The sequence below is a fragment of the Micromonospora sp. NPDC000089 genome, assembly GCF_042899365.1.
Classification (GTDB): Bacteria; Actinomycetota; Actinomycetes; order Mycobacteriales; family Micromonosporaceae; genus Micromonospora.
The window spans coordinates 95,168-320,724 of the sequence record NZ_JBIAZT010000004.1 but is presented as its reverse complement, the minus strand read 5'-3'; the positions used below and the strand labels follow the sequence as shown (position 1 = coordinate 320,724).

The 225,557-nt window shown below is 73.5% G+C and carries 218 protein-coding genes (1 of these 218 cut by a window edge); 121 read left to right on the top strand and 97 right to left on the bottom strand.

What is annotated here, in order from left to right:
- The 6 genes from glgB to ACFY3U_RS11040 all read right to left on the bottom strand — a co-directional run.
- Positions 1-471 carry the 5' end (the start) of a 1,4-alpha-glucan branching protein GlgB gene (gene glgB, locus ACFY3U_RS11065; protein WP_387198548.1) on the bottom strand. It extends 1,632 nt beyond the left edge of the window, so 471 of the gene's 2,103 nt are visible here — the first part of the coding sequence; it begins with the start codon at positions 469-471; its stop codon lies off the left edge, out of view.
- Complete coding sequence (locus ACFY3U_RS11060; RefSeq protein WP_387198545.1) at positions 459-2,591, bottom strand: alpha-1,4-glucan--maltose-1-phosphate maltosyltransferase; 2,133 nt, start codon at positions 2,589-2,591, stop codon at positions 459-461. Before ACFY3U_RS11060 ends, glgB begins: the two co-directional genes overlap by 13 nt.
- A 33-nt stretch (positions 2,592-2,624) precedes the next feature.
- Positions 2,625-3,446 (bottom strand): MerR family transcriptional regulator, encoded by an 822-nt coding sequence (locus ACFY3U_RS11055; RefSeq protein WP_387198542.1) that lies wholly within the window; start codon positions 3,444-3,446, stop codon positions 2,625-2,627.
- Between the two features lie 63 nt (positions 3,447-3,509).
- The gene (locus tag ACFY3U_RS11050) at positions 3,510-4,271 is read right to left on the bottom strand and encodes an ABC transporter permease (protein WP_387198539.1); all 762 of its coding nucleotides are present in this window, start codon (positions 4,269-4,271) and stop codon (positions 3,510-3,512) included.
- The gene (locus ACFY3U_RS11045) at positions 4,268-5,065 is read right to left on the bottom strand and encodes an ABC transporter ATP-binding protein (RefSeq protein ID WP_387198536.1); all 798 of its coding nucleotides are present in this window, start codon (positions 5,063-5,065) and stop codon (positions 4,268-4,270) included. Before ACFY3U_RS11045 ends, ACFY3U_RS11050 begins: the two co-directional genes overlap by 4 nt.
- A gap of 128 nt (positions 5,066-5,193) precedes the next feature.
- Positions 5,194-6,444 (bottom strand): DUF222 domain-containing protein, encoded by a 1,251-nt coding sequence (locus ACFY3U_RS11040; RefSeq protein ID WP_387198533.1) that lies wholly within the window; start codon positions 6,442-6,444, stop codon positions 5,194-5,196.
- A gap of 94 nt (positions 6,445-6,538) precedes the next feature.
- Between ACFY3U_RS11040 and ACFY3U_RS11035 the strand changes: the two genes are divergently transcribed.
- Positions 6,539-6,808 (top strand): hypothetical protein, encoded by a 270-nt coding sequence (locus ACFY3U_RS11035; protein WP_387198530.1) that lies wholly within the window; start codon positions 6,539-6,541, stop codon positions 6,806-6,808.
- Between the two features lie 60 nt (positions 6,809-6,868).
- On the opposite strand, the gene glgA is transcribed toward ACFY3U_RS11035, so the two are convergent.
- Positions 6,869-8,077 (bottom strand): glycogen synthase, encoded by a 1,209-nt coding sequence (glgA, locus tag ACFY3U_RS11030; RefSeq protein ID WP_387198527.1) that lies wholly within the window; start codon positions 8,075-8,077, stop codon positions 6,869-6,871.
- Positions 8,078-8,190: 113 nt separating this feature from the next.
- On the opposite strand from glgA, the gene glgC reads away from it, so the two are divergent.
- From glgC to ACFY3U_RS10995, 7 genes are all read left to right on the top strand, one after another.
- Positions 8,191-9,423 (top strand): glucose-1-phosphate adenylyltransferase, encoded by a 1,233-nt coding sequence (glgC, locus tag ACFY3U_RS11025; RefSeq protein ID WP_387198524.1) that lies wholly within the window; start codon positions 8,191-8,193, stop codon positions 9,421-9,423.
- A 38-nt stretch (positions 9,424-9,461) separates the two neighbouring features.
- On the top strand, positions 9,462-11,105 hold the full coding sequence (gene pgm / locus ACFY3U_RS11020; RefSeq protein ID WP_387198521.1) for a phosphoglucomutase (alpha-D-glucose-1,6-bisphosphate-dependent): 1,644 nt from the start codon (positions 9,462-9,464) through the stop codon (positions 11,103-11,105).
- Between the two features lie 268 nt (positions 11,106-11,373).
- The gene (locus ACFY3U_RS11015) at positions 11,374-12,096 is read left to right on the top strand and encodes a class I SAM-dependent methyltransferase (protein WP_387198518.1); all 723 of its coding nucleotides are present in this window, start codon (positions 11,374-11,376) and stop codon (positions 12,094-12,096) included.
- 195 nt (positions 12,097-12,291) lie between these two features.
- Entirely contained in the window at positions 12,292-13,521 is a 1,230-nt protein-coding gene (locus ACFY3U_RS11010; RefSeq protein ID WP_387198515.1) for a glycosyltransferase, read from the top strand.
- 66 nt (positions 13,522-13,587) lie between these two features.
- A complete protein-coding gene (locus ACFY3U_RS11005; protein WP_387198512.1) occupies positions 13,588-14,859 on the top strand; it encodes a hypothetical protein in 1,272 nt (423 codons plus the stop codon).
- Positions 14,856-16,142, top strand: a complete 1,287-nt coding sequence (locus ACFY3U_RS11000) for a hypothetical protein (protein ID WP_387198509.1) — start codon at positions 14,856-14,858, stop codon at positions 16,140-16,142. Before ACFY3U_RS11005 ends, ACFY3U_RS11000 begins: the two co-directional genes overlap by 4 nt.
- Positions 16,124-17,305, top strand: a complete 1,182-nt coding sequence (locus ACFY3U_RS10995; protein WP_387198506.1) for a polysaccharide pyruvyl transferase family protein — start codon at positions 16,124-16,126, stop codon at positions 17,303-17,305. Before ACFY3U_RS11000 ends, ACFY3U_RS10995 begins: the two co-directional genes overlap by 19 nt.
- 65 nt (positions 17,306-17,370) lie before the next feature.
- Here the strand turns inward: ACFY3U_RS10995 and ACFY3U_RS10990 are convergent, their stop codons facing one another.
- Genes ACFY3U_RS10990 through gmd form a run of 3 tightly spaced genes read right to left on the bottom strand, consistent with a single transcriptional unit; the run spans position 17,371 to position 20,722 of the window.
- Positions 17,371-18,498: a DegT/DnrJ/EryC1/StrS family aminotransferase gene (locus ACFY3U_RS10990; RefSeq protein ID WP_387198503.1), complete on the bottom strand. Its 1,128-nt coding sequence runs from the start codon at positions 18,496-18,498 to the stop codon at positions 17,371-17,373.
- A gap of 5 nt (positions 18,499-18,503) precedes the next feature.
- A complete protein-coding gene (locus ACFY3U_RS10985) occupies positions 18,504-19,706 on the bottom strand; it encodes a glycosyltransferase (protein WP_387198500.1) in 1,203 nt (400 codons plus the stop codon).
- Positions 19,703-20,722 (bottom strand): GDP-mannose 4,6-dehydratase, encoded by a 1,020-nt coding sequence (gmd, locus tag ACFY3U_RS10980; protein ID WP_387198497.1) that lies wholly within the window; start codon positions 20,720-20,722, stop codon positions 19,703-19,705. The genes ACFY3U_RS10985 and gmd overlap by 4 nt, the downstream gene beginning before the upstream one ends.
- A 142-nt stretch (positions 20,723-20,864) precedes the next feature.
- Here gmd and ACFY3U_RS10975 point away from each other — a divergent pair, with 142 nt between their 5' ends.
- Complete coding sequence (locus ACFY3U_RS10975; protein ID WP_387198494.1) at positions 20,865-22,097, top strand: glycosyltransferase family 4 protein; 1,233 nt, start codon at positions 20,865-20,867, stop codon at positions 22,095-22,097.
- A 56-nt stretch (positions 22,098-22,153) separates the two neighbouring features.
- Here ACFY3U_RS10975 and ACFY3U_RS10970 read toward each other — a convergent pair whose 3' ends face one another.
- From ACFY3U_RS10970 to ACFY3U_RS10960, 3 genes are all read right to left on the bottom strand, one after another.
- Positions 22,154-23,068 (bottom strand): dTDP-4-dehydrorhamnose reductase family protein, encoded by a 915-nt coding sequence (locus ACFY3U_RS10970; RefSeq protein ID WP_387198491.1) that lies wholly within the window; start codon positions 23,066-23,068, stop codon positions 22,154-22,156.
- Complete coding sequence (locus ACFY3U_RS10965) at positions 23,065-24,333, bottom strand: glycosyltransferase family 4 protein (protein ID WP_387198488.1); 1,269 nt, start codon at positions 24,331-24,333, stop codon at positions 23,065-23,067. The genes ACFY3U_RS10970 and ACFY3U_RS10965 overlap by 4 nt, the downstream gene beginning before the upstream one ends.
- Positions 24,334-24,395: 62 nt before the next feature.
- A complete protein-coding gene (locus ACFY3U_RS10960; RefSeq protein WP_387198485.1) occupies positions 24,396-25,418 on the bottom strand; it encodes a polysaccharide biosynthesis protein in 1,023 nt (340 codons plus the stop codon).
- A 208-nt stretch (positions 25,419-25,626) separates the two neighbouring features.
- Here ACFY3U_RS10960 and wecB point away from each other — a divergent pair, with 208 nt between their 5' ends.
- Positions 25,627-26,823: a non-hydrolyzing UDP-N-acetylglucosamine 2-epimerase gene (gene wecB, locus ACFY3U_RS10955; RefSeq protein ID WP_387198482.1), complete on the top strand. Its 1,197-nt coding sequence runs from the start codon at positions 25,627-25,629 to the stop codon at positions 26,821-26,823.
- Positions 26,824-26,847: 24 nt separating this feature from the next.
- On the opposite strand, the gene ACFY3U_RS10950 is transcribed toward wecB, so the two are convergent.
- A complete protein-coding gene (locus ACFY3U_RS10950; RefSeq protein WP_387198478.1) occupies positions 26,848-27,510 on the bottom strand; it encodes a NeuD/PglB/VioB family sugar acetyltransferase in 663 nt (220 codons plus the stop codon).
- 46 nt (positions 27,511-27,556) lie between these two features.
- A complete protein-coding gene (locus ACFY3U_RS10945; RefSeq protein WP_387198475.1) occupies positions 27,557-28,705 on the bottom strand; it encodes a DegT/DnrJ/EryC1/StrS family aminotransferase in 1,149 nt (382 codons plus the stop codon).
- A gap of 213 nt (positions 28,706-28,918) precedes the next feature.
- On the opposite strand from ACFY3U_RS10945, the gene ACFY3U_RS10940 reads away from it, so the two are divergent.
- Complete coding sequence (locus tag ACFY3U_RS10940; protein ID WP_387198473.1) at positions 28,919-29,908, top strand: DUF389 domain-containing protein; 990 nt, start codon at positions 28,919-28,921, stop codon at positions 29,906-29,908.
- 1 nt (position 29,909) lies between these two features.
- On the opposite strand, the gene ACFY3U_RS10935 is transcribed toward ACFY3U_RS10940, so the two are convergent.
- Both ACFY3U_RS10935 and ACFY3U_RS10930 read right to left on the bottom strand, forming a co-directional pair.
- A complete protein-coding gene (locus ACFY3U_RS10935) occupies positions 29,910-30,344 on the bottom strand; it encodes a hypothetical protein (protein ID WP_387198470.1) in 435 nt (144 codons plus the stop codon).
- Between the two features lie 141 nt (positions 30,345-30,485).
- On the bottom strand, positions 30,486-32,885 hold the full coding sequence (locus ACFY3U_RS10930) for a Tex family protein (protein ID WP_387198466.1): 2,400 nt from the start codon (positions 32,883-32,885) through the stop codon (positions 30,486-30,488).
- A 128-nt stretch (positions 32,886-33,013) separates the two neighbouring features.
- Between ACFY3U_RS10930 and ACFY3U_RS10925 the strand changes: the two genes are divergently transcribed.
- Both ACFY3U_RS10925 and ACFY3U_RS10920 read left to right on the top strand, forming a co-directional pair.
- Positions 33,014-34,525 carry a deoxyguanosinetriphosphate triphosphohydrolase family protein gene (locus tag ACFY3U_RS10925; RefSeq protein WP_387198464.1) on the top strand — a complete coding sequence of 504 codons (1,512 nt, stop codon included), beginning with the start codon at positions 33,014-33,016 and terminating at the stop codon, positions 34,523-34,525.
- Between the two features lie 98 nt (positions 34,526-34,623).
- Positions 34,624-35,268 (top strand): acetyltransferase, encoded by a 645-nt coding sequence (locus ACFY3U_RS10920; protein WP_387198854.1) that lies wholly within the window; start codon positions 34,624-34,626, stop codon positions 35,266-35,268.
- 13 nt (positions 35,269-35,281) lie between these two features.
- Here ACFY3U_RS10920 and ACFY3U_RS10915 read toward each other — a convergent pair whose 3' ends face one another.
- The 9 genes from ACFY3U_RS10915 to ACFY3U_RS10875 form a co-directional block, all read right to left on the bottom strand.
- Positions 35,282-36,142, bottom strand: a complete 861-nt coding sequence (locus tag ACFY3U_RS10915; RefSeq protein WP_387198461.1) for a 3-hydroxybutyryl-CoA dehydrogenase — start codon at positions 36,140-36,142, stop codon at positions 35,282-35,284.
- Positions 36,139-37,197, bottom strand: coding sequence for a 3-oxoacyl-ACP synthase III family protein (locus ACFY3U_RS10910; RefSeq protein ID WP_387198458.1), 1,059 nt, complete (start codon positions 37,195-37,197; stop codon positions 36,139-36,141). The genes ACFY3U_RS10915 and ACFY3U_RS10910 overlap by 4 nt, the downstream gene beginning before the upstream one ends.
- Before the next feature lie 94 nt (positions 37,198-37,291).
- Entirely contained in the window at positions 37,292-37,945 is a 654-nt protein-coding gene (locus ACFY3U_RS10905; RefSeq protein WP_387198455.1) for a sugar transferase, read from the bottom strand.
- Between the two features lie 196 nt (positions 37,946-38,141).
- The gene (locus tag ACFY3U_RS10900; RefSeq protein WP_387198452.1) at positions 38,142-39,281 is read right to left on the bottom strand and encodes an MBL fold metallo-hydrolase; all 1,140 of its coding nucleotides are present in this window, start codon (positions 39,279-39,281) and stop codon (positions 38,142-38,144) included.
- A gap of 162 nt (positions 39,282-39,443) precedes the next feature.
- Complete coding sequence (locus tag ACFY3U_RS10895; RefSeq protein ID WP_387198449.1) at positions 39,444-40,388, bottom strand: SDR family NAD(P)-dependent oxidoreductase; 945 nt, start codon at positions 40,386-40,388, stop codon at positions 39,444-39,446.
- Positions 40,385-41,569: a zinc-dependent alcohol dehydrogenase gene (locus ACFY3U_RS10890; RefSeq protein WP_387198446.1), complete on the bottom strand. Its 1,185-nt coding sequence runs from the start codon at positions 41,567-41,569 to the stop codon at positions 40,385-40,387. Before ACFY3U_RS10890 ends, ACFY3U_RS10895 begins: the two co-directional genes overlap by 4 nt.
- Before the next feature lie 166 nt (positions 41,570-41,735).
- A complete protein-coding gene (locus ACFY3U_RS10885; protein ID WP_387198443.1) occupies positions 41,736-42,497 on the bottom strand; it encodes a succinate dehydrogenase/fumarate reductase iron-sulfur subunit in 762 nt (253 codons plus the stop codon).
- Positions 42,494-44,431: a fumarate reductase/succinate dehydrogenase flavoprotein subunit gene (locus tag ACFY3U_RS10880; RefSeq protein ID WP_387198440.1), complete on the bottom strand. Its 1,938-nt coding sequence runs from the start codon at positions 44,429-44,431 to the stop codon at positions 42,494-42,496. Before ACFY3U_RS10880 ends, ACFY3U_RS10885 begins: the two co-directional genes overlap by 4 nt.
- 2 nt (positions 44,432-44,433) lie before the next feature.
- A complete protein-coding gene (locus ACFY3U_RS10875) occupies positions 44,434-45,165 on the bottom strand; it encodes a succinate dehydrogenase cytochrome b subunit (RefSeq protein ID WP_387198437.1) in 732 nt (243 codons plus the stop codon).
- A gap of 35 nt (positions 45,166-45,200) precedes the next feature.
- Here ACFY3U_RS10875 and ACFY3U_RS10870 point away from each other — a divergent pair, with 35 nt between their 5' ends.
- Positions 45,201-46,127, top strand: coding sequence for a LysR family transcriptional regulator (locus ACFY3U_RS10870; RefSeq protein ID WP_387198434.1), 927 nt, complete (start codon positions 45,201-45,203; stop codon positions 46,125-46,127).
- Positions 46,128-46,148: 21 nt separating this feature from the next.
- On the opposite strand, the gene ACFY3U_RS10865 is transcribed toward ACFY3U_RS10870, so the two are convergent.
- From ACFY3U_RS10865 to hrpA, 3 genes are all read right to left on the bottom strand, one after another.
- Positions 46,149-46,799, bottom strand: a complete 651-nt coding sequence (locus ACFY3U_RS10865) for a DUF998 domain-containing protein (protein WP_387198431.1) — start codon at positions 46,797-46,799, stop codon at positions 46,149-46,151.
- 110 nt (positions 46,800-46,909) lie between these two features.
- On the bottom strand, positions 46,910-47,137 hold the full coding sequence (locus ACFY3U_RS10860) for a hypothetical protein (protein ID WP_387198428.1): 228 nt from the start codon (positions 47,135-47,137) through the stop codon (positions 46,910-46,912).
- Between the two features lie 244 nt (positions 47,138-47,381).
- The gene (gene hrpA / locus ACFY3U_RS10855) at positions 47,382-51,392 is read right to left on the bottom strand and encodes an ATP-dependent RNA helicase HrpA (RefSeq protein WP_387198425.1); all 4,011 of its coding nucleotides are present in this window, start codon (positions 51,390-51,392) and stop codon (positions 47,382-47,384) included.
- Between the two features lie 153 nt (positions 51,393-51,545).
- On the opposite strand from hrpA, the gene ACFY3U_RS10850 reads away from it, so the two are divergent.
- Positions 51,546-52,013, top strand: a complete 468-nt coding sequence (locus ACFY3U_RS10850) for a cytidine deaminase family protein (protein WP_387198422.1) — start codon at positions 51,546-51,548, stop codon at positions 52,011-52,013.
- Between the two features lie 219 nt (positions 52,014-52,232).
- On the opposite strand, the gene ACFY3U_RS10845 is transcribed toward ACFY3U_RS10850, so the two are convergent.
- Positions 52,233-53,168 carry a MerR family transcriptional regulator gene (locus ACFY3U_RS10845; protein WP_387198419.1) on the bottom strand — a complete coding sequence of 312 codons (936 nt, stop codon included), beginning with the start codon at positions 53,166-53,168 and terminating at the stop codon, positions 52,233-52,235.
- A gap of 120 nt (positions 53,169-53,288) precedes the next feature.
- On the opposite strand from ACFY3U_RS10845, the gene ACFY3U_RS10840 reads away from it, so the two are divergent.
- The 4 genes from ACFY3U_RS10840 (at position 53,289) to ACFY3U_RS10825 (ending at position 57,398) form a co-directional block, all read left to right on the top strand.
- The gene (locus tag ACFY3U_RS10840) at positions 53,289-54,335 is read left to right on the top strand and encodes a FecCD family ABC transporter permease (protein WP_387198416.1); all 1,047 of its coding nucleotides are present in this window, start codon (positions 53,289-53,291) and stop codon (positions 54,333-54,335) included.
- A 179-nt stretch (positions 54,336-54,514) separates the two neighbouring features.
- The gene (locus tag ACFY3U_RS10835; protein ID WP_387198413.1) at positions 54,515-55,507 is read left to right on the top strand and encodes a FecCD family ABC transporter permease; all 993 of its coding nucleotides are present in this window, start codon (positions 54,515-54,517) and stop codon (positions 55,505-55,507) included.
- On the top strand, positions 55,504-56,454 hold the full coding sequence (locus ACFY3U_RS10830) for an ABC transporter ATP-binding protein (protein WP_387198412.1): 951 nt from the start codon (positions 55,504-55,506) through the stop codon (positions 56,452-56,454). Before ACFY3U_RS10835 ends, ACFY3U_RS10830 begins: the two co-directional genes overlap by 4 nt.
- Complete coding sequence (locus ACFY3U_RS10825) at positions 56,454-57,398, top strand: ABC transporter substrate-binding protein (RefSeq protein ID WP_387198409.1); 945 nt, start codon at positions 56,454-56,456, stop codon at positions 57,396-57,398. The genes ACFY3U_RS10830 and ACFY3U_RS10825 overlap by 1 nt, the downstream gene beginning before the upstream one ends.
- A gap of 245 nt (positions 57,399-57,643) precedes the next feature.
- On the opposite strand, the gene ACFY3U_RS10820 is transcribed toward ACFY3U_RS10825, so the two are convergent.
- The gene (locus ACFY3U_RS10820; protein WP_387198406.1) at positions 57,644-58,213 is read right to left on the bottom strand and encodes an endonuclease domain-containing protein; all 570 of its coding nucleotides are present in this window, start codon (positions 58,211-58,213) and stop codon (positions 57,644-57,646) included.
- A gap of 676 nt (positions 58,214-58,889) precedes the next feature.
- Entirely contained in the window at positions 58,890-59,534 is a 645-nt protein-coding gene (locus tag ACFY3U_RS10815) for a hypothetical protein (RefSeq protein ID WP_387198403.1), read from the bottom strand.
- A gap of 93 nt (positions 59,535-59,627) precedes the next feature.
- Between ACFY3U_RS10815 and ACFY3U_RS10810 the strand changes: the two genes are divergently transcribed.
- Positions 59,628-60,329, top strand: coding sequence for a class I SAM-dependent methyltransferase (locus tag ACFY3U_RS10810; protein WP_387198400.1), 702 nt, complete (start codon positions 59,628-59,630; stop codon positions 60,327-60,329).
- 13 nt (positions 60,330-60,342) lie between these two features.
- Here the strand turns inward: ACFY3U_RS10810 and ACFY3U_RS10805 are convergent, their stop codons facing one another.
- Positions 60,343-62,856, bottom strand: coding sequence for a DEAD/DEAH box helicase (locus ACFY3U_RS10805; RefSeq protein ID WP_387198397.1), 2,514 nt, complete (start codon positions 62,854-62,856; stop codon positions 60,343-60,345).
- A 55-nt stretch (positions 62,857-62,911) separates the two neighbouring features.
- Positions 62,912-63,622: a tRNA (guanosine(46)-N7)-methyltransferase TrmB gene (gene trmB, locus ACFY3U_RS10800; protein ID WP_387198395.1), complete on the bottom strand. Its 711-nt coding sequence runs from the start codon at positions 63,620-63,622 to the stop codon at positions 62,912-62,914.
- A gap of 133 nt (positions 63,623-63,755) precedes the next feature.
- Here trmB and ACFY3U_RS10795 point away from each other — a divergent pair, with 133 nt between their 5' ends.
- A complete protein-coding gene (locus tag ACFY3U_RS10795; protein WP_387198392.1) occupies positions 63,756-64,343 on the top strand; it encodes a hypothetical protein in 588 nt (195 codons plus the stop codon).
- Between the two features lie 2 nt (positions 64,344-64,345).
- Complete coding sequence (locus ACFY3U_RS10790; RefSeq protein ID WP_387198390.1) at positions 64,346-65,011, top strand: class F sortase; 666 nt, start codon at positions 64,346-64,348, stop codon at positions 65,009-65,011.
- Positions 65,012-65,025: 14 nt separating this feature from the next.
- Here the strand turns inward: ACFY3U_RS10790 and ACFY3U_RS10785 are convergent, their stop codons facing one another.
- The 3 genes from ACFY3U_RS10785 to ACFY3U_RS10775 all read right to left on the bottom strand — a co-directional run bounded on the left by ACFY3U_RS10785 (position 65,026) and on the right by ACFY3U_RS10775 (position 67,183).
- Entirely contained in the window at positions 65,026-65,343 is a 318-nt protein-coding gene (locus tag ACFY3U_RS10785) for an antibiotic biosynthesis monooxygenase family protein (protein WP_387198387.1), read from the bottom strand.
- A 31-nt stretch (positions 65,344-65,374) separates the two neighbouring features.
- A complete protein-coding gene (locus ACFY3U_RS10780) occupies positions 65,375-66,172 on the bottom strand; it encodes an exodeoxyribonuclease III (protein WP_387198384.1) in 798 nt (265 codons plus the stop codon).
- Positions 66,173-66,262: 90 nt separating this feature from the next.
- A complete protein-coding gene (locus ACFY3U_RS10775) occupies positions 66,263-67,183 on the bottom strand; it encodes a proteasome assembly chaperone family protein (protein ID WP_387198381.1) in 921 nt (306 codons plus the stop codon).
- A 418-nt stretch (positions 67,184-67,601) separates the two neighbouring features.
- Between ACFY3U_RS10775 and ACFY3U_RS10770 the strand changes: the two genes are divergently transcribed.
- The 3 genes from ACFY3U_RS10770 (at position 67,602) to ACFY3U_RS10760 (ending at position 69,545) form a co-directional block, all read left to right on the top strand.
- Positions 67,602-68,489, top strand: coding sequence for a peptidase M23 (locus ACFY3U_RS10770; RefSeq protein WP_387198378.1), 888 nt, complete (start codon positions 67,602-67,604; stop codon positions 68,487-68,489).
- Between the two features lie 94 nt (positions 68,490-68,583).
- Positions 68,584-68,733 carry a hypothetical protein gene (locus ACFY3U_RS10765; protein WP_387198376.1) on the top strand — a complete coding sequence of 50 codons (150 nt, stop codon included), beginning with the start codon at positions 68,584-68,586 and terminating at the stop codon, positions 68,731-68,733.
- 32 nt (positions 68,734-68,765) lie between these two features.
- Positions 68,766-69,545, top strand: a complete 780-nt coding sequence (locus ACFY3U_RS10760; protein WP_387198373.1) for a hypothetical protein — start codon at positions 68,766-68,768, stop codon at positions 69,543-69,545.
- 74 nt (positions 69,546-69,619) lie between these two features.
- On the opposite strand, the gene ACFY3U_RS10755 is transcribed toward ACFY3U_RS10760, so the two are convergent.
- Together ACFY3U_RS10755 and ACFY3U_RS10750 are read right to left on the bottom strand one after the other, a co-directional pair.
- Positions 69,620-70,471, bottom strand: coding sequence for a GDSL-type esterase/lipase family protein (locus ACFY3U_RS10755; protein ID WP_387198370.1), 852 nt, complete (start codon positions 70,469-70,471; stop codon positions 69,620-69,622).
- Between the two features lie 118 nt (positions 70,472-70,589).
- Positions 70,590-71,201 (bottom strand): antibiotic biosynthesis monooxygenase, encoded by a 612-nt coding sequence (locus ACFY3U_RS10750; RefSeq protein WP_387198368.1) that lies wholly within the window; start codon positions 71,199-71,201, stop codon positions 70,590-70,592.
- Positions 71,202-71,349: 148 nt separating this feature from the next.
- Between ACFY3U_RS10750 and ACFY3U_RS10745 the strand changes: the two genes are divergently transcribed.
- From ACFY3U_RS10745 to ACFY3U_RS10725, 5 genes are read left to right on the top strand one after another with little or no spacing between them, the layout of a single operon-like run.
- Positions 71,350-71,613, top strand: coding sequence for a DUF6343 family protein (locus ACFY3U_RS10745; RefSeq protein WP_387198365.1), 264 nt, complete (start codon positions 71,350-71,352; stop codon positions 71,611-71,613).
- A 13-nt stretch (positions 71,614-71,626) separates the two neighbouring features.
- Positions 71,627-73,039: an NADP-dependent succinic semialdehyde dehydrogenase gene (locus tag ACFY3U_RS10740; protein WP_387198362.1), complete on the top strand. Its 1,413-nt coding sequence runs from the start codon at positions 71,627-71,629 to the stop codon at positions 73,037-73,039.
- Between the two features lie 60 nt (positions 73,040-73,099).
- Positions 73,100-74,065 (top strand): TIGR03885 family FMN-dependent LLM class oxidoreductase, encoded by a 966-nt coding sequence (locus tag ACFY3U_RS10735; protein ID WP_387198359.1) that lies wholly within the window; start codon positions 73,100-73,102, stop codon positions 74,063-74,065.
- 36 nt (positions 74,066-74,101) lie between these two features.
- Positions 74,102-75,682 (top strand): Na+/H+ antiporter, encoded by a 1,581-nt coding sequence (locus ACFY3U_RS10730; RefSeq protein WP_387198356.1) that lies wholly within the window; start codon positions 74,102-74,104, stop codon positions 75,680-75,682.
- Positions 75,679-75,936, top strand: coding sequence for a UBP-type zinc finger domain-containing protein (locus ACFY3U_RS10725; protein ID WP_387198353.1), 258 nt, complete (start codon positions 75,679-75,681; stop codon positions 75,934-75,936). The genes ACFY3U_RS10730 and ACFY3U_RS10725 overlap by 4 nt, the downstream gene beginning before the upstream one ends.
- 101 nt (positions 75,937-76,037) lie before the next feature.
- Here ACFY3U_RS10725 and ACFY3U_RS10720 read toward each other — a convergent pair whose 3' ends face one another.
- Both ACFY3U_RS10720 and ACFY3U_RS10715 read right to left on the bottom strand, forming a co-directional pair.
- Positions 76,038-77,288 carry an MFS transporter gene (locus ACFY3U_RS10720; RefSeq protein WP_387198351.1) on the bottom strand — a complete coding sequence of 417 codons (1,251 nt, stop codon included), beginning with the start codon at positions 77,286-77,288 and terminating at the stop codon, positions 76,038-76,040.
- Positions 77,289-77,357: 69 nt separating this feature from the next.
- On the bottom strand, positions 77,358-78,461 hold the full coding sequence (locus tag ACFY3U_RS10715; RefSeq protein WP_387198349.1) for a LacI family DNA-binding transcriptional regulator: 1,104 nt from the start codon (positions 78,459-78,461) through the stop codon (positions 77,358-77,360).
- A 100-nt stretch (positions 78,462-78,561) separates the two neighbouring features.
- On the opposite strand from ACFY3U_RS10715, the gene ACFY3U_RS10710 reads away from it, so the two are divergent.
- Positions 78,562-79,125, top strand: a complete 564-nt coding sequence (locus ACFY3U_RS10710; RefSeq protein WP_387198346.1) for a CGNR zinc finger domain-containing protein — start codon at positions 78,562-78,564, stop codon at positions 79,123-79,125.
- Position 79,126: 1 nt separating this feature from the next.
- On the opposite strand, the gene ACFY3U_RS10705 is transcribed toward ACFY3U_RS10710, so the two are convergent.
- Both ACFY3U_RS10705 and ACFY3U_RS10700 read right to left on the bottom strand, forming a co-directional pair.
- Positions 79,127-79,654, bottom strand: a complete 528-nt coding sequence (locus tag ACFY3U_RS10705; protein WP_387198343.1) for a GNAT family N-acetyltransferase — start codon at positions 79,652-79,654, stop codon at positions 79,127-79,129.
- A gap of 101 nt (positions 79,655-79,755) precedes the next feature.
- Positions 79,756-80,670, bottom strand: a complete 915-nt coding sequence (locus tag ACFY3U_RS10700) for a hypothetical protein (RefSeq protein ID WP_387198340.1) — start codon at positions 80,668-80,670, stop codon at positions 79,756-79,758.
- Between the two features lie 154 nt (positions 80,671-80,824).
- On the opposite strand from ACFY3U_RS10700, the gene ACFY3U_RS10695 reads away from it, so the two are divergent.
- From ACFY3U_RS10695 to ACFY3U_RS10680, 4 genes are all read left to right on the top strand, one after another.
- Positions 80,825-81,049, top strand: a complete 225-nt coding sequence (locus ACFY3U_RS10695; protein ID WP_387198337.1) for a hypothetical protein — start codon at positions 80,825-80,827, stop codon at positions 81,047-81,049.
- A gap of 274 nt (positions 81,050-81,323) precedes the next feature.
- Entirely contained in the window at positions 81,324-81,527 is a 204-nt protein-coding gene (locus ACFY3U_RS10690; RefSeq protein ID WP_387198334.1) for a hypothetical protein, read from the top strand.
- A 160-nt stretch (positions 81,528-81,687) separates the two neighbouring features.
- Positions 81,688-84,912 (top strand): RHS repeat-associated core domain-containing protein, encoded by a 3,225-nt coding sequence (locus tag ACFY3U_RS10685; RefSeq protein WP_387198332.1) that lies wholly within the window; start codon positions 81,688-81,690, stop codon positions 84,910-84,912.
- A 52-nt stretch (positions 84,913-84,964) separates the two neighbouring features.
- Positions 84,965-85,165, top strand: coding sequence for a hypothetical protein (locus ACFY3U_RS10680; protein ID WP_387198329.1), 201 nt, complete (start codon positions 84,965-84,967; stop codon positions 85,163-85,165).
- A gap of 825 nt (positions 85,166-85,990) precedes the next feature.
- On the opposite strand, the gene ACFY3U_RS10675 is transcribed toward ACFY3U_RS10680, so the two are convergent.
- Both ACFY3U_RS10675 and ACFY3U_RS10670 read right to left on the bottom strand, forming a co-directional pair.
- Positions 85,991-86,191, bottom strand: coding sequence for a DUF397 domain-containing protein (locus ACFY3U_RS10675; RefSeq protein WP_387198326.1), 201 nt, complete (start codon positions 86,189-86,191; stop codon positions 85,991-85,993).
- Positions 86,179-86,928 carry a Scr1 family TA system antitoxin-like transcriptional regulator gene (locus tag ACFY3U_RS10670; RefSeq protein ID WP_387198323.1) on the bottom strand — a complete coding sequence of 250 codons (750 nt, stop codon included), beginning with the start codon at positions 86,926-86,928 and terminating at the stop codon, positions 86,179-86,181. The genes ACFY3U_RS10675 and ACFY3U_RS10670 overlap by 13 nt, the downstream gene beginning before the upstream one ends.
- A gap of 236 nt (positions 86,929-87,164) precedes the next feature.
- On the opposite strand from ACFY3U_RS10670, the gene ACFY3U_RS10665 reads away from it, so the two are divergent.
- Positions 87,165-87,422, top strand: coding sequence for a hypothetical protein (locus ACFY3U_RS10665; protein WP_387198320.1), 258 nt, complete (start codon positions 87,165-87,167; stop codon positions 87,420-87,422).
- Positions 87,423-87,448: 26 nt separating this feature from the next.
- Positions 87,449-87,721 carry a flavin reductase gene (locus ACFY3U_RS10660; RefSeq protein WP_387198317.1) on the top strand — a complete coding sequence of 91 codons (273 nt, stop codon included), beginning with the start codon at positions 87,449-87,451 and terminating at the stop codon, positions 87,719-87,721.
- A gap of 334 nt (positions 87,722-88,055) precedes the next feature.
- On the opposite strand, the gene ACFY3U_RS10655 is transcribed toward ACFY3U_RS10660, so the two are convergent.
- The gene (locus ACFY3U_RS10655) at positions 88,056-90,665 is read right to left on the bottom strand and encodes a glycoside hydrolase family 9 protein (RefSeq protein WP_387198851.1); all 2,610 of its coding nucleotides are present in this window, start codon (positions 90,663-90,665) and stop codon (positions 88,056-88,058) included.
- A 249-nt stretch (positions 90,666-90,914) separates the two neighbouring features.
- Between ACFY3U_RS10655 and ACFY3U_RS10650 the strand changes: the two genes are divergently transcribed.
- Complete coding sequence (locus ACFY3U_RS10650; RefSeq protein ID WP_387198314.1) at positions 90,915-91,640, top strand: PP2C family protein-serine/threonine phosphatase; 726 nt, start codon at positions 90,915-90,917, stop codon at positions 91,638-91,640.
- 7 nt (positions 91,641-91,647) lie between these two features.
- Here ACFY3U_RS10650 and hrpB read toward each other — a convergent pair whose 3' ends face one another.
- From hrpB to ACFY3U_RS10635, 3 genes are read right to left on the bottom strand one after another with little or no spacing between them, the layout of a single operon-like run.
- Complete coding sequence (hrpB, locus tag ACFY3U_RS10645) at positions 91,648-94,182, bottom strand: ATP-dependent helicase HrpB (RefSeq protein WP_387198311.1); 2,535 nt, start codon at positions 94,180-94,182, stop codon at positions 91,648-91,650.
- 3 nt (positions 94,183-94,185) lie between these two features.
- A complete protein-coding gene (locus tag ACFY3U_RS10640; RefSeq protein ID WP_387198308.1) occupies positions 94,186-94,386 on the bottom strand; it encodes a DUF397 domain-containing protein in 201 nt (66 codons plus the stop codon).
- Positions 94,387-94,426: 40 nt separating this feature from the next.
- Complete coding sequence (locus ACFY3U_RS10635; RefSeq protein ID WP_387198305.1) at positions 94,427-95,269, bottom strand: helix-turn-helix domain-containing protein; 843 nt, start codon at positions 95,267-95,269, stop codon at positions 94,427-94,429.
- 144 nt (positions 95,270-95,413) lie between these two features.
- Here ACFY3U_RS10635 and ACFY3U_RS10630 point away from each other — a divergent pair, with 144 nt between their 5' ends.
- From ACFY3U_RS10630 to ACFY3U_RS10620, 3 genes are read left to right on the top strand one after another with little or no spacing between them, the layout of a single operon-like run.
- A complete protein-coding gene (locus tag ACFY3U_RS10630) occupies positions 95,414-96,040 on the top strand; it encodes a GPP34 family phosphoprotein (RefSeq protein WP_387198302.1) in 627 nt (208 codons plus the stop codon).
- Positions 96,041-96,087: 47 nt separating this feature from the next.
- A complete protein-coding gene (locus ACFY3U_RS10625) occupies positions 96,088-97,596 on the top strand; it encodes an APC family permease (protein ID WP_387198299.1) in 1,509 nt (502 codons plus the stop codon).
- Positions 97,593-98,186: a GNAT family N-acetyltransferase gene (locus ACFY3U_RS10620; RefSeq protein WP_387198297.1), complete on the top strand. Its 594-nt coding sequence runs from the start codon at positions 97,593-97,595 to the stop codon at positions 98,184-98,186. The genes ACFY3U_RS10625 and ACFY3U_RS10620 overlap by 4 nt, the downstream gene beginning before the upstream one ends.
- 101 nt (positions 98,187-98,287) lie before the next feature.
- On the opposite strand, the gene ACFY3U_RS10615 is transcribed toward ACFY3U_RS10620, so the two are convergent.
- A complete protein-coding gene (locus ACFY3U_RS10615) occupies positions 98,288-99,109 on the bottom strand; it encodes a SigB/SigF/SigG family RNA polymerase sigma factor (protein WP_387198294.1) in 822 nt (273 codons plus the stop codon).
- Between the two features lie 422 nt (positions 99,110-99,531).
- Between ACFY3U_RS10615 and ACFY3U_RS10610 the strand changes: the two genes are divergently transcribed.
- Positions 99,532-100,290, top strand: a complete 759-nt coding sequence (locus tag ACFY3U_RS10610; protein WP_387198291.1) for a hypothetical protein — start codon at positions 99,532-99,534, stop codon at positions 100,288-100,290.
- Here the strand turns inward: ACFY3U_RS10610 and ACFY3U_RS10605 are convergent.
- Entirely contained in the window at positions 100,239-101,828 is a 1,590-nt protein-coding gene (locus ACFY3U_RS10605) for a phospholipase D family protein (RefSeq protein ID WP_387198288.1), read from the bottom strand. The two genes, ACFY3U_RS10610 and ACFY3U_RS10605, sit on opposite strands and share 52 nt — an antisense overlap.
- A 136-nt stretch (positions 101,829-101,964) precedes the next feature.
- Here ACFY3U_RS10605 and ACFY3U_RS10600 point away from each other — a divergent pair, with 136 nt between their 5' ends.
- Positions 101,965-102,093, top strand: coding sequence for a hypothetical protein (locus tag ACFY3U_RS10600; RefSeq protein ID WP_387198285.1), 129 nt, complete (start codon positions 101,965-101,967; stop codon positions 102,091-102,093).
- A gap of 45 nt (positions 102,094-102,138) precedes the next feature.
- Here the strand turns inward: ACFY3U_RS10600 and ACFY3U_RS10595 are convergent, their stop codons facing one another.
- Entirely contained in the window at positions 102,139-103,125 is a 987-nt protein-coding gene (locus ACFY3U_RS10595; protein ID WP_387198282.1) for a pirin family protein, read from the bottom strand.
- 11 nt (positions 103,126-103,136) lie between these two features.
- Positions 103,137-103,619 carry a MarR family winged helix-turn-helix transcriptional regulator gene (locus tag ACFY3U_RS10590; protein WP_387198279.1) on the bottom strand — a complete coding sequence of 161 codons (483 nt, stop codon included), beginning with the start codon at positions 103,617-103,619 and terminating at the stop codon, positions 103,137-103,139.
- Positions 103,620-103,773: 154 nt separating this feature from the next.
- On the opposite strand from ACFY3U_RS10590, the gene ACFY3U_RS10585 reads away from it, so the two are divergent.
- Entirely contained in the window at positions 103,774-104,316 is a 543-nt protein-coding gene (locus ACFY3U_RS10585; protein ID WP_387198277.1) for a GNAT family N-acetyltransferase, read from the top strand.
- A gap of 9 nt (positions 104,317-104,325) precedes the next feature.
- Positions 104,326-104,913 (top strand): DUF1684 domain-containing protein, encoded by a 588-nt coding sequence (locus ACFY3U_RS10580; protein WP_387198274.1) that lies wholly within the window; start codon positions 104,326-104,328, stop codon positions 104,911-104,913.
- Positions 104,914-104,966: 53 nt separating this feature from the next.
- Here the strand turns inward: ACFY3U_RS10580 and ACFY3U_RS10575 are convergent, their stop codons facing one another.
- Positions 104,967-105,554, bottom strand: coding sequence for a general stress protein (locus ACFY3U_RS10575; RefSeq protein ID WP_387198271.1), 588 nt, complete (start codon positions 105,552-105,554; stop codon positions 104,967-104,969).
- A gap of 101 nt (positions 105,555-105,655) precedes the next feature.
- On the opposite strand from ACFY3U_RS10575, the gene ACFY3U_RS10570 reads away from it, so the two are divergent.
- The 3 genes from ACFY3U_RS10570 (at position 105,656) to ACFY3U_RS10560 (ending at position 108,852) form a co-directional block, all read left to right on the top strand.
- Positions 105,656-107,500 (top strand): glycoside hydrolase family 15 protein, encoded by a 1,845-nt coding sequence (locus tag ACFY3U_RS10570; protein WP_387198269.1) that lies wholly within the window; start codon positions 105,656-105,658, stop codon positions 107,498-107,500.
- Positions 107,500-108,279 (top strand): glucose 1-dehydrogenase, encoded by a 780-nt coding sequence (locus tag ACFY3U_RS10565; RefSeq protein ID WP_387198266.1) that lies wholly within the window; start codon positions 107,500-107,502, stop codon positions 108,277-108,279. The genes ACFY3U_RS10570 and ACFY3U_RS10565 overlap by 1 nt, the downstream gene beginning before the upstream one ends.
- Positions 108,280-108,351: 72 nt before the next feature.
- A complete protein-coding gene (locus ACFY3U_RS10560) occupies positions 108,352-108,852 on the top strand; it encodes a metallophosphoesterase family protein (RefSeq protein WP_387198263.1) in 501 nt (166 codons plus the stop codon).
- Between the two features lie 2 nt (positions 108,853-108,854).
- Here the strand turns inward: ACFY3U_RS10560 and ACFY3U_RS10555 are convergent, their stop codons facing one another.
- A complete protein-coding gene (locus tag ACFY3U_RS10555; protein WP_387198260.1) occupies positions 108,855-109,073 on the bottom strand; it encodes a DUF3072 domain-containing protein in 219 nt (72 codons plus the stop codon).
- A 101-nt stretch (positions 109,074-109,174) separates the two neighbouring features.
- Between ACFY3U_RS10555 and ACFY3U_RS10550 the strand changes: the two genes are divergently transcribed.
- The gene (locus tag ACFY3U_RS10550) at positions 109,175-110,119 is read left to right on the top strand and encodes an NAD(P)/FAD-dependent oxidoreductase (RefSeq protein WP_387198848.1); all 945 of its coding nucleotides are present in this window, start codon (positions 109,175-109,177) and stop codon (positions 110,117-110,119) included.
- A 105-nt stretch (positions 110,120-110,224) separates the two neighbouring features.
- Here the strand turns inward: ACFY3U_RS10550 and ACFY3U_RS10545 are convergent, their stop codons facing one another.
- From ACFY3U_RS10545 to ACFY3U_RS10535, 3 genes are all read right to left on the bottom strand, one after another.
- Entirely contained in the window at positions 110,225-111,520 is a 1,296-nt protein-coding gene (locus tag ACFY3U_RS10545) for a cation:proton antiporter (protein ID WP_387198257.1), read from the bottom strand.
- Positions 111,521-111,590: 70 nt separating this feature from the next.
- Entirely contained in the window at positions 111,591-112,304 is a 714-nt protein-coding gene (locus ACFY3U_RS10540; RefSeq protein WP_387198254.1) for an HAD family hydrolase, read from the bottom strand.
- 52 nt (positions 112,305-112,356) lie between these two features.
- The gene (locus tag ACFY3U_RS10535) at positions 112,357-114,483 is read right to left on the bottom strand and encodes a SpoIIE family protein phosphatase (protein ID WP_387198251.1); all 2,127 of its coding nucleotides are present in this window, start codon (positions 114,481-114,483) and stop codon (positions 112,357-112,359) included.
- A gap of 199 nt (positions 114,484-114,682) precedes the next feature.
- Here ACFY3U_RS10535 and ACFY3U_RS10530 point away from each other — a divergent pair, with 199 nt between their 5' ends.
- On the top strand, positions 114,683-115,552 hold the full coding sequence (locus ACFY3U_RS10530) for a hypothetical protein (protein WP_387198248.1): 870 nt from the start codon (positions 114,683-114,685) through the stop codon (positions 115,550-115,552).
- 91 nt (positions 115,553-115,643) lie between these two features.
- On the opposite strand, the gene ACFY3U_RS10525 is transcribed toward ACFY3U_RS10530, so the two are convergent.
- The gene (locus ACFY3U_RS10525; RefSeq protein WP_387198246.1) at positions 115,644-116,012 is read right to left on the bottom strand and encodes a DUF6401 family natural product biosynthesis protein; all 369 of its coding nucleotides are present in this window, start codon (positions 116,010-116,012) and stop codon (positions 115,644-115,646) included.
- 335 nt (positions 116,013-116,347) lie between these two features.
- The gene (locus ACFY3U_RS10520) at positions 116,348-116,554 is read right to left on the bottom strand and encodes a hypothetical protein (protein WP_387198243.1); all 207 of its coding nucleotides are present in this window, start codon (positions 116,552-116,554) and stop codon (positions 116,348-116,350) included.
- A 162-nt stretch (positions 116,555-116,716) separates the two neighbouring features.
- Between ACFY3U_RS10520 and ACFY3U_RS10515 the strand changes: the two genes are divergently transcribed.
- Positions 116,717-117,973: an MFS transporter gene (locus ACFY3U_RS10515; protein ID WP_387198240.1), complete on the top strand. Its 1,257-nt coding sequence runs from the start codon at positions 116,717-116,719 to the stop codon at positions 117,971-117,973.
- A 69-nt stretch (positions 117,974-118,042) separates the two neighbouring features.
- On the opposite strand, the gene ACFY3U_RS10510 is transcribed toward ACFY3U_RS10515, so the two are convergent.
- From ACFY3U_RS10510 to ACFY3U_RS10495, 4 genes are all read right to left on the bottom strand, one after another.
- On the bottom strand, positions 118,043-118,306 hold the full coding sequence (locus tag ACFY3U_RS10510; protein WP_387198237.1) for a hypothetical protein: 264 nt from the start codon (positions 118,304-118,306) through the stop codon (positions 118,043-118,045).
- Positions 118,307-118,414: 108 nt separating this feature from the next.
- A complete protein-coding gene (locus ACFY3U_RS10505) occupies positions 118,415-118,876 on the bottom strand; it encodes an SRPBCC family protein (RefSeq protein ID WP_387198234.1) in 462 nt (153 codons plus the stop codon).
- A gap of 52 nt (positions 118,877-118,928) precedes the next feature.
- A complete protein-coding gene (locus tag ACFY3U_RS10500; RefSeq protein ID WP_387198231.1) occupies positions 118,929-119,345 on the bottom strand; it encodes a DUF2795 domain-containing protein in 417 nt (138 codons plus the stop codon).
- A 53-nt stretch (positions 119,346-119,398) separates the two neighbouring features.
- Positions 119,399-120,382: a YihY/virulence factor BrkB family protein gene (locus ACFY3U_RS10495; protein ID WP_387198228.1), complete on the bottom strand. Its 984-nt coding sequence runs from the start codon at positions 120,380-120,382 to the stop codon at positions 119,399-119,401.
- Between the two features lie 148 nt (positions 120,383-120,530).
- Here ACFY3U_RS10495 and ACFY3U_RS10490 point away from each other — a divergent pair, with 148 nt between their 5' ends.
- The gene (locus ACFY3U_RS10490; RefSeq protein WP_387198225.1) at positions 120,531-120,935 is read left to right on the top strand and encodes a ChaB family protein; all 405 of its coding nucleotides are present in this window, start codon (positions 120,531-120,533) and stop codon (positions 120,933-120,935) included.
- 75 nt (positions 120,936-121,010) lie between these two features.
- On the opposite strand, the gene ACFY3U_RS10485 is transcribed toward ACFY3U_RS10490, so the two are convergent.
- A complete protein-coding gene (locus ACFY3U_RS10485; protein ID WP_387198222.1) occupies positions 121,011-122,444 on the bottom strand; it encodes an aldehyde dehydrogenase family protein in 1,434 nt (477 codons plus the stop codon).
- Between the two features lie 75 nt (positions 122,445-122,519).
- Between ACFY3U_RS10485 and ACFY3U_RS10480 the strand changes: the two genes are divergently transcribed.
- Positions 122,520-124,121: a phytoene desaturase family protein gene (locus ACFY3U_RS10480; protein WP_387198845.1), complete on the top strand. Its 1,602-nt coding sequence runs from the start codon at positions 122,520-122,522 to the stop codon at positions 124,119-124,121.
- A gap of 12 nt (positions 124,122-124,133) precedes the next feature.
- On the opposite strand, the gene ACFY3U_RS10475 is transcribed toward ACFY3U_RS10480, so the two are convergent.
- Together ACFY3U_RS10475 and ACFY3U_RS10470 are read right to left on the bottom strand one after the other, a co-directional pair.
- Entirely contained in the window at positions 124,134-124,901 is a 768-nt protein-coding gene (locus tag ACFY3U_RS10475) for a polyprenol monophosphomannose synthase (protein WP_387198219.1), read from the bottom strand.
- Positions 124,902-124,992: 91 nt separating this feature from the next.
- Complete coding sequence (locus ACFY3U_RS10470; protein ID WP_387198216.1) at positions 124,993-125,433, bottom strand: SRPBCC family protein; 441 nt, start codon at positions 125,431-125,433, stop codon at positions 124,993-124,995.
- Between the two features lie 276 nt (positions 125,434-125,709).
- Between ACFY3U_RS10470 and ACFY3U_RS10465 the strand changes: the two genes are divergently transcribed.
- The 8 genes from ACFY3U_RS10465 to ACFY3U_RS10430 are packed head-to-tail and all read left to right on the top strand — an operon-like array spanning position 125,710 to position 134,383.
- The gene (locus ACFY3U_RS10465) at positions 125,710-127,356 is read left to right on the top strand and encodes an HAD-IIIA family hydrolase (RefSeq protein ID WP_387198843.1); all 1,647 of its coding nucleotides are present in this window, start codon (positions 125,710-125,712) and stop codon (positions 127,354-127,356) included.
- Entirely contained in the window at positions 127,353-128,327 is a 975-nt protein-coding gene (locus ACFY3U_RS10460) for a glycosyltransferase (protein WP_387198213.1), read from the top strand. Before ACFY3U_RS10465 ends, ACFY3U_RS10460 begins: the two co-directional genes overlap by 4 nt.
- Positions 128,312-129,529 carry a glycosyltransferase gene (locus ACFY3U_RS10455; RefSeq protein ID WP_387198210.1) on the top strand — a complete coding sequence of 406 codons (1,218 nt, stop codon included), beginning with the start codon at positions 128,312-128,314 and terminating at the stop codon, positions 129,527-129,529. The genes ACFY3U_RS10460 and ACFY3U_RS10455 overlap by 16 nt, the downstream gene beginning before the upstream one ends.
- Positions 129,529-130,317, top strand: coding sequence for an SIS domain-containing protein (locus tag ACFY3U_RS10450; RefSeq protein WP_387198207.1), 789 nt, complete (start codon positions 129,529-129,531; stop codon positions 130,315-130,317). Before ACFY3U_RS10455 ends, ACFY3U_RS10450 begins: the two co-directional genes overlap by 1 nt.
- Positions 130,314-131,786 (top strand): PfkB family carbohydrate kinase, encoded by a 1,473-nt coding sequence (locus ACFY3U_RS10445; RefSeq protein ID WP_387198204.1) that lies wholly within the window; start codon positions 130,314-130,316, stop codon positions 131,784-131,786. The genes ACFY3U_RS10450 and ACFY3U_RS10445 overlap by 4 nt, the downstream gene beginning before the upstream one ends.
- Positions 131,783-132,478, top strand: a complete 696-nt coding sequence (locus ACFY3U_RS10440; RefSeq protein WP_387198201.1) for an SDR family oxidoreductase — start codon at positions 131,783-131,785, stop codon at positions 132,476-132,478. Before ACFY3U_RS10445 ends, ACFY3U_RS10440 begins: the two co-directional genes overlap by 4 nt.
- Positions 132,475-133,416, top strand: a complete 942-nt coding sequence (locus tag ACFY3U_RS10435) for a glycosyltransferase family 9 protein (RefSeq protein WP_387198198.1) — start codon at positions 132,475-132,477, stop codon at positions 133,414-133,416. Before ACFY3U_RS10440 ends, ACFY3U_RS10435 begins: the two co-directional genes overlap by 4 nt.
- Entirely contained in the window at positions 133,400-134,383 is a 984-nt protein-coding gene (locus ACFY3U_RS10430) for a DNA topoisomerase IB (RefSeq protein ID WP_387198195.1), read from the top strand. Before ACFY3U_RS10435 ends, ACFY3U_RS10430 begins: the two co-directional genes overlap by 17 nt.
- Before the next feature lie 154 nt (positions 134,384-134,537).
- Here the strand turns inward: ACFY3U_RS10430 and ACFY3U_RS10425 are convergent, their stop codons facing one another.
- The 5 genes from ACFY3U_RS10425 to ACFY3U_RS10405 all read right to left on the bottom strand — a co-directional run bounded on the left by ACFY3U_RS10425 (position 134,538) and on the right by ACFY3U_RS10405 (position 139,053).
- Complete coding sequence (locus ACFY3U_RS10425; RefSeq protein WP_387198192.1) at positions 134,538-135,515, bottom strand: helix-turn-helix domain-containing protein; 978 nt, start codon at positions 135,513-135,515, stop codon at positions 134,538-134,540.
- A gap of 124 nt (positions 135,516-135,639) precedes the next feature.
- Complete coding sequence (locus ACFY3U_RS10420) at positions 135,640-136,143, bottom strand: hypothetical protein (protein ID WP_387198189.1); 504 nt, start codon at positions 136,141-136,143, stop codon at positions 135,640-135,642.
- Between the two features lie 48 nt (positions 136,144-136,191).
- Positions 136,192-137,823, bottom strand: a complete 1,632-nt coding sequence (locus ACFY3U_RS10415; protein ID WP_387198186.1) for a RecQ family ATP-dependent DNA helicase — start codon at positions 137,821-137,823, stop codon at positions 136,192-136,194.
- 69 nt (positions 137,824-137,892) lie between these two features.
- Positions 137,893-138,843 carry a TIGR03557 family F420-dependent LLM class oxidoreductase gene (locus tag ACFY3U_RS10410; RefSeq protein WP_387198183.1) on the bottom strand — a complete coding sequence of 317 codons (951 nt, stop codon included), beginning with the start codon at positions 138,841-138,843 and terminating at the stop codon, positions 137,893-137,895.
- 84 nt (positions 138,844-138,927) lie between these two features.
- Positions 138,928-139,053 (bottom strand): hypothetical protein, encoded by a 126-nt coding sequence (locus ACFY3U_RS10405; protein ID WP_387198180.1) that lies wholly within the window; start codon positions 139,051-139,053, stop codon positions 138,928-138,930.
- Between the two features lie 144 nt (positions 139,054-139,197).
- Between ACFY3U_RS10405 and ACFY3U_RS10400 the strand changes: the two genes are divergently transcribed.
- Positions 139,198-140,736, top strand: a complete 1,539-nt coding sequence (locus ACFY3U_RS10400) for a glycoside hydrolase family 3 protein (RefSeq protein WP_387198177.1) — start codon at positions 139,198-139,200, stop codon at positions 140,734-140,736.
- A 60-nt stretch (positions 140,737-140,796) separates the two neighbouring features.
- On the opposite strand, the gene ACFY3U_RS10395 is transcribed toward ACFY3U_RS10400, so the two are convergent.
- Complete coding sequence (locus tag ACFY3U_RS10395; protein WP_387198174.1) at positions 140,797-141,084, bottom strand: GNAT family N-acetyltransferase; 288 nt, start codon at positions 141,082-141,084, stop codon at positions 140,797-140,799.
- Positions 141,081-142,307: a cysteine desulfurase-like protein gene (locus ACFY3U_RS10390; protein ID WP_387198171.1), complete on the bottom strand. Its 1,227-nt coding sequence runs from the start codon at positions 142,305-142,307 to the stop codon at positions 141,081-141,083. The genes ACFY3U_RS10395 and ACFY3U_RS10390 overlap by 4 nt, the downstream gene beginning before the upstream one ends.
- 76 nt (positions 142,308-142,383) lie before the next feature.
- Between ACFY3U_RS10390 and ACFY3U_RS10385 the strand changes: the two genes are divergently transcribed.
- The 7 genes from ACFY3U_RS10385 to ACFY3U_RS10355 all read left to right on the top strand — a co-directional run bounded on the left by ACFY3U_RS10385 (position 142,384) and on the right by ACFY3U_RS10355 (position 146,683).
- Positions 142,384-142,743, top strand: a complete 360-nt coding sequence (locus ACFY3U_RS10385; protein ID WP_387198168.1) for a hypothetical protein — start codon at positions 142,384-142,386, stop codon at positions 142,741-142,743.
- Positions 142,744-142,803: 60 nt separating this feature from the next.
- Positions 142,804-143,625, top strand: a complete 822-nt coding sequence (locus tag ACFY3U_RS10380) for a DUF1206 domain-containing protein (RefSeq protein ID WP_387198165.1) — start codon at positions 142,804-142,806, stop codon at positions 143,623-143,625.
- Between the two features lie 79 nt (positions 143,626-143,704).
- Entirely contained in the window at positions 143,705-144,955 is a 1,251-nt protein-coding gene (locus ACFY3U_RS10375) for a mechanosensitive ion channel family protein (RefSeq protein ID WP_387198162.1), read from the top strand.
- A gap of 192 nt (positions 144,956-145,147) precedes the next feature.
- Positions 145,148-145,582 carry a phage holin family protein gene (locus tag ACFY3U_RS10370; protein ID WP_387198159.1) on the top strand — a complete coding sequence of 145 codons (435 nt, stop codon included), beginning with the start codon at positions 145,148-145,150 and terminating at the stop codon, positions 145,580-145,582.
- Positions 145,579-145,914: a DUF3618 domain-containing protein gene (locus tag ACFY3U_RS10365; protein ID WP_387198156.1), complete on the top strand. Its 336-nt coding sequence runs from the start codon at positions 145,579-145,581 to the stop codon at positions 145,912-145,914. Before ACFY3U_RS10370 ends, ACFY3U_RS10365 begins: the two co-directional genes overlap by 4 nt.
- Positions 145,911-146,183 carry a DUF4235 domain-containing protein gene (locus tag ACFY3U_RS10360; protein WP_387198153.1) on the top strand — a complete coding sequence of 91 codons (273 nt, stop codon included), beginning with the start codon at positions 145,911-145,913 and terminating at the stop codon, positions 146,181-146,183. Before ACFY3U_RS10365 ends, ACFY3U_RS10360 begins: the two co-directional genes overlap by 4 nt.
- 296 nt (positions 146,184-146,479) lie before the next feature.
- Positions 146,480-146,683 (top strand): cold-shock protein, encoded by a 204-nt coding sequence (locus ACFY3U_RS10355; RefSeq protein WP_007075740.1) that lies wholly within the window; start codon positions 146,480-146,482, stop codon positions 146,681-146,683.
- A 156-nt stretch (positions 146,684-146,839) separates the two neighbouring features.
- Here the strand turns inward: ACFY3U_RS10355 and ACFY3U_RS10350 are convergent, their stop codons facing one another.
- Together ACFY3U_RS10350 and ACFY3U_RS10345 are read right to left on the bottom strand one after the other, a co-directional pair.
- A complete protein-coding gene (locus tag ACFY3U_RS10350) occupies positions 146,840-147,034 on the bottom strand; it encodes a hypothetical protein (protein ID WP_387198150.1) in 195 nt (64 codons plus the stop codon).
- Between the two features lie 82 nt (positions 147,035-147,116).
- Positions 147,117-148,100, bottom strand: coding sequence for an aldo/keto reductase (locus tag ACFY3U_RS10345; RefSeq protein ID WP_387198147.1), 984 nt, complete (start codon positions 148,098-148,100; stop codon positions 147,117-147,119).
- Positions 148,101-148,184: 84 nt separating this feature from the next.
- Between ACFY3U_RS10345 and ACFY3U_RS10340 the strand changes: the two genes are divergently transcribed.
- Positions 148,185-148,967, top strand: coding sequence for a trans-aconitate 2-methyltransferase (locus ACFY3U_RS10340; protein ID WP_387198144.1), 783 nt, complete (start codon positions 148,185-148,187; stop codon positions 148,965-148,967).
- A 9-nt stretch (positions 148,968-148,976) separates the two neighbouring features.
- Complete coding sequence (locus ACFY3U_RS10335; protein ID WP_387198141.1) at positions 148,977-150,002, top strand: adenosine deaminase; 1,026 nt, start codon at positions 148,977-148,979, stop codon at positions 150,000-150,002.
- Here ACFY3U_RS10335 and ACFY3U_RS10330 read toward each other — a convergent pair.
- The 3 genes from ACFY3U_RS10330 to ACFY3U_RS10320 all read right to left on the bottom strand — a co-directional run bounded on the left by ACFY3U_RS10330 (position 149,959) and on the right by ACFY3U_RS10320 (position 152,601).
- Complete coding sequence (locus ACFY3U_RS10330) at positions 149,959-150,213, bottom strand: hypothetical protein (protein WP_387198138.1); 255 nt, start codon at positions 150,211-150,213, stop codon at positions 149,959-149,961. The two genes, ACFY3U_RS10335 and ACFY3U_RS10330, sit on opposite strands and share 44 nt — an antisense overlap.
- Before the next feature lie 274 nt (positions 150,214-150,487).
- The gene (locus tag ACFY3U_RS10325) at positions 150,488-151,882 is read right to left on the bottom strand and encodes an ATP-binding protein (RefSeq protein WP_387198135.1); all 1,395 of its coding nucleotides are present in this window, start codon (positions 151,880-151,882) and stop codon (positions 150,488-150,490) included.
- Between the two features lie 29 nt (positions 151,883-151,911).
- Positions 151,912-152,601: a response regulator transcription factor gene (locus ACFY3U_RS10320; protein WP_387198132.1), complete on the bottom strand. Its 690-nt coding sequence runs from the start codon at positions 152,599-152,601 to the stop codon at positions 151,912-151,914.
- A 73-nt stretch (positions 152,602-152,674) separates the two neighbouring features.
- On the opposite strand from ACFY3U_RS10320, the gene ACFY3U_RS10315 reads away from it, so the two are divergent.
- The gene (locus ACFY3U_RS10315; protein WP_387198129.1) at positions 152,675-153,595 is read left to right on the top strand and encodes an ADP-ribosylglycohydrolase family protein; all 921 of its coding nucleotides are present in this window, start codon (positions 152,675-152,677) and stop codon (positions 153,593-153,595) included.
- Between the two features lie 2 nt (positions 153,596-153,597).
- Here ACFY3U_RS10315 and ACFY3U_RS10310 read toward each other — a convergent pair whose 3' ends face one another.
- Positions 153,598-154,536, bottom strand: a complete 939-nt coding sequence (locus ACFY3U_RS10310; protein WP_387198127.1) for a DUF1775 domain-containing protein — start codon at positions 154,534-154,536, stop codon at positions 153,598-153,600.
- A gap of 221 nt (positions 154,537-154,757) precedes the next feature.
- Between ACFY3U_RS10310 and thrS the strand changes: the two genes are divergently transcribed.
- Positions 154,758-156,761: a threonine--tRNA ligase gene (gene thrS, locus ACFY3U_RS10305; RefSeq protein WP_387198124.1), complete on the top strand. Its 2,004-nt coding sequence runs from the start codon at positions 154,758-154,760 to the stop codon at positions 156,759-156,761.
- A gap of 29 nt (positions 156,762-156,790) precedes the next feature.
- Positions 156,791-157,348, top strand: coding sequence for an HIT family protein (locus ACFY3U_RS10300; RefSeq protein WP_387198121.1), 558 nt, complete (start codon positions 156,791-156,793; stop codon positions 157,346-157,348).
- 12 nt (positions 157,349-157,360) lie between these two features.
- Here ACFY3U_RS10300 and ACFY3U_RS10295 read toward each other — a convergent pair whose 3' ends face one another.
- On the bottom strand, positions 157,361-157,891 hold the full coding sequence (locus ACFY3U_RS10295; RefSeq protein WP_387198118.1) for a hypothetical protein: 531 nt from the start codon (positions 157,889-157,891) through the stop codon (positions 157,361-157,363).
- 81 nt (positions 157,892-157,972) lie between these two features.
- Between ACFY3U_RS10295 and ACFY3U_RS10290 the strand changes: the two genes are divergently transcribed.
- Positions 157,973-158,632 carry a hypothetical protein gene (locus ACFY3U_RS10290; RefSeq protein ID WP_387198115.1) on the top strand — a complete coding sequence of 220 codons (660 nt, stop codon included), beginning with the start codon at positions 157,973-157,975 and terminating at the stop codon, positions 158,630-158,632.
- Between the two features lie 8 nt (positions 158,633-158,640).
- On the opposite strand, the gene ACFY3U_RS10285 is transcribed toward ACFY3U_RS10290, so the two are convergent.
- Positions 158,641-159,138, bottom strand: a complete 498-nt coding sequence (locus ACFY3U_RS10285) for a hypothetical protein (RefSeq protein ID WP_387198112.1) — start codon at positions 159,136-159,138, stop codon at positions 158,641-158,643.
- A 67-nt stretch (positions 159,139-159,205) separates the two neighbouring features.
- Here ACFY3U_RS10285 and ACFY3U_RS10280 point away from each other — a divergent pair, with 67 nt between their 5' ends.
- The gene (locus ACFY3U_RS10280; protein ID WP_387198109.1) at positions 159,206-160,264 is read left to right on the top strand and encodes an aldo/keto reductase; all 1,059 of its coding nucleotides are present in this window, start codon (positions 159,206-159,208) and stop codon (positions 160,262-160,264) included.
- A 98-nt stretch (positions 160,265-160,362) separates the two neighbouring features.
- Here ACFY3U_RS10280 and ACFY3U_RS10275 read toward each other — a convergent pair whose 3' ends face one another.
- Positions 160,363-162,525, bottom strand: coding sequence for an elongation factor G-like protein EF-G2 (locus ACFY3U_RS10275; protein ID WP_387198107.1), 2,163 nt, complete (start codon positions 162,523-162,525; stop codon positions 160,363-160,365).
- Positions 162,526-162,778: 253 nt separating this feature from the next.
- Here ACFY3U_RS10275 and pgsA point away from each other — a divergent pair, with 253 nt between their 5' ends.
- The 8 genes from pgsA (at position 162,779) to ACFY3U_RS10235 (ending at position 169,446) form a co-directional block, all read left to right on the top strand.
- Complete coding sequence (gene pgsA, locus ACFY3U_RS10270; RefSeq protein ID WP_387198104.1) at positions 162,779-163,399, top strand: phosphatidylinositol phosphate synthase; 621 nt, start codon at positions 162,779-162,781, stop codon at positions 163,397-163,399.
- A complete protein-coding gene (locus ACFY3U_RS10265) occupies positions 163,396-164,313 on the top strand; it encodes a phosphatidylinositol mannoside acyltransferase (protein WP_387198101.1) in 918 nt (305 codons plus the stop codon). Before pgsA ends, ACFY3U_RS10265 begins: the two co-directional genes overlap by 4 nt.
- A 135-nt stretch (positions 164,314-164,448) precedes the next feature.
- Positions 164,449-165,618 (top strand): glycosyltransferase family 4 protein, encoded by a 1,170-nt coding sequence (locus tag ACFY3U_RS10260; RefSeq protein ID WP_387198098.1) that lies wholly within the window; start codon positions 164,449-164,451, stop codon positions 165,616-165,618.
- Between the two features lie 8 nt (positions 165,619-165,626).
- Positions 165,627-166,130, top strand: coding sequence for a hypothetical protein (locus ACFY3U_RS10255; RefSeq protein ID WP_387198840.1), 504 nt, complete (start codon positions 165,627-165,629; stop codon positions 166,128-166,130).
- A 132-nt stretch (positions 166,131-166,262) separates the two neighbouring features.
- Entirely contained in the window at positions 166,263-167,186 is a 924-nt protein-coding gene (gene pdxS / locus ACFY3U_RS10250) for a pyridoxal 5'-phosphate synthase lyase subunit PdxS (RefSeq protein ID WP_387198095.1), read from the top strand.
- A 57-nt stretch (positions 167,187-167,243) separates the two neighbouring features.
- Positions 167,244-167,849 (top strand): pyridoxal 5'-phosphate synthase glutaminase subunit PdxT, encoded by a 606-nt coding sequence (gene pdxT / locus ACFY3U_RS10245; RefSeq protein ID WP_387198092.1) that lies wholly within the window; start codon positions 167,244-167,246, stop codon positions 167,847-167,849.
- Between the two features lie 224 nt (positions 167,850-168,073).
- On the top strand, positions 168,074-168,826 hold the full coding sequence (locus tag ACFY3U_RS10240; protein WP_387198089.1) for a YebC/PmpR family DNA-binding transcriptional regulator: 753 nt from the start codon (positions 168,074-168,076) through the stop codon (positions 168,824-168,826).
- A 5-nt stretch (positions 168,827-168,831) separates the two neighbouring features.
- Positions 168,832-169,446 (top strand): DUF402 domain-containing protein, encoded by a 615-nt coding sequence (locus tag ACFY3U_RS10235; RefSeq protein ID WP_387198086.1) that lies wholly within the window; start codon positions 168,832-168,834, stop codon positions 169,444-169,446.
- A 100-nt stretch (positions 169,447-169,546) separates the two neighbouring features.
- Here ACFY3U_RS10235 and ACFY3U_RS10230 read toward each other — a convergent pair whose 3' ends face one another.
- Positions 169,547-169,783: a GntR family transcriptional regulator gene (locus tag ACFY3U_RS10230; RefSeq protein ID WP_387198082.1), complete on the bottom strand. Its 237-nt coding sequence runs from the start codon at positions 169,781-169,783 to the stop codon at positions 169,547-169,549.
- A 186-nt stretch (positions 169,784-169,969) separates the two neighbouring features.
- Between ACFY3U_RS10230 and ACFY3U_RS10225 the strand changes: the two genes are divergently transcribed.
- Complete coding sequence (locus tag ACFY3U_RS10225) at positions 169,970-170,173, top strand: hypothetical protein (protein WP_387198079.1); 204 nt, start codon at positions 169,970-169,972, stop codon at positions 170,171-170,173.
- Positions 170,174-170,222: 49 nt separating this feature from the next.
- Positions 170,223-170,792: a GNAT family N-acetyltransferase gene (locus tag ACFY3U_RS10220; RefSeq protein WP_387198076.1), complete on the top strand. Its 570-nt coding sequence runs from the start codon at positions 170,223-170,225 to the stop codon at positions 170,790-170,792.
- Positions 170,793-170,837: 45 nt separating this feature from the next.
- Here ACFY3U_RS10220 and ACFY3U_RS10215 read toward each other — a convergent pair whose 3' ends face one another.
- On the bottom strand, positions 170,838-171,788 hold the full coding sequence (locus ACFY3U_RS10215; RefSeq protein ID WP_387198073.1) for a permease prefix domain 1-containing protein: 951 nt from the start codon (positions 171,786-171,788) through the stop codon (positions 170,838-170,840).
- Positions 171,785-172,126 (bottom strand): PadR family transcriptional regulator, encoded by a 342-nt coding sequence (locus tag ACFY3U_RS10210; RefSeq protein ID WP_387198070.1) that lies wholly within the window; start codon positions 172,124-172,126, stop codon positions 171,785-171,787. The genes ACFY3U_RS10215 and ACFY3U_RS10210 overlap by 4 nt, the downstream gene beginning before the upstream one ends.
- A gap of 184 nt (positions 172,127-172,310) precedes the next feature.
- On the opposite strand from ACFY3U_RS10210, the gene dnaE reads away from it, so the two are divergent.
- Both dnaE and ACFY3U_RS10200 read left to right on the top strand, forming a co-directional pair.
- Positions 172,311-175,844, top strand: coding sequence for a DNA polymerase III subunit alpha (gene dnaE, locus ACFY3U_RS10205; protein WP_387198068.1), 3,534 nt, complete (start codon positions 172,311-172,313; stop codon positions 175,842-175,844).
- Between the two features lie 85 nt (positions 175,845-175,929).
- Positions 175,930-177,129, top strand: a complete 1,200-nt coding sequence (locus ACFY3U_RS10200) for a YncE family protein (RefSeq protein ID WP_387198065.1) — start codon at positions 175,930-175,932, stop codon at positions 177,127-177,129.
- Positions 177,130-177,147: 18 nt separating this feature from the next.
- On the opposite strand, the gene ACFY3U_RS10195 is transcribed toward ACFY3U_RS10200, so the two are convergent.
- Positions 177,148-178,008: an SPFH domain-containing protein gene (locus tag ACFY3U_RS10195; protein ID WP_387198062.1), complete on the bottom strand. Its 861-nt coding sequence runs from the start codon at positions 178,006-178,008 to the stop codon at positions 177,148-177,150.
- A gap of 138 nt (positions 178,009-178,146) precedes the next feature.
- On the opposite strand from ACFY3U_RS10195, the gene ACFY3U_RS10190 reads away from it, so the two are divergent.
- Positions 178,147-179,184 carry an aminotransferase class V-fold PLP-dependent enzyme gene (locus ACFY3U_RS10190; RefSeq protein ID WP_387198059.1) on the top strand — a complete coding sequence of 346 codons (1,038 nt, stop codon included), beginning with the start codon at positions 178,147-178,149 and terminating at the stop codon, positions 179,182-179,184.
- 75 nt (positions 179,185-179,259) lie between these two features.
- Here ACFY3U_RS10190 and ACFY3U_RS10185 read toward each other — a convergent pair whose 3' ends face one another.
- Positions 179,260-180,432 (bottom strand): acyl-CoA dehydrogenase family protein, encoded by a 1,173-nt coding sequence (locus ACFY3U_RS10185; protein WP_387198056.1) that lies wholly within the window; start codon positions 180,430-180,432, stop codon positions 179,260-179,262.
- Between the two features lie 83 nt (positions 180,433-180,515).
- Here ACFY3U_RS10185 and ACFY3U_RS10180 point away from each other — a divergent pair, with 83 nt between their 5' ends.
- Positions 180,516-181,178 carry a TetR/AcrR family transcriptional regulator C-terminal domain-containing protein gene (locus ACFY3U_RS10180; protein ID WP_387198053.1) on the top strand — a complete coding sequence of 221 codons (663 nt, stop codon included), beginning with the start codon at positions 180,516-180,518 and terminating at the stop codon, positions 181,176-181,178.
- Between the two features lie 94 nt (positions 181,179-181,272).
- The gene (locus ACFY3U_RS10175; protein ID WP_387198050.1) at positions 181,273-182,346 is read left to right on the top strand and encodes an alcohol dehydrogenase catalytic domain-containing protein; all 1,074 of its coding nucleotides are present in this window, start codon (positions 181,273-181,275) and stop codon (positions 182,344-182,346) included.
- 26 nt (positions 182,347-182,372) lie between these two features.
- Here ACFY3U_RS10175 and ACFY3U_RS10170 read toward each other — a convergent pair whose 3' ends face one another.
- Positions 182,373-183,275, bottom strand: coding sequence for a TetR/AcrR family transcriptional regulator C-terminal domain-containing protein (locus ACFY3U_RS10170; RefSeq protein WP_387198048.1), 903 nt, complete (start codon positions 183,273-183,275; stop codon positions 182,373-182,375).
- Between the two features lie 177 nt (positions 183,276-183,452).
- Between ACFY3U_RS10170 and ACFY3U_RS10165 the strand changes: the two genes are divergently transcribed.
- From ACFY3U_RS10165 to ACFY3U_RS10120, 10 genes are all read left to right on the top strand, one after another.
- Positions 183,453-184,652 carry an FAD-dependent monooxygenase gene (locus ACFY3U_RS10165; RefSeq protein WP_387198046.1) on the top strand — a complete coding sequence of 400 codons (1,200 nt, stop codon included), beginning with the start codon at positions 183,453-183,455 and terminating at the stop codon, positions 184,650-184,652.
- Between the two features lie 250 nt (positions 184,653-184,902).
- Positions 184,903-185,664, top strand: coding sequence for an ABC transporter ATP-binding protein (locus ACFY3U_RS10160; protein ID WP_387198043.1), 762 nt, complete (start codon positions 184,903-184,905; stop codon positions 185,662-185,664).
- A complete protein-coding gene (locus ACFY3U_RS10155) occupies positions 185,651-186,343 on the top strand; it encodes an ABC transporter ATP-binding protein (protein WP_387198039.1) in 693 nt (230 codons plus the stop codon). Before ACFY3U_RS10160 ends, ACFY3U_RS10155 begins: the two co-directional genes overlap by 14 nt.
- 46 nt (positions 186,344-186,389) lie before the next feature.
- Positions 186,390-187,643 (top strand): ABC transporter substrate-binding protein, encoded by a 1,254-nt coding sequence (locus ACFY3U_RS10150; RefSeq protein WP_387198036.1) that lies wholly within the window; start codon positions 186,390-186,392, stop codon positions 187,641-187,643.
- 2 nt (positions 187,644-187,645) lie between these two features.
- Positions 187,646-188,527 carry a branched-chain amino acid ABC transporter permease gene (locus ACFY3U_RS10145; protein WP_387198033.1) on the top strand — a complete coding sequence of 294 codons (882 nt, stop codon included), beginning with the start codon at positions 187,646-187,648 and terminating at the stop codon, positions 188,525-188,527.
- A gap of 167 nt (positions 188,528-188,694) precedes the next feature.
- Complete coding sequence (locus tag ACFY3U_RS10140; protein ID WP_387198838.1) at positions 188,695-189,699, top strand: branched-chain amino acid ABC transporter permease; 1,005 nt, start codon at positions 188,695-188,697, stop codon at positions 189,697-189,699.
- Positions 189,700-189,778: 79 nt separating this feature from the next.
- Positions 189,779-190,393 carry a transcriptional regulator gene (locus ACFY3U_RS10135; RefSeq protein WP_387198030.1) on the top strand — a complete coding sequence of 205 codons (615 nt, stop codon included), beginning with the start codon at positions 189,779-189,781 and terminating at the stop codon, positions 190,391-190,393.
- A 96-nt stretch (positions 190,394-190,489) separates the two neighbouring features.
- A complete protein-coding gene (locus tag ACFY3U_RS10130; RefSeq protein ID WP_387198027.1) occupies positions 190,490-191,593 on the top strand; it encodes an IS30 family transposase in 1,104 nt (367 codons plus the stop codon).
- Between the two features lie 633 nt (positions 191,594-192,226).
- Positions 192,227-193,801 (top strand): MFS transporter, encoded by a 1,575-nt coding sequence (locus ACFY3U_RS10125; RefSeq protein WP_387198024.1) that lies wholly within the window; start codon positions 192,227-192,229, stop codon positions 193,799-193,801.
- Positions 193,802-193,812: 11 nt separating this feature from the next.
- Positions 193,813-194,421 carry a TetR/AcrR family transcriptional regulator gene (locus tag ACFY3U_RS10120; RefSeq protein WP_387198021.1) on the top strand — a complete coding sequence of 203 codons (609 nt, stop codon included), beginning with the start codon at positions 193,813-193,815 and terminating at the stop codon, positions 194,419-194,421.
- 4 nt (positions 194,422-194,425) lie between these two features.
- On the opposite strand, the gene ACFY3U_RS10115 is transcribed toward ACFY3U_RS10120, so the two are convergent.
- Positions 194,426-196,345, bottom strand: a complete 1,920-nt coding sequence (locus ACFY3U_RS10115) for a helix-turn-helix domain-containing protein (protein ID WP_387198019.1) — start codon at positions 196,343-196,345, stop codon at positions 194,426-194,428.
- Positions 196,346-196,359: 14 nt separating this feature from the next.
- The gene (locus ACFY3U_RS10110) at positions 196,360-197,142 is read right to left on the bottom strand and encodes a 3-hydroxybutyrate dehydrogenase (protein ID WP_387198016.1); all 783 of its coding nucleotides are present in this window, start codon (positions 197,140-197,142) and stop codon (positions 196,360-196,362) included.
- Between the two features lie 170 nt (positions 197,143-197,312).
- On the opposite strand from ACFY3U_RS10110, the gene ruvC reads away from it, so the two are divergent.
- The 8 genes from ruvC (at position 197,313) to ACFY3U_RS10070 (ending at position 206,732) form a co-directional block, all read left to right on the top strand.
- Positions 197,313-197,840 carry a crossover junction endodeoxyribonuclease RuvC gene (gene ruvC, locus ACFY3U_RS10105; RefSeq protein ID WP_387198013.1) on the top strand — a complete coding sequence of 176 codons (528 nt, stop codon included), beginning with the start codon at positions 197,313-197,315 and terminating at the stop codon, positions 197,838-197,840.
- Entirely contained in the window at positions 197,837-198,439 is a 603-nt protein-coding gene (gene ruvA / locus ACFY3U_RS10100) for a Holliday junction branch migration protein RuvA (protein ID WP_387198010.1), read from the top strand. Before ruvC ends, ruvA begins: the two co-directional genes overlap by 4 nt.
- 28 nt (positions 198,440-198,467) lie before the next feature.
- Complete coding sequence (gene ruvB / locus ACFY3U_RS10095) at positions 198,468-199,532, top strand: Holliday junction branch migration DNA helicase RuvB (RefSeq protein WP_387198007.1); 1,065 nt, start codon at positions 198,468-198,470, stop codon at positions 199,530-199,532.
- A gap of 139 nt (positions 199,533-199,671) precedes the next feature.
- Positions 199,672-200,013, top strand: coding sequence for a preprotein translocase subunit YajC (yajC, locus tag ACFY3U_RS10090; RefSeq protein WP_387198004.1), 342 nt, complete (start codon positions 199,672-199,674; stop codon positions 200,011-200,013).
- Positions 200,014-200,240: 227 nt separating this feature from the next.
- Entirely contained in the window at positions 200,241-202,172 is a 1,932-nt protein-coding gene (gene secD, locus ACFY3U_RS10085; RefSeq protein WP_387198001.1) for a protein translocase subunit SecD, read from the top strand.
- A 1-nt stretch (position 202,173) separates the two neighbouring features.
- Positions 202,174-203,370, top strand: coding sequence for a protein translocase subunit SecF (secF, locus tag ACFY3U_RS10080; protein WP_387197997.1), 1,197 nt, complete (start codon positions 202,174-202,176; stop codon positions 203,368-203,370).
- 99 nt (positions 203,371-203,469) lie between these two features.
- The gene (locus ACFY3U_RS10075; RefSeq protein ID WP_387197994.1) at positions 203,470-204,036 is read left to right on the top strand and encodes an adenine phosphoribosyltransferase; all 567 of its coding nucleotides are present in this window, start codon (positions 203,470-203,472) and stop codon (positions 204,034-204,036) included.
- Positions 204,037-204,284: 248 nt separating this feature from the next.
- Positions 204,285-206,732 (top strand): RelA/SpoT family protein, encoded by a 2,448-nt coding sequence (locus tag ACFY3U_RS10070; RefSeq protein WP_387198835.1) that lies wholly within the window; start codon positions 204,285-204,287, stop codon positions 206,730-206,732.
- 62 nt (positions 206,733-206,794) lie between these two features.
- On the opposite strand, the gene ACFY3U_RS10065 is transcribed toward ACFY3U_RS10070, so the two are convergent.
- Together ACFY3U_RS10065 and ACFY3U_RS10060 are read right to left on the bottom strand one after the other, a co-directional pair.
- Positions 206,795-207,634 carry a peptidylprolyl isomerase gene (locus ACFY3U_RS10065; RefSeq protein ID WP_387197992.1) on the bottom strand — a complete coding sequence of 280 codons (840 nt, stop codon included), beginning with the start codon at positions 207,632-207,634 and terminating at the stop codon, positions 206,795-206,797.
- A gap of 63 nt (positions 207,635-207,697) precedes the next feature.
- Positions 207,698-208,570: a peptidylprolyl isomerase gene (locus ACFY3U_RS10060; RefSeq protein WP_387197989.1), complete on the bottom strand. Its 873-nt coding sequence runs from the start codon at positions 208,568-208,570 to the stop codon at positions 207,698-207,700.
- A gap of 263 nt (positions 208,571-208,833) precedes the next feature.
- Between ACFY3U_RS10060 and ACFY3U_RS10055 the strand changes: the two genes are divergently transcribed.
- The 3 genes from ACFY3U_RS10055 (at position 208,834) to ACFY3U_RS10045 (ending at position 211,930) form a co-directional block, all read left to right on the top strand.
- Positions 208,834-209,553, top strand: a complete 720-nt coding sequence (locus tag ACFY3U_RS10055; protein WP_387197987.1) for an MBL fold metallo-hydrolase — start codon at positions 208,834-208,836, stop codon at positions 209,551-209,553.
- A 42-nt stretch (positions 209,554-209,595) separates the two neighbouring features.
- On the top strand, positions 209,596-210,924 hold the full coding sequence (hisS, locus tag ACFY3U_RS10050; RefSeq protein WP_387197985.1) for a histidine--tRNA ligase: 1,329 nt from the start codon (positions 209,596-209,598) through the stop codon (positions 210,922-210,924).
- 70 nt (positions 210,925-210,994) lie between these two features.
- On the top strand, positions 210,995-211,930 hold the full coding sequence (locus tag ACFY3U_RS10045; RefSeq protein ID WP_387197982.1) for an acyl-ACP desaturase: 936 nt from the start codon (positions 210,995-210,997) through the stop codon (positions 211,928-211,930).
- A 120-nt stretch (positions 211,931-212,050) separates the two neighbouring features.
- Here the strand turns inward: ACFY3U_RS10045 and ACFY3U_RS10040 are convergent, their stop codons facing one another.
- Positions 212,051-212,584, bottom strand: coding sequence for a PaaI family thioesterase (locus ACFY3U_RS10040; protein WP_387197979.1), 534 nt, complete (start codon positions 212,582-212,584; stop codon positions 212,051-212,053).
- A 56-nt stretch (positions 212,585-212,640) separates the two neighbouring features.
- On the opposite strand from ACFY3U_RS10040, the gene ACFY3U_RS10035 reads away from it, so the two are divergent.
- The gene (locus tag ACFY3U_RS10035) at positions 212,641-213,117 is read left to right on the top strand and encodes a winged helix-turn-helix transcriptional regulator (RefSeq protein WP_387197976.1); all 477 of its coding nucleotides are present in this window, start codon (positions 212,641-212,643) and stop codon (positions 213,115-213,117) included.
- Positions 213,118-213,141: 24 nt separating this feature from the next.
- On the opposite strand, the gene ACFY3U_RS10030 is transcribed toward ACFY3U_RS10035, so the two are convergent.
- Complete coding sequence (locus ACFY3U_RS10030) at positions 213,142-213,510, bottom strand: UBP-type zinc finger domain-containing protein (RefSeq protein ID WP_387197973.1); 369 nt, start codon at positions 213,508-213,510, stop codon at positions 213,142-213,144.
- A 304-nt stretch (positions 213,511-213,814) separates the two neighbouring features.
- Here ACFY3U_RS10030 and ACFY3U_RS10025 point away from each other — a divergent pair, with 304 nt between their 5' ends.
- On the top strand, positions 213,815-214,864 hold the full coding sequence (locus ACFY3U_RS10025) for a S1 family peptidase (RefSeq protein ID WP_387197970.1): 1,050 nt from the start codon (positions 213,815-213,817) through the stop codon (positions 214,862-214,864).
- A 111-nt stretch (positions 214,865-214,975) separates the two neighbouring features.
- On the opposite strand, the gene ACFY3U_RS10020 is transcribed toward ACFY3U_RS10025, so the two are convergent.
- Entirely contained in the window at positions 214,976-215,656 is a 681-nt protein-coding gene (locus ACFY3U_RS10020) for a DUF998 domain-containing protein (RefSeq protein WP_387197968.1), read from the bottom strand.
- Between the two features lie 141 nt (positions 215,657-215,797).
- Here ACFY3U_RS10020 and aspS point away from each other — a divergent pair, with 141 nt between their 5' ends.
- From aspS to ACFY3U_RS10000, 4 genes are all read left to right on the top strand, one after another.
- Positions 215,798-217,603: an aspartate--tRNA ligase gene (gene aspS / locus ACFY3U_RS10015; protein ID WP_387197965.1), complete on the top strand. Its 1,806-nt coding sequence runs from the start codon at positions 215,798-215,800 to the stop codon at positions 217,601-217,603.
- 114 nt (positions 217,604-217,717) lie between these two features.
- Positions 217,718-218,530: an SDR family oxidoreductase gene (locus tag ACFY3U_RS10010; RefSeq protein WP_387197962.1), complete on the top strand. Its 813-nt coding sequence runs from the start codon at positions 217,718-217,720 to the stop codon at positions 218,528-218,530.
- A gap of 85 nt (positions 218,531-218,615) precedes the next feature.
- A complete protein-coding gene (locus tag ACFY3U_RS10005; protein ID WP_387197959.1) occupies positions 218,616-219,227 on the top strand; it encodes a helix-turn-helix domain-containing protein in 612 nt (203 codons plus the stop codon).
- Positions 219,224-220,498, top strand: a complete 1,275-nt coding sequence (locus tag ACFY3U_RS10000) for an MFS transporter (protein WP_387197957.1) — start codon at positions 219,224-219,226, stop codon at positions 220,496-220,498. The genes ACFY3U_RS10005 and ACFY3U_RS10000 overlap by 4 nt, the downstream gene beginning before the upstream one ends.
- Here the strand turns inward: ACFY3U_RS10000 and ACFY3U_RS09995 are convergent.
- Positions 220,456-221,196, bottom strand: a complete 741-nt coding sequence (locus ACFY3U_RS09995) for a GNAT family N-acetyltransferase (RefSeq protein ID WP_387197954.1) — start codon at positions 221,194-221,196, stop codon at positions 220,456-220,458. The genes ACFY3U_RS10000 and ACFY3U_RS09995 overlap by 43 nt on opposite strands.
- 127 nt (positions 221,197-221,323) lie before the next feature.
- Here ACFY3U_RS09995 and ACFY3U_RS09990 point away from each other — a divergent pair, with 127 nt between their 5' ends.
- The 3 genes from ACFY3U_RS09990 to ACFY3U_RS09980 form a co-directional block, all read left to right on the top strand.
- Positions 221,324-221,536, top strand: coding sequence for a hypothetical protein (locus ACFY3U_RS09990; protein WP_387197951.1), 213 nt, complete (start codon positions 221,324-221,326; stop codon positions 221,534-221,536).
- Between the two features lie 74 nt (positions 221,537-221,610).
- Positions 221,611-223,107 carry a replication-associated recombination protein A gene (locus ACFY3U_RS09985; RefSeq protein ID WP_387197948.1) on the top strand — a complete coding sequence of 499 codons (1,497 nt, stop codon included), beginning with the start codon at positions 221,611-221,613 and terminating at the stop codon, positions 223,105-223,107.
- A gap of 2,261 nt (positions 223,108-225,368) precedes the next feature.
- Positions 225,369-225,557: hypothetical protein (locus ACFY3U_RS09980; RefSeq protein ID WP_387197945.1), on the top strand; the 189-nt coding region annotated here is incomplete at its 3' end.

The following is a 225,557-nucleotide window of genomic DNA, read 5'->3' as shown; positions in this document are numbered from 1 at the left end:
GAAGACCTCCCACACCCCGCTCGAGCCGAGCGAGCGCATCGGCCAGCCGTCGTCCGGGCCCCAGCCGGTGAAGTCGCCGACCACCCGCACGCCGCGCGCGTTGGGCGCCCACACCGCGAACGCCACGCCCTCGTCGAAGACCCGGGCGCCGAGCGCCTCCCAGAGCCGCTCGTGCCGGCCCTCGCCGATCAGGTGCAGGTCCAGCTCGCCGAGGGTCGGCGGGTAGCGGTACGGGTCGTCGGTGACGTGCCCGTCCGCGTCGACCCGGTAGTCCAGCACGGTGCCGTCCACCTCGGCCTCGAAGACCCCGGCTTCGTGCACCCGCTTCATCGGGTGCCGCTCCTGGTCGACCAGCAGTGTCACATCCGACGCGCCCCGGCGCAGGACGCGGACGGTGGTGCGGCCGTCGGCGGGGTGCGCGCCGAGCACGGTGTGCGGGTCGTGGCTGGCGCCGGCGATCAGCTGGTCCATCGGGCGTCCTTCGATGCGGTTGGTGCCGGCGCGGTCGCCGCGGGCACGGCTGGGGCCGGTCCGGTCGGGGCGGTGCCGCCGGAGAGGTCGTCCGGCACGTCCTCGACGGTGAGCTCGGCCGGCTCACTCGACGCGGGCTCCGGCTCGGCCGGCACGGTGGGCCGGCGCACGGTCAGCACGTGCGCGGGTTGCAGGTACGGGTCGAGGCGCACCGCGTTGCGCTGCCCCCACTCGTAGCGCGCCCCGGTCAGCTCGTCGGTGACGGTGAACCGCTCGTGCCAGTCGAGGCCGAGCGCCGGCATGTCCAGCGTGGTGTTGCCCCACTGGACGGTGTGCGAGTCGAACGAGCAGACCACCAGCACCGTGTTGCCGGTCGCCGGGTCGTGCTTCGACCAGCACAGCAGGGCCGGGTTGTCGATCTCGTGGAAGCGCAGGTTGCGCAGCTGGTGCAGGGCCGGGTTCTCGTGGCGTACCCGGTTGAGGGTGGCGATGAACGGCGCCAGCGAGCGGCCGTGCGCCTGAGCGCCGGCCCAGTCCCGCGGGCGCAGCTCGTACTTCTCGTTGTCCAGGTACTCCTCGGCGCCGGGGCGGGCCAGGTACTCGAACAGCTCGAAGCCGGCGTACATGCCCCAGGACGGGCTCAGCAGCGCGGCCAGCACCGCCCGGATCTTGAACATCGGCGGGCCGCCGTGCTGCAGCGACTCGTGCAGGATGTCCGGCGTGTTGGGCCAGAAGTTCGGCCGCATGTAGTCGGCCGCCGCGACCAACTCCTCGCAGTAGGCGCGCATCTCGGCCGCCGTCGTGCGCCAGGTGAAGTAGGTGTACGACTGGGTGAAGCCGACCTTGCCCAGCCCGTGCATGATCGCCGGGCGGGTGAACGCCTCGGCCAGGAACAGCACGTCCGGGTCGACCTTCTTGACCTCGGCGATCAGCCAGTGCCAGAAGTCGAACGGCTTGGTGTGCGGGTTGTCCACCCGGAAGATCCGGATGCCCTCGCCGACCCAGTGCCGCACCACCCGCAGCACCTCGGCGCGGATGCCCTCCGGGTCGTTGTCGAAGTTCAGCGGATAGATGTCCTGGTATTTCTTGGGCGGGTTCTCCGCGTACGCGATGCTGCCGTCGGCCCGGGTGGTGAACCACTCCGGGTGCTCGGTCACCCACGGGTGGTCCGGCGCGCACTGCAACGCCAGGTCCATCGCCACCTCCAGGCCCTGCTCGGCGGCGGCGGCGACGAAGTCGCGGAAGTCCGCCGGCGTACCCAGGTCGGGGTGGATGGCGTCGTGGCCGCCCTCGGCCGCGCCGATCGCCCACGGCGAGCCGACGTCGTCCGGGCCGGCGGTCAGCGCGTTGTTGCGGCCCTTGCGGTTGACCCGGCCGATCGGGTGGATCGGCGGCAGGTAGAGCACGTCGAAGCCCATCGCCGCGACGCCCGGCAGCCGGTCCAGGGCGGTGACGAAGGTGCCCGAGCGGGCCGGGGCGTCGACGGTGGCCGGGATCGCTCCCTCGGAGCGGGGGAAGAACTCGTACCAGGCGGAGAAGAGCGCGCGGGGGCGGTCCACCCAGAGCCGGTGCTCCGCACCGGTGGTGACCAGCTCGCGCACCGGGTGCGCCCAGAGCAGGTCGGCCAGCTCCAGCGCCGGCGAGACCCGGCGGGGCAGCTCCAGCTTCTCCTCGCGCAGCGCCGACAGCGCCGCGGTCACCCGCCGCCGGTCGCCGGCCGGGACCAGCTCGACCGCCGCGGCCAGCACCCTTGCGCCCTCGGCCAGGTCGTTGGCCAGGTCCTCCGGCCCCTGCCCGGCGGCGATCTTCTTGGTGACCGCGTTCTGCCAGGTCAGGTACGGATCTCCGAACGCCTCGACGGTGAAGACCCAGTCGCCCACCGCGTCCGGCGTGATGGTGGCGTGCCAGCGGTCCTGCCCCGGCTCGCCCGGGCGCATCCGGGTGAAGGGGCGGGTCACGCCGTCGGGGCCGCGCCAGACCACGTTGCAGCCGAGCGCGTCGTGCCCCTCCCGGTAGGCGCGCGCCGACACGGGCAGCACCTCGCCGACCACCGCCTTGGCCGGGTAGCGACCGCAGGCGACGACGGGGGAGACGTCTTCGATCGGAAACCGTCCGCTCACACCGCCAACCTACTGTGCGAGATCGGTTCGCGCTCATCCAAGGACCCGCTTGCCACTCCCGTCGTCCAGCCGTTCCGTGCGCACCCAGCCGTCCCAGCCGCGCTCGCGCATCAGCCGCTTCAGCCGCCGCGCCCGCGGGTCGTACTCGACGGCCAGCGAGTCCAGCAGGTCGAACGGAAGCTCGTCGTGCTCGCCCGCGTCCTGCGCTCCGGCGGCCGGGTAGATCTCGCCGGCGGCGTACGCCTGCTCGGCCAGCCCGGCCATGATGTCCGCCGCCTCCTCCAGCCGCCGGTCGTCACCCGCGGCCGGGCCCGGGGCGGTGTCGAAGATCTCGGACAGGACCTGGTAGAGCCGGACGATCCGGGGGTCGTCCAGCTCGGCGAGCTTCTGCGGCATCCACTCGCGGACCCGGTCCGGCCAGCGCGCGGTGACCAGGATCCACCCGTCCCGCTCACCCGCCACCATCCGTTCCGACGCCCCGATCTCACGGAGTCGGTCGAGGTAGCGGGTGACCTCCGGCGGCAGCGTGAGGCTGTCGCCGGCGGCCAGCCGCGCGATTCGCCGACGGTTGGTCTCCAACCGCGCGATCTCCTCGCGCAGCCGGCCGTCGATCCGGTGGACGGCCGCGGCGAAGGTCGCCGCGTCGGCGTCGAGCAGCTCGCCGATCTGCGACAGCGGCACGCCGGCGTCGGCGAGGGTGCGGATCCTGACCAGGGACACCACCGCCGCCGCGCCGTACCGCCGGTAACCCGAGGCGTCCCGCTGCGGCTCGGGCAGCAGCCCGATCTGGTGGTAGTGCCGCACCGCGCGCACGGTGACGCCCGCGTACGCGGCCAGCTGACTGATGGTGAGCATGCGCAGATCCTGCCCTGACATCGTCCCGAGCCGGCGACGCCGGTCAGGAGGTTCGACGTCGCCTCAGGAGGCCCGGCGACGGTAGGTGACGGCGGCGACGAGGTACGCCACTACGAGGATCCCGACGCACCAGGCGAGGGCGATCCACAGGTCGGTGCCGACCGGTTGCCGGGCGAACAGGCTGCGGATCGCGTCGACGATGGCGGTCACCGGCTGGTGCTCGGCGAAGGCGCGTACCGGGCCCGGCATGGTGCCGGTGGGGACGAACGCCGAGCTGACGAACGGCAGCAGGATGAGCGGGTAGGAGAACGCGCTGGCGCCGTCCACCGAGCTGGCGGTGAGGCCGGGGATCACGGCGAGCCAGGTCAGCGCCAGGGTGAACAGGACCAGGATGCCGGCGACCGCGAGCCACCCGAGCACGCCGGCGCCGGTGCGGAAGCCCATCACCAGGGCGACGCCGACGACCACCACCAGCGAGACCAGGTTGGCCACCAGCGAGGTCAGCACGTGCGCCCAGAGCACCGAGGACCGGGCGATCGGCATGGACTGGAACCGTTCCAGGATGCCGCCCTTCAGGTCCAGGAACAGCCGGTACGCCGTGTAGGAGATGCCGGACGCGATCGTGATCAGCAGGATGCCGGGCAGCAGGTAGTTGACGTACGAGTCGGACCCGGTCTCGATCGCGCCGCCGAAGACGTACACGAACAGCAGCATGAAGGCGATCGGCATGATCGCGGTGGAGATGATCGTGTCGGGGCTGCGGGAGATGTGTCGCAGCGAGCGGCCCAGCAGGACGGCGGTGTCGCCGACGAAGTGCTTGTTCATCGTGGTGCCTTGTCCGTTCCGGCGCCGACCAGGTTCAGGAAGACGTCCTCGAGGGTGGGCTGCTTCTCGACGTACTCGATCTCGGCGGGCGGCAGCAGGCGCTTGAGCTCGTCGAGCGTGCCCTGCACCAGGATCCGGCCCTCGTGCAGGATCGCGATCCGGTCGGCGAGCTGCTCCGCCTCGTCCAGGTGCTGGGTGGTGAGCAGCACGGTCGTGCCGCCCTCGGCGAGCTCCTTGACGGCCTGCCAGACCTCGATCCGGGCCTGCGGGTCCAGCCCGGTGGTCGGCTCGTCGAGGAAGACGACCGGCGGATTCCCGATCAGGCTCATCGCGATGTCCAGCCGCCGGCGCATGCCGCCGGAGTACGTCGCCACCCGCCGGGCACCCGCCTCGGTCAGCGAGAAGCGCCGCAGCAGGTCGTCCGCGATCGCGCCCGGACCGCGGAGGTGCCGGAGCCGGGCGACCAGGACGAGGTTCTCCCGCCCGGTGAGGATCTCGTCGACCGCGGCGAACTGCCCGGTGAGGCTGATCGACTCGCGTACGGCGGCCGCCCGGGTGGCCACGTCGAAGCCGTTGACCAGGGCCGTGCCGGCGTCGGCCCGCAGCAGCGTGGAGAGGATCTTCACCAGCGTGGTCTTGCCCGCCCCGTTCGAGCCGAGCAGGGCGAAGATGCTGCCGCGCGCCACGTCGAGGTCGACGCCGCGCAGCACCGTCAGTTGCTTGAACGATTTCTCCAGACCGCGCACCTGAATCGCGGGCTGGACAACCTCGTCGGTTGTCGGTGGGATGCTCATGGCGGTCAGCATGGAGGGTTGACGCAGCGTCAGGGTCAAGCCCGCCGCGCAGATCCGCGCTGACCTGTCCGCGACGCCGGGCGCAGGCCCGCCGCCCGTACTCGAGGATGGTCGCTGCCCGTCCTGGCCTAGCTGCGTCGGTGGTAGTGGTTGCGGCGGGGGAGTTGGTCGGGGTCGAGCCAGGCGGGCGGGCGGAACTCGGGGTGGCCGTCCCCGCCGAGCCGGACGGACCAGTCGCCCCGGTGCAGGTGCCGGTGATGATGGCCGCAGAGCAGGACGGCGTTGTCGAGGCTGGTGGGGCCGCCGTCCGCCCAGTGCCGGATGTGGTGGGCGTCGCACCAGCGCGGCGGCCGGTCACAGCCCGGGAAGGCGCAGCCGCCGTCCCGCAGCACCAGGGCGCGGCGCAGCGGCCCGGCGATGAGCCGGCGCTGCCGGCCCACGTCGAGCACCTGGCCGACGCCGCCCAGGACGGCGGGCAGGATGGCGGCGTCGCAGGCGAGCCGCCGCACCGCGTCGGCGCCGAGGCGCGGGCCGACGTCGAGCGCGCCGTCGCCCAGCTGTCGGGTGAGCGCGTCGTACCCGGTGGTGACGACGAGCTGGGCCGGGTCGCCGCCGTTCTCGGGCAGCTCACCGGTGCGCAGCGCGAGCCGGCAGACGTCGGCGAGGGCGTCGTGGCGGCGTTGACCAGGGGTGCGGGTGTCGTCGGGGCCGGCGGGTGCGGTGAGCGGGTCGATCGCGGCCCGCAGCAGGGCGGCGGCCTCGGTGTCCAGGGTGCCGGTGAGGCGCAGCCGGCCGTCGGGCCACTCGCTGACGGTGAGGTGCCGGTCCCGGGCGGCCCGCTCGGCCTCGGCCGCCAGCGCTACCGCGGCCTGGGCGTCGGCGACGTCCGGGGCGACGTGGTCGAGGATCCGGGTGCCGAGCCGGCGCAGCAGTGTGGCGTCGAACTGGGCCGCCCAGTCGACGAGCACGCTGACGGCCTTGTCCGCGGCCTCCACCCCGGCGGCGGTGTGCACGGTCCCGACCGTGTCGGCGATGACCCGGACCTGCGCCACGTCGACCGCCCCGCCGGCCAGCGCGTCCCGCACGCCCGGCGGGGCGGCGTCCAGCAGCGCGGCGAGCTCGACCAGGCGGCGGGCCGCGCCGACGTCGAGCCGTAACCGGTCGCGCAGCCAGACCGCCGTCGAGGACGCGCCCTGGGCGGTCGCGGTGCCCCGACCGTCCAGCTCGCGCACCAGGGCCAGCTTGACCGCGGCCAGCCGCTGCTCGGTGCGGTGCGCGGCCTCCAGCGCCGCGACCAGGTCGGCCTCGCCGGCGGCCCAGACGGCCGCGTGGGAGCAGGCGGCCACCGCGGCCTCCGCCTGCTCCCACACCTCGTTCATGGGTCGAGATTAGAACAGGCGTACGATACTTCTTGTCGCTCGTGGACTCCACTTCCATCGGCGGACGGGCAGCCTGCGGGAGATCCGGTGGCCGGTGATCGACGGGCTCGGGGCGGGTGACGTCAAACTCGTCGTGGCCTTCGCCGGCTCGCATGAGCATGTCGGCGAGGATCTGACCGAGGCGATCTTCATGCCCCCACCCCTTTCCCCGGCTCGACGGCGCCGCTGGCCGCCGCCACGACTGGCGGGTCGCGCGGGGTGCCGCCGCCCCGATCGACCTTCGGCGGTGGGCTTTCCGGTGATCAAGGGTCTGGTAGCCGAGGCCGCGCCGCTGCTGAAGTCCCCGCCCGGAACGGCGGTCTGACCGTCGCGGTCAGCCCGCCTCGACCGGCCCGGCGGGAGGTGGCGGGGCGTCCCGTCGCGGTCAGCCTGCGGCGCCGGCCGAGCGGTAGACCTCCAGCGTCTGCCGGGCCACCGCGTCCCAGGCGAAGTGCTCCACCGCCCGCTGGCGGCCGGCCAGCCCGAACACCTCGGCGCGCTTCGGGTCGGCCAGCAGCTCGTTGATCCGCGCGGCCAGGTCGGCGACGAAGCGGGTCGGGTCCAGCGGCCGGCCGCTGCCGTCGGTGGCCTGCTCGATCGGCACCAACAGCCCGGTGTCGCCGTCGGCGACCACCTCGGGGATGCCGCCGGTGGCGGTCGCCACCACCGCCGTTTCGCAGGCCATCGCCTCCAGGTTGACGATCCCCATCGGCTCGTAGACCGAGGGGCAGACGAAGATCGTGGCGTGGGTGAGCACCTGGATCACCTCGTGCTTGGGCAGCATCTCGGCCACCCAGATCACCCCCGAGCGGTTCGCCCGCAGCTCGGCGACCAGGCCCTCCACCTCGGCGGCGATCTCCGGGGTGTCGGGCGCGCCGGCGAGCAGCACCAGCTGGGTGTCGGCCGGCAGCTCCCGGGCCGCACGCAGCAGGTACGGCAGGCCCTTCTGCCGGGTGATCCGCCCGACGTACACCACGCTGGGCCGGGCCGGGTCGATGCCGAGCCGGTCCACCACGTCGGTGCCGTGGTCCGGGGCGTACTGGGTGGTGTCGATGCCGTTGTAGACCACCCGGACCCGGTCCGGGTCGACCGCCGGGTACGCGGCCAGCACGTCGCGGCGCATCCCGGCGCTGACCGCGATCACCGCGTCGGCGGCCTCCACCGCCGTCCGCTCGCACCAGGACGACAGCGCGTACCCGCCGCCGAGCTGCTCGGCCTTCCACGGCCGCAGCGGCTCCAGGCTGTGCGCGGTCACCACGTGCGGCACCCCGTGCAGCAGCTTCGCGGTGTGCCCGGCCAGGTTGGCGTACCAGGTGTGGCTGTGCACCACGTCGGTGCCGGCGCAGCCCGCGGCCATCTCCAGGTCGACGCCCATGGTGGCCAGCGCGGCGTTCGCACCGGCCAGGCCGGGCGGTTCGGTGTACGCGGTGACGCCCGGCTCGCCGCGCGGCGCGCCGAAGCAGTGCACCCGCACGTCGGCCAGTCGGCGCAGCTCGCGGGCCAGGTATTCCACGTGCACCCCGGCGCCGCCGTACACCTCCGGCGGGTACTCCCGGGTGAGCAGGTCGACGCGGAGACCGGCGGAGTCGCTCATGCCCGGCACCCTAGTGCAGATCCGGCGCCGCCACCCGGCGGCGGCTGCCACCCGACGGCAAGAGTGTGCCCGTCCGAGTGGTGAACTCCGGGCGGGATGGATAGCGTCAGAGCATGGCTGCCAAGGTGCTCGCGATCGTCCTGGCCGGCGGAGAGGGCAAGCGCCTCATGCCGCTCACCACGGACCGGGCCAAGCCGGCCGTCCCGTTCGGCGGGATGTACCGCATGGTCGATTTCGTCCTGTCCAACCTGGCGAACGCCGGCTATCTGAAGATCGTCGTGCTGACCCAGTACAAGTCCCACTCGCTGGACCGGCACATCACCAAGACGTGGCGGATGTCGACCCTGCTCGGCAACTACGTCACGCCGGTGCCGGCGCAGCAGCGCCGTGGCCCGTGGTGGTTCGCCGGCTCCGCCGACGCGATCTACCAGAGCTTCAACCTGATCAACGACGAGCAGCCGGACTACGTGATCGTCTTCGGCGCCGACCACATCTACCGGATGGACCCGCGGCAGATGGTGGAGGACCACATCGCGTCCGGCGCGTCGGTCACGGTGGCCGGCATCCGCCAGCCGCTGTCGATGGCCGACCAGTTCGGCGTGATCGAGGTCGGCGAGGACGGCAAGCGGATCCGGGCGTTCCGCGAGAAGCCGACCGACGCGGTCGGCCTGCCCGACTCGCCGGGCGAGATCTACGCCTCGATGGGCAACTACGTCTTCAGCACCAAGGCGCTCTGCGAGATCGTCGAGCGCGACGCGGAGGACAAGTCCAGCAAGCACGACATGGGCGGCAGCATCATCCCGATGCTGGTCGAGCGGGGCGAGGCGAACGTCTACGACTTCAAGGACAACGAGGTGCCCGGCAGCACCGACCGCGACCGCGGCTACTGGCGGGACGTCGGGACGCTGGACTCGTTCTACGACGCGCACATGGATCTGATCAACGTCCACCCGGTGTTCAACCTCTACAACTTCGACTGGCCGATCTACACCGACCAGCCGCCCTACCCGCCGGCGAAGTTCGTCCACCAGTGGGGCGAGCGGGTCGGCCGGGCGGTCGGCTCGATGATCTCGCCGGGCGCGGTGATCTCCGGCAGCCTGGTGGAGAACTCGGTCGTCTCGCCGAAGGTGAAGGTGCACTCCTGGGCGCACGTCGACGGCTCGGTGCTGATGGAGGGCGTCGAGATCGGCCGGCACGCCGTCGTCCGCCGGGCCATCCTGGACAAGAACGTCTTCGTTCCGGAGGGCGTCGAGATCGGCGTCGACCTGGAGAAGGACCGGCAGCGTTACACCGTCTCCGACAACGGCATCGTCGTCATCGGCAAGGGTCAGCGCGTCGAGCCCTGAGCCTGCCCCACCGCACCACACCCCAGGAGGAAACCCCAGTGGCCCACCCCCGTGCCGGACAGCCCGCCGAGCCCGCCGACCTGGTCGACGTGCCGCGGCTGCTGACCGCCTACTACGCCGAGCACCCGGACCCGTCGGACCCGGCGCAGCAGGTCTCGTTCGGCACCTCCGGGCACCGGGGGTCGTCGTTGAAGAACGCGTTCAACGAGGACCACATCCTGGCCGTCACCCAGGCCCTCTGCGACTATCGCCGGGAGCAGGGCCTCTCCGGGCCGCTCTTCCTGGCCCGGGACACCCACGCGCTCTCCGCGCCGGCCGAGGCCAGCGCGCTGGAGGTGCTCGCCGCCAACGGGGTCACCGTGCTGCGGGACAGCCGGGACGGCTACACCCCCACCCCGGCGCTGTCGCACGCGATCCTCACCCACAACCGGGGGCGCACCACCGGGTTGGCCGACGGCATCGTGATCACCCCGTCGCACAACCCGCCGGACGACGGCGGCTTCAAGTACAACCCCACCAACGGGGGCCCGGCCGACACCGACGTCACGAAGTGGATCCAGGACCGCGCGAACGCGATCCTGTCCGCCGGGCTCAAGGAGGTGCAACGCATCCCGTACGCCCGGGCCCGCGCCGCCGACACCACCGGCACCTACGACTTCCTCGCCGGCTACGTCGACGACCTGCCGGCGGTGCTCGACATCGACGCGATCCGCGACGCCGGGGTGCGGATCGGCGCCGACCCACTCGGCGGGGCCAGCGTGGCGTACTGGGGGGAGATCGCCGAGCGGCACCGGCTCGACCTCACGGTGATCAACCCGACGGTCGACCCGACCTGGCGGTTCATGACCCTGGACGGCGACGGCAAGATCCGGATGGACTGCTCCTCGCCGAACGCGATGGCCTCGCTGATCGCCGCCCGCGCCGACTACCAGGTCTCCACCGGCAACGACGCGGACGCCGACCGGCACGGCATCGTCACCCCCGACGGCGGCCTGATGAACCCCAACCACTACCTGGCGGTGGCGATCGGCCACCTGTTCCGTACCCGCTCGCAGTGGGGCCCGGGGGCCGCGGTCGGCAAGACGCTGGTCTCCTCCTCGATGATCGACCGGATCGCGGCCGACCTGGGCCGGCCGCTGCTGGAGGTGCCGGTCGGCTTCAAGTGGTTCGTGCCCGGCCTGCTCGACGGCTCGGTCGGCTTCGGCGGTGAGGAGAGCGCCGGCGCGTCGTTCCTGCGCCGCGACGGCGGCACCTGGACCACCGACAAGGACGGCATCCTGCTCTGCCTGCTCGCCTCGGAGATCATCGCGACCACTCAGAAGACCCCGAGCCAGCACTACGCCGAGCTGACCGAGCGCTTCGGCGCCCCCGCGTACGCCCGGATCGACGCCCCCGCCACCCGGGAGCAGAAGGCGGTGCTCGGCAAGCTCTCCCCGGAGCAGGTCGGCGCCACCGAGCTGGCCGGCGAGCCGATCACCGCGACGCTCACCGAGGCGCCCGGCAACGGCGCGAAGATCGGCGGCCTGAAGGTGACCACCGAGTCGGGCTGGTTCGCGGCGCGGCCGTCCGGCACCGAGGACGTCTACAAGATCTACGCCGAGTCGTTCCAGGGGCCGGAGCACCTGGCCCGGATCCAGCAGGAGGCCAAGTCCCTGGTCGACGGGGTGCTCGCGAAGGCCTGAGGGGCGGCGGGTGGGGGCAGCTCGCGGCGATCGAGCTGCCCCCGCGGCTACCCGGACGACGCGCGCCTCTCCTGCTGGGCGGCACCGCGCTCGATCACCGCGGGGAGCGTCCAGGCTGGCACGGCCGACGGGCGGATGACGACTTCTTACCCCTCTATTGACCCCAATCGGGGTAAGAGGGCGTTTTGTTCATCTATCCTCCGGAAGAGGCTGTTGATCCGGATCGACGCGACGGCCGAACCGAGTCCCCCGGCAAAGGCGAGATGCGATGAACAAGACGACCCTCCGCGAGGCGGTACGGCACGGCTTGCACGTGACGGCCCTCGATCGCCTCCTGTTCAGGAAACGGTCCGCCCGGGGTCTGCCGGTCGACTACCTGTTCGCCGGCAGCCGGGCGAAGGTGTTCGAGCAGGTCTACCACCATGGCGTATGGATGATGACCGACGACCAGCAGTCGCGCTCCGGCACCGGATCGGCGCTCGGCGCGACCGGCCAGCTACGCGAAGCGCTACCGGGGCTGCTGGCCCGGCTCGGCGCGCGTTCCCTGTTGGACGTCGGATGTGGCGACTTCAACTGGATGAGCGAGGTGGATCTCGGGGCGGTGGAGTACACCGGCGTCGACATCGTGCCCTCGGTGATCCAGGACAACCTGGCCCGGCACCGCACCGCGAAGCGTTCCTTCCGCTGCCTGGACGCGGTGACCGAGGCGCTGCCGCAGGCGGACGCGGTGCTCTGCCGTGAGGTGCTGTTCCATCTCTCCTTCTCCGACGCCGAGCGCCTGCTGGACAACATCCGCTCCAGCGGCGCCCGTCACCTCATCGCCACGACGGACACCGCCACCGGGTTCAACTCCGACATCCGTACGGGCGACTTCCGGCTGCTCAACCTGCGTCGGCGCCCGTTCGCGTTCCCGGAACCGCTGCATGTGATCGCCGACGACGTGGTCCAGCCCGGCCGGGGCGTCGGAGTCTGGCGGATCGAGGAGATCTGACTTGATCCGCTCGTGCGCGCCTGGTCGGGCCCCGGGTCACCGGGCCGGTTCACGGCAGACGACTCTCGCAACCGATGCCCGGTTGCCTCGTTGGCCCGTGGGATGAAGCGGATGAGGAAGCAGGCGACGAACCTGGCATCCCCAGCGCCGACCATTCCCACTCCGAGGTCGCCGTCGCATCGCCGAGTCGCGCTGGTGACCCACAACCTCGACGACAGCGGGGGCGTCGTGACGGTGGCGCGTTGGTTCCATGACACCCTGACCAGCGCCGGGTACGAGGTGGACCTGCACAATCTCGCCACGTCCAGCGTCGACCCGGCCAGCCGCCGGCTGGCCCTGCCGTGGGCCTGGGCGCGCCGAAGCGTCCGAACGCCACTGAGGAGCGCGGACGGGTGGCACTGGGGAGCGAACGCGGTCGAGGTCGAGTGGATGCGGTACCGCCCGCGCCGGGAGCTGTCCACGGTGTTGCGCGGGTACGACTGCGTCCAGGTCGTCTGTGGCACGCCGGCCTGGGCGGGGGTCGTCACCGGGCTGGGGGTGCCGGTGGTGCTCCAGACGGCGACGTTGGCGGCCTGGGAACGGGCTGCCTACTTCGCCCGGCGCCTGTCGCCCGCCGACCGCTGGCGGCAGTTGATGGCTGCCGGTGTCCCCCGGCTGGAACGCGCGGCGCTCCGCGAGGTCGACGCCGTGCTGGTGGAGAACCCCGCCATGGCGGACTTCGTCCGCTCCGTGGGACAGCAGCGGGTGGTGCTCGCCCCGCCCGGCGTGGACACCTCGTCGTTCGTTCCCCCGGCCGCTGGCTGGCGTCGGGAGGGCTACCTGCTGTCGCTGTGCCGGCTGGCCGATCGGCGAAAGGGGTTGGACCGCCTGGTCGACGCGTACGCCCTGCTGGTGGAGGCGGATCCCGCCGTGCCGGACCTGGTGCTGGCGGGTAACGGGAGCCTGCCGGAGGACCTCGTGGCCCGGATCGCCGCACTTGGGGTGGCGGACCGCGTTCAGGTCAGGCCGGACGTGCCCCCCGCCGACCTCGTCCGGCTGTACCAGGACGCGTCGGTGTTTCTGCAGACCTCGTACGAGGAGGGGCTGGGCCTGTCGGCGATCGAGGCGATGGCCTGTGGGCTCCCGGTCGTCTCCACTGCCAGCGCCGGTGCGATGGAGGTGGTGGTGGACGGTGTCACGGGCTGCCTGGTGCCGCTGGAGCCGGCCGCCGCGGTGCCCGCCGCGGTCGCCGCACGGACGGGGGAGCTGCTGCACGGCGCGGGTGGTGAGGCCGGCCTGCGCGGTCGGCAACGAGCCGTCGAACGGTTCTCCACCGAGGTGGCCGCTCGTGCCGTTCTGAAGACGTACGACGAGATCCTCGCCGTGCGGCCGGTACGTGCTCCGGAGTCGCCGCCGGCCCGCGCGGATGCAATACGGAGGGGTTGACGTGCGTCGACGACCGATGATCGGGGTCGCCCGGTCGGGACCGAGCGGACTGCCGGAGGGACTGCGGTGACGGGGACGATGGTGGACCTGAGGGCCGGGCGGACCGACGCCCGCGAGGGACCCAAGCGTCTCTCCAGGTTGAACTGGTTGCTGGAGTACTACCCGATCAGCACGGTGGTCCTGGCGCCGTACGCCGTCCTGATCATCCCGATGGCGCTTCTGTACCACAACCCGCACCTCGGCTTCATCTTCATGCTCCTGGGGCTGGCCCTGAGCGGCACCGTCACCGCGGAGACCTTGTTCCCCGGGCGGATGAGCCGGCGTGGTCAGTGGCAACGCGGTCTCGCGGAGGCGAACGCCCGACATCCCCGCCTCGCGCTGATCGCCCGACTGGTCACGGTGGTCAGCATCGCGGCCGACCTGGTCGGCGTGTCGCAGGGGCGCGGCACCATCTTCACCCAGGTCACCGAAGAGGTGCCACACTCCACCCTGGCCCTCACGTCGTCCCTGTTCACGGGTTGGCGATACCTCGCACTGGCGCTGCTGCTGGCGAGCCTCGCCGGAGGCCTCATGCGCCGGCGCACGTTCCTGCTCTGGACGGCCGCGCTGATCGCCACCGAGGTGATCGTCGTCCTGACGACAGCGAAGTCCGAGCCGCTGATCTCGTACCTGTCGTTCGCCGTCGCGATGGCAGCCATCTGTGGCGTGATCCGGCCCCGCGTCGTCGTCGTCCTGGTGACGGTGCTCCTGCTGGCGTGGCCGACCCTCTACGCGGTGCGCAACGAGGTCCGGGTCGACGGCGGTGTGCAGGTCTCGCAGGACGTGACGGCCGAGGACCGATTGCGCTTCGACCTGCAGGTGACGCGGGCCGCCGAGTACGACGTCCCGGTCGACCTCAATCAGCCCGGTCTCGCCGACATGGTGCGCTACGGGCTGGTGCCCCGACTCTTCGACCCCGGCCGCGCTCCGATCTCGACCGGTAACGCCATCAGCAGATACATCGATGGCCCCTCGACGTCCGCGTACACCTTCCTCACCATGGGCACGGTCTACTTTCTTGAGGGCTGGTGGGGGGTGGTGCTCTTCTACCTCGGCTGGGCGATCCTGGCCAGCCTGCTGTTGCGCGCCGGGCGCGGGCCCGGCCCGATCCGACTGAGCCTCTTCGCAATCGTGGTGGGCGGACCCTTCCTCTGGACCAGCGCCTATCCGGACACCGTTATCGGGTACCTGCAGTACGCGGTCGCCGGACTGCCGGTCCTGTTGCTGATCCAACTGACCAAGCGCCGGGTCAGGACCGGGACACCGAGCGAGGCGCCGGTCCGGCGGCTTCGGGGATGACGGCACAGACGTCGGGGCGGACCGGCGTCCACCCCCGGCGCGGCCCGGTCGGCCGGCACCGCTCCGCTGGGTCGGCAACGGGTTACCATCGGCGGACCGGCGCAGCCCTGGCCGCGAACGGCCTGTCCAGCCTGGGCAATTTCCTCATGTCGCTGGCCATCGCCCGTGGTGAGTCGCTGTCCGGGCTGGGTCAGTTCGCCCTCTCCTTCTCGGTCTACATCTTCGCCATCGGGTTGGTCCGGGCGACGGTCACCGAGGGTGTGCTCGCCGGCGGGCCGCAGCAGACCGTCACGGCGATCGGCGCCGGCGTCCGCAGGGCATGCGCGATGGGCGCCGGGATCGGCGCGGTGGCGGCCGGGGCGGGCCTGATGATCGGATCCCGGTACCTCGTGATCGTCGGCATCGCGCTGTGCGGTCTCGTGGTCTACGACTACACCCGGGGGGTCAGTCTCGGCATGAGCTCCCCCCGCGCGGCGTGTGCCCAGGACGCCGTGTGGACGGGCGCGACCGCGCTGGGCGTCCTGGCGGCCCTGCTCGGACTCGCCACGCCGCTGGTGATCTTCGTGGTGTGGGCCGGCTCGGGAGCCGTCCTGGGTCCGTTCGTCGCCGCACGGCGTGGGTACCGGCCGGTGCCCGGCTGGGGGCTGGACCGCGCCGGCACCCGCAACGCCATCAGCTTCGGCCTGCAGTTCCTGATCACGTCCGGGTCGGCGCAGCTGGCCCTCACCGGGCTGGCGGCGACGGCGGGCGTCGGCGTGGTCGGCGCGCTCGGCGCCGCCCAGACCGTGTTCGGCCCGGTAGCGTTGCTCACCGCCACCCTGTCGGCGATCGTCATCCCCTACCTCGGTCGGACCCGCGCGGTCACCGCCCGCGCGCGGCTTCGTACCGCCGGACCGGTCGTCCTGGTGGCGGTCGGGCTCATCGTGCCGATGGCACTCGCGATCAGTCTCCTGCCCGACGAGGTCGGCCGAGCCGTCATCGGCGACAACTGGGCCGTCGCGGGACCGCTGCTCCCGCTGCTCGGGGTGGAGGCGGTGCTGGTGCCGGCGGCTCTCGTCGCGTTCGCCGGGCACCGCGTGCACCGGGCCGGCGCGAGGGCTCTGCTGGTCGGCGCCGGTCTCGGACCCGTCCGGGTCGTGGTGGTGGTCTCCGGCGGCCTGCTCTTCGGTGCCCGCGGCGCCGCCGCCGCACTGGCCGTGATGGCGGTGGTCAGTGCGAGCTGCTGGTGGCTCAGCTACCTGTCACTCAGGGAGAAGGAGGAACCGTGGCACGGTCCAGCGTAGGTCTGATCTGTCTCGGCGAGGCGGCCAACTTCGGCGACGACCTCATCATGGTTGCCGGGGTGGCGGCGATCGCCGCCGCGCACGAGGACGTCGAGGTGCGGTACCTCAGTTTCGGCAGTCCGGTGAAGTGGGACGAGATCGGCGAGCGGCTCGGCCTGCACCTGGATCCGCTTCCGGTCCGTCACCAGCGAGAGCTGCCGGGTTCCCGCCGAAGTGAGCTGGCCTTCGCCGACTCCGACGCGCTCCTGGTCGGTGGTGGGGGCCTGTTCCAGACCAGCCACCATCCGCACACCCCCTACCTGTGGTTGAGCTACCTGCCGCGGCGTCTGCCGGCGGTGCCCGTGCTCGGCGTCGGGTTGGGGCTGGGGCCGCTCAGTGATGACTGGAGCCGCTGGTTGCGTCGGCTCGGCTCCCCGTTCGACGAGTGCTATCTGCGGGACGCGGACTCGGTCGCCCTGGCCGAGGACGTGCTGGGGTGGCCGGTGCGGCGGTGCCGGGACTTCGTGGACCAGGTCTTCCTCCGGCAACTCGGCGTCGAGGCTCCACCGGCAACGGGTGAGCCGGCCCGACTCGGGGTGGCGCTCCGGCGGTGGCCCGGGCTGGAAGTCGGGCCCACCGTCCGGCACATCGCCCGGATCGCCGAATCCTCGGGGGCCGACACGATCCGGCTGTTCGTGTTGGAGGCCGGTGCACAGGGCCCCGACGTGATCTTCACCGACCGGATAGGGCGGGAACTGGGACGCGACGCCGAGGTCGTCCCCTACCGCGGGGTCGATCTGCTGGCGTTCACCGAGGCGATGGCCCGGTGCACGGTGGCGGTGTCGATGAAGCTGCACTCCAGTGCGGTCTGGGCAGCCATGGGCGTGCCGATCTTTCCCATCTCCTACGCGCCGAAGACCGCGGCGTTCTTCGGACAGCCGTTCCACGGCCTGACGGTCTACGACCGTGTCCTTCCGCCCGCCCGCGACCCGGCGGCGGTGCCCCGGGCGGCCGACGTCGTGGGCCCGTGGGTCGGGCAGGCGCTGGCCGGCGCCGTCCGCCCCGGCCGCGCCGTGCTGCCGCGCGGTGAGCGGCTGAGGTTGCAGACCTCGAGTACCGCGGTCGACGCGTACCGCCACCTGGGACGCAGGGTGCGGGGCGTGGTGCATTCCGGGGGACGCTGAGCCCCGGCAGGGTGGCGGTGGGGAGATCGGAGGAGCTGTCGGCCGGTCTCCCGCGCCGTCGTCCGCTACTCCTCGCCCTGGTCGGGCAGGGCGTCGATCGCGATCCGGACCCTTTCGGAGATCACCTTCACGTCCGACTCGCTCAGGTCCGGGTAGGTGGGCAGGTTGATGCCCCGACGGCTGAGGTCGGCCGCGACCGGGCAGTCCGCTGAGCTGTCCCGGTAGGCGGGCAACAGCGGGATTGGCACGAAGAACGGGCGGGTCTCCACCCCGAGCCGATCGAGCGCCCGCGCCAGTTCGTCCCGGGCAGATCGACGACCGGGCGGGCCCACCAGGAAGGACGCCATCCAGGGCGATCGCTTGACGCAGGCGGCGACCCGCTGCGGCTCGAGCAGGGAGACGTCGCCAAGGTGCAGCTCGTACCCGCGAACGACCTGCTCCCGGCCGGCCAGGATGTCCGAACTGCGGTCAAGCTGGGCACAGAGCAGGGCTGCCTCGAGGTTCGTCATCCGGTAGTTGTAGCCGATCACCGGGAACCAGTACCGGCGTTGCGGGTCCATGCCCTGGTTGCGGAGCAGACGCATCCGGTCCGCGAGCGCGGTGTCCGAGGTCGTCACGCACCCGCCCTCCCCGGACGTGAGCACCTTGTTGCCGAAGAAGGAGAAGGTGGTCGCGTCGGCGAGCGAACCGGTGGGTCGTCCGCCGAGGGTGGCACCGAGCGACTCGGCCGCGTCGGCGACGAGGAACAGCCCGTGTCGGCCACAGATCTCCCGTAGCGCCGGGTAGTCGGCAGGATGCCCGTACAGGTCGACGGCGATGACCGCCCGGGTACGTGAGGTGATCGCTGCCCGAACGTGCTCCGGGTCGATGCACCAGGTGTGCGGGTCGACATCGACCAGGACCGGCCGCGCGCCGCAGTAGGTGACCGCGTTCGCGGTGGCGACATAGGTCAGGGCGGGCACGATGACCTCGTCACCGGGGCCGATTCCGGCTGCCGCCAGCACCAGGTGCAGCGCCACCGTTCCGTTGCAGGTCGCGACCGTGGTGTCGGTGCCGGACAGGGCGGCGAACTGCTCCTCGAACCGGCGCAGGTACGGGCCCTGCGAGGAGATCCAACCGCTGTCGAAGGCGTCCAGGAGGAACTGCCGCTCGCGGTCGGTCAGTGAGGGTCGGGCCACCGGAAACCGTTCCACCGTGTTCATCCTTGCCGTCCGGCGGTCAACATCTCCGCGAATGGTGAGCGGGGGAGGGGGCCGGGACTGCCGGCGGCCACCCATTCGAGCACCGCGCCGTAGTCCCGTCCGGTCTCGGCCCAGGTGCGGGCGGCCAGGCGATCGTTGGCCTTCCGGGACGCCGCCGCGTATCGGCCGCGGTCCGCGACCAGTCGCCGGACCGCGGCGGCCAGCGACCTCGGGTCCTTCGCCTCGAAGACCGCGGCCTCCGCCCCACTGAACCGCAGTTGGGCCAGCAACGGCTCAGCGTCCGAGCAGGCCACCGGCAGTCCCCAGCTGAAGGCCTCCAGCATCGGACCGCTGGCCGCCTCCCAGGTCGAGGGCACGACCACCGCGTCGGCCCGGGCGTACAACCGGTTGAGTTCGGCCAGGGGCACGAACCCGGGGAACGACACGCGGCCGGCGAGGTCCGGCATGGCGGCGCGTCGGAGCAGCCGACTGGCCTGCGGTTCCGCCAACGGGCCGGGGCAGATCAGGCGGAACTCCGGCAGCAGCGCCATCGCTTCGAGCAGGGTGGCGTGGTTCTTGTGCCCGGAGGTGGAGGAGGGGTACAGCAGCAGGCCTGGTTCCGGCTGGGCGACCGCTCCGTCGGGCGCCGGCTGGAACGTGGGTGGGGGGATGAGCGCGGTGCGCTCCGCCGCCTCGGGGAACGTCGCCAGCACATCCTGGTACGGGTGTGGCCAGCACACCACGATGGCGGCGGCCCGGGCGACGTTCTGCCTCACCACCGCCTCGAATCCTGGCGAGTGGAAGGCGGCGTGGAGCGGACGCAGGTCGTGCAGCACGATGACCGCGTGCCGGGCCTTCGACGGTACGTACGGGAACGGGAAGAGCACCGCGTTCGCGTCGTCGACGTCCGGCGCCGCGCGTTGCCGCACCGCGTTCATCGTCCGGCGGACGGTTCGTGATTCCCGCACCCGGTGGGGGGTCCAGCGGCGCAGGAGTTGACCGTACCGGGTGTCGGTCTGCAGGGGCACGGTGACTTCCTGCCAACGGATCTGGTCGGTCGGCACCCGTTCGCGCCACTCGTTCATGGTCCCGCGCAGCACGTTCACCTGGTAGGCGTGGTCGGTGCCGCTGGTGAGGCCGTCCAGCAGCCCGTAGGTGAACGCCTCCAGTCCCGCGGCGCCGCCCGGTCGGATGGGTGACGCCTCGACGATGAACCTCATCGATCCACCCGGATGAGTCGGCCCAGCCGTTCGTCCGCCAGTAGCTGGCGGTCCGCCTCCACCATCACCCGGACCAGGTCCGCGAAGAGAGTCTTGGGTGCCCACCCGAGAGTTCTGCGGGCCTTGCTGTAGTCGCCGATCAGGGCGTCGACCTCGGCCGGCCGGAGGTACGCGGGGTCGGTGACCACGAAGTTCCGCCAGTCCAGGCCGACGTGCGCGAAGGCGGCTTCCACGAACTCGCGGACCGTGTGTCCCTCACCGGTGGCGACCACGTAGTCGTCGGGTTCGTCCTGCTGCATGGCCAACCACATCGCCTCGACGTACTCCGGCGCGTAACCCCAGTCGCGGACCGCGTCCAGGTTGCCGAGGTAGAGCTTCTCCTGGAGGCCGGCCTCGATCCGGGCGACGGCTCGGGTGATCTTGCGGGTCACGAAGCTCTCGCCCCGGCGAGGACTCTCGTGGTTGAACAGGATGCCGTTCGTGCAGTACATGCCCCAGGACTCGCGGTAGTTGACCGCCGACCAGTAGGCGTAGACCTTGGCGCAGGAGTACGGGCTACGGGGGTGGAAGGGTGTGTCCTCCCGTTGCGGCGGTGGAGTGGATCCGAACATCTCCGACGAGGACGCCTGGTAGAACCGGCAGTCGATCTTCGCGGCCCGGACGGCTTCGAGCATCCGGAGCGCGCCGAGACCGCTGACGTCGGCGGTGTAGCCCGGGACGTCGAAGGAGACGCGGACGTGGCTCTGCGCGCCCAGGTTGTAGATCTCGTCGGGCCGGATGTCGCGGACGAGCGCGCTCAGTGACGCCGAGTCCGAGAGGTCGCTGTAGTGCAGGAAGAGTCGCGCGCCAGGCTCTCGTGGGTGCACGTCGAGCTGGTCTATCCGCTCGGTGTTGAACGTGGACGCGCGTCGTTTGAGGCCGTGCACCGTGTAGCCCTTGTTGAGCAGAAGCTCCGACAGGTAGCTGCCGTCCTGGCCGGTGACACCCGTGATGAGCGCGACTCGCGGTGACGTCACTCTGTCTCCTCGTTTCATGGGGCAGATACGGCCACTTTAGAGCGCCAATGGGTCATGTTGATGGAGATATCAGTAAATCGTCACCGGTCCCATTCTGTGTCGTTGATCGGGGCGTTGCGTGGGTCGCGAGGGAGGAGCCCGGATGTCCGACAGGGTGAAGCTGAAATCGCCTGCTGGTTCGGATCCGCACCCACGCGAGGCGAATCAATTCCGGGTTCTCGTGGTCGCCGACCACTTCGAGCCGGGATATCGGGCCGGCGGCACGGTTCGCACGATCGTCGACATGGTGAGCGGGGCGGGCCGGCACGTCGCCGTGACCGTACTCACCAGGGACCGTGATCTGGGCGTGTCAGCGCCCTATCCCGGCCTGTCCGGGCGATGGGGCGAACACGGTCGAAGCGCGGTGTTCTACCTGGATCCCCGCCGGCCCGCGCAGTGGTGGAACTTCTGGCGCCGGATACGCCGGACCCGGGTCGACGTTTTGAGCCTCAACAGTGTCTGGTCGCCATTCATGGTCATTCCGGTTCTCGCGGCGCGGCTGCGCTTCCTGCCGGTCGGCCGGATCCTGATCACCCCGCACGGGGAACTCGAACCGGGCGCCCTGGGTATCAAGCGCCGCAAGAAGCGGCTGTACCTGACGGTCTGGCGGTGGATGCTGCGAGGCCGTCGGGTGCTCTGGAACGCGACCACGCCCATGGAGGTGGCGGGGATCAGGAACATGGTCTCCGCCACCGCCCGGATCGCCGTCGTCACCGAGCCCACCGGCCCGGAACCGGCGGAGCCCCCGGCCCGTGCCGCCGAGGAGGGGCCGGCGCGACTGGTCTTCATCAGTCGGATCTCGGCCATGAAGAACCTCGACCTCGTGCTCGCCGCGTTGGCCCTGGTGCCTACCGCGGTGCGGCTCGACATCTTCGGTCCGCGCGCCGATGAGGCGTACTGGCGCGACTGTGAACGCTTGATGGCCGCGTTGCCGGACCACGTACGGGTGACCTATGGCGGCGAGCTGCACCCGCAGCAGGTCAGGGAGACCTTCGCCCGGTACGACGCCTTCGTCCTGCCGACCCGCGGCGAGAACTTCGGCCACGTGATCGCCGAGAGCCTCTCCGTCGCCTGCCCGGTGATCTGCTCGGACCGTACGCCGTGGACCGACGTCCTGCAGGCCGGAGGTGGGGTGGTCGTCGCCGAACTCACTCCGGCGAGACTCGCCGAACGGATCGAGCAGGTCGCCTCGATGTCGGCGGCCCAGCGGCACACCGCGCGGCTGGCCGCCGCGAAGGCCTACCGAGGCTGGTACGAGCGGGGCGGTCGAACGAACGTCCTCGACCAGGTGTGCGCGATGCTGCGCCCCTCGGACCGGGTTGCCGGACGGGACTGAGCGGCGCCGGACGACAGACGTCGGCGGCGCCCGGGTGTGGGCGCCGCCGACGTCGTTCAGGTCAGAGCCGGTGTCCGGCTGAGCCTCGCCACCGGCAGACCCCACTCCGCGGCGGCTCGTTGCAGCTGGCCGATCATCGCCGGCCACTCCGGGGGGGTGTAACCCGTCTCGGCATGGAACTTTTCTGCACGCAGCGACCTGTCGCAGCGGTACTCGTCACTGGGCTCGATCACGCCCGCCCACCCGTACACGTCCGCGATGACGCGGAGCAGTTCGTACTTCGAGATCGGCGCCGAGGCGACGTGGTAGAGACCGGCCAGGTGGGGGCGCGGCAGGACGACGGTGCGTAGCATCACCGCGAACTCGGTCGTGGTCAGCCCGCTGTAGATGGCCTGCCGGTAGCCGGTCACCCGGCCGGTCTGGGACAGGAACCAGTCCACGAGCGACCGGTTGCTGCCGATCTCGTGTCCGACGATCGAGGTACGCAGGGTCAGGGCGTTTTCCCTGGTGGTCTCACCGAGCAACTTCGCCCGACCGTACAGGTCACCGGGGTCGGGAGGGTCGGTCTCGCGGTACCCCCCGCCATGGCCGGAGAAGACGCAGTCCGTGCTGATCTGGATCACGCGGGAGCCGACGGCCCTGCACTCCCGAGCCAGCACGTGCGGAAAGAGCGCGTTGACGGCGACGGTCGTCGCCGCGTCGTCGACCTCTGGTCGTTGCTTGATGACCCCGACACAGTTGATCACCACGTCCGGTTCGAGGGTGGAGAGGACACGACGCAGCGGGTCGAGTCTCGTCACGTCGCCGGCCTGCACGACCTTCTGCGACAGGTGTGCGGGAAGCGTGCCCTGTGCGACGTTGAGGGCGCGCACGCAGCCGTGTACGTCGATCTCCTCGGCCTTGTCGAACTCGCGGAGCAGGGTGTGCCCGAGCATTCCGCCGGCACCGAGGATCAGCACCCGCTGCCTCATCGAACACCACCCGGGTGGGTGGCGCGGCCGCGGCGGCGCCGGGAGGCGGCGTCCCGGATGAGATCGGCCAGTCGCTGCGCGTTGATCTCCTCGCCCAGGTGGGCCAGGTAGTAGTCCCTACCGGCCAGGCCCATCTCGCGAAGGCGCTGTCGCGGCAGGTCGGCGGCCTGCCGGATGGTATGCGCCAGTGCCTGCGCGTCGCCCGGTGGCGCGCTGAGTCCGCAGCGGGCGTCCCTCACCACGTCCGCCGCGTCCCCCGGAGCGCAGGCGAGCACGGGTTGACCGCAGGCCATGATGGCCTGCACCTTGCTGGGCAGGGTGAAGTGGAACAGTGGCTGATCGACGAGGGAGACCAGCTGAAGGTCGGCGGCGGCCATCACGGCCGGCATGCGGGCGGCGTCGACGGGGTCGACGAAGTGGACGTTCGGCAGTTCGAGCCGGGCGGCCAGGTCGCGCAGGACGGGCTTCTCGATACCGACTCCCACCAGGGCCAGATGGATCTCTGGTCGGTCGCGCAGCAGACGCATGGCGTGAACGGCCGCATCGAGGCCCTGTGCCGCTCCGTGGTTCCCGCCGTACATCAGGAGGAAGGCGTCGGCGGGCACGCCCAGTCGGGCGCGGAGGCTCGGGTCCGGTTCACTCGGTCGCATCGTCTTCTCGTCGGTCCAGTTGTAGACGACCGAGACCTTGTCCGCCGGCACGCCGCGGGAGATCAGAGCTTCGCGCATCCGGGGAGAGGTCGCGGTGATGTGGTCGGCCCAGCGGTAGGTGTGGTTGGTGAGCCAGGTCAGCGCCGGCTCGGCGATTCTCCTGGCGGAGCCGCCCGCCAGGAACCCGGTGGCGAAGACCGAGTCCGGCCACACGTCCATGACCATCAGGACGTAGGGCATGCCCCACCGCGCCCGGCCCACCATGCCCGGCAGGGCCGCCGTCGCCGGTGTCGAGTAGACCAGCGCGACGTCGGCGGATCTCAGGACCTTGGATCCGAACACGCTGGCGGACATCGCGTAGCTGGCGTAGTTGATGATCCGGCGCAGCGGCGACTGGTCGTGGCTCGGGTACAGGGGGGTGCGGTGCACGCGCATGCGGTCGTGTGCCTCGGTGTACCGGCGCCACGCCGAGAAGCCGTCCACGACCTCTCCGGTGGGATAGTTCGGGATGCCGGTGAGGATGTCCAGTCGCAGTCCCTGGCGGTCGAGGGACCGGGCGATCCAGATCGGTGTGATGGCGGGTTCGGGGGCGAACCACTGGGTCACGAAGGCCACCCGTGGTTCCGTTGCGCACCCCACCGCGGCGTCCGACCGGCCGCTCGCCCCGGTCACCGCGGTCACCGGCGTCCCTGCAGGGCGAGCGAGGGCTGGTTGTCCAGCTGCCGCCGTACCTCCGGCAGGGTGAGCAGCAGCGACATGATCTCGGGTACGCCGAGTCGGGTGGTGTTGTCGGAGTTGTAGTCGGCCCGGTGATCGCTGACCGTGTCGCCTTCATCGAAGTACAGCGAGTAGTTCAGGTCGCGGCTGTCGATCGGCACCCTCAGGAAGTCGCCGAAGTCCTGGGCGCGGGCAAGCTCCTCGTGGCTCGCCAGCGTCTCCGACATCTTCTCGCCGTGCCGCAGACCCAACACCTCGAACTTGGCCGGCACCTCGAACAGGTTGCACAGCGCGGTGGCCAGGTCCCCGATGGTGCACGCGGGTGCCTTACGGATGAAGACGTTTCCCGGCTGCCCGTGTTCGAAGGCGTGCTCGACCAGCTCCACCGAATCCCCCAGGGACATCAGGAATCTGGTCATGGTCGGTTCGGTGACGGTAAGCGGGACGCCGGCGCGGATCTGGTCGATGAAGAGCGGAATGACGGATCCGCGGGAGCACATCACGTTTCCGTAGCGCACCGAGCACACCCGGGTTCGCGCACTGGGATTGTTCCGGACATGCGCCTGGGCGACCTTCTCCATGAGGGCCTTGGTCATGCCCATCGCATTGATCGGGTAGACGGCCTTGTCGGTGCTGAGGAACACCAGCGCGGCGACGTCGTTGCGTTCACAGGCGTCGACCACATTGGCGCTGCCGAGCACGTTGGTGCGGACAGCCTCCAGCGGGAAGAACTCGCAGGACGGAACCTGCTTGAGGGCGGCAGCGTGAAAGACGTACTCGACGCCCCGGGAGGTCTTGGCGACGGTGTCGAAATCGCGGACGTCGCCGACATAGAAGCGCACGCGGTCGTCGCGTAGGCGGATGCGCATCGCTTCCTGCTTGGCCTCGTCCCGGCTGAGCACCCGCACTTCCGCCACACCGGCGGCGAGCAGCCGTGCCACCATCGTCTGGCCGAAGGATCCGGTGCCGCCGGTGATCAGCACCCGTCGTTCCATAAGTGAAGACGACACATCTTCTCCTGATCTTCGCCGCCGCACCCGGCAGCGGGAGTAAGGACGGTGATCAAAGAGTCATGATAGGGCGACAAAAGCGCTGTCTGGGTCGAAACGCCGCGAACACCATGGTCGTGCTCTAAAGACCCTTCAATCTGAAATATCGCCCGAAGAGCGTTACGGGACTTGATTTCACTCGTTGGCGTACGAGAAGGGCCGGCCGGCACTTTTGTGCCCGACCTTCGGTCGCTGTCGTCGAGAGGGCCGTCGCATGACCCGCGTAATGACTGTCGTCGGAACCCGGCCGGAGATCATCCGGTTGTCCCGGGTGATCGAACGACTGGATCGGACCGTCGAGCACACCCTCGTCCACACCGGACAGAACTGGGACCCGGCGCTCTCCGACGTCTTCTTCGAGGAGCTGCGGCTTCGCCGTCCCGACCGGTTCCTACGGGTCGACACGGGTTCCCTCGGCCGGGTCCTCGGTGCGGTGCTGGTCAGCACCGAACAGGCAATCGCCGAGTTGGCTCCGGACGCGCTGCTGGTGCTCGGCGACACCAACAGCGCGATAGCCGCGCTGATGGCCCGTCGCATGCGGGTGCCCGTCTATCACATGGAGGCCGGCAACCGCTGCTTCGACCTCAATGTGCCGGAGGAGACCAACCGGCGGATGGTGGACCACGTCTCGGACTTCAACCTGGTCTATTCGGAGCACGCCAGGCGGAACCTGCTCGCCGAGGGACTGCACCCCCGACGCATCCTGCACACCGGCTCACCGATGCGGGAGGTGCTCGAGCACTATCGCGTCGACATCGAGCGCTCCACGGTTCTGAGCCAACTCGAACTTCGCCCGGGCGGCTACTTCGTCGTCAGCGCCCACCGTGAGGAGAACGTCGACCGCCCGGACCGCCTGCGCCGGTTGCTGCAGTGCCTTCGCGCGGTACGGGACGAATGGGGACTGCCGCTTCTGGTCTCCACCCATCCGCGCACCCGCAAGCGACTCGAGGCGTTGGCGACAGACGACGCGAACCTCGAGGGCATCGCCTTCCATGAGCCGTTCGGCCTGTTCGACTACGTGACCCTGCAGCAGCAGGCCCGCTGCACGCTCTCCGACAGCGGCACGGTGAGCGAGGAGGCGACGATTCTCGGATTCCCCGCGGTGACCCTGCGAGAGTCGATCGAGCGCCCCGAGGCGCTCGACGTCGGCGGGATCATCATGACCGGGCTCGAGCCGGATGGCGTGGTGGAGGCGGTGCGGGTGAGCATCGGGCAAGCCGCCGCCGGTCCGGTGGTCTGTCCTGCCGACTACCAGGTGCCCGACACCTCGCGCCGAGTCGTCGACTTCATTCTCTCCACGGTACGCCGACACCACGAGTGGGCTGGCATCCGACGCTGACCCGGTGCCGACCCAGCCTGTCGATCAGCGGGCCGGCACCCCCTTCACGACGGCGCTGGCCGCGACGTCGCGGGTCACGCAGGCGCCAGCACCCACCACCGCGTCACGCCCGACGGTCAGCCCGGGGAGAACGGCTGCCGTGGTGCCGACCATCACCCCCTCCCGCAGCCGGCAGTAGCCCGAGACCGCGGCGAGCGGGTTGACCGACACGTAGTCACCCAGATCGCTGTCATGCCCGATCGTGCAGTTCTGGTTGAGGTGCACGTGCCGCCCCAACTGGACGTTGGTGGTCACCCTGGCGCCACCCGCGGCGATCAACCCCTCGGCGAAGACGCAGTCCAGCCCGATCTCCGCGTTCGGGTGCACGATGGTGGCGGCCGGTAGCGCGTATTGCCGGATCACGCCGTCCGTCTCCCGGCGCCGGCACGGCTCGCCGACCCCGAGCGCGACGTGCGTGTCGGGACCCACCCGAGCCAGGTGGCGGGTGGGACCGAGGAACGGCATGCCCAGCCGCCCCACCTGCGTCACGTTGACATCGGTCGGGTAGTCGTCGACGAATCCCAGCACCCGCCACGGGGGACTCGTGTCCCGAGCGTTGATCGCCCGGATCATGCCGAAGACCTCCCGCCCCATGCCACCCGCACCGACGATCACGATGTCCGTCGGGGTCCGGTTGCCCTCGGTCACCGTGCCGGACCCCGGTCGGGGCCGTCGAGAACCGCCGGTGCCCCGATCATGATCGTCTGCCACCCGGACGCCTGGACAGGAACTCCTCGATGGCGCCGACGACGAGAGCGATCTGCCCCTCGGTCATGGCGCTGCCGCTGGGCAGCGCCAGGCCGTCCGTGAAGAGCCGCTCGGCTGCTCCGGTGACCAGTGCCTCCGCATCGGTGTACGCCGGTTGCAGGTGCATCGGCTTCCACACCGGACGGGTCTCGATCCCCTGCCCCGCCAGGTGGTCGGCCAGGTCGTCGGCCCGCCAGCCGGACCGGCCGGCATCGACCGTCACGGTGGTGAGCCAGCAGTTGGCGGCGAGGTCCTCGGCGCCGATCAGCGAGACCCCCGGCACCGGGGCGAACAGCTTGGCGTACCGGTCGCGGTGCTGGCGACGGCGGGCGATCATCCCGTCCAGACGCCGGAGCTGGGCACGGCCCAGCGCCGCGAGCAGGTTGCTCAGCCGGTAGTTGTACCCGGTCTCCCGATGCTCGTAGTGCCGCGCCGGTTCGCGGGCCTGGGTGGCGAGGTGTCGAACCCTGGCGAGCAGTGCCACGTCGTCCGAGACCAGCATCCCGCCGCCGGAGGTGGTGATGATCTTGTTGCCGTTGAAGGAGAAGACGCCCGCTCGGCCGAAGGAGCCGGCCGGGCGGCCGTCGTGGCTGGCGCCCAGCGCCTCCGCGGCGTCCTCCACCACCGGCACCTCCGCGGCGGCGCAGATCGGCAGCAGCGTCGTGTAGTCGGCGCAGCTGCCGAAGAGGTCGACGGGGAGCACCGCGCCGACGCGTTGCCCGCGGGCCCGGAGCCGGGCCAACGCCTCCGCGACGAGGGCCACGTCCAGGTTGCCGGTGTGCGGATCGCAGTCCACGAGGACCGGCCGGGCGCCGGTGTACCGAACCGCGTTTGCGGTGGCGACGAAGGTCAGCGTCGGCACGATCACCGCGTCCCCAGGGACCACGCCGACGGCGAGCAGCGCCAGGTGCAGGCCGGCCGTGCCGGAGCTGACGGCGACCGCCCCCCGGGTGCCGGCCCGGAGCGCCATCTCCTGTTCGAAGGCCCCAAGGTCCGGACCGACCGGTGCCACCCAGCCGGAGCGCAGCGCGGCGAGCAGGTAGCCCTCCTCGAGCGGCCCCACATCGGGTGCCGAAAGGTAGATGTCCGGACTCATCGAGCACCTCCGTCAGGTCAACGTGCCGAGGGGCGCAGAGCGGCAGCTGACACCGCACCGCGACGGGGGAGCCGCCTCGGTTGGATCAACCGATCGCCGAGGGCGGAGGATGCGGCCATCCGCGAGCTGTCTCGGGGGCCGCCGAGGGCGGCGAGGGTTACTGGGTAGAGTCCTGCCGGCGACGGCCGTCGCCGCCACCGGGAGGGAGACGCGGTGCTGCACCTGAGGGTGATCGCCCCGTTGGACCAGTCATCCGCCGTGGCCGACCTGCTCGCCGCGGATCCGGGCGTGACGCATCTGGCGGTGCTTCCGGGTGCTGCCCGTCAGCCGCAGGGCGACCTGATCCTCTGTGACGTGGTCCGGGAGCGGGCCGACAACGTGCTGCACGGCCTGCAGCAACTCGGCGTGGAGGCGCGTGGCGCGGTCAGCGCGGATGACGTGGAGCTCACCCTCTCCGATGCGGCCGACCGCGCCGCCCGGGAGGCCCCGGGCAGCGGCGCCGACGCCGTCGTCTGGGACGAGATCGCGGCGAAGACCGGAGAGCAGACCGAGCTGTCCGGCACCTACCTGGTGCTGATCACGGTGGCCACCATGATCGCCGGGATAGGCGTGCTGCTCGACCAGCCCATCCTGATCGTCGGCGCGATGGTGGTCGGGCCGGAGTTCGGGCCGCTCGCCGCGCTCTGCGTGGGGCTGTTACGGCGGCAGGGGCGTACGGTGCTCCGCTCGTTGCAGGCCCTCGCCGTCGGCTTTCTGGCCGCCATGGTGGTGACGGTGCTGAGCACCTGGGCGCTGACCGCGGCGGGTCTGTTCGACCAGGACATGCTGCTCGCCGAGCGGCCCCTGACCGACTTCATCTGGCGCCCCGACGCGCTGTCCTGGGTGGTCGGCCTCCTCGCCGGCATCGCCGGCATGCTCTCGCTGACCTCGAAGAAGTCCGGCTCGCTGGTCGGTGTGTTGATCTCGGTCACCACCGTGCCGGCCGCCGCGAACGTCTCGGTCGCCGCCGCGTACGGGGTCTGGCACGAGGCCGCGGGCTCCGCCCTGCAGTTGGTGATCAACCTCTGTTCCATCGTGCTGGCCGGCCTGGCCACCCTGGCCGTGCAGCAGTTCTGGTGGTGGCGGGTGTCCCGCCGCCCGACGGGAGACAAGCCATCAGGTGGCTGGCGCCCCGACCGTAGCCACTCGGCCGCCAGGCGCTGACTCAGCTCCAGTCGTCGCCGGCCGCCAGCCGGCGGGTGAGCAGGGTCCGCAGCGGCATCGACTCACCGTCTCGGCCCCCACGACCGACGACCAGCGGTGGTCGGGACGGCTGCGGATCGGCGCCGAGCAACCGGGCGCGCAGGCTCGGCGGCACCGTCAACAGGTGGAATCGCCCCTGGATGTCCACCGCCCGGCTGTGTGCCCGGTCGACGTACCAACCGGTGAGTCGGGTGCGGTACCGGCCGCGACCGTCGAGCCCGCGCGCGACCAGCCGGGTGGTGCGCAGTCCGAGCCGTACCGCCTCCCCGACGAACCAGGCCACCAGTTCGTCGGCCGCCTCGTGCTCGATCGCCCGGGCGCGCTCGTCCGCCTCGGCGTGGGCCCGCACCGCCCGTCGCTGCCGCTCCCGCCACTCCAGGCCGCCGTCCACACCCATCCCGCGACGGTACGCCGTCCCCCACCCACCGGCCCACCGCCGCTACCCACCGACCACCTCTCATGAGCCCTCAACTCACCAGCCTGCTGATGGTGAGATCCTCAGCCGGCCCGACCGGCCCCGTCCCGGTGGTGCGCGCGATCAGGAAAGGCCGGCCCGGCGCAGCGCCTCGGCCATCGCGTCATTGACCGGTGCCGCCGCCCCGCCACCCCGGCCCTGCCGCTGCGGAGAGCCCCCACGCCCGCCCCGGTCACCGCGCTGGTCACCCCGGCCGCCCTGCTCACGGCGCCGGCCGCCCTGCTCACCGCGGTCGCTCCGGCCGCCGCCGTGCTCGCCGCGCTCCCGCCGGCTGCCCGCCGGCGGCTCGTCCTCCAGCCGGAGGGTCAGCGAGATCCGCTTGCGGGGCACGTCCACGTCCACCACCCGCACCTTCACCACGTCGCCGGACTTGACCACGTCCCGCGGATCCTTGACGAAGGTGTGCGACATCGCCGACACGTGCACCAGCCCGTCCTGGTGCACGCCGACGTCGACGAACGCGCCGAACGCGGCCACGTTGGTGACCACGCCCTCCAGCACCATGCCGGGGGTCAGGTCGCCGATCTTCTCCACCCCCTCGACGAAGGTGGCCGTGCGAAACTCGGGTCGCGGGTCGCGGCCCGGCTTCTCCAGCTCGGCGAGGATGTCGGTGACGGTGGGCAGGCCGAACCGGTCGTCGACGAAGTCGGTGGCCCGCAGGCCGCGCAGGATCGTCGACCGACCGATCAGCCCGCGCAGGTCCTGCCCGGTGCTGGCCAGGATGCGCCGGACCACCGGGTAGGACTCGGGGTGCACGCTGGAGGAGTCCAGCGGGTCGTCACCGCCGGGGATGCGCAGGAAGCCGGCCGCCTGCTCGAACGCCTTCGGGCCGAGCCGGGCGACCTTCTTCAGCTCGGAGCGGGAGCGGAACGGGCCGTTGGCGTCCCGGTGCAGCACGATGTTCTCGGCCAACCCGGCGCCGATGCCGGAGACCCGGGTGAGCAGGGGAGCGGACGCGGTGTTGACGTCCACGCCGACCGCGTTGACGCAGTCCTCCACCACCGCGTCGAGCGAGCGGGAGAGCTTCACCTCGGACAGGTCGTGCTGGTACTGCCCGACGCCGATCGAGCGCGGGTCGATCTTGACCAGCTCGGCGAGCGGGTCCTGCAGGCGGCGGGCGATGGAGACCGCGCCGCGCAGCGACACGTCCATCCCGGGCAGTTCCTGCGAGGCGTACGCGGAGGCGGAGTAGACCGACGCGCCGGCCTCGGAGACCACCACCTTGGTCAGGCCGAGCTGCGGGTGCCGCTCGATCAGCTCACCGGCGAGCTTGTCGGTCTCCCGGCTGGCGGTGCCGTTGCCGATCGCGACCAGCTCGACGCCGTGCGCCCCGGCCAGCTTCGCCAGGGTCTCGATCGAGGCGTCCCACTGCCGGCGCGGCTCGTGCGGGTAGATGGTGTCGGTGGCGACCACCTTGCCGGTCGCGTCGACCACGGCCACCTTGACGCCGGTGCGCAGGCCCGGGTCGAGGCCCATGGTGGCCCGGGTGCCGGCGGGGGCGGCGAGCAGCAGGTCGCGCAGGTTCATCGCGAAGACCCGGACGGCCTCCTCCTCGGCCGCCTGCCACAGTCGCATCCGCAGGTCCGCCCCGAGGTGGATGAGGATCCGGGTACGCCAGGCCCAGCGCACCGTGTCGGCCAGCCACCGGTCGGCGGGCCGCCCCCGGTCGGTGACCCCGAACCGGCCGGCGATCGCCGCCTCGTACCGGGTCGGGCCGGCGACCGGGGCGTCGCCGTCGGCCTCCGGGTCCATGGTCAGGTCGAGCATGCCCTCCTTCTCGCCGCGGAACATGGCGAGGATCCGGTGCGAGGGCAGCTTCGGGTACGGCTCGGCGAAGTCGAAGTAGTCGGCGAACTTCGCGCCGGCGGTCTCCTGGCCCTCGCGTACCCGGGAGACCAGCCGGCCCCGCGACCACATCTGCTCGCGCAGCGTGCCGATCAGGTCGGCGTCCTCGGCGAACCGCTCGATGAGGATGGCCCGGGCGCCCTCCAGCGCGGCGGTGGCGTCCGCCACCCCCCGCTCGGCGTCCGCGAAGCCGGCGGCCACCTGCCGCGGGTCCTGCGTGGGGTCGGCGAGCAGGGTGGCCGCCAGCGGCTCCAGCCCGGCCTCGCGGGCGATCTGCGCCCGGGTCCGTCGCTTCGGCTTGTACGGCAGGTAGATGTCCTCCAGCCGGGACTTCGAGTCGGCCGCCATGATCTGCGCTTCCAGGGCGTCGTCGAGCTTGCCCTGGCCGCGGATCGACTCCAGCACCGCGGCCCGCCGCTCGTCCAGCTCGCGCAGGTAGCGCAGGCGCTCCTCGAGGCTGCGCAGCTGCGCGTCGTCGAGCAGGCCGGTGGCCTCCTTGCGGTAGCGGGCGATGAACGGCACGGTGGCGCCGCCGTCGAGCAGCTCCACGGCCGCCCGCACCTGGCGCTCGGCGACGCCGAGCTCGTCGGCGATCCGCTGATGGACTGACTGGGTCACGATGTCGCTCCGCCTTCGCTTCGGGTTCCGTGCTGCATTCTGCCGCCCGGCTCCGACAGCGTTCGGCACCCCCGGCCGGTGGCCGGACCCGCCGCTACCGGCCGGTGTGCTGCGCTAGCGTGGCGATCATGGAACAACCCGCTGATCCGCGTGCCCGCCGGCTGTTCGGCGGCAGTGCCCGAACGCTCGGCGATCTTGCCACCAGCCCGTTCCGGGCCGACCGGGACCGGATCGTGGCCTCCCCGTTCTTCGCCCGGCTGAACGGGGTGACCCAGGTGATCAGCCCGGTCGGCTCGGGCCTGCTGGTGCACAACCGGTTGACCCACAGCCTCAAGGTCGCCCAGGTGGCCCGGGCGATCGCCGAGCGGCTCACCGCCGACCCGGGCAGCCGCGCGCTGCTGGACCGGCTCGGCGGCTGCGACCCGGACGTGGTGGAGGCCGCGGCGCTCGCCCACGACCTCGGCCATCCGCCGTTCGGGCACCTGGGGGAGCGGGTGCTGGACCGGCTCGCCCGGCAACGGCTCGGGCTGGCCGACGGCTTCGAGGGCAACGCCCAGTCGTACCGGATCGTCACCAGCACCGAGATCCGCGGCGCGGCCACCACCGGGCTGGACCTGACCGCCGCGGTCCGGGCCGCGATGCTGAAGTACCCGTGGACCCGGCTGGACCATCCCGACCCGCATCCCCGCTTCCTCACCCCGGCGCCGCGCGGCGCGGGGGCGCCGCCGGACGAGCCGGAGAGCGGTTCGCTGAAGTTCGGGGCGTACCGGACGGAGCTGGACGACCTGCGGCAGGCGCGGGAGCCGTTCGCCGGCCGGATCCCCGACTGGCAGCAGACCCCCGAGGCGTCCGTGATGGACACCGCCGACGACATCGCGTACGCGATCCACGACGTGGAGGACTTCTACCGGGTGGGGGTGCTCCAGCAGGGGGCGGTGGCGGCGGAGCTGACGGCCTGGCAGCGCGACGGCGGGCACCTGCGGTCCGTCACCGACGCCGCGCAGGCCGGGGAGCCGCGCCGGCCGGGCGCCGCGATCGAGCGGCTGCGCCGGCAACTGCACCGCAAGGACGGCTGGATCGCCGACGACGAGGCGTTCGCCGCGGCCGTCGAGCACGTCCGGCAGGAGCTGGTGGAGGGGTTGCTGGCGCTGCCGTTCGACGGCTCGATCGAGGCGGAGCAGTACGTGGCCCGGTTCTCCGCCCGGTGGACCACCCGGTTCGTCGACGCGATCAGGGTGGTCGAGGAGCCGGACGTCCGCTCCGGGCACGTGCTGCTCGGCCGGGCCCAGTGGCACGAGGTGCAGGTGCTCAAGTTCGTCCACCACCGCTTCGTGCTGGCCCGGCCGGACCTGGCCCTGCACCAGCGCGGCCAGGCCCGGCTGCTGGGCACCCTGGTGGAGGCCCTGTGGGAGTGGCTGCTCGATCCGGAGGAGGAGTCGCGGCTGCCCAGGCGGCTGCACGACCTGGTGGAGCTGGCCGAGGCGGAGCTGCACCCGCGTACCCCGGACCGGGTCGGCAAGGCCCGCGGCCGGGCCATCATCGACTTCGTCGCGCAGCTCACCGACGGCCAGGCGGTGGCCATGCTGGACGTGCTCTCCGGCCGCTCCGGCGCGCTCTGGACGGACGCCTTCGTGCTCTGAGCCCCGGATTCGCGGGTACGACTGCGTAGTGTCACCGCGGCATCCCGGCCGGTGATGGCTAGATTGTCAGCGATCGGGCTGCCGAGGAGGGGAACGTGATGGCTGCAGAGCTGGTGATCGTGGGCGTCGGTGGTTTCGGACGCGAGGTGTACGGCATCGTCCGCGCCATCAACGAGTCGGCCGACGAGCCACCGTGGCGGGTGCTGGGCTTCGTCGACGACCGACCGAGCGAGATCGACCTGAAACGCGTCCAGCAACTCGGCGTTCCCTTCCTCGGAACGGTCCACCGGCTGGCGGATCAACCGAGCGGGACGCGGGTCGTCATCGGGGTCGGCGCGCCGGCCGCCCGGCGAGACATCGACGCGCGGGTCCAGGCTCACCGGCTGGCCGCCGCGACGCTGGTGCACCCGGCCGCCGAGATCGGTCCCGACTGCGTCTTCCAGGAGGGGCTCGTCGCCGCGGGCGGCGCCCGGGTCACGACGAACGTGCGGCTGGGAAGGCACGTCCATCTCAACCTGAACGCGACCGTCGGGCACGACTGCGTCCTCGGCGACTTCGTCACCGTCAACCCGCTGGCGGCGGTCTCCGGGAGCTGTCAGATCGGCTCGGCCGTCATGATCGGAACCACCGCCGCGGTACTGCAGGGCCTGACGGTAGGTCGGAACTCCACGGTGGGTGCCGGGGCGTGCGTGGTACGGGACGTGCCCGACGGCGTGGTGGTCAAGGGCGTTCCGGCGCGCTGACCGTCCGTCCCGGTCACCCCGCGGGGTGGAAACCTCCGCCGCTCTTGCGCCCCAGTCGGCCCGCCTCGACCATGCGCCGCAGCAGGGGTGGCGGGGCGTAGGACGGCTCCCCGAACTCCTCGTGCAGCGCGGTCGCGATGGCGGCGACGGTGTCCAGCCCGATCAGGTCCACCAGCGCCAGCGGCCCCATCGGGTGCGCGCAGCCCAACGTCATGGCACGGTCGACGGTCTCGGCGGTCGCGTAACCGGCCTCCACCATCCGTACGGCACTGAGCAGGTACGGGATGAGCAGCGCGTTGACCACGAACCCGGCCCGGTCGGTCACGCTGATCGTCTTCTTGCCCAGGGCGCCGACAGCGAACTCCTCGGCCCGGCGGATCGTCTCGCTCGCGGTGAACAGCGAGGTGACCAGTTCGACCAGCGGCATCACCGGGACCGGGTTGAAGAAGTGGATGCCGATCACCTTCTCCGGACGATCGGTCGCCCGAGCCAGGCGGGTGATCGGTATCGAGGAGGTGTTGGAGGCCAGGACGGCGCTGTCGTCCCGCACGACCTTGCTGAGCGCCGCGAACAACTCCACCTTGGTCGATTCCTGTTCGGTGACCGCCTCGATCACGAGTTGGCGGTCCGCCAGCGATTCCAGTTCCGCGGACACCACGATCCGGGCCAGCCTACGGTCGCGTTCCTCCGCGCCGAGCGTGCCCTTGCGTACCTGGCGGTCCAGCAGCGAACGGAGCCGGCGTTCCGCGACGGGGACCGACATCGGGTTGGAGGTGACCACCCTGACCTGAAGGTCGGCGGACGCGCACGCGGTCGCGATGCCGGCGCCCATCGTGCCGCATCCGATGATGCCGATCCGGCGGATGTCCCTCATCGGATTGCCTCCCGTGTCCCGCGTGGCTGGCCGGCCGGGGCGAACCAGCGGACAATGCATGCGCCGATCGCCATTCCGCCCCCGAAGGCGGCGAGCAGCACGGTGTCGCCGGTCAGCAGGGCGCCCTCCCGGTTGGCCGCGTCGAGAGTCACGCCGACGGACGCGCTGCCGGTGTTGCCGAAGCGTTCCACGGTGCGGTGCGTGCGCGCCCCGGTGAGGTCCGTGGCCTTGACGAGGTCGTCCACCATCACGCCGTTGGCCTGATGGGGGACGAAGTGGTTGATCTCGCCGGAGGTCAGTCCGCAGCGGCCGAGGAGATCGGAGAGGGCTCCCGGCACGCGCTGGGCGACGAACTCGCGGACCTCACGGCCGCGCATACGAAAGAAGTGCTCGCCCGCCTCGACGGTCTCTCGCGAGGCCGGACGCCGGGAGCCGCCCGCCTCGACGTGGATCAGCCCTCGCTCCGCCCCACTGCTGAGCAGCTCCACGTCCAGGATGCCGAACCCGGCCGGCACCGGACCGAGGACGGCGGCCCCCGCTCCGTCGCCGAAGAGCACCGCGGTCCTGCGGTCGGAGAAGTCCAGTATCCGGGAGTAGACGTCGGCTCCGATGACCAGGGCGTGGGAGCCCGGTCGGGTCGACATCAGGCCACGCGCCACGGCCAACCCGTACACGAAGCCGCTGCACACCACGTTCAGGTCGAGGCAGGCGGCGCCCGAAGCCCCGACCAGGTGCTGGACGAGGTGTGCGGTCGGCGGTTGGGGTGAGTCCCCGGTGGAGGTGGCGACGATGACGAAGTCGATCCGTTCGGCCGGCAGGCCGGCCTGCTCCAGGGCGCGCCGGGCCGCCACGACGGCGAGGTCCGACGCCGCCTCGTCGGGTGCGGCGAAGCGTCGGCATCGGATGTGTGTCTTACGTTCGATCCACTCGGCGGTCACCCCGACCAGCGATGCCATCTCATCGTTGTCGACCACTCGCTTCGGTAGGTACGAGCCGGTCCCGAGGACGCCGATATCGACATCCTCCTTCCGGCTGGTCCGCTCTGCCATCTTCATCGCCTTCTCCACAACGGTGAGAACGAGGTCCGGTGCGGGAGCGGAGCGCTCCGCGGGGTGACGGTCTTGTCGTGCCGGAGCCGGGTGCGGGTGGTCATCTCGGCTGCTCGCCTGCGGCGGCAGCCGTCCAGGACGAGGCGTAGGAGGGGGCCGGCCGGGCGGAGCCGTGGAACTCGTGCGCGGTGGCGGCGCCCGGCGCGGTGATCCCCTCCCGGCGCAGCACCGTCACCGCCGTCCGGACCATGATCCGCAGGTCGAGCGGGAGGGTGCGGTGGTCGACGTACCAGACGTCGTACTCGAACTTCTCGTCCCAGCCCAGGCCGTTGCGCCCGTTGACCTGGGCGAGCCCGGTGAGGCCGGGGCGCACCAGATGCCGGCGGAACTGCTCCGGTGTGTACCGGAACCGGTACTGGGTGGGCAGCGGCCGGGGGCCGACCAGGCTCATGTCGCCGCGCAGTACGTTCCAGAGGCTGGGCAGCTCGTCGAGGCTGGTGTCGCGCAGCCGCCGACCGAGCGGGGTGAGCCGGGCGGCGTCGCTGTCGGAGCCGTCGCCGCCGGTCGCCATCGACCGGAACTTGAGGATGGTGAACGGCCGGCCGTGCCGGCCCAGCCGGGTCTGCCGGAACAGCACCGGGCGGCCCATGGTGGCCAGCACCAGCAGCGCCACCACCGCCATCACCGGCCCGGCGACCAGCAGCGCCATGGCGGCGAGGACCAGGTCCACCAGCCGCTTCCCGGCCGCGCTCACCCGACCACCGCCGGGCGGCCGGCCCGCGTCGGGGAGGCGGCCGAGAGGGTACGGGCGGGCTCGGGCGAAGGGGCGAAACCCTCACCTTCCACCAAAGGGTGCGAAACCATGGTTTCCTCCGAGTACGTCCGGAGGGATATTAGGCCTCACAAGCCGCGCATCGCCGGGAAACCGCGAAAAACGGACTCGGTGTACGTCAGGCGATCGCCTGCCACCAGCCGTCCACCGTCGGCGGATCGTCCACCACCACCCGCTCGCCCGGCCGGGGCACCGCGATCCGCACCCCCCGGGCCTTGGCCTCGGCCCAGAGCCGGTCCACCGGCTCCGACCAGTCGTGCAGGGCCAGGTTGAACGTCGCCCAGTGCACCGGCAGCAGCAGCCCGCCGCGCAGGTCGAGGTGGGCGGCGACCGCCTCCTCGGGGAACATGTGGATGGTCGGCCAGGCCCGGTCGTACGCGCCGATCTGCATCAGCGTCACGTCGAACGGGCCGTGCTCGGCGCCGATCTCGGCGTACCCGTCGAAGTAACCGGAGTCGCCGGTGTAGAACACCTTCCGGTGCGCCCCGGCGACCACCCAGGAGCTCCACAGCGTGCCGTCGCGGCGCAGGCCCCGACCGGAGAAGTGCTGGGCCGCGGTGGCGGTGATCTCCAGCCCGCCGACCCGGTGGCTCTCCGACCAGTCCAGTTCGACGATCCGGCTCGCCGGCACGCCCCAGCGGTCCAGGTGGGCGCCCACGCCGAGCGGCATCAGGAACGGCGCCGACTGCAGCTCGGTGAGCGCCCGCACGGTGGCCAGGTCGAGGTGGTCGTAGTGGTCGTGCGAGATCAGGATCGCGTCGACCGGCGGCAGGTCGCCGAGGCGTACCGGGGGTTCGTGCAGCCGCTTCGGGCCGACCGCGGCCGAGGGGGAGCAGCGGTCGCTCCACACCGGGTCGACCAGCACCCGGCGCCCCTCGATCTCGATCAGCGCCGAGGCGTGGCCGTACCAGACGACGTTGAGCTCCCGCTCGGCGGCGGGCGCCGCGGCGGGACGCACCAGCGGCACCGGCGCGGTCGGGTGCCGGCGCTGCTTGCCGAAGATCAGCTCCCGGACCAGGTTGCGGCCGGGCTCGCCGCCGACCGTGGTGCGGGTGGCCGCGCGGTTGTGGAAGGTGCCGTCGCGGAACTGCGGCGAGCGGGCCGCCCGCTGCGCCCTCGCCCCGGTCAGCCGGCCGCCGAGCTGGGCCGGAACGTCCCGGGCCGCCCAGGCCAGGCCGGCCGCCGCGGCCAGCCCCGCCATCCGCCACAGCCGGCCGCCGCCCGCCCGCTCGACGTCCCGCCCCGCTGGTTCCCGCATCGCTTCCGCCCCTCCGCCGTGTCCCGCGCAGTACACGGTAGCCACGCCGGGCACCGGCCGCCCAGGCTTACCCCGGCCAACCTCCCGGCCGGGCGCGCACCTGCCCGGACAGGAGGGGGCCGGCCCCCGACCCCGGGACGCCGGGGCGGGGGCCGGTCGAGGTCAGCGGATCCGGCGCAGCAGGGCCCCGCCGGCCGAGGCCGCCGAGCCGCCCACCGACCGGGCCAGCTTCGGCAGGTCGGGCAGCCAGCCGCCGCGTACCGCCTCGCCGGCCGGGTTCGGCGCGAACACCGCACCCTCGTGCGGCGCCACCCGGCGGTTCGTCAGGCCGCCGAGCTTCATCAGCGGCACCACCAGCGCGTCGAAGACCGCCGGCAGCGCGGTGAAGCCGAACCGCATGAGCACGTTGACCCGACCCACCGACACCTCGCGGCGCGGCCGGTCGGCGATGTCCACGATGGCCCGGGCCACCCGCTCCGGGGTGGTGATCGGCAGCGGCGGCCGGCCCACCCGGCCCACGTAGTTGGCCGCCTGCTGGTAGACCGGGGTGTCCACACTGCCCGGCGTGACCAGGCAGACGTGCACCCCGGGCAGCTCGCGGGACTCCTGCTGCAGCGCCCGGGCCAGCCCCTGCAACCCCCACTTGCTGGTCACGTAGCCGGTCATGTACGGCGCGGTGATGTGCCCGAGCACCGAGCCGGTGAGCACCAGCACCCCCGCGCCGGCGTCCCGGAAGTGGCGCAACGCCACCCGGGCGGCCCGGGAGGCGCCCAGCAGGTCGGTGCGCACCACCTGCTCGAAGACCTCCTCGGGCACCTCCTCGAACCGGCCGTACGCCATCACCGCCGCGGTGTGCACCCAGACGTCGATCCGGCCGTACCGCTCGGTCGCCGCGTCGGCCAGCGCGTCGAGCGCGCCCGGCTCGGTCACGTCGGTGGGCACCTCGTACGCCTCGCCGCCCGCGTCGGCGCACTCCCGGCGTACCTGGGCCAGGGTCTCGGGGGCGCGGGCGGCGAGGACCAGACGGTCCCCGCGCCCGGCGAACTCCCGGGCGGCCGCGCGGCCGATGCCGCTGGTCGCCCCGGTGATCACCACCACCCGGCTCACGGTGCGAGCACGACCTTCACGCACCCGTCGGACTTCTCCTGGAACATCTTGTACGCCTGCGGCGCGTCGACCAGCGGCACCCGGTGGGTACGCAGGTCCTCCACGCCCAGCGGGTCGTCGTCGCCGGAGAGCAGCGGCATGATCTCGTCGGTCCAGCGCCGCACGTGGCACTGGCCCATCCGCAGCTGGATGCCCCGGTCGAACATCTCCATCAGCGGCATCGGGTCGACCTCGCCGCCGTACACGCCGGAGATGGAGACGGTGCCGCCGCGGCGGACGGCCTTGAGCGCGGCCTTCAGCACGACCAGCCGGTCCACGCCGACCTTGTCGGTCATCGTCTGGGCCAGCTTGTCCGGCAGCAGCCCGGCGGCGGTCTGGGCGAGCTTGCCGGAGGTGGAGCCGTGCGCCTCCATGCCGACCGCGTCGATCACCGCGTCCGGGCCGCGCCCGTCGACCAGGTCGATCAGCGCGCCCGGGACGTCGTCGAGCTGGCTGACGTCGAGCGTCTCGATGCCGTGCCGGCGGGCCATCTCCAGCCGCTCCGGCACCAGGTCCAGGCCGATCACCCGGCCGGCGCCGAGGTGCCGGCCGATCCGGGCGGAGAGCTGGCCCACCGGGCCGAGCCCGAACACGGCCAGGGTGCCGCCGCGGGGGGTGTCCGCGTACTTCACCGCCTGCCAGGCGGTGGGCAGGATGTCGGACAGGTAGAGGTAGCGCTCGTCGGCGCCGGTCTCCGGGATCTTCACCGGGCCGAACTGCGCCTGCGGGACCCGCAGGTACTCGGCCTGGCCGCCGGGGACCGAGCCGTAGAGCGAGGTGTAGCCGAACAGCGAGGCGCCCTTGCCCTCGGCGGTCACCTGGGTGGTCTCGCACTGGGCGTAGAGCTGCCGCTCGCACATCCAGCAGTGCCCACAGGAGATGTTGAACGGGACGACCACCCGGTCGCCCTTCCTCAGCCGGGTCACCCCGGAGCCGACCTCCTCGACGATGCCCATCGGCTCGTGCCCGAGGATGTCACCGGGCTTCAGGTACGGCCCGAGCACCTCGTACAGGTGCAGGTCGGAGCCGCAGATGGCGGTGGAGGTGATCCGCACGATCGCGTCGGTCGGCTCCTCGATCCTCGGATCCGGGACGTCCTCGACCCGCACGTCCCGCTTGCCCTGCCAGGTCAGTGCCTTCATGCCGTCTTCCCCTCTCGGTGCCGTCCATGGGACTGCTACCCGGGTGGGAACGCTTGAACCGGCCGCCCGACCAATGAGACCCGCGGCGCACCCGCGGCGCCCGGAACCCAACGACCGCCGCACCCCGTGGGGGGTACGGCGGTCGCCGGGTGGAACGATCGAGCGGTCAGGAGCCGGGCGTGTCGCCGCGCTTGGTGGTGGCCGCCAGGTAGTCCCGGTTGAGCCGGCCGATGGTGTTCAGCGGGATGCCCTTCGGGCAGACCACGGTGCACTCGCCGGCGTTGGTGCAGCCACCGAAGCCGGCCTCGTCGTGCGCGTCCACCATGCCGATCACCCGGGTGTACCGCTCCGGCTGGCCCTGCGGCAGCAGCGAGAGCTGGGTGACCTTGGCGGCGGTGAACAGCATGCCGGAGCCGTTCGGGCAGGCCGCCACGCAGGCGCCGCAGCCGATGCAGGCGGCCGACTCGAACGCGGCGTCCGCGTTGGCCTTGGCCACCGGGGTGGAGTGCGCCTCCGGGGCGCTGCCGGTCGGCGCGGTGACGTAGCCACCGGCAGCGATGATCTTGTCGAAGGCGTTCCGGTTGACCACCAGGTCCTTGATCACCGGGAAGGCCCGCGCGCGCCACGGCTCGATGTCGATCGTCTCGCCGTCGCGGAACTGCCGCATGTGCAGCTGGCAGGCGGTGGTGCCGCGCTGCGGCCCGTGCGCGTCGCCGTTGATCATGAGGCCGCACATGCCGCAGATGCCCTCGCGGCAGTCGTGGTCGAAGGCGACCGGCTCGTCGCCTTGCAGGATCAGCCGCTCGTTGAGCACGTCGAGCATCTCCAGGAACGACATGTCCGGGGAGACGTCGTCGACCGGGTAGGTCACCATCCGACCCTTGTCCTCGGGGCCGGACTGGCGCCAGATGCGCAGGGTCAGGTTCACTTGTAGCTCCGCTGCGTGGGGTGGACGTATTCGAACTTCAGGTCTTCCTTGTGCAGCACGGCCGGCTCGTCGGTGCCGGTGTACTCCCAGGCCGCGACGTACGCGAAGTGGTCGTCGTCGCGCTGCGCCTCGCCGTCCGGGGTCTGGTGCTCGGCGCGGAAGTGGCCGCCGCAGGACTCCTCGCGGTGCAGGGCGTCGATGCACATCAGCTCGGCCAGCTCGAAGAAGTCGGCCACCCGGCCGGCCTTCTCCAGCGACTGGTTGAGCCCCTCGCCGTCGCCCGGCACCTTGACCCGCTGCCAGAACTGCTCGCGCAGCGCCCGGATCTCGTCGATCGCCTTGCGCAGCCCGGCCTCGGAGCGCTCCATGCCGCAGTGCTCCCACATGATCTGGCCCAGCTCGCGGTGGAACGAGTCGACGGTCCGGTCGCCGTCCACGGCGAGCAGCCGGGCGATCCGGTCCTCCACGTCCCGGCGGGCGGCGACCGCCTCCGGGTGGCTGGCGTCGACCGGCTCCTTCGGCGCGGCGGCCAGGTAGTTGGCCAGCGTGGTCGGCAGCACGAAGTAGCCGTCGGCCAGGCCCTGCATCAGAGCCGAGGCGCCGAGCCGGTTGGCGCCGTGGTCGGAGAAGTTCGCCTCACCGATCACGAACAGCCCGGGGATGGTGGACTGCAGGTCGTAGTCGACCCAGAGGCCGCCCATCGTGTAGTGCACGGCGGGGTAGATCCGCATCGGGACCTCGTACGGGTCCTCGCCGGTGATCCGCTCGTACATCTCGAACAGGTTGCCGTACTTGGCCTCGATCGCCGGGCGGCCCAGCCGGCCGATCGCGTCGGCGAAGTCGAGGTAGACGCCGAGCTTGGTCGGCCCGACGCCCCGGCCCTCGTCGCACACGTTCTTCGCGGCGCGGGAGGCGATGTCCCGGGGGACCAGGTTGCCGAAGGACGGGTAGATCCGCTCGAGGTAGTAGTCCCGCTCGTCCTCTCCGATGTCCTTCGGGCTGCGGTCGTCGTCCTTGGCCTTCGGCACCCAGACCCGGCCGTCGTTGCGCAGCGACTCGCTCATCAGGGTCAGCTTCGACTGGTGGTCGCCGGAGACCGGGATGCAGGTCGGGTGGATCTGCGTGTAGCAGGGGTTGGCGAAGTACGCGCCCTTGCGGTGCGCCCGCCAGGTGGCCGTGACGTTGCAGCCCTTGGCGTTGGTGGAGAGGTAGAAGACGTTGCCGTACCCGCCGGAGGCGAGCACGACCGCGTCCGCCATCTCGGTGCTGATCTCCCCGGTGACCAGGTCGCGCACCACGATGCCGCGGGCCTTGCCGTCGACGACGACCAGCTCCAGCATCTCGTGCCGGGCGTTCATCTCCACGTTGCCGAGACCGATCTGCCGCTCCAGCGCCTGGTACGCGCCGAGCAGCAGCTGCTGGCCCGTCTGGCCCCGGGCGTAGAAGGTGCGCTGCACCTGCGCGCCGCCGAAGGAGCGGGTGTCCAGCAGGCCGCCGTACTCGCGGGCGAACGGGACGCCCTGGGCGACGCACTGGTCGATGATGTTGACCGACACCTCGGCCAGCCGGTGCACGTTCGACTCGCGGGAGCGGAAGTCGCCGCCCTTGACCGTGTCGTAGAAGAGCCGGTGCACCGAGTCGCCGTCGTTGCGGTAGTTCTTGGCGGCGTTGATCCCGCCCTGCGCGGCGATCGAGTGCGCCCGGCGCGGGCTGTCCTGGTAGCAGTACGACTTGACGTGGTAGCCCTGCTCGGCCAGGGTCGCCGCGGCCGAGCCGCCGGCCAGGCCGGTGCCCACCACGATCACGGTCAGCTTCCGGCGGTTGGCCGGGTTGACCAGCTTGGCCTCGAAGCGGCGGGTCTCCCAGCGCTTCTCGACGGGGCCCTCGGGTGCCTTCGTGTCGGCGATCGGGTCGCCCTCGGTGAACAGATCCATGGTCAGGACACCAATCCGGTCAGTACGGCGAACGGGACCACCAGGTAGCCGGCGCAGAGCCCGACGGCCAGCACCAGCGCGCCGGCCCGCGCCCGGCGCTCACCCTTCGGGGTCTGCTGGCCCAGGCTGCGGAACGCGCTGAACGCGCCGTGCCGCAGGTGGAAGCCCACCGTGACGATGGCGAGGGTGTAGAAGAGCGTGACGTACCACCGCTCCGGCGCGAAGTCGGCGACCACGTTCCCGTACGGGTTGCTGGCGTCGCCGACCGGGTTCAGGTTGCCGGTGGTCAGGTCCAGGATGTGGTAGATCACGAAGAGCAGGATGATCACCCCGCCCCAGCGCATGGTGCGCGCCGCGTAGCTGCCCTGCACCTTCTTGCGGTGGGCGTACTTCACCGGGCGGGCGGCCCGGGCGCGCCGGGCCAGCACGGTGGCGGCCACGATGTGGGCGACCACGGCGACGGTGAGCACGCTGCGCTGGATCCACAGGTACCAGGTGGTGGGCAGCAGCGGCGTGCCGAGCTCCCGCAACCAGTGCGCGTAGTGGTCGAACGACGTCTCGCCGGTGAAGATCTTCAGGTTCCCCAGCATGTGGACGATGAGGAAGAGCACCAGGAGGATGCCCGTCACCGCCATGACGGCCTTCAGGCCGACGTTCGAGCGGATGGGCGACCGAGTTTTCGTGATTACCACACGACCGACGCTAGGAGCAGTTTGATCAGTCGTCCAATGCATCGACCTCGCAGCCTTGATAGCCATAGGCTATGTAGATGCAGCTCCATCAGCTGAGGTACTTCGTCGCGGTGGCAGAAGTACGACATTTCACCCAAGCCGCCGATCTGGTGGGCATCACCCAGCCCTCGTTGAGTAAGCAAATTCACGCCCTGGAGGGTGACCTCGGGGCGCCGCTGTTCGAGCGGGTAAGGGGAAACATCACCCTCACCGCCGCCGGCGAGGTGCTGCTGCCGTTGGCCGTCCGGATCCTGGCCGACGTGGACACCGCCACCCGGGAGGTGCAGGAGCTGGTCGGCCTGCGCCGGGGGCGGGTCCGGCTCGGCGCCACCCCCAGCCTGGCCACCTCGCTGGCCCCGCCGGTGCTGCGCCGGTTCCGCGACGCGCACGCCGCCGTCGACCTGCGGGTGGAGGAGGGCGGCTCGCAGGACCTGGTCCGCGACCTGCTCCGCGGCGACCTCGACCTCGCGCTGATCATCATGCCGGCCCAGGGCGCCGACCCCGGGCTGCGGGTCGACCCGATCCTGTCCGAGAGCCTGGTGGTCGCCTCGGTGGACCCGCTGCCGGCCGCCGCCGACGGCCAGTTGCGCATCACCGACCTGCGCGACCAGCCGCTGGTGATGTTCCGCGAGGGGTACGACCTGCGCGACGCCACCATCCAGGCCTGCCGGGAGGCCGGCTTCGAGCCCACCTTCTCCGTGGACGGCGGGGAGATGGACGCCGTGCTCAGCTTCGTCGAGGCCGGCCTCGGGGTGGCGCTGGTGCCGGGCATCGTGGTCGCCCGCCGCCCCGGCGTCCGGGTCACCCGGCTCGCCCCGCCCGGGGTGCGGCGCACCATCGCGGTGGCCCGGCGGCGCGACGTGGTGCCCACCCATGCCGGCCGGGAGCTGCGCCGGATACTGCTGGAGTATGTCCATGAGGCCACCGCCGGTGGTGAGCTGCCCCCGGGGGTCGAGCCGCTGTGACCCGGGCAGCAGCCGACCGGGTCAGCCGGGCCCCGGGCCACGCCGGCAGAGCCGGGCGGTGAGCAGTAGCACCACGACCTCACCGAGGCTCACCAGGCGTTCCAGCAGCCCTACCGCTGGCCGCAGTGGCGAGCCGACCAGGTAGGCGGTCACGAACGGAAGCAGCGCCGCCAGGCAGCAGGTCGCGGCCACCACCACGGCCGCCGCGCACCGCGCCGGATGCCGCACGGCGGCCAGCAGCGCGCCCGACGGTAGCCCGCACAGGGCGGCGACGGCGGCCCAGCGGTGGATGTCGCCGCCGGCCGTGGTGGCGGCGCCCACCGGGTCGCGCGGAAACATCACCAGCAGCGCAAGGCCCAGGCACCACGCGGCAAAGGCGGCGCGGACCGCGCGCGACCGGCCCGGCGGCCAGCCGGCGGGTCCGGCGAACGGGGCGAGCAGCAGCGCCGACCCGGCGGCCAGGGTGAGCACCGCCAGGTCGAACAGCCAGCCGCCCGGGGTCAGTGCGTAGTCGCTCAGGGTGTCCCGGACCGGGTGTACGCCGTGCACCGCCACGTGCAGGACGGCGAAGAGCAGCAGGCTCAGCCCCGTCGCGGCGAGCCCGGTGGCCCGCGCGGCCGTCCCGGCGCGGACGACGGCCGCGATCGGGCGCGCGGGACGGATGACGGTCACCGGCACTGCTCCTCCCCTCGCGGCGACGCGGAGGGAGCGGCGTTCCCCGCCCGGGGCTGCCCACACCACCCGGGCGGGTGACCGGGGCGCCGGTCGGGGATCTCCGACGATCAGCGTCGGGGCCGTCGGCCGCCTTCCGCGGACCCGTTGACCGTGGTGGTCGCCGACCGTCGTAGCTGATCGGTCGGATCCACCGCGAACGGGTGCCGGAGCCGCCGCATGCCCTCCGTGCTGCCGTCGAAGGCCGGGCCCGGCTCCTCGGGCCCGTCGCTGGCCGGCGTCGCGAAGAACAGCGCGGTTCGAACCGGGTTGGGTGAGTTCGGGTCGGATGAGGTCATGCGGGATCCCTGCTGCTGGGGGCGTACCTGGGCCGCGGGGCGGTTGCCGCCGTGCCGCGTGCTGAAGGTGGGCGCTCGGCGTCGGCGCCTCGATCACGTGGCCGATGACGAGCTGCCGCCCGGTGACATCGACAATCGCACCATACCCGGTGGAAGGCTCGTCATGCCCCGCCGCCGTACCCGGCGGGCGCGCTTCGACGAGGTGCGGCGAGCCACCCGACGGGTCGACCGGGCGGTCGCCCGGTCAGCGGCCCTCCGCCTCGTCCATGGCCCGATAGATCCGCTGCTCGGAGACCGGGTACGGGGTGCCGAGCGCCTGGGCGAAGACGTTCACCCGCAGCTCCTCGATCATCCAGCGGATCTGCCGGACGGCGGTGGCCTGCCGGCGGGTGGGCGGCAGCGCGGCGAGCAGGTCCGCGTACTCCTTCCGCACCACCGCGATCCGGTCCTGCTGCTGCCGGTCCCGCTGCGGGTTGCCGGGCAGCCGGTCGAGCCGCCGCTCGATCGCGGTCAGGTAGCGCAGCAGGTCGGGCAGGCGGGCGTAGCCGGCCTCGGTGACGAAGCCGGCGTGCACCAGGCCGGCGAGCTGCTGCCGGATGTCGGCCAGCGCGGCCACCACGGCCAGGTTCCGGGTGGCGCCGAGCCGCTGCTCCACCGCGTACCCGGCGGCCAGCACCCGGCGGACCCGGTCCATCACCTCGACCACGGTGTCGACCAGGTCGGCCCGGACCCTGTCGCGCAGCGCGGCGAAGCCGTCGGCGTCCCAGGCCGGGCCGCCCGCGTCGGCGATCAGCTTGTCGATCGCCGCGCCGGCCGCGTCCTCGATCAGCTGCTGCACGCCACCGTGCGGGTTGCGGCTGAGCGCCAGCTTCGCCTCGTTGCTCAGCCGCCCCTGGAGGAACTTCGCCGGGGACGGCACGGTCAGCCGCAGCAGTCGCCGGGTGCCGGCCCAGTGCGCGGCCTCCTGCTCGGCCGCGGAGTCGAACACCTTCACCCCGACCGTGGCGCCCTCGTCGACCAGCGCCGGGTACGCGGTCACCGCGTACCCGGCCCGGACCTGCTCCACCGTGCGCGGCAGGGTGCCGATCGACCACTCCCTGAGGCCGGTCCGGGCCACGTCCGGCGCGGCGGCCGCGACGACCTGGCGTACCTCCTGGCGGAGCTGGCGCTGCAGGGCAATGAGGTCCTTACCCTCGGCGACCGGCTTGTTCTCCTCGTCCAGCACCCGGAAGCCGACCCGCAGGTGGGCGGGGAGCCGGGCGGTGTCCCAGGCGTCCCGGGGCACGGTGACCCCGGTCATCCGGCGCAGCTGCCGGGTGAGCGCGTCGAGCAGCGGCTCCTCACCGGCCGGCATGGCGGCCAGCGCGGCCCGGGCGTAGTCGGGCACCGGGACGAAGGTGCGCCGGATCGCCTTGGGCAGCGACCGGATCAGCGCGACGACCAGCTCCTCGCGCAGCCCGGGCACCTGCCAGTCGAAGGTCTCCGCCGGCACCTGGTTGAGCAGCGGCAGCGGGATGTCGACGGTGACGCCGTCGGTGGGCGCGGTCGGGTCGAAGGTGTACGTCAGCGGCAGCGTCACCCCGTCGGCCCGCCACTCGTCCGGGTAGTCGTCCTCGGCGACCCCGCCGCGGCCGGCGTTGACCAGCAGCTCCCGGGTGAAGGTCAGCAGCTCCGGCTGCTCCCGGCGGGTCTTCTTCCACCAGGAGTCGAAGTGCCGGCCGGAGACCACGTCGGCCGGGATCCGCGCGTCGTAGAAGGCGAAGATCGTCTCGTCGTCGACCAGGATGTCCCGCCGGCGGGCCCGGTTCTCCAGCTCCTCGATCTCGGTCAGCAGCCGCTGGTTGTCCCGCCAGAACTGGTGGTGGGTCTGCCAGTCACCCTCGACCAGGGCGTGCCGGATGAACAGCTCCCGCGACAGGCCCGGATCGATCCGGCCGAAGTTCACCTTGCGGGAGGTGACGATCGGCATCCCGTACAGGGTGACCTTCTCGTAGGCCAGCACCGCGGCCTGCTTCTTCTCCCAGTGCGGCTCGCTGTAGCTGCGCTTGACCACGTGCTGGGCGAGCGGTTCCACCCACTCCGGCTCGATCCGGCCGTTCACCCGCCCCCACAGCCGGGACGTCTCCACCAGCTCGGCGGCCATCACCCAGCGCGGTGGCTTGCGGAACAGCGCCGAGCCGGGGAAGAGCGCGAACTTCGCGCCCCGGGCACCCAGGTACTCGTGCTTCTGGGCATCCTTGAGCCCGATGTGCGACAGCAGCCCGGGCAGCAGCGACTGGTGCACCTTCGGGGTGTCGATCTCCTCCGGCAGGTCCGCGGCCGGGCCGCGCCGGCCACCGTCGGCCTGCCGCCCCTCACCCTTCTCGGGGGTACGCAACACCTGGCGCAGCTGGCTGACGATGTCCTGCCACTCGCGTACCCGCAGGTAGTTGAGGTACTCCGCCTTGCACAGCCGGCGGAACGCGCTGGAGGACAGCTCCCGCTGCTGCTCCCGCAGGTACCGCCACAGGTTCAGGTACGCGACGAAGTCCGACTCCTTGTCGGCGAAGCGGGCGTGCGCCTGGTCGGCCTGGGCCTGCTTGTCGGCCGGCCGCTCCCGCGGGTCCTGGAGCGACAGCGCGGCGGCGATCACCACCACCTCGGTGGCGCAGCCGTTGCGCTCGCCCTCGATCACCATCCGGGCCAGCCGCGGGTCGACCGGCAGCTGGGCCAGCCGCCGGCCCAGCTCGGTGAGCCGCTTCGCCGGGTCGGTCTCGGCCGGGTCGAGCGCGCCCAGCTCGTGCAGCAGGTTCACGCCGTCGGTGATGTTGCGCTTGTCCGGCGGGTCGATGAACGGGAAGGCGGCCAGGTCGCCGAGCCCGATCGAGGTCATCTGCAGGATGACCGAGGCCAGGTTGGTGCGCAGGATCTCCGGGTCGGTGAACTCAGGCCGGCTGGCGAAGTCCTGCTCGTCGTAGAGCCGGATGCAGATGCCGTCCGAGGTCCGGCCGCAGCGGCCCTTGCGCTGGTTGGCGCTGGCCTGGGAGACCGGCTCGATCGGCAGCCGCTGCACCTTGAGCCGGCTGGAGTAGCGGGAGATCCGGGCCGTGCCCGGGTCCACCACGTACTTGATGCCGGGCACGGTCAGCGAGGTCTCCGCGACGTTGGTGGCCAGCACCACCCGGCGCCCGCTGTGCGCGGCGAACACCCGGTGCTGCTCGGCGGCGGAGAGCCGGGCGTACAACGGCAGGATCTCGGTGCCGAGCAGGGAGCGCTTGTTCTGCACCAGCTTGCCGAGCGCCTCGGCGGTGTCCCGGATCTCCCGTTCGCCGCTGAGGAAGACCAGGATGTCGCCCGGCCCCTCGGCGGCCAGCTCCTCGACCGCGTCGCCGATCGCCTGGATCTGGTCGCGGACGTTCTCCTCGTCGGCGTCGTCCTCGTCGGTCTCGGTGACCTCGACCAGCGGCCGGTAGCGCACCTCCACCGGGTATGTCCGGCCGGAGACCTCGACGATCGGGGCCGGGTTGCCGTCCGCGTCCGCGAAGTGCTGGGCGAACCGGTCGGTCTCGATGGTGGCCGAGGTGATGATCACCTTGAGGTCCGGCCGGCGGGGCAGCAGCTGCCGGACGTAGCCGAGGATGAAGTCGATGTTGAGGCTGCGCTCGTGCGCCTCGTCGATGATCAACGTGTCGTACTGCCGGAGCATCCGGTCGGTCTGCAGCTCGGCCAGCAGGATGCCGTCGGTCATCAGCTTGACCAGGCTGCGATCGCTCACCTGGTCGGTGAAGCGCACCTTGTACCCGACCACGTCGCCCAGCTCGGTGCCCAGCTCCTCGGCGATCCGGTCGGCGACCGTCCGGGCGGCCAACCGGCGTGGCTGGGTGTGCCCGATCAGGCCGGTGATCCCGCGCCCCAGCTCCAGGCAGATCTTCGGCAGCTGGGTGGTCTTGCCGGAGCCGGTCTCGCCGGCCACGATCACCACCTGGTGGTCGCGGATCGCGGCGGCGATGTCGTCCCGCCGCTCGCTGACCGGCAGCTGCGGCGGGTACGTGATGCGGGGCACCGCGGCCCGTCGGGTGGCCAGCCGCGCCTCGGCCCGGTCCACCTCGGCGGCGATCTCGGCGAGGGCGTCGTGGCGGCGCTGCGGCTCCCGCAGGCGGCGGACGCCGTCCAACCGCCGTTGCAGACGGCGCTGGTCACGGAACATCAGGGCGGGCAGGCGGCGGTGCAGCTCGCGGGCGAGGTCGGGCGCGGCGGCGGCGGGTGGAGTCTGCATGTCGTCGCCAAGGATAGGCAGGCCGCCGCGCGACCGCCCCCGGGTTACCGCGCGACCGCACGCCCGCCGCGCCGCTCCGGCCGCGCCGCCCGGGGACGGCGGGTCCACCGGACTAGAGTGGCGGCCGACCGCCACCCCGCGAACGGAGGCCAGATGAAGGAGACCGACCGGGCCCTGGTGCAGGCCGCCACGGCGGTGGCGAAGCTGCGCTGCCGCAGCGAGAACCACACCGTCGCGGCCGCCGTGCGTACCGTCGACGGCCGGGTCTTCACCGGGGTGAACGTCTTCCACTTCACCGGCGGCCCGTGCGCCGAGCTGGTGGCGCTGGGCGCCGCCGCCACCCAGGGCGCCGGGGAGCTGGAGACCATCGTCGCCGTGGGTGACCGGGGCCGGGGCGTGCTGGCGCCGTGCGGTCGCTGCCGGCAGGTGCTGGCGGACTACTTTCCGTCGATCCGGGTGATCGTCGGCCCGATGGACGGGCTGCACGCGGCGTCGATCGGTGACCTGCTGCCCGAGACGTACGTCTGGGCGGACCAGCAGCCCGTGCCGGCGCTGACCGTGCGCACCGGGCAGTGGCCGATGCCGGCGGTGCCCGGCAGCCGCCCCGCCGCCGAGGACTGATTCGACCCGCGCCGTCGGCCGGCTCGCGGCACCTCTGGTGCTCGGCGTGGACGCGCCCGGTGCGGGCAACCACGACCTCGCGGTCACCCGTTCGTACTGGGACTCGCTGCCCGACCTGGTCCGCTACCACCTGCGCTGCCGGTGGTCGACACGCTGGTGCCGATCGCTCAGAAGCGCACCATCGAGGGGCTGGTGATGGGCGCGGAGTGAGCCGCCGGGTCAGCCGGCGTGGGCCGGCCGGGCGCGCAGCGCCCGGACCGCCCAGTCCAGCACCGGTGCCAGGCTCTCCACCGGGGGCCATCCGTTCACCACGGCGAGCAGGTGCTCGTACCGCTCCCGCCGGGGATCGCCGGCCGCCTCCAGCCGCTCCAGCAGCCGCCGCCGCAGGTCGGCGCCGTCCGGCCGCCCGCAGAGCCGGGCATACCGGGCCGCCACCCGGGCCAGGACCGGGTCAGCTCCGGCCGAGGCCGGCGGTACGCCGGCGGCCAGCGCCGGGGCGACCTCCTCCCGGACCACGGCGACCGCGTCCCGGCGTACCCCCTCGACGCCCGCCCGGTCGGCCGCGTGCTGCTCGGCCAGCCGGCGCAGGCCGGCCCGGAAGCCGGGGTCCAGCACCAGTTCGGCCAGCTCCACCCACGCCTGCACCTGCGCCTCGTCCGGGTCGTCGGGCAGCTCCGGGGTGAGCGAGCGGCGGATTCCCGCGAAGCCGGGGTCGGTCAGGCCGGTGAACGTGGCGTCCAGGAACTCGTCGACCAACCGCCGCCGCTCCCGCGCGGCCAGCCCGGCCAACCGGTGCAGCAGCTCGGCCTCGGCCGGGGTGGATCCGCGCCGGGCGATCACGGTCAGCACCGCGCGACGTGACCGCAGCACCCGGATCTGCGCGGCCAGCGCGTCCGCGTGAGCCGCCGCGACCTCGCCGAGCGTGGCCTCACGAGCCACCACCCGGCGCACCGTGGGCAGGTCCACGCCCAGCTCGCGCAGCGTGCGTACCAGGTCGAGCCGGGCCACCGCCTCCGGGCCGTACCGCCGGTGGCCGGTCGGGCCCCGGTCGGTGGGCGGCACGATCCCGCGATCGGACCAGAACCGGATGGTCTTCACCGGCACCCCGGTCCGCCGGGCCAGGTCGCCGATCCCGTAGCGCTCGTCGTCGTCCATGCCCGCCACCCTGCCGCCTCCCCCCGGTGGAGGCGCAAGCCCACCGGGGGAGGTCGAGTTAGGTATGCCTTACCCGTTCAGTTAAGGTTAGGCGTACCTAATCGGAAGGCGCATTCCCCCGTGACCACCCTCGCCGTCCGGCCCGCCCGGGCCGACGTACCCGCCCGCCGCGGCGCCCCCCGCCGGGTCGCGGTCACCCTGGCCGCGGCGCTGCTGCTGCTCCTGGCGCTGCTGGCCAGCCTGGCGCTCGGCAGCCGCCACCTCCCGGTGGACCAGGTCTGGCTCGCGCTGGTCGCGCCGGACGCGGGCGACGCCACCACCGTGGTCCGCGAGCTGCGGGTGCCGCGTACCGCGCTCGGGCTGGTGGTCGGGCTCGCGCTGGCGCTGGCCGGGGTGCTGTTCCAGGCGGTCACCCGCAACCCGCTGGCTGAGCCGCGCATCCTCGGCGTAAGCGCCGGCGCATCCTTCGGCGTGGTGCTGGCCATCGCGGTCTTCGGCGTCAGCACGCTCGCCGGGTACGTCTGGTTCGGCATCGCCGGCGCGCTCCTCGCCGGGCTGCTGGTCTTCGCCGTGGCCAACCGCACCCGCGACGGTGCCAGCCCGGTCACCCTCGCGCTGGTCGGCGCGGCCCTCGACGCCGGTCTCGGCGCGATCGTGTACGCGCTGCTCAGCATTGACGCCCGCACGTTCGAGGAGTACCGGTTCTGGGTGGTCGGCGGGCTCACCGGCCGGGACGTCGGGGTGGCCGGGCAGGTGCTCCCGTTCGTGCTGGCCGGGGTGCTGCTCGCCGCGCTGGCCGCCCGGGGGCTGGACGCGTTGGCCCTCGGCGACGACGTGGCCCGGGGGCTGGGCCACCGGGTGGGGCTGGTCCGGCTGGCCGCCGGCGGCGGGGGCGTGCTGCTCACCGGCGCCGCGGTGGCCGCCGCCGGCCCGATCGCCTTCGTCGGGCTGGCCGTGCCGCACCTGGCCCGGGCCCTGGTCGGCGCCGACCACCGGTGGACCCTGCTGGTCGCCGCGCTGCTCGGCCCCGCCCTGGTCCTCGCCGCCGACGTCACCGGCCGGCTGGTCGCCCCGCCCGGCGAGATCCCCGCCGGCATCATCACCGCCCTCCTCGGCGCCCCCCTCCTCGCCATCCTGGTCCAGCGCACCAGGCAGGTGACCCCATGACCACCCCCCACCCCCGCTCCCACCCCCGTTCCCGCGATCTTGCAGTTTGTGCCCCGGCGAATGAGACAGAAGCCGCATCCGAGGGGCCACAAGTGCAAGATCGCCGGGGTCGGGGTCGGGGTCGGAGCAGGGGCCGGCCCGCGGGTACGGCGGGGAAGGCGCTGTTGCAGGTGGGGCCGGTGGTCGTGCCGTTCCGGTGGCGGCCGGTGGCGGTCGCCGGGGTGCTGCTCGTGCTGCTGGTCGCCGCGGTGGTGCTCAGCCTGTCGTTCGGGACGCCGTACGTTGCGCCGGGCGACGTGGTGCGGTCGCTGTCCGGGGCGGGTACGCCGTACGACCTGGTGGTGCGGGACCTGCGACTGCCCCGCGCGGTGCTCGCGGCGCTGGCCGGGGCGGCCTTCGGAGTGGCCGGCACGCTGATCCAGAGCGTGGCGCGCAACCCGCTGGCCAGCCCCGACGTCATCGGCGTCACCCAGGGCGCCGGGCTGGCGGCCACGATCGCGCTGACCAGTGGCGCGGCGGCGGTGCTGGTGGCGCCGGCGGCGCTGCTCGGCGGCCTGGCCGCGGCGGTGCTGGTGTTCGCGCTCGGCGCCCGGCACGGCCTGGCCGCCCAGCGGTTCGTGCTGGCCGGGGTGGCGGTGGCGTTCGCGTTCCGGGCGCTGACCGAGGTGGTCATGCTCACCGCCGAACCGATCGAGGGGCTGCGCGCCCAGCTCTGGCTGATCGGCACGCTGGCCGGCAAGGGCTGGACCGAGGCCGCCTGGGTCGCCGGGACACTCGCCGTGCTGCTGCCGGTGCTGCTCTGGGCCGGTTGGGCGCTGCGCACCTCGGCCCTGGACGACGACACCGCCCGGGGGATCGGGCTGCGCCCGGTGGCCCGGCGGATCGGGCTGGCCGGCGCCGGCGTGCTGGCCGCCGCCGCGGTCACCGCCCAGGTGGGGGCCGTGGACTTCGTGGCGCTGGTCGCCCCGCAGGTGGCCCGCCGGCTGGTCCGCGCCGAGCGGCCGCCGCTGCTGTGCGCCGCGCTGCTGGGCGCGCTGCTGCTGGTGCTCGCCGACCTGGCCGGCCGCCGGCTGTTCGCGCCCACCCAGCTGCCGGCCGGTGTGCTCACCGCGGCCATCGGCGGCCCGTACCTGATCTTCGTGTTGCTGCGCACCCGAGGGAGGCGGTCGTGACCGCGCTGCTGTCCACCCGCGACCTGGTCGTCGGCTACGAGGGCCGGCTCGTGCTGGACGGGCTGGAACTCGACCTGCCGGCCGACGCGTTCACCGTGATCGTCGGCCCCAACGCCTGCGGCAAGTCGACCCTGCTGCGCACCATGGCCCGGCTGCTCACCCCGCGTCGCGGCGCGGTGCTGCTCGACGGGGCGCAGATCCGCGACCTGCCCACCCGGGACGTGGCCCGCCGGCTCGGCGTGCTGCCGCAGAGCCCGCTGGTGCCCGAGGGGATCACCGTGGCCGACCTGGTCGGGCGGGGCCGCCAGCCCTATCAGCGCTGGTGGCGGCAGTGGTCGACCGAGGACGGCCGGGCCGTCGACGAGGCGATGCGGCTGGCCGACGTCGCCGGGCTGGCCGACCGCCCGGTGGACACCCTCTCCGGCGGGCAGCGCCAGCGGGTGTGGATCGCGATGACCCTGGCCCAGGACACCGACGCGCTGCTGCTGGACGAGCCCACCACCTTCCTCGACCTGGCCCACCAGGTGGAGGTGCTGGACCTGCTGCACCGGCTGCGCGCCGAGCGGGGCCGCACCGTGGTGGCCGTGCTGCACGACCTCAACCAGGCCGCCCGGTACGCCGACCACCTGGTCGCCATGCGTGACGGCGCGGTGGTCGCCGCCGGGCCGCCGCGGGAGATCCTCACCGCCGGCCTGGTCCGCGAGGTCTTCGGGCTCGACTGCGTGGTCGTGCCCTGCCCGGTGACCGGCGCCCCGCTGGTGGTGCCCGGCAACCCGGCCGGCGCCACCCCACCGAGCACCACTGCCGCCGTCGCCTCCGACCGTTCGGCGGAGCGTGCACCCGCACCGGCGAGCCGCTCTACCCACGCACCGGCCGACACGCCGGCCCACCCCGACACCGACGACGCGGACGGTCCGCGCGTCGGGACGTACCCGAGAGGAACCTGATGCGTCGACTCGCCGCCACCCTCACCGCGGCCCTCGCCCTCGGCGTCGGTCTCACCGCCTGCGGCGAGAGTGACCCGGTCGCCGGCACCGCCGGCGGGGAGACCCGCGAGATCGCCCACGCGATGGGCGCCACCACGGTGCCCGCCGAGCCCAAGCGGGTGGTGGTGCTCGACACGGACAAGATCGACACCGCGCTCTCGCTGGGCGTCACCCCGGTCGGCGCGGCGACCGCCGGCGAGGCGAAGAGCTGGCCCAGCTACTTCGGCGCGGACAAGCTGGCCGGCATCAAGGAGGTCGGCGTGCTCACCGAGCCCGACCTGGAGGCGATCAACGCGCTGAAGCCGGACCTGATCCTGGGCAGCAAGTTCCGCCAGGAGAAGTTCTACGACGAGCTGTCCGCCATCGCGCCGACCGTGTTCACCGAGAAGGTCGGCGTCACCTGGAAGGAGAACTTCCTCCTCGACGGCGCGGCACTCGGCAAGGAACAGCAGGCCAAGGACCTGCTGGCCGGGTACGAGAAGCGGGCGAAGGAGTTCGGCGCGAAGCTCGGCGACGCCGCGTCGCGCAAGATCTCCATCGTGCGCTTCATCCCGGGCAACATCCGGGTGTACGGCCCGGAGTCGTTCTCCGGCATCGTGGTCGGTGACACCGGCCTCGGCCGACCCCAGCGGCAGCTGCTGGAGGGCAAGGAGGACAAGCGCTTCGACCTGGTCAGTGCCGAGCGGGTGAACGAGGTCGACGGCGACGTGGTCTTCGTGACCGCGTACGGCGAGAAGGCCGCCGCCGAGCAGGCCAAGGTCACCGCCGGCAGCCTCTGGCAGGGCCTGTCCGCGGTCAAGGCGGGCAAGGCGCACGTGGTCTCGGACGAGGTCTGGATGACCGGCATCGGCGTGGGCGCCGCCAACAAGATCCTCGACGACCTGGCAAAGCACCTGACCGCCTGACCGCCCCCGCCCCGCCCGCCCCCGCCCCGCCCCGCCCCGCTCGCGCCCGCCGCGCTCGCCGCGCTCGCGCCCGCCGCGCTCGCGCTCGCGCCCGCGCCCGCGCCCGCCGCGCCCGCGCTCGCGCCAAGATCGTGCTACTTCCTGGATGTAGTGGCCTCGACCTCGTTTGGAGGCCACTACATCCATGTTCGAGGGTGATCTTCGGCCGCCGGCGTCCGTCGGCGGAATGTGGGCAGGGTGGGGGATCAGGGGCGCGGGCGGGGGTGGTGGCCGCGGGAGCGGAGCGCGCCGCGGACCTCAGCGAGGAAGCCGTCGAAGTCCTCCCGGAGGCGCTTCCCGGTGACGTGCAGGACGATCCAGTCTCCACCGAGCAGCTGGTTGAGTCGGCGGCGGTCCCGGTGGAACTGCTCCGGATCGTCGTGCCAGAGCCCGTCGTACTCGACCGCGACCCGGAACTCCGGCCAGGCCAGATCGAGCCGGGCGACGAAGCGCGCTCCGTTGGCCACCACCCACTGGGTCTGCGGGCGGGGCAGCCCGGCCAGCACCAGCCGAACCCGGGTACGGGACTCCTGGGGTGACTCGGCCCCGGCGTCGGCAAGGTCGACTGCGCGAAGCAGTGAGCGCCAACCCCGCTGCCCGGCCCGGGCCAGCGCGTACTCGCGCAGTGTCGGGACATCGACCATCCGGCGGGCCAGCAGGCCGTCGATGATCGTGACCGCCTCGACGACGTCGAGCCAGCGAGCGAGGTCCCAGCAGGTCCGCGGCACCGCGGTGACCAGCAGGCCGGCCCGGTCCCGCACGTCCTCGGGGGTCACGTCGGCACGGTGGACCCGTAGCCCGGCCACCGGGCCGCGCCGCACGGCGACCGGTGCCGCGCGCGAACCCGAACCCGAACCCGAACCCGAACCCGAACCCGAACCCGAACGTGGGCCCGAGCCGGGCGAGCAGTCCGGCGGTTGGTCCGGTGCGTGGTCGATGGCGTGGTCGGGTGGGCGGACGACAGGGACCAGCACGTCCACCGGCTCTGTCGGATCGACCTTCCCGACGCCGTAGAGAGCGGCGGCGGAACGGCCGGCCACGGCGGTCCCGGCAGGGACCAGCCAGCGGATGATCGCGTGACACCGGTCCCGATGGGTGATCGACAATTGGGAGTCGGCATAGACGTCCCGGAACAGGGCGCGCCACGCCGAGCTGCGGAGATCGTTACGGCTGAGCAGGCCACGGGAGACGGCCACCGACCCGCGGAAGATTCGGCCGCGTAGTTCGGGAGGTCGACGGGGTGCCTTCGGCATGTGCGCCAGGCTGTCAAAATCTCGTACCCGTCGCCGTCCCCTGTGGATAACCCTTCATGATCACGCTGTAACAGGGATGTAGTGGCCTCCCGTGCGATCGGAGGCCACTACATCCAGGATCGAGCGTGATCTTGCCGAATAGGCACGCTCCGCGGTCGCGCGCGGGTGAGTGGGTGGGGTGGTGGTGCGTGTGGGAGGGTCAGGCGGCGGTGGACCAGATGGCGCGGAAGGCGGCCGCCTCGCCGGCCAGCCACTGCTCGATCTGCTCGGGCTTGGCGTGGTCGGGCATCCGGTGCGCCTCGCCGCGGCGCACGTCGACCAGCACCGGTTCGGCGTGCGGCAGCACCGCGTCCATGTGCCGGCCCATCAGGTGCAGGGTGGCCAGGGTGACCTCCTCGCTCGGCGGCGCCTCGTCGAAGTACAGCCGGATCGCCTCGGCGCGGCCGTCGGCGTATCGCACGCCGAACTGTGGGTTGATCTTCACGGGCAGGTCGCCCAGCATGGCCAGCGCCTCGCGGGCCTGGGCCAGGTCGACGCCGGCCGGCTCGCCGAGCGAGCGCAGCCAGCGGGTCGCGCCCGGCACCAGCGCCTCGTAGAGCGGGCGCCAGCGTGGCTTGACCACGTCGGCGACCCCGGCCAGGTGGGTGCCGCCGGTGTGGAATGCGACGTCGGCCTTGAGCGCCTTGACGAACTGGCCGTGCGGATTGAAGCCGTGCCGGCTGGCGCGCTGCTTGCGCAGGCCGCCGACGAAGGTGGCCTTGGTGGGCCCGGTGCGGTCGACGTACCGGGTGAAACCGAGGAGGGTGGCGTACGGCGTGAGGGGGGTGGAGATGGGCGCGGTCACGAGCGTCCTCCCAGGTCAGGAACTCGATTAGTACATACATTCTAATCGACGGGGGTGACATCGCCCAGGGGTTCGGGAGGGCAGACTGGGGCGGTGACCGATGACCTCATGACGCGGGTCCGCCAGGCGCGCCGCCGGCTGGCGACCGCCGGGCCGGCGTGGACGCGGGACCTGGAACACGACTTCGCGACGATCACGCTGCCCGAGCGCGACTGCGACCTGCTGCGCGACCTGTTGATCACCGAGCGGGTCGGGACGGTGGTCGAGGTCGGGCTGGCGTACGGCAGGCCCGCGCTCGCCGTCGGGGAGGCCCTGGTGACCGTCGGGTCGCCGGACGCCCGGCACCTCGTGATCGACCCGTACCAGTCGGCCTTCGGGAACCTCGGCCTCGACCAGCTGCGCGCGGCGGGGCTGGACGGCATCGCCCGGCTGATCCCCGAGCCGTCGTGGGCGGCGCTGGGCCGGCTGGCCGCCGAGGGCGTGGTCGCCGACGCGGCCTTCGTGGACGGCAGTCACCGCTTCCACGAGGTCTTCGTGGACCTCTACCACCTGCGCCGGATCGTCCGGCCGGGCGGCCTGATCGTCCTCGACGACGACTGGACGCCGTCGGTGCGGGCGGCGGTGCGCTACTACGAACGGAATCTGGGCTGGACGGTGCTGCCGGACGCGTTCGCCGACGGCACGTTCCAGCCGGTGGGCGACGATCCGGCCGCCGCCCCGGTGCCCCGGTGTCGGGCCGTGCGGCTGCCCGACCCGGCCTTCGAGCCACCCTTCACCGACTTCCGCCCGTTCTGAGCGACCGGCGGGGTCAGAGCTGGCCGACGTCGGTGATCCGGACGACCGCGGCGCCCACCTCGTCGGACGCGACCAGGTCGACCTCGGCGCTGATGCCCCAGTCGTGGTCGCCCTCGGGATCGTCCAGGATCTGCCGCACGGTCCACTTCTCCCGGCCCTGCTCGATCATGAGCAGCGCCGGGCCGCGGGCGTTCGGCCCCACCCCGATCGAGTCGTACGCCTCGAAGTACGGCTCCAGCGCCTCGGCCCAGGCGTCGGCGTCCCAGCCCGACGCGGAGTCCAGCTCGCCGAGGTCGTACCAGCGGCGCAGGGCGGCCAGCTCGACCCGGCGGAACAGCGCGTTGCGCACCAGCACCCGGAAGGCGCGGGCGTTGCGGGTGACCGCCGGCACCCGCTCCTCCAGCGAGGCGTGCGCGGCCGCGGCGTCGGCCACGTCGGACGGGTTGCGCAGCCGCTCCCACTCGTCGATCAGGCTGGAGTCGACCTGGCGGACCAGCTCGCCCAGCCACTCGATGAGGTCGACCAGCTCCTCGGTCTTGGCGTCCTCGGGGACGGTCTGCCGCAGCGTCTTGTACGCGTCGGCGAGGTAGCGCAGCACCAGCCCCTCGGAGCGGGTGAGCCCGTAGAACTGCACGTACTCGCCGAAGGTCATCGCCCGCTCGTACATGTCGCGGACGACGGACTTGGGGGAGAGCTGGTGGTCGGCGACCCACGGGTGCCCCCGCCGGTACATCTCGTACGCGCCGTCCAGCAGCTCGGCGAGGGGCTTGGGCCAGGTCACCTCGTCGAGCAGTTCGATGCGGGCCTCGTACTCGATGCCCTCGGCCTTCATCGCGGCGACCGCCTCGCCGCGGGCCTTGAACTGCTGGGCGGAGAGCACCTGGCGCGGGTCGTCGAGGATCGACTCGATGACGCTGAGCACGTCGAGCGCGTACGACGGGGACTCCACGTCGAGCAGCTCGATCGCGGCCAGCGCGAGCGGCGACAGCGGCTGGTTGAGCGCGAAGTCGAGCTGCAGGTCGACGGTGAGCCGGACCCGCCGGCCGGTCTCGTCCGGCTCGGGCAGCTGCTCGACCACCCCGCCGGCCAGCAGCGCCCGGTAGATGGCGATGGCCCGGCGGATGTGCCGGCGCTGGGCGGCGGCGTCCTCGTGGTTGTCGGTGAGCAGGTGCCGCATGGCGGCGAACGCGTCGCCGGGGCGGCCGATCACGTTGAGCAGCATCGAGTGGCTGACCTGGAAGCTGGAGGTCAGCGGCTCCGGCTCGGCCTCGACCAGCCGCGCGAAGGTCGGCTCGCCCCAGCCGATCGAGCCCTCGGGCGGCTTCTTCTTGACCACCTTGCGGCGCTTCTTCGGGTCGTCGCCGGCCTTGGCGAGGGCCTTCTCGTTGTCGATCACGTGCTCGGGGGCCTGCACCACGACCCGGCCGATGGTGTCGAAGCCGGCCCGCCCGGCCCGACCGGCGATCTGGTGGAACTCGCGGGCCTTGAGCAGCCTCGTCCGTACCCCGTCGTACTTCGAGAGGCCGGTGAAGAGCACCGTGCGGATCGGCACGTTGATGCCGACGCCCAGCGTGTCGGTGCCGCAGATGACCTTGAGCAGGCCGGCCTGGGCCAGGGTCTCCACCAAGCGGCGGTACTTGGGCAGCATGCCGGCGTGGTGCACGCCGATGCCGTGCCGGACCAGCCGGGACAGCGTCTTGCCGAAGCCGGAGGTGAACCGGAACCCGCCGATGGCGGCGGCGATCATGTCCTTCTCCGCGCGGGTGCACACGTTCACGCTCATCAGCGCCTGCGCGCGCTCCAGCGCGGCGGCCTGGGTGAAGTGCACGACGTACACCGGGGCCTGCTTGGTCTCCAGCAGCTCCTCGAGCGTCTCGTGCAGCGGTGTCATCGCGTACGAGAAGATCAGCGGGACCGGCCGCTCGGCCGAGCGCACGACGGCGGTGGACCGGCCGGTGCGCCGGCTCAGGTCGTCGACGAAGCGGGTGGTGTCGCCGAGGGTGGCGGACATCAGCACGAACTGCGCCTGCGGCAGCTCGATGATCGGCACCTGCCAGGCCCAGCCGCGGTCCGGCTCGGCGTAGAAGTGGAACTCGTCCATCACCACCTGGCCGACGTCGGCCTTCGCGCCCTCGCGCAGCGCCAGGTTGGCCAGGATCTCCGCGGTGCAGCAGATGATCGGGGCGTCGGCGTTGACGCTGGCGTCGCCGGTGAGCATGCCGACGTTCTCCGCGCCGAAGACCTCGCACAGGGCGAAGAACTTCTCCGACACCAGCGCCTTGATCGGCGCGGTGTAGAAGGTCGTCCGGTCGTCGGCCAGGGCGGCGAAGTGCGCGGCGATGGCGACCAGGCTCTTGCCCGAGCCGGTCGGCGTATTCATGATCACGTTGGCGCCGGAGACGATCTCGATGACCGCCTCCTCCTGGTGCGGATAGAGGTCGAGGCCGCGCTCCTTCGCCCAGCCGGCGAACGCGTCGAACAGGGTGTCGGGGTCGGCGCGTCGAGGCAGCGCGGCAGTGAGCGTCATAGCGCCCCCATCGTGCCTGGGTGGCGCCCCTGGCCGCCAACCGGGGCGCGGGCGGTCAGCGCCGGCGCTCGTGCATCAGGTCGAAGATCGGCCGGCCGGCGGTCTGCGCGCGGCGTTCGAACTTGGTCACCGGGCGGTGGGCGGGGCGCGGGGCGAAGCCACCGTGCGGGTCGGTGAGGCCGGGATCGGCGGTGAGCGTCTCCCGCATCGACTCGGCGTACTCGGCCCAGTCGGTGGCGCAGTGCAGCGTCCCGCCGGGGGCCAGCCGGGAGCGCAGCAGCGCCACATGGCCCGGCTGGATGATCCGCCGCTTGTGGTGCCGGGACTTCGGCCACGGGTCGGGGAAGAAGACGTGGATCGCGTCCAGTGTGCCCTCCGGCATCGCCCGGACCAGGTCCAACGCGTCCCCGCGGGCCAACCGGACGTTGCCCAGACCGTGCCGCTGCGCCAGGTCCAACAGGTTCGCGATTCCCGGCGTGTGCACCTCGACCGCCAGATAGTCTCGACCCGGATCGGCCGCCGCCATCGCGGCGGTGGCGTCCCCCATGCCGGAACCGATCTCCAGCACCACCGGGGCGCCCCGGCCGAAGAACGCCGCCGGGTCCACCGGTCCGTCGAGGTCGGTGACGTCGATCCCGTACGCCGGCCACAGCCGCGCGAGCGCGTCGGTCTGCCGGGCGGTCAGCCGGCCGCGCCGGGGGTGGAAGGTGCGGATCGGGGGCGCGGACGCCGCCGGGCCGGCGGGATTCTGGTCGGTGGAGGTCACAGCGACCCGAGCGTACGCGACGGTCCCGGCGTATCGGATGTGATGTACGCCCGGGGGTGAGACGATTCATCCCGTACGGCAGGCCGGCGCTCCGCTGCCCCGGCCTCGCGGTGACGGCGCGAGAGGGGGCAGGGTGTCGGTGACGCTCCAGCGCACCGCGATCGCGGTGGCGTCCGGCGTGTGCGCGGCGCTGGCCGGCATGGGCCCCGCGGTCGCCGCGCCCGATCCGGCCGGCCAGCCGCAGCCCGGCCCCGGTGGCGTGGTCTTCGTCGAGGTCAGCCCGAGCACGGTCGAGGCCGGTTACCTGGTCGGCATCCGGGCCAGCTGCCGGGACAACTCGATCCCGGCGATCGTGGTGTCGGACGCCTTCGGCCGGGTCCAGGTGCAGCCGCAGCGCGGCGAGCTGACCGCCTCGCCGATGGTCAAGGAGCGCGCGCTGCCCGGCGACTACCGGGTCAAGCTGGAGTGCCCGGACGGCGCGACCGCGTCGACCATGCTCCAGGTGGTCAAGGCCGTGCCGCACAGCCCGACCCCGCAGCCGCGACCCAGCCGCGGCCCGCACCCGCCGCCCAGCCCGGGCCCGCACACGGGGTTCGGCGGCGCGGCCGGCGGGCCGGGCCTGGGCGGCCTGCTGGTGCCCGGCGGGTTGGCGTTGACCATCGGTGGTGCGGTCGTCGGCATCGTGGCCGCCCGCCGTCCGCGCGGCGTCGCCGGGCGGTGAGCGTGACCGCGCAGCCCGCCCCGCAGCGCCGCCCGCCGGGCCGCGGCCCGTGGTCGGTGCCGCTGGCGGTGCTGCTGGTGCTGGCCGGGGTGTTCGCCACCGGCGCCGGCCTGGGCCGCACGGTCGGGCCCTTCGACTGGGCCGCGGCGCCGCAGCAGCCGCCACCGACCGCCGCCCCGAAGCAGAAGGAGGACACCGGGCTGCCGCCGAGCCGCCCGGTGAGCCTCGCCATCCCGGCGATCACGGTGTCCGCGCCGGTCACCCCGGTCGGCCAGGCCCGGGACGGGTCGATCGACGTCCCGCCGCTGGACCGGGCCGACGAGACCGGCTGGTACGACCGGGCGCCGACCCCGGGCGAGGCCGGCCGGTCGATCATCGTCGGGCACGTCGACTCGAAGAGCGGCCCGGCGGTCTTCTACGAGCTGCGCAAGCTCAAGCCGGGGGACCGGATCGAGGTGACCCGGGCCGACCGCCGGGTGGTGGTCTTCACCGTCGACTCGGTCGAGTACTTCAGCAAGAACAGCCTGCCCGCCGACCGGGTGTACGGCACGGACGGGCCGGCCGCCCTGCGCCTGATCACCTGCGGCGGCCAGTGGATCGGCGGCCGCACCGGGTACGCCGACAACGTGATCGCGTTCGCCTCGCTGGCCGCGACCCGGCAACCCTGAGCGGCCCGGCCGGCTCAGCCCTTGCCGGTGACCTGCTGGACGACCTCGAACTCCAGCAGCGTCGCCCCGGATGCCACCGGCCGGCGCTGTTCGCCACCGTCGCCGCCGTGCGCGGCGCGGGACGAGCCGGCGGCCCACGCCTGGTACGCCTCCTCGGTCTCCCACCGGGTGTAGACGAAGTAGCGACTCTCCCCGGTGACCGGGCGCAGCAGCTCGAAGCCGAGGAAGCCGGGGGAGTTCTCCACCGCGCCGGCCCGGGCGGCGAACCGCTTCTCCAGCTCCTCGCCGGCGCCGGGCGGGACGTCGATCGCGTTGATCTTCACAACTGCCATGTCCCCACCCTAGCCGCGGCCCGGCGCGGGCTCAGAACGACTCGACGACCGGCGTCAGCTCGGCGTCGACCACGATCGGGGCGTGGTCGGACGGCCCCTTGCCCTTGCGCGCCTCCCGGTCGACGTACGCCCCGGTCACCGTGCGGGCGAACGGCGCGGAGGCGTACACCAGGTCGATCCGCATGCCCTTGTTCTGGTGGAACATCCCGGCCCGGTAGTCCCAGTAGGTGTACGGGTGCGGCCCCTTCATCGGGGTGGGCACCACGTCGGTGAGCCCGAGGTCGCGCAGCGCCGCCAGCGCCGCCCGCTCGGCCGGGGTGACGTGGGTGGAGGTGGCGAACAACTTCGGGTCCCACACGTCGTCGTCGGTCGGGGCGACGTTGAAGTCGCCGCAGACGGCCAGCGGCGCGCCGGCGGCCAGCTCCGACTCCAGCGCGTCCCGCAGCGCGGCGAACCAGGCCAGCTTGTACGCGTAGTGCGGGTCGTCCGGGGCGCGGCCGTTCGGGACGTACACCGACCAGACCCGCACCCCGCCGCAGCTGGCGGCGATGGCGCGGGCCTCGGGCTCGGGGAAGCCCGGCTCGCCGGGGAAGCCGACCGCCACGTCGGCCAGCCCGACCCGGGACAGCACGGCGACGCCGTTCCACCGGCCGTCGCTGTGGCTGGCCACCTCGTAGCCCAACGCGCCCACCTCGGCGACCGGGAAGGCGCCGTCGGGGCACTTGGTCTCCTGCAGGCAGACCACGTCGGGCGCGGTGGTGGCCAGCCAGTCGAGCAGCCGGGGCAGGCGGGCCTTCACCGAGTTCACGTTCCAGGTCGCGACGCGCATGGCACCAGCCTGCCGCATCCCGGGCCGACCCGCCGGCTCTGCTGGCCGGGCCGGCTCGCCGGCTCTGCTGCCCGGGCCGGCTCGCCGGCTTCAGCTACCCGGGGTGTCGCCCGGGCGGGTCTGCTCGGCCAGGAAGCGCTCCAGCTCGGCGCCGAGCTCGTCCGCGGTGGGCAGCGGGCCGCTCTGCTCGACCAGCAGGTTCTTCTCGCCGCGGCCGCGGGTGAACGCGTCGTACTGCTCCTCCAGCGCCTGGACCAGGGCGGCGGCCTCGTCGGTCTGGGCCACCTGACGGTCGATCTCCACCCGCACCACCTCGGCGGCGGAGCGCAGGGTCTCGTTGGGCAGCAGCAGGCCGGTGCTGCGGGACACGGCCGACAGCAGCACCTCGGCCGCGGCCGGGTACTCGGTCTGCGCGACGTAGTGCGGCACGTGCGCGGCGAAGCCGACCGCGTCCCGGCCCTGCTCGCCGAGCCGGTACTCCAGCAGGTGCCCGACGCTGCCGGGCACCTGTACCCGCTGCAGCCACGGCTCGTGGCCGGCGATCAGCTCCGGGCGGGTGGCGTGGGCGGTCACCCCGGCCGGCCGGGTGTGCGGCACCGCCATCGGGATCGAGTTGAGGCCGACGGTGAGCCGGACCTCCAGCCGGGCGGCGAGCGCGCTGACGGCCGCCACGAACCGCTCCCACTGCAGGTCCGGCTCCGGGCCGGTGAGCAGCAGGAACGGCGTTTCGTCGTCGTCGTGCAGCAGGTGCAGCGCCAGCTCGGGGGCGTCGTAGTGCTCCCAGTGGTCCTCGACGAAGGTCATCACCGGCCGCCGGGAGCGGTAGTCGAAGAGCTGGTCGACGTCGAAGGTGGCGATCGGCCGGGACTCCAGCGAGGTCAGCAGCTGTTCCCGGGCGAGCCGGCTGGCGCTGCCGGCGTCCACGAAGCCGGTGAGCGCCTGGATCAGCACCGGCTGACCGAGGTCGGGCAGATCGTCGGTGAGCTGGTAGAGCTCGTGTGGGTCGAGCACCGGTTCGGACCTCCTGAGGGAGCGCGTACGGGCGGCCGCGCGCGCACGGCACCCGGTTCGGGGAACGTACCCGCTGCCGTCATCCATTCCATCAGCGGGAGATCCGCCAGGGATCGGGTGATCAAAGCTGGAAAAAGCCGCCCAATTCGGCGATCATCCGGTCGGCCTGGGGCCGTACGGCCTGTGGCCGCTCCACCGAACGGAGGATGGGGCAGATCATGGGTGGAACGGCGGCGTTCTCGCCCGTGGCGTCCCGGCCGCCCCGCTGTGTGCGGCGCTTCCGAATGACCCGCCTCGGGCGGTATCGCCGTGATCCGCCTCGGCTGGTGCCCACTGCCCGGTGCGATTACGCAGAGTTGTGGCAAGGGCCACTTCGTGACGTTGGGTGATCGCAGGCCGGCCTGCCTAGCCTCGTCGGATGCGTGACGACGACACCAACTACGACCAGCACGCCCCCGAGGGAACGACTGGCCGTTCGGACGACACCCCCTCGTCCGATCAGGTCGGCGTTCTCGGCTCTGCCGTGGCGACCCGCTCCCTCCGTACCCGCCTCGGCGGCATGGTTAACCCCCTGACCCGGGCCCCGCGCCGGGTGGCGCTCGCCACCGGCGTGGTCTCCTGCCTCGGCGTCGCCGCCTTCGCGGGCGCGCAGAGCCTGCCCAGTGGCCCGGCCGAGCCGGTCGGCGCCCAGGCGGCGCTCGCCGAGCGCGCCCAGCTCGACGCCGCCTCCCGTGGTCAGCAGCGCACCCCGGTCACGGCGAGCCCCGACTCGGCCGCCAGCCCGACCGTCGCCCCGACCCCCAGCGCCACGGCCACCGTCAAGCCCAAGCCCAAGGCCACCCCGAAGCCGAAGCCCAAGCCGAAGCGGATCGCCCCGGTGGCCGGGCTCGACCGGGCGCAGATGAACAACGCGGTGGCGATCGTCAAGGCCGGGCGTGCGATGGGAGTGCCGAAGCAGGGCCTGGTCATCGCGGTGGCCACCGCGATGCAGGAGAGCAACCTCTACAACTACGCCAGCGGGGTGCTGCCCGAGTCGCAGAACTATCCGCACCAGGCCGTCGGCTGGGACCACGACTCGGTCGGGCTGTTCCAGCAGCGGCCCAGCAGCGGCTGGGGCGACGTGGGGGAGCTGATGGACCCGGCGTTCGCCACCCGGGCGTTCCTGTCCGTGCTGCTGGAGATCCCCGGTTGGCAGGACCTGCCGCTCACCCTCGCCGCGCAGGCCGTCCAGGTCTCTGCGTTCCCTGACGCGTACGCCCAGCACGAGTGGCGGGCCACCCAGGTGGTCGAGGCGATCCTCGCCTGAGCGCCCATTCGCGGCGGATCGGGCGCGCGGGACGGATTCGCGGTTGCCCGACGCGGGTACACATGAGGGAGGATCAACCCATACGGAGGTCGAGATGTCGGCACTGATGCAGAAGCTCAGCGCGTTCCTGCGGTCACCGCGGGGTCAGCAGCTGGTGGACCGGGGCCGGCGCGAGATGGCCAAGCCGGAGAACCAGGCCAGGCTGCGCCAGGCGGCCAGCAAGCTGTCCGGCCGCCGCCGCTGACCACCCGACCGACCACCCCATCGGGAGCCTTCGTGACCGACGCCGCCCCCGTCGACGACCAGCCCACCGCCGCAGTGCCGCAGCCCGCCGCGACCCCGGTCCCGGCGCCCCCGGTCGGCCCGACCGGTGACCCGGCCGACGCCCCCGAGGCGCCGCCGGCCAACCTGTGGGACCGGATGCGGGAGGACCCGCAGTACGCCCCGGAGCACCTGGCCCTGGAGGCGGTCCGTCGGCTCGGGCCGGAGGCCGCCGCGTGGGCGGCCGGAGCCCGGGCGGAGCGGCCGGAGGTCTCCGCCGACGAGCTCGCCGAGCAGGCCGTCCGCCGGTTCGTCAACCTGGCCCGGCTCTCCGGTGCGGTGTCCGGCGTGGCCGGGCTGCCGGGCGCGGTGATCGACGTCGGCGTGCTGGCCTGGACCCAGGCGCGGCTGGTGCTGCACGTCGCCGCCGCGTACGGCGCCGACCCGGTCCACCCGGACCGGGCCACCGACCTGCTCGTGCTGCAGAAGGTGCACAAGGTCGCCGAGACCGCCCGGCTGGCGCTCGGTGTGGCGGCCGGCCGGGAACGCGCCGGCGCTCTGTTCGGGCGTGGCGCGCAGAACCCGCTCGGCAAGGTGATGCTCCAGCTCGGTATCCGGCTGGCCCGGATGGCCGGCGTGCGGGCGGCCAAGCGGATGTTCGCCAAGGTGGTGCCCGGCGCGGCGGTCGTCCTCGGCACCTGGGCCAACTCGTCGGCGACGAAGGATCTCGCCGAGCGGGCCCGGGCGCTCTACCGGGACGGCCACGCCACCGTGCCGCAGCCCCGCGAGGGCTGACCGGCCGGCGACCACCCCGCCGACCGGCGGCCGTTCGCCGCCGCGGGCGGCCCGGCCGTGAGCCGACGGCGCCGTCAGAGCCGCCAGCCGGCGGCCGGGAAGGTCGCGTCGGCGAGGCGGTTCTGCCCGGCGACGTTGGGGTGGAACCAGTCCAGCGGGTTCACGTCGTCCAGGGTGAAGCGGGCTCGGTGCACCGCGCCCCCGTCGTCCCGGCAGCGCGACCCGTACGCCTTGCAGGCGGCCCGCAGCTGGGTGTCGTAGTCGTCGATCCGCTGCCGGAAGGCGGCCCGGCGGGCCCGGGCGGCCGGACTGGTCGAGGTGGGGTCGGCCAGCAGCGCGGGGCAGACGCCGTGCCGCCACACCCGCACGGCCCGCCCGTCGGTGTGCCCGACCTCCCAGAGCCGGTACAGGTCCGGGATGCTGGCCACCAGCACCCGGGCCTTCGGGCGCCCGTCGCGCAGCACCCGCAGCGCCCGGTCGACCTGGTCGCGGAAGGTGGCCACCGGCGTCATCCGGTCGATGTCGTCCCGGCAGGCGTCGTTGGCGCCGATCAGCACCGTGACGTAGTCCGCCCGGTCCCGTACGGCCGCCGCGGCCTGGCCGGTGAGCGCGTCCGCGCGGGCGCCCGCCGAGGCGTGGTTGTACGCCCGCCCGCGCAGCCCCGGGTCGGCGTCCAGCAGCCGGCGGTAGTGGCTCTGCACGCGGATGCCGTCCCCGGTCGACCAGGAGTTGCGCTGGCACGAGGTGAGCACCAGGCAGGAGCCGAAGCCGGTGGTGATGGAGTCGCCCAGGGCCGCCATGGTTGCCGGCATCCCGGCGGGCACCGACCCGCCGGACGGCCGGGGGCGAGCCTCGCCGCTCCCGTCACAGGCCAGGGCGATCAGCGCGACCAGACAGGCGAGGGCGGCAACCCCACGGCGTGGCATGTTCCCCCCGAATCGGTGACGGCGCGGTCACTCTACGGGGTGTGTCGGGTGCGATGGGCGTTCCGTGTCGGGTTTCCGGCAGTCCGCGCACCGACGGACGTCGATCTGTTAAGGGGGCTCAGCGGGGCGACCGCCAGGGCGCCCGCTGCCCGTGCAGCCACCAGTGCAGCGCCCGGGTGATCCGGGGCAGCACCAGGTAGGTCATCAGCGGGGTCAGGCAGAGCGTCATGATCAGCGTACGGACCGGCAGCGGCACCCCGCCGATGAACCGGGCGGTCAGCAGCGTCGCGGTCAGGCTCAACGGGAAGAACGCCAGCCAGATCGTCACCGCCTGCTTCCAGCGTGGCGGAGTCGCCGGGGCGGCCACCTCGCCGGTCGCCGCCGGAATGGTCTCGACCACGTGGTCGACCGGCGGGTCGAACCAGCCCTCGATGCCGGTCCGGCGCTCCACCCGGGTGTGCTCGACGATGCCCTGCGCCGAGGTCAGCCACCAGTGCCGCTGCGGCGACTCCTCCCAGTGGCGCAGCGTGTCCGAGTCGGCGAACCGGTAGAGCATGTGCCATTCCGGCGAGCCCGGGGCACGCTGCACGAAACCGGCGCCGAGGAAGCCCGGGAAGGCCTCGGCCAGCGCCGTACCGGCCCGCATCCACGCGACCATCTCGGTGGTCCGCGTCGGGTCGGCACGCCGGGCGATCGCGACGGTCACCGGCACCGCGTGGGTCATCGTCATGCGCTCATCCTTCCCGCCTGCACCGGGAACGGCCCGGTCGCGACGCACGGTTGTAACGCAACCCACCGGCGCGGGCATCCACCCGGTGGCCGGGATCACCGGCGGCCGCCACCGGTTAGGCCCAGGCGTGCCGGGGTAGCCCGAAGGAATGACGAGATCGCAGCCCCGGCGTGCCCGTGGCACGGTCGGCCACGCCAACAGCGCGTTGAACCTCCGGCTCGCGCTGGCCCTGTTCGGTCTGGTCAGCATGACCGTCTTCGCGGTGCTGGCGTTCTGGGCCGGCATCGCCTGGCTGGGCGTGGTGTGCGCCCTGCTCGCGGTGGTCGCCGTGGTCGACCTGGTCGTCATCCAACGCCGTCGCGCCGCCCGGCACCGCGAGGAGCCGGGCACGCGCCACTCGCTCTTCGAGTGACAGGAGTACGAGAATGCCCATCGCCACCACCAACCCGGCCACCGGCCAGCAGCTCAAGTCGTACGACCCGATGTCGGACGAGCAGGTCGACGCCGCCATCGAGCGGGCCGACCAGGCCTTCCGTGACCTGCACCGCACCACCGTGGCCGAGCGGGCGCGGTGGATGAACGCCGCCGCCGACCTGCTGGATGCCGAGGTCGACGAGACCGCCCGGCTGATGACCACCGAGATGGGCAAGACATTCGTGGCGGCGAAGGCCGAGGTGACCAAGTGCGCCGCCGCCGCCCGCTTCTACGCCGCGAACGCCGAGCGGATGCTCTCCGACGACCCGGCCGACGCTGACGCGGTCAAGGCGAAGCGGGCGTTCGTCCGCTACCAGCCGATCGGGCCGGTGCTGGCGGTGATGCCGTGGAACTTCCCGCTCTGGCAGGTGATGCGGTTCGCCGCGCCCGCCCTGATGGCCGGCAACACCGGCCTGCTCAAGCACGCCTCGAACGTGCCGCAGACCGCGCTCTACCTGGAGGACGTGTTCCGCCGGGCCGGCTTCCCGGAGGGCGCCTTCACCACCCTGCTGGTCGGCTCCGACGCGGTGGACCGGATCCTCACCGACCCCAGGGTCCGCGCCGCCACCCTCACCGGCAGCGAGGCGGCCGGCCGGTCGATCGCCCAGATCGCCGGCCGGGAGCTGAAGAAAACCGTGCTGGAGCTCGGCGGCAGCGACCCGTTCGTGGTGATGCCGTCGGCGGACGTCGAGCGGGCCGCCGAGGTGGCCACCACCGCCCGCTGCCAGAACAACGGCCAGTCCTGCATCGCGGCCAAGCGGTTCATCGTGCACACCGACGTGTTCGACGCCTTCGCCGAGAAGTTCGCCGCGAACATGGCGGCGCTGCGGGTCGGCGACCCGATGGACGAGAACACCGACGTCGGCCCGCTGGCCAGCGAGCGCGGCCGGGACGAGATCCACGCCCAGGTGCAGGACGCGGTGGACAACGGCGCCACCGTGCTCTGCGGCGGCGAGCTGCCCGACGGCGACGGCTGGTTCTACCCGCCGACGGTGGTCACCGATCTCACCCCGCAGATGCGGATGTGGTCGGAGGAGGTGTTCGGCCCGGTCGCCGGCCTCTACCGGGTCTCGTCGTACGAGGAGGCGATCGAGGTGGCCAACGGCACCAGCTTCGGCCTCGGCTCGAACGCCTGGACCACCGACCCGGACGAGCAGGAGCGGTTCGCCACCGACCTCGACGCGGGCAACGTGTTCATCAACGGCATGACCACGTCGTACCCGCAGCTGCCGTTCGGCGGGGTGAAGAACTCCGGTTACGGCCGGGAGCTGTCCGCGCTGGGCATGCGGGAGTTCTGCAACACCAAGACCGTCTGGGTGGGCGAGGGCGCGGCCTCGGCCGGCGCGGGCGCGCACGCCGAGTAGCGACCCGCCGGCCGAGCGGCGGCGGTTGACCGGACACCGTCATGGGTAGCAGAAGCCCCCATGACGGTGTTCGGCTTCCACGCCTCCCACGAGCAGATCCACCCCGGCAAGCTGCTGGAGGCGGTGATCCACGCGGAACGGGCCGGCTTCGACGCGGCCATGTCGTCGGACCACTTCTCGCCGTGGAGCGAGCGGCAGGGCCAGTCCGGGTTCGCCTGGTCCTGGCTGGGCGCCGCCCTGCAGGCCACCAACCTGCCGTTCGGCGTGGTCAACGCGCCCGGCCAGCGCTACCACCCGGCGATCATCGCCCAGGCGATCGGCACCCTCGGCGCGATGTATCCGGGCCGGTTCTGGGCCGCGCTGGGCAGCGGTGAGGCGAGCAACGAGCACATCACCGGCGACGGCTGGCCACGCAAGGACGTCCGGGCCGCCCGGCTGCGCGAGTGCGTGGACGTGATCCGCGCGCTGCTGGCTGGCGAGGAGGTCAGCCACGACGGGCTGGTCCGGGTGGACCGGGCGAAGCTGTGGACCCGGCCCGAGCAGCCGCCCGCGCTGATCGGCGCCGCGGTCAGCGTCGCCACCGCCCGCTGGTGCGCCGAGTGGGCCGACGGCCTGATCACCGTGAACGCCCCCACCGCGCACCTGCGCGAGATGATCGGCGCGTACCGGGACGCCGGCGGTCGCGGGCCGCTGCACCTGCAGGTGCACGTCAGCTGGGCGCCCGACCAGGCGCAGGCCGAGGCCGTCGCGTACGACCAGTGGCGCAGCAACGTCTTCCCGCCGCCGGTCTGCTGGGACCTGGACACCGCCGAGCACTTCGACGCGGTCAGCGAGCAGGTCCCGATGGAGAAGGTCACCTCCACCGTCAACGTCTCGGCCGACCTGGGCCGGCACATCGGCTGGCTCCAGGAGTACGTGGAGCTGGGCTTCGACCAGATCGCCCTGCACCACGTCGGGCAGGAGCAGCGGGCGTTCATCGACGCGTTCGGCGCCGAGGTGCTGCCGAAGTTGCGGGCCGCCGGCTGACCACGGGCGCCACCGGTACCCCTAGGCTCGTACCCCATGGAACCTCTGTTCGAGGTCGTGGTCTTCCTGGCGATCGCGACCTTCGGGGCGGCGCTGGCCCGCCGGTTCGGCCTGCTCGCGCCGATCCTGCTGGTGGTGCTCGGCCTCGGGTTGTCCTACGTCCCCGGCTTCCCGCAGGTGCACCTCGAACCGGACCTGGTGCTGGTGGGCATCCTGCCGCCGCTGCTGTACGTCGCGGCGCTGGAGACCTCGGTGCCGGCGTTCAAGCTCAACCTGCGACCGATCCTGCTGCTCGCGGTGGGGCTGGTGCTGTTCACCGCGTTCGTGGTGGGCACCGTCGTGCACCTGTTCCTGCCCGACCTGCCGTACGCCATCTGCCTGGCGCTCGGCGCGGTGGTCGCGCCGCCGGACGCGGTCGCGGCCACCGCGGTGGCGCGCAAGGTCGGTCTGCCCCGCCGGATCGTCACGATCCTGGAGGGGGAGAGCCTGGTCAACGACGCCACCGCGCTGGTGCTGCTGCGGGTGTCGATCGCCGCCGCCGGCACCGTCAGCGGCAGCGTCGGGCTCGGGTACGTCGGGCGGGAGGTGCTGGTCGGCGCGGGCGGCGGCATCCTGGTCGGGCTGCTCGGCGTGGTGGTCTTCGGCTACCTGCACAAGCGGACCACCGACCCGCTGCTGGACAACGCGCTGTCGTTGATCATCCCGTTCGCGGTGGTCTTCGCCGCCGAGCGGATCCACGCCTCCGGGGTGGTCGCGGTGGTGGTCACCGGCCTGGGCATCGGGCACAAGATGCCACTGCTGCTGTCGGCCGCCTCCCGGCTGCAGATCGCCGCGTTCTGGCGACTGGTCCGGTTCCTGCTGGAGGGGCTGGTCTTCCTGCTGGTCGGCCTGCAACTGCCGGAGGTGGTGCGGGAGCTCGACGAGCCGGCCGGCTTCCTGGTCGGGATCACCGCCGCGGTGCTGGCCGCGGTCTTCCTGGCCCGGTTCGTCTGGCTGTTCCCGGCCACCTACCTGGCCCGGCTGGTGCCCCGGGTGCGGCAGCGCGACCCGGCCCCGCCGATCCAGGTGCCGATCGTCCTCGGCTGGGCCGGGATGCGCGGCGTGGTCACCCTGGCCGCCGCCCTCGCGCTGCCGCTGACCGTACGCGACGGCCAGCCCTACCAGCGGGCGCTGTTCATCTGGCTGGCGTTCGCGGTGATCGTGGTGACCCTGGTGGTGCAGGGCGCCACCCTGCCGTCGGTGGCCCGCCGGCTGAAGCTGCCGGCGGACGACCCGACCCAGGACGCGCTGACCGCCGCGGCGGTGCAGCAGCAGGCCAGCCGGGCCGCCCGGGAGCGGCTCGACGCGCTGGCCGAGGGCGCGCCGTCGGCCGTGGTGGAACGGCTGCGCGGGCTGGCGCAGACCCGGTCCAACGTGGCCTGGGAGCGGCTGGGCGGTAGCGGGCGGGAGACCCCCTCGCAGGCGTACGGTCGGCTTCGGCAGGAGATGATCGACGCCGAGCGGGAGGTGTTCCGCTCGGCGCGCGACGCCGGGCGCATCCCGGAGGAGGTGCTGGTGCGGGCCTACCGTGACCTGGACCTGGAGGAGTCGTTGCTGCGACCGGAGGTTGACGAATGAGCTGTGAGCACCTGGCCGGGACGGACGCGGTCGAGCCGGCGACCAAGGACGAGTGCCCCGACTGCGTGGCGGTCGGCAACGAGGACTGGGTGCACCTGCGCGCCTGCCTGAGCTGTGGGCACGTGGGCTGCTGCGACTCGTCGCCCTACCAGCACGCGACCAAGCACTTCGAGTCGACCGGGCACCCGGTGATGCGCTCGATCCAGCCCGGGGAGGCCTGGCGCTGGTGCTTCGTCGACGAGGAGATCGGCTGAGCGGCCCCCCAGGCCCGGACGACGTGGCACAGCTGGTCCCGGGTCCGCCCGGGCCGCCGGGGCGACGGCTCACGGCCGGGTGATCCACCTTCCGCGCGACGCTATGGACCTGATGACCTGAACGAATCAGCGCGCCGGGTGAGCGCCGGGACGGCCAGGCCGGTCGCCGCGAACAGCCCGGCCAGCCCGATCCAGCCGGCCACCCCGCCGCCCAGGATCGCCCAGGTCAGCAGCCCCGGACCGACCGCCCGGGCCAGGCCGGCGAGCATCCCGTCCACCCCCTGGTACGCCCCGATCGCGTCCGCCGGGGCGAGGGCGTACGCCAGGCCGGCGGCGCCGCCGGCGTGCCACAGGTCGCCGACGGTGTAGACGACGGTGGTCGCCACCAGCAGCGCGGTCGCCGGCCCGGCCGGGGCGCCGGCCGTGGTCGCGTACAGCAGCATGGCCGCCGCCAGCACGAGCCCGGCGCGGCGCAGTGCCCGGCCGGCCGGGACGGCGGTGTCCGCGCCCCGGCTCAGCCGGACCGCCAGCAGCACGGTGAGCACGGTGTTGACCAGCAGGATCGCCGACACGACCGGCGGCGGGGCGCCGGTGCGGCCCACCGTCCACAGCGGCAGGATCAGGGTGAGCACGGTGCCGTGCAGGGCCAGCACCGCCGAGGCGCCGCTGACCGCCAGGAACGGGCCGTCCCGCAGCGCCCGCGTCGGGCGCGGCGCCGCCCGTGGGTCGGCGGCCACCGGTGGACAGGCCGGCAACCGCAGCAGCAACGCCGCCGAGACCAGGTAGGTGGTCGCGTTGCCGACCACCAGCACCTGGTACGCCAGGTGGGTGTCGGCGGCCAGCGCGAACCCGGCCAGCCCGGCGCCGAGCGCGATGCCGAGGTTCGCCACCGCCCGCAGTGTCGCGAACGCCCGGACCCGCCCGAGCGGCCCGCCGACCGCGGCCACCAGCGTGGCGCGAACCGCCAGGTTGCCCGAGGTGAGCAGCGCGTCGAGCACCGCCACCGCCAGGAACGCCGGCACCGAACCGACCAGCAGGTACGCCGCCGCCACCGCGGCCTGCAACAGCTGCAGCGACGCGCGCAGGGTACGCGGGTCCCGCCGATCGGCCAGCGCGCCGAGCGGCACGCTCGCGGTCAGCCCGACCAGGCCGGCGACCGTCAGCCCCGAGCCGACCGCGGTGGGGCTGAGCCCGACGTCCCGGGTCAGGTAGAGGGCGGCGCCGGCCAGCCAGAGCCCGGAGCCGATGGTGTTGGCCAGGGTGGCCAGGGCCAGGGTGCGCAGCGGGCCGGCCGGCGGGAGGGGGGAGACCGCCGCGAGGGCCGCCCGTGCCGGCCGGGCGCGGGTGGTCATCCCCCGACGCTAGGGGCGGGGGCGATGAGGCGCCGTCCCGTTCCGCGCGATGCCGCTCACACCGTGGCGCTAACCGCCGCCCATGGTCGCGGTGCTGGCCGCGGAGCGGGCGCTGGGGCTGGACATGTCCGACCGGCTGGCCATGCGGCGGCCCGTCCGGGCGGCCTGACCGGGCGCGCCGGAACGCTGCCGGGGCGGCCCGGCGCTGCTCTCCCGGGGCAGCACCGCGTGCGGCGCCACGATCTCGACCGGCGGCGCGTCGGGGCGGGCCAGCCGGTCGATCAGGAGCGCGATCGCGGCGCGGGCGACACCGGCCCGGTCGACGGCAACCGTGCTGAGCGTGGGGCGTGACCAGCGACCCTCCTCGAGGTCGCCGAAGCCCACCACGGCGACGTCCTCGGGCACCCGCAGCCCGGCGTCGAAGGCGGCCCGGACGGCGCCGACGGCCAGCAGGTCCGACGAGCACAGCAGGGCGTCCGTACCCTGATGGCGGGTGAGCAGCGCGCGGGCGGCCCGGTACCCCTCGGCGCGACCGTGCCGGTCGGCCCGGGCGTGCTCCGGCTGGTCGGACCGCTCGTGGGCCCGGCGGGCGTCCGTATCGGTGGCCCACTGGTCGAGGGCCTGCCGGCAGCCGGTGAGGTGTGGCGGTGGCGAGGGGGAGGGCGCCTCGACGTCGATCAGGAAGATCCGCTCGCGACCGCCGCGCAGCAGGTGCTCGGTGGCGTCGAAGGCGGCCCGCACCAGGTCGACGGCGACCCGGTCGCGCCGCCCGTCGGGCGACCCGCCGAGCATCACCTGGCCCGCGTCGGCGGAGAGCAGCGCGGTCTGTCCGGTAGCCGGTTGACCGGGCCGGCCCACGGCCCGCCCGTGGTCGTCGCCGTCTACGCGCTCCACCACTAGCCGTTGCCCCCGCTCCCGGGCCGCCCGGCGGAACGCGTCGGCGAGGTCGTCGCCGTAGGGGTGGCCGGGCGCCGGCAGAGCCAGGGTGAGCACCCCGTCGCGACCGGCCCGCAGCTCGCGCGCCGATCGGTTGGGTCGGTAGTGCAGCGCCTCGACGGCGTGCTGGACCCGCTGTCGGACGCCGTCGCTCACGAACGGGTACCCGTTGACCACGTTGGAGACGGTCTTCACCGAGACGCCGGCCAGTGCCGCCACGTCCTTCAAGGTGGCCACGTCCCGCTCCTCTTCACACCGGCGTAAGGCTTTTGATGGTGTCAATCGATCTCTACACCTGTCAAGGCGCTACGCTGGTGTGAATCGACAGGGGGTGGCAATGGGGGAGGACGCGGTGATCCCGCCCGCCGCCCGGCTGCTGCGGGATTTCGTCAACACGTACGAGCCGCAGGAGAACGACGAGTCGCTGACCTCGGCCACCCGCCTGCGGGACTGGTTCGCGGCACGGGAGCTGCTGCCCGCCGGGGCCCGGCTCCGGTCGACCGACCTGGCCCTGGCGCTCACCATCCGTGAGGGGCTGCGCGCGGTGCTGCTCGGGCATGCCGGCCACGACACTGACCCCGACGCGCTCGACCGGCTCGACGCCGCGCTCGCCCAGGTGCCGCTGCGGTTGGCGTTCGGCGGCGACGGCCCGCGGCTGGTCGGCAACGGAGGCGGCCCGGCCGCGACCGCGCTGGCCGGGCTCGCCGACGCGGTCCGCCGCTGCGGTGAGGACGGTAGCTGGCCGCGGCTCAAGGTGTGTGCCCGCGACACCTGCCGCTGGGCGTACTACGACGCCTCGCGTAACCAGGCGCGCCGCTGGTGCTCGATGTCCGGCTGCGGCAACTGGATCAAGATGCGACGCGCCTACGCCACTCGGACCGGGCGAGGCGCCGACTCCTGACTCAGCTTAGCTCGCCTTCCAACAGCGCCATGGTGAGCTGGTCGTACCACCGGCCCTCGCGCCGGAACGACTGGCGCAGCCGGCCCTCCTCGACGAACCCGACCTTGCGGTAGACGGCCACGGCGGCGTGGTTCTCGGTCACCACGGTCAGCGCGATCCGGTGCAGCCGCATCTCGGCGAAGCCGAACCGGCAGGCGGTGCGGACGGCGTCGGTGGCGTACCCCTTGCCCCAGTGGTCCTTCTCGCCGAGGTAGACGTCCAGCTTGGCGGTGCCGACCTCCGGCTCGGCGTCGTGCAGCTGGACCAGGCCGATCAGCGTACGGTCGGCGTGGGTCTCGATGCCGAACAGCGCCTCGGCGTAGTCGTTGCGGGCGCGCTCGTCCAGCCAGCGGGTGACCCGGTCGCGGCTCTGCGGGTAGCGGGTGTTCATCCAGCGCATCACCTCGGGGTCGTGGTTCCACCGCCACAGCGCCTCGCCGTCGCCCGCGTCCATCGCCCGCAACGTGACCCGCTCACCCACCACGAACATGTCCCCGCCTCCCATCGTCAAGATCGCGGTCAGTGGTAGCACGACCCGCGCGGCCGCCGCACCCGCGTTTCGCACCGGGTCCCGGTCGTACGGTCAGCGGCTCACCGCGCGTCCAGCGCGGTCAGGCGCTCGGTGGCCAGGCAGGAGACCACGCAGCGCTCCTTGGCGTCACCGGCCAGCCGGGCCGTCCAGTCGGTGCCGCCGCCGTCCCCGACCTCCAGCGCGCCGCCGCGCAGGGTCGAGCGCAGCGCGACGCCCGTGTAGTAGCCGCGCCCCCGTCGCCGGTCGGGCTCGTCGTGCAGCGGGACCGGGCCGCCGGCCAGTGCCGGGCGTACGGTGTCGGCCAGCCGTTCTGCGACCACCGCATCATTGAGGACCGTCAGGTGCAGCTCTGGGTCGGCGGTTGGGGCGAGGTCGGCCAGCACCCGTTGCCAGAAGGCCAGGTGGCGGATCAGCAGCCGGGCCTCGGTGCGCCCCGAGCCGGCGTCCCGGGCGGTGGAGACCAGGGTGAACAGGCGGAAGTGCGCGGACCAGCCCGGCCCGAAGTCCTGCGCCCGCAGCGCCCGGTGGGCGGCGGCCAGGTGCACCTCGTCGGCGTGCCGGCGACGGACCACCGCCTCGACGGCCAGCGCGTTGGTCGGGTCGCTCAGCACCTCGGTGCCGCGCATCGTGCTGACGATCCGGTGCTGACTGACCGGCCCGACCGCCGCACAGGTGCCCAGCGGGACCACGGGGGAGAGCTCGACACCCACCACGTCGGGCGGGAGCAGCGCCCAGATCCGGGCCTCCACCCGGGACACCGCCCGGGAGTCGGCGGCCGCCGGGCGGACGAACCGGTCCTCCCGCCAGCGCCGCAACACGTCCGCGGGGCGGACCGCGGCGGCGCGGTCGCGGGCCACACCGAGCAGCAGGGTACGCAGGTCCGCCCCGGACAGTGCGGCGAGCGCGGCACGGGTGCCCGGGGGTAGCGCCGCCCACACCCGACGTTCCGCGCCGGAGAGCTCCTGCTCGTCCATCGCCCTACCTTCGCGGATCGGTCCGATCGTCACCACCGCGTTTCATGGCACGGAGTCTGGCGGCGCTGCGCGCGGTGCCGGCGTCGGTTACCTTCGAAGCTCGCCGCTCAGGCGGCTGGTTGCACCGAGGGCCCGGCGCGGCCGAGGGGAGGGCGTGATCCTGAAACGGATGTGGCAGGACCTACGACGGCAGCCTCGGTGGTTCCTCTGGGTGATGCTGGTGTCGGCGGGCGGCACCTTCACGTCGATGCTGCTGAGCGGCCCGAACCGCGGGCTCGGTGGTTGGGTGCCGTACGTCGTCGTGCTGTGCGGGGCCGGTGCGGTGCTGGCGTCATCGGTCGTCCTGCTGCTGTTACAGGGGCGGGATCGGCGCCGCTGACCGTCATGCCTGACGAGCCTCTCGCCGCGCCCCTATCGGTGAGGGGCGGGGCGCGGATCCGTACCAGACATGACGTCGAGTGGTGCGCGGGGAGGTCAGCTGCAGCCTTGGGTCGACGCAGAGTTACCACCATGTCCGATCAGGAGTGCTTTATCGGGAACCTCCTCTCCGATAGTGATGATCGTTGACTTCGTAACTGCTTGGCGGATAAATTACGTCCGGTAGTTGTCACTCGACAACCAGCTACGGGGATGGTGTCCGGGGTGTCAGGTGTGTGTTCGCCCGCAATTATGGCGGCGCGATGACGGCCGCAGTTGTGCTGGCCGTCCTTCTGTCCTATCTCGTCATTCTGTCGATTTCGGCTCTCGCGCGTGCCATCGACCGGATCAACCACGATCTGGCCGTGCTGGCCTACCTGCCCGCCAGTGCGGAGTCGAGCCGGAGCGAATCTTCTCCCTCTGACTATTTGGCTGTTTGACAGCTGCTTACTTCCGCGTCCGCCTCAGGTGGCGCTCGTTCCGCCTGCGCCGTGGGCGGACTTTGGTATGGCAATTCTCCGGCGGAACACGTCCCTCGGAGTCGTATAGGGAGAGTAGATGGGTCAACGTAAAGCGGCTGTGGGGATAGCGTGCGCGCTATTGGCCGCATCGGTACTGGTGGTCCCGGGTGGTAGTACGGCGATCGCCGCACCCTCAGCGCCCGCCGGTGGCCGGGACGGGGTCGGCAAGCCGGTCGTCTCGCCGAAGTCGAAGTCCTCGGTGTGGTTGTTCGACACCCCTGACAGCAAGACGGCCGCGCGTACCGCGGCCCTGGTCGGCACGGCGCCGTCGGTGCCGAAGGGAACCGGCCCGGTGCGCAATGGCACCCAGTTGTCGTTCTCACTGAGCGACCGGCTGGAAGCGAAGATCAACGTCGGCTCCGGCAACCTGATGCTGAGCAGCACCGAACTGTCGCTGCCCGGGGTCGCGGAGAACGTCACGATCGGCGCCACCTTCAACAGCCTGTTGCTGGGCAGCGGTCTCTCCAGCGGATCGCACGGCCCCGGCTGGCGCACCCGATCCGGTCAGGACGTGCAGCTCTACCCGGCCGACGACGGCTCGGTGACCTATGCCGCCGCCGACGGTGTGGTCGGCAAGTTCACCGTGTCCGGCTCCGGCTACGCGTCGCCGGGCGAGTTCAAGGCGACGTTGGCGCACAACGGCACCGGGTGGAAGCTCACCGAGCACGACGGCGGTAGGAAGCTGTACTTCGACTCCGCGGGCCTGCTCGACAAGACCGAGGACCGCAACGGCAACGTCACCGACGTCGCCTACGCCTCGGGCAAGATGACCGGCATCACCTCCGACCGGGGGCCCACCTCGGCCCGCACCGCTGCCGTGACCTGGACGGCCAACAAGGTCAGCAAGTACCGGCAGACCGGCAGTGACGGCAGCTGGCGCGAGGTGTCGTACGCCTACGACAGTGCCGGCCGGCTCCAGACGATCCAGTCGGCCACCTGGCGCAAGGTGATGTTCGAGTACGACGCCGCCGGTGACCTGACGAAGATCACCACCAAGGACAACACCTTCGTCACCATCACCTACGACGGCCAGCACCGGGTCACCTCGCTGACGCAGGTCACCGACCCCGCCACCATGCAGGGGTCCACCACCCGGCTGGCGTACCCGACCTCGTCGCAGACGCTGGTGGCGGACGCCCGGCAGGACATCTCGCTCGCCGTCTCGGCCGTGCCGCACACCACGTACGACCTGAACGGCGATAAGCGGGTCACCAAGGCGACCGACCCGGCGGGCAACAGCCAGAGCAAGACGTACACCCCGTTCAGCGACGTGGCCACCTCGACCAGCCGCGAGCAGGGCATCAGCGCCAACACCCACGGTGCGAACTCCGGCGAGTCGATGACCAAGTCGGAGTCCCCGACCGGGGCGAGCGCCTCCGCCACGTACGGCAACGTGGCGACCTCGACGAACCCGACGGCGAACTTCCAGCCGTCGTCCTCGATCGACAGCCAGGGCAACAGCTCGGCCTACACCTACAACGGCGCCGGCAACCAGACGTCCACTTCGGACGCCCTGGCTGCCAAGGCCGATGTCGACTACAACACCGACGGCACGGTCAAGACCTCGACCGACCCGGCGAACACCGGCAACCCCACCAGCTACACGTACGACGCCAGCAAGCAGCTGACGAAGGTCACCCCGCCGACCGGCAACACCCTGGTGGCGAAGACCTTCACCTACGACCCGTACGGCCGGCTCAAGACCGTCACCGACGGCTGCACCACCACGTACACCTACAGCCTCGACGACCGGACCTCGCAGATCGACTACTCCGGCTGCGGCACCCAGCCGTCGGTGACGTTCGACTACGGCGGCACCGGCAACCTGCTCACCCGCGTCGACGCCACCGGCACCACCACCTGGTCGTACGACAACCTCAACCGGGTCCGCGAGCGGAGCAACCCGGGCGGTGGCATCCTGAAGTACGTGCCGGACCCGGTGGGCAACCTCGAGCAGCTGACCGACGCTCGTGGCACCACGCTGTACTACTACAACTCCCGCAACTGGCTGGTCCGCATGGACACCGCCGGCGGCACCCGCTACAACTTCCTGTACGACAAGGACGGCAACCGCACCTACACGTACTTCGCCACCAACGACACCAACAGCTCCTGGGCGCTGCGCACCCAGACCACGTACGACAAGTCGAACCGGCCCACCCGGATCACCGCCACCCGCAACTCGGCGAGCCCGGTGAAGGTCTTCGACGTGACGTACTGCCACGCGAAGTACACCGCCGGCCAGCCCTGCTCCACGGTGAAGGCGGACGACACCGGCCTGCGTCAGTGGCAGAAGGACGAGATCACCGCCGTGATCAACGAGTTCAGCTACGACAAGGCCAACCGGCTCACCCGTGCCACCAACTACGACGACAAGACCTACGGCTACTCCTACGACAGCAACGGCAACCGCACCGTCGTCACCACCTACAGCTCGGGTGGCACCAGCTCCACCGCGGGGCTGGCGCACAACTCGGCCAACCAGATGGACAGCCGCCTCAACCCGGCGAGCAGCCTCTACGACGGTCGCGGCAATCTCACCAGCGGATCGACGCGGGCCTACAACTCCGCCAACCAGATGACCACCGCCAGCGGCACCACGTACGCCTACGCGGGCACCGACCAGGTGGAGCTCACCCGCGCCGGCACCACCACCATGCAGTACGGCATGAAGGACCAGCACGGCATGGCCTGGTTGCAGTCCTGGACGGCCAACGGTTCGACGGCGTACGTCGAGCGGGACGGCCTCGGCACCCCGTTGGGCCTGCGCACCGGCACCACCGACAACGCCTACGTCCTGGACGCGCTCGGCTCCGTCGTCGCGATCGTCAAGGCCAACGGCACCGTCGCAGCGACCTACAAGTACGACCCGTGGGGCATCGCCACCACGACGGACGAGTACGACCTCGGCCAGACCAACCTGGTCCGGTACGCCAGCGGCACCTTTGACTCGAACACCGGCTTCACCAAGTTCGGGCAGCGCTGGTACAGCCCGCAGCAGGGCCGCTTCACCCAGCAGGACAACCTCAACTTCATCGGCAACCCGGGCAAGGGAAACCGCTACGCATATGCGGCATGCAATCCAGTCACCCATACTGACCCGACTGGAATGGATACCGACAACGACTACGTCGACTCGTGCATCGTCGAGGGGACGAAGACGGCAGCTGGAGCACTCGCGGCCGGGATCCTCGGTGCCTGGTTTGGGCCCGTCGAATGGGTCACTGTTATCGCTGCTGTGCCGATCGGCTTCATCGGCGGTTGCGCCGTCGGAGTTGTCGGAGAATACCTGGAAAACAACTAGAAATTGATAGCGGAGGGGTGGCGCTCAGAGCGCCACCCCTCCATTCGGGAGGGTGGAAGCCGTGCAGAAAGAAGCGAGGGTGCGCCGAGTATGGATCTACCTGATCCTTGCGGTCATCGCCATATTTTTGCTCGTTCGCCTGCTGGCGGACAGGATAAATGAGAGCGTTTTCATGGTAGGTGCGGTCGCGTTTATCGCCATAGGATTGAGTGTGGCGCTATTCGCTGCGCTGCGAGAGCGGAACCGGAGGTGATTGGTCACCATACTTTTGATGCCCTACGCCGGACGGAGTGATATCAGGTGATCTGGCCATGAACTGGCAAGAGAGGCGCTCATGCGTAGAAACGTTTGCCAAGAATTCGTTCGGCCGAACGAGCTGACCGAGGTCACGACCATCAAATACCGAGCGCCCTGATAACTCGGTTGATGAGCGCGTATTCTCAGTAGAAAAGCGGCACGCTGCGTGATGACAAGATCGGGCTGCGGGCCCGGCGCGAGACCGCCGTTCCCGTCCTGCAGTCTGAGCTCTACGACGACGTCGCGACGCGGTCAAAGGCCGACTCCCGTCGATGGCGCCCAATCGCACCCCGCTCTACGGCGTCGCCGTACGCGGTTTCCGATTCCACTGACGCCGCCGCATGCTCTCGGTGGTACAGTTCGCCGAAAACGGACTGGCGGGCGAGGCCCTGTAGTGGGGGCATCGAGCTGCATAACAGAACCGCTCACAGCATAATCTCGCTGCGGCCGGCCTTCCGCTGTCGTGGGCTCGGCACCGACGTCCCGCGGGTGCTGTGCCACTACGGCCTAGTGGTCCGCGGCCTGCATCGGTTGCAGGTCGAGACGCTGGCCGGCAACGCCGCGATGATCCGAGCGGCTATCCGGTCGGGGTGCTTACGCGAAGGCGCCCCGCGCTGCACGGTATGGGCCAAAGGACCTCGCTGACGAGGTCATTCTCGGGTTGCTCGCCATCGAATGGAGCGCCAACTGACCACACACGCTCGGCGCGTTGCCAGTCTCGTCGACGGGGACGACCGGCAGATCCGCGAGATGGCCGAGGGCCGTCCAGGTGCGTAGGCGGTCAGCGGTGGGCGGGCTGCCGGACGGCGTCGACGAACGTTCGCCAGGCGTCGGGCACGAAGGTGAGGACGCCGCCGTCGCGGTTCTTGGAGTCGCGGACGGCGACCACGCTGGGCAGGTTGTCGGCGACCTCGACGCAGTTGCCACCGTTGGAACTGCTGCGGGTGCTGGTGCGCCAGCGGGCGCCGGTCAGGTCAACCATGCTCGCCTCGTCAGGAGCTCGATCGTCTGGTCGCGCGGCAGCGCCACCGACCTGAGAGTGTCCCAGACCTGCCGGAGGGGGGCAACGTCCTTTGTCGTCCGTCCGGCGGCCTGGTCGTCGATGTAGGCGACCTCCTCGCCGTCGTCGGTGTCGGCCAGGACGAACGCCCCGGCCTGGCCGGGGTGGAAGCCGGCGCGCAGCGGCAGCACGTGCAGCAGCACCCGGGGTCGCCGGGCCATCGCCACCAGGTGGTCGAGCTGCGGTTCCATGATCTCCTGGTCGCCCCGGCGCAGCGCCGCCTCGTCGATCACGAAGACGGTCAGCGGCGGCCGGGGCCGTTCGAACACGTCGGCCTGCCGGGCCAGCCGGGCCGCCACGTAACCCTCCACCTCGTCGCCGGCGAGCGGGCCGCTGGACAGCACCGCGTGCGCGTACGCCTCAGTTTGCAACAGACCCGGCAGCACCGACGGCTCGAATGAGCGGAGGGTGTCGGCCCGGCGTTCCACCTCGGCCCAGGGTAGGAACCAGACCGGCTCGCGGGGGCGGACCACGTCCGGCCACAGGTCGCCGACCTCGCGGCCCAGCGTGGCGCAGACCGCCGCCCGGTGCCGGGGGTGCGGCACCCGGCCCGGGGTCACCCAGCGGGCGGCCGTCTTCGGGTCCACCCCGACCTGGTCGGCCAGCGATTCTGCCGTCTCGCCGGCCTCGGCCATGGCGATCCGCAGCGCGTCGTTCACGACTGCCTCCACGAAGGACGTTCCGGACGTCCGCTGACCCTATCGTCACGCGGTGTGGCCGTCGCGCGACGCGCGGCAGAGTTTCCCGCAGCGGAACCGCTGCCGTGGCCCGAACCGTCGGCGGGACCGCGGGCCGCCCGGCGTACCGGACGCGGGAACTCGACTCCCCACCGGAGTCGGCCGACCGCGTCGGAGGTGTCCGGGCGGCCCTTCCACGACCGCGAAGGAGACCCGCCGTGCCGATCCGCTTCCGCCGCCGCGCCGCCGATCCGCCATCGCGTACGCGCGATCCACTGCGCTGGCTCCGCCGGCGCGCGCCCGTGCCGCCACCGCCGTCACCGGTGCCGCGTCCCCGGGTGTCGTGGGAGAACGCCCCGACCCGGGTGCTGCCCACCATGGAACCGGGCCGGGCCGGCAACCTGACGCCCGCGCAGCGCTGGCGGGCCGGTGGGTGGCGGCGCAACCCGGACCGACCGTACGGGGAGCAGCGGTGAGCCGGCCGGCGCGTCCGCACGTACCCATGCGGCCCTTGTGGCGGTGCCGGGCGTGCGGCGCGGAGTGGCCGTGCCAGCCGGCGCGGCTGGCGCTGCTCGTCGAGTACCGCGACGACCGGACGGCGCTGCTGGTCTACCTCGGCACCCTGATGCAGGAGGCGGGCGACCAACTAGCCCAGCTCAACGGACACGCTCGCCCGGCGGATCTGGTGGACCGGTTCCTCGCCTGGGCCCGCGCCCGAGGTGCGGACCCGCCAGGCCCTGTCCCCCCAGCCGCTCCCGGCGGACACCTGCCATGATCACGCTCGATCCTGGATGTAGTGGCATCCGAATCGAGGCGAGGCCACTACATCCAGGAACGAGCACGATCATGCGCGTCGCCCGTGGCCGGTGGCGGGTGGTCCGTGGCGGCTCGCGTCATGATCACGCTCGAACAGGGCCGATCTTGCAGTTGTGGCCTTTGTTTCGTGGCTAATGCCAGATTTGTACGGGCAGAAAGTGCAAGATCGCCCCCTCGAACGGAACCAGGGGCCTCCCGGCGATCGGGAGAGGCCCCTGGTTCAGGGAACGAGCGCTGTCATGCCCGCCGCGTGTTGCGTGGGTGGGCGCAGAGCAGGGTCAGGACGAGCAGGGTCAGGACGTGGTGCAGGTGTGGCCGTTCAGGGTGACCAGCCCGGGGATCGGGTTGGGGCCGCCGGCCGTGGCGCCGTTCAGGCCGAAGGTGACCGACGCGCCGGGGGCGATCGTCGCGTTCCACGACAGGTTCTTCGCGGTGACCGTGGCGCCGGCCTGGGTGAGCTCGGTCGACCAGGAGTGGGTCACCTTCTGGTCGCCGAGGAACGCCCAGCGCAGCGTCCAGCCGTTCACCGCCGCCGTGCCGGTGTTGCGCACGGTGACCTGGGTGGTGAAGCCGTCCGGCCAGCCGCCGTGGTTCTGGTAGCTCACCGCACAGGTCGGCGCCGGCACCGGGTCGGCGGCGCCCTGGTCGGCGAGGAACGACGCCAGCCAGGCCAGCGCCGAGTTCCAGTTGATCGCCACCTCGTTGGTCGAGTACGAGTTGATGTCGTCCACGTAGCAGAACATCGGCTGGCAACCCTTGAGCAGCTGGGCGGCGTACGGGTCCTGGAGGCCGGCGTTCGGGCCACCGGCGAGCGACCCGGCGGGCGGGTGCGGCAGCTTCGGGTCGAGCTGGTGGCCGAAGATCCGGCTGTGCTGGTTCTGCGCCGACCGCTCGCCCCAGCCGGTCACGTACGAGATGTTCAGCGCGTTGCGGCCGAGCAGGTAGTCGGCGGCCTGCACCGCGCCGTCCCGGTACTTCGCGTCCCGGGTCAGGTCGTACGCGACGGCCAGCACCACCGCGTTGTTGATCACGTTGCTGTTGCTGCCCCAGACGTAGCTGGCGGCGTCGCCGGGCAGCGGCAGCCCGTACGCCTGGGCGCGTAGCGCGGCCAGGTAGTGGTCGGCGGCGGTGGTCACCGAGGCGCGGACCCGGGCCAGGTCGGCCGCGGGCAGGCCGTTCGGCACGGTGGCTAGGTCGAGCCGGCCCAGCGCGCCGACGCTCTGCCAGCCGAACGCGCCGGCCGGGGCGAACACGTCGGCGGCCGTGTGCAGCGGTGACGCGGTCAGGTCGGTGCGATAGGCGGCGTCGCCGGTGGTCAGGTACAGCTCGGTGGCCGCCCAGTAGAACTCGTCGGTGACGTTGTCGTCCTCGTACGCCCCGCCGCCGGTGCCGTCGGCGGCCGACGCGTAGATCGCCGGGTGCGCCTTGGCCGCCGCGTACGCGGTCTTCGCGGCGGCGCCGCAGCGGGCCGCGAACGCGGCGTCGTACGGGGCGAACAGCCGCGCGCACTGGGCGGCGACGGCGGCCAGGTTGAGGGTGGCCGCGGTGGACGGCGGGTGCAGCTCGCGCGGCTGCGGGTCGTCCTGCGGGGCGAGCGGCAGGCCGGTCCACGCCTTGTCGTGCACCTTGTGGTGCACCATGCCGGCCAGCGGCTTGCCCGCCGGCACCTGCATGCGCAGCAGGAACTCCAGCTCCCAGCGTGCCTCGTCGAGGATGTCGGGCACCTTGTTGCCCCGCTCGGGCACCCGCAGGGTGGAGTCGCCGAGCGCCGCGCCGAAGCCGGCGCTCTGGGCGGTCTTGGTCCGCTCGAACGCGTTCAGCAGCTGGTAGGTGGCGATACCGCCGTTGACCACGTACTTGCCGTGGTCGCCGGCGTCGTACCAGCCGCCGCGCACGTCCAGCCGGTAGTCGCAGACGCCGGGCTGGCAGGGCACGTCGGTGTCGCCCTGGTTGGGCGCGACGCCCAGGTGCCCGGCCGGGCGGGCGTACTGCGCGCCGATCAGGTCGCCGTCGATCGCGATGCCGCTGCGCTGGGCGTAGAAGAACTGCAGCGAGTCGGCGCGCAGCCCGTCGTAGAGGGTGCCGGAGATGTCGAACGAGTGGCTGGTCTCGCCGTCGGCGACCAGGGTGTAGCCGGTGCCGGGGGTCTTCACCGCGGAGAAGTCGATGGTCTGCACGTGCTGCCCGGAGGCGGCGTCCAGCCCGCGCGGGGTGGCCGTGCCGGTGGCCACCACCGCGCCGGCGGCGGACTTCAGCTGCCAATTGACCGGGTCGGTGGCGTCGGTGACCACGGTGGCGTTCTTCGGGCCGCCGGGCAGGTAGCCGGTCTGGTTGACCCGCACCCGGGGGCCGGTGTCCGGCACGTACGGCGGGGCCGCCTCGCCGCCGCGCAGCGAGACGTTGTCCAGGCAGATCCGCTGCTCGCCGGTGCCCCCGCCGACTTGGAAGACCAGCTGGGCGCTGTCGTTGTCGTCCGGCACGGTGAACGTCTGCTCGGCGTGCGTGCCGTCCGGCGCGGCGGTGGCGTCCACGCTGGCGTACGTGGTGTAGGGGGCGCTGCCCAGCTGGAGGACGGCCTTGACGGCGAGGCCGGGGGTGGCCGAGACGTCGAAGCCGAGCCGGTACTCGGCGCCGGCGACGAGCCGTACGCCGTCGTGGCCGATGCCGGCGTCCCACGGGTTCGCCAGCCCGCCCGGGACGGTGGTGCAGAGCCGGCCGCCGGTGGCGTCCAGCGCGCCGGTGCCGTACGAGAACCAGGGGCTGACGCCCTCGCTGAAGTCGCCGTTGCTGATCTGTTCGGGGGCGTCGGGCGGGACCTCGGCGTGGGCCACGCCGGCGCGGACGCCGGTGAGGACCAGGGCGGTCGCCGCCACTACCGCGAGGCGGCGCCGGTGGCGTCGGATCAGGATCACGGGGGATTCCCTTCCGGGCGGGGAGTGGTGGTGGATTGGGAGCGCTCCCAATAACGGTTCGATGTTTCCAGCGCGTTCCATTCCTGTCAATCGATCGGCCCGGCCGACCTTCCACGGGCGGCGAGGCGGGCGGCGAGACGGTCGGCGGCGCGCGGGTCGACAGTGAGATTCGACGCGCCACGCGGCGTCGTCCTGATCTCCTAGAGACAACAGCACCCTTCGCCTGGCAGGCTGCCACCCATGACCCTGAAGCTTCGTTCCGTCGGGACGAGCGACCGTGGGCTGATCCGCAGCGGAAACCAGGACGCCCTGCACGCCGGTGCCTGGCTCGTCGCCGTCGCCGACGGCATGGGCGGAATGGCGGCCGGCGACCTGGCCAGCCGGCTCACCATCGACGCGGTCGCGCCCCTGGACGTGGAGACCCCCGAGGACGCGCTGGTGGCCGCCCTGCAGGGCGGCATCGAGCTGGCCACCGAGCGGATCCGGCAGGCGGTCGCCGAGGACGCCGAGCGGCAGGGCATGGGCACCACGCTGACCGCCCTGCTGTTCTCCCGCACCGGCAGCTGCCTGGCCCTGGCGCACGTCGGCGACTCCCGGGCGTACCTGTTCCGCGAGGGCACCCTCAAGCAGGTCACCCGGGACGACACCTTCGTCCAGATGCTGGTCGACCAGGGGCTGATCAGCGCCGAGGAGGCGGTCAGCCACCCGCGCCGGGCGGTGGTCACCCAGGCGTTGCAGGGCGACGAGGTCTCCCCGGCGTACGCCACCATGGTGCCCTGGGCGGGCGACCGCTGGCTGCTGTGCAGCGACGGCCTGTCGAACGTCGTCCGGGCCGACACGCTCGCCGAGGTGCTGAGGGAGACGCCGGATCCGGAGGCGTGCGCCCGGCGGCTGATCGACCTGGCCCTGCGCGCCGGCGGCCCGGACAACGTCACCGTGGTGATCGCCGACATCGTCGAGGAGTGAGCCGGCCTCAGTGTCGCCGGTGCGTGGTGTGCCGGGTCGGCGCGGCCGTGGTCGGGTCCTCCGGCCACGGGTGGCGCGGATACCGTCCGCGCAGCTCGGCGCGCACCTGCGGATAGCCGCTCCGCCAGAACGACGCCAGGTCGGCGGTGACCGCGACCGGCCGACCGGCCGGGGAGAGCAGGTGCAGCAGCACCGGCACCCGCCCGTCGGCGACCCGCGGCGCCGCCCGCCAGCCGAACGTCTCCTGCAGCTTCACCGCGAGCACCGGCGCGGCCGGGTCGGCGTAGTCCAGCCGGATCTTGGAGCCGCTGGGCACCTCGATCCGCTCGGGCACCACCTCGTCCAGCCGGGCCGCCTCCCGCCAGGGCAGCAGCCGGCGCAGCGCACCCGCCACGTCCACCCGGGCCAGGTCCGCCCGCCGCCGGCCGGCGGCCAGCTCCGGGCCCAGCCAGTCGTCGGCCGCGGCGAGCAGCGCCTCGTCGGCCACGTCGGGCCAGTCGCCGCCGAGCGCGTGCCGGGCGCAGGCCAGCCGCGCGCGCAGCGCCCGGGCGGCCGGCGTCCAGGTCAGCAGCGCCAGCCCCTCCCGACGCAGCCCCTCGCGCAGCGCCGCGGCCAGCTCCGCCCGGTCGGGCCGGTGCAGCGGCCGGTCCACCAGCTCGATCGCGCCCAGCCGGAGCACCTCCCGGGCCACCACGTCGCCGTCGACCCAGCCGACCTGCCGCTGCTCGCGCAGCAGCGGGCCGGCGGCCTCCCGGGCGGTCGCCTCGTCCAGCGCGGCGGCCAGCCGGACCCGGGCGGCCGGCGCGCCGGGGGACCGGTCGGCCACCGCCACCGCCAGCCAGTCGACGCCCGCCAGCCCCGACCCCGCCGCCAGCTCCGCCGCGGTCCCGCCGGCCATCAGGTACGCCGTCCCGCCGGCCCGGCGCGCCCGGGCCAGCCGCTCCGGGTACGCCAACCCGACCAGCAACCCGGCGGCCAGATCGTCGGGCAGGTGGTTCCCGGTCGTACCGCCGGGGGTGCGGCCGGGGTCGGCGGCGGGCCGGTCGGGCAGGGCGGCGCGCAGCCGGCGCACCTCGGCGCGCCAGCGGGCGGTGGCGCCGGGGTCGGCGTCGGCGCGCAGCCGCCGCCAGGCCGCGACCAGGTCGTCGGCCCGGCCGGTCAGGCCGTCCTCGGCCAGCAGCGCCACCAGCTCGGCGGCCCGGCCGGCGCCGACCCGGCGGGCGCCGTCGAGCAGCGCCCGGCCCAGCCGGGGATGCGCGCCGGCCGCCGCGATCGCCCGGCCCCGGGCGGTGATCCGACCCTCGCCGTCCACCGCCCCGAGCACGGTCAGGGTCTCCCGGGCCACGGTCAGCGCCGCGGCCGGCGGCGGATCCGGCAGCGCCAGCCCGGCGCCGTCCGGGCTGCCCCAGGCGGCCAGGTCCAGCGCGAAGCCGGTCAGGTCGGCGGTGGCTATCTCCGGCTCCGGCTGCGCGGCCAGCCGCTCGTGGGTGGCCGCCGACCAGCACCGGTAGACGTACCCCGGCGCCTCCCGCCCGGCCCGGCCGGCCCGCTGGGTGGCGGCGGCCCGGGACACCGGCACGGTGACCAGCGCGCCCAGCCCGCGGGCCAGGTCGGTGCGGGCCACCCGGCTCAGCCCGGCGTCCACCACCACCCGGACCCCGGGCACGGTCAGGCTGCTCTCGGCCACCGAGGTGGCCAGCACCACCCGGCGCCGGTCGGCCGGGCGCAGCGCGGCGTCCTGCGCGGCGCCGGGCAGCCGACCGTGCAGCGGCAGCACCGCGGCGTCGGCGCGGTCGGCGAGCCGGCGGGCGACCCCGGCGATCTCGCCGGCCCCCGGCAGGAAGACCAGCACGTCCCCCACCTGCTCGGCCAGGGCCCGGCGGATCGTGGCGGCCACGTGGTCCAGCAGCGCCGGGTCGACCCGACCCGCGCCCGGCGGCGGCACCGGTCGCGACGGCGGCGCCCAGATCCGGGTCACCGGGTGCAGCGCCGCCTCGGCCCGGACCACCGGCGCCGGCTGGTCGCCACCGAGCAGCGCGGCGAACCGGTCCGCCTCCGGGGTCGCCGACATGGCCAGCAGCCACAGGTCGGGGCGTAGTGCCGCGCGGGCCTCCACCGCGAAGGCGAGCGCCAGGTCCGCGTCCAACTGTCGCTCGTGGCACTCGTCGAGCAGCACCGCGCCGACGCCCGGCAGCTCCGGGTCGTGCTGGAGCCGGCGGACCAGTAATCCGGTGGTGACCACCTCGATCCGGGTAGCCGGCCCGCTCCGCCGCTCGCCGCGCACCGCGTACCCGACCCGGTCGCCGACCCGCTCGCCGAGCAGCTCGGCCATCCGGCGGGCCGCCGCCCGGGCGGCCACCCGCCGGGGCTGGGCGACCAGCACCCGGCCGGGCACCTCGTCGGCGACCGCCAGCGGCGCCAGGCTGGTCTTGCCGGTGCCCGGCGGGGCGACCAGGACCGCGGCGCCCGCGCCGGCCAGGGCTCGGACCAGCGCCGGCAGCACCGGCCGGACCGGCAGGTCGACGGGTACGTCGGAGAGCACGGCTCAGCCGGCGCGGACCGCGTCGACGCCGGCCACGAAGGACCGCCAGGCGGCGGGGGAGAAGACCAGCGCCCCGCCGGCCCGGTCCTTGCTGTCCCGGACGGCCACCGCACGATCGATCGCGGCCACCTCGACGCAGTTGCCGTTGCCGATGCTCCGGCTGCTGGTACGCCAGGCCGCCCCGGTCAGGTCGAACGCGATCATCGCGGTCCCTCACGTTCCCCGTGGCGTGCCGACCAAGCGGTCACGCAAAGTGACGAGCAGCCTCAATCAGGCGGGCCAACGAGTCCGCCGGCCCGAGCGCCGTCCGGCACAGCTCCTCGTGCACCAGGCTATACCCGCGCACCTGGCCGGCCTCCTCCAGTGCCAGCCCCATGGTGAGATTGTCCAGGTAGACCACCGGGGCGTCGGCGGCGTCGGGGAAGCCCATGATGACGTACGGGGCGCTCATCGCCGGGTGGCCGCCGGTGTCGAAGGGCAGCACCTGAATGGTCACGTTCGGTAATTGGGCTGCGGTGGCGAGGTGGCGCAGCTGGGCGGCCATCACGGCCGGCCCGCCCACCGGGCGGCGCAGCACCGCCTCGTTGAGCACCACCGACAACTCCACCGGGGACGGTCGGGTCAGCACCTCCTGCCGGCGCAGCCGGGCGGCCACCTTGCGCTCCAGGCCGTCCGCGCCGGCGGTGCGCCGGAACACCTCCCGGGCGTACGCCTCGGTCTGCAGCAGGCCCGGCACCGCCTCCGACTCGTACGTCCGCAGCGTGGTCGCCTCCGCCTCCAGCCCGACGTAGAACTCGAACCACTCGGGCAGCACGTCGCCGTAGCTCTGCCACCAGCCGCGCTGTCGGGCGTCCCGGGCGATCTCGATGAGCACCTCGGCGTCCGGGCCGGTGACCTGGTAGAGCGCCAGCGCGGCGCGGACGTCGCGCGGGCGGATACCGATCTGGGCGTTCTCGATCCGGGAGAGGTTGCTCTTGGACATGTCGAGCCGGCGGGCGGCGACATCGAGGGTCATCCCTGCCTGTTCGCGCAGCTGGCGGAGTTCCCGGGCGATGCGGCGGCGGCGGAGGGTGGGGCTGGTGGTCACCCTCCGAGTCTGTCACGACAAGATCCGCAGGTCGCCCGAGCACGGAGTGCAACTGCCGAAAACGGGAGTTGCATCGACGGCACGGTGCGGGCATCCTGTCACCCGGCGTCGATCACCTGTGGACAATCCGCATAGGAGGCTCGTGTGCTCATCGCCGACGAGTTCTTCCTGATCGCCCACAACGACAGCCGCGGCAAGGCCAAGTTGCACGCCGGCGCCACCGGGCTCGGCCTGGCCGGCGCCCTGCTGGGCGAGCTGGTCCTGTTCGGGCGGATCACCGTGGCGAACGGCCTGGTGACGATCGTCGACCGGCGCCCACCGCCCGACGCGCTGGCGCACACCGTGCTGGACCAACTGGTCGGCGAACCCCAGCACCAGGAGCTCCGCACCTGGCTCAGCTTCCTGGCCCAGTCCTCGACCGGGTCGGTGGGGGAGCGGCTGTCCCGCGCCGGCGTGCTGCGCCGGCAGGAGACCCGGCGGCTGCTGCGGGCCAGCGTCAGCTACGTACCGATCGACCTGAACGCCGCCGCGTGGCCGGCCATCCGGCTGCGGGCGGTGCTGGAGCGGGCCGACCCGCCGTCGGTGGCCGACGGGGCGCTGCTGGGCCTGGTCTCCGCCACCGGGCTGCACCGCGAGGTGCTCTGGAACGCCGGCCCCCGGGCGCAGCACCGGCTCGGCGTGCTGACCCAGTCGCTGCCGCCCCCGCTGAAGGAACTGGCCGCGCACACCGAGGCCGCCGTCGGCGCGGCGGTGCTACGCGGCGCCCCCTGACTCCGCCGACATCCCCTCGTCCCTCCCCTGGAACCGGAGCAGCCCCGATGCCCCCGACAGCAACGCTGGACCGTCCCAGCAACGTCTCCGACGCCCTGGCCCGTGGCCGGCTCGGCGTCCCCTCGATCATCTTCTTCGTGCTCTCCGCCGCCGCCCCGCTGACGGTGGTCGCCGGCGTGGTCACCACCGGCTACGCGGTCACCGGTGTCACCGGCATTCCGCTGGCCTTCCTGGTGGTGGCCGCCGTGCTGGCGCTGTTCTCCGTCGGATACGTGGCGATGGCCCGGCGGGTGGAGAACGCCGGCGCCTTCTACGCGTACATCGCCCGCGGGCTCGGCCGCCCGGCCGGGGTGGGCGCCGCCTGGGTGGCGCTGATCGCGTACAACGCCCTGCAGATCGGCCTGTACGGCGCGGTCGGCGCCGCGGCCGAACCGGTGCTGGCCCAGCTGTTCGGCGTCAGCGCGTCCTGGTGGGTGGTGGCGCTGGTCGCCTGGGCGCTGGTCGCCGCGCTCGGCGTGCTCCGGGTGGACATCAACGGCCTGGTGCTGGCGGTGCTGCTGGTCGCCGAGATCACCGTGATCCTGGTCTTCGACCTGGCCCAGGTGACCCACCCGGCGGACGGCTCGGTCAGCTTCACCACCCTGTCGCCGGAGAACCTCTTCGTGCCCGGCGTCGGCGCCGTCCTGGTCCTCGCCGCCACCGGCTTCACCGGCTTCGAGTCGGCCGTGGTGTTCAGCGAGGAGAGCAAGGACCCGCGCCGCACGGTGCCGCTGGCCACCTACCTGTCGGTGGGGATCATCGCCGCCCTGTACGCCTTCTCCGCCTGGACCATGACGGTGGCCACCGGGCCGGACAAGATCGTCGACGCGTCCCGGGAGCAGAGCACCGGGCTGATCTTCGGGCTGGCCGGCGAGCACCTCGGCGAGACGGCGGTGAACATCGGGCAGGCGCTCTTCCTCACCTCGCTGCTCGCCGCGATGATCTCGTTCCACAACACCACCGCCCGGTACACCTTCGCCCTGGGTCGGGAGCGGGTGCTGCCCGCGGTCTTCGGGCAGACCTCGCCGCGGACCGGCGCGCCGCGGGTCGCGTCGGTGGCGCAGAGCGTCCTCGGCCTCGCGGTGATCGTCCTGTACGCGGTGGCCGGCTGGGACCCGCTGGTGAAGCTGTTCTTCTGGGGCGGCACCGGTGGCGGCTTCGGCGTGCTGCTGCTGATCGCCGCCACCTCGGTCGCGGTGATCGCGTTCTTCGCCCGCTCCGGCGTCGCGGAGAGCGCCTGGCGGCGGCTGGTCGCGCCGGGCATCGCCGCGGTCGCGCTCTTCGTCATCATCGTGGTGGCGGTGGCCAACTTCGCCACCCTGCTCGGCGTCGCGCCGGACTCCCCGCTGCGCTGGATCATCCCGGCGGTCTACCCGGTCGCCGCGGTGCTCGGCGCCCTGTGGGGGCTCGCGCTGCGCGGCAACAAACCCGAGGTGTACGCCCGGATCGGGCGGGGCGCCGAGAGCGCGGCGACCCCGGTCGCCCCGACCGCGAGCGAGGCGGAGGCGGCGCGGTGACGGGCGTACCGGTCGAACGGCTGGACGCGGGCGAGACGCGGGCGGTGGCCGAGCTGATCGCGGCGGCGTTCGAGCCGCTCGCGGTCACCGCCTGGCTGGTGCCGGACGACGCGAAGCGGCGGGCGGTGCTGGCCGACGACTTCGAGATCCTGGTCGAGCACGCCATGCGGCACGGCGTCGTGCACGGCACCGCCGACCGGTCCGGGGTGGCCGTCTGGCTGCCCCAGGTCGGCGAGCCGGCGCCGCTCCCGGCCGACTACGACGAGCGGGTGGCCGCCGCCTGCGGCGAGTGGACGCCCCGGTTCCGGCTCCTCGACGAGCTCTTCGAGGCCAACCACCCGCACGCCCCGCACCACCACCTGGCGTTCCTGGCGGTCGCGCCGGGGCGCCAGGGCCGGGGCACCGGCACGGCGCTGCTGCGCCACCACCACGCCGCGTTGGACGCCGAGGGGTTGCCCGGCTACCTGGAGGCCAGCAGCGACGGCAGCCGGGCGCTGTACGCCCGGCACGGCTACGTCCCGTCCGAGCCCTTCCGGCTACCCGACGGCACCCCGTTCCACCCCATGTGGCGGGCCCCCGCCGCTCGGTGAGCAGCGGCCCAGGAGCCCCGGCACAAGGAAGAGCCCGGTCGGCGAATCGCCGACCGGGCTCCGTGGTTCGTGGCGGCCGGGTGGGCCGTCGTCACCGCACCTCAGTAGGTGCCGTCGAGCTGACCCCGCAGCTTGGTCAGCGCCCGGGCCAGCAGCCGGGACACGTGCATCTGCGAGACGCCGATCTGGTCGGCGATCTGCGACTGGGTCAGGTTGCCGTAGAAGCGCAGGGTGAGAATCTTCTGCTCGCGCTCGTCGAGGGTGGCCAGCGCCGGGCCGAGGGCGACCCGCAGCTCGGCCAGCTCGAACTCGTTGTCGTCGCCGCCGAGCATGTCGCCCAGCTCGGTGGCGCGGTCGCCGTCACCGGTCGGGGTGGACAGCGAGACCGCGTTGTAGGCGCGGGCGCCCTCCAGGCCCTCCAGCACCTCTTCCTCGGTGAGCTTGAGGTGGGCGGCGATGTCGGCGACCGTCGGCGAGCGGCCGAGGGTCTGCAGCAGGGAGCTGTTCGCGTCGGAGATCGCCAGCCGCAGCTCCTGCAGCCGGCGGGGCACCCGGATGTCCCAGGTGCGGTCGCGGAAGTGCCGCTTGAGCTCGCCGATGATGGTCGGGATCGCGTAGCCGGCGAAGTCGACGCCGCGGGTCGGGTCGAACTTGTCGATCGCCTTGATCAGGCCGACCGCGGCGGTCTGGGCCAGGTCGTCGGTGGGCTCGCCGCGACCGCTGTAGCGGTGCGCCAGGTGGTTGGCCAGCGGCAGCCAGGCCTCGATGGCCCGGTCCCGCAGGCTGGCCCGGGACGGGTGGCCGGCCGGCAGCGCGGCCATCGCGTTCAGCAGGTCGGCGGCGCTGTCGGTCAGGGCGCGCGGGTCCAACTTCTCGGTGGACGGCGTTGTGGTCGCCTGCTCGCTCATCGTTGACGCGGTCATTGGTGGTCCTCCCTGCACCTCGTCCGCGGACAAAAAGACGTGACGCTTAGGTTTAGCTTCAGTTGGTCCGTTCGGGAGTCACCTTAGCCTGATCGTCGAACCGAAAGCTAGCCGAAAGGCTGATGTACTTACGTTATTTCCGGGCATGAAACGGGCGAATCGGCGGCAAACCTGCGAGTTTGTGATCACGGTTACCGGTCGGGTCGGCCGATCCGGGTCGCACCGTGCGTCCGATGCCCGCCCCACCGCCCGGTTCGGCCGCGCCATCGGACGTTCGCCTCGGACGATCCGACCGGACGGAGGGAGGGATCGGCGGTCAAGTCAGAACCCGACACGCGACGTTCTCTGTCGGCTTTCCGTCGTTGTACCGCCGACGAGACGGCCCGTAGCGTCGGCGGTGAGACCCCTGTCCCGGAGGCGCCGTGCTCGATCCCGCGGATCCGCAGATCGTCGTCGACAGCCGTACGCTGCACTTCAGCTGGCTGCCGGCGGACCCCGACGCGGCCGCCGCCCTGGTGCCGCCCGGGTTGCGACCCCGCCCGGACGGCCAGGTCTTCATGAACCAGTACGTGGTCGAGGACGACGCCCAGACCTCCGGCTTCGGCGCGTACTCGCTGACCTACCTCGGGGTGGCCCTGGCCGGGGTGGACGCGCCGGACGGCGTGACGCCCGGCGGCTGGTGGACCCACTACGTGGCGTCCAGCCCCACCGTGCGGGCCTACGCCGAGGCGCGCGGCGCGCCGGTGGTGGCCGGCCGCACCACCATCGCCAGCCGCGGCGACGAGCTGGTCGCCGAGACCGAGGCGGACGGGGTGCCGCTGATCCGGGCCCGCGCCCGGGTCGGGCAGACCGGCCAGCGGGTGAGCGCCGGCCACCGCCGCTACTTCACCCGGCGGGACGGGCAGCTCTACAGCTCCCTCTACCCGTTCGTCGCCGAGCCGGTCACGCCCTTCGAGATCGAGTCGGTGGAGTTCCTTCAGCCCGGGCACCCCTGCTACGCGCTGCGCCCGGAGAACCCGCTGCTGATCGCCTGGGGCTTCTACTCACCGCGTACCTCGTTCGCCTATCCGGGCGGCCTCGCCCGCTACCCGGCCCCGCCCGCGCCCCGGCCCGGCAACGAGCGTTCCGGTCACCAGGTGCCGTCGCGCCGGGCCCGCAGCGGCCTGCCGTCCGGGTCGTAGACCAGCCGGTACGCCGGCAGCGCCCAGAGCCGGGTCCGCCAGGGCAGCCGCTCCGGCCGGTGCGGGCGCAGCCGGCCCGGCGGGCGGGGACCCTGCCGCCCCCCGTCGTGCCACCGCTGCAGCGCGTCGGCGGCCGCGGTGATCGCGCGTACCGCGTCGGCCGGGTCGAGCAGGTCGTCGTCCTCGCCGCCGTCCGGGTCCCGGTCCAGGTGCTCCCGCCACAGCCGCAGCCGCAGCTCGCGGGGGTAGACCCGGGCGCCGTCGCCCAGGCCCGCCGGGTCGGCTGGCGCCCGCTCGTCACGGGTCTCGTCGAATACCGCGCAGGACAGCTCGCTGTCGTGCGTCCAGGACCGGCGGTTGAAGTTGTCGCTGCCCACGCTGGCCCACACGTCGTCGATCACGCACACCTTGGCGTGCACGTAGACCGGTGTGCCGGCGTGGTTCTCCACGTCGAAGACGTGCACCCGCTCCGGGGCGGCCTTTTGGCACAGCGACAGCGCCTGCTCCCGACCCACCATGTTCGGCGGCAGCGCCAGCGCGCCGTCCACGTCCGGGTGGCGGGGGACCACCGCCACCAGGTGCAGGTCGGGTTGGGCGCGCAGCGCCGCGGCGAACAGCTCGGCCACCTCCTTGGACCAGAGGTACTGGTCCTCCAGGTAGATCAGCCGGCGGGCCCGGCGTACCGCCTTGGTGTAGCCGCGCGCCACGGTGCGCTCGCCGTCCGGGGCGAACGAGTAGCGGGGGCGGACCGCCGGGTAGGTGCGCAGCACCTGGATGTGGTGCGGGCCGCAGGGCGGCGGGTCGGCCGGCTGCTCGGGCAGCGGGTCGGGGGTGAGGTCGGAGCCACGCAGCCGGTCCCGCAGGTACGCCAGCGGGTTCTCCGAGTCCAGCGGCATCGGGTCGGTCCAGCGCTCCCGGAAGGTGGTGTCCAGCGCGCCGACCACCGGCCCGCGCAGCGCCAGCTGCACGTCGTGCCAGGGCGGGTTCGGGCCGTACCGCGCGTTCATGGCCAGCGGCTGCGGGTCGCCGTGGTGCGCGGCGTCGTCCCGCCGGCTGTGGCACAGGTCGATGCCGCCGGCGAACGCGACGTCCCGCTCCGGCGCGCCGGGATGGCGCAGCACGACCAGCTTCTGGTGGTGCGAGCCGCCCCGGCGGACCCGCTGGTCGAGCAGCACCTCACCGCCGGCGGCGCGGATCGCCTCGCTCAGGCTGCGGTTCTCCGCCTCGCTGTACGACAGCGCGTCGAGGTGGGAGCGCCAGAGCAGCCCCTTGACCACCACCCCGCGCTGGGCGGCCTGCGCGAAGATCTGCACGACCGTGGGGCCGTCCGGGCGCATCCGCTCGTCCGGGTCGCCCCGCCAGTCGGTGAAGAAGAGGTGGTCGCCGGCCTTGAGCGCCTCGACCTCGGTCACCAGGCGGTCGAAGTAGGCGGCGCCGTGAATTAACGGCTCTGCCACGTTTCCGCTGGTCCAGACGGGTAAACCCGAGACCGGGTTGGCACGTTCCTCAGCGGTCAGGAACCAGTCCCGCATGGCCACGTTCCAGCCCTCCCGAGGTCGGCGACGTCCTCACGGTAGGGCCCGATCACCGGGCGCGCACGCCGGCTCCGGCCGACATCGCCCGGGTGAGGCCCACCGCACACCCCGTCCACCCGAAGCCGAGGAGGCCACCGGTATGCCCGCCGACACCACCCACACCGCGTCCGAGTACCGCCCGCAGGCGGTCGAGAGCGAACGAGGCGCGGTCCTGGCGGTGCTGCTCATGGTGATCCTGGGGGTGGCCGGCATCTTCGCCGTCTCCTGACGCCGCGCCCGGGCGCCCCGGCGGACCGGGGCGCCCCACCCGTGATCAGGGACGCTCGCCCTGGCCGTCGGTGTGCGGCAGCCGCTCGGCGGGGACCACGCCGAGGCGGCCGGCCTGGAAGTCCTCGAAGGCCTGCATCAGCTCGGCGCGGGTGTTCATCACGAACGGGCCGTAGTGCGCCACCGGCTCCCGGATGGGCTGGCCGCCCATGATGTAGAGGTCCAGCGCCGGGGTGTTGGCGTCCTGCTTCGCGTCCGCGGTGACCCGCAGCGCGTCGCCCGGCCCGTGCACCGCCAGCTGACCGGTGGCGAACGGCCGCTGGTCGGTGCCGACCGTGCCCCGCCCGCCCAGCGCGTAGACCAGCGCGTTGAAGTCCGGCCGCCAGGGCAGGCTCAGCTCGGCGCCGGGCTGCAGCGTGACGTGGGCGATGGTGATCGGCGTGTGGGTCGAGCCCGGGCCCTGGTGCCCGGCCACCTCGCCGGCGATCACCCGGATCAGCGCGCCGCCGTCCGGCGTGGTGAGCAGGGCGGACTCCCGGCCCCGGATGTCCTGGTAGCGCGGGGCCATCATCTTGGCCACCCGGGGCAGGTTGACCCAGAGCTGCAGGCCGTGGAAGAGGCCGCCGCTGGTCACCAGGTGCTCCGGCGGAGCCTCGATGTGCAGCAGGCCGCTGCCGGCGGTCATCCACTGGGTGTCGCCGTCGGTGATGGTGCCACCGCCACCGAGGGTGTCCTGGTGGTCCATGATCCCGTCGATCATGTAGGTGACCGTCTCGAAGCCGCGGTGCGGGTGCCACGGGGTGCCCTTCGGCTCGCCGGGGGCGTAGTCGACCTCGCCCATCTGGTCGAGGTGGATGAACGGGTCCAGCTCGCTCATCGGCACCCCGGCGAAGGCGCGGCGGACCGGGAAGCCCTCGCCCTCGTAGCCGCTCGGAGCGGTGATCATGCGGCGGACCGGCCGGTAGCTGGTGGACTCGTCCAGCCGGGGCAGGCGGGGCAGGACGAGGACGTCGTCGACGGTGATGGCGGGCATCTCGGGCTCCTTCAGTTGTCGTGGTGGGTGGACGACGGGTCGCGGTCGGCGCGCAACCGCCGGCCGATCCGCTCGAAGACCCGGGTGAGGCAGGCGACCTCGGCGTCGTCGAGGTCGTCCATCAGATGCCGGCGGACCGACGCCAGGTGGTGCGGCGCGGCCTCGCGCAGGGCCAGCAGCCCGGCGGCGGTGAGCACGGCCTCGCTGCCCCGGCCGTCCTGCGCGCAGGACTGCTTGGCCACCAGGCCGCGCTTCTGCATCACGGAGATCTGGTAGGTCAGGCGGCTGGGGGAGAAGACCAGCCGGCCGGCCAGCTCGCCCATCCGCAGTCGCTGCCCCGGCGCCTCGGAGAGCAGGACCAGCACGTGGTAGTCGGCGAAGCTCAGCTCGCTGTCGGCGCGCAGGTCGTCCTCGAGCCGGGTGAACAGTCGCTGGCTCGACTCGATGTACGCCCGCCAGGCGGCCATCCGCTTCGGGTCCAGGCTCTCCGTCATGCCCCTACGATAGCACTATTTAAAATTTCAACAAGAGTTCTTGCGCGCGTGGAAGGCGTGATCGAAGCGCGAATCGGACTCTTGTGGAGATTTGAAGGACGATGCCGGAAAAGAGCGAGCGCGGAGTGGCCCGTGGGTGCCAGACTCGCCCCTCGTGGAGCCCTTCGAGTTGACCCCGCCCGGCCTGCGGCTGCGGCCCTGGCGGGACCGGGACGCCCCGGCCGTCCTCGCCGCCATGCGTGAGCCGGCCGTCGCCCAGTGGAACCCGTCGCGGCTCTGCGCCGACCTGGAAGGCGCCCGCGAGTGGGTCCGGCTGCGGGCGGACTGGTCGGCGGGCGACCATGTCTCACTGGCCGTGGCCGGCCCCGACGACGACACCCTGCTCGGTTCCGTGTCGCTCAACCGGATCCACCACGGGGACGCCGCGATCGGCTACTGGACGGTCGCCGCCGCCCGCGGCCGGGGCGTCGCCTCCGGCGCCGTGGCCGCCCTCACCACCTGGGCCTTCGACCGGCTGCCGCTGCACCGGATCGAGCTGTGCCACGCGGTGGCCAATCCGGCCTCCTGCCGGGTGGCCGCCCGGACCGGCTACCCGGTCGAGGGCACCCTGCGCGAGTCGTACACCTACGGCGACGGCCGGCGGTACGACGAGCACCTGCACGCCCGGCTCGTCACCGACCCGTCGCCGGCGGGCTAGGGTCGGGGCGTGGACGATCTCGACGTGCTCGACTGGCGGGAGCGGGTGGCCCGGCTCTACCTGTCCGACCTCGACCTGGCCGGGTTCCGCGCCGCCCGGGACGAGCTGTTCGGCACCCACCCGAGCAGCCCGGTCCCGCCCGCCGACCGGCCCGGCTTCGCCGGGCTGGGCTGGTTCCCCCCGAATCCGGACGCGATCGTCGAGGCGCCGCTGCGCCCCGCCTCCGGCGAGGAGAGCATCGACACCGGTGGCCCGGACGGGGTGGTCCGCTACCGCCGGGTGGCCGTCGCCGAGACGCCCTGGGGGCCGCTCACCCTGTGGTGGATCGAGGCGTACGGGGGCGGGTTGTTCGTCCCGCTGCGCGACGGCACGTGCGGCACCGACAGCTACGGCGGCGGGCGCTACCTCACCGACACCGTGAAGGGCACCTTCGGCCGCGGGCTGACCGTGCTGCCCGGCGGGCGGGTCCGGCTGGACGCCAACTACCTCTACAACCCGAGCTGCGCGTACGACGACCGGTGGGCCTGCCCGCTGGCGCCCCCGGAGAACCGGGTGGAGGCGCCGATCCGGGCCGGCGAGCTGGCGTACCACCGCTGAAGCGCGACCACGCCCCGGCGCGGACGGCGCCGGGGCGTGGGGTGACAGGGGGGTCAGCGCGCGACGGCGCCGCCCGGTGTCAGGTGCATCCGGCCCAGCAGCTGCCGGGCCTGGTCGGCCAGGTTGGCGTCCACGGTCACCGCGTACTGGCCGGCACGCAACAAGCTCGCCGAGGTGAAGTCGCGCTGCCCACCGGACATCGCGTGCGCCACCGCGCCGAACACCGCACCCCAGATCGCCCCGATCACCAGCCCGACCAGGATCACCGCCACCCAGTTGCCGGCGGTGAAGATGCCGAACAGCAAGCCGATGAAGAGGCCGAACCAGGCGCCGGTGCCCGCCCCGAGCAGCGCGGCCCGGCCGGTGGTGAGCCTCCCCAGCACCGTCTCCACCAACGTCAGGTTGGTGCCGACGATCGCCGTGTGCTCCACCGGGAACCGGTTGTCCGCCAGGTAGTCCACCACCCGCTGGGCGGAGGGATAGTCCGGGTACGACCCGATCGTCACCGTCGGCGGGCCGGCCTGCGGGCCGTGGCCGTCCCCGCTGGGTGCCACCGGCCGCCCGGCCGGACCGGACGGGAGGTTGTCGCCGCCCGGCGCACCGGGCCGCCAGGTGGCGGTCTGGTTCGAGGGTCTGGTCATGAGCATCCTCCTTCGTCAACCCGCGGCGTTCCCGCCCACGCCCGCCGGTAACGCCGACCGACCCTGAGGAATGCCGCCGGACCCATCGGGTAGACCCCGGCGTGGACAGCGGACGGATCAGCGAACACGGCTTCCTGGCGGACGGACGCAGCGCCGTCCTGGTGGACCGGGACGGCTCGGTCAACTGGTGGTGCCCGGCCCGGTTCGACGGACCGTCGGTCTTCGGCCGGTTGCTCGGCGACCGGGCGGGGCACTGGTCGATCCGGCCCGACGGCCGGTACACCTCGAAGCGGTCCTATCTGGACGAGACGCTGGTGCTGCGGACCGTCTTCACCACCGCCGGCGGCGTGGTGGCGGTCACCGACGCGCTGGCCCTGGAGCCCGGCGCGCGCGGCCACGACATCGGGCTGCGCTCACCCCGGGTGCTGGCCCGGCTGGTGGAGGGCATCTCCGGCGAGGTGGAGATGCGGGTCGACTACCAGCCCCGGTTCGAGTACGGGCGGGTCACCGCGTACCTGATGCCCGCCGCCGACGGGGTGATCGACGCGACGGCCGGCGCCTGCCGGCTCAGCCTGCGCGCCGACGTGCCGCTGGAGTGCGCCGAGGGCAACGCCACCGGCGGCTTCACCGTCCGCGCCGGGCAACGCCACGGCTTCACCCTCGGGTACGCCCCGACCTACGGCGGGCGGGCACCTGAGCTGCCGGCCGCCGACCGGGCGGTCGCGGACGCGGTGGCCGGCTGGCGGTCCTGGGCCGACCTGCACCGCGACCAGTATCGCGGCGTGTTCCGCGACGAGGTGCGGCGCAGCGCGATGATCGTGCAGGGGATGACCTACCAACCCAGCGGCGCGATCGTCGCTGCGGCCAGCACCTCGCTGCCCGAGCAGCTCGGCGGCGACCGCAACTACGACTACCGCTTCGTCTGGGTGCGCGACTTCAGCCTCACCCTGCAGGCGCTCTGGCGGGCGGCCTGCCCGGACGAGGCGAACCGGCAGTTCGCCTGGGTGTCCCGGGCGATGGGCCGGATCGAGGACGCCCCGGTGCCCATCATGTACGGCGTCGAGGGGGAGCGGGACCTCACCGAGCACACCCTCGACCACCTCCCCGGGTACGCCGACAGCCGGCCGGTCTTCGTCGGCAACGACGCCTGGAAGCAGCGGCAGACCGACGTGCTCGGCGAGATCCTGGACGCCGCCTGGCTGATGCGGCACTACCTGGACCCGATGACGCCCGACGTGCACCACCTGCTGCGCGCGCTGGCCGAGCAGGCGGTGACCGACTGGCGCCGGCCGGACGCCGGGATGTGGGAGGCGCGGGACGCCGAGCGGCACTACGTGTCGTCCAAGGTGCAGTGCTGGACCGCGCTCGACCGGGCGGTGCGCTTCGGCCCGCGGCTGGGCGACCGGGACGACGTGGCCCGCTGGGCGGCCGCCCGGGACGAGGTGCGGGAGGCGGTGCTGACCCGCGGCTGGAACGAGCGGCTCGGCGCGTACACCGGGGCCTTCGACTCCGACAACCTGGACGCCTCGGTGCTGATCATGCCGCTGGTCGGGTTCCTGCCGGCGGATGACCCGCGGATGTTGTCCACGATGGACGTGGTGGAGCGCCGGCTGTCCCACGACGGCCTGTTGCGCCGCTGGGACGGCGACCCCGCCGGCTTCGTCATCTGCTCGTTCTGGCTGGTCAGCTGCCTGGCCATGGCCGGGCAGAAGGACCGCGCGGTCCGGCTGTTCGCGGATCTCGCCGGCCGGGTGAACGACCTCGGGCTCTACGCGGAGCAGCTGGACCAGGCCACCGGGGAGCAGTTGGGCAACTTCCCCCAGGCGTTCTCGCACATCGGTCTGATCAACGCCGCCGGCCGGCTCACCGAGGCCGGGGCGGAGCCCGTCGCGCACCACCGTCAGCCCGTGCCGACCGGCGCGGGCGCCGAGGAGGGAGCACGCTGATGACCGGACGACTGACCGGCCGGACCGCGATGGTCACGGGATCGGATTCGGGTATCGGGCAGGCCAGCGCCATCGCGTTCGGGCAGGAGGGCGCCGACGTGGTGGTGCACTACCTGGAGGACCACGCGGGGGCGAACCACACCAAGGCCGAGATCGAGAAGGCCGGCCAGCGGGCCGTCGTGGTGCAGGGCGACATCAGCGTCGAGCACCAGGTCGAGGCGATGTTCGACGAGGCGCTGGCCGAGTTCGGCCGGTTGGACATCCTGATGAACGACGCCGGGGTGGACGCCTCCGGCATCCCGGTCGCCGACCTGGACACCGAGACCTGGGACCGGTGCATCCGCACCAATCTGTACGGGATGTTCTTCTGTGCCCGCCGGTTCGTCCGGCACCGCCGCGACCAGGGCGGCCACGGAAAGATCATCAACGTCACCTCGATCCACCAGGAGGTGGCCCGGGCCGGCGGCGCGGACTACGACTCCAGCAAGGGCGGCATGCTGGAGCTGGCCAAGAGCCTCGCCCTGGAGGTCGCCCCGATGAAGATGAACGTCAACAACATCGGACCCGGCATGGTGCTCACCCCGTTCAACCAGAAGGCCATCGACGACCCGCAGTACCTGCAGGAGCAGGTGCAGAGCATTCCGTGGAAGCGGGCCGCCGAGCCGCAGGAGATCGCCAAGCTGGCGGTCTTCCTGGCCAGCGACGACGCCGAGTACGTCACCGGGTCGACGTACTTCATGGACGGTGGCCTGATGCAGAACCAGGGTCAGGGCGCCTGACGGCTCGGCCACCGGCGCGCCGACCCTCCGCGGGCGGCGCGTCGGCCGGCCCCGGTGGGGCAGGATGGCCGGATGCGCCTGACCCTGATCGCCGACACGCACGTGCCGAAGCGGGCCCGCGACCTGCCGGCGCCGGTCTGGGCGGCGATCGAGGCCGCCGACGTGGTGCTGCACGCCGGGGACTGGGTGGACGCCGCCCTGCTGGACGCGGTCGAGGCCCGGTCCCGCCGGCTGGTCGGGGTGTACGGCAACAACGACGGCCCGGACCTACGCGCCCGGCTGCCCGAGGTGGCCCGGGGCGAGCTGGCCGGGCTGCGGGTGGCGGTGGTGCACGAGACCGGCCCGAAGACCCGGCGGGAGGAACGCTGCGCCGCCCGCTTCCCCAACGCCGACCTGCTCGTCTTCGGTCACTCGCACATCCCGTGGGACACCGTCGCCCCGAACGGGCTGCGGCTGCTGAATCCCGGCTCGCCCACCGACCGCCGGGCCCAGCCGTACGCGACCTGGATGACCGCCCGGGTGGCGGCGGGGCGGCTCGACGCCGTCGAGCTGCACCGCCTGCCCCCGCGCTGACGTCACCGGCCCCGGCCGGTCTCCTCCTGCAGCTCGTCGATCCGCCGGGACGCCTCGGCCTTGGTGAGGTCGCCCGGCACCTCCTCGCCGGCTTCCCGGGCCAGCGTGTGCAGGTAGGACTCCTGCGCGGCGGTCGGCGGCTCCTCGCCGGTGACCCACTCGTCCGGATCCTTGATGGCACCCTGCGGGTCGGGCTGCTGCTGGCGGTTGCGGTCGCTCATGACGGTCATCCTCTCCTCGAACAGGTGTATCACTACCCCCGCGGTCGGTCCTTCATGCCTGAGCGGGCAGCGCCGCCTAGGATCATCGGGTGGACACGGGTGTGACGGTGGTGGGAGCCGGCATCGCCGGAATGGCGTGCGCCGGCGAGCTGGTCCGGGCGGGTGTGCCGGTGCGGGTACGGGAGCGCGGCCGGGTGCCCGGTGGCCGGATGGCCAGCCGCCGGTTCGACGGCCGGCCCGCCGACACCGGGGCGGCGTACCTGACCGCCGACGACCCCGACTTCCTGGCGGTGGTCGACCGCTGGCGCGCCGCCGGCCTGATCCGGGAGTGGACCGACACCTTCGTGGCGTACGGAAACGACGGCCGGCGCGAGGTGCCCGGGCCGACCCGCTGGGCGGCCCCGCGCGGGCTGCGCTCGCTGGTCGAGGAGCTGGCCCGCGACCTGCCGGTGACCGTCGACCGGCTGGTGATGTCGGTGGAGCCCGGCCCGGTGGTGGACGGCGAGCCGTGCGCGGCGGTGGCGTTGTGCATGCCCGGCCCGCAGGCGGCGCTGCTGCTCGACCCGGCGCTGGCCGCGGCCACCCGGGCCGCGCTGGCACAGCGCTGGTCGTCGTCCCTGGCGGTGGTGCTGCGGTTCCCGACCCGCCGCTGGCCGCACTTTCGCGGCGCCTTCGTCAACGACCATCCGGTGCTGGCGCTGGTCTGCGACGACGGCGACCGGCGCGGCGACGGCGCGCCGGTGCTGGTCGCGCACACCACACCGGAGTTCGCCGCCGGCCACCTGGCCCAGCCGAGCGCGGCCGGCCCCGCGGTCGAGCAGGCCGTCCGCGACCTGCTCGCGCTGCCCGAGCCGGCCGAGCTGACGCACGTGCACCGCTGGACGTACGCCAAGCCGGCGCCTGCGCACGACGACCGGACGTACCACCTCGACGCCGACCGGGTCGGGCTGGCCGGCGACGCCTTCGGCAAGCCGCGGGTGCAGAGCGCCTGGCGGTCCGGCCGGGACCTCGGCCGGGCCCTGGCCGACCAGCTACGGGCCGGCTGACCCCGCCGCCGGTCCCGGCCCGCCCGCGATCCGCCGGAGCGCGCCGGTCCCGGGCGGGCAGCCCGGGACCGCTCAGCCGGCGCCGACCCGGCGGGAGAGCCCAGCTCAGCCGGTGGCGCCGGCGGCGGCCCGCTGCCGCTCGCCCCGCCGCTCCGACTCGTCCTCGGTGCGCTCGCCGGCCCGGTCCAGCAGCTGCATCACCGGGGTGGCCGCGACCCCGTGCACCACCACCGAGACGATCACCACCAGCCCCACCGTGGCCCACACCAGGTCGGCCTGTGGGAAGTCGACCTTCGTGGTGGCGTACGCCAGGTAGTAGAGCGAGCCGACGCCGCGGATGCCGAACAGTGAGATCACCCAGTGCTCCGCCGGCCGGCCGGGCGCGCCGCGCAGCGACAGCCAGCCGAACAGCGGCCGGACGACGAACACCAGGGCCAGCCCGACACCCGCCGCCTGCCAGGTCAGCGGGGCCAGCAGGCCGCCGATCACCGCGCCGCCGAACAGCAGCAGCAGCAGTACGGTGAGCAGCCGCTCGATCTGCTCGGCGAAGTCGTGCAGCACGCTGTGGAACTCGTGGGTCCGCTCGGCGGCCCGGATCGCCCGGGCGGCGACGAACACGCCCAGGAAGCCGTACCCGCCGACTACCTCGACCAGCCCGTAGGTCAGGAAGGTGGCGGCCAGGGCCAGGAAGCCCTCGGCGTGCCGGGCCAGCCGCAGCTCGCTCGGCGCGCGGAAGAACAGCTTGCCGAGCAGCCAGCCGACCAGCAGTCCGCCGCCGACCCCGGCGGCGAGCTTGTAGAGCACGTCGACGGTGAACCAGTCGGCGAACCAGTCCGCCGGGGCGAGGCTGGTGCTGGCGATGGCGATGGCGGCGTAGACGAACGGGAAGGCGAGCCCGTCGTTCAGGCCGGCCTCGGAGGTGAGCGCGAAGCGCACCTCGTCCTCGGAGTCCTCCGCGTCGGTCGGCTCGCCCACCTGGACGTCTGCGGCCAGCACCGGGTCGGTCGGGGCGAGCGCCGCGCCCAGCAGCAGCGCGGCCGCCGGCACCAGGCCGGCCCACCACCAGCCGAGCAGCGTGACCGCCGCGATGCACAGCGGCATGGCGATCGCCAGCAGCCGCCAGGTGGACGACCAGCGGCGCCAGCTGAGCGGCCGGTCGATCTTCAGCCCGGCGCCCATCAGCGCGACGATCACCCCTATCTCGGTCAGGTGGGTGGTCACCTCGGGGTAGGCCAGCGGGTCCGGCGTGGGCAGGCCGGTCGGCAGCAGGAAGATCAGCATGCCGAGGCCGAGGAACGCGATCGGCATGGACAGCGGGCGGCGATCCAGCACCCGGGGCAGGATTCCGGCCAGCAGGGCTCCCACACCCACCAGCGCGAACGCGACGTCGACCGGCTCCACGGCACCACCTTCCGCACCTCGGCCGCGCGGCGCGGGCGAGCGGGGGGACTGTGCCCCGTGATCCGGTCGGCTAAGCCTCGATCCCCGCCCTGTTCCGGGGTGAGCTTGGTCCCGCGCCCGCGAGCGGGGAGTCGGCGAGCGCGGCCAGCAGGTCGGCCGGCTCGTCGTAGACGGCCACCGCGCCGGCGTCCAGCAGCTCGGCCCCGCTGGTCCCGCCGCAGGTCAGGCCCGTGCAGGGGATGCCCAGGCGGCCGGCCGCGGCGACGTCCCAGACGGAGTCGCCGACGAACACCACCCGTTCGGCGTCCAGGCCGGACTGCTCCAGGGCGGCCACCAGGATGTCCGGCGACGGCTTGCTCCGCTTCGCGTCGGCCGAGGAGGTGACGGTGTCGATCACGTCGTCCGCGTCCAGCGCCGCCCGCAACGCGGTCAGCTCGCGCTCCGAGGCCGAGGTGGCGAGCACCACCGTCAGGCCCCGGTCGGCGCAGGCGCGCAGCAGGTCAGCGGCCCCGGGCAGCGGGATCAACCGCTCCCAGTACTCGCCGAAGAAGCCGTCGTGGGCGGCCCGCAGCTGCTCGTCGGCGTCCCGGTCCCGCTCGTCGCCGAGCAGGTGGTCCAGCAGCTTGTCCGACCCCATGCCGATGGACCGGTGGACCCGCGCCATCGGCACCGGGTGACCGGCCTGACGCAGCGCCTCCCACCAGCTCACGGTGTGCAGATAGGTGGTGTCGACCAGCGTGCCGTCGACGTCGAACAGGACCCCGGTGGGCGGTTCTCTCCTCATGCCGCCCTCCTACCCGCTCCGGACCGGAATGACGCGCCCCGGCCCGGCGACCTCAGTCGGAGGGGACGAGGATCTCGAACCAGACGGTCGAGCCGCGTACGGTCGGGTCGGTGCCCCAGGCGTCGCTGAGCTGCTCGATCAGGCCCAGCCCGCGGCCCCGGCTGCTCAGCGTGTCGGTCTGGGCGCGGGTCACCGCCCCCCGGGTGCCCGAGTCGGCGACCGAGACGAGCAGCCGCTCGGGGCTCAGGTCGATCACCACCCGGGCGGCGGTGCCGGCGTGCAGCAGCGCGTTGGTGGTCAGCTCGCTGGTGCACAGCACCGCCGCGCCGATCACCGCCTCCGGCACCCGCCACTCGGTGAGCTGCGCGGTCATCCAGTGGCGTACCCGGCTGGGCGCGGTCGGCTCGGCCGGCATTTCCATGCTCGCCGACCGGCTCGGCCGCAGGGCGTGCTCCACCGCCAGCACCGCCACGTCGTCCTCGGTGGCGCCGGCGACGGCGGCGGTGGCCACCGCGCAGAGTGCCCGCGGGTCGCCGCTGGCCGCCGCGGCGACGGCGTCCGCCAGCCCGTCCAGCCCCGCGGAGAGGCTCTGCCGCCGCCGCTCGACCACCCCGTCGCTGAACATCAGCAGGGTGTCGCCCGGGCGGAACGGCACGGTGGTGGTGCGCGGCCGGCAGCCCAGCCCGAGCGGGGCGCTCGGCGGCACGTCCACGTACCCCGCGGTGACCTCGCCGTCGGTGGTGCCCCGGCGGATCAGCGGCGGCGGGTGCCCGGCGCTGGCCAGGGTGAGCTGCCCCCGGTCGGCGTCCACCACGCCGAAGACCACGGTCACGAAGAGCTCCTGGGTGCCGGTCTCGGTGCCGAGGCTGGCCACCAGCCGGTCCAGCCCGGCGAGCACCGCGTCCGGGTGCGGGTCGGCGAGCGCCAGCGCCCGCAGCGCCGCGCGGACCTGCCCCATCCGGGCCGCGGCCTGCACGTCGTGCCCCGCCACGTCGCCGAGCACCACGCCCAGCCCCCCGGTGGGCAGCAGGAACGCATCGTAGAAGTCGCCGCCGGCGGCGTTGCCGTCCACGCCGGGGTCGTAGCGCGCGGCGATCCGCAGCCGGGGCAGCGCCGGCAGCTGCTCCGGCAGCATGCTGCGCTGCAGCAGCTGGGCGGTGCCGTGCTGGGTCTCGAACCGGCGGGCCCGCTCGGCCGCCTGCCCGACCAGCTCCGCCGAGGCGGCCAGCAGCGCCCGCTCCGCCGCCGACCAGCCGTGCGGGCTCTGGTAACCGACGGCCAGCCCGCCCCGGATGACCGCCGAGCGCAACGGCAGGGTGGCCAGCGCGCGGATCTTCTCGTCGTGCCGGTCCACCGCGCTGTCGCGCAGCGGCTGGCCGTCGCCGGTGAAGTAGGGCACCCCGCTGCGGGCCGTCTTCACCAGCGGGGCCGCCGAGTCCGCCGCGGCCGGCCGCCACAGCGGCGGCAGCCGCTCGTCGGCCTCGTCGAGCAGCTCGCCGCGGACCCGCCGGACCGTCCGCCAGGTCGGCCCGTCGTCGACCGTCAGCGCCACCCGGTCGGCGTCGAACGAGTGCAGCGCGTAGCGCAGGGTCACCCGGGCCACGTCGTCGAGGGTGAGCGTGCCGGAGAGCGCGGCGGCGAAGTCGCTGAGGCTCTGCAACTGCTGGGTGACCTGGGTGGTCTGCGCGGCGATGGTCAGCACGCCGACGATCCGGCCGGTGCTGTCCCGCAGCGGGGAGTGCCCGCGGGTGAACACGGGCTGGTCGCCGGTGCCGGCCAGGTGCCGGTCCACCGGCAGCACCGACTCGCGCTGCAGGAACGACTCGCCCTCCCGGTAGGCGCGCTCGATCACGTCGCCGACGCCGGGCTGGTGCCACAGGTCGTCGTACACCTGCGGGGCCGGCCGGCCCAGGGCCGCCGGGTGCCGGTCGCCGATCAGCTCGGCGTACCCCTGGTTGTAGAGCATCACCAGGTCGTCGCCGTAGTAGAGCGCCATCGGCACGGGCGAGGCGAGGACGGCGTCCACCAGGGCGCGGACCGCCGGGTCCCAGCGCCGGGGGTCGCCCAGCGCGGTGGCCGCCCAGGGGTGCGCGAGCACCTCGGCCGCTCCCTGCGGAACCGGTCGCGGTCCGGGGGTGGCCTCGGGTGGAGTGGGCACTCGCCCGACCGTGCCTGGCATGCCCGCAGCCTATCCGGCGGCGGGTAGCGGCCGTTCCGATCATGCCGCCGGTCGCCGCTGGCCGCCGATCAGTGGGGACATCGGGGCAGGTCAGGGGCCGTTGGTGGGCGATGTCGGAAAATTGGGGGCGGTCGTCGCGGCGTGCCACCGGGGGGAGGGGGTAAGCGGCCGGCGCAATCCATAGGACAGGAGGGACGTCATGCCTAGAACCCTCGCGGCCGGGCAGGCCGACATCGGTGCCGCAGTGACTGATGCGTGGAGGTCGGTGCTGCTCTTCATTCCGCGGGCCATCGCGTTCATCGCCATCCTCGTGGTGGGTTGGCTGATCGCCCGAGCGGTCCTCAAGATCGTCGACGCGGCGCTGGAACGGGTGGGCTTCGACAGATGGGTCGAACGGGGCGGGATCAAGCGCGCGCTGGAACGCACCAAGTACGACGCCAGTGACATCCTGGCGAAACTGGCGTACTACGCCGTGCTGCTGTTCACGCTGCAGTTCGCGTTCGGGGTGTGGGGCCCCAACGCGATCAGCGACCTGATCCGGGGCGTCGTGGGGTGGCTGCCGCGGGCGTTCGTGGCGATCGTCATCGTGGTCGTCGCCGCCGCCATCGCCAACGCGGTGCGGGACCTGATCACCGGGGCCCTCGGTGGCCTGTCGTACGGCAAGGTGCTGGCCGACCTGACGGCGGTCTTCATCCTGGCGCTCGGCGTGATCGCCGCGCTGAACCAGGTGGGCATCGCCACCACCGTCACCACGCCGGTCCTGATCGCGGTGCTCGCCACGGTGGCCGGCATCCTGATCGTCGGTGTCGGCGGTGGTCTGGTGAAGCCGATGCAGAGCCGTTGGGACGGCTGGCTGGACCGCGCGGCCGAGGAGTCGCGGGCGATCCAGGAGCACCGTCGGGCCCGGGCCGCCGGCCAGGGCGACATGAACCGGCAGATGGCCGATCGGGGCGGCGACCGCACCCAGACCATGGCCCGGGCCGAGGAGTCCCGGGCGATGTCCGGGGGCCGGGGGACGTACCAGTCCGCCGGCGACGAGACCCAGCAGTTCGGCCGCCCGAACGGCTGAGCGGAGGGGTTCCATCACCCGGAGGGGGTCCGCGCGCGGCGCGGGCTCCCTCCGGTCACGTCCGGTCACGTCCGGGCTCGGCCGCGGGCGGTCAGGCCGGTTCGAGGTGCCGTGGGTCGAGGGTGCGGGCCAGCGCGCAGACCGCCAGCAGCCGGGTGAGCAGCCAGTCCGGCTGCTGCCAGTCGGCCGGGTCGGCGGACGGCAGCAGGCCGTGCTCGCCGGCCGCGGCGCGCAGCCCCTCGGCGTACCCGGCGAGCGCGGCGGGGGTCAGCGGGCGACGGTCGCCGGCCAGGCTGTCGCGCACGGCGGCGGCGTGCTGGTCGACCAGCGCGAGCAGGCCGGGACGGACCCGGGCGGCGGCCAGCCCGGGGGCGCCGACGGTGGCGGTGAGCAGGGCCAGCGCGGACCGCGCGGCGCTCGCGGCGGTCCGGGCCCCGACCTGGGAGTACGGGACACGCATGGTGACCGAGGCTAGTCAGCCGACGCCGCCGGCCACCTCCTCCGCGCGGGCCGTGTCCGTCCCCTCCTCCGGCCGGTCGGCCCTCCTCCGTGGGGATTGACCCGCCCAGCGGCGGGCAGAAGGAGAACCGCGCGCGTACGGGCGCGACCGGCACCGTGGAGGGACGGATGGGACAGCACGTGGACGGCCCCGACCAGCAGCACCGCCGACCGGCCGGGGTGACCGACGAGACGGTGGCCGCGCTGGGCAAGCTCAGCGAGGCGCTGGAGACCGGCTGAAGAGCGGCGGCGGACCCGGGGGAGGGACGGGCAGGAGGCCCGTCCCTCGCGCTGACGTCAGTCCGTGGAGGAGGCGGGGCGACGCCGCCCCGCGTCGTCGACGATGATCAGTGTCGCCACCATCAGCGCGACACAGAGGCTGAACAGCCAGGAGTCGTCGGAGGTGAACTTCGCGGAGACCGGGGCCTGGAGCGCGGCGAGCAGGAAGCCGAGCCAGGCCAGCCGGCGCTGACGAGGAGTGAAGATTCCGGAGCCCTGTTGCATTCCGAAAGTCTTGCGCGACTGACCCTGGTTGCCGTCGGCCGAACGGCGGAAACTGCATGGCCTGTCCGGATTCTTGACCATTCGGCCGTAGAAGTCCGCCGGTTCGGCTGAGGTCGCCGGCCGCATCAGGTGTTCTCAACCGATGCGGCAGGATGGGCACCCGTGCCGACCACCCCGCCGCGCGCCTCCCTGCTCCTGCTCGCCTATCTCGCCTTCGTCAGCCTCGGCCTGCCCGACGGCCTGCTCGGCGTCGGCTGGCCGTCCGTACGCGCCGACTTCGACGTGCCCACCGGCGCGGTCGGCCTGGTGCTGACAGCCGGCACCGCCGGCTACCTGACCTCCAGCGTGCTGGCCGGGTTCACCTTGGCCCGGCTCGGCGTCGGCCGACTGCTCGCCGCCAGCACCCTGCTGGTCAGCCTGGCGCTCACCGGGTACGCCGTCGCGCCCGCGCTGACCGTCCTGCTGTGCTGCGCGCTGGCGCTCGGCCTCGGCTCCGGGGCGATCGACTCCGGCCTCAACGCGTACGCGGCCGGCGCCTTCGGCCCCCGGCACATGAACTGGATGCACGCGTTCTTCGGCCTCGGTGTGGCGATCGGTCCGCTGGTGATGACCGCGGTGCTGGGCGCCGGGTTGAGCTGGCGGTGGGGGTACGGCGCCGCGGCGGCCGCCCAACTGGCCCTCGCCACGGCGTTCGCGCTGACCATCCGGGCCTGGCGCGACCGACCCGCCCCGACGACCGTACCGGCGGCTGCCGTCGCCCCGGGCGGCGATGGCCCGGCCGCGGGTGGGCCGGGTGCCGGCGCGGGTGACCGGGAGGCGGCGCCTCGGGACCGGATGCCGGTACGGGAGACGCTGCGCCTGCCGGCGGTCTGGACGGGGGCGCTCGCCTTCGCCGTCTACGTGGCCGTCGAGGTGTCCGCCGGGCTCTTCGCGTTCCTGCTGCTGACCGAGGAGCGCGGGCTCTCCGTGGCGGTCGCCGGTGTGTGTGTCTCCGGCTACTGGGCCAGCCTCTTTGTCGGGCGGGTCGTGCAGGGGATCGTCGCCGAGCGGCTGGGCGCCGGGCGGGTGCTGCGCGGCAGCCTGGTCGGAATGGTGCTCGGCGCGGCGCTGGTGGCCCTGCCCGCGCCCGCCTGGGTGGCGGTGGCCGGGCTGTTCCTGATCGGCTTCGCCGCCGCGCCGGTCTTTCCGCTGCTGACCCTGACCACCGCCGACCGGGTCGGCGCGGCCCACGCCGACCGGACCATCGGCGTCCAGATCGGCGCCGCCGGGCTGGGCGGATTGCTGCCGGCCGGGCTCGGCGTGCTGATCGGCGCCACCTCGGCCGAGCTGCTCGGCCCGGCGCTCACCGTGCTGACGCTGGCGCTGCTGGGCCTGCACGCCCTGTCCGCCCGGTCGAGCGCGGTCCGTCCGGTGGGCTGACCGTCCCGCTGGCGGCGCGAGCACCCCGGGACGACCGGGATGCTCGCGCCGTGGCGGTCCGGGGCGGGGTCACATGCTGTCCGGGCCGGTCCGTCCGGTCGTCGAGGGCCGGTACGCCCGCTCCGCGTCGGTCAGCTCCCGCCGCTCCGCCGCCGGCCCGGCGCCCCGGTCCACCGCCTCGGGCCCGTGGCCGAAGGCGGCCTCCTCGCCCGCGTCGTTGCCGGTGACGTCGTCGGCCTGCCCGTCGATGGGGGACCGGGCGATCGCCTTGTCCAACTCCTCCAGCGGGGTCTTCTGCTCGTCCCGCCACACGTGATCGTCGTTGTCCGTCATCCCCACGCGGTACCCGACGGCGGTGATCGCAAACGGCCGCCGGTGCCGCCGTACGGCGATGGCCGCCGGCGGGTGCCGGCGGCCATCGGGACGTGTGCGGGGGAGGGGTCAGGGCTGCGGGCGGTCGACCGCGCCGCGCCACGCGCCGGTCTCCTGACCGCGCCGCTCGATGAACTGCTTGAAACGCTCCAGGTCGCCCTTGGCCCGACGGTCGACCACGCCCAGCTTGTCGGCGGCCGACTCGACCACACCGTGCGGCTCGAAGTCCATCTGCAGGGTCACCCGGGTGTGTCCCTCGTCCAGCCGGTGGAAGGTCACCACGCCGGCCTGCTGGGTGCCGCCGGTCGACTTCCAGGCCACCCGCTCGTCGGGGAGCTGCTCGGTGATCTCCGCGTCGAACTCCCGCTTCACCCCGGCGATCTCCACCGTCCAGTGGGTCATCGTGTCCGACAGCTGCCGGACCTCCTGCACCCCGTCCATGAAGTGCGGGAACTCCTCGAACTGGGTCCACTGGTCGTACGCCGTCCGGATCGGGACGGCGACATCCACGTGCTCGACAACTCCGCTCACGAAAGCTCCTCCTGTGCCGCTGGGGGTCGTCCGGATCGTGGGCCGATCCGCCTCACCAGCGCGTCGTCTCGTTCCTGTGCCCGAGTGCGGCCCACACCTCGGAAACCGTCTGGTACCGCGTACCGTCGGGCAGCCGCTCCAGCTCGGCGATCACCGCGTCGGGCGCCTCGTTCGACCGGGCGTTGGCCAGTAACGCCTCCCGATCGCCCGGCAGCGCCGCCATGGTGATGAACCGCCCGAGCTGGCTGCGTCGCTCCACGTCCTCCGAGCTCATCCCCTGCGGCGTGCCGGTGCGCAGGTCGCCCGCCGGGGCGGTGGTCGCCCCCGGCTGGTCCTCGCCGGCCGGCTCCGCCTCGCGGAACTCCTCGACCCGCGAGCCACCGGTCCCCGGCCCCTGCACGAGGCCGCTGACCTCCTGGCTCATCTGGTCGTCGATCCTCGGTCCGTGCTTGCTGCTGCCACGTTCCATGCCGTGTGTGCTACCCGAAGCGCCCGGGCGGAAACGCCGAACCCGGCACCCGGTCACGAATCGGCGGCGGCCTTCGGCGGCAGCACCGGATCGCCCGGGTCGTCCGCCCCGCCCTGGATGGCCCGGCCGCGCTGCAGCTCGGCGTTGATCTCCACGCCGAACATCAGCGCGCAGTTGGACAGGTAGAGCCAGACCAGGAAGGCGATCACCGCGCCCAGGCTGCCGTACGTGACGTCGTACGAGCCGAAGTTCGCCACGTAAAGCCCGAAGCCGAACGAGGCGAGCACCCAGGCCAGCAACGCCACCGCGCCGCCGGGGGTGAGCCAGCGGAACCGCGGCTGCCGGACGTTCGGGGCGATCCAGAACAGCAGCGACAGCAGGGCCATCATCACCATCGCCAGCACCGGCCACTTCGCGATCTTCCACAGCGTGAGGGCCAGCCCGCCGGCTCCCACCAGGCCGCCCACCGCGTCGGCGACCGGACCGCTGACGATCAGCCCGACGGCCACCACGGCGAGCAGCACCAGGGTCAGGCCCGCCATCCCGATCTGCAGCGGCCGCAGCCGGTAGAACGGTCGGCCCTCCTGCACCCCGTAGATCGCGTTGGACGCCCGGGTGAACGCGCCGATGAACCCGGAGGCGGACCAGAGCGCGCCGAGCAGACCGAAACTGAGCAGGACCTTCGTGCCGCTGCGCTGATCCAGCACGGTGCGGACCACCGAGACGAAGCCCTCGTTGCCGACCACCGAGCCGGCGCCGATCTCGCGCGCCAGGTCGAGCACGGTGTCCACCGTCCGGTCGCCCTCGGAGACCAGGCCGACCAGGGCCACCACCACGACCGTGGACGGGAAGACGGCCAGCACCCCGTAATAGGTCAGCGCGGCGGCCCAGTCCGAGCAGTTGTCGTCCACGAAGCCCTTCGCGCTGCGCCACACCACCCCGCGCCAGGTCGACCAGCTCAGCTGGCGCATCCGCCGGGGCAGCCGCAGCCCCCGCCGGCCGCCGGTCACCGCCGAGGGCTCCGTCGTCGCCGTCATGCCCGCTCCCCCCGGCCGCCGGGTCCCCGGCCTCGCCTGGACCCGGCGGTACCCGGACCCGGAAATCGACAAACCCGCCCGGTGTTTGCCGCCCGGGGAGCGCGGGGAAGCGGCGAGCCAGAGCAGGTCGAGGCGGAGGAGGAACGGGATGCCCGGGCGCGAGGTACTGCCCAGCACGCTGCGACGATCCCCGGAGAAGGCGCAGCGCACCTGGGCGGAGACGCACGACTCGGCGGTGCAGACGTACGGCGAGGGGCAGCGGGCGCACCGGGTGGCGTTCGCCGCGGTCAAGCACGAGTTCGAGAAGGTCGGCGACCACTGGGAGCCCAAGGGACGCCGGGGGCCCAGCGACCGGCAGGCCGCGGGCGGCGGGCCGGCCAGGCGGGCGCCCACCGCCGGGGGAGTGGACGCGAACGCCCCGAAGGAGCACCTGATGCAGGTGGCGAAGAAGCTCGACGTGCCGGGCCGGTCCCGGATGACCAAGCCGGAGCTGGTCAAGGCCATCGAGAAGGCCAACACCAACGCCACCCGCAAGGCGCGCGGCGGTCGCTGACCCGCCGGCCCGTCAGATAGCCGGGGACGCACGGAGCCCGGGACCGGTGCGGTCCCGGGCTCCGGTACGCCGACGTCACCAGTGGCCGCCGCCGGGGGCCTCGAGGTGGACGGTCTTGACCGTGCTGAACTCGTCCAGCAGCTCCGGGCCGTACCCGAAGCCCTGGCCGCTGCCGCGGCGCGGCTGCGCGGCACCGCCCGGTGCGCCGCCGAAGACCGCGTTGACCTTGACCGTGCCCACCGGCAGCTCGCGCCAGGCCCGCTGGGCGTGGCTCATCGACCCGGTCAACACCGTGCCGGCCAGCCCGTACGGCGAGTCGGCGGCGCAGCGCAGCGCCTCGCTGAACGAGTCCACCACCACCACGGGCGCCACCGGCCCGAAGGTCTCCTCGCGGACCAGCGCCATCTCGTGCCGGCAGCCGGTGACCACCGTCGCCGGGTAGAACGCGCCCGGCCCGTCCGGCACCGTGCCGCCGGCCCGCAGCGTCGCCCCCTCGGCCACCGCCGCGGTCACCTGGCCGTGCACGTGGTCGCGGTGCCGCCGGTCGACCAGCGGGCCGAGCGCGGTCTCCGGGTCGCGGCCGGGCCCGACCCGCAGCGCGCCGGCCCGCTCGACCAGCGCGTCGACGAAGTCCTCGGCCACGTCCCGGTGCACGTAGATCCGTTCCACCGCCACGCAGATCTGGCCCGCGTTGGCGAACGCGCCGAGCGCCGCCTGGCCGGCCGCCCAGACCGGGTCGACCCCGGCGTCCACGATCAGCGGGTCGCTGCCGCCGTTCTCCAGCAGCGCCTTCGCGCCCGTCCGGGCGCAGGCCGCGGCGATCGCCCGGCCGGTGGCGGTGGAGCCCACGTGGGCCACCACGTCCACCGCCTGGCCGGCCAGCGCGGCGCCCACCTCGCCGCCGCCGGTGAGCAGCGAGAGCACCCCGGCCGGCAGGGCCTCGTCGAGCAGCTTCGCCAGCAGCCAGCCGGTCGCCGGGGTGCGCTCGCTGGGCTTGTACAGCACCACGTTGCCGGTGACCAGGGCCGCGCCGAGCAGGCCGCAGGAGACCGCCACCGGGTCGTTCCACGGGGTGATCGCGGCGACCACGCCGCGCGGCTCGGGCGCCATGAAGTCGATCGCGTCGGCACCGCCGTGCAGCGTCCGGCCGCCGCGCAGCGGGCCCAGCTCGGCGTACTGGCGCAGCGTGCCGACGCCCGCCTCGACCCCGCCCCGGGCGTCGCCCAGCGGCTTGCCCATCTCCGCGGTGACCGCGGCGGCCAGCTCGTCCGCCGCGCCGGCCAGCGCGTCGGCGGCCCGGTGCAGGGCCGCGGCCCGCTCCGCCGCCGCCGTCGCCGCCCACTCGGCGGCCACCGCGCGGGCCGCCTCGACCGCCTTGGCCACCTCGTCCGCCGTGGCCACCGGCACGGTGCTGACCGGCGTGCCGTCCGCCGGGTCGTGCACGGTCAGCTCGCCGCCCGCGCCACCCGCTCCCCACACCCCGCCGATGAGTTGTTCGACCCTGTACATGCGGCGGTGGATGCCCCGGTCCGGCGGGGACAAACGCGTTTCGCCCGGTTGCGCGCCGGGTAGCCGGATCGGGTGATCACATCGGGTACGGAGACCGCCGACGCCGTGGTGGTGGGTGCCGGGCACAACGGGTTGGTGGCCGCCAACCTGCTGGCCGACGCCGGCTGGGACGTGCTGGTGTTGGAGGCCACCGAGTCGCCCGGCGGGGCGGTGCGCTCGGCCGAGGTGACCGCTCCCGGTTACCTCAGCGATCTCTACAGCTCCTTCTACCCCCTCGGGTACGCGTCCCCGGTGCTGCGCGACCTCGACCTGGGCCGGTACGGCCTGGAGTGGACGCACGCCCCCGACGTGTTGGCCCACCTGCTGCCCGACGGGCGGGCCGCGGTGGTCAATCGCGACCTGGACCGCACGGCCGCCTCGCTGGAGGCGTTCGCGCCCGGCGACGGGGAGCGCTGGCGGCACGCGTACGACGACTGGCGCCAGGTGTCCGAGCCGATGCTCGACGTGATCACCGCGCCCTTCCCCCCGGTGCGCGGCGGGCTCGGCCTGCTGCGCCGGCTGCGGGTCGGCGGCGCGCTGCGGCTGGCCCGGCGGCTGGTCGTGCCGGTCCGCAAGCTGGGCGACGAGCTGTTCGCCGGCGAGGGCGGCCCGGCGCTGCTGGCCGGCTGCGCGCTGCACACCGACCTGTCGCCCGAGGAGGCCGGCTCCGGCGTCTACGGCTGGCTGCTGGTCATGCTCGGCCAGCAGGTCGGCTGGCCGGTGCCGGTCGGCGGCGCGCAGAAGATCACCGACGCGCTGGTCGACCGGCTGGTCGCCCGGGGCGGCCGGATCGTCTACGGCGCCCGGGTGGACCGGGTGCTGACCGCCCGCGGCCGGGCCATGGGGGTACGCACCGTCGGCGGCGCCGCCTGGCGGGCCCGCCGCGCGGTACTGGCCGACGTGCCCGCCCCGGCGCTCTACCTCGACCTGGTCGGCGCCGCCCAGCTGCCACCGCGGCTGGTGGAGGACCTGGCCCACTTCAAGTGGGACGGCTCCACGCTGAAGGTCGACTGGGCGCTGTCCGGGCCGGTGCCGTGGACCAACCGGTCGGTGGCCACCGCCGGCACCGTGCACCTGGGCGCGGACCTGAACGGGCTCACCACGTACGCCGCCGAGCTGGCCCGGGGCGAGGTGCCGCGCGACCCGTTCCTGCTGGTCGGGCAGATGACCACGGCCGACCCGACGCACTCGCCGGCGGGCACCGAGTCGCTCTGGTCGTACACCCACCTGCCGTTCCGTCGGCACTGGCGGGCCGAGGAGATGGCCGCGCACGTCGACCGGATGGAGGAGGTGCTGGAGGCGGCCGCCCCGGGCTTCCGCTCACTGATCGTGGGCCGGCACGTGGCCGCCCCCGCCGACCTGGAGAAGGGCGACCCGAGCCTGGTCGGTGGGGCGTTGGGCGGCGGCACGGCGGCGGCGTACCAGCAGCTGTTCCTGCGCCCGATCCCCGGCCTGGGCCGGGCGGACACCCCGGTGGACCGGCTCTACCTGGCCAGCTCCTCCGCCCATCCCGGCGGCGGGGTGCACGGCGCGCCCGGCGCGAACGCCGCCCGCGCCGCGCTGGCCCGGGACCGGGCGGTCACCGGTGGCCTCTACGCTGGGGCGATCGAGGCCGCGCACCGCACGGTCTACCGCTGACGCGGGAGTGACTCAGGCGTCGAGGTTGCGGTGCTTCGCGCGCAGCTTGAACGGCATCAGCGCGCTCTCCACCTTGGTGGCCGTGGTCATCTTCGAGGCGCCGTCGCGGCGCTCCTCGAAGCGGATCGGCACCTCGAGGATGGTGTGGCCGAGCTTGGTGGCCAGGTAGTGCATCTCCACCTGGAAGCTGTAGCCGTTCGACTGCACCCGCTGCAGGCCGATGTCGCGCAGCGCGTCCGCCCGCCAGATCTTGAACCCGGCGGTCAGGTCGCGGATCCGCACCCGCAGCAGGGTGTGCACGTAGAGGTTGGCCCAGCCGCTGAGCGCGCGGCGGTAGAGCGGCCAGTTCTCGTCGAGCTGGCCGCCCGGCACGTACCGGGAGCCGATCACCACGCCCGCCTGGGTGGAGAGCAGGGCGCCGAGCATGCCGGGCAGCGCCTCCGGCGGGTGCGACAGGTCGGCGTCCATCTGCGCGACGTAGTCCGCGCCGCCGTCCAGCGCCCGACCGATGCCGTCGACGTACGCCCGACCCAGGCCCTCCTTGCCGGCGCGGTGCGCGACCTCGACCCGGTCGGGGTGCTCGATGGCCAGCTTGTCGGCCACCTCGCCGGTGCCGTCCGGCGAGTTGTCGTCGGCCACCAGCACCTTCAGGCCGGGCAGCGGCAGCGCGAGGAGCCGTTCGACCAGCACCGGGAGGTTGCCCGCCTCGTTGTAGGTGGGGACCACGACGGTCAGGCGCGCGTCCCGCCACGGCGACGGCAGCTCCACGGGTTCGATCATCAGGTACATCCTCGGTCGGCGGACAGCTGTCTCCCCTGAGGGTAGCCAAGGGCCGCACCGCGCCTGCCGGCGAGGTTCCCCGACGGCTCGGTCAGCCCTCCGCGCGTTCGTCCGCCTTCTGCCGGGTGGCGATGTCGGCCAGCCGGCGCAGCGTCTCCTTGTTGCGCTGGTGCAGCACCAGGTCGTTGAGCTTGTTGCGGACCCAGCGCAGCGGGCCGGCCGCGAAGTCCTCGCCGATGCGCACCCGGGTGGCGCCGTCGCCGACCGGTTCCAGCGTGAACACCACGGTCGCCTCGCCGGCCGGCCACAGCCCGGCCTTCAGCACCAGCTTCCGGGGCGGCTCGCTGACCAGCACGGTCGAGGTGTCCTGCAGCGAGAACGGCCAGGGGCCCGCCTTGTGGTGCAGCTGCGCGCCCACCCGGGGCCAGGCGTCGTCGACGTCCCGCACGTGCACCGTGCCGACCACCCAGTCGCTGTACGTCCACCCGTCCGCGAGCACCGTGAAGACCTGCTCAGGGGGAGCATCGATCACTCTTTCCACAATCGCCACCACGACTCTGTACCCGGGCGCCCGCTCGGTAACCGGCCCGCGTTAGCTTCTCCGGGGCGACGGGTAAGGCGGCTGCGGTGACCCGTGCCGGGCCGCCGGGCGATGCGCCGTACCGCCGGGTAGATGATGTTTACCTCTCCGGGCCCCGGGAACGCGCCGCCCGTGCGACGGGACCAGCAGGAGCCGGATCAGCGCAGGTCAGGCCGGGTCGAACCGGCAGCTGGCCGGGCTGCTGCCCGCCGCGCCCCGTTCCACGCGGTGCTGCTGGACCGGGACGGGACGTTGATCGAGGACGTGCCGTACAACGGCGACCCGGAGAAGGTGCGGCCGGTGCCCGGGGCGCGCGCGGCGCTGGACCGGTTGCGCGCGGCCGGACTGCGGCTCGGTGTGGTCAGCAACCAGTCCGGGCTGGCCCGGGGCCTGTTCACCGCCGATGAGTTGGCCGCGGTCAACGCCCGGGTGGAGGCGCTGCTCGGCCCGTTCGACACCTGGCAGGTCTGCCCGCACGACGAGGCGGCCGGCTGCGGCTGCCGCAAGCCCGCGCCCGGGCTGGTGCGCGCCGCCGCCCGCGACCTGGGCACCACCGCGGACCGGTGCGTCATGGTCGGCGACATCGGGGCGGACGTGACCGCCGCGCTGGCCGCCGGCGCGACCGCGATCCTGGTGCCCACCCCGGCCACCCGGGGCGAGGAGGTGGCCGCCGCCCCGCACGTCGCCACCGACCTGCCGGGCGCGGTGGAGGAGATCCTCCGCCGGCGGGACGCCCTGCGCCCCGCCGGCCCCGCCCGCCGGGGCGGAACGGTGCTGGTGGTCCGCGCCGACTCCGCCGGTGACGTCCTGGTCACCGGCCCGGCGATCCGGGCGGTCGCCGCGGGCGCCGACCGGGTGGTGCTGCTGCACGGCCCCCGTGGGCGGGACGCCGCCGCCCTGCTCCCCGGCGTCGACCAGCGCGTCGAGTGGGCCCTGCCGTGGATCGACGGGAGCCCGGGCCCCGTCGCCGCGGACGACATGCGCGCGCTGACCGACCGGCTCGCCGCGCTCGCCGTCGACGAGGCGGTTGTCTTCACCTCGTTCCACCAGTCCCCGCTGCCGCTGGCCCTGCTGCTGCGGCTGGCCGGAGTGCCCCGGATCAGCGCGATCAGCGACGACTACCCCGGCGCCCTCCTCGACGTCCGGCACCGGGCGCCGGTCGGCGTACCCGAGCCCGAACGCGCCCTCTCCCTCGCCGCCGCCGCCGGCTACGCGCTGCCCGGCCACGACGACCCCCGCCTGCGGATCCGCCCCGACCTTGTGCCGCCCGCCCCGCCCGGGCTCGGCGACCCGGGGTACGTGGTGCTGCACCCCGGATCGGCCGTGCCCACCCGGGCCTGCCCGCCCGACCTGGCCGCCCGGATCGTCCGGGGGCTCACCGCCGCCGGGCACCGGGTGGCGGTCACCGGCGGCCCGGGCGAGACCGCGCTGACCGCCCGGGTGGCCGGGGACACCGGCATCGACCTGGGCGGCCGGACCGGCCTGGCCGAGCTGGCCGGGGTGCTCGCCGGCGCCGGCGCGTTGGTGGTCGGCAACACCGGCCCGGCGCACCTGGCCGCCGCGCTGGGCGTGCCGGTGGTCAGCCTCTTCGCGCCGACCGTCCCGTACGGACAGTGGGGCCCCTACCGGGTGCCGGCGGTACGCCTCGGCGACGCCGGTGCGGCCTGCCGGGACACCCGCGCCACCGCCTGCCCGGTGCCCGGCCACCCCTGCCTGTCCACCGTCGACCCGGCCCGGGTGCTGGCCGCGATCCGGCTGCTCGGCGTCCCGCCGACCGGGGCGCCGCCCCGGGATGGCCCGGCGGCCGGCGGGGTGCCGGGGGCGGCTGGGCGGGGCGTGACGGCGTTGGCCGCCGGCGGCGGGTGCGCCCGATGAACATCCTGGTGTGGCACGTACACGGCTCGTGGACCACCTCGTTCGTGCACGGCAAGCACCGCTACCTGGTGCCGGTGACCCCGGACCGCGGCCCGTACGGGCTGGGTCGGGCGCGCACCTACCCGTGGCCGGACAGCGCCGTGGAGGTGACCCCGCAGCAGCTGCGCCGGGAGGACGTCGACCTGGTGGTGCTGCAGCGGCCGGAGGAGTTCGACCTGGCCTGCGACTGGCTGGGCCGGCGGGCCGGCCGGGACGTGCCGGCGATCTACGTCGAGCACAACACGCCCAAGGGCGACGTGCCGAACACCCGCCACCCGATGGCCGACCGCGACGACCTGCTGCTCACCCACGTCACCCACTTCAACGAGCTGTTCTGGGACAACGGCGCCACCCGCACCGCCGTGGTGGAGCACGGGGTGGTCGCGCCGGCGGTGGAGTGGACGGGCGAACTCGACCGGTTGGCCGTGGTGATCAACGAGCCGGTCCGCCGCTGGCGGGTCACCGGCACCGACCTGCTGCCCCGGTTCGCCGAGCTCGCCCCGCTGGACGTGTACGGCATGAAGGTGGCCGGGCTGGCCGCCCACCTCGGGCTGCCCGAGGACCGGCTGACCAGCCACGACGACGTGCCGCAGCACCGGATGCACGCCGAGCTGGCCCGGCGGCGGGCGTACCTGCACCTGTGCCGGTGGACCTCGCTGGGGCTGAGCCTGATCGAGGCGATGACCATGGGCATGCCGGTGGTCGCGCTGGCCACCACCGAGGCCGTGCTCGCCGTACCGCCGGGGGCCGGCGCGCTCTCCACCCGGGCCGACGCGCTGGTGGCCGCCGCCGAGCGGTTCCTGACCGACCCCGCAGAGGCCCGTCGCGCCGGCGGCGAGGCCCGCGCCACCGCCCGGGCCCGCTACGGCCTGGACCGATTCCTCACCGACTGGGACCGCCTGCTGGAGGAGGAAGTATGCGCATCGCGATGATCTCCGAGCACGCCAGCCCCCTCGCCGTCCTGGGTGGTGAGGACGCCGGCGGGCAGAACACGCACGTCGCGGAGCTCTCCGCCGCGCTGGTGGACGCCGGGCACGACGTGCGCGTCTACACCCGCCGGGACGCGGTCGACCTGCCGGTCAGCGTCCACGCCCCGGACGGGTACGACGTGGTGCACGTACCGGCCGGTCCCGCCGAGCCGCTGCCGAAGGACGAGCTGCTGCCGCACATGAAGCCGTTCAGCCACTGGCTGGTCGAGCAGTGGCGGGGCGGCGACTGGGCGCCCGAGGTGATCCACGCCCACTTCTGGATGAGCGGCCTGGCGGCGCTGACCGCCGGGCGGCTGACCGGGGTGCCGGTGGTGCAGACGTACCACGCGCTGGGCACGGTGAAGCGGCGTCACCAGGGCGTCCAGGACACCAGCCCGGCCCGGCGGATCGGGTACGAGCGGGAGCTCGGCTGCGCGGTCGACCGGGTGGTGGCCCAGTGCCGGGACGAGGTGGGCGAGCTGGTCCGGCTGGGCGTGCCCCGGTCCCGGATCACGGTCGTCCCGTCCGGGGTCAACCTGGCCACCTTCGCCCCGCTCGGGCCGGCCGCCGCCCGGGAACCCGACCGGGCCCGGATCCTCACCGTCGGGCGGCTGGTCGAGCGCAAGGGCTTCCAGACGGTGATCCGGGCGATGGCCCTGGTGCCGGACGCCGAGTGCGTGGTGGTGGGCGGGCCGCCCGCCGGGCTGCTGGAGACCGACCCGTACGCCCGGCGGTTGCGGGCGCTGGCGCGCACCTGCGGGGTGGCCGACCGGGTGCGGCTGGTCGGCGCGGTGCCGCGCGAGGAGATGGGCCGCTGGTACCGGTCGGCGGACCTGCTGGTCGCCGCCCCCTGGTACGAGCCGTTCGGGCTCACCCCGCTGGAGGCGATGGCCTGCGGGGTGCCGGTGGTGGGCACCGCCGTCGGTGGGATCAAGGACACCGTGCAGGACGGCATCACCGGCGACCTGGTGCCGGCCCGCGACCCGCAGGCCCTCGGCGCCGCCGTCCGGGAGCTGCTCGACGACCGGATCCGCCGCTTCGGGTACGCCACGGCGGCGCTGCGGCGGGCCCGCGAGCGGTACTCCTGGGCGACCTCCGCCCAGCGGCTGGCGGAGCTGTACGGCGAGGTGGCCGCGGTGCGCCGACCGACCCGGGTGGTCGCCTGATGGCACCGGCCGCCGGCCTGCTCGACGCCCACCTGCGGTTGCTGGCCGACGCGCTGCCGGCGTTCCGCTCGGCGCAGCCGCAGCTGGCCCGATGGGGGCGGGAGCTGGCCACGGTGCTGGCCGGCGGCGGTCGGCTGCTGGTCGCCGGCAACGGCGGCAGCGCCGCGGAGGCCCAGCACCTCACCGCCGAACTGGTCGGCAAGCTCCGCGACGACCGGGTGCCGCTGGCCGCGATCGCGCTGCACGCCGAGACCTCCGCGGTCACCGCGATCGCCAACGACTACGGCTACCACGAGGTCTTCGCCCGGCAGGTCCGGGCGCACGGCCGCCCGGGCGACGTGCTGCTGCTGATGTCCACCAGCGGGGCCAGCGCGAACCTGCTGGCCGCCGCGGGCGCCGGCCGGGCGGCCGGGCTGCGCTGCTGGGCGTTCACCGGGCCGGCGCCGAACCCGCTCGCCGGCGCCTGTCACGAGGCCGTCGCGGTGGCGTCCGGGGAGAGCCAGGTGGTGCAGGAGCTGCACCTGGTCGCCACCCACGTGCTCTGCGAGTACGTCGATCGGGAGCTGCCCGCAGTGCTCGCCGCGGGCCAGTCGGCAGGCGTACCGGTCACCGTCGCCCCGCCCCGGCCTGCCGACGCCGCCGTGCCGGCCGACGAGGCGGCGCCGGGTGACGAGTCGGTGGTGGTGGAGGGCGCGGCGCCGGTGGCGGACCCCGGACCGGTCCGGGCCGGGGTCGAGGTGGTCGTCGACGGCCGGCGGTCGGGTGCGGAACGAGGAGGCGTGGCGTGAGAGGTCCCCTGGTGGTCATCGGCGACACCCTGCTGGACCGGGACGTGGAGGGCGTGGTGAACCGGCTCTGCCCGGACTCGCCCGTGCCGGTGCTGGACGAGACGGCGTACCTCGACCGCCCCGGCGGTGCCGGCCTCGCCGCGGTCTTCGCCGCCGCCCAGGGCGCCGAGGTGGCGCTGGTCACCGCGCTCGCCGACGACGCCGGCGGGGCCCGGCTCAGCGCGCTGCTCACCGCCGCCGGCGTGCGGGTGTACGCCCTGCCGCTGGCCGGGGCCACCCCGGAGAAGGTGCGGCTGCGGGCGCGCGGCCGGGTGCTGCTGCGGCACGACCGCGGCGGTGCGTCCGGCGGCCCCGGTGCGCCGCACGACGCCGTGCTGCGGCTGATCGCCGGCGCGTCCGCCGTGCTGGTCAGCGACTACGGCCGCGGGGTGGCCGGCCAGCCGGCGCTGCGGGCCGCGCTGGCCGCCACCCGGGCGCCGGTGGTCTGGGACCCGCACCCGCGCGGTCCGGCCGTGGTGCCCGGCGTGCGGCTGGCCACCCCCAACGAGGCGGAGGCGCGGGATCTGGCCAAGGCGCCGCCCGGCGGTTCGCGGCTGGGCGCCGCCACCGGCGCCGCGCAGCGCCTACGGGACCGGTGGCGGGCGGCGGCGGTGGCGGTCACCCTGGGCGGCGACGGTGCGCTGCTCTGCCACGCCGGTGGCACGCCGCTGGTGGTCTCCGCGCCGGTCGACGCCGAGGGCGACACCTGCGGGGCCGGCGACCGATTCGCCTCCGCCGCGGCCATCGCGCTCTCCCGCGGCGCGCTGGTCTCCGAGGCCGTGCAGGCGGCGGTCACCGAGGCCTCGGCGTACGTGGCCGGCGGGGGAGTGGCGGCCGCCCTGCCGCCGCCCGTCCAGCCCCCGGCGCCGATCCGGGTCGGCGGCGGCGGGGAGCGGATCGGCCCGGCCGCGGTCGGCGCCGTGCTGGCCGAGGTGCGCGCCGCCGGGGGCACCGTGGTCGCCACCGGCGGCTGCTTCGACCTGCTGCACGCCGGGCACGTCGCCACCCTGCAGGCCGCCCGCCAGCTCGGCGACTGCCTGATCGTCTGCCTGAACTCCGATCGCAGCGTCACCGGGCTGAAGGGCCCGGACCGGCCGGTCACCCCCGAGGGCGACCGTAGCCGCCTGCTCGCCGCGCTGAGCTGCGTGGACGCGGTGCTGGTCTTCGACGAGCCGACCCCCGACGCGGCGCTGAGCTGGCTGCGGCCGGACGTCTGGGTCAAGGGCGGCGACTACGCCACCGGCGGCGACGCGCCGGGCCTGCCCGAGGCCGAGGTGCTGCGCCGGTGGGGCGGCAACGCGGTGGTGGTGCCGTACCTGGACGGGCGCTCGACCACCGACCTGATCGCGGCGGCTCGCGGCGAGCGCCGGCCGGTCGTGCCGGCCGACGCCCGGCACCCGGGTGCGGTCCCGACCGAGGGGGCGCGATGACCAGCGGCACACCCGGCTCGACCGTCCTGGTCACCGGCGGGTCCAGCGGGCTGGGCGCGGCGGTGGTGACCGCGGTGGCCCGGGTCGGCGGCCGGCCCCTGGTGCTGGACCGGCGGCCGCCGGGCGACGGGGTGCCCTGGGTGGAGTGCGACCTGGCCGACACCCGGGCCGCCGAGGAGGCCACCCGCGAGCTGGCCGAGCGCGTCGGCGGGCTGGACGCGGTGGTGACCGCCGCCGGCATGGACGTGCCCGGCGCGCTGGCCGACGTGCCCCGGGAGACCTGGGAGCGGATCGTCGTGGTCGACCTGCTCGCCACGGCGGCGGTGGTCCGGGCCGCGCTGCCCTTCCTGGAGGCGTCCCGGGGGACCGTGGTGACGGTCGCGTCCACGCTGGGCGTCAAGGCGGTCGCCGACGCCACCGCGTACTGCGCGGCGAAGTTCGGGGTGGTCGGCTTCACCCGGGCGCTCGCCGCCGAGCTGGCCGGCCGGGTGGGCGTGACCCTGCTGATCCCCGGCGGCATGCGGACCGCGTTCTTCGACGAGCGCGACGTGCGATACCGGCCCGGCCCGGACGCGCAGCTCAACGACCCGGCCGACACCGCCGCCGCGGTCATGTTCGCGCTCTCCCAGCCGGCCGGCTGCGCGGTACGTGAGCTGGTGGTCTGCGCCGAACAGGAGACCTCCTACCCGTGATCCTGGTGCTGCGGGCGCTCGGCGTGGGCGACCTGGCCACGGCGGTGCCGGCGCTGCGCGCGCTGCGCGCCGGACATCCCGGTGGCCAGCTGGCGCTGGCCGCGCCGGCCTGGCTGGCCCCGCTGGTGGACCTGGTCGGCGGGGTGGACCGGTTGCTGCCCACCGACGGCCTCGGCGCGCCCCCGTGGCCACCCCCGCCGGTCGCGGTCAACCTGCACGGGCGTGGCCCGCAGTCGCACCGGATGCTGGCCGGCGCCGGGCGGCTGCTCGCCTTCGCCTGCCCGGCGGCCGGCCACCCGGACGGCCCGCCGTGGCGCGACGACGAGCACGAGGTGGACCGCTGGTGCCGGCTGCTGCGCTGGTACGGCATCTCCGCCGACGCGGGCGACCTGGCCCTGCGCCGCCCGCCCGCCGGCGCAGCCCCCACCGGCGTGACGGTGGTGCACCCCGGCACCAAGCTGGCGCAGAAGCGCTGGCCGGCCGAGCGGTTCGCCGCGGTGGCCCGGGCGCTGGCCGGGCGGGGCCACCGGGTGGTGGTGACCGGGTCACCGGCGGAGCGGGAGCTCGCCGGCCGGGTGGCCGCCGCCGCCGGGCTGCCGGACGCGGCCGTGCTCGCCGGACGCACCGACCTGGGTGAGCTGGCCGGGCTGGTGGCCGGGGCCCGCCTGGTGGTCTGCGGCGACACCGGGGTGGGTCACCTGGCCACCGGGTACGGGACCCCGTCGGTGCTGCTGTTCGGCCCGGTGCCGCCGTCGGAGTGGGGCCCGCCGGCCGACCGCCCCTGGCACCGGGTGCTCTGGGCGGGAGAGGGCGGTTGGTCGGGGTGGACCGGGTCAGGAACGCATCCGACGTTGGCGGCCCTGTCCGTGGACGAGGTGCTGGCCGCCGTGGATCGGGTGGCAGAGGCGGTGCGGGTCTCCGGTGCGGTTGCGGCGTAGTGATCCGGGGCGGGCGGGCTACGGGCGCCGCCGGCGAGGCGACGGCTGGACGTACCTCGATCCCCAGGGCGAGCCCGTCGACGACCCGGACGTGCGGTCCCGGCTGGACGACCTGGTCATCCCGCCGGCCTGGCAGGACGTCTGGATCTCGCCGTACCCGAACGGGCACATCCAGGCCACCGGGGTGGACGCGGCCGGCCGCAAGCAGTACCTCTACCACCCCGAGTGGCGGCGCAAGCGGGACGAGGCGAAGTTCGACCACGTCCTGGAGGTCGCCCACCGGTTACCGACGCTGCGCGAGCGGATCGCGCACGACCTGGACGGCCGGGGGCTGAACCGGGACCGGGTGCTCGCCACCGTCGCCCGGCTGCTGGACATGGGGATGTTCCGGGTCGGCAACGACCAGTACGCCGTCGGCGACGACGCCACGTTCGGCGTCTCCACCCTGCGCCCCGAGCACGCCCGGTCCCGGGGTGGCTGCGTGGTCTTCGAGTTCAAGGCCAAGGGCGGGATCGAACAGGTGCGCCGGATCGAGGATGCGGAGCTGTGCCGGGTGCTGACCAACCTGCGCCGGCGCCGGCGGACGCAGGAGCGCCTGTTCGGTTACTGGGACGGCCGCTCCTGGCGGGACGTGCGCAGCGACGAGGTCAACGGGTACCTGCGCGACGCCAGCGGTGGGGAGATGACGGCGAAGGACTTCCGCACCTGGCACGCCACCGTGCTGGCGGCCACCGAGCTGGCCTCGGTCGGGGTGCAGCGGTCGGTGGCGGCCCGCAGGCGGGCGGTCGCCGGGGTGATGAGGGAGGTCGCGGAGCTGCTCGGCAACACCCCGACGGTGGCGCGGACGTCCTACGTGGACCCGCGGGTGGTGGACCTCTACCACGGCGGGGTGGTCGCCCCGGTGGCGCCGGAGGCGCCGCGCACCGAGGCGGAACGGTCGGTGCTGGCGCTGCTGGAGGACGCCTGAGCCACGTGGCACGGCACCGGGGTGGCCGTCCGTGACAGGTGCTCTCACGGACGCCACACCGCGGCCCCCCGTTACTTGGGCCGGAAACCGGCCCGCCACCAGTCTGCCGGCGGCGAGTTGACCATGGCTGCCGGGCGGTTGACCATCCGTGCCGCTACCGCTGAGCCTCCCGGTACGCCTGCGGGGTGGTGCCGTACGCGGCCCGGAACGCCCGGCTGAAGTGGGCCTTGTCGCGGAACCCCCAGCGGCCGGCCAGGGCGTGCACCGGCCGGTGCGCCAGCGTCGGGTCGGCGAGGTCGCGCCGGCACCGCTCCAACCGCAGCTGGCGCACGTACGCCGCCATGGTGGTCTCCTCCTGCTCGAAGAGCCGGTGCAGGGTGCGCACCGAGACGTGGTGCGCGTCGGCCACCTGCTGCGGATCCAGCGCGGCGTCGCCCAGGTGGCGCTGGACGTACCCGCGTACCTGGGCGAGCAGCGCCCGTCGGCGCACCTCCCGGGGAACCTCGTCCTCGGCCACCAGGTGCCGGCCGAGCAGGGTGGCGATCAGGTCCAGGGTGACCGTGCCGAGTCGTTCGGCGTCCGCGGCGTGGTACTGCTCGGGATGCGCGCTCAGCTGCGTGATGTGGTGGGCGAGCAGGCCGCCGACGCCCTCGGTGCCGGACATCCGGCCGGCCAGCAGCGGGGTGAGCCGGTCCCGGCTCAGCGGCAGCGCGTCGTACGGGATGAGCGCCACCACCGACCCGGCGGCCGACCGCCCGTGGTCGTCGCCCTCGTGGCCGACCTCGTGCGGGCGCGAACCGTCGTAGAAGGTGAACTCCCCGGGCCCGATCACACTGTGCTGCCCGCCCTGCCCTGAGGTGCCGGTGCCAGTGGTGGTGAGCGCGAGCAGGAAGTGGTCGACCTCGGTGCGCCGGGCCAGCTTGGCGGTGCTGACCGCGTCGAGCGATGGGTAGCGGTAGCGGACCAGCTGGAGCGAGCCGAGCCTGATGATCTCGGCCCGGGCCCGGAAGTCGTCCGCGTGCGCGGTGCGCATCAGTAGCGGCGAGGCGGTCCGGGCCACCGCGTCCAGCCACATCCCGAACCGTTCGCCCGGCGGGACCAGCTCGGTGTCGATGACGTCGCGGTCCAGCATCCCGGCCTCCCCTCGGTCGGTCGTCCCCGTGCCATTGTCGGCCAACCGCGCGACGGCGGCACAGGGGCGCGGAGACGACGAACCGCGCGGGCGCCGGCGCCCGCGCGGTTCGGATCGCACGTCGTCAGTCGTTCAGCACCTGGGAGAGCCGGTCGCGGAAGCGCCGCTCCGAGTCGCTGACCTGGTCCCCGCCGATGCCGAGGATGCCGCCGCTGGAGGCCGCGCCGACCACCTGGTCGGCGATCTCCACCAGCCAGTGCCGGTACGCCCCGGCCTCGCCCTCGTCGACCTTCGCGGCCAGCAGGGCGCTCGCCTGCCCGGCCCGGGCCAGCACGTCGTCGATCAGCGCCTGCGGGTCGGCCGGCGCGATGACCGGCAGCTCCTCGCCGGCCTCCGGGTCGCCGACCCGGGACACCAGCTCCCCGGCGACGGCGGCGACCAGCGGGTTGGCCGACTCGCGGCCGGCGGAGATGGTCTCCATCCCGGCGGCGTTCTCCGCCCGGGTGCGCCGGGCGCCGTCGGGCTCGGCGGCGCTGGCCGCGGTCAGCACCGACTGCGGCAGGCCGACGAGCAGCCCCCACTCCTCGTCGGAGAAGCCGAACCGGGTGTACGCCGGTTGTTCGATCACGACTGAGCCCCCATTCTTGGTGCCGGTTGGTGTCGCGCGCCGCTCAGGCTAGTCGAGCGTGAGCAGTCCCTGCTCGGAGACCACGCGTACGGAGAGCGTCTTGTAGCCGACCTCGTCGAAGAGCACGGTCATCCGGTCGTCCTCGTAGTTGAGCACCAGGCCCGGCCCCCACTCGGGGTGGCGCACCTGGCTGTGCACGGGGAACGGACCGACCGCGCCGGAGGCGGCGACGCTGGTGCCGGCGTGGCAGTTGTCGCAGTGCCCGCAGACCTTGGACATCTGCTCGCCGAAGTAGGCCAGCAGGGCCTGCATCCGGCAGCCGGTGGTCTCGGCGAAGGCCCGCATCATGTCGGTGCGAGACCGGGTGACGGCCTGCTGGCGCTCCGCCTCGGCCAGCGCCGCGGCGGCGGCCTCGACCGGCTTCGGGGCGTAGCGCGGCGCGCCGATCTGCTGCCTGGCCCGCGGCTCGGCGGCGCCGATGTGCTCCAGCAGGGAGAGGTACTGGCCGAGCTTGCGGGTGCCCAGGCCGGTGGTCTCGCGCAGCTCCTTCTTGGTGGCGGCCTTCTTGCGCACCACCGCGGCCAGGTCGCGCAGCTCGGCCTCGTTGGGCAGGCCGCCGCTGAAGTAGCGCTGCAACCCGACGTCCTCGGCGCGCCAGAGCAGCAGCACCCGGGCGGGTTGGCCGTCGCGGCCGGCGCGGCCGATCTCCTGGAAGTAGCTGTCCGGCGAGTCGGGCAGCGCCATGTGCACCACCCAGGCGATGTTCGGCTTGTCGATGCCCATGCCGAACGCCGAGGTGGCCACCATGATCGGCACCTGGTCGGCGAGGAAGGCCTCGTGCAGCTCGTGCCGGGCGTTGGTGGGCATCCCGCCGTGGTAGAACTTCGACGGGAAGCCGGCGTCGGTGAGCCGCTGGGCCAGCTCCTCCGCCGCGCGCCGGGTCGGCACGTAGATGATGCCGGGGCGTTCGTCGTCGCGCAGCAGGGCGACCAGCCGCCGCCACCGGTAGTCGTCGTCCGGGCAGTAGGCGACCTCAAGGTAGAGGTTGGGCCGGTCCAGCCCGGAGACCACCACCTCGGGGTCGTGCAGGCGCAGCCGGGCGATGATGTCGTCGCGGACCGGCGGCGAGGCGGTCGCGGTCAGCGCGACCACCGGCGGCCGGCCGATGCCCTCGATCAGGTGGCCCAGCGCCAGGTAGTCGGGGCGGAAGTCGTGCCCCCAGGCGGAGATGCAGTGCGCCTCGTCGATCGCGACCAGCGCCGGCTTCAGCGACCGCACCTCGGCCATCCGGTCCGGGTTGGCCAGCGCCTCCGGGGTGATGAAGAGGAACTCGGCCCGGCCCTCCCGGATCTCCACGATCGCCTGGGCCTGCTGGGCCGCGGACTCGTCGGAGCTGATTCGGACGGCCCGCAGCTCGGCCCGCTGGCGTTCGTTGAGCGCGGCGATCTGGTCCTGCTGGAGCGCCAGCAGGGGCGAGATCACCACGGTCGGGCCGGGGATCAGGCTGGCCGGGATCTGGTAGATCGCCGACTTGCCGGCGCCCGTGGGCAGGACCACCAGGGCGTCGCGGCGCTTCATCACCGCCCGCATGGCGGCGAGCTGGTTGGGCCGCAGGGCCGTCCAGCCGAAGAGGCTCTTCGCCGCGCGGCGCAGCGTCGTGGAGTGAGTCGACAGGTTCATCGAGGGCCGGAGGTACCCGAGTTGATCAGCACCGAAACCCCGGGCACCGTCCGATCCGCCCCGATCCGGTCAGCGCAGCCGGGGGAGCACCTCGCGCTGGTACAGGTCGAACAGCTTCCGGGTGTGCGGGCCGGTGTTCGCCACGTAGATCTCGTCGAAGCCGGCCTTGGCGTACCGGTCGATCATCTCCAGGTGGGCGTCGGCGTCGTTGCCGCAGACGAACGCCTCCTTCATCATCTCCGGCGTGACCAGCTCGGCGGCCTGCTCGAAGTGCCGCGGCGAGGGCAGCACCTGGGACAGCTCGCCCGGCACCCCGGCGTTCGGCCACTTCTCGTACGCGATCCGGGCGCCGGCGTCCACGCTGTCGGCGTACGCCGCCTTGAAGCCGGCCTGGCACGGCTTGTCGCCGCCACCGCCCTCGCGGAACCGGCGCACCAGGTCACCGTCCGGCATGGTGCTGACGTAGCCGTCGCCGATCCGGGCGGCCAGCTCGACGGCCTTGGGGCCGAAGCCGGAGACGTAGACCGGCGGCGGCGTGTCGGGCAGCGTGTAGACCCGGGCGTGCTCCACCGTGTAGTGCCTGCCGTGGTGGTTGACGAACCCGCCGCGCCACAGCTCGCGCATGACCTCGACCGCCTCCTCCAGCATCTCCAGCCGGACGTCGGTCTGCGGCCACGCGTCGCCGAGGATGTGCTCGTTGAGCGCCTCGCCGGTGCCCACGCCGAGCACGAACCGGCCGCCGTGCAGCACCGCGCTGGTGGCCGCGGCCTGGGCGAGCACTGCCGGGTGGATCCGGACGGTGGGGCAGGTGACCGCGGTGGTGACCGGCAGCGAGCAGACCTGGCTCAGCGCGCCGATGGTGGACCAGACGAACGGGCTCTGCCCCTGCGCGTCCGTCCACGGGTGGTAGTGGTCCGAGATCCACAGTGCCTGGAAGCCGGCGCGCTCGGCGCCGCGCGCCTGCTCCAGCAGCTCGGCCGGGCCGTACTCCTCACTGGACAGGAAGTAACCGATCTTCATCGTGCCCCCTCGTGCCGCCGCCCGGCGCCGGGGTGCGCCGGGTCGGCCTGGGGGAAGCCGTACCCCGAGCGGCCCGGCTCACGCTCAGCGGCGGCCGAACATCGCCCGGATCGCGGCGAGCAGCAGCAGGCCGCCGAGCACCAGGCCGAGCAGCCGCACCCCGGGGATGTCGGCGGGGGAGGTGGCGTCGGCGAGCGGTACCAGATCCATGCTCCGCACTCTCGCACGGCGCTCCGGGCGGCGCCAGGACGCCAACAGTAAGGTTTATTGACTGTTCCGCCGAGCGGATGGAACCATGTCAGGACCGCGACGGCGACGGGCCGTCCGGGCCACAACGGGGGGTGCCGGAACGCGATGAGCGAACCAACCGTCGCCGAGGACCGCACCGCGCCGCACCGGGCCGGCGGTGCCACCGACCGGCACCTGGCCGGGCTGGCCGCCGCCGTGCTGCAACCCGGGTTCGTCGGCGCCACACCGCCCGACTGGGTGCGCCGCTGGCTCGCCGACGGCCTCGGCGGCGTGGTGCTGTTCGCCCGCAACATCGTCGACCCCGGCCAGCTCGCCGCGCTCACCGCCACGCTGCGCGCGGAACGCCCCGACGTGCTGGTCGCCATCGACGAGGAGGCCGGTGACGTCACCCGGATCGAGTCGGCCCGGGGCAGCTCCCGCCCGGGCAACCTCGCCCTCGGCGCGGTCGACGACCCCGGGCTGACCGAGGAGGTCGCCCGCGACCTCGGCGCCGAGCTGGCCGCGCTGGGCGTCACACTGAACTACGCCCCGGACGCCGACGTCAACAACAACCCCGCCAACCCGGTGATCGGCGTACGGTCCTTCGGCGCCGACCCGGGCCTGGTGGCCCGGCACACCGCCGCCTGGGTACGCGGCCTGCAGTCGGCCGGCGTCGCGGCCTGCGCCAAGCACTTCCCCGGTCACGGGGACACCCGGGTCGACTCGCACCACGAGCTGCCCCGGATAACCGCCGACCGGGCCGCCCTCGACGCCGGTGAGCTGGCGCCGTTCCGGGCCGCCGTCGCCGCCGGCGTGCAGGCGGTGATGACCGGCCACCTGCTGGTGCCCGCCCTCGACCCGGAGCTGCCGGCCACCCTCAGCCGGTGGATCCTCGGCGACCTGCTCCGCGACGAGCTCGGTTTCTCCGGGGTGGTGGTGACCGACGCGGTCGAGATGCGCGCGGTGGCCGACCGGTACGGCTTCCGCGGCGCCGCCGTGCGGGCCCTGGCCGCCGGCGCGGACGCGATCTGCGTCGGCGGGGAACGGGCCGACGAGGCCGCCGCCGGCCAGCTGCGGGACGCGATCGTCGCCGCCGTGCGCGACGGCACGCTGCCCGAGGAGCGGCTCGCCGAGGCCGCCAAGCGGGTCGGTCAGCTCGCCGCCTGGGCGGTCTCCGCCCGCGCCGCCCGCCCGGCGCGGGGGCTCGCGTCGACCGGCGACTCGGCGATCGGGCTGCTCGCGGCCCGCCGGGCGGTCCGCGTCCGCGGCGACCGGGCGGCCCTGCCGCTGGCCGGCCCCCCGCACGTGGTGGAGTTCGTCGCGCCGCGCAACATCGCCATCGGGTCGGAGACGCCGTGGGGGATCGGCGCCCCGCTGGCCGGGCTGCTCCCCGGTACGACGACCGTGCGGCTCGCCGAGACCGACCCGCCGGCCGACCCGGTCGCCGGTGCCGGCGGGCGGCCGGTCGTGCTGGTCGTCCGCGACCTGCACCGGCACGCCTGGATGCGGGCCGCGGTCGCCCGGGCGCTGGCCGCCCGACCCGACGCCGTGGTGGTCGAGCTGGGCCTGCCCGAGCTGGTCACCGGGCGGGCGCACCTGGCCACCCACGGCGCCACCCGGGCGAGCGCGCGGGCCGCCGCCGAGCTGCTCGCCGGCCACCACTGACCGCCCCGGGGCGCGCCACCAGGCGCCGGCCCGGGCCGCTCCGGCGTCGGCGCGGCCGGCTCAGGCCGGCTCGACGACCAGGTCGGCGTAGTCGGGATGCCGCTCGATCCAGGCCCGCATGAACGGGCACTGCGGCACCACCCGGCCGCCCTGCTCCCGGACCTGGTCCAGGGTGGCCTTCATCAGCGCGCCGCCCACCCCCATGTCCTGGAACTCGGGGCGCACCTCGGTGTGGGTGAAGATCCGTACCTCGCCGCGCGGCAGGTACGCGGTGAAGCCGGCCAGCGCGTCGTCCACCAGGATCTCGAAGCGGTGCTTGGCGGGGTTCTCCTCGACCAGGAAGCTCACCGGGCCATTCTCTCCCCCCGGTCGGCCAGCGTGTCCAGTTCGGCCAGCAACCGGTCCACCTCTTGCACCGTGTTGTAGTGGTAGACGCTGGCCCGCACCGCGCCGCCGGAATCCCGCAGGCCCATCGCCTGGAAGTACTCGTAGGCGTAGTAGTCGCCGGCCGACAGGCACAGCCCCGCCTCACCCAGCGCGGCGGCCAGCCCGGCCGGCGACCAGCCGGCCAGCCGGAACGACACCGTCGGGCAGCGCCGGGCGGCCGCGCCGTACACCGTCACCGCGGGGCGCGCGGTCAGGCCGGCGAGCAGCCGCTCGAACAGCGACTCCTCGTACGCCTGGGCGGCGGCCAGGCCGGCGCGTACCCGCTCCCTACGGTGGCCGGTCGCGGCCGGGTCCAGCCCGGCCAGGTGGTCCACCGCGGCGGCCACCCCGGCCAGCAGCGGGAAGCTGGGTGTGCCGGCCTCGAACCGGTCCGGCACCGCGTCGGACGAGGGCAGCAGCTTGGCCGGGTGCAGCTGCGCCAGCCGGGCCGGGTCGGCCACCAGCGCCGCCAGGTGCGGGCCGGACCACTTGTACGCGCTGGTGACCAGGAAGTCGGCGCCCAGCGAGGCGACGTCGGTCGGGCCGTGCGGCACCGAGTGCACCCCGTCCACGCAGACCAGCGCGCCCGACTCGTGGGCGGTCTTGGCGATCGCGGCGACGTCCGGCACGGTGCCGATCGCGTTGCTGCCGGCGGTCACCGCGACCAGCCGGGTGCGCGGCCCGACCAGCTCGGCGTACTGCCCGGCCGGCAGCTCGCCGGTGGCCGGGTCGAACTCGGCCCAGCGGACGGTGACCCCGGCGGCCTCGGCCGCCTGCACCCAGGGCCGGACGTTCGCGTCGTGGTCCAGCCGGGAGACCACCACCTCGTCGCCGGGCCGCCAGGTGTCCCCGAGCGCCCGGGCCAGGGTGTACGTCAGCACGGTGGCGCTCGGCCCGAGGACCACCCCGTCCGGAGCGGCGCCCAGCAGGTCGGCCACGGCCGCGCGGGCGGCCGCGACCAGCTCCAGCGACCGCCGGCCCGGCGTGAACGCGGTGGTCCGGTTGCCCAACGCGGTCCGCATCGCGCCGGCGACCGCGTCGATCACCGACTGCGGCGTCTGGGTGCCGCCGGCACCGTCGAAGTGGGCGAAACCCTCGGTCAGGGCGGGGTAGGCGGCCCGGGTCCGGGCGATGTCGAACGGCATGCCGGGACCCTAACCCGCGCCGGACGATGATCATCGGGAGGTGACCGGTGGGCGGGTGTCTCGTACCCTGGGTCGGGTGACGAACCGATCCCCCTCGCCGTCCTCCCCCCGCCGCGCCGCCGGCCTGCTCGCCGGGCTGGCCCTCGGCGTGGCCGTCCTGGCCGGGTGCAGCTCCGACGGCGCCGACACCGACTGCGGCCTGGACGCCTGCACCGTCACCTTCGACCGGGGCGTGGACGCCCGGGCCACCATCCTCGGCGTGGAGGCGAAGCTGGTCGGCGCCCAGGGCGACCAGGTGACCGTGGAGGTCGCCGGCGAGCAGCTGTCGCTGACCACCGGCCAGCAGGCCGCCGAGGTGGGCGGCTTCGCGGTGACCCTGGACAGCGTCACCGACCAGCAGGTCAAGATCCAGGTGGCCCGCAGTTCGGGCAGCTGACGGGCCCCGTAGCCGCCCAAACCACGTTTGGGGATCTTCGCATCCGGAGATTGTGGCGCCATGTCACTCACCCGGAACGCCGAAGCCACCGCAGCCCGCACCGCGGACAGCCGCTGGCTGGAAATCCTGGCCCGGGCCGGCTTCATCGGCTACGGGATCATCCACCTGCTCTTCGCCTGGCTCATCCTGCAGATCGCCTTCGGCTCGTCGAGCGAGGAGGGCAACCAGAACGGTGCGCTGCGCACCATCGGCGAGCAGCCGCTGGGCAAGTTCCTGCTGATCGCCATCGCGGTCGGCCTGGTCGCCATGGCCATCTGGCAGGCCCTGGAGGCGGCCGTCGGGCACCGGTCCCGGCAGGGCAAGGAGCGCCTGTTCGAGCGGATCGCCTCGGTGGTCCGCACCATCGTCTTCCTCTGGCTGGCGTGGACCGCCGTGCGGGTCTTCCAGGAGGCCAGCGCGAACGCCTCGAACCAGCAGCAGCAGCTGTCGGAGAAGCTGATGGCCTCCGGTGGTGGCCGGTGGCTGGTCGGGCTGGCCGGCCTGGTGCTCGCCGCGGTGGGCATCGGCATGGTGATCTACGGCTTCAAGAAGAAGTTCGAGCGCAACCTCAAGACCGGCGAGATGAGCCCGAAGATCCACAAGGTCACCCGGCGGCTCGGCATGGCCGGCTACATGGCCCGGGGCGCCGTCTTCGCCGTGGCCGGCGTGCTGGTGGTGGTGGCCGCCGTCACGTACGACCCGCAGAAGGCCCGCGGTCTGGACGCCGCCCTGCGCACCATGCGTGACCAGCCCTGGGGCCCGGTCATCCTGGCGCTGATGGCGCTGGGCATCGCCGCGTTCGGCGTCTACTGCTTCCTGCAGTCCCGGTTCCGGAAGGTCTGAGCTGGTCGACTCGGCGATCCCGGGGCACCATGGAGCTTTTGCCCGGGAACCGATCAACCCGCCGGAGGGAGAACAGCCCGTGCAGGACTACCTCGAGACGTTTGCCGCCGCGGCCGCCGCGGCGGCGATCGCCCTGCTGATCGTCGAGGTGGTGCACCGTGTGGTCCGCCGGCTCGGCCGGCGGTCGCTGCTGATGACGGAGCTCACCGAGCACGCCCACCGCTCCTTCCAGGTGGCCGCCACGGTGCTCGCCGTCCAGTTCGCCGTCCGGCTCACCACCGGGTACGCCGTCGGCACCGCCTGGCGGCAGGTGGTGCTGCACACCCTGGTGCTCGCCGTGGTCGCCGCGCTGGCCTGGCTGGTGGCCTCGCTGCTGGTCGTGGTGGAGGACACCGCGCTGGCCCGGTTCCGCACCGACGTGCCGAACAACCGGCACGCCCGGCGGGTGCGGACCCAGGTGGTGCTGCTGCGCCGGCTGACCATCGCGATGATCGTGATCCTGGCGGTCGGGGTGTCGCTGATGACCTTCCCCGCCGTCCGGGGCGTCGGCGCCGGCGTGCTGACCAGCGCCGGTCTGGTCGGTGTGGTGGCCGCGCTGGCCGCGCAGAGCCTGCTCGGCAACGTGATCGCCGGCCTGCAGCTCGCCTTCAGCGACGCGGTACGCCTGGACGACGTGGTGGTGGTCGAGGGGGAGTGGGGCCGGATCGAAGAGCTCACCCTCAGCTACGTGGTGGTGCAGATCTGGGACGACCGGCGGCTGATCCTGCCCACGTCGTACTTCACCAGCACCCCGTTCCAGAACTGGACCCGGACGGAGGCCGCCGTGCTGGGCACCGCCGAGTTCGAGGTGGACTGGGCGATCCCGGTGCAGGCGATGCGCGAGGAGTTGCGCCGGCTGTGCGAGGGCACCGAGCTGTGGGACGGCCGGGTCTGCGTCCTGCAGGTGACCGACGCGACCGGCGGCACGCTGACGGTCCGGGCGCTGGTCAGCGCCGCCGACGCCGGCAGCCTGTGGGACCTGCGCTGCCTGGTGCGCGAACACCTCGCCGCCTGGGTGCGGGACCACCGGCCGACGGCGCTGCCGCGCACCCGCACCGAGATCGGTGACTCCTCCGGCGCGCTGCCCTGGCAGTGGGTGCGGACCCGGCCGGCGACGCGTCCCTCGCCCCGGCCCCGGGACGCCGACGTGCCGGACGACGCCCGGGTCTTCGGCGGCAGCGACGACGGCGACGCCCGCAGCGAGGCCTTCGTCGGCCCGGCCGAGGACGGCGAGGCCCGCGAGGGCCGCCCCGAGCCGCGCCCGGAGGAACCGGTGGACGCCCGCCGCTGAGAGCGGCCGCAGGCCCGACGCCTCCCGAAGCCCCCGGAACCGAGCGTTCCGGGGGCTTCGTCGTGCCGGCTTCCGCGTTTCGCCGTACGTCCCACCCCCGGCTGAGGTCAGATGATGAGCGGGGTACTGCGCGCAGGATTGGCGGGCGGCGGCTCCGGGCATACAGCGCGGTGATGATGAAAGGAGGACAGCATGGCTGACGTCACGAACCACCACACGTCCCGCACGGGGACCGAGCCGTCCACCGCCGAGTTGGTGCAGCGGGCCACCGAGCAGGTGTCCCGGCTGGTCCGGGACGAACTGGCGCTGGCCCGGGCCGAACTGACCGAGAAGGGCAAGCACGCCGGGATCGGGATCGGTCTGTTCGGTGGCGGCGGGGTGATGGCCCTGTACGGCACCGGCGCCCTGGTCGCCACGGCGATCCTGCTGCTGGCCCTGGTGCTGCCCGCGTGGGCGGCCGCGCTGATCGTGGCGGTGGTGCTCTTCCTGATCGCCGGGGTGCTCGCCCTGGTGGGCAAGAAGCAGGTCAGCCGTGCCGTCCCGCCGATGCCGGAGGCGACGGTGCGCAGCGTCCGGGCGGACGTGGACACCGTCACCGCCGCGGTGAAGGACAGGGGACGGGCATGACGGGCAACGGCACCGGCGACACCGAGGCGCTGCGCGAGGAGATCCGGCGCACCCGGGTGGAGTTGGGCGAGACGATGGAGCTGTTGGCCGCCAAGGCCGACGTCAAGGCCCGGCTGCGGGAATCCGCCGGGCAGGCGAAGGAGCGGGTGCGCGAGCAGGCCGCGCTGACCGTGTCCCGGGTGCGCGGGCAGGCGGCGCTGAAGGCCGACCAGGTGCGGTCGCAGGGGTACGGCGAGACGTTCGGGCGCTCGCCGGCGCCGTGGGCCGCGGTCGCGGCCGGCGCCGTGGCGACCGTTCTGGTGCTGTTGATCGTTCGGGGGAGGCGCAGGTGAGCACGAGGATCGGTAAGGCCGCGTACCGGCCCGTCGGGGTGCTGCTCGGGTTGGCCGCGGGCACGGTCGCCGGGGTGATCTTCAAGCAGGTCTGGAAGGTGACCGCCGGTGACGGCGAGGCGCCGGACCCGACCGACGAGGACCGCCGGTGGGGCGAGATCCTCGCCGCGGCGGCCCTGCAGGGCGCCATCTTCGCGGTCGTCCGGGCCGCGGTGGACCGGGGCGGGGCGGTCGGCGTACGGCGGCTCACCGGTCGCTGGCCCGACTGACCAGACTCGATCCGACAGGCGTTCCGGCCCCCTCCCGCATCGACGGGTGGGGGCCGTTCGCGCGGTCCCGACGAGCCCTCCAGCGGATCTCAGGCATCCGTCAGGTCACATGTCGGAAAACTTCGTCGAGTGGGCTGTGCAGAGTTTTGCGTACGTGGTTTGCTGGTCCCCGCTGTTGAGAGACGGCGTGGGTTGAGAGAAGTCTCCTTGGTGGGGGCCGCCTCAGTCGCTGCTGCTCGAAAACGGCCAATCGGCCGCACGGCGTGCTCGGCCGCCAGTTTTAGAAGGAGATACACATGGCGCAGGGAACCGTGAAGTGGTTCAACGCTGACAAGGGCTTCGGCTTCATCACCGTCGACGGCGGGGGTGCTGACGTGTTCGTCCACTTCTCGGCCATCCAGACCAGCGGTTACCGCACGCTGGAGGAGAACCAGCGGGTGGAGTTCGAGATCGCCCAGGGTCAGAAGGGTCCGCAGGCCGAGCAGGTCCGCCCCATCTGAGCAGTGCCGGCCGGCGCAGCCGGCCCGGGTGATCCGGCACCCCGGATCGACGAGCCCCGTGTCCCCGCTGGGACGCGGGGCTTTCCGCGTGTCCGGGTCCGAAGCGCCGCCACGGCGCGCGGGCCGTCCGGCGGACAGGTCGGGTTGGCGGACCGATCAGGTGCGCCGGCGCGAGCGCAGGCCGCGCCAGAGCACGACGAGCCCGACCAGCACCAGCAGCGGACCGAGCACCGCCCAGATCCGCTGGCCGGTCATCAGGCTGCCGCTGACGTAACCGAGGCCCTGCACCGTCCAGACGGCGCCGACCACCACGGCCAGCAGGCCGAGGGTGAGCGTGAGCCAGCCTCTCATCGATCCCTCCTTCGCGCGCCGGGGTCGGCGGCCGCACCGCCAGCATGCCGCCGGTTGGGGCCGGACGCGAGCACCGCCGTGCTCACCACCGGTCGTGGACCCGGGGGCGGACCAGTTCGTCGTAGACGGAGCGCACGGTCGCCCGCTCGGCGTCGGTCAGCGGCGGCACCTGCGCGGCGGCGGCATTGCCCCGGGCCTGCTCGGGGGTGCGGGCGCCGGGGATGACCACGGTGACGCCCGGCTGGTCGATGATCCAGCGCAGCGCGAACTGGGCCGTGGTGCGGTCGTCGCGGACCGACGGGGCGAGCCGGCGGACCACCTCCAGGCCGAGGTCGTAGTCCACTCCGGAGAAGGTCTCGCCGACGTCGAAGCTCTCGCCGTGCCGGTTGAAGGTGCGGTGGTCGTCGGCGGCGAAGGTGGTGTGCTCGTCGTACCGGCCGGAGAGCAGGCCGCTGGCCAGCGGAACCCGGGCGATGACGCCCACCCCGGCCGCGGCGGCGGCCGGCAGGACCTGGTCCAGCGGCTTGAGCCGGACCGCGTTGAGGATGATCTGCACGCTCGCCACGTTCGGTCGGGCGATGGCGGTGAGCGCCTGGTCGCAGGTCTCGACGCTGACGCCGTACCCGGCCACCCGCCGCTCGGCGACCAGGGTGTCCAGGGCGTCGAAGACCCGGTCGTCGGCGAAGACGGCGGTGGGTGGGCAGTGCAGCTGGACCAGGTCCAGAGTGTCCACGCCCAGGTTGGCCCGGGACCGGTCGGTCCAGGCGCGGAAGTTGTCCATGGTGTACGCCTCGGGCGTCTGCTCGACCCGGCGGCCCATCTTGGTGGCGACGGTCAGCCCGTGGCCGGGGTGCTCGCGCAGGAACCGGCCGATCAGCCGCTCGCTGCGGCCGTCGCCGTAGACGTCGGCGGTGTCCAGGAAGGTCACTCCGGCGTCCACCGCGGCGGCGACCACGGCGAGCGCGTCGTCCTCGTCGACCCGACCCCAGTCGGCGCCGAGCTGCCAGGCGCCGAGGCCGACCACACCCACCTGCCGGCCGAGCCGGTCGAAGCTGCGCTGTTCCATCCCGACCACCCTAGTGACCTCGTTGCGCTGCCGCACGGTGGGCCGTACAGTTCAGCAGTACGGGCGTACGGTTTGGAGGCTGGGATGTGGGATCCGACGACCTACCTGCGCTACGACGACGAACGCTCCCGGCCCTTCCACGACCTCCTGGCCCGGGTGCCCGCCGACCGGCCGCGCGCGGTGGTCGACCTGGGCTGCGGCCCGGGCACCCTGACCGCCGGGCTGGCCGCCCGCTGGCCGGCCGCCCGGATCACCGGCATCGACAGCTCCGCACCGATGATCGAACGGGCCATCGCGCTGGCCGCGCCGGTCGACTTCGCCGTCGGTGACGTCCGGGACTGGCGGCCTGGCCCGGAGGTCGACGTGCTGGTCTGCAACGCGGTGCTGCAGTGGGTCCCCGACCACCGCGACCTGCTCGTCCGGTGGGCCGGCGAGCTGCCGGCCGGCGCCTGGCTGGCGTTCCAGGTGCCGGGCAACTTCGCCGCGCCCTCGCACCGGGCGCTGCGCGCGGTCGCCGGCCGGGACCGCTGGTCGGCCACCGCGGCGCCGGTGCTGCGCGAGGCCCCGGTCGGCGACGCGAGCGACTACGCCACGCTGCTGGCCGACGCCGGCTGCGCCGTGGACGCCTGGGAGACTACCTACGTGCACCTGCTTCCCGCCCGCACCGGCGCCGACCACCCCGTGCTCGCCTGGATGGAGGGGACCGCGCTGCGCCCCGTCCGGGCCGTGCTGGACGCCGCCGGCTGGGCCGCCTTCCGCGCCGAGCTGGAATATCGGCTCGCCGAGGCGTACCCGGTGCGGCAGGGTCGGGTGCGGTTCCCGTTCCGCCGGATCTTCGTGGTCGCCCGCACCGGCGCCCGTGCTTGAGGAGTTACCGTGACCGACCTGCCCGCCTTCATCGCCGCGCTGCCCAAGGTGGAGCTGCACGTGCACCACGTCGGCTCCGCCTCGCCGCGCATCGTGTCCGAGCTGGCCGCCCGGCACGAGGGACGCAGCCCGGTGCCGGCCGACCCGGACGCGCTCGCCGACTACTTCGCCTTCCGCGACTTCGCCCACTTCGTCGAGGTCTACCTGAGCGTGGTGGACCTGATCCGGGACCCGGACGACGTCTGGATGCTCACCCACGAGGTGGCCCGCGAGCTGGCCCGCCAGCAGGTCCGGTACGCCGAGCTGACCGTCACCCCGTACTCGCACGTGCACCGGGGCATCCCCGCCCCGGCGTTCTGCGAGGCGATCGAGGACGCCCGCAAGCGCGCCGAGGCGGACTTCGGCATCGCGCTGCGCTGGTGCTTCGACATCCCCGGGGAGGCCGGGCTGCCGGCCGCCGAGGAGACCCTGCGGATCGCGCTGGACGAGCGCCCCGACGGGCTGATCAGCTTCGGTCTCGGCGGCCCGGAGATCGGCGTGCCCCGACCGCAGTTCAAGCCGTACTTCGACCAGGCCCGGGCGGCAGGGCTGCGCTCGGTACCGCACGCCGGCGAGACCACCGGCCCGCAGACGATCTGGGACGCGCTGCGCGACCTGGGCGCCGAGCGGATCGGGCACGGCATCTCCGCCGCCGGAGACCCGGAGCTGCTGGCGTACCTGGCCGAGCACCGGATCGCCCTGGAGGTCTGCCCGACCTCCAACGTGCGCACCCGGGCGGTGCCGACCATCGAGGAGCACCCGCTGCGGCAGTTGGTCGACGCGGGCGTGCTGGTCAGCATCAACTCCGACGACCCGCCGATGTTCGGCACCACCCTCAACGACGAGTACGCGGTGGCGGCCCGGCTGCTCGACGCCGGCCCGCAGCGGCTCGCCGCGCTGGCCCGCGACGCGGTGACCGCCTCGTTCATGGAGCCGGCCGACAAGGCGCGGATCAGCGCCGAGATCGACGCCTGTTCGGCGGCCGCGACGCGCTGACCGGCCGCGCCCGGCCCGGCCGGACGATCCGGCGCGGTCGCCGGGCGGCCAGCAGCGGGCCGAGGGCGGCCACCGGCGGGTGCGGCCGCGCCGGCAGGGTCAGCGGCCGGCCGAGGACGGCGACCAGCGCGAGCACCAGGGCCCGGGCGTACGACGACGGCACGCCGATGCCAATCACGAACGTCGGGCAGGGCGGTCGGGAAACGTTCATCTGCTCACCTCACGACGGCGACGGGCGGGCTGCGGGTGAGGGGTGCGCGCGCGGCGGGGGCGGGTGTGGGGGGACCATGCCCCCGCCGCGCGCACGGGCTCCGCCGGCCGGCAGGTTGTCAGGGGCGACAGGCCGGCGGAGCTGATGGGTACTGCGGGAATCGTGCCAGCCGGAACCGGTCGCGCCGGCACCGTTAACCCGGATCTAAGGAAGACTTGCGGCCGCCCACAGCCCGGCCCGTGGTCGGCCCACTGCGTCGACGGCCCGGGCCCGCTCAGTCGTCGGTGGGCCGGGGCCGGGGCCAGCGCCGGCCGCCGGTCTTCTGCTCCCGGGCCATCCGCCCGACCAGCCCGAACCGGTTGACCTGCCGGGGCATCGCCTCCGGGTCGGCCAGCAGCATCACCACGCTGGCGCCGCCGAGCCGGGCCCGGTCGATGCTGACCGAGCCGTTGGCCTGCAACGCGACCCGCTTGGCGATGTCCAGGCCCAGGCCGGTCGAGCCCTGGTCGCTGGCGCCCCGGCGCAGCGCCCGGTCGGGGTTGGCGATGCCCGGCCCGGCGTCGTCGATCCGGATCGCCACGTACCCGTCCCGGCGCGACACCGCCACCTCGAACGCGGTCCCCTGCGGGGTGTAGCGGAACACGTTGCCGATCACCGCATCGAGCGCAGCCGCCAGCTCCGCCCGGGGCACCGGCGCCGGGATGCGCAGCTGGGCGCCGATCACCCGGTGCGGGCGGTTCTGGTCACCGGCCAGCGCCGCCCAGAACACCATCCGGTCCCGGACCACCTCGCTGACGTCGCACTCGGCCGGCCCGACCTCGTGGGCGACCGCCTTGCGGGTCGTCTTGATCAGGACGTCGATCTCGCCCTCGAGGGTGACGATGGCCTGCCGGATCCGCCGGATGGTCCGCCGGCGGTCCAGCTCCGCCGGGGTGAACGAGCCGACGCTGGTGTCGTCGGAGTCCAGCCCCTCGGCGTCCAGCCGCAGCACGGTCAGCGGGGTACGCAGCCGGTGCGACAGGTCGGCGACCAGCTCCCGCTCGTCGGTCCGGGCGGCGACCAGGCGGTCCGCCATCCGGTTGAACGCGTACCCGGCCTCGGCCAGCTCGCGCGGGCCGCTCGGCTCCACCCGGACGCCGAGGTCTCCGTCGCCGACGGCCAGGGCGGCCTTGACCAGCCCGCGGGTCGAGTCGACCGCGCGGGCCGCCACCCGGTCCACCACGATCACCGCGGCGCCCACCAGGGCCAGCGCGACCCCGGTCAGCAGCAGCCAGGTGCCGCCCGCGCCCTCGTCCAGGGCGGAGCGCGGAACGAAGACCTCCACCACGGCCGTCCGGTTGCCGAGCACCACCGGGTCCAGCCGCACCACGCCGTCGTCCACGTCGACGACCATCGACTTCCCGGCCGTACGGGCCCGCTCCAGGTCGGCCGGGTCGGCGCGGCCGACCGGTTCCGCGCCACCCAGGCCGTGCACCACCGGCCGGGTGGCCGGGTCGTCACCGGTGGCCTCGACGGCGCGGCGCAGCGCGGCGGGCTCGGTGCTGACCGCCAGCGCCCCGGTGACCATCCCGGCCCGGCGGGCCGCGTCGGACAGCGCCTCCTCGCGCACCTCGTCGCGCAGGCTGATGCCGAGCGGGACGAGGAACGCCAGGGCCACCAGCGCGCACATGCCGGCCGTGAGGTAGGCCAGCGCCAGCCTCAGTCCGGGGCCACCAGCCGGAAGCCCACCCCCCGCACGGTGCGCAGGTAGCGTGGCTTCGCGGCGGACTCGCCCATCTTCCGGCGCAACCAGTACAGGTGCACGTCGATGGTCTGGTCCTCGCCGACCGACGGCTGCCGCCATACCTCCTCCAAAAGCTCCCGCCGGGACACTACCCGGCCGGGTCGGGCGGCGAGATACGCCAGCAGGTCGAATTCCTTGCGGGTCAGCGCGAGCGGCTCCCCGTCGAGCACCGCGCTGCGCTCGCCGACGTCCACCCGCAGGCCGCCCACGGTGTGCACGGCGGGCTGCACCGTCCGGCTGGCCCGGCCGACCCGGCGCAGCACGGTGGTGATCCGGGCGTCCAGGTGCGCGCCGGTGAACGGCTTGACCATGTAGTCGTCGGCGCCGGCGCGCAGCAGCCGGACCACCGACTGCTCGTCGTCCCGGGCGGTGGCGATGATGATCGGCACGTCGGTGATGCCGCGCAGCATGCGCAGCGCGTCCGAGCCGTCCAGGTCGGGCAGGCCCAGGTCCAGCACGACCAGGTCCGGGGTCTCGGCGGCGACCCGGCGCAGCGCGTCCAGCGCGGTGCCGACGGCGTGCACGGCGTGCCCCCGGTCGCTGAGGGAACGCAGCATCGCGCCGCGTACGACGTGGTCGTCTTCGACCAGGAGTACGGTGGCCACCTCAGCACCGTACTGCCCGTGGCAAGTCGATCGCGTTGCGGCGGGCCCCCGAACCGGGCAAGCTGGTACGGCGATGACCTTCACCCTCTTTGCCGACGCGCGGGAGGCACTGGCCCGCGACAGCCTCGCCGGCCTCTCCGTCGGCGACGCGCTCGGCTCCCAGTTCTTCGTACCCGGTCACCACCGGAGCGACGTCGCCGCCGGCACGCTCCCGCCGCCGACCTGGCAGTGGACCGACGACACCGAGATGGCCTGTTCGGTGCTGGCCGAGCTGCTCGCCCACGGCGAGATCGACCGCGACCGGCTGGCGCTCGCCTTCGCCGAACGCTGCGAGCCCTACCGCGGATACGGCCCGGGCGCGGTGACCATCCTGCGGCTGATCCGCACCGGCACGCCGTGGCCGGTGGCCGCCGCCGCGGCGTTCGACGGGCAGGGCTCCTGCGGCAACGGCGCGGCGATGCGGGTCGGTCCGCTGGGCGCCTGGTTCGCCGACTCGGTCAGCATGGCGGCGGCCCAGGCCCGGGCCAGCGCCGAGATCACCCACGCGCATCCCGAGGGGGTCGCGGGCGCCGTCGCGGTCGCGGTGGCCGCCGCGCTGGCCGCCCGCGCCCGCCTCGACGGGGTACGCCCCGACCCGGCCCGCCTGCTGGCCGCCGTGGCCGCCGCGCTCGACCCCGCCACCGAGGTGCACCGCCGGGTACGCCGCGCGGTCGGCCTGCTCGGCCGCCCGCTCGCCGAGGCGGTGGAGGTGCTCGGCAACGGCTCCCGGGTGACCGCCCAGGACACCGTCGGCTTCACCCTCTGGCTGGCCGCCTCCCGCCTCGACGACTACCCGCGGGCGATCCAGGCCTGTGTCGAGGCGGGTGGCGACGTGGACACCACGGGCGCGATCGTCGGTTCGGTCGTGGCCGCGTACACCGGGGTCGGCACCCCGGGTGGCGTGCCCGACGGCTGGCTGGCCGCCCGGGAGCGGCTGCCGGCCTGGCTGGGCTGACCTCAGCGCGAACCCACCGCCTGCTCGGCCCGGCCCGGTGCCGGGTCGGCCGGCGCCCCGGTCTCGCCCTCGTCGGCCGCGGCGGAGTCGGCGGGGGTCGACGGCGGGGTACGGCCGTCGAATTTCCACCCCCGCGCCTCGGCCGGCTCGTCGGTGTCGGGGGCGTCGCCCCGGTCGGGGGTGGTCGGGCCGGACCGCCGCCGGCGACTCACCGCCCAGCCGACCACCGCGCCGCCGCCGAGGCCGGCCAGCAGGCCGCCGCCGAGCAGCACGTCCGCGTTCGGCGCCGGGTCGTCGGCCGGCGCACCGCCCGGCGCGGCGCCGCCGGCCGCCGTGCCGGGGCCGGCCGCCACCTGAGGATCGGCGACCCCGCCGTGCTCGTGCCCGGTCGCGGCGCCGGGCGGCGCCGGCCGCAGGGCCAGCGCCGGGGCCGGGTGCGCGCCGCCCGCCGGGTCGGCCCAGCGCACCACCGACCCGTCCGAGTACGTCTGCACCACCTCGAAGGCGACCCGGTCCACCTCCGGCATCGGGCCCATCGCGATCGAGAGCCGGGCCGGGCCGGGCACCGGCCTACCGGCGGCCCGGGTCCAGATCACCGAGGCGGTCACCGTGTCGACGCTGTAGCCGTGGATGCCCTCCACCCGGGTGGTGGGCTTGCGGGTGGTGATCAGCGGCGCCCAGCCAGGCACCGACAGCGGGTAGACCTCGCCGATCGGCGCGTCGGCGGGCAGCCGGAACTCGATCTTCTCGGTGCGCGCGCCGGGTCGTTCCTCCGGCACCACCAGGTGCAGCTCCACCGCGTCGCCCCGGGCCGCCTCGCTCGGCGTGGCCGTCACCCCGTCGGCCAGGGCCGGCCCGGCCCAACCCAACGCCCCGGCCACCGCCGCGGCCAGGACGAGCGCGCCGCGGCGCCGACGGCTGCCGCTCCGGGTCGTCGTCATCCCTGCCCCCATCCGCTTCCGGCGGCCGGCACCGGCTCCGGCCACACCGGGTAGTTCGGACGGGAGGCCGGAAAGGTTCAATCGCGCCGCGACGAATCCCGGCCGGCGGGACCCGGCCCGGCCTTCCATTCCCCACGGCCGGGCCGGTCCGGGGTGCCCGATAGCATCGCAGGGGGTCGGTTTACCGGCCCATCCGTACCGTCTGCCGTTGAGGAGTCACCGTGTCCGCACCCCGTACCCCCGTCGTGGCCGACCCCGTCGTCGTCGCCGCCGGGACCACGGCGGCCGACGCGGTGGCCGCGGCCGGGCTGCCCGCCGCCGGCCCGAAGGCCGTCGTGGTGGTCCGCGACCCGCAGGGCCAGCTGCGCGACCTGGACTGGGCGCCGGCGGAGGAGACCACCGTCGAGCCGGTCACCCTCGACTCGCCGGACGGCCTAAACGTGCTGCGCCACTCCACCGCGCACGTGCTCGCCCAAGCCGTGCAGGACGTCTTCCCCGAGGCGAAGCTCGGCATCGGCCCGCCCATCGAGAACGGCTTCTACTACGACTTCGCGGTCGACAAGCCGTTCCAGCCGGACGACCTGGCGAAGCTCGAGAAGCGGATGCAGGAGATCGTCAAGTCCGGCCAGCGGTTCCGCCGGCGGCGCTTCGACAGCCTGGACGAGGCGAAGGCCGAGCTGGCCGCCGAGCCGTTCAAGCTGGAGCTGATCGACGTCAAGGGCGAGGGGCTGGACACCGCCGAGGTGATGGAGGTGGGCGGCGGCGAGCTGACCATCTACGACAACCTCGCCGCCAACGAGGACAAGGTCTGCTGGTCGGACCTGTGCCGCGGCCCGCACCTGCCGAACACCCGGCTGATCGGCGCGTTCAAGCTGATGCGCTCGGCCGCCGCGTACTGGCGCGGGTCGGAGAAGAACCCGCAGCTGCAGCGGGTCTACGGCACCGCCTGGCCGACCCGGGACGAGCTCAAGGCGTACCTGAAGCTGTTGGAGGAGGCCGCCCGGCGCGACCACCGCAAGCTCGGCGTCGACCTCGACCTGTTCAGCTTCCCCGACGAGCTCGGCTCCGGCCTGGCGGTCTTCCACCCCAAGGGCGGCATCATCCGCCGGGAGATGGAGAACTACTCCCGGATCAAGCACGAGCAGGCCGGCTACGCGTTCGTCAACACCCCGCACATCACCAAGGGCCACCTGTACGAGGTCTCCGGGCACCTCGACTGGTACGCCGACGGCATGTTCCCGCCCATGGAGGTCGAGGGCGCGAACTACTACCTCAAGCCGATGAACTGCCCGATGCACGACCTGATCTTCCGGTCCCGCGGGCGGTCCTACCGCGAGCTGCCGCTGCGGATGTTCGAGTTCGGCACGGTCTACCGGTACGAGAAGTCCGGCGTGGTGCACGGCCTGACCCGGGTGCGCGGCATGACCCAGGACGACGCGCACATCTTCTGCACCGAGGAGCAGATGGCCGGCGAGCTGAAGTCGCTGCTCGCCTTCGTGCTGGAGCTGCTGCGCGACTACGGCCTGGACGACTTCTACCTGGAGCTGTCCACCCGTAACCCGGAGAAGTCCGTCGGCACCGACGAGAACTGGGAGCGGGCCACCGAGGCGCTGCGCTCGGCGGCCCAGGAGTCCGGCCTCGACCTGGTGCCGGATCCGGGCGGCGCGGCCTTCTACGGCCCGAAGATCTCCGTGCAGGCCAAGGACGCGATCGGCCGGACCTGGCAGATGTCCACCATCCAGGTCGACTTCAACCTGCCCGAGCGGTTCGGCCTGGAGTTCCAGGCCGCCGACGGCAGCCGGCAGCGGCCGGTGATGATCCACCGGGCGCTCTTCGGCTCGATCGAGCGCTTCTTCGGCGTGCTCACCGAGCACTACGCGGGCGCGTTCCCGGCCTGGCTGGCGCCGGTGCAGGTGGTCGGCATCCCGATCCGCGAGGACCACACCGACTACCTGCACGGCTTCGTCGCGGCGCTGCGCGCCGAGGGGATCCGGGCCCAGGTCGACGCGGGCGACGACCGGATGCAGAAGAAGATCCGCACCGCGCAGCAGCAGAAGATCCCGTTCATGGTGATCGCCGGCGACGACGACGTGGCCGCCGGCACGGTCTCCTTCCGCTACCGGGACGGCTCCCAGCGCAACGGGGTGCCGGTCGCCGAGGCGGTCAGCCACGTGCTGGACGTGGTCGGCTCGCGGACCAACTCCGGCCCCTCCGCGGCGAGCTGACCGGCGGTGGTCACCGTAGGATCGGCGGCGTGACTGGGGTGGAGCGGCACGTCGACGAGGACCTGCACGACGGCCTGGCGGACGGGCTGGACCGGCTCTGGACGCCGCACCGGATGACCTACATCTCCGGCGAGGACCGGCCGGACGGCGGGTACGAGAAACCGACCGGTTGCCCGTTCTGCCTGGCCCCCGGCCGGCCGCCGGAGGAGAGCCTGGTGGTGGCCCGGGGCGAGCACGTGTTCGTGGTGCTCAACCTGTACCCGTACAACCCGGGTCACCTGCTGGTCTGCCCGTACCGGCACGTCGCCGACTACACCGATCTCGACCCGGCGGAGACCGTCGAGCTGGGCGCGTTCACCCAGCACGCGATGCGGGTGGTCCGCCAGGTCAGCAGCGCCCACGGGTTCAACCTGGGGATGAACCAGGGCGGCGTGGCCGGGGCCGGCATCGCCGCGCACCTGCACCAGCACGTGGTGCCGCGCTGGGGCGGCGACGCCAACTTCATGCCGGTGATCGGCCGGACGAAGGTGCTGCCGCAGCTGCTCGCCGACACCCGCGAGCTGCTCGCCCGCGCCTGGCCGGCCTGACCCGCGCTCGGCTCAGCGGTTCCGCAGGCGGATCAGCCGGCGGCGGGTGTCGGTGGCGGTCCGCTCCGCGGCCTCGGCCCGGTCGGCGGCCAGCCGGGCCCGGACGGCGAGCTGGCGCAGCCGGCGCTCCACCATCCGGTCGCCGTGCCGGGCGATCCACAGGCAGACCGCGGCCAGCGGCAGCTCGACCAGCGCGGCCAGCAGCACCGACAGCAGCAGGTCCGGGCCGGCCGGGGTGGTGGTGACGTCGAACCAGGCGTCCACCAGCAGCATGGTGGCGGTGCCGCTGGCCGCGATCACCACCTGCCGGTGACCCCGGTAGGCGTACAGCGCGGTCAGCGCCAGCATCGCCACCAGCCCGAGGTCGAAGCCCACCCAGGCGGCCCGGTAGTGCACGGTCACCGCGTGCCGGGGCAGGGTCACCGCGAGGTAGCCGATCCAGGGCAGGGTGAGCAGTGCCAGCACCGCGAAGGTGGGCGCCACCCAGCGGGGCGCCGGTCGTACCTCGGTCGCCCGCTCGATCTGATCCGCCGTCACACTCATTCCGCCCTCCGGCCGCTGTAGTGCCTCCCGGACGAGATCACGAAACCACGTGGCGCGGGCGGCACCCCTATGATCTCGCCCATGGCCCTGCTGCACCGCGCCACGCTGCGCCCCACCAAGCTCGAACTGCTGGCCGACTGGCTGCCCGGCCGCGGTTGGTACCACGGTCCGGCCGGCGCCGAGGTGGTGCGCGTCGCGGCCTACCGGTTCGACGACCCGGCCGGGGCGGTCGGCATCGAGACGATGCTGGTCAGCGCCGGTGACGGGCCGGTCCACCAGGTCCCGCTGACCTACCGCGGCACGCCGCTCGACGGGGCCGACGGCTGGCTGGTCGGCACCACCGAGCACTCGGTGCTTGGCCGCCGCTGGGTCTACGACGCCTGTGGCGACCCGGTCTACGCCGCCGCGCTGGCCGCCGCCATCCTCGGCGGCGCCGGCCAGGCGGTGGAGTACGTCGAGGTCGACGGTGGGCGGGAGGAGCGGGCGCCCACGATGACGGTCACCAGCGCCGCCGCCGGTGACACCGGGCTGCCCGAGGTGGGTACGCCCCGGCGGGTGGTCGACGCCGACCCGGCACTGATCCGCACCGACACCGTCGAGCTAGTGGTGCTCCGCCGGCCGACCGACCCCGCGTCGGTCCGGGCCGCGTCGATCGACGCCGGCCCGGCGGGGGTCGCGCTGACCGGCAGCTGGCCGGGGCAGCCGACCCCGGTGCCGCTGGCGTACGCCTTCCGCCGCTGACCGCCGCTTCACCGCGGCCCGGTGCTGTCCGCGGTCAGCAGGGCCACCAGCTCCGGCCAGCTCTCCACCCGGTGTACGCCGGGCAGCTGCGCCGCGTGCGCGTCGACCTCCTGCTGGCGGGGTCGGAACAGGTACCGGTGCCCCACGTTGGCCAGGTGGCCCAGCACCTCCAGCTTGTCGTCGACGAAGTGGGTCAGCCCCAGCCGTTCGGCGATCGGCCCCTTCTCCGGCCGGGTCCGGCAGAAGTGCAGCCGGTCCGGGCCGATCCCGGTGCGGGCGTGGAAGTCGTGGTGGGCCAGCCAGTCGCGGGTTCGCCGCTCGGTCGGCTCCTCGCACTTCGACACCACGTACGTCTCGTCGAAGCCACCGACCAGCTGCGCCAGCGCCTCGAAGACCCCCGGCACCGGCGGCGTACGCAGGTAGTTCGGGCCGAAGAACGAGGTGTCCTCGTCGCCCTCGCTGCGCTCGATGATGACCCCGCCGACATCCACGCCCAGTCGTCGCATGTGGTCGATCATGCACGATCGGCGACTTCGGCGCCCCCGGGCCGGGGCGGGGTGGCAGGATGCGGCGATGGCAGCAACGACGCGGACGTTGGGTCGCAGCGGCATCCAGGTCAGCGCCCTCGGCATGGGGTGCTGGGCGATCGGCGGCCCCTGGGCCGAGGGGGAGCGCCCGCTGGGTTGGGGCGCGGTGGACGACGAGGAGTCCCTCCGGGCCGTCCGCCGGGCGTTGGACCTCGGGGTGACGCTGTTCGACACCGCTGACACGTACGGCGCCGGGCACGGTGAGCGGGTGCTCGGGCGGGCGCTCGCCGGCCGGCGGGACGAGGCGGTGATCGCCACCAAGTGGGGTTACACCTTCGACGAGCGGGCCCGGCAGGCCACCGGGGAGGACAGCTCGCCGGCGTACCTGCGCCGGGCGGTGACCGACTCGCTGCGCCGGCTGGGCACCGACCGGATCGACCTCTACCAGCTGCACCTGGGCGACCTGCCGCTGCCCCGGGTGGAGGCGTTGGTCGGCACGCTGGAGCAGCTGGTCGCCGACGGACTGGTCCGGGCGTACGGGTGGAGCACCGACCGGGCCGACCGGGCGGCGGCCTTCGCCGAGGCGGCGCCGCACGCCACCGCGGTGCAGCACACCCTCTCCGTGCTGCGGGACGCCCCGGTCATGCTGGCCACCTGCGACAAGCACGACCTGGCCAGCGTCAACCGAGGGCCGCTCGGGATGGGGCTGCTCACCGGCAAGTTCACCGCCGGCTCGACGCTGCCCCGGGACGACGTGCGCGGCACCGCCCCGACCTGGCTGGAGTGGTTCCGGGGCGGCCGGCCGGCGCCGGAGTGGCTGCGCCGGGTGGCCGCCGTGCGGGGCGCGCTGACCGCCGACGGCCGCACCCTCGCCCAGGGCGCGCTGGGCTGGCTGTGGGCCCGCAGCGGGCGCACCGTGCCCATCCCCGGCTGCCGGACGGTCGCCCAGGTGGAGGAGAACGCCGCCGCGCTCGCCCGCGGCCCGCTCGACCCCGACCAGTTCGCCGAGGTCGAGCGGCAGCTCGCCGCGCTGCGCAGCGCCGCGCTGCGGGACGCCGACCGCCCGCACTGGCCGATGCCCCCGATCCCCAGCGCCCGCCCCTGACCCCGCCCACCCCGTTCCCGCTGTTTCTTGGAAAGCGTGGCCTACGCGCCCGGAATGGCCCCCCTTTCCGGGAAACGGCGGGCGTGCGAGAGGGCGGGTCACGAGCGGGTGGCGTGCTCCTTGCGGGCCTGGTCGGCCAGGTGCGCGGGCATCGGCTCGTAGCGGGCGAACTCCCGGCGGAAGGTGCCGGTGCCGGCGGTCATCGCGCGCAGCTCGACCGCGTACCGGAGCAGTTCGGTGGCGGGCACCTCGGCGCGGACCAGGCTGCGGCCCTCGGCGTCCGGGTCGGGCTCGGTGCCGAGCACCCGGCCGCGCCGGCCGGACAGGTCGCCCAGCACCGCGCCGACCGAGGAGTCGGCGACCCGGATCACCACCTCGTCGACCGGTTCCAGCAGCGCCGGCTGCGCCTTCTCCGCCGCGTCCCGCAGGGCGAGCGCGCCGGCGGTCTGGAAGGCCGCGTCGGAGGAGTCGACGCTGTGCGCCTTGCCGTCGAACAGGGTGACCCGCAGGTCCACCACCGGGAACCCGGCGACCAGGCCGCGGTCCAGCTGGGCCCGCACGCCCTTCTCCACCGACGGGATGTAGTGGTGCGGCACCGCCCCGCCGACGACCTTGTCGACGAACTCGAAGCCGGCGCCGCGGGGCAGCGGCTCCACCTCGACGTCGCAGACCGCGTACTGGCCGTGGCCGCCGGACTGCTTGACGTGCCGGCCGTGACCGCGGGCCGGGGCGGTCAGCGTCTCGCGCAGCGCCACCCGGACCGGCTCGGTGTCCAGCTCGACGCCGCCGCCGCGCAGCCGGTCGAGCACCACGTCGGCGTGCGCCTCGCCCATGCACCACAGCACCAGCTGGTGGGTCTCCGGGTTGCGTTCCAGCCGCAGCGTCGGGTCGCCGGCGACCAGCCGGGCCAGGTTGCGGGCGAGGGCGTCCTCGTCGGCCCGGCTGCGCGCCACGATGGCCACCGGCAGCAGCGGTTCGGGCATCTCCCAGGGGGCGATCAGCAGCGGCTCGTCCCGGGTGGAGATGGTGTCGCCGGTCTCCGCGCTGCCCGACTTGGTGATCGCGCACAGGTCGCCGGCGACGCAGAGCGGCACCTCGCGCAGGGCGGCGCCGAGCGGGCTGTAGAGGTGCCCGACCCGCTCGTCCGCGTCGTGGTCGGGGTGCCCGCGCTCGGCCAGGCCGTGCCCGGCCACGTGCGCCACCAGGTCGGGGCGGAGCGTGCCGGAGAAGACCCGGACCAGGGAGACCCGCCCGACGTGCCGGTCGACGGTGGTCTTGACCACCTCGGCGATCAGCGGCCCGTCCGGGTCGCAGGTCAGCGGCGGCCGCGGCGAGCCGTCCAGCCCGGTGACCGCGGGCAGCTCGTGCTCCAGCGGGGAGGGGAACGCCGACACCAGGCCGTCCAGCAGCGCGTCCACGCCGACCCCGGTCGCCGCGCAGACCGGCACCACCGGGTAGAAGTGCCCGCGGGCGACCGCCTTCTCCAGGTCGGTGGTCAGCACCTCGGTGTCGATCTCCTCGCCGCCGAGGTAGCGGTCCATCAGGGTCTCGTCCTCGCTCTCCGCGATGATCCCCTCGATCAGCTCGTCGCGGGACTCGGCGATGGCCGGCAGGTGCTGCGGGTCCGGTTCGCGGACCGCCGGGGGCAGGCCGTCGGAGTAGTCGTACACCCGCCGGGTGATCAGCCCCAGCAGGCCGGCGACCGACTCGCCGTCGTCGCCGAGCATCGGCAGGTACAGCGGGACGACGTTGTCGCCGAAGAGCCGTTGGCTGAGCGCCACCGCCTCGTCGAAGTCGGCGCGCGGGTGGTCCAGCCGGGTCACCGCGACGGCGCGCGGCAGGTCCACCGCGGCGCACTCCTCCCAGAGGGCGACGGTGGCGGCGTCCATCCCGCCGGCCGCCGAGACGACGAACAGCGCGGCGTCCGCGGCCCGCAGGCCGGCGCGCAGCTCACCGACGAAGTCGCCGTAGCCGGGGGTGTCCAGGAGGTTGACCTTGACGTCCCGGTGCAGCAGCGGGGCGCAGGCCAGGCTGACCGAGCGCTGCTGACGGACGGCCGCCGGGTCATGGTCGCAGACCGTGGTGCCGTCGACCACCGAGCCGGCCCGGCCGATCGTGCCGGAGGCCGCGAGCAGCGCCTCGACCAGGGTCGTCTTGCCCGCGCCGGAGTGCCCCACGAGCACCACGTTGCGAACCCTGTCGGGCTCGGTCACCACCGGCGCGCCGCCGGTGACACCCTTCTCCTGGTTCTTCTGCGCCATCGCGGCGCACCTCCCTCAGCCGGTGGTTGGTGGCGACCGCCGCACGCGACGGGGGAGCGGGCCCGGGCGGGTGCCGCGGCGATATCTTCCGGTGCTCTCCTCGAGGACGGACACGGGGACGGGCGGGCGGGTGAGCTGGCTCACCTCCCCACTTCCGATCTCACACCCGTCGCGAGCCCGACACAAGCCTTCCGCGCCGGTCGGCCGCCCGGCCGTACCGGGCGGTGGGGCCGGCCGTTATCGTGGGACCGCCATGGCGAAGATCTTCCAAGTGACGGCCCGCGCGGGGATGACCCGCGTCGTGGAGCCGGTCGCGCGCGGTCTGCTCCGCGCCGGTGTGTCCCCCAACGCGGTCACCGTGACCGGCACCCTCGGCGTGCTCGTCGGCGCCCTCGGCTTCGGCGCCCGCGGTCACCTCGTCGCCGGGGCGGTGATCGTGACGTTCTTCGCGCTCACCGACCTGCTCGACGGCACGATGGCCCGGATGAGCGGCGGCTCCACGAAGTTCGGGGCCTTCCTCGACTCGAGCATGGACCGGGTGGCCGACAGCGCGGTCTTCGGCGCGGTCGCCTACTGGCTGGCCACCCGGCACGAGTACTCCGGCGTGGCCGCCGCGCTGGTCTGCCTGGCCGCCGGCGGCCTGGTCTCGTACGTCAAGGCCCGCGCCGAGGGGCTCGGGATGACCGCGAACGTGGGCGTCGCCGAGCGCACCGAGCGGCTGCTGATCGTCGGGGTGGGTGGCGTGCTCACCGGGCTCGGGATCGACCGCGCCCTGGAGGTCTCGCTCTGGCTGCTCGCCGCCGTGTCGATCTTCACGGTCGGCCAGCGGATGGTCCACGTGTACCGGCAGGCGCAACCGGCCGGCCGGGAGTGAACCTCACCGAGCTGGGCTACGCCGCCGGCTGGCGGCTGGCCGGGGCGCTACCCCGGCCGCTGGTCGCGGCGGCCTTCCGGGCGGGCGCCGACCGCGCCGCCCGCCGCCCCGGCGGGGGTACGGCCCGACTGCGTGCCAACCTGCGCCGGGTGGTCGGCCCCGAGCTGCCCGAGGCGGAGCTGGACGCCCTGGTCCGGCGGGGCCTGCGCTCGTACGCCCGGTACTGGATGGAGGCGTTCCGGCTCTCCACGCTGAGCCGGGAGCAGATCCTCGCCGGCTTCCGGCTGGAGCCCGCCTCGGTCGACCTGCTCGCGGCCGACGTGGCCGCCGGCCGGGGCGCGGTGGTCGCGCTGCCGCACGCCGCCAACTGGGACGCCGCGGGCGCCTGGGTGGCAGCCACCGGCTGGCCGATCACCACGGTGATGGAGCGGCTCAAGCCGGAGGGGATCTACGAGCGGTTCGTCGCGTTCCGGGCGGGGCTGGGGATGGAGATCCTGCCCACCCACGGCGGCCCGCGCCCCGCCTTCGACGTGCTGCTCGACCGGCTGGCCGCCGGCGCGGTGGTGCCGCTGCTGGCCGACCGGGACCTCTCCGCCCGCGGCATCGAGGTCGACTTCTTCGGCGGTCGGACCCGGATGCCCGCCGGCCCGGCGCTGCTGGCGATCCGCACCGGCGCCCCGCTCTACGTCGCCTCACTCTGGTACGAACCGGACGCCGCGTGCGCCTCGATCGAGGGACCGCTGACCCTGCCGGATCCGGACTCCGCGCCGCTGGACGAGCGGGTCCGCCAGGTTACCCAGCGGATCGCCGACGGTCTGGCGGCGGGCATCGCCCGGCATCCGGAAGACTGGCACATGTTGCAGCGGATGTGGCGCGACCAGCCGGTCACCGCCCCCGCCGCCGACTCGGCCTGAAACGGGGAGGCTCACCGGTGAGCGCGAGGAGTGCAGCGCAGCGGAGCCCCGCAGTCGCGAACGAAAGGCGGGCTCCGGTGAGCGCGAGGAGTGCAGCGCAGCGGAGCCCCGCAGTCGCGAACGAAAGGCAGTGACGTGCGGATCGGCATCGTGTGCCCGTACTCGTTCGACGTGCCCGGCGGCGTGCAGAACCATGTGATGGATCTGGCCGAGGCGCTGATCGGGCTGGGCCACCGGGTGAGCGTGCTGGCCCCGGCGGACGAGGACTCGGCACTGCCGCCGTACGTGGTGTCGGCCGGTCGGGCGGTGCCGCTGCCGTACAACGGCTCGGTGGCCCGGATCGCGTTCGGCCCGGTGTCGGTGGCCCGGGTGCGACGCTGGATCAACCGGGGCGACTTCGACGTGCTGCACGTGCACGAGCCGCTGACCCCGAGCCTGTCGATGCTGGCGGTGCTCTGCGCGCGTGGCCCGGTGGTGGCCACCTTCCACACCGCGATGACCCGGTCCCGGGTGCTCTCCGCCGCGCAGGGGGTGCTGCAGATCCTGCTGGAGCGGATCACCGCCCGGATCGCGGTCAGCGCGCTCGCCCGCAAGGTCCAGGTCGAGCACCTGGACGGTGGGGCGGTGGAGATCCCCAACGGGGTGGCGGTGGCGAAGTTCGCCGGCGTGCCGCCGCTGCCGGGCTGGCCGGGGGAGTGCGCGCCGGGCAGCGGCGGCACGCTCGGTTTCCTGGGCCGCTTCACCGAGCCGCGCAAGGGCTTCCCGATCCTGCGGGACGCGTTCGTGGCGCTGGCCCCGCGACGGCCGGGGCTGCGGCTGCTGGTGGCCGGGCCGGGCGACCCGGACGACCTGCTCGGGCGGTTCCCGGCCGAGCTGCGCGACCGGGTCACCTTCCTCGGCCTGGTCTCCGAGGCGGACAAGGCCCGCATGCTGCGCAGCGCGCACCTGTACGTCGCGCCGAACACCGGCGGCGAGTCGTTCGGCATGATCCTCACCGAGGCGCTGGCGGCCGGCACCACCGTGGTGGCCAGCGACCTGGACGCGTTCCGCCGGGTGCTGGACGGCGGGCGGGCCGGCCGCCTCTTCCCGACCGGTGACGCCGCCGGGTTGCGCGCGGCCCTCGCCGAGCTGCTCGACGACCCGGCGCAGCGGGCCGCGCTGACCGCCTGCGGCGACCTGGTGGTGGCCCACTACGACTGGCCGGTGGTGGCCCGCCGGGTGGTGGAGGTCTACGCGGCGGCCATCGAGGCCACCGACGGCCGGGTGATGGACCAGGAGTGGGTGGGGCTGGGCGGGACGGCGTGACCACTACGATGCCGCACATGTGGTGGGTGGTGGTCGCGGCGGTGGTCGCCGGGCTGGTCGGGGCGTACCTGATCTGGACGGCCGGCCGGGTGGAGCGGCTGCAGACCCGGGCGGAGTCGGCGGCCCGGGCGCTCGACGCGCACCTGCTGCGCCGCGCCGCCGCCGCCGCGGTGCTGGCCGAGCGACGGTACGGCGTCGAGCTGTACGCCGCGGCGCGGATCGCGCTGGACGCGGTGCCCGAGGAGCGGGAGGCCGCCGAGAACGACCTCACCCGGCAGCTGCGCACCGTGCGGCTGGACCCGACGGACCCGGCGTGCGAGGCGGTGATCGCGGCCAGCCGCCGGTTGGGGCTGGCCCGGCAGGTGCACACCGACCTGGTCCGGGACGCCCGGTCGGCGCGGAGCCGCCCGCTGGTGCGGATGCTGGGGATGAGCCGCCGGCACCCGTGGCCCCGCTACTTCGACGTCGACGACCCCACCCTGACCCTGCCGGACGACGTCCGCGCGAGCTGAGCGGGCAGCCGCCACGGCCGGTGACGGCCGACACAGTGCAGGCCACCAGGGGTGCGATTGGCTGTCGGACCGGCGCCGGAGCCGGCATAGCATTCGGGCAGCCACCGCCAGACGTCCAAGGAGCGATGACCCGTGTCCGATTCCACCTCCCCGAACGCCGACGCCACCGCCACGCCCGTCGTCGGCACCGCCCGCGTGAAGCGGGGCATGGCCGAGATGCTCAAGGGCGGCGTGATCATGGACGTGGTCACCGCCGAGCAGGCGAAGATCGCCGAGGACGCCGGCGCGGTCGCCGTGATGGCGCTGGAGCGGGTGCCGGCCGACATCCGCGCCCAGGGCGGCGTGTCCCGGATGAGCGACCCCGACATGATCGAGAGCATCATCGCCGCCGTCTCGATCCCGGTGATGGCCAAGGTACGCATCGGTCACTTCGTCGAGGCGCAGATCCTGCAGTCGCTGGGCGTCGACTACATCGACGAGTCCGAGGTGCTGACCCCGGCCGACTACGCCAACCACATCGACAAGTGGGCGTACACGGTGCCGTTCGTCTGCGGCGCGACCAACCTGGGCGAGGCGCTGCGCCGGATCACCGAGGGCGCGGCGATGATCCGCTCCAAGGGCGAGGCCGGCACCGGCGACGTCTCCAACGCCACCACCCACATGCGGAGGATCCGGCAGGAGATCCGCCGGCTCAGCTCGCTGCCGGCCGACGAGCTGTTCGTCGCGGCCAAGGAGCTGCAGGCGCCGTACGAGCTGGTCAAGGAGATCGCCGAGACCGGCAAGCTGCCGGTGGTGCTGTTCACCGCGGGCGGCATCGCCACCCCGGCCGACGCGGCGATGATGATGCAGCTCGGCGCCGAGGGCGTCTTCGTCGGCTCGGGCATCTTCAAGTCCGGCAACCCGGCGCAGCGGGCCGCCGCGATCGTCAAGGCCACCACCTTCCACGACGACCCGGACGTGCTGGCCAAGGTCTCCCGGGGCCTCGGCGAGGCGATGGTCGGCATCAACGTCGACGAGATTCCGCAGCCGCACCGGCTGGCCGAGCGCGGCTGGTGACCTGACGCGGGGGGGCCCCGTCGAGGGCCCCCGCGCCACCTTCGGAGAGGAGCCGACGTGGCCACGCCCGTCATCGGGGTGCTCGCCCTGCAGGGGGACGTCCGCGAGCACGTCGCCGCCCTGGCCGCGGCCGGCGCGGACGCCCGCCCGGTCCGCCGTCCGGCCGAGCTGGACGCGGTCGACGGGCTGGTGATCCCGGGCGGCGAGTCCACCACCATCAGCAAGCTGGCCGACATCTTCGAGCTGCGCGAGCCGATCGACAAGCGGATCGCCGGCGGGATGCCCGTCTACGGCTCCTGCGCCGGCATGATCATGCTGGCCACCGAGGTGCTGGACGGCCGCCCCGACCAGCGCGGTTTCGCCGGCATCGAGATGACCGTGCGGCGCAACGCGTTCGGCCGGCAGGTCGACTCGTTCGAGGCGCCGGTGCGGATCGCCGGGGTCGACGGCGAGCCGTTCCACGCGGTCTTCATCCGGGCGCCCTGGGTCGAGCGGGTCGGCGCGGATGTCGAGGTGCTGGGCCGGGTGGATGAGGGGCCGGCCGCCGGGCGGATCGTGGCGGTCCGGCAGGGCAACCTGGTGGCCACCTCGTTCCACCCGGAGCTGACCGGGGACCGGCGACTGCACGCGTACTTCGTGGAGCTGGTCCGGGCGACCGGCTGACGGGTCGTACGCCAGGTTTGGTGGGTTTCGTGCCCGGTGGGACGGTGCCGGGCGCGCGGTGCGTGACAGCGGCCCGCCGGACGCCGGTAGGATTGCCGGGATTCGGCAGGGCCAGCTGCCCGCCACGGCTTCCTTCAGGGCTGACCGGCACCGTCCGCGTGCGCCGTTCGGGGGCCGGGCGCGGTGCGGTCGATGCAGACGGCGGGTAGCAACGGAGGTAACAGATGTCCGGCCACTCAAAGTGGGCGACGACCAAGCACAAGAAGGCGGTCATCGACGCCAAGCGCGGCAAGATGTTCGCCAAGCTGATCAAGAACGTCGAGGTCGCGGCGCGGACCGGCGGCGGCGACCCGGCCGGTAACCCGACCCTCTTCGACGCCATCCAGAAGGCCAAGAAGAGCTCGGTCCCGAACGACAACATCGATCGCGCGGTCAAGCGGGGCTCCGGCCTGGAGGCCGGCGGCGCCGACTGGCAGACGATCATGTACGAGGGGTACGGCCCGAACGGCGTGGCCATGCTGATCGAGTGCCTCACCGACAACCGCAACCGCGCCGCCACCGAGGTGCGCACCGCGCTCACCCGCAACGGCGGCTCGCTCGCCGACGCCGGTTCGGTGTCGTACATGTTCTCCCGCAAGGGCGTGGTGATCGTCCCCAAGGGCGGCACCAGCGAGGACGACGTGATGATGGCGGTCCTCGACGCCGGCGCCGAGGAGGTCAACGACCTCGGTGAGGCGTACGAGGTGGTCTCCGAGCCGACCGACCTGATCGCGGTCCGCACCGCCCTGCAGGACGCCGGCATCGAGTACGAGTCGGCCGAGTCCTCGCTCATCCCCAGCATGAACGTGCCGCTGGACGAGGAGGGCGCGCGCAAGATCTTCAAGCTGATCGACGTGCTGGAGGACTGCGACGACGTGCAGAACGTCTACGCGAACTTCGACGTCTCCGACGAGGTCATGGAGGCGGTCGACGCCTGAGCGCCGTGACGCCACCCCGGTTCCCGCCGGGCGACCTGGTCGTCCGGCGGGAAATACTGCGCGGTGAGGTCTGGTTCGGCTGTCCGACCATCTGCGTCGAGGATTCCACCGACCTGCTCGCGCTCTATCTGCCGCCGGGCGCCGAGTTCGGCTTTCCCGAACAGGGCGGCTTTCCCTGCGGCCGGCACCCCTGGCAGGTGGCCGGGCACACCGCCTGGTCGGGGCACGGCAAGCTGATGCTCCAGCGGCCGGGTGAGGCCCACTCGGTCGACATCTTCTGGACCGGTCCGGACCGTGCCTTCGCCGGCTGGTACTTCAACCTCCAGGATCCGTTCCGGCGTACCCCTATCGGGGTGGACACCCTCGACCACGAGCTGGACCTGTGGTGGGCGGTCGACGCCGACCGCTACGTCTGGAAGGACGTCGAGTTGTTCGCCGAGCGTCTGGCCGAGGGGCGCTACCCGGGGATGGCGGACGCGATCCGCGCCGAGGGAGACCGGATCGCGGCCCTGTTGGACGCCGGTCGGTGCTGGTGGGACGAAGGTTGGGCCCGCTGGCGACCGGACCCGTCCTGGGCCGCGCCCCGGCTGCCGACCGGCTGGGAGAGCGTGCCCTGCTGATTCGCGCGCTTCGGCGGGCGGCTCGCGCCGGTGGGGCGGGCCGTCCGCTGCGTGCTCAGCTGATCACCTCGCATTGCCGGGGGTCCTGGCCGCCGCGAAGTCAGCTTTCCGGCTGACCGACGTACGTGCCCCGCTGGGGGACCGTGTAGACCAGCCCGCGGTCCCGCAGTTCCGCCACCACCCGCCGCGCTGTGCCCCGGGCGATGCCGAACTCCTGCACCAGCGCCGACTCGCTCGGGATCGGCCGATGGGGCGCGAGGGCTCCGGTGGCGATTCGCTCGGCCACAATGTCCGCCACCTGCCGGTAGACCGGCACCGGGCCGTCAGGGTCGATCATGAGACCGACGCTAGTTGAGCAGGCACGACACGGTTGCTCTAGCTACGTATCTAGACGTACATGCTCGTACAGGCTTATCCTGAGGCCGGGTTCGGCCGGCGAAGTGATCGTGCGGGCCGTCGGTGAGCGGTCCGGGTGCCTGATCGGGGATCGGTGCCCGGACCTGCCGTTACGGAGGGACCAGACGTGCCGATGGACGACGGGCCGATCACGCCCGCCCTGGTGATCTGGACGGCCCAGCGGGTGGTGACGCAGCACCGCGAGCCGCCGAACGCGCACCGGGCCACCGGTCGCTGCGCACAGTGCCGCGACGCTCGGTGCGACATGCTCGACTGGGCGCGCGAGGTGCTCCGCGCCCATCGCCGAGCCGGCCGGCGGCGGCCGGCCTGACGGGCGGAAACCGCTGGGCGGGGCGGCGCTGGGGACGTACCCTCCGCGGATGTTGATCCCCGACCTGCCGATCCGGACCGACCGGCTAGACCTGCGCCTGTTCGGCGAGGGCGACCTCGATGTCCTGCACTCCTACCAGTCCCGCGCGGACGTCACCCGTTACCTCTACTTCGAGCCGAACGACCTGGAGGGCAGTCGACGGGCGCTGGAGCGCAAGCGGAGCCGCGACGCGCTGCGGGCCGAGGGCGACGTGCTGAACCTGGCCGTGGTGCTGCGGGAGACCGGCGCGGTGATCGGGGACGTGATCCTGGTCTGGACCAGCGCCGCGCACCGGCAGGGCGAGATCGGCTACGTGTTCCACCCCGACCATGCCGGCCACGGGTACGCGACCGAGGCGGCCCGGGCGATGCTGCGGCTCGGCTTCGACGGCCTCGGCCTGCACCGGATCGCCGGCCGGCTGGATGCCCGCAACACCGCCTCGGCCCGGGTCCTGGAGCGGCTCGGCATGCGCCGCGAGGCGCACCTGCGGGAGAACGAGTTCGTCAAGGGGGAGTGGACCGACGAGCTGGTCTACGCCGTACTGGCCCGGGAATGGCGGGCAACCGCCGGCCCGACGTAGGCGCGACCGGCCCGGCGCCCTCGTGTGCGCCGGGCCGGTCGCGGGTCAACGGTTCGCGCGGTACGTCTTGATCGCCGCCTCGACCATCCCCCAGATCAGCACCAGGGCCGCCCCGGCGGTGGCGATGGTGATCACGGTGTCGAGGTTGCCCGGGTCGCGCAGCCACTCGACCCGGTCGAGCAGCGCCGGGTTGAGCAGCTGGTCGGAGCGCAGCAGCCACACCACTGGCAGCCAGAAGGCCAGGTCGAGGGCGACCCGCGCGCCGAACAGCGGCCAGGTCCACCGCCCGATCCGGTACTTGACGATCTCGAAGAGCGCGCCGAGCAGCAGCACGGCCAGCAGCACCGGCAGCCAGTCGTTCCACAGCGCCGGGTCGAGCAGCGGGATGTCCCGCCCGTCGGGCCCGGGGACCCAGGAGCGGAAGTGCTGCCACACCAGGAAGCCGCCGAGCAGCACCAGCATCACCACGCCGGCGCAGGTCTCCGGCAGCCGGGTGTCCCGCTCGACCGGAGCCTCGGGGAGCTTGTCCGGCGTCCAGGCGGGCAGCTCCAACGGGGTGCGGGTGCGCTCCAGGACGGCGAAGACCAGAGTGGTCCAGAAGGCGATCTGCACGGCGGCCTGGATGGCGGCACTGATCCCGGCGCCCACCGCGCCGCCGGGCGCGTCGGAGGTCGCCGCGTGGACCACGCCAACGATCACCCCCACCGTGGCCGGGATGTAGGTGAGCAGCCGGCGCAGCAGGTTCCACCAGATCAGGTAGTAGGTGGGGCCGATCAGGTGCAGCACCCGGTCGGTGTAGCGGGCGGCGAGCAGCTCGGGCGCCCCCAGCTCGGTGAGCACCTCGCGCTCGGCGGTCGCCGGGTCCTGCCCGGCGCCGGCCCGGTCCTCGACCATGTCCCGGATCGAGGCGCGCAGCTCGCCGGCGATCTCCTCGCGCCGCTGCGGCGGCACGGTGCGCAGGGTCGCGGCGAGATAGCGGTCGGTCAGGGTGTTCATCGGTCCACTCCTTCGATCAGCCCGGTGACGGAGGCCTGCACGGCGGCGAGGTCGTCGAGCAGCCGGGTCAGCACCGTCTCGCCCTCGGCGCTGGTCCGGTAGAACTTGCGCGGCCGGCTCTGGTCGGTGTTCCACTCGCTGGTCAGCAGCCCCTGGTCCTCCAGGCGGCGCAGCAGCGGATAGAGCGTGTTGGCGTCGACCGGGAAGCCGTGGTCGGTGAGCCGTTGCAGCAGCGCGTAGCCGTAGCCCGGTTGGCGCAGCGCGACCAGGCTGGCCACCACGACGGTGCCGCGGCGCAGCTCCTGGAGGTGGGTTCGGAGGATCTCGTCGCTGCCCATGCGTCACACCATACTGTATGCCACACACTATTGCCAGCGCGGACAGCAATGTGTCCGTCCGGACGTGTTCCGAGGGAGACGGTGGCCACCCTCGGCGCGGACGGTGGAGCCGCGCGAGCGGCCTCGGTAGGGTGGGCCGGTCGACTCCGACGCAGCTTGATCAACACCCCGGGGGGCGCCACGCATGGCCGACTCGTTCGCGCATCTGCACGTGCACACGGAGTACTCGATGCTCGACGGGGCGGCCCGGCTCAAGGACCTCTTCGCCGAGGCCAAGCGGCTCGGCATGCCGGCGGTGGCGATCACCGACCACGGCAACATGCACGGCGCGAACGACTTCTACAACCAGGCGATGGCCGCCGGCGTCACCCCGATCCTCGGTGTCGAGGCGTACGTGGCGCCGGAGTCGCGCTACCACAAGGCGCGGGTCAAGTGGGGTCGGCCGGAGCAGAAGCGCGACGACATCTCCGGAAACGGCGCGATCACTCACAAGACCATGTGGGCGCGCAACGCCCAGGGCCTGAAGAACCTGTTCACCCTCAACTCGCGCGCCTCCATGGAGGGCCACTACGTCAAGTGGCCGCGGATGGACATGGAGCTGATCGCCGAGCACGCCGAGGGGATCATGGCCACCACCGGCTGCCCGTCCGGCGCGGTGCAGACCCGGCTGCGGCTGGGTCAGTTCGACGAGGCGCTCAAGGTCGCCGCCAGCTACCAGGACATCTTCGGCAAGGAGAACTACTTCCTGGAGATCATGGACCACGGCATCGAGATCGAGCGCCGGGTCCGCGACGGGCTCACCGAGATCTCCCGCAAGCTGGACATCCCGCCGGTGGTCACCAACGACTCGCACTACACCCACGAGGCCCAGGCCACCGCGCACGACGTGCTGCTCTGCGTACAGACCGGCAGCAACGTCGACGACCCGAACCGGTTCCGCTTCGAGGGCGGCGGCTACTTCATCAAGTCCGCCGACCAGATGCGCGCGGTCGACTCGTCCGAGCTGTGGCAGGCCGGCTGCCGCAACACCCTGCTGGTCGCCGAGAAGGTCGACCCGACCGGGATGTTCGAGTTCCACAACCTGATGCCGCGCTTCCCGGTCCCCGAGGGGGAGACCGAGGAGTCCTGGTTCCGCAAGGAGACCTTCGCCGGCCTGGCCCGCCGCTACCCGAACGGCATCCCGCAGGGGCACGTGGTGCAGGCCGAGTACGAGCTGGGCGTCATCAACCAGATGGGCTTCCCGTCGTACTTCCTCGTGGTCGCCGACTTCATCCAGTGGGCCAAGAGCCAGGGCATCGCGGTGGGCCCGGGCCGTGGCTCGGCCGCCGGCTCGCTGGTCGCGTACGCCCTGGGCATCACCGACCTGGACCCGATCCCGCACGGGCTGATCTTCGAGCGGTTCCTCAACCCCGAGCGGGTCTCGATGCCCGATGTCGACATCGACTTCGACGAGCGTCGGCGCGGTGAGGTGATCAAGTACGTCACCGACAAGTGGGGTGAGGACAAGGTCGCCCAGATCGCCACCTTCGGCACGATCAAGGCGAAGGCCGCGATCAAGGACTCGGCCCGGGTCCTCGGCTACCCGTACGCGGTCGGCGACCGGATCACCAAGGCCATGCCCCCGGCGGTGATGGGCAAGGACATCCCGCTCACCGGCATCTTCGACCCACAGCACCCGCGCTACGCCGAGGCCGGCGAGATCCGTGGCCTGTACGAGTCCGACCCGGACGTGCGCAAGGTGATCGACACCGCCAAGGGCATCGAGGGGCTGATCCGGCAGACCGGCGTGCACGCGGCCGGCGTCATCATGTCCGCCGAGCCGATCATCGAGCACATCCCGCTGATGCGCCGGGACGCCGACGGGGCGATCATCACCCAGTTCGACTACCCGACGTGCGAGTCGCTCGGGCTGTTGAAGATGGACTTCCTCGGCCTGCGCAACCTGACGATCATCGACGACGCGGTCAAGAACATCGAGCTCAACCACGGCGAGAAGCTCGACCTGCTGGCCCTGCCGCTGGACGACAAGGCCGCCTACGAGCTGCTGGCCCGGGGCGACACGCTGGGCGTGTTCCAGCTCGACGGCGGGCCGATGCGCTCGCTGCTGCGGCTGATGAAGCCGGACAACTTCGAGGACATCTCCGCCGTCCTGGCGCTCTACCGGCCCGGCCCGATGGGCGTCGACTCGCACACCAACTACGCGCTGCGCAAGAACGGCCTCCAGGAGATCACCCCGATCCACCCGGCCCTGGAGGAGCCGCTGCGGGAGATCCTGGCCCCCACCCACGGCCTGATCGTCTACCAGGAGCAGGTGCAGCGCGCCGCGCAGATCCTCGCCGGCTACACCCTCGGCCAGGCCGACCTGCTGCGCCGAGCGATGGGCAAGAAGAAGAAGGAGATCCTCGACAAGGAGTTCATCCCCTTCCGGGACGGCTGCCGAGCCAACGGTTACCCCGACGACGCCATCCAGGCGGTCTGGGACGTGCTGGTGCCGTTCGCCGGGTACGCCTTCAACAAGGCGCACTCCGCCGCGTACGGGCTGGTGTCGTACTGGACGGCGTACCTCAAGGCGCACTACCCGGCCGAGTACATGGCCGGGCTGCTCACCTCGGTGGGCGACGACAAGGACAAGATGGCGCTCTACCTGTCGGAGTGCCGCCGGATGCGCATCCAGGTGCTGCCGCCGGACGTGAACACCTCGGCCGGTCCGTTCACCCCGGTGGGCAAGGACATCCGCTTCGGCCTGGCGGCGGTGCGCAACGTCGGCGCGAACGTGGTCGCCTCGATCATGCGCTGCCGGGAGGAGAAGGGCGAGTACGCCGACTTCTACGACTTCCTGTCCAAGGTCGACGCGGTGGTCTGCAACAAGAAGACCATCGAATCGCTGATCAAGGCCGGCGCGTTCGACTCGCTGGGGCACCCCCGCAAGGGGCTGCTCGCGGTGCACGCCGACGCGATCGACGCGTACGCCGACGTCAAGCGCAAGGAGGCCGTCGGCCAGTACGACCTGTTCGGCGCCGGCTTCGGCGACGCGGACACCGGCGGCAGCACCACGGTGATGCCGGTCATCTCCGACAGCGAGTGGGACAAGCGGGACAAGCTCGCCTTCGAGCGCGAGATGCTCGGCCTGTACGTCTCCGACCACCCGCTGTTCGGCCTGGAGCACGTGCTCGGCGCGGCGGCTGACACCACCATCGCAGCGCTGTCGGAGGAGGGCACCGTGCCGGACGGCGCGGTGGTCACCCTGGCCGGCATCCTCTCCGGGGTGCAGCGCCGGGTCACCAAGCAGGGCCGGGCCTGGGCCTCGGCCACCCTGGAGGACCTGGCCGGCGGGGTGGAGACGCTCTTCTTCCCGAACACCTACGAGGTGATCGGCCAGTACATCGCCGAGGACGCCATCGTGGTGGTCAAGGGGCGGGTGGACCGCCGCGACGACACCCCGCGGATCATGGCGATGGACATGTCGATGCCGGACGTCAGCAGCAACCCGGGCAGCAAGCCGGTCACCCTGACCATCCCGGTGCACCGGTGCACGCCGCCGTTGGTGGAGCGGCTCAAGGAGACGCTGGTGCTGCACCCGGGCGACACCGAGGTGCACGTCAAGCTGCTCAACGGCGGTAAGACCACCACGCTGCGACTCGGGCCGTTCCGGGTGGCCGCCACCACCGCGCTGATGGGTGACCTGAAGAGCGTGCTCGGCCCGGCCAACGTCAGTTGACCCGGTCCGCCGTGTGAGATCGGCCGATATGGGGCGGAATGTCGCTTATTGTCGGTGGATGATGTCGTGTCGTCGCCTCCGGGCCGTGGTCCCCGCCCTGGCGCTGGTGGCCGGCCTCGCGTCCTGCACCGACCGGCCGCCCACCGACAAGGCCGATGCCGGGCCGACCCCGGCCGGACCGAGCTCGACCGGGCCCGCGTCGGTCCGGCCGACCGCGGCCGGGCCGTCGGCGAGCGCCTTCGGCCCGCTGGTCGCGGGCATGCCGACCTATCCGGCGGCCGGCAACGTCTACGCCGCCGCCGGCCCCGACCAGCTGACCGAGGCGGTACGCGGTGACCGGTCGATGGTGTACGTGCCGAACACCAAGAGCAACGACGTCTGGTTGATCGACCCGGGAACGTACCAGGTGGTGGGGAAGTTCCCCGGAGGCCCGGAGCCCCAGCACGTCGTCCCCTCCTACGACCTGCGGACGCTCTACGTGGCGTCCAGTCAGTCTCCGCGGGGTGGTCTGATCCCGATCGACGCGCGGACCGGTGAGCCGGGCGAGTTCCGCAACCTCGAGGACGTCTACAACCTCTACTTCACCCCGGACGGCAAGCAGGCGATCGTGGTCGCCGAGGAGTACCAGCGACTGGACTTCTACGACCTGGCCAGCTGGCAGCGGGTGCGCTCGGTGCGGTTCCCCGAGTGCGGCGGCGTCAACCACATGGACTACTCCGCCGACGGCCGGACCATGCTGTTCAGTTGCGAGTTCGCCAACCGGATGCTGGTGCTGGACACCGCCTCCCTGCGCAAGGTGCGTGAGTTCCGCCTCACCCGGACGCCCGACGGGATGCCGCAGGACACCCGGCTGACCCCGGACGGGCAGCACTTCCTGGTCGCCGACATGCGCGCCAACGGGGTCTACGTCTTCGACGGCCAGGCCACCCGGCAGACCGCGTTCATCCCCACCGGCCGGGGCGCGCACGGCATCTACTTCAGCCGGGACGCCCGACAGGCTTACGTCACCAACCGGGAGGAGGGCACGGTGACCGTGCTCGACCTGGCGAGCCTGAAGAGCACCGCGACCTGGCGGATCCCGACCGGCAGCCCCGACATGGGCGGCCTGTCCGCCGACGGCAAGGTGCTGTGGCTCTCCGGGCGGTTCACCGACGAGGTGTACGCGTTGAGCACCGCGACCGGCAAGCTGCTGGCCCGGATCCCGGTCGGCAAGGGCCCGCACGGCCTCACCGTCTGGCCTCAGCCCGGCCGCTACTCGCTGGGCCACACCGGAAACATCCGCTGACGGTCACCGGGGCGGACCTCACTTGCCCCCGGTCACGATGCCCGGGTTGATGCACAGGCCGGGGCTGCTGCCGTTCTTCTCGGCGATCTCCAGGCAGCGGGACACCTTGTCGACCTTGGCGTTGGTCTCGGTGATCTGCTTCTGGATGTCGGCGTTCTTGCGGTCCTGCTCCAGGTTGCGGGTCTGCGCGAGCTTGTCCTGGAAGGCCTTGATGTTGCCCTCGGTCTTGTCGTCGTGGTTCACCCGGGTGATGGTGACCGAGAGGATGTCGACGTCCCCGGAGAGCCGGGTCTCGGCGTTGCCCCGGATGCCCTCGGCGAACGGCTTGAGGTCGACGTTCAGGTTGCCGGTCCGGGCGTCGATCCGCTCCAGCGGGTTGTACGAGGCGAAGGCGTCGTTGACGGCGCTGTCCAGCTGCACCCCGACCCGCTGGCCCCGGAAGCTCTCGAAGTCGCCCTTGTAGTCCATGAACTGTTTCGGCGCGTTCTCGGGCTTGACCTGCCACTCGACCAGCACCTCCACGCAGGCGTCGGCGAGGGTGCCGGTGCGCACCCGGACGCAGCGGTCGCCGCCGATGTGGTCGTACTTCTGCCGGCCGGCGTCCCACTCGCCCACCTTCTGCCAGGGGGCGACCCACTTCAGGCCGGAGCCGGTGATCTTGCCGGTGGGCTTGTTGAAGCTGGTCACGATCCCGACGGAGCGGATCGGCACCGAGTGCGCGCTGGCCGCCACCGTGAAGATCAGCGTCCCGACGAGGCAGCCGAGCGCGATCAACGCGGACAGCTGCTTGACGCCCCGGTTCCGGGCGGCGGCCGCCACGGCGCCGGCGATCACCAGCCCGACTCCGAGAATGACGGCGAGCGTGAAGCCGATCGGCACGGGCCTCCCCTTCCAGGGTGCGTCACTGTGTGGATCATCAACGTAAGGCAGCCTGTCAACGCCGGCCGCCGGACGGTGGGGCCACCACCACGGGATTGGCGCTGACCCTCGGCGGACGCGGTCCCTAGCCTCGATGGCATGGAACTGGAGCAGGCACAGAAGCTGTGGCAGCCGGAGCCCGGCTGGTTGAACACCGCCACCTACGGGCTGCCACCCGACCCGGCGTGGACGGCGTTGCAGGAGGCGCTGGCGGGCTGGCGGGCGGGACGGATGTCCTGGGAGGGCTGGTCGGAGTCGACCACCCGGGCACGGGTGGCCTTCGCCGGTCTGGTCGGGGTGGCGCCGTCGGACGTGGCGGCCGGCGCCACCACCTCGCAGCTGCTCGCCCCGGTGGCCGCCGCGCTGCCCCCGGGCGCCACCGTGGTGGTGCCCGAGGTGGAGTTCACCTCCAACCTCTTCCCGTGGCTGGTGCAGCAGGAGCGCGGCGTACGGGTCCGCACCGTGCCGCTTGCCGGGCTGGTCGACGCCATCGACGCCGGCACCGACCTGGTCGCGTTCAGCCTGGTGCAGTCGGCCGACGGCGCGCTCGCCCCGTACGACAAGGTGGTCGCGGCGGCTCGCGCCCATGGCGCCCTCGTCGTGGTGGACGCCACCCAGGCCTGCGGCTGGCTGCCCTTCGACGCCTCGCTGGCCGACGCGGTCGTGGTATCGGCGTACAAGTGGTTGATGTGCCCGCGCGGCACGGCCTTCGCCTACCTGGCGCCGGAGCTGCGCTCGCGGATGCGCCCCGATGCCGCCAACTGGTACGCCGGTGCCGACCCGCACGCCTCCTACTACGGCCCGCCGCTGCGACTGGCCGACGACGCCCGGCGGTTCGACATCTCCCCGGCCTGGTTCAGCTACGTGGGCGCCGCCCCGGCCCTGGAGCTGCTCGCCGAGATCGGACCGGCCGCCGTGTACGCGCATGACGTGGCGTTGGCCAACCGGTTCCTCGCGGGGCTGGGTCGGCCGCCGGGGGAGAGCGCCATCGTCTCGGTGGACGTGCCCGACGCCCAGGAGAAACTGGCCCGCGCCGGGGTACGGGCGGCGGTCCGCGCCGGGCGGGTCCGCGCCTCGTTCCACCTCTACACCACCCAGGCGGACGTCGATCTGGCCCTGTCCGCCCTGGCGGACTGACTGCGGTGCAGATCTTGGTGAGTTGTGGTTCGGAGCGAACCACAACTCGCCAAGATCTCGCTCGGGCGGCGGCGCTCAGGCCAGGTGGCCGCCGATCTTCGTGTACCCGCGCAGCAGGTCCCGAGAGATGATCAGGCGCTGCATCTCGTCGGTGCCCTCGAAGATCCGGTAGAGCCGCACCTGCCGGTACCACCGCTCGATCGGCAGCTCCCGGGTGTAGCCCATCCCGCCGTGGATCTGCAGTGCCCGGTCCACCACCCGGTTGACCATGCCGGCGCCGTAGAGCTTGCCCATCGACGACGCGTGCCGCGGGTCCAGGCCCTGGTCCACCGTCCACGCGGAGCGCAGCACCAGCCAGCGAGCCGCCTCCAGCTCGGTCTCCGAGTCGGCGATCATCCACTGGATGGCCTGGTTGGCGCCGATCTTCGTGCCGAAGGTCTCCCGGGTGTTGGCGTGGTCGATCGCCATCTGCAGCACCCGCTCGGCGATGCCCAGCGCGTGCGAGGGGATGGTGTAGCGGCCCTTGCCGATCCACTCCATGCCCAGCGCGAAGCCCTGCCCGACCTCGCCCAGGATGTTGCGGTGCGGCACCCGTACGCCGTCGAAGACCAGCGACGCGGGCCCGCCCTCGCCCATGGTCTGGATGAACTCCGAGCGCCAGCCCATCGCCCGGTCCACCAGGAACGCGGTGGCGCCGCCGTTGCGGGCGCCCTTGTCCCGGTCGGTCACCGCCACCACGATGGCGAAGTCCGCGTCGTTGCCGTTGGTGATGAACGTCTTCTCGCCGTCGAGCACCCAGTCGTCGCCGTCACGGCGGGCCGACAGCCTGATGTTCGCCGCGTCCGACCCGGCGCCCGGCTCGGTGATCGCGAAGCAGGAGATCCGCTCGCCGGCGATGGTCGGCAGCAGGAACTCCTTCTGCTGCTCGGGCGTGGCGTGGAAGAGGATGTTGTCCGCCTCGCCGCCGAAGCGGAACGGCACGAAGGTACGCCCCAGCTCGGTCCAGATCAGCGACTGCATGACCGCCGGCAGGTCCATCCCGCCGTACTCCTCTGGGGTGGCCAGCCCCCAGAAGCCGAACGCCTTCGCCTTCTGCTGCAGCTCCCGCAGCTCGTCGCGGGTGACGCCGGGCTGGTGCGCGCGCTCCCTGCGCAGCACCTCCTGCTCCAGCGGCATCACCTCGCGGGTGACGAACGACCGGACGGTGTCCCGGATCGCCCGTTCCTCGTCGGACAGTGAGAAGTCCATGCCGGTCCCTCCGTCGTCGCGGTGTCGTCGCCGCCTAAACTAGCGGTGCAAGTTTTCCGGCGTCCAGACCCTCAGGAGGGCCCGTGCCCCGACCGCGGCAACCCGTGCTCTCCCGGGAGCGGATCGTCGCCGCCGCCCTGGCGCTGATCGACGACGGCGGGCTGGCCGCGTTCTCCACCCGGCGGCTGGCCGCCGCGCTGGGCGTGGCCGGGCCGTCGCTCTACAACCACTTCGCCAACCGGGAGGCGATCCTGGACGCGGTGGCCGACAGCGTCACCGCCACGGTGGACACCGGCGCCTTCGGCCGGCACGAGTGGCCGGAGGCGTTGCGCCGGTGGGCGTGGTCGTACCGGCGGGCGCTCACCGCGCACCCGCACGTCGTGCCGTACCTGGCCCAGGGGCCTCGGCGGCGGCCGGCCGCGCTGGCCATGGCGGACGCCGTCTACGGCGCGCTGGTCAAGGCCGGCTGGCCGCCCGCCCGGGCCACCCACGTGGGCGCCGCGCTGCGCTACTTCGTCGCCGGCTCGGCGCTGGGATCGTTCGCCCGTGGCTTCGTCGAGGACCCGGAGCTGTACGCCGCCCACTACCCGCACCTGGGCCAGGCGCACCGGCTGGCGGAGCACCAGCGCAGCGTGGACGAGGGCGCCTTCGCGCTCGGCCTGGACGCCCTGCTGCACGGCCTGGTCGCCGAGCACGCCCGCGTGGCCGCGCCACCGGTCGCCGACGCCCGCCTGGTCCGGCCGTAAAACTCCCACTGCTAGTCTGGTCGGCCAGCCACCGACCCGGGAAGGACGACATGGACCTCGCCGTCGCGCCCCTCGCGTCCCCGGTCCGCCGACGATGAGGGCGCTCGTCGCCCGGGCCGCCGGCGCGCCACCCCGGGTCGAGCGGGTACGCCTGCCCGCGCCCGGCCCGGGCCAGCTGCGGGTGCGCATCCGCGCTGCCGGGGTCTGCCACTCGGACCTGTCCATGCTCAACGGGGCGCTGGACCCGGCGTACCCGGTGGTGCTCGGGCACGAGGCCGCCGGCGTGGTGGCCGAGGCCGGCCCCGGCGCCCGGGTGCCGGTCGGCGCCCAGGTGGTGCTGAACTGGTCGCCCGCCTGCCGGCGCTGCTGGTTCTGCCGGCAGGGCGAGCCGTGGCTCTGCGCCGCCAATACCGCCTCCACGGTGCCTCGCGGCGAGACCGCCGACGGCGCCCCGCTGCACGTCGCGCTCGGCCTCGGGGCGTTCGCCGAGGAGGTGGTCGTCCCCGAGACGGCGGTGGTGCCACTCCCCGTCGAGCTGCCGCCGGAGCGGGCCGCGCTGCTGGGCTGCGCGGTGCTCACCGGCACCGGCGCGGTGCGCAACACCGCCCGGGTGGCGGCCGGCGAGTCGGTCGCGGTGATCGGCCTGGGCGGCGTCGGCTTGTCGGCCCTCACCGCCGCCCGGGCCGCCGGCGCCGGCCCGATCATCGCGGTCGACGTGGCCGAGGCCAAGCGCGCCCCGGCCCTGGCCGCCGGCGCCACCCACTTCCTGCTCGCCGACGACCGGCTGTCCCGGGAGGTACGCGGGCTGACCGACGGGCGCGGCGTCGACCACGCCTTCGAGTGCGTGGGCCGGGCGGCCACCATCCGCGCCGCCTGGCGGTCGACCCGGCGCGGGGGAGCGGTGACCGTGGTAGGCATGGGCGGCCGGGACGACGTGCTGGAGCTGTCCGCGCTGGAGATCTTCCACTCCGCCCGCACGCTGCGCTCCTCGATGTACGGCTCGTCCGACCCGGACCGGGAGGTCCCCGTCCTGGCCCGCCAGGTGGCCGACGGCAGCCTCGACCTCGACCCGCTGATCAGCGGCCTGGTCGGGCTGGACGAGGCGCCCGCCGCGTTCGGCCGGCTGGCCCGGGGTGAGGGCGCCCGCTGGGTGGTCACCTTCCCCTGACCGGTGCGGACCTGCCGGGCGCGAGGTCAGTGCCCGGCCCGGCCGATCACCGCCGCGTAGCCGTCCAGCAGCCGGGCCAGTCCGAACTCGACGATGCCGTCCAGGGTGAGGTCGACGTCGCCCTCCTCGGCGAGGGTGGCGAGCGTCGGGTAGCGGCCGGGCATCATCCGGCGCAGCGCCGGCTCGTGCGACTCCACCCACTCCTCGTCGGTCAGGCCGGTGTCCTGCTCCGCCTGGGCCTCCGCCTCCAGGCCGGTGGCGGCCCCCCGGACGAAGGCCATCAGGGTGATCGCCAGGTGCCACCGGGTGTGCCGGTCGAGGCCGAGCCCGGCGGTGGCGCGCAGCGCCCACTCGGTGTGCGCCATCGCCCGGGGCAGTGGCTGCGGCCGGGTCATCGAGATGACGTGCGGCAACCAGCGGTGTCGCCGGTAGGCGGCCCACTGGACGCGGGCCAGCAGCTCCAGCTGGGCCCGCCAGCCGGCGGGCCGGGTCGGCGGCAACAGGTCCGCGAGCGCGGCGTCGGCCATCAGGCCGACCAGCTCGCCCCGGCCGCGGACGTGCCGGTACAGCGACATGGTCGCCACCCCGAGCTGCGCGGCCACCGCCCTCATCGAGACCGCGGCCAGGCCGCCCGCGTCGGCGAGGGCGATCGCCGTGCCGACCACCCGGTCGCGGCTCAGCCGCGGGTCGGGCACCGGCCGGGCCGCCCGGCGCGGCGCCACCACCGTGCCGGCGCCGGGCCGGGTCAGCACCACGCCCTCCTCGCGCAGCACCGCCAGCACCCGGCTCGCGGTGGCCAGCGCCACCTGGTGCTCGCGGGTGAGCTGCCGAGCCGACGGCACCGGGTCACCCGGTCGCAACTGGCCGCCGTCGATCCGCCGGCGGATCTCGGCGGCGATCCGGCGGTACGGCGGTTCGGCGGCGGGCACGGCGCACCTCCGGGCGGAGCGTTCTAGGACGAGGAGCCGGCCCGGCCCCTCTCGCCGGGCAGCGTACTAGTACGCAGCCGGCCCGGACTGCACGTCGCGCCTAGCGTCCGAGGCGCGGAGCGGTCGGCTCCGCCCGCCACCGGCGCGGCCGGGCGGACGACGTACGCAGGGGGATCCGTGGACGACAGGACCGTGCTCATCTCCGGCGCCGGCATCGCCGGGCCGGCCCTCGCCTTCTGGCTGCGCCGGTACGGCCTGCGGCCGGTGGTGGTCGAGCGGGTCGCCGGCCCGCGCCCCGGCGGGCAGGCCGTCGACATCCGGGGCGCCGCCCGCCGGGTGGTCGACCGGATGGGCCTCACCGAACGGGTACGCGCCGAGTGCGTCGCCGAGCGGGGGATGGCGTACGTCTCCGCCGACGGGGTGCGCCGGGCCGAGATGCCGGTGCACGTCTTCGACGGCGAAGGCATCGTGGCCGACCTGGAGATCGCCCGCGGCGACCTGGCCCGGCTGCTGTACGAGGCCACCCGCGACGGGGTGGAGTACCTGCACGACGACTCGATCGTGGGCCTGACCGAGACCGGGGACGGGGTGCGGGTCACCTTCGAGCGGGCCGCGCCCCGCACGGTGGAGCTGGTGGTGGGCGCGGACGGCGTGCACTCCCGCACCCGGGCGCTGGCCTTCGGGCCGGCGACGGAGTACCTGCACCCCCTCGGCGCGTACCTGGCCTCCTTCACCACCCCGTACCCGGACGAGGACGGCTGGTTCCTGCTGCACAACGTCCCGGGCGGCCGGGTGGTGGGCACCCGCCCCAACCGGCACGGCCGGGTCACCGCCCTGTTCAGCTTCGTCTCTGCGCCGCTCGACCTGGCCCGGGGCGATGTCGCCGGGCAGCGGCGGGTGCTCGCCGACCGGTTCGCCGATGTCGGGTGGCGGGCGCCCGAGCTGCTGACCGCGCTGGCCGACGCGCCCGACTTCTACTTCGACCTGTACGCGCAGGTGCGGATGGACCGGTGGAGCCGGGGCCGGGTGGCGCTGCTCGGCGACGCCGCCTGGTGCCCGTCCCCGCTCACCGGGCAGGGCACCAGCCTCGCCCTGGTCGGGGCCTACCTGCTCGCGGGGGAGCTGGCCGCCGCGCCCGGCGACCACGCCACCGCCTTCGCCCGGTACGAGGCGGCGCTGCGCGGGCACGTTCGGCGCTGCCAGCAGCTGCCCGGCGGCGGGATCTCCGGGTTCCTGCCGGCCCGCGCGGCGGCGATCCGGATGCGGGACTTCTCGATCCGGGCGATCACCTCCCGCCCGCTGCGGCCGCTGGCCCGCCGGGCGTTCTTCGCCAAGGCCGACGGCCTCACCCTGCCGGAGTACGCCCCGGCGGGATGACGGTCGGTACGGCAGGTGGCCGGTCCACATGGGAGCGCTGCCGGTCGACCGTCACCGACCCCGGTCGATGTCGCTTCGGCGGCGCCGACCGGGGCGGCCATGTCCGGCGGCGACGCGTCGACCGGCCGGAATGTGTGGGGGATCGACATGGTTCGACTCCTGCGGCCGGCCGTAGGTTTCCTGCACGCGACGGCCAGGTGACCCAGGTCACCGACCCGGTCGTCGCCGGGGACCCGCGGAGGAGAAGGCGATGGCCGAGCAAGCGCTCCTGTCGGCGCACGGGCTGACCCGCGACTTCCGGGGCTTCCGCGCGGTCGACCACGTCGACCTGGCCGTCGCGCCGGAGAGCGTGCACGCCCTGGTCGGCCCGAACGGCGCCGGCAAGACCACGCTGTTCAACCTGCTCACCGGCTTCCTGCCGCCGACCGCCGGGCGGATCGAGCTGGCCGGCCGGGACCTCACCGGCCTGCCACCGGAGCGGGTCGCCCGGCTGGGGGTGGCCCGGTCGTTCCAGATCACCAGCCTCTTTCCGCAGCTGACCGCCCGGGAGCACGTGGAGCTGGCGCTACAGGGCCCGAGCGGGCTGGGCTGGCGGTTCTGGCGGTCGGCGAAGCTGATGGACCGCTACCGGGACCGGGCCGTCGAGCTGTTGGCCCTGGTCGGCCTGGCCGAGCTGGCCGAGGCGCCGTCCGAGGCCCTGGCGTACGGGCGCAAGCGGGCCTTGGAGCTGGCCATCGCGCTCGCCCTGGACCCGAAGGTGCTGTTGCTGGACGAGCCGACCGCCGGGATGGGCCTGGAGGACGTCGACCGCACGGTGGAGCTGATCGCGACGGTCCGCGCCGGCCGGACCGTGGTGCTGGTCGAGCACAACATGAGCGTCGTCGGCCGGCTGGCGGACACCGTCACCGTCCTGCAGGCCGGCCGGGTCCTGGTCGAGGGCCCGTACGAGCAGGTCCGCGCCGACGAGCGGGTCGTCACCGCCTACCTGGGAGCCGCCGATGCTGCGCGTTGAGAACCTGTCGGCCTCGTACGGCGAGGCGCGGGTGCTGCGGGAGGTGAGCCTGGACGTCGCCGCCGGCGAGGTGGTCACCCTGGTCGGCCGCAACGGCGCCGGCAAGTCCACCCTGCTGCGCTGCGTGATGGGGCTGCACCCCGGCCAGCGCGGCACGGTGGCGCTGGACGGCCGGGACCTGACCCGGCTGCCGGCGCACAAACGGGCGCGGCTCGGGCTCGGCTGGGTGCCCGACGACCGGGGCGCGTACGCGACCCTCACCGTCACCGAGAACCTGACCCTGCCGCCCCGGGTCGGCCCCGACCCGTGGCCGCTGTCGCGGGTGTACGAGGCGTTTCCCGCGCTGTACGACCGGCGCGACTCGGCGGCCACCACGCTCTCCGGCGGTGAGCAGCAGATGCTCGCGCTGGCCCGGGTGCTGCGGATGGGCGCCCGGCTGCTGCTCTGCGACGAGCCCACCGAGGGGCTCTCGCCGCTGCTCGTGCGGCAGGTCGGCGACCTGCTGCGGGAGGCCAAGCGGCACGGGGTGACCGTGCTGCTGGTCGAGCAGAACCTGCACTTCGCCACCGGCGTCGCCGACCGGCACTACCTGCTGGCCGAGGGGCGCGTGGTGGAGGCGATGGACAACTCCGAGGTGCGCTCGCGGGAGCGCGAGCTGCTGGCGTACCTCGGGATCTGAATTCGACGGCTGACCCGCGCGGACCGCGCGGTACGAAGGGACGGACATGCGTAGGAGCGTGGGGGTGGCCGCCGCGTCGGCGGCGGTGGCGCTGGTGGCGGCCGGGTGTGGCGGCGGTGGTCCGGCGTCCGGCGGGGACCAGAAGCTGACCGGCGACAAGATCGTGCTGGGGGTGCTCAACGACCAGTCCGGGGCCTACTCGGAGCTGTCCGGGAAGAACTCGGTCAAGGCCGTGGAGATGGCCATCGCCGACTTCAAGGCGAAGTACGGCGACAAGGCGGTGACCAAGGACATCACCGTGGAGACCGCCGACCACCAGAACAAGCCGGACGTCGCCAACGCCAAGGCGAGTGAGATGTACGACCGCCGGGGCGTCGACCTGATCCTCGACGTGCCGACCTCGTCGGCCGCGCTGAAGGTCGCCGACGTGGCGAAGGAGAAGAAGAAGCTCTACTTCAACATCGGCGCGGCCACCACCGAGCTGACCGGCAAGAGCTGCAACAAGTACACGTTCCACTACGCGTACGACACGTACATGCTGGCCAACGGCACCGGGAGGACCACCACCGAGCAGGTGGGCAGGAACTGGTACATCCTCTACCCGAACTACGCCTTCGGCCAGGACATGGAGAAGAGCTTCTCCGCCGCGATCGCCCAGGCCGGCGGGCAGGTGATCGGCAAGGACGGGGCGCCGTTCCCGAACACCTCCGGCGACTACTCGTCGTTCCTGCTCAAGGCCGCCGGGATGAACCCGAAGCCGCAGGTGCTCGGCACCATGCAGGCCGGCGCGGAGCTGGTCAACGTGGTCAAGCAGTACAACGAGTTCAAGCTGCGGGACAAGGGGATCGGGCTGGCGGTCGGCCTGATGTTCATCACCGACATCCACTCGCTCACCCCGGCGGCGCTGGCCGGCACCACCTACACCGACGCCTGGTACTGGAACTTCGACAAGCAGAACCGGGACTGGGCCGACCGGTTCCAGTCCGAGACGGGCACCCGGCCGTCGTTCGCGCACGCGGCCAACTACTCGGCCGCGACGCAGTATCTCGAGGCGGTGCAGGCCGCCGGCACCGACGACGCGGACACGGTGGTCAAGGGGCTCGAAGGCAAGACCGTCGACGACGTCTTCCTGCGTAACGGCAAGATCCGCGCGGAGGACCACCGGGTGATCCACGACGCGTACCTGGCCCAGGTCAAGCCGCAGGCCGAGGTCACCGAGCCGTGGGACTACGTCAAGGTGCTCAAGACCATCCCGGCGGCGGAGGCGTTCCGTGCGCCCTCGGCCGACTGCAAGCTCTGACCATGGCCGGCTTCCTGCAGAACACCTTCAACGGGCTGGTGAGCGGGGCGTTCTACGCCCTGCTCGCCCTCGGGCTGGCGGTCATCTTCGGCATGCTCCGGGTGGTCAACTTCGCCCACGGCGCGTTCTACATGCTCGGCGCCTACGGGGCGTACGTGCTGCTCACCGAGGCGGACGTGACGTTCTGGGCGGCCCTGGTGATCATGCCGGTCGGGCTGGGCCTGCTCGGCATGCTGCTGGAGCGGACGCTCATCCACCGGCTGACCCGGCTCGACCCGCTCTACAACTTCCTGCTCACCTTCGGCCTCACGCTGATCCTTCAGGATCTGGTGAAGACCCGGTACGGCGTGCAGTCCAGCCCGTACGCCACCCCCGCCGCGCTGGGCGGCTCGGTCGACTTCGGGCTGTTCGACTTCCCGACGTACCGGGTCTTCATCCTCGGCTTCGCGGTGCTGCTCTGCGGGGCGGTCTGGTGGGTGCTGACCCGCACCCGGGTCGGCACGGTGGTCCGGGCGTCGACCGAGCGGCCCGAGCTGACCCGGGCGCTCGGCATCGACGTCGGGCGCTGGGTGACCCCGGTGTTCGGCTTCGGCATCGCCCTGGCCGGGCTGGCCGGGGTGCTCGCCGCGCCGATGCGCGCGGTCAACCCGCTGATGGGCGCCGACCTGATCATCGTGGTCTTCGCGGTGGTGGTGATCGGCGGACTGGGCTCGATCTTCGGCTCGGTGGCCGCCGGCTTCGGCATCGGCCTGGTCCAGGCGTGGGCCGAGGCGTACCTGTCCGACTACCCGATCGTGTCCCAGACCGTCGTGTTCGTGGTGATGGCCGCCGTGCTGCTGTGGCGGCCGACGGGGCTGTTCGGCCGTGAGGAGGCACCGGCATGACCGAACGCACCGAGCGGAGCGAGGGCCGTGAGGACATGCCCGGTCGGCTCGGCATGACCGAACGCACCGAGCGGAGCGAGGGCCGTGAGGGCATGCCCGGTCGGCTCGGCATGACCGAACGCACCGAGCGGAGCGAGGGCCGTGAGGGCATGCCCGGTCAGCTCGGCATGACCGCCACCGTGGACACCGAGGCGGCTCCGGCCCGCTCCGGCCTGCTCACCGTCGCCCGGGCGCCCGGCTGGGTCCGCTACGCGCTGCTCGCCGCCGGCCTGGCCGCCGCGCTCTGGCTGCCGAACGGGCTCTACCCGGCGGTAGCGGTGGACATCCTCTGCTGGGCGCTGCTCGCCGTCTCGGTGGACCTGCTGCTCGGCTTCACCGGGCTGATGTCCTTCGGGCACGCCGCGTTCTGGGGCACCTCGGCGTACGTCACCGGTCTGGTGGCGATCCACGCCGGCCTGCCCTTCCCGGCCGCGGTGCTGGCCGGGGCGCTGGCCGCCGCGGCGCTGGCGCTGCCGATCGGCTACCTGGCGGTGAAGCGGACCGGCATCTACTTCGCGATGGTCACCCTGGCCTTCGCGCAGCTGGTCTACTACGTGGCCAACGAGTGGCGCTCGGTGACCCGGGGCGAGAACGGCCTGCAGGGGGTGCCCCGCTCGCTCTTCGGAGCGGATCTCAGCGACGACTACTACTTCTACTACGCGATCCTGCCGATCGTGCTGCTCGGCCTGGCCGCGGCCTGGCGGATCGTGCACTCGCCGTTCGGCCGGGTGCTGGTCGGCATCCGGGACAACCCGGCCCGGGCCCGGGCGCTCGGCTACCCGGTGCACCGGTACAAGCTGACCGCCTTCGTGCTCTCCGGCTTCATCGCCGGGCTGGGCGGCGGGCTGTTCGCGGTCGGTCACCGGTTCGTCTCCCTGGACGTGCTGCACTGGACCACCTCCGGCAAGGCGGTCATCGTGGTGGTCCTCGGTGGTATCGGCACGCTCTGGGGCGGGGTGCTCGGCGCGGCGATCGTGGTCCGGCTGGAGGACTGGCTGTCGTTCTCCGGCTTCGAGGCGATCGGCCTGGTCACCGGCGGCATCTTCGTCCTGGTCGTGCTGCTGTTCCGGCGCGGGGTCTGGGGCACCGTGGCGGCGTACGTGCTGCGCCTGCTGGCCGCTCGACGCCGGTGAATCTGCCGGCCCGGCGCATCCGAACCGGGCCCGCGCACCGAATCCCCTGGTAGGAACCACCTACCCGGGAGTACGTCTGGTGTTGTCAGAACCGGCCGTCGAGACGGCCCGCAAGCGGCTCTCGGCCGCCGCCGAGGACCTCGACGCCAACCAGGTCGCCGCCGCCCTGCTGGAGTCGGCCGACGAGCTGGGCGTGGCGTCGGTCTGGGAGCGGGTCTGCGTGCCGCTGCTGGCGGCGCTGCGCGGGCAGGACGCCGCCGAGATCGCCGTCGAGCACGCGCTCTCCGAGGGCGTACGGATCGGCCTGGACGTGCACCGCCGCCAGCCCGGCCGGCAGCTCCCGCCGGGCGGGGTGATGCTGGCCGGCGCCGAACACGAGGCGCACTGCCTGGGGCTGCACGCCCTCGCCGCCGCGTTGCGCGAGGAGGGCCGCGGCTGCCTGCACCTGGGCCCGGCGCTGCCCTGGGCGGCGCTCGGGTCCGCCGTGCACCGGGTCCGCCCGCACACCGTGCTGGTCTGGTCGCAGACCCCGCTCACCGGCCGCGCGTACCGCCTGGTCCGCTTCGGCCGGGACTTCCCGGGGGTACGCGTGCTCGGCGCCGGCCCGGGTTGGATCGAGCCCGTGCCGCCCCCGTCGATCCGGCTGACCAGCTTCGCCGCCGCCCTCTCCGCCTGCCGCCGCCCACCCGGCTGACCCCACCCCACCCCGCCCCCGTGCGTCCCGTCGGCGGCCCCACCCTGTTGATCATGAGGCTAGCGGCGGTGTGGAGCTGGCGGTTTCTAGGCTTCAGTGCAACTGATCTTGGTTGGGCTGGAGGTGCTGGTGGCGAGGCCGGGTGTGTTGACGTTCGGGCATCGGCAGGTGTTGGAGCATTTGTGGGCTTCGGGTCGGACGATCTCGCAGATCGCGGAGGTTCTCGGGGTGCCGGTGTGCACGGTGTCGCGGGAGGTGGCGCGGAACAACAGTGCGCGGCATGGGACGAAGAACCCGCTCGGGCGGTCGCTGCCGTCTGGGCGGGCTCGGCATCCGTATCGGTGGGGGTATCAGGCGCAGTGGGCGCAGCGGCGGGCTGACGCGGCTCGGCGGCGGCCGGTGACCTCGAAGCTGGCGGTGGGTACGCGGCTGCGGCAGGTGGTGGCGGGGAAACTGGCCCGTAGGTGGTCTCCGAAGCAGATCGCCGCGTGGTTGCGGGCCACGTTCGCCGACCGGCCGGAGTTGCAGGTGTCCCACGAGACGATCTACCAGGCGATCTATGTGCAGTCGCGGGGGAACCTGCGGGCGGAGTTGACCCGGCAGGTGGCGCTGCGCTCGGGTCGCACCCAGCGGCGCCCGCAGTCACGTGCCGCGGGAGCCGCCCGTAGTCGGCGTCCCTGGATCGGGGACCTGCACATCAGTCACCGGCCCGCGGAGGCCACCGACCGGGCGGTGCCCGGGCACTGGGAAGGTGACCTGGTCATCGGCAAGGCCGGAGCCTCAGCGATCGTGACCCTGGTGGAACGAGCCACCCGTTACGTGATGCTCGGCGCTCTGCCCCACGGCCGCGACAGCGCAGCCGTCATCGGTGTCCTCACCGCCCTGGCCGCCCGCATGCCGGCACACCTGCGCCGGTCGCTGACCTGGGACCAAGGTGTGGAGATGGCCACCCACCCGGTTTTCACCGTCGCCACCGGCTGCCCGGTCTACTTCTGCGACCCCCACAGCCCCTGGCAACGCGGCACCAACGAGAACACCAACGGGCTCCTGCGCCAGTACTTCCCCAAAAGCAGCTATGACTTCCGCACCATCGACCAGAACGGCCTGGACGACGTCGCCCACCAACTCAACACCCGACCCCGCGAAACGCTGGGCTGGAACACCCCAGCCCAGCGTCTGGCTCACCTCATCGCCGCCTGACGATTGCACTCACCCCTTGACCCCGCCGCTCTTCCGTTGCCGTCAAACACATGATCAACGGGGTGGGTGGCGGGGTGGTGGCCTTCCGTGCGGGCCTTCAGGCGACGGCCCGGGGGTGCCGACACCGCCACGGGCCGGCCATCCGAGACCGGACATTCGACTCGGATCTGCCTGGCGACTGCGGGCCGACCGTGGGGCCTCGGGTGGCGCATCGGGGGATCGGGTGCGTTTGTTGTCGTCCGGGCAACAACAACTGCACCCGTAAAGCGTTCAGCCGCCGGCCGATGGGCCCGGCCATCGGCCCGGGCTCCCGGCGGCACCGGGAACTGGGTCCGCCGGGCCTCTTCCCGCGACGGTGAAAGCAGCGGTCGGAGTTGTCGCCGAGCGGGCGAGCCCGGCGGGACGGGCGGCGAGTGGCCGGGCGGCGAGTGGGCCGGGCGGCGAGTGGGCCGGGCGGCGCACCCGAAAGTGTCGCGGCGGGTCGGGAGGAGTTCCGGGAATGGTCGAGTGACGCCCGCCACAAACGATACGATTCGGTTCCGTATCGAAACCGCGCGTCCTACGCTCTGACCGTTACGAGTCTGCCCCGTATCGTATCGCGACGCGGGTTAGCCGGGGGGAGAACCGGGCTACATGGAACCGCACGAGAACACCGGGCATCCGAGGCGGTGGGCGATCCTCGGAGTGCTGGTGATCAGCCTCCTCGTCGTCGTCCTCGACAACACGATCCTCAACGTCGCCCTGCGCACCCTGGCCGACCCGGTGCACGGCCTCGGGGCCAGCCAGGGCGAGCTGGAGTGGGCGATCAACTCCTACACGCTGGTCTTCGCCGGACTGCTCTTCACCTTCGGCGTGCTCGGCGACCGCTTCGGCCGGCGCCGGTTCCTGCTGACCGGGCTGGTGCTCTTCGGTCTGGCCTCGCTGCTGTCCGCGTACGCGCAGGACCCGGGCCAGCTGATCGCAACCCGCGCCCTGATGGGCATCGGGGGCGCGGCGATCATGCCGGTCACCCTCTCGATCATCTCGAACGTCTTCGACCCCCGGGAGCGGGGCCGGGCGATCGGGATCTGGGCCGGCGCGGTCGGCCTCGCCGTGGCGATCGGCCCGATCCTCGGCGGCGCGCTGCTGGAGCACTACTGGTGGGGTTCCGTCTTCCTGATCAACGTGCCGGTGGTGGTGGCCGGCGTTGTCCTGGTGGCGGTGCTGGTGCCGGAGTCCCGCGATCCCAACCCCGGCCGGGTCGACGTGCTCGGCGTGGCGCTCTCGGTGGTCGGCCTGATCGCCCTCACGTACGGGATCATCGACGGCGGCGAGCACGGCTTCGACCGTCCGGTGGTGTGGGCCTCGATCGTCGGCGGCCTGGCGGTGCTGGCCTGGTTCATCAACCACGAGCGGCGCAGCGACCACCCCTCGCTGGACGTCCGGCTGTTCCGGGTGCCGCGCTTCGCCGCCCCGGTGGCGATCGTCGGCCTGGTCTTCTTCGCCGCCATGGGCGTCCTGTTCTTCAGCTCGTTCTACCTGCAACTGGTCCGCGGTTACAGCCCGCTCGAGACCGGCCTGCTGTTCCTGCCGTTCGCCGGCGCCCAGCTGATCTTCGCGCCGCGCAGTGCGGCGATGGTCCGCCGGTACGGCGGCCGGGCAGTCGCCACTGTCGGTCTCGGGCTGACCACCGTCGCGCTGGCGTCCTTCGCCTTCATCGACGCGGCCACCCCGATCTGGGTGGTGCTGGTGGCCTACCTCCTCCAGGGCACCGGAATGGCCAACATCATGCCGCCGGCCACCGAGTCGATCATGTCGGCGCTGCCGCGGGAGAAGGCCGGCGTCGGCTCCGCGATCAGCAACACGGTCCGGCAGGTCTCCGGCGCGCTGGGGGTGGCCGTGCTCGGCTCGGTCCTCTCGGCCGTCTACCGGGAGGACATCGCCTCGGCGCTCGACGGGCTGCCCGCCCCGGCCCGCGAGGCGGCGAACGAGTCGGTCTCCGGGGCGTACGCCGCGGCGGGTCAGTTGGGGCCGGCGGCGCCGAAGCTGATCGCGGCGGCCAACGACGCCTTCGTCTCGGCCATGCACTGGGCGGCGGCGCTCTCCGGGGTGGTCGCCGCCCTGGGCATCCTGATCGTGCTCCGCTGGATGCCCGGCCGCACCGACGACGGCGCCCGCCCGACCGCCGCACCGTCGGCCGGCGAACCGGAGATGGCCGGAACCGCATAGGTTCGGGAACAATGTCTGACATGACTTCCACCGCCGATGCTCCGCGGTCGCCCGGGCGACCGCGGAGCACCCGCGCGGACGAGGCCATCATCGAGGCCACCCTCGACCTGCTCGCCGAGGGCAGCACGATCGAGGCGCTCTCGATCGAGGCCATCGCCTCCCGGGCCGGCGTCGGCAAGGCCACCATCTACCGGCGCTGGCCGGGCAAGGAAGCGCTGCTGCTCGACGCGCTGCGCCGGCTCAAGGGCGTCCTGCCGCAGCCGGCCGGGGACTCCGTCCGCGACGACCTGGTCCTGCTGACCGGCGCGATCGGGCAGAACACCGACCCGCGGGCGACGAAGATCATGCCGTGCCTGGTGCCCGAGGTGAACCGTAGCCCGGACCACTTCCAGCTCTACCAGAACATCATCGAGCCGCGGCGCATGCTGATGCGCGAGGTGCTGCACCGGGGGATCCGGAACGGTGAGCTGCGCGCCGAGATCGACGTCGAGGTGACGATGGCGCTGCTCACCGGCCCGATGCTGGTGCAGCGGATGCTGCGCTGGCATCCGGAGCTGGACGACACGATCCTGCCCGAGCGGGTCGTCGACGCCGTCCTGGACGGCATCCGGGCCCGCTGACCGGTCAGGCTGCCGGGGTGCGCAGCCGGTGCAGGCGCAGCGCCAGCTGTACCTCCAGCGCCCGCTCCGGGCGCTGCCAGTCGGCCCCGAGCAGCTGGCCCACCCGCTCCAGCCGCTGGGTCACCGTGTTGACGTGCACGTGCAGCAGCTCCGCGGCCCGGGCCAGGCTGCCGCCCACCCCGAAGTACGCCTCCAGCGTCTTCACCAGCGCCGTGCCCCGCCGGGCGTCGTAGTCGACCACCGGCCCCACTGTGGCGCCCAGGAACCGGGCCACGTCCCGCTCGCCCTGGTCGCCGACCGTGCCCAGCAGCAGCCCGACGAAGCCCAGCTCGGCGGTGCTCGCCCCCTCGCCGGTGCGGCCCAGCGCGCCGAGCGCGGTCAGGCAGCGCGCCGCCTCGGTGAACGTCGCGGCCAACCCGGTCGGCCCGGTCGCCGGGCCACTCGCCCCGGCGGTCACCCGCCGGCCGGTCACCCGGGACAGGTCCCGGGCCACCGCCCGGGCACTGCCGCCGGCGTCCCGACCGGGGAGCATCAGCACCACCCGGCCGTCCCGCGCCGCCGCCAGGCCGCCCCGGGTCGAGGCGTACGTGGTGGCCCAGGACAGCACCCGCTGCCGGGCGGAACCGGTGGCGGCGATGGCGTCGTCGCCGACCGCCACCAGCACGTGCGGCGCGTCCAGGTCCACCCCGAGCCGGCGGGCCCGGCCGCGCAGCGCGTCGGTGTCCCGCAGCGGCCGGGCGATCAGGTCGTCCAGCAGCTCGCCCCGCACCCGCCCCTCGGCGTCGGCCACCGTCCGGCGGAACAGCAGCAGCAGCGCGGTCACCAGCGCGGCGCGCTCCAGGATCCGCTGGTCGGCGTCGACCAGCTCGTCGTCCGGGCGCAGCAGCAGCGCGCCCAGGTTCTCCGTGCCGGCGACCACCGCGGCGTACCAGAGCGGGCCGCGCCGCACGCTGCGCCCCTCGGTACGGGACGCCGCCACCGCCTCCACCAGGTCCGCCCGGTCGGGCTCCTCGATCGCGCCGACCCGGGCCAGCAGCCGCCCCTGTGCGTCCAACGCCAGCAGCGCCCCGCCGAGCACCTCGGTGACCGCCGCCGCCACGTCCTGCATCCCGCCGCCGCGCAGCACCAGCGCGGTCATCCGGTCGTGCGCCGCCGCGGCCCGCTCCACCGAGCTGCTGTGCGCCCGGATGGTGGTGTTCGCCGCGGAGAGCTCGGCCAGCGCCGAGCGGGTCTCGGCGAGCAGCCGGGCGGTGTCGATGGCCACCGCCGCGTGCGCCGCCAGCGACACCAGCAGGGCCACCTCCTCGCGGGCGAACGGCCGGGCCGACCGGTTCGCCGCGTACAGCACCCCGATCACGCTGGAGCCGAGCCGCAGCGGCACCCCGAGGATGGCCACCAGGCCCTCCTCGCCGACCCCCGAGTCGATCTCCCCGGTGTGGTGGAAGCGCTCGTCCTCGGCGTAGTTCGCGGTCACGTACGGGGTGCCGGTCTGCGCCACCAGCCCGCCGAGCCCGTCGCCCAGCTCCAGCCGTAACCGCTGGAAGCGGGCCGAGACCGACCCGTCGGTGACCCGCATGTAGGTGTCGCCGCGCTCGTCGTCGTTGAGCGTCATGTACGCCACGTCCGCGCCGAGCAGGTGCCGGGCCCGATGCGCGATGGCCCGCAGCACGTCGTCCAGGTCGCGCAGGCCGGCCAGGTCGCCCGCGGTGTCGTACAGGCCGGACAGCTCGACCTCCCGCCGCCGGCGCCGCTCCAGCAACCCGCGCACCCGCAGCGCGACCAGCTTCGCCTGCTCCAGCTCGGCCAGCCGCTCGGCGGGCAGCCCGGCGGCCCGGGCCGCCACCAGCGGTCCCTCGAACTCGACCGCGGCCGCCTCCCGGGCGAGCAGTTCGAGGAACTCCACCGGTGACGACATGAGCGCCATTGTGCGCGGGACCACTAGCTCGCCGTCCAGCCCCCGTCGAGGGCGATCGAGGCGCCGGTGATGAAGGCCGCCGGCGGTGAGCAGAGGTACGCCAGCAGCTCGGCGACCTCCTCCGGCTCGATCAGCCGCTTGATCGCCGCCCGGGTCAGCATCACCTGCTCGACCACCTCGTCCTCGCCGATGCCGTGACTGGCCGCCTGGTCGGCGATCTGGCTCTGCACCAGCGCGGTGCGCACGTACGCCGGGTTGATGCAGTTGCTGGTCACGCCGTGCGCGGCACCCTCCAGCGCGACCACCTTGGACAGTCCTTCCAGCCCGTGCTTGGCCGCCACGTACGCCGCCTTGTACGGCGAGGCGCGCAGCCCGTGCACCGAGGAGATGTTCACGATCCGCCCCCAGCCCCGCGCGTACATGTGCGGCAGCGCGCGGCGGATCAGCCGGAACGGCGCCTCCACCATCACCCGCTGCAGGTGGGCGAAGCGCTCGGGCGGGAAGTCGGGCAGCTGCGCGACGTGCTGCAGGCCGGCGTTGTTCACCACGATGTCCACGTCGGCGTCGAGCCGGTCCACGGCGGCCGGGTCGGCCAGGTCGACCCCCTCGGCCCGGCCACCCGTCTCCGCGGCCACCGCCCTGGCCGCCTCGACGTTGCGGTCCACCACCAGCACCGTCGCGCCCGCCGCCGCCAGCCGCAGCGCGCAGGCCCGGCCGATGCCGCCGCCACCACCGGTCACCAGGGCGCTGCGACCGGAGAGGTCGACGCGTACGACGTGGGGGACCGCCACGGGTTCTACCGTCATGGCGCAAGAAGTTACGAGCCGGGTGGCCGGCCGCACATGGTTCGGGGACACATACTCGGGGGCCGGACTGTGTGGTGGCCCGGGCGTCGGCGTGTCCGCCCGGCGGGTGGTCCGGGCGGGCCAGTAGGGTGTCGAACACACGTACTGCTGGCGGTGGGGGAGGAGGCGGCGTGCGGGTGCTGGGCGTCGATCCGGGGCTGACCCGGTGCGGGGTCGGCGTGGTCGAGGGCGTGCCCGGGCGGCCCTGCACGCTGATCGCCTACTACGTCGTCTACACCGATCCCGGTGACGACCTGCCGCTGCGCCTGCTGCACCTGGACCGCTCGCTGACCGACCTGGTGGCCGAGCACCGGCCGGATGCGGTGGCCGTCGAGCGGGTGTTCAGCCAGCACAACGTGCGTACGGTGATGGGCACCGCCCAGGCCAGCGGGATCGCGGTGCTCGCCGGCGCGCGCGCCGGGCTGCCCGTGCAGACGTACACGCCCAGCGAGGTGAAGGCGGCGGTGACCGGTTCCGGTCAGGCGGACAAGAAGCAGATGACGACCATGGTGACCCGGCTGCTGCGGCTGGCCGAGCCGCCGAAGCCGGCCGACGCCGCCGACGCGCTGGCCCTGGCCATCTGCCACGTCTGGCGGGGCGGCACCCGGTCCAAGCTGGCCGCCGCCGCGGATCGGGTACGACGAGGAGGAGCAGGATGATCGCCAGCGTGCGCGGCACGGTGACCGCGACCGGTCCGGATCACGCGGTGGTGGAGGTCGGCGGGATCGGCCTGGCGGTGCAGTGCGCCCCCGGCACGCTGGCCGACCTGCGGGTCGGCCAGTCCGCCCGGCTCGCCACCAGCCTGGTGGTCCGGGAGGACTCACTCACCCTCTACGGCTTCGCCGACGACGACGCCAAGCAGCTGTTCGAGCTGCTGCAGACCGCCAGTGGGGTGGGTCCCCGGCTGGCCCAGGCGGTGCTCGCGGTGCACACCCCGGACGCGGTCCGCAAGGCGATCGCCAACGCCGACGTCGCCGCCCTGACCCGGGTGCCGGGGATCGGCAAGAAGGGCGCCGAGCGCCTGGTGCTGGAGCTGCGCGACCGGATCGGCCCGGTGCCGGTCGGCGCGGACGGGGCGGCCGGGGTGACCGGCGGCGCCTGGCCGGAGCAGGTGCGCCAGGCGCTGGTCGGGTTGGGCTGGACGGCCGGGCAGGCAGACCAGGCGGTGGCCGCGGTGGCGGAGACCGTCGACGGTGAGACGCCCCCGGTGCCGGTGCTGCTCAAGCAGGCCATCCGACTGCTCGGCCGAACGCGATGAGCGCGGGGAGTGAGCCGGGGGTAGACGCGTGAGCGGCGACAACCTGGTCTCGGCGTACGTGGCCGACGGTGACCTGGACGCGGAGGCCACCGTCCGGCCGAAGCGGCTGGACGAGTTCATCGCCCAGCACCGGGTCCGCGACCAGCTCGACCTGCTGCTGCAGGGCGCGATGCGGCGCGGCAGCCCGCCCGACCACATCCTCCTGTCAGGGCCTCCTGGCTTGGGTAAGACCACCCTGGCCAATATCGTGGCGGCCGAGCTGGGCGCGGGCATCCGGGTGACCAGCGGCCCGGCGATCGAGCGCTCCGGTGATCTGGCGGCCATCCTGACCAGCCTCGCCGAGGGCGACGTGCTGTTCATCGACGAGATCCACCGGATCGCCAAACCGGCCGAGGAGCTGCTCTACAGCGCGATGGAGGACTTCCGGGTCGACGTGGTGGTCGGCAAGGGGCCGGGCGCCACGGCCATCCCGCTGGACGTGGAGCCGTTCACGCTGGTCGGCGCGACCACCCGGTCCGGCCTGCTGACCGGGCCGATGCGCGACCGGTTCGGCTTCGTCGCGCACCTGGACTTCTACGCCCCGGCCGACCTGGAGGCGTTGCTGCACCGCTCGGCCCGGATCCTCGGCGTGCCGATCACCGACGAGGGCGCGGTGGAGATCGCCGGCCGCTCCCGGGGCACACCCCGGATCGCCAACCGGCTGCTGCGCCGGGTCCGCGACTACGCCGAGGTGCGGGCCGACGGCGTGGTCACCCTGGAGACCGCCCGGGCGGCGCTCACCGTGTACGACGTGGACGCGCTCGGCCTGGACCGGCTGGACCGGGCGGTGCTGACCGCGCTGGTCGACTCGTTCCGGGGCGGGCCGGTGGGCCTGTCCACGCTGGCCGTGGCGGTGGGGGAGCAGCCGGACACGGTGGAGGAGGTCTGCGAGCCGTTCCTGGTCCGGGCGGGCCTGCTGGCGCGTACGCCCCGGGGGCGGGTGGCGACCGAGGCGGCCTGGCGGCATCTGGGGCGCAATCCACCAAATGGTACATTTGGCATGGATGCCGGTCCGGTGCCCGATCTGTTCTCCTCCGCCCCCGATCAGGCGTGACGGGAACGTGATCTGTACCGCATTCGGTGTTCTCAGGTGTAGGGACTAGACTCGCCGCGGTCTGTACAGGATGTGAGAATCCGCCTCCGCTCCGGCGCCTCGGCGCCCGGTCCGGAGGCCAATGGGAAGGTCGCACACCGTGCTCTACGCAGCAGCTGCCGGCGGAGGCGCCGGCGGTCTCACGCCGATCATCATGATCGCCCTGCTCTTCGGCGTCATGTACTTCATGATGATCCGCCCGCAGCAGAAGCGCCGCCGCGAGGCCGAGTCCATGCAGTCCACCCTCGGGATCGGCGACGAGGTGGTAACCATCGGCGGCCTCTACGGCACGGTCACCGGGGTGGAGGACGACACCGTGCTGCTCGAGGTGGCCCCCGGCGTGCAGACCCGCTACGCCCGCCCGGCCATCGCCCGTGTGGTGACCAAGGCCGAGCAGGTCGAGGAGCCGATCGCCGAGGACGCGGACGCGATCAAGGAGTGAGTCGTCCCCGCCCGGCGACGGGCGGGGCCTGCAGGACAACTGAACAGGTGGGCCGGCCTCCGTTGGCCGGCACGCGTCCCGCACCGACCGGCGCCCCCAGCCGGCGGCGGTACGCCGTGCCGCGCGACGGGCGCCGGCCTGTGGAGAGCACGTCGGCCCGGACCACCGGGTCCGACCTCGCCGCCGCCGCGTCGGCGGCGCGACCGTTACAGGGAGACAGGACAGCCGTGGCACCACCTCAGGGACAGATGCACCCCGGGCGGCAGCTCGCCGCGCTCGGGCTCATCTTCGTGGTCCTCTATTCTTTGGTGTTCTTCGCCGGCGCCCACGGTGGCTGGAAGGACCGGCTGCACCCTCGGCTCGGTCTGGACCTCATCGGCGGGACCCGGGTCACGCTGGAGGCCACCAACAGCCTCGACGGCAAGGCGCCGACCGCGGCGAACCTCGAGGAGGCCCGCCAGATCATCGAGAACCGGGTCAACGGCTACGGCGTGGCCGAGGCCGAGGTGGTCACCGAGGGCAACCGGAACATCGTGATCTCCCTGCCCGGCGAGAACCGCAACCTGACCGGCATCGGCAGCGCGGCCGAGCTGCGCTTCCGCAAGGTGCTCAAGGCGGCCGACGGCAGCGGCGCGGTCACCCCGCCGCCGGCGGCGACCCCGGCCCCGTCCGGCAGCGCCGCCCCGAAGCCCTCGGGCAGCGCCGCGCCGAAGCCGTCCGGCAGCGCCGCGCCCAAGCCGTCCGCGAGCGCCGAGCCCAAGGTGTCGGCCGCCCCGTCCGGGGGTCAGGGCGGTGGCGCCCCGGCGCCGAGCGCCAGCGCCACCCCGGCCGCGTCGGCCTCGCCGAGCGCGCCGGCCGCCGCGCCGAGTGCCAGTCCGGCCCCGGTGTCGCAGAGCATCGAGCAGCAGCGCAAGGCCGTCGAGCAGAAGGTCGGCCCGGCCGCCTGGGCCGCCGCGAGCGCGCTGCAGGCCCCGGCCGACCTGGCCAGCGACCCATCGCTGGCGACGAAGTTCAAGCCGTTCGGCACGCTCTCCCCGCAGGAGATCGCGGTGCTGGCGCCGCAGATGCAGTTCAACGTCCCGACGATCACCTGCGCCCAGCTGGACAAGCGACCGGCCGCCTCGATCAAGGACGAGAACCAGCAGGCGGTGGCCTGCGAGGGCGGCGCCGCGAAGTACCTGCTCGACAAGGCGAAGGTGCTCGGCACCGACGTCAAGGACGCCAACGCGGTGCTCGACCAGGCCAGCTCCTGGGTGGTCAGCCTGAACTTCAGCGGCGAGGGCCAGAGCAAGTGGACCGAGCTGACCCGGGAGTCGTACCAGAACAAGGGCGGCACCTGCGAGCAGACCGCGCTCGGCCAGGACGGCAACTGCCGGGTGGCGGTCGTGCTGGACAACGAGATCGTCTCCGCGCCGGAGATCCAGGGCGTGCTGACCGGTGACTCGCAGATCAGCGGCAGCTTCAACAGCAAGTCGGCGAACGACCTGGCCAGCCAGCTCCGCTACGGCGCGCTGCCGGTGACCTTCAACCAGCAGGAGGCGCAGAACGTCACCGCCACCCTGGGCGACACCCAGCTGCGCGCCGGCCTGCTCGCCGCCGGCATCGGCATGCTGCTGGTCATCATCTACTCGTTCTTCTACTACCGGCTACTCGGCTCGGTGATCTTCCTGAGCCTGGTGCTCTCCGGGCTGCTGGTCTTCGGCGCCCTGGTGGTGCTCGGCCGGCAGATCGGCTTCACCCTCACCCTCGCCGGCATCGCCGGCATGATCGTGTCACTCGGTGTGGCGGCGGACTCGTTCGTCATCTACTTCGAGCGGCTCAAGGACGAGATCCGCGAGGGCCGCAGCCCGCGCAGCGCGGTGCCGCGCGCCTGGGTCCGCGCCCGTCGGACGATCGTCTCGGCGAACGCGATCACGCTGATGTCCGCGGTGGTGCTCTACATCGTCTCGATCGGCACGGTCAAGGGCTTCGCCTTCGCCCTCGGCCTGGCCACCGTGCTCGACCTGGTGGTGGTCTTCCTGTTCCGCCACCCGATCATGACGATGTTCGCCAACACCAAGGCGTTCCTGTCCCCGCGGGTCAGCGGCCTGGGCCGGGCCCTGCCGTCCCGGTCGGCCGAGCAGGCCAACCCCCGCACCTCGCGCGTCAAGGAGGCCTGAGATGGCTAGGAATGGTCTGGCGTCCCGGCTGTACCGGGGCGAGGCCGACCTCAACATCGTCGGCCGGCGCAAGCTCTGGTTCAGTGTCGCCGCCGCGCTGGCGCTGGTCGCGGTGCTGAGCTTCGCCCTGCGCGGTTTCAACCTGGGCATCGAGTTCGCCGGCGGCAACTCGCTGATCGTGCCGGCCAGTGTCGGCACGATCGACGACACCGAGCAGCGGGTGAATGACATCCTGAAGACCAAGGGTGGCGGCGCCGAGGTGGCCACCGCCCAGCAGGTCGGGGGCAGCAACGGCGAGTCGTACGAGATGCGCACCTCGGAGCTGACGCCCGCGCAGGACAGCGCGGTGAAGGCGGCGATCGCGCAGGAGTTCGGCGTGCCGCTCAACCAGGTCGGCGGAAACCAGGTCAGCGCGTCCTTCGGCAGCCAGGTGACCGAGCGCGCGGTGCTCGGTCTGATCATCTTCCTGGTCGTGGTGGCGCTCTACCTGATCGTCCGGTTCGAGTGGCGGATGGCGGCCGCCGCGCTGGCCTCACTGCTGATGAACCTGGTGCTCACCTCGGGCATCTACTCGCTGGTGGGCCTCGACGTCACCCCGTCGACGATCATCGGTTTCCTCACCATCCTGGGCTTCGCGCTCTACGACGTGGTGGTGGTCTTCGACAAGGTCCAGGAGAACACCCGGGGCATCACCGCGAACAACAATCAGACGTACGGCGAGGCGGCCAACCTGGCGTTGAACCAGTCGCTGATGCGGTCGCTGAACACCTCGGTGGTGGCGCTGCTCCCGGTCGGCGGCCTGCTGTTCATCGGCGCGTTCCTGCTCGGCGCGGGCACCCTGAAGGACCTCGGCCTGGTGCTCTTCGTCGGTATGGCGGTGGCGTTCCTGACCTCGATCCTGCTGGCCACCCCGCTGCTGGTCTGGCTGAAGAACAAGGACCCGCGGATCAACGCGCACCACAAGCGGGTGCTGGCCCGCCGGGGCGCGATCGCCCGGGGCGAGATCGTTCCGCGCGGCGCCGCCCGACGCGTCGAGGGCACGGCCGACGACGAGCCGATCGACCCGGAGTCGGCGGCGCTGGCCGGCAGCGCCCCGAAGGTCGGCGCCCGGCCGGCCGGCAAGCGGCCGACCGGCGCCCGGGGCGGTCGCCCCAGCGGCGGCGGGGGCAGCCGGCCGGGTGGCGCCAAGCGGCGCTGACCCGCCGACACCCGGTAGAGATCGATCCGACGGCGTCCGCCATGCTGTGCGAGCAGCGTGCCGGACGCCGTCGTCGTACCGAAGGGAAGCGGAGCCACCGTGACGGAGACCCACAGCACCGGGGTACGGGGAGACAGCGGCCCGCAGGTCGCCCAGCTGGTCGCCAGCCGGGTGCTGGACGTGCCGGACTTCCCCAAGCCGGGCGTGATGTTCAAGGACCTGATGCCGCTCTTCGCCGACGGCGACGTGTTCCGTGAGGTGATCGACGGGATCATCGGGTACCACGGGCGCGACTCGTTCGACGCGGTGGTCGGCATCGAGGCCCGCGGCTTCGTGATCGCCGCGGCCATCGCGTACGCCACCGGGGTGGGCGTGGTGCCGGTGCGCAAGGCGGGCAAGCTGCCCCGGCCGGCGTACTCGGCCTCGTACGCGCTGGAGTACGGGGAGGCCACCCTGGAGGTGCACCAGGACGCGTTCACCGCCGGGCACCGGGTGCTGGTGGTGGACGATGTGCTGGCCACCGGAGGCACCGCCGAGGCCACCTTGGATCTGGTCGAGCGGGCCGGCGGCACGGTCTCCGGCTTCACCGTGCTGCTCGAGCTGAGCTTCCTCAAGGGGCGCGAGCGGCTGGCCGGGCGTCCGGTCCATGCCCTGCTGACCGTTTGATCCGGCGGCCGGCGCGCGCCCTCGACGGGGGCCGTCCGGCGGAGCGGCGGGGCACCCTCCGTACGGGTAGGATTGCCCTTTGCTGAGCGGGTGGAGATCCGCCCGTCGGCAGGGCGACCAGCCGGTGAGACCGGCCGGGAGCGGAACAATGCCGGCCCCTCGGCCGGTTGAAGAGGACGTCGACCGCACGGTCGGCGTTTTCCCGGCGAGCGGTGAGGAGGCCGGTGTCCCACGATGTCGTTCCTCCGGTGGAGGGCACGGTGCACCCGACAGGCGATACTGACGGCTCGGTGACCGACCGGAAGACCACCCCGCCGCCCGCGGTGGCGGACGCCGGTGACGGCGTCGCCGCCGAGACCGCCGGTCAGCCCGACGAGACCGTCGTGGCGCCGTTCCCGCTCGACGAGGACTCCTCGCCGAGCGGCGGCTTCGCGCTGTCCAACGCGCCCACCGGCCGCCGGGTGCGGGCCCGGTTGGCCCGGTTCAACGCCCCCTGGCAGAGCTCCCAGGTCAGCGAGGTGCTCGAGCCGCTGATCTCGTCCCACCGGGACGCCCACCCCAAGGCCGACGCGCGGCTGCTGCAGCGCGCCTTCGACACCGCCGCCCGCTGGCACTCCGGTCAGTACCGCAAGTCCGGTGACCCGTACATCACCCACCCGCTGGCGGTGGCCACCATCCTGGGCAACCTGGGGATGGACACCACCACGCTGGTGGCGGCGCTGCTGCACGACACCATCGAGGACACCGAGTACACCCTTGACCAGATGCGGGCCGACTTCGGGCCCGAGGTGACGCTCCTGGTCGACGGGGTGACCAAGCTCGACAAGGTCAAGCTGGGCGACGCGGCCAAGGCGGAGACGATCCGCAAGATGGTCGTGGCGATGGCCAAGGACCCGCGGGTGCTGGTGATCAAGCTGGCCGACCGGCTGCACAACATGCGCACCCTGACCTTCCTGCCCCGCCCCAAGCAGGAGCAGAAGGCCAAGGAGACGCTGGAGATCCTGGCCCCGCTGGCGCACCGCCTCGGCATGAACACGATCAAGTGGGAGCTGGAGGACCTCGCCTTCGGCACCCTGTTCCCGAAGCGGTACGAGGAGATCAACCGGCTGATCGGGGAGCACCAGCCGCAGCGGGAGTCGCTGCTCAAGCAGGTCACCCAGAAGGTCGGCACCGACCTCAAGGCCGCCAAGATCAAGGCGGAGACCACCGGCCGGCCGAAGCACCTCTACTCGATCTACCAGAAGATGATCGTGCGGGGGCGCGACTTCAACGACATCTACGACCTGGTCGGGGTGCGGATCCTGGTCGACACGGTGCGGGACTGCTACGCGGCGCTGGGCGTGATCCACGCGAACTGGCAGCCGGTGCCGGGCCGGTTCAAGGACTACATCGCGATGCCCAAGTTCAACATGTACCAGTCGTTGCACACGACGGTCATCGGGCCCACCGGCAAGCCGGTGGAGATGCAGATCCGCACCTACGCGATGCACCGCACCGCCGAGTTCGGCATCGCCGCGCACTGGAAGTACAAGGAGCACAAGGGCACCCAGATCGTCGGCCCGCCGGCGCACATCGACGAGATGACCTGGCTGCGGCAGCTGCTGGACTGGCAGCGGGAGGCGGCCGACCCGAGCGAGTTCCTGGACGCGCTGCGCTTCGACCTGTCCAGCCAGGAGGTGTACGTCTTCACCCCGAAGGGCGACGTCATCCCGCTGCCGACCGGCTCCACACCGGTGGACTTCGCGTACGCGGTGCACACCGAGGTCGGGCACAAGTGCATCGGCGCCCGGGTCAACGGCAAGCTGGTGCCGTTGGAGTCGACGCTCTCCAACGGCGACGTGATCGAGATCTTCACCTCTAAGTCCGACACCGCCGGCCCGACGCAGGACTGGCTGGGCTTCGTCAAGAGCCCGCGGGCCCGCACCAAGATCCGCCAGTACTTCAACAAGGAGCGGCGCGAGGAGGCGATCGAGGCCGGCAAGGACGCGATCGTCAAGGCGATGCGCAAGCAGGGCATGCCGCTGCAGCGGATGCTCACCTCCGACAACCTGATGGCGATCGCCCGGGACCTGCACCTGGCCGACGTCGCGTCGCTCTACGCGGCCGTCGGCGACAGCCAGGTCTCCGCCCAGTCGGTGGTGCAGAAGCTGATGGCCACCTACGGCGGCGAGGAGGGCGCGGCGGAGGACATCGCCGAGACCGCCGTCGCCACCCGGCCGCCGCGTAGCCGGCAGAACAGCAGCGATCCCGGCGTGGTGGTCCGCGGCGTCAGCGACGTGTGGATCAAGCTGGCCCGCTGCTGCACCCCGGTCCCGCCCGACTCGGTGTTCGGGTTCGTCACCCGCTCCGGCGGGGTGAGCGTGCACCGGGACGACTGCGCCAACGCCGAGGACCTGCGCGCGCAGAGCGAGCGGGTGGTCGAGGTCAGCTGGAAGCTCACCTCCGCCTCGACGTTCCTGGTCGCCATCCAGGTCGAGGCGCTGGACCGGCACAAGCTGCTGGCCGACGTCACCCGGGTGCTCTCCGACGAGCGGGTCAACATCCTCTCCGCCACCGTCACCACCACCCGGGACCGGGTGGCGGTCAGCCGGTTCAGCTTCGAGATGGCCGACCCCAAGCACCTGGGCCACCTGCTGGCCACCGTCCGCAAGGTGGACGGCGTCTTCGACGCGTACCGGGTCACCTCGGGCGCCTGAGGCACCGACGAGAAAGCGCCCGCCGGCGGTGCCGGCGGGCGCTTCGTCGTACGCGGGGCGGGTCAGCCCTGGATGTCGCTCATGCTCAGCTTGGTGATGGTGATCTCCTTCTTGGGGTGACCGCCGCCGGCCTGCTTGGCGAACGCCCCGTCGTCACCGGCCGCGGCGACCTGCTTGACCAGGTCCATCCCGCCGGTGACCGTGCCGAGCACGGTGTAGTTCGGGTCGAGCTGCGAGTCGCCGTACACGATGAAGAACTGGCTGCCGGTGCTGCCCGGCTGGCCGGAGTTGGCCATCGCGATGACGCCGTCCGGGTACGCGGGGCGCTTGTCGGTCGGCAGGTTCTCCTCGGTCAGCTTGTAGGTCGGGCCGCCGGTGCCGTCGGTCTCCCGCCAGCCCTTGCCGGTCGCGCTCGGGTCACCGCACTGCAGCACCTTGATGCCCTCGGTCACCAGCCGGTGGCACTTGGAGTTGTCGAAGAAGCCCTTGCTGGCCAGGTGGGTGAAGCTGCCCGCGGTGCAGGGCACCTTGGACCGGTCGATCTTGGCGGTGATCGGGCCCAGGTTGGTGTCGATCGTCATGGTCTGGGTGCCGGTGCTCTGCTGCTTCGCCTCCGGCAGGCCGACGTCCTTGATCTGCTTGGGTCGGCCCTCCTTCGGCATCTCGGTGTAGGCGCACTCGGCGAACCCGCCCTCCGCGCCGGCTGCGGCCTGCTGCTTGTCGTCGCCGCCGAGGCTGCTCGCCAACCAGATCGTGCCGGCGACCACGAGCAGCAGGACCGCGCCCGCTCCGACGATCGCCTGCGTCTGCCGGCGCTTGCGGGCCTTGGCCGAGCGCTCGGCCATCTCCCGCTCCAGTCGGGCCCGCGCCGCCGCGCGCTGCCGCTCTCTCGTGGACGTCACGCCTCACTCCTCCTGGGCTTGCTGGCGCGGTCGCTGCCGCACGGTACGGGTGGTCTGTCCGGTTCAGCCGGCGCTGGGGCTGGCCGTCGGGGCGGCCGAGGCCGGCGCCGGTGCCGTCTGGGGCTCGCCGACGGTGAGCTTCTGGAGCACCACGTCGGTCTTCGGCTTGACCTTGGCCCCCGTCCCATTGTCCACGGTCGGCAGGGCACCGATCTTCTCGATCACGTTCAGCCCGCCGGTGACCCGGCCGATCACCGGGTACGCCGGCTTCGCCGGGTTGAAGTCCTTGAAGAAGACCAGGAACTGGCTGCCGTTGGCGCCCGGCGGGTTGGCGATCATCGCGACCGTGCCCTTCGGGTACGCCGGCGCCTGGCCGGGGGCCGGGCTGGCCGACGGGGTGGTCTCCGGCACCGCCGGGACGTTCTCGTCGTAGAACGTGTAGGTGGGGCCGCCGAGCCCGGTGCCGCTCGGGTCGCCGCAGCGCAGCGCGCCCTCGGCGGTGATCTCGTGGCACTTGGTGTTGTCGTAGAACCCGCGGCTGGACAGGTGGGCGATGCTGGCCGCGGCGCAGGGCGCGCCGGCGAGGTCCAGCTCGGCGGTGACCGGGCCGCCCTGGTTGGTGGTGAGGGTCATGGCGCGGGTGCCGGCGGTCGGCAGGTCCTTCGTCGGCGGGGTGCCGACGTCCTTGAGGTTGGCGTTGCCGCCGGAGTCCTGCGGGGTCCAGAGGCAGACGTCCTCGGCGGCCTTGCGCTCCGGGTCGCGGTCGAAGGCGCCCAGCCCCCAGGCCGCGCCGACCACCACCAGCACCAGCACCAGCGCGGCGCCGACGCCCGCCTGGATCTGCCGGCGTCGCCGGGTGGCGGCGGCCCGTCGGGCCTGCTGCCGGTCGAGCTTCTCCCGTGCCAGCTTGCGCTGCCGGTCCCTGCTGGAAGCCACAGGTGCTCCCCCTCCTCTACCTGGTCGTCACCGGCGGTCCGGGCGGCTCACGCCCGTCGCGTCCGCAGGTGCGCCACGCCACACGCCCGCCAGAGTGTACGGGTACCTGCTGTGAAAGTGGGGTACCAGGTCGGGGCTGCGTTTATCGGAGTGCATCACTGTGCCGGGCGGGGCGGACGGGACGGGTGGGCCCGGGATATCCGCTCGTCCCTGCGGCTAGGCTGCCCTCAGGGACGACGATCGGAAACGGAAGGGGAGCGGACGTGCTCGTGGCCGGCTTTCCCGCGGACGCCTTCGGCACCAACTGCTACGTGGTGGCGACCGCGCCGGGGGAGCAGTGCGTGGTGGTCGACCCCGGCATCGGGGTGCTCGACCGGCTCGACGCCGTGCTCGCCGAGCACCGCCTGCACCCGGCCGCCGTGCTGCTCACCCACGGCCACCTGGACCACACCTTCTCCGTCGCGCCGGTCTGCGGCGCGCGCGGCATTCCGGCGTACGTGCACCCGGACGACCGGGAGCTGCTGGCCGACCCGGCCAAGGCGCTCTCGATGGACCTCACCCAGCTCTTCGGCGGCCGGCTGCCGTACGCGGAGCCGGACGACGTGGCCGAGCTGACCGACGGCGCGACGCTGGCCCTGGCCGGGCTGGAGATCACCGTCGACCACGCCCCGGGCCATACCGGCGGGTCGGTGCTGTTCCGGCTGCCCGGCGCCGGCTCGCCCTGGGAGGCGGAGCAGATCTGCCTCTCCGGTGACGTGCTCTTCGCCGGCTCGATCGGCCGCACCGACCTGCCGGGCGGCAGCATGCCCCGGATGCTGTCCAGCCTGCGGGAGAAGGTCCTTCCGCTGGCCGACGACACGGTCGTCCTGCCCGGCCACGGCCCCGCGACCACCATCGGCCGCGAGCGCGCGACCAACCCGTACCTCGTCGAGGTGGCGGACGACGGCGACGCGCGCCCGGCCACACCCACCCGAGGCCTCTAGACCCGCGCCCGCGCCGAAGCGCGGGATCCCAAGGAGTACGCCATGAGCAAGCCCACGCCCATCTCCGGCTTCCCGGAGTGGACGCCCGCCCAGCGGATGATCGAGCAGTACGTCCTCGACCGGATCCGCGCCACCTTCGAGCTGTACGGCTTCGCCCCGCTGGAGACCCGCTCGGTCGAGCCGCTGGACCAGCTGCTGCGCAAGGGCGAGACGTCCAAGGAGGTCTACCTGCTGCGCCGGTTGCAGGCCGACACCGACGGCCCGGCCGGCGACGACGCGCTCGGCCTGCACTTCGACCTGACCGTGCCGTTCGCCCGGTACGTGCTGGAGAACGCCGGCAAGCTGCAGTTCCCGTTCCGCCGCTACCAGATCCAGAAGGTGTGGCGGGGGGAGCGCCCGCAGGAGGGCCGCTACCGCGAGTTCCTCCAGGCCGACATCGACATCGTCGACCGGGACACCCTGCCGCCGCACTACGAGGCCGAGCTGCCGCTGGTGATCGGCGACGCGCTGCGCTCGCTGCCGATCCCGCCGGTGACCATCCAGGTCAACAACCGCAAGATCTGTGAGGGCTTCTATCGGGGGGTCGGCATCGACGACCCGGCGGCGGCGCTGCGCGCGGTGGACAAGCTGGACAAGATCGGGCCGGCGAAGGTGGCCGAGCTGCTGGCCGAGACGGCCGGGGCGACCGAGGCCCAGGCGAAGGCCGCGCTGGCGCTGGCGGAGATCTCGGCGCCGGACGCCTCCTTCGCCGACGCGGTGCGCGGCCTCGGGGTCAGCGACCCGCTGCTCGACGAGGGGCTGGCCGAGCTGACCGCGGTGATGGACACGGCCGCCGCGCACTCGCCCGGCCTCTGCGTGGCCGACCTGCGGATCGCCCGCGGCCTGGACTACTACACCGGCACCGTCTACGAGACGCAGCTGGCCGGGTACGAGCGGTTCGGCTCGATCTGCTCCGGCGGCCGGTACGACAACCTGGCCACGTCGGGCGCCGTCTCGTTCCCCGGGGTGGGCATCTCGATCGGGGTGACCCGGCTGCTCGGCCTGCTCTTCGGCGCCGAGGCGTTGACGGTCAGCCGCAGCGTGCCGACCTGCGTGCTGGTCGCGGTGACCGCTGAGGAGGACCGCCCGGCGAGCAACGCGGTGGCGGCGGCGCTGCGCTCGCGGGGCGTACCGACCGAGGTGTCGCCGTCCGCGGCGAAGTTCGGCAAGCAGATCCGGTACGCCGAGCGGCGGGGCATCCCGTACGTCTGGTTCCCGGGCGCTGAGGGCGCCTCGGACGAGGTGAAGGACATCCGCTCCGGTGAGCAGGTCGCCGCGGCGGCGGGGGAGTGGACGCCGCCCCGGGCGGACCTGAAGCCGCTGGTGGGCTGAGCTCATTACTGGCGCGTACGGCCGATCGGACCTACGGTGGCGTAAGTTACGCCACCGTAGGGAGATCGTCGTGACCGCACTGAGCCAGACCGCGCTGCTGCTGGAGCTCGAGCCCGTCGTGGCCAGCAACCTGGACCGCCACCTGTCGATGGCCAAGGAGTGGTTCCCGCACGAGTACGTGCCGTGGAGCCAGGGGCGGACCTTCGACGGACCGCTCGGTGGCGAGGCGTGGGCGGAGACCGACTCGGCGATCCCGGACGTGGCGCGCACCGCGCTGATCGTCAACCTGCTCACCGAGGACAACCTGCCCTCGTACCACCATGAGATCGCCACGCTGTTCGGCCGGGACGGCGCCTGGGGGACCTGGGTGCACCGGTGGACGGCGGAGGAGGGCCGGCACGGCACCGCGATCCGCGACTACCTGACGGTGACCCGGGCGGTGGACCCGGTGGCGTTGGAGCGGGCCCGGATGACCCACATGTCCGCCGGTTACCACAACGTGCACGGCGACGAGGTGCTGCACTCGCTGGCGTACGTGTCGTTCCAGGAGCTGGCCACCCGGATCTCGCACCGCAACACCGGCCGGGCCACCGGCGACCCCGCGTGCGAGGCGCTGCTGGCCCGGGTCGCCGCGGACGAGAACCTGCACATGGTCTTCTACCGGAACCTGCTGGCCGCGGCGTTCGAGCTGGCGCCCAGCCAGGCGATGCGGGCGGTCGCCGACGTGCTGGCCGACTTCCAGATGCCGGGGGTCGGCATCGACGGGTTCGCCCGCAAGTCGGTGGCGATCGCCCTGGCCGGCATCTACGACCTGCGGCAGCACCGCGACGAGGTGGTCGTCCCGGTGCTGCGCCAGTGGGACGTCTTCACCGTCACCGGCCTGGACGCCGACGGCGAGGTCGCCCGCGACCAGATCGCCACCCACCTCGACGACCTGGACCGCACCGCCACCCGCTTCGAGGAGAAGCGCGCAACCCGCGCAACCCGCCTCGCCGCCCGCGCCTAACCCGCCCCCTCCCGCCCCCTCCCGCCCCCGCTCCCGGCGATCTTGCACTTGTTGCCCCCGGCAAAAGGGGCATGAGCCGCATCTCGCGGGCCATAAGTGCAAGATCGCCGGAGTTGCGGGTCAGGCGGGAGTTGCGGGTCGGGCGGGTTGGTCGAGGGGGAGGAGGAGGCAGGTTGAGGTGGCGTGGGCGATGAGGCGGGACTGGGCGTCGGTCAGTTTCGCCTCGGCCAGGGCGGTGCGGCGGCCGCGTTGCAGGACGGTTCCCTCGCAGCGCAGGGTGCCGCTGGCCACCGTGACCGGGCGGAGGAACTTCACGTTCAGGTCGAGCGAGGTGTAGCCGACGCCGGCCGGCAGGGTGGTGTGCACGGCGCACGCCGCGGCGGTGTCCAGCAGGGTGGAGATGACTCCACCGTGGACGGTGCCGAGCGGGTTGTAGTGGAACTCCTGCGGCACCAGCTCGACCGCGACCCGGCCCTCGTCGGCCTCCATCCGGGCCATGTCCATCAGGTGGAAGATCGGCGGCCCGGCCAGCTCGCCGGCGATCATCGCCCGCAGCAGCTCCAGGCCGCCGCGCCGGCCGACGTGCGCGGCGCCGGCCACCGGGTCGGACCAGGAGAAGGTGCGGCTCCGCGTCGGATCCTGCGTCTGAGTCATGGACTCAGCCTGGCAGCGCGTTGCTGAGTCTGTCAATCAGACCTAGCCTGGTCGTCATGAGACCCGCGGCGCTGGACTGGTCGGTGGAGAACTGCACCATCGCCCGCGCGATGGAGATCCTGGGCGAGCGGTGGACGCTGGTGGTGCTGCGCGAGGTGTTCAACGGCGTCCGCCGCTTCGACGACATGCGGGTCCGCACCGGCGTGCCGCGCCAGGTGCTCACCAACCGGCTGAGCACGCTGGTCGGGCAGGGGGTGCTGCGCCGGGAGCCGTACCGGGAGCCCGGCAGCCGGGTGCGTCACGAGTACCGGCTCACCGCCAAGGGGCTCGACCTCTGGCCGGTGCTGGTGGCGGTGCTCGGCTGGGGCGACCGCTACCTGGCCGACCCGGACGGCTCGCCGCTGAGCGTCGGGCACCGCGACTGCGGCGCCGAGGTGCACGCCGAACTGCGCTGCACCGCCGGTCATCCGGTCACCGAGCCACGCGACGTGGTGCCGCGCCCCGGCCCCGGAGCCCGCCGCCGCGTCGCCTGACGGCTCGCCGCCGCGGCGGTCGGCTCAGTGCAGTCGGGTACGCCAGTCCTGCGGCACCCGACCGCGGGGGCCGGGGACGGGCTGGTCGGCGGGGCGCGACCGTGGCTCGGTCAGCTCCGGCCCGTCGTCGTACAGCGTCTCGGTGGCGTAGTCCCAGAACCACGACTCGCCGGGCTCGAAGCTCTGCACCACCGGGTGACCGCTGGCCGTGGCGTGGGCGGTCGCGTGCCGGCTCGGTGAGGAGTCGCAGCAGCCGACGTGTCCGCAGGCCGCGCAGCGGCGCAGGTGGAACCACCAGCCGCCGGCGGATTCGCAGTCCGCGCAGCCCGGGCCGCTCGGCGGCACGGCCGGATCGATCGCCGCCGTCGCCTGCGGCTCGACCTGGTCACCCATGATGTCCTCCCCGACGTACGGGCCCGGTCCGTGGCCGGTCGGGCCCGCCTCGCAGTCTGGCATCCGCGGCCACGGTTCGCATCCGCCCCGGTCGCCGTGCCTTGAGGGGTGGCCCGCTGTGTCCGCCGTGTTGCGGACCGGTTGCCGGACGCGGCCGGATGAAGTCGGGCAAAGCGATGCCTTGCACACGATCTTAAATATGTGAATACTTCAGTAACCCGGACGGTTTCCCCAGGTCGGCCGGGTTGTCCTCGGGCGCGTCACCCCCGTCGCCGCCCGTCGCTCCCTCGCAGGAGGTTCTTGCATGCGACCCACGAGGTCCTCGCTCCGCCGCGTCGCCGCCGTCGCCATGGCCGGCACCCTGGTCACCGGCGCGCTGCTGGGCGCGCCCGCCCAGGCGGCCCCCGCCTCTCCCGCCTCCCCCGACGCCGCCGCCGGTCTCGCCGCCAACCTCGGCGACCGGGCCGCCGGCGCGTACGCCGACGCCAGCGGCAAGATGGTCGTCGCGGTCACCGACGCCGCGGCCGCCCGCCAGGTGCGCGCCGCCGGCGCCACCCCGAAGCTCGTCACCCGGGGTGCCGCCACCCTGCGGGCCGCCACCTCCGAGCTGGAGCGGTCGGCGAAGGTCCCCGGCACCGCGTGGTGGACCGACGCGGCCACCAACCAGGTCGTCGTCTCCGTCGACCGGACCGTCACCGGCGCCAAGCTGGCCCGGGTCAAGGCCGCGGCCAACCGGCTGAACGGCACCGTCCGGGTCGAGAGCGAGCCCGGCGTCTACAGCAAGCGGCTCTCCGGCGGCCAGGCCATCTACACCGGCGGCTACCGCTGCTCGCTCGGCTTCAACGTCCGCAGCGGCAGCACCTACTACTTCCTCACCGCCGGGCACTGCACCAACCTCGGCACGACCTGGTACTCCAACTCCAGCCAGAGCACCGTGCTGGGCACCCGGGCCGGCACCAGCTTCCCGGGCAACGACTACGGCATCGTGCGCTACACCAACGGCACCACGCCGCCCGGCAACGTCTACCTCTACAACGGCAGCTACCAGGACATCACCGCTGCCGGCAACGCGTACGTCGGCCAGTCCGTCCAGCGCAGCGGCAGCACCACGGGCCTGCGCGGCGGCAGCGTCACCGCGCTCAACGCGACGGTCAACTACGCCGAGGGCTCCGTCTCCGGCCTGATCCGAACCACGGTCTGCGCCGAGGGCGGCGACAGCGGCGGCTCGCTCTTCGCCGGCTCGACCGCGCTGGGCCTGACCTCCGGCGGCAGCGGCAACTGCTCCTCCGGCGGCACCACCTTCTTCCAGCCGGTCACCGAGCCGCTGAGCGTCTACGGCGTCAGCGTCTACTGATCGACCGACCAGGGGCGGGCCACCGGGCGACCGGTGGCCCGCCTTCCGGCGTGCGTCGGCTGCTGGTCGACGTCCCCGACGCCCAGAGCGTCGAGGAGCGCGCCCGGGCGCTCACCGAGGGGCCGGTGCGGGTGAACCACCCGCTGCCGGCCGATCCGGCCGACTGAGCACGGCCACCACCAGCAGCGGCGCGACCGCCTCCGCGCCGGCGGTCAGCCGCTCGGTCAGCCCGATCCACCCACCGCCGCCGGTCAGCTCCACCACGAACCAGCCCACCAGGATCAGCAGGAGCGCGGCCAGGGCGTGACCGGCGGCGCGCCCCCGGCCCGCCGCGCCCGGGCCGGGGGAGGAGCCGGTGGTCGTACCCGGGGAAGCCGGCGCGGCGGTCCCGGCCGGGCGGCGGGCGGGCCCGGCGAGCGCCGGCCAGAGGGCCAGCGCGCCGAACGCGACGGCCGCGGCGACCCCGTGCGCGGTCGACGAGCCGCCCCCGCTCGGCAACGGAGAGGCCGCCACCGCGATCGTGGCGATCCCGCCCAGAGCCAGCAGCAGCCGGCCCGGCGACCGCACCGGTCGCAGTCCGGCCGCGGTCACGCAGTGGCACAGGCCGAGACCGGCCAGGGCGAGCGTCATCACCCACCGGTCGGCGGCGTCCCGCGCGGCCAGCGCGCTGATCGTCCCGGAGACCTGGTCGAAGCCGCCGGGCTGCCGGGCCGCGGCCAGCATCCAACCGCCGATCAGCAGGATCGGGGCCAGGGCGGCGGAGACCAGGGCCCACCGGGGTACGGGACGCATCCGGCACACGGTACGCAGCCCCCTGCGGCCGGCGCGCCGGGCGGCCGGGCCGCCGCATCCGCGCCCGGTGCCAGCCCGCCCGGGGTCACCCTGACAGAATGCGAGGAGCAGAGGTGTACCGCAGATGAGGAGACGCAAGTCGTGATCCGTACCCATGACGCCGGCAGCCTGCGCGCGACGGACGCCGGCACCACGGTGACGCTCGCCGGGTGGGTGGCCCGCCGGCGCGACCACGGCGGTGTCATCTTCGTCGACCTGCGCGACGGCTCCGGCGTGGTCCAGGTGGTGTTCCGCGAGGAGGACGCGCACGCGCTGCGCAACGAGTTCTGCGTCAAGGTCACCGGCGAGGTGACCCGCCGCCCCGAGGGCAACGAGAACCCGGAGCTGCCCACCGGCGAGGTCGAGGTGACCGCCCGCGAGCTGGAGGTGCTCTCCGAGGCCGCGCCGCTGCCGCTGCCGGTCGACGACCAGATCGAGGCCGGCGACGACATCCGGCTCCGGTACCGCTACCTGGACCTGCGCCGCAGCGGCCCGGCGAACGCGCTGCGGCTGCGCTCGCGGGCCAGCCAACTGGCCCGGGGCGTGCTGCACGAGCGCGACTTCCTGGAGATCGAGACCCCGACGCTGACCCGCTCCACCCCCGAGGGCGCCCGCGACTTCCTGGTCCCGGTCCGGCTCCAGCCGGGCAGCTGGTACGCCCTGCCGCAGTCCCCCCAGCTGTTCAAGCAGCTGCTGATGGTCGGCGGCATGGAGCGGTACTACCAGATCGCCCGCTGCTACCGGGACGAGGACTTCCGCGCCGACCGGCAGCCGGAGTTCACCCAGCTCGACATCGAGATGTCCTTCGTCACCGAGGACGACGTGATCGACCTCGGCGAGGCGATCGTCTCGGCGCTCTGGAAGGACCTGGCCGGGCACGAGATCACCCGGCCGATCCCGCGGATCACCTGGCACGACGCGATGGCCCGGTACGGCTCGGACAAGCCGGACCTGCGCTACGGCCTGGAGCTGACCGAGCTGACCGAATACCTGCGCGGCACCGCGTTCCGGGTGTTCGCCGGCGCGATCGACGCGGGCGGGTACGTCGGTGCGGTGGTGATGCCGGGCGGCGCGAGCCAGACCCGTAAGGAGCTGGACGGCTGGCAGGACTGGGCCAAGGCGCGCGGCGCCCGGGGCCTGGCGTACGTGGTGCTCGACGCGGAGACCGGCGAGGCGCGCGGCCCGGTGGCGAAGAACCTGTCCGAGGCGCACCTGGCCGGGTTGGCCGACGCGGTCGGCGCCAAGCCGGGCGACGCGGTCTTCTTCGCGGCCAGCACGAACACCCGGGAGGCGCAGGAGCTGCTCGGCGCGGCCCGGATCGAGATCGCCAAGCGGGCCAACCTGATCGACGAGAGTGCCTGGGCGTTCTGCTGGGTGGTCGACGCACCGATGTTCGAACGCACGGACGAGGGCGGCTGGACGGCGGTGCACCACCCGTTCACCTCCCCGAACGCCGAGTGGGTGGACCGGTTCGAAGAGGCGCCCGACCGGGCGCTGGCGTACGCGTACGACATCGTCTGCAACGGCAACGAGATCGGCGGCGGCTCGATCCGTATCCACCGGGGTGACGTGCAGCAGCGGGTCTTCGACCTGCTCGGGATCACCCCCGAGGAGGCGCAGGACAAGTTCGGCTTCCTGCTGGAGGCGTTCAAGTACGGCGCCCCGCCGCACGGTGGCATCGCGTTCGGCTGGGACCGGGTCTGCATGCTGCTCGCCGGCGCGGACTCGATCCGCGAGGTGATCGCGTTCCCGAAGACCCGGGGCGGCTTCGACCCGCTGACCGGCGCGCCGACGCCGATCACCGGCCAGCAGCGCGCCGAGGCGGGCATCGACGCCAAGCCGAAGCCGCCGGCCGGCCCGCACACCGGCACCGCCGGCCCGGCGGCCCCGGTGGCCGACCCGGTCTGACCGCGTACGCCCGGACCTGCCCGGGTCACCGGCCCGCCTGGACACCATGATCGGGAGGTCTGCGTCATGATGACGCGGACCTCCCGATCGTCGTATCCGGAAAGGCGGGACGTGATGACGCTGCTGGTGGTGGGGGCGGGCGGATTCCTCGGCGGTGAGGTGTGCCGGCGGGCGGTGGCCGCCGGACGGGCGGTGGTGGGCACCTGGCACCGCAGCCCGGTGGACCTGCCCGGCGTCGCGGCACGGCGGCTGGACGTGACCGACCGGGAGGCGGTGCGCCGGCTGGTCGCCGACGTCCGGCCGGACGCCGTGGTCGGCACGCCCTACTGCAACGACGACTGGGCGGTCACCGCGGACGGCGCGGCCACCATCGCGTACGCCGCCGCCGAGGTGGGGGCGCGGCTGGTGCACCTGTCCAGCGACGCGCTGCACGCCGGCCGGCCCGAGCCTTACGGCGACGACGAGCCGCCCAGCCCGATCCACTTCTACGGGGCGGCGAAGGCGGCGGCGGAGACGGCGGTGCGGGCGATCGACCCGTCGGCCGTGCTGGTGCGTACCTCGCTGATCGTGGGGGAGGGCAGCAAGCAGATCCAGCTCTGCCGGGACGCGCTCGCCGGCCGGGGCACCCTCTTCACCGACGAGCTGCGCTGCCCGATCGATGTGACCGACCTGGCCGACGCGGTCCTCGAGCTGGTCGATGTGTCGTACGCCGGGGTGCTCAACGTGGTCGGCCCGGACGCGGTCAGCCGGGCCGAGCTGGGCCTGCTGGTGGCCCGGCGCGAGGGGCTCGACCCGGCCGGGTTGAAGACCACCGCCGGCGCCGCGCTCGGCCTGGTCCGCCCCACCGAGGTACGCCTCGACTCCACCCGCGCCGCCGGCCTGCTCAGCACCCGTTTGCGCGGCGTCACCGAACTGCTCTCCGCCTGACGGCCCGACCATCCCCTCTCTCCCGACACACACTTTCTGTGCACAACTATTGTGCACAGAAAGTGTGCATAGATATCATGCATGCATGGAGAGCGAACAGTCCCGGTCCGCGTCCCGCCGGGTGCGGCTGGACCACCGGCAGGTGCGCGTGCTCGCCCATCCGCTGCGGATGCGCCTGGTCGGCGCGCTGCGGGTGAACGGGCCGGCCACCGCCACCCGGCTGGCCGAGCTGCTCGGCACCAACACCGGCGCGACCAGCTACCACCTGCGCCAGCTCGCCGAGGTCGGCCTGGTGATCGAGGACCTGGACCTGGGCACCGGGCGGCAGCGGTTCTGGCGGGCCGCGCACGACGTCACCAGCTGGGAGGCCAGCGACTACGACGACGATCCGGACGCCCGCGCCGCCATCGAGTGGATCGAGGCGGACGTCGTCCGCTACTTCACCCACCACGCCGAGCAGTGGGCCGCCCGCCGCGACGAGTGGTCCGCCGCGTGGCGCGACGCGTTCGGCCTGGGCGACTTCTTCCTACGGATCCCGGCCGCCCGCCTGGAGGCGATCAAGGCGGAGGTCTTCGCGCTCTTCGAGCGGCACCGGGACGAGACCGACCCGGACGATCCCGACGGCGAGATGGTGCAGCTCTATCTCGCCGCCTTCCCGCTGGCCCCCGTCCCGCCGCCCGTCGAGGAGCAGCCGTGAGCGCGCTGTCCGTACGTCGGGTCCGGTTCCGCTATCTAACCCTCTACGGCCTGCGCTGGCTGCCCAGCGGCCTGATGGTCCCGGTGATGATCCTGCTGATGCAGGAGCGTGGCCTGTCGCTGGCCCAGATCGGCCTGGTCGCCACCGCGCAGGGCCTGGTGGTGCTGGCGCTGGAGCTGCCCACCGGCGGCTTCGCCGACGCCCTCGGCCGCAAGCCGGTGCTGCTGGTTGCCTGGCTGGTCAGCCTGGTCTCCCTGGCGCTGTTCGCGGTGGCCGACACCTTCTGGCTGTTCTTCCTGGTATGGGCGTTGCAGGGCGTCTACCGGGCGCTGGACAGCGGCCCCCTGGAGTCCTGGTACGTCGACGCCACCCTGGCCGCCGACCCGGACGCCGAGTACGAGCGGGGCCTCGGCTGGGCCGGCACCGCGAGCGGCGTCGCCATGGGCGCGGGCGCGCTGCTCAGCGGCGGACTGATCGCGCTCGGCCCGTTCGGCCCGGTCTCCGCGCTGACCGGACCGGTCCTGGTCGCGATCGTGCTCCAGGCGGTGTCCCTGGGGGCGCTGCTGGTCCTGCTGCGGGAGACCCGACCGGCCGGAGGCGCGGGAACGCTGCGCGCCTCGATGGTCGAGGCGCCCCGGATGGTCGGGCAGGCCCTGGGTCTACTGCGCCGCTCCCGGGTGCTGCTCGCCCTGGTCACCGTCGAGCTGTTCTGGGGCTTCGGCATGGTCACCTTCGAGTCGCTGCTGCCGGTCCGGCTGGCCGAGGTGGTCGGCGACACCGACCGGGCGGCCGCCCTGCTCGGCCCGGCCGCCTCGGCGGCCTGGCTGGCCAACGCGGCGGGCGCCGCGCTGACCCCCCTGCTGCTGCGCCGGCTCAGGGCGGCGCCCGCCGCCGCCCTGCTGCGCATCCTCCAGGGCCTCACGGTGGTCGGGATGGGCCTGCTCGCCGGGCCGGTCGGGGTGCTCGTCGCCTACCTGGCCTGCTACACCGTGCACGGCGCGTCGAACCCGCTGCACATGGGGCTGCTGCACCGTCAGGTCGACGGGCCGTACCGGACCAGCGTGCTGTCGCTGAACTCGATGATGTCCCAGCCCGGCGGGGCGATCGGCATGGTGGCGCTCACCGCCTTGGCGGACGCCACCAGCGTCAGCACCGCGATGCTGGTCGGCGCGGGAGCGCTGGCGGTGGCCGCGCCGCTCTACCTGCCGGCCTGGCGGGCCGGCCGGGCTCAGCCCAGCACGACGGAGGTGCGCGGCTCGGTGCCGGTGTAGCCGAGCCGGCGGTACAACCGGATCGCGCCGACGTTCGCCGTGTACACCCCGAGCGCCACCACGTCGTGCCGGGCGGCCAGGGCCCGGGTCATTCCGGCGGTCAGCGCCGCGCCCAGCCCGCGCCCTCGGCGCTCGGGCGCCACGGTCAGGCCGGCGAGGTAACCGACGCCACCCCGGCTGCGGTCCGCGCCGCAGGCGACCAGCCGGTCGCCGTCCCGGATGCCGTACCAGTCGACGATCTTCGGGTCGCCGGGCCGGGACGTGGTGCTCGGGAAGGCCCGGTCGATCAGCTCGGCCAGCGCCGGGTGGTCGGCCTCGGTGAGGCGTACCACCCGGTCCTGGCCGGACTGCGGGGGCGGCGGGGCGGCGCTCCAGAGGAAGTCCCACTCGTCCAGCCGGGCCACCGGTAGCCGGTCGGCCACCTCCGCGCGGGGCAGCCGCGGCAGCCGGACGTACTGGCCGGCCCGCAACGTCCCGTCGGCCACCACCGCGGCCAGCAGGTCCAGCGCCGGACCGGCCGGCCCGAGGGAGTCGGCCGTGAGCCCCCAGTCCATCGGCAGCAGCCAGCAGACCGCCCCGTCCCGGCGCCAGCCGCGTGCCCGCGAACCGTGGGCGAGGGCGAACCGGGCGTACGGGTGGTGGTCGACGGCGGCGAGCAGGGCGTCCCGGCCCACCAGCTCCTGGTCGACAGTGATCACGCGTTCAGCGTACGAGAAGGGCGGCCGGAATCCGCCGGCCCCGGCCGGTCGAGGATGGAGATTGACGAACAGACCGATTGGGTACATCAGGCGCCGACCTACTGGGAACCCCCACCGGAGGACACGGATGCTCGCCATTCTCGCCGCCATCGTCTTCGGCTTCGCGCTGCTGCTCGACTTCATGAACACGAACCTCGGCGCCCCCGATCTGTTCAGCACCTCGACGCTGATGCTGATCGGCTTCCTGCTGCTCTCGCTCTACCTCGCCGGGGTCGGCAGCGGCCCGCGCGGTGGCGGCGGCGGCCGTTGGTACCGGGGCCGTCGTCCCGGCCGCGGCTGACCGCAACCGATCAGGCCGGCCCGGCCCGCGGCGCGATTCCGGCGTCGTCGGCCGGGCCCGGTACTGTCTTCCCGATGGAGTCCGACGCCCTCTTCACCTTCGGTGAACCTGCCGGAGCGCCCAGCGCTCCCGCGGGTTCACCCGCGGTGGACGGCTTCACCGCCGTCGGCGCGGACGCCCCGCTGCCGGTCCGGATGCGCCCGGCCAGCATCGACGAGCTGATCGGTCAGGAGCATCTGCTGGCGCCCGGCGCGCCGCTGCGCCAGCTGGTCGGCGGCGGCGCCGCCCTGTCGGTGATCCTCTGGGGGCCACCGGGCAGCGGCAAGACCACCATCGCGCACCTGGTGGCCCGTGCCACCGACCGCCGGTTCGTGGCCATGTCGGCGCTCTCCGCCGGGGTCAAGGACGTCCGGGCGGTGATCGACACCGCCCGCCGCCAGCGGCGCTCCGGCGGGCCGCAGACCGTGCTCTTCATCGACGAGGTGCACCGGTTCAGCAAGACCCAGCAGGATTCCCTGCTCGCCGCGGTGGAGGACCGCACGGTCACGCTGCTCGCGGCCACCACCGAGAACCCGTACTTCTCGGTGATCTCCCCGCTGCTGTCGCGGTGCGTGCTGCTCACCCTCCAGCCGCTGGACGAGGCGGCCGTCCGCGGGCTGCTGCGCCGCGCGGTCACCGACGAGCGCGGCCTGCGCGGCGCCCTCACCCTCGAAGCCGAGGCCGAGGACCACCTGGTCCGCCTGGCCGGCGGCGACGTGCGCAAGGCGCTGACCGCGCTGGAGGCGGCCGCGGCCACCGCCACCGCCCTCGGCGCCAACCGGATCGACCTGGCCACCACCGAGCAGGCGGTCGACGTGGCCGCCGTCCGCTACGACCGTGACGGCGACGCCCACTACGACGTGACCAGCGCGTTCATCAAGAGCATGCGCGGCTCCGACGTGGACGCCGCGCTGCACTGGCTGGCCCGGATGCTGGTCGCCGGCGAGGACGCCCGGTTCATCGCCCGTCGACTGGTGATCTTCGCGAGCGAGGACGTCGGGATGGCCGATCCCGGGGCGTTGGGCGTGGCCACCGCCGCCGCCCACGCGGTGGAGTACGTCGGGCTGCCCGAGGCCCAGCTCAACCTCGCCCAGGCCGTCATCCACCTGGCCACCGCGCCCAAGTCGAACTCGGCCACCACCGCGATCGGCGCCGCCATCGCCGACGTACGGGCCGGTCGGGGCGGCTCGGTGCCGCGCGGCCTGCGCGACGCGCACTACGCCGGGGCCCGCGGCCTGGGCCACGGCCGCGGCTACCGCTACCCGCACGACGACCAGCGCGGGGTGGTCACCCAGCAGTACGCTCCCGACGACCTCGTGGGGACCGACTACTACCGGCCCAGCGGGCACGGCGCCGAGCGGTCGGTGGCCGCCCGGCTGCCGGTGCTGCGCCGGATCGTCCGGGGGTCGTCCGCCCCGTCGCGCACCGACGGGCCGGAGTCGGTGGTGAACGGCCGCCACCCGTCGGGCGCGGGGAACGCCGGCGGCGCGCAGGAGGACGGCGCTGACGCCGTCGGGGAGGGTCAGCTGTGACTTCGCGTGGTGAGGAGCGACCGCAGGACGGTCCGGACGAGCGGCGGGACCCGCGTGGCAAGGGCCGCCGCTGGGGTCGCGGGCGTGCCGAGGAGCCGCCGCCCGAGCCCTCCGGCGAGGAGTTCGGCTGGATCGACGACCTGCGTACCGCCAAGCAGCAGCGCGGCGAACTGGGTCCCGGCGGCGACCCGGCCGGGCCGCCGCCCGGTGCGCCCACGCCGCCGTCCGGTGGTCGCGGCCCCGCCACGCCGCCCGGCGGCGCACGCCCGCCGGGCCCGCGTACGACCGGCCCGCTGCCCCGCCCGGACGCCCCGGTGCCCGGACGCCCCCGCCCCGACCAGGCGCCCGGCCGGCCCCCGGCCGGCGCCGACGGCCCACCTTCGCCCCGTCCCGCGCCGCGCCCGACCGGCCCGACCCCCGGCCGCGGCGGCGCCGGTGGTCAGGCCACCCCACCGGTACGCGGCGGCTGGCCGGCCGCCCCCGAGCAGCGCCCCCGTCCCGGCGAGGGAGTCTGGCCGGGCGCCGCCGTCACCGGTCGCCCCGGTTCGCCCGGCGCCGAGCGGTCCCAGCCGGACGGTCCGGTCGTGCCCGGGTCGGGCGCCGGTCCCGCCCGCGCTCCCGGCTCGGGCCGCGCGCCCGCCCCCGGTCCGGCTCCGGCGGCCGGTCGGTCCGCTCCGCCTGCCGGCGCACCGGGGCCCGGTGCGGCCCGACCGGCCTCCGGTGGTGCCCGGCCGGCCCCGGGCGGTGCCCGACCCGCGCCCGGTGGATCGGGAGCGGCGCCCGGTGGCGCCGCACCTGTCTCCGGTGGCGCCGGGCCGGCTCCCGGCGCAGCGGCCGGCCCGACGACGGGTCGGGGTGCCTCCCGCCCACCGGCGGATCGGACCGATCCCGCGTTCCGCGGCGGGCCCGCCCGGCCGGCCCGGGGTGGTTTCCCGGCCGATCCGGGCCAGCCGCTCCCGCCGGGCTCCACGGGGCCCGCGACCGCCCGCGGCGGCTTCCCGGTGGATCCCGGGCAGCCGGCCCCGACCGCCGGCGCGCCCCGGCCAGGGCCGTCCGCTCCGGTGAGCGGTGGCCCGCGCCCGGCCTCCCCGCAGCCGCGTACCGGGCGTACCCGCCCAGCCCCCGGTGACCCGGCGTTCGACGCTCCCTCCGGGGACCTGCGGCGGCCCGGGCCGGGGGCGGCGGATCGGCGCGCCGGTCGGCGCCGTGCCGCGGAACCCGACGAGCCGGTGGTGCCGCTGACCGGAAACGCCCCGCCGCTGCCGGGCACCGTCCCGCCGCCCGGCGCGGGGAGACCCGACGGCACCGGCCGCCGCGGGCCGCTCGCCGCGGGGGACGACGAATCGACCGGTCGCCGCGCCGCCGTGCGGCCGGACGGCGAGGAGACCACCGGCCGGCGGGCTGCCGTGCGGCCAGGCGCCGAGGAGACCACCGGCCGGCGGGCTGCCGTGCGGCCGGACGCGGAGGTGAGCACCGGTCGCCGGGCTGCCGTGCGGCCGGATGGCGAGGAGACGACCGGTCGTCGGGCCGCCCGCAGTGAGACGGGTGGGGGGGCCCGGGGCGATCGTCCCGAGCGGCCGGCGGACTGGCTGCGCCAGGCGGGGCGCACCTCGCACACCGACCCGGCCCTGCCCGCCATCGACCGGCCCGCGTCGCGGGCCGGCGCCGCCGCCGTACCGCCGGCTGCGGACGGACCGGCCAGGAGCAGGGGAAGCGCGCCCACCGGTCGGGCCCGTCCGGGCGCCGAGCCGCCGACGCCGCGCCCGGTCGGCGAACCGCCCGCGCCGCGAGCGGCCGGCGATCCGCCGGCGCCCCGGCCCGGCGCGGAGCCGCCCGCGTCGCGAGCGGGTGCGGCGACGGCCGGCCCGCGGACGGACGGGCCCCGGCCCGGCGCGACCGGCCCGGCCCGAGGAGCCGCCCGCCCCGGAACGCCCCTGCCGGACGGGCTCCGGCGGGAGGGCCCGGGATCGGACGCCCGCCGGCCCGATGCCGGGCCACGCCCCGACGCGGGACGCGACGGCGCACGACCCGGCGGTTCGGCCACCGACGCGGCGGGGAACGGTCCACTTCGGGACGGTGGCGGCGCCCGCCCGCACTCCGATGTCGCTACGTCCCCGGGGCGGCCCGGTGCGCCCGGCCCGGCCCGGGGTGCCGCCCGCCCGGCCGGCGCCGCCCGGCCCGTGCCGCCCGACGACCCGCGGCGCACCGGGCCGCAGGCTCCGGACGGACCGCGCGGCGGCGCGCCCGCCGGCGTCGCCGCGGTGGCCGGACCGCCCGCGGTCGCCCGGGCCGCCGCGCCGGCCCGGCCCGGCGACGACGAGAACTCGGGCCGGATCGCCCGTCCCCGGCCGGGTGACGACGAGAACTCGGGCCGGATCGCCCGTCCCCGGCCGGGTGACGACGAGAACTCGGGCCGGATCGCCCGTCCCCGGCCGGGTGACGACGAGAAA

Coding starts and splice junctions, on each gene's coding strand:
- hisS (WP_387197985.1), top strand. CDS start 209,596: ATGAGCAAGCCCACGCCCATCTCCGGCTTCCCGGAGTGGACGCCCGCC.
- ACFY3U_RS10475 (WP_387198219.1), bottom strand. CDS start 124,901: ATGATCGAACCCGTGGAGCTGCCGTCGCCGTGGCGGGACGCGCGCCTG.
- ACFY3U_RS10500 (WP_387198231.1), bottom strand. CDS start 119,345: ATGGAACGTGGCAGCAGCAAGCACGGACCGAGGATCGACGACCAGATG.
- ACFY3U_RS10150 (WP_387198036.1), top strand. CDS start 186,390: ATGCGTAGGAGCGTGGGGGTGGCCGCCGCGTCGGCGGCGGTGGCGCTG.
- ACFY3U_RS10710 (WP_387198346.1), top strand. CDS start 78,562: ATGGGGGAGGACGCGGTGATCCCGCCCGCCGCCCGGCTGCTGCGGGAT.
- ACFY3U_RS10770 (WP_387198378.1), top strand. CDS start 67,602: ATGCGTGACGACGACACCAACTACGACCAGCACGCCCCCGAGGGAACG.
- ACFY3U_RS10315 (WP_387198129.1), top strand. CDS start 152,675: ATGACCTTCACCCTCTTTGCCGACGCGCGGGAGGCACTGGCCCGCGAC.
- ACFY3U_RS10945 (WP_387198475.1), bottom strand. CDS start 28,705: ATGAGTCCGGACATCTACCTTTCGGCACCCGATGTGGGGCCGCTCGAG.
- ACFY3U_RS10540 (WP_387198254.1), bottom strand. CDS start 112,304: ATGAGGAGAGAACCGCCCACCGGGGTCCTGTTCGACGTCGACGGCACG.
- ACFY3U_RS10115 (WP_387198019.1), bottom strand. CDS start 196,345: ATGGCGCTCATGTCGTCACCGGTGGAGTTCCTCGAACTGCTCGCCCGG.
- glgC (WP_387198524.1), top strand. CDS start 8,191: ATGGCTGCCAAGGTGCTCGCGATCGTCCTGGCCGGCGGAGAGGGCAAG.
- ACFY3U_RS10485 (WP_387198222.1), bottom strand. CDS start 122,444: ATGTACAGGGTCGAACAACTCATCGGCGGGGTGTGGGGAGCGGGTGGC.
- ACFY3U_RS10460 (WP_387198213.1), top strand. CDS start 127,353: ATGAACATCCTGGTGTGGCACGTACACGGCTCGTGGACCACCTCGTTC.
- ACFY3U_RS10725 (WP_387198353.1), top strand. CDS start 75,679: ATGAGCTGTGAGCACCTGGCCGGGACGGACGCGGTCGAGCCGGCGACC.
- ACFY3U_RS10750 (WP_387198368.1), bottom strand. CDS start 71,201: ATGACGATGACCCACGCGGTGCCGGTGACCGTCGCGATCGCCCGGCGT.
- ACFY3U_RS10780 (WP_387198384.1), bottom strand. CDS start 66,172: ATGCGCGTCGCGACCTGGAACGTGAACTCGGTGAAGGCCCGCCTGCCC.
- ACFY3U_RS10120 (WP_387198021.1), top strand. CDS start 193,813: ATGTCTGACATGACTTCCACCGCCGATGCTCCGCGGTCGCCCGGGCGA.
- ACFY3U_RS10510 (WP_387198237.1), bottom strand. CDS start 118,306: ATGACGGACAACGACGATCACGTGTGGCGGGACGAGCAGAAGACCCCG.
- ACFY3U_RS11055 (WP_387198542.1), bottom strand. CDS start 3,446: ATGCTCACCATCAGTCAGCTGGCCGCGTACGCGGGCGTCACCGTGCGC.
- ACFY3U_RS10985 (WP_387198500.1), bottom strand. CDS start 19,706: ATGAGGTTCATCGTCGAGGCGTCACCCATCCGACCGGGCGGCGCCGCG.
- ACFY3U_RS10380 (WP_387198165.1), top strand. CDS start 142,804: ATGTCACTCACCCGGAACGCCGAAGCCACCGCAGCCCGCACCGCGGAC.
- ACFY3U_RS10405 (WP_387198180.1), bottom strand. CDS start 139,053: ATGGATCTGGTACCGCTCGCCGACGCCACCTCCCCCGCCGACATCCCC.
- ACFY3U_RS10745 (WP_387198365.1), top strand. CDS start 71,350: ATGACGAGATCGCAGCCCCGGCGTGCCCGTGGCACGGTCGGCCACGCC.
- secF (WP_387197997.1), top strand. CDS start 202,174: ATGGCTAGGAATGGTCTGGCGTCCCGGCTGTACCGGGGCGAGGCCGAC.
- ACFY3U_RS10705 (WP_387198343.1), bottom strand. CDS start 79,654: ATGTTCGTGGTGGGTGAGCGGGTCACGTTGCGGGCGATGGACGCGGGC.
- ACFY3U_RS10280 (WP_387198109.1), top strand. CDS start 159,206: ATGGCAGCAACGACGCGGACGTTGGGTCGCAGCGGCATCCAGGTCAGC.
- ACFY3U_RS10255 (WP_387198840.1), top strand. CDS start 165,627: ATGCCGCACATGTGGTGGGTGGTGGTCGCGGCGGTGGTCGCCGGGCTG.
- ACFY3U_RS10210 (WP_387198070.1), bottom strand. CDS start 172,126: ATGGGCAGCGACGAGATCCTCCGAACCCACCTCCAGGAGCTGCGCCGC.
- dnaE (WP_387198068.1), top strand. CDS start 172,311: ATGGCCGACTCGTTCGCGCATCTGCACGTGCACACGGAGTACTCGATG.
- ACFY3U_RS11050 (WP_387198539.1), bottom strand. CDS start 4,271: ATGAACAAGCACTTCGTCGGCGACACCGCCGTCCTGCTGGGCCGCTCG.
- ACFY3U_RS10785 (WP_387198387.1), bottom strand. CDS start 65,343: ATGGCAGTTGTGAAGATCAACGCGATCGACGTCCCGCCCGGCGCCGGC.
- ACFY3U_RS10145 (WP_387198033.1), top strand. CDS start 187,646: ATGGCCGGCTTCCTGCAGAACACCTTCAACGGGCTGGTGAGCGGGGCG.
- ACFY3U_RS10615 (WP_387198294.1), bottom strand. CDS start 99,109: ATGACCGCGTCAACGATGAGCGAGCAGGCGACCACAACGCCGTCCACC.
- ACFY3U_RS10140 (WP_387198838.1), top strand. CDS start 188,695: ATGACCGCCACCGTGGACACCGAGGCGGCTCCGGCCCGCTCCGGCCTG.
- ACFY3U_RS10025 (WP_387197970.1), top strand. CDS start 213,815: ATGCGACCCACGAGGTCCTCGCTCCGCCGCGTCGCCGCCGTCGCCATG.
- ruvA (WP_387198010.1), top strand. CDS start 197,837: ATGATCGCCAGCGTGCGCGGCACGGTGACCGCGACCGGTCCGGATCAC.
- ACFY3U_RS10390 (WP_387198171.1), bottom strand. CDS start 142,307: ATGCCGTTCGACATCGCCCGGACCCGGGCCGCCTACCCCGCCCTGACC.
- ACFY3U_RS10535 (WP_387198251.1), bottom strand. CDS start 114,483: ATGCCAGGCACGGTCGGGCGAGTGCCCACTCCACCCGAGGCCACCCCC.
- ACFY3U_RS10925 (WP_387198464.1), top strand. CDS start 33,014: ATGGAACAACCCGCTGATCCGCGTGCCCGCCGGCTGTTCGGCGGCAGT.
- hrpA (WP_387198425.1), bottom strand. CDS start 51,392: ATGCAGACTCCACCCGCCGCCGCCGCGCCCGACCTCGCCCGCGAGCTG.
- glgA (WP_387198527.1), bottom strand. CDS start 8,077: ATGAGCGACTCCGCCGGTCTCCGCGTCGACCTGCTCACCCGGGAGTAC.
- pgsA (WP_387198104.1), top strand. CDS start 162,779: ATGGCGAAGATCTTCCAAGTGACGGCCCGCGCGGGGATGACCCGCGTC.
- ACFY3U_RS10345 (WP_387198147.1), bottom strand. CDS start 148,100: ATGGAACAGCGCAGCTTCGACCGGCTCGGCCGGCAGGTGGGTGTGGTC.
- ACFY3U_RS10340 (WP_387198144.1), top strand. CDS start 148,185: ATGTGGGATCCGACGACCTACCTGCGCTACGACGACGAACGCTCCCGG.
- ACFY3U_RS10185 (WP_387198056.1), bottom strand. CDS start 180,432: ATGGACTTCTCACTGTCCGACGAGGAACGGGCGATCCGGGACACCGTC.
- ACFY3U_RS10765 (WP_387198376.1), top strand. CDS start 68,584: ATGTCGGCACTGATGCAGAAGCTCAGCGCGTTCCTGCGGTCACCGCGG.
- ACFY3U_RS10805 (WP_387198397.1), bottom strand. CDS start 62,856: ATGACGCTCACTGCCGCGCTGCCTCGACGCGCCGACCCCGACACCCTG.
- ACFY3U_RS10240 (WP_387198089.1), top strand. CDS start 168,074: ATGTCCGGCCACTCAAAGTGGGCGACGACCAAGCACAAGAAGGCGGTC.
- ACFY3U_RS10005 (WP_387197959.1), top strand. CDS start 218,616: ATGGAGAGCGAACAGTCCCGGTCCGCGTCCCGCCGGGTGCGGCTGGAC.
- ACFY3U_RS10325 (WP_387198135.1), bottom strand. CDS start 151,882: ATGTGCGCGCTGGTGGCCCTGGCGTTCCTCGTCCCGCTCGGCATCAGC.
- ACFY3U_RS10915 (WP_387198461.1), bottom strand. CDS start 36,142: ATGAGGGACATCCGCCGGATCGGCATCATCGGATGCGGCACGATGGGC.
- ACFY3U_RS10175 (WP_387198050.1), top strand. CDS start 181,273: ATGAGGGCGCTCGTCGCCCGGGCCGCCGGCGCGCCACCCCGGGTCGAG.
- ACFY3U_RS09990 (WP_387197951.1), top strand. CDS start 221,324: ATGCTCGCCATTCTCGCCGCCATCGTCTTCGGCTTCGCGCTGCTGCTC.
- ACFY3U_RS10365 (WP_387198156.1), top strand. CDS start 145,579: ATGACGGGCAACGGCACCGGCGACACCGAGGCGCTGCGCGAGGAGATC.
- ACFY3U_RS10125 (WP_387198024.1), top strand. CDS start 192,227: ATGGAACCGCACGAGAACACCGGGCATCCGAGGCGGTGGGCGATCCTC.
- ACFY3U_RS11040 (WP_387198533.1), bottom strand. CDS start 6,444: ATGAACGAGGTGTGGGAGCAGGCGGAGGCCGCGGTGGCCGCCTGCTCC.
- ACFY3U_RS10565 (WP_387198266.1), top strand. CDS start 107,500: ATGACCGGACGACTGACCGGCCGGACCGCGATGGTCACGGGATCGGAT.
- ACFY3U_RS10875 (WP_387198437.1), bottom strand. CDS start 45,165: ATGCATTGGACGACTGATCAAACTGCTCCTAGCGTCGGTCGTGTGGTA.
- ACFY3U_RS10970 (WP_387198491.1), bottom strand. CDS start 23,068: ATGAGGCAGCGGGTGCTGATCCTCGGTGCCGGCGGAATGCTCGGGCAC.
- ACFY3U_RS10410 (WP_387198183.1), bottom strand. CDS start 138,843: ATGAAGATCGGTTACTTCCTGTCCAGTGAGGAGTACGGCCCGGCCGAG.
- ACFY3U_RS10010 (WP_387197962.1), top strand. CDS start 217,718: ATGACGCTGCTGGTGGTGGGGGCGGGCGGATTCCTCGGCGGTGAGGTG.
- ACFY3U_RS10330 (WP_387198138.1), bottom strand. CDS start 150,213: ATGAACGTTTCCCGACCGCCCTGCCCGACGTTCGTGATTGGCATCGGC.
- ACFY3U_RS10740 (WP_387198362.1), top strand. CDS start 71,627: ATGCCCATCGCCACCACCAACCCGGCCACCGGCCAGCAGCTCAAGTCG.
- ACFY3U_RS10415 (WP_387198186.1), bottom strand. CDS start 137,823: ATGAACCTGTCGACTCACTCCACGACGCTGCGCCGCGCGGCGAAGAGC.
- ACFY3U_RS10370 (WP_387198159.1), top strand. CDS start 145,148: ATGGCTGACGTCACGAACCACCACACGTCCCGCACGGGGACCGAGCCG.
- ACFY3U_RS10020 (WP_387197968.1), bottom strand. CDS start 215,656: ATGCGTCCCGTACCCCGGTGGGCCCTGGTCTCCGCCGCCCTGGCCCCG.
- ACFY3U_RS10530 (WP_387198248.1), top strand. CDS start 114,683: ATGCCTAGAACCCTCGCGGCCGGGCAGGCCGACATCGGTGCCGCAGTG.
- ACFY3U_RS10040 (WP_387197979.1), bottom strand. CDS start 212,584: ATGACTCAGACGCAGGATCCGACGCGGAGCCGCACCTTCTCCTGGTCC.
- ACFY3U_RS10700 (WP_387198340.1), bottom strand. CDS start 80,670: ATGGACGAGCAGGAGCTCTCCGGCGCGGAACGTCGGGTGTGGGCGGCG.
- ACFY3U_RS10440 (WP_387198201.1), top strand. CDS start 131,783: ATGACCAGCGGCACACCCGGCTCGACCGTCCTGGTCACCGGCGGGTCC.
- ACFY3U_RS11045 (WP_387198536.1), bottom strand. CDS start 5,065: ATGAGCATCCCACCGACAACCGACGAGGTTGTCCAGCCCGCGATTCAG.
- ACFY3U_RS10755 (WP_387198370.1), bottom strand. CDS start 70,471: ATGCCACGCCGTGGGGTTGCCGCCCTCGCCTGTCTGGTCGCGCTGATC.
- ACFY3U_RS10640 (WP_387198308.1), bottom strand. CDS start 94,386: ATGATCGCGTTCGACCTGACCGGGGCGGCCTGGCGTACCAGCAGCCGG.
- ACFY3U_RS10355 (WP_007075740.1), top strand. CDS start 146,480: ATGGCGCAGGGAACCGTGAAGTGGTTCAACGCTGACAAGGGCTTCGGC.
- ACFY3U_RS10555 (WP_387198260.1), bottom strand. CDS start 109,073: ATGAGCGACCGCAACCGCCAGCAGCAGCCCGACCCGCAGGGTGCCATC.
- ACFY3U_RS10880 (WP_387198440.1), bottom strand. CDS start 44,431: ATGGATCTGTTCACCGAGGGCGACCCGATCGCCGACACGAAGGCACCC.
- ACFY3U_RS10890 (WP_387198446.1), bottom strand. CDS start 41,569: ATGAAGGCACTGACCTGGCAGGGCAAGCGGGACGTGCGGGTCGAGGAC.
- ACFY3U_RS10675 (WP_387198326.1), bottom strand. CDS start 86,191: ATGGTTGACCTGACCGGCGCCCGCTGGCGCACCAGCACCCGCAGCAGT.
- ACFY3U_RS10860 (WP_387198428.1), bottom strand. CDS start 47,137: ATGACCTCATCCGACCCGAACTCACCCAACCCGGTTCGAACCGCGCTG.
- ACFY3U_RS10520 (WP_387198243.1), bottom strand. CDS start 116,554: ATGCAACAGGGCTCCGGAATCTTCACTCCTCGTCAGCGCCGGCTGGCC.
- ACFY3U_RS10220 (WP_387198076.1), top strand. CDS start 170,223: ATGTTGATCCCCGACCTGCCGATCCGGACCGACCGGCTAGACCTGCGC.
- ACFY3U_RS10160 (WP_387198043.1), top strand. CDS start 184,903: ATGGCCGAGCAAGCGCTCCTGTCGGCGCACGGGCTGACCCGCGACTTC.
- ACFY3U_RS10525 (WP_387198246.1), bottom strand. CDS start 116,012: ATGCGTGTCCCGTACTCCCAGGTCGGGGCCCGGACCGCCGCGAGCGCC.
- ACFY3U_RS10575 (WP_387198271.1), bottom strand. CDS start 105,554: ATGACCAGACCCTCGAACCAGACCGCCACCTGGCGGCCCGGTGCGCCG.
- ACFY3U_RS11015 (WP_387198518.1), top strand. CDS start 11,374: ATGAACAAGACGACCCTCCGCGAGGCGGTACGGCACGGCTTGCACGTG.
- ACFY3U_RS10625 (WP_387198299.1), top strand. CDS start 96,088: ATGCCCCCGACAGCAACGCTGGACCGTCCCAGCAACGTCTCCGACGCC.
- ACFY3U_RS10590 (WP_387198279.1), bottom strand. CDS start 103,619: ATGACGGAGAGCCTGGACCCGAAGCGGATGGCCGCCTGGCGGGCGTAC.
- ACFY3U_RS10310 (WP_387198127.1), bottom strand. CDS start 154,536: ATGACGACGACCCGGAGCGGCAGCCGTCGGCGCCGCGGCGCGCTCGTC.
- ACFY3U_RS10910 (WP_387198458.1), bottom strand. CDS start 37,197: ATGAAGATGGCAGAGCGGACCAGCCGGAAGGAGGATGTCGATATCGGC.
- ACFY3U_RS10730 (WP_387198356.1), top strand. CDS start 74,102: ATGGAACCTCTGTTCGAGGTCGTGGTCTTCCTGGCGATCGCGACCTTC.
- ACFY3U_RS10870 (WP_387198434.1), top strand. CDS start 45,201: ATGCAGCTCCATCAGCTGAGGTACTTCGTCGCGGTGGCAGAAGTACGA.
- ACFY3U_RS10490 (WP_387198225.1), top strand. CDS start 120,531: ATGCCCGGGCGCGAGGTACTGCCCAGCACGCTGCGACGATCCCCGGAG.
- ACFY3U_RS10660 (WP_387198317.1), top strand. CDS start 87,449: ATGCGGCCCTTGTGGCGGTGCCGGGCGTGCGGCGCGGAGTGGCCGTGC.
- ACFY3U_RS10650 (WP_387198314.1), top strand. CDS start 90,915: ATGACCCTGAAGCTTCGTTCCGTCGGGACGAGCGACCGTGGGCTGATC.
- ACFY3U_RS10560 (WP_387198263.1), top strand. CDS start 108,352: ATGCGCCTGACCCTGATCGCCGACACGCACGTGCCGAAGCGGGCCCGC.
- ACFY3U_RS09985 (WP_387197948.1), top strand. CDS start 221,611: ATGGAGTCCGACGCCCTCTTCACCTTCGGTGAACCTGCCGGAGCGCCC.
- ACFY3U_RS10400 (WP_387198177.1), top strand. CDS start 139,198: ATGAGCGAACCAACCGTCGCCGAGGACCGCACCGCGCCGCACCGGGCC.
- ACFY3U_RS10455 (WP_387198210.1), top strand. CDS start 128,312: ATGCGCATCGCGATGATCTCCGAGCACGCCAGCCCCCTCGCCGTCCTG.
- ACFY3U_RS10230 (WP_387198082.1), bottom strand. CDS start 169,783: ATGATCGACCCTGACGGCCCGGTGCCGGTCTACCGGCAGGTGGCGGAC.
- ACFY3U_RS10295 (WP_387198118.1), bottom strand. CDS start 157,891: ATGAGTGTGACGGCGGATCAGATCGAGCGGGCGACCGAGGTACGACCG.
- ACFY3U_RS10110 (WP_387198016.1), bottom strand. CDS start 197,142: ATGACGGTAGAACCCGTGGCGGTCCCCCACGTCGTACGCGTCGACCTC.
- ACFY3U_RS10595 (WP_387198282.1), bottom strand. CDS start 103,125: ATGCCCGCCATCACCGTCGACGACGTCCTCGTCCTGCCCCGCCTGCCC.
- ACFY3U_RS10720 (WP_387198351.1), bottom strand. CDS start 77,288: ATGACCACCCGCGCCCGGCCGGCACGGGCGGCCCTCGCGGCGGTCTCC.
- ACFY3U_RS10935 (WP_387198470.1), bottom strand. CDS start 30,344: ATGGGTGTGGACGGCGGCCTGGAGTGGCGGGAGCGGCAGCGACGGGCG.
- ACFY3U_RS10035 (WP_387197976.1), top strand. CDS start 212,641: ATGAGACCCGCGGCGCTGGACTGGTCGGTGGAGAACTGCACCATCGCC.
- ACFY3U_RS10030 (WP_387197973.1), bottom strand. CDS start 213,510: ATGGGTGACCAGGTCGAGCCGCAGGCGACGGCGGCGATCGATCCGGCC.
- ACFY3U_RS10735 (WP_387198359.1), top strand. CDS start 73,100: ATGACGGTGTTCGGCTTCCACGCCTCCCACGAGCAGATCCACCCCGGC.
- ACFY3U_RS10450 (WP_387198207.1), top strand. CDS start 129,529: ATGGCACCGGCCGCCGGCCTGCTCGACGCCCACCTGCGGTTGCTGGCC.
- ACFY3U_RS10825 (WP_387198409.1), top strand. CDS start 56,454: ATGCGTCGACTCGCCGCCACCCTCACCGCGGCCCTCGCCCTCGGCGTC.
- ACFY3U_RS10190 (WP_387198059.1), top strand. CDS start 178,147: ATGGAACTGGAGCAGGCACAGAAGCTGTGGCAGCCGGAGCCCGGCTGG.
- ACFY3U_RS10495 (WP_387198228.1), bottom strand. CDS start 120,382: ATGACGGCGACGACGGAGCCCTCGGCGGTGACCGGCGGCCGGCGGGGG.
- ACFY3U_RS10275 (WP_387198107.1), bottom strand. CDS start 162,525: ATGGCGCAGAAGAACCAGGAGAAGGGTGTCACCGGCGGCGCGCCGGTG.
- ACFY3U_RS10850 (WP_387198422.1), top strand. CDS start 51,546: ATGAAGGAGACCGACCGGGCCCTGGTGCAGGCCGCCACGGCGGTGGCG.
- ACFY3U_RS10975 (WP_387198494.1), top strand. CDS start 20,865: ATGTCCGACAGGGTGAAGCTGAAATCGCCTGCTGGTTCGGATCCGCAC.
- ACFY3U_RS10900 (WP_387198452.1), bottom strand. CDS start 39,281: ATGCGGGAACCAGCGGGGCGGGACGTCGAGCGGGCGGGCGGCGGCCGG.
- ACFY3U_RS10920 (WP_387198854.1), top strand. CDS start 34,624: ATGGCTGCAGAGCTGGTGATCGTGGGCGTCGGTGGTTTCGGACGCGAG.
- ACFY3U_RS10600 (WP_387198285.1), top strand. CDS start 101,965: ATGCCCGCCGACACCACCCACACCGCGTCCGAGTACCGCCCGCAGGCG.
- ACFY3U_RS10290 (WP_387198115.1), top strand. CDS start 157,973: ATGGCCCTGCTGCACCGCGCCACGCTGCGCCCCACCAAGCTCGAACTG.
- ACFY3U_RS10845 (WP_387198419.1), bottom strand. CDS start 53,168: ATGGACGACGACGAGCGCTACGGGATCGGCGACCTGGCCCGGCGGACC.
- ACFY3U_RS10285 (WP_387198112.1), bottom strand. CDS start 159,138: ATGCGACGACTGGGCGTGGATGTCGGCGGGGTCATCATCGAGCGCAGC.
- ACFY3U_RS10155 (WP_387198039.1), top strand. CDS start 185,651: ATGCTGCGCGTTGAGAACCTGTCGGCCTCGTACGGCGAGGCGCGGGTG.
- ACFY3U_RS11000 (WP_387198509.1), top strand. CDS start 14,856: ATGACGGCACAGACGTCGGGGCGGACCGGCGTCCACCCCCGGCGCGGC.
- ACFY3U_RS10215 (WP_387198073.1), bottom strand. CDS start 171,788: ATGAACACCCTGACCGACCGCTATCTCGCCGCGACCCTGCGCACCGTG.
- ACFY3U_RS10425 (WP_387198192.1), bottom strand. CDS start 135,515: ATGCTGGACCGCGACGTCATCGACACCGAGCTGGTCCCGCCGGGCGAA.
- ACFY3U_RS10350 (WP_387198150.1), bottom strand. CDS start 147,034: ATGAGAGGCTGGCTCACGCTCACCCTCGGCCTGCTGGCCGTGGTGGTC.